Source organism: Paenibacillus sp. Y951, assembly GCF_056786395.1.
Window position 1 is genome coordinate 1 of record NZ_JBXCIY010000007.1, and the last position, 230,686, is coordinate 230,686.

Consider the following 230,686-nt stretch of genomic DNA (forward strand, 5'->3'; position numbering starts at 1 on the left):
CCATTTTAAGCAAGGTGTCGCAGGCAAGGTATTATTAACAGACATCACTTACTTAACCTACGCTTACGGTAAACGTGCTTATTTGTCGACGATTAAAGATGCTGAAACGAATGAGATTTTAGCTTATGAAGTATCGGATAAGATCACCTTAGATATTGCCTTAAACACGCTATATCAACTAAAACGCAATCATTCGCATGTCGTGAAAGATGCATTTATTCATTCGGATCAGGGATTCCACTATACCAATCCTCAATTTCAAAAGTTAGTGAAGAAAATGAAGTTAGGACAATCTATGTCACGTCGGGGAAACTGTTGGGATAATGCTCCACAAGAATCTTTCTTTGGACATTTCAAAGATGAAACAGATTTGAAAAACTGTGAGACATTAAACGATGTGAAACGCGAAGTAAAAAGTTATATGATCTATTACAATCATTTTCGAGGGCAGTGGAACCTAAAAAAACTGCCGCCTGCAAAGTACAGACAACAGCTTCTTCAAGTTAGCTAGCTTTTTTTGAAATGTCCTTTACAAAGGGTACAGTTTAAAGAATCCGGGTGTCACTCCCCTTCTCCAAAGCGACAGAGGCTTCCAGTACACGTCTCATGAGTATAATCGACATCAAGTAAAATACAGATTTATAAAAAGTATGTCTCGTGTAAGCCGATGCTTGGACAACCAACCTATTGAGCGATTTTGGGGTACCTACAAATCAGAAAGCTATTATCTTACCAAATTTAATACTTATGAAGACGTCCTCAAAGACGTTAGTAACTATATTCGCTATTACAACAATTACCGCTATTCAGAGTGTTTGGATGACTTATCACCTAACGAATACCGAAGAGCTCCATAACGAAAAGAACCTCAGCTCTGTTAAAACGAGCCGAGGTATCTAACCTAACTATTTTTGTTTTTTACACTGTCCACTTGACAGGGAGCACTTCATAGTTATCCTGCTCTTTTTATTAAGCTCCCATGAAAATGAAATCAGCTCAAAACCTGAAAAAGAGCAAAATAAAGAAGACTCAGAATAACACTTTTTAAAAAAGTGCTGAGCCTTATGTGATTTTTTATAAAGTTAGGTATACCGAAAAACAACATTCCACAACTAATAAAGGCAAGGCTGGTGCAAAAACAAGAGTAGGATTAATCTCCCATGAGTGCTTCCCAAAAGGGAGCGACAATCTGTGATGCACCGTGGTCGTTGGAGTCAGACTAACGGTTGGGCTCTAAGGCACCATAGCTTATCGACCTTCTTCGCCAACCGTACAAACAGTATAGACAGAGGTATCCATTTTCATCCTCTGTGGTGCAGCGCCGCTCTTGCGCTGCATGTATGGCTAACGGGCAGGATTGCGTGGTAGCACTTAAGATGTGGATGAGTACATTTGTCCATATATCGGACAAGAATGAAAGAAGGTTTTACCATCTTTCCAATGAATACATGTAGAATCATGTGAAATTGGAGGGATATAATGCTACGTCCTTTAAATGCTACATTTCCGACTGATAAAAAAATTGCCGGTGTACACAGCATACCAATTACCGAAGATGGCTCAATTATTATGGTCTGGGATAAAAATGAGAAGGCGCTCACAACAGTCGGTGGGAGAATTGAAGTTAATGAAGATATTGATACAGCTTTAAACCGTGAGACAATTGAAGAAGCAGGTCTTATTTTAGAGTCTAAAAGAGTACCCATTGCTGCTTGGTATTGGGAGAGTACGGATACATACACTGTTTTTGTTATGGCTAGAGTAAAAGAGTATGGAATCATGCCCGATGGGTTTGAAACAACAGGAAGAGTGACTATGAATTTTGAAACAGCGCGCCAAATTATTTCAAAAATTGAAGGTGAGGGGTTACGGCTTCAGCTATTAGAGATTGCCGAATCAGTATTTAAACAACATTTCAAAAGATAATTCGTTAAGCTCTAACGGAGAACGATAGTTTAATACGCCGCCTCCCAAGTAGGGCGGTTTTTTTATGTTGAAAATCAACATTAAGATTTAACATAGCCATTTAAATAATGGTTCAAAATCATTGGCTGTCAGCATCTTCGAAGCCGACTATACTCCAGTGCTTTACCGCGTGATCACAGTCAGTGATTTTGAACTACCTCTCTTGTTGACGATATTGATGGGGAGTAACATCATAATGCCTCTTAAACACCTTAATAAAGTAATTCACATCATTATAGCCAACCATATATGAGATATCAGTGATTGAGAGGTTTTCATTGTTCATCAGCTGAAGAGCTTCCTTCAGTCGTATATGGTGAATATAATCTGGAAAGGTTAAACCTGTTTCCTTTTTAAATGATCTGGACAGCTCATATTTGTTAATACCTATTTCATGGGCAATCTTTGCAAGTGTTATATCTTCGGCAAGATGCCATCTTATAAACTCCAAAGCTTTACGGATGTATGGTGAGTAGGAGAGCAGCGATAATTGTTGTACTAATTTACAATATTCCAAACACATTTTATTTTGAAGTGCTTCGAGCTGCTTAATATTAGTAGTCTTTTCAATTTGAATCGCAAATTTTTCGGAAATACTATCAATATATACGGGATGCACTCCACCGTTTTCAACTGCTTTACGAAGTAACGTATTTCTCACAAAGGTTAGATTTTTTCTAGAGCGCAATGGATCATTCGGAAAACGATCAGCCAAAGGGTATTTAGGATGTTCATCTGTAATTAATAGTTGCTCCACTAATGATAAATTACCTTGTTGGACAGCGTTCATTAATGTATTCTCGTTACGATATCGTTCCTCAACAATATGCATTTTCTCAATGTTCTCAGCAGGAGGAGATAATGAGAGATTTGCGCTGATATAGTTTTTACTTTCGATAGCTGTATGTGAGGTAGAAGAAGGCGTTGAATGTTGGAATATGTATTGAATGAACTCGATAATATGATTGAGCTTTTCATTACTTATTAATGGTAACGACAAATAATATTGTTGGACGATAGGCAACAACGAAAGTGACCAATGATGCTGAAATAATATATCTTGAACTTGAATTGTCGAAGGATCTATTTGCAGAAAAGGACCAATGATTACCGTACCCTCATTGCGATAATCCCCTTGAATATTGACTGAAATATATATCAATTGCTGTGTGGTGACATGGACTTGAATATGATGCTGCGTTTTGTTAAGTTGATGTAATATATTGGCGCGAACAGTTTCAAATAGAGGTTGCAACGTTTCAGGAATATGCATCGGCCCATAGGCAAACAACATATTTTGATGCGTATCCATATAGATGGTTTCGACTCCTGAAAATGTATAAGTGAATTTTAGAAGTTGATTTAATTGCTGCACTGGTGCATTGTTCATTGTACTCATTCCTTTGCAGAAGTTGTAATAATTATATCAACATTTTACTATTAATCGCAATAATATACGAGATGAATAAAGCGCTCTCTTGTAAACTGAAATTGTTCGATAGCAAATCTTGCTTTTGAAGCTACTTTTAATTTTCGTTATATTTCAAGTTGCATTTTCATTAAAATAAAAAGTTATAGGAGAGATGGAGTTGTACAATGACAAACTACACATATCTGGATTTTCGGATGAAATCTCATCTGATTTTGTAACTCAATTGCAAGTTGTTAGTAAGCTTGGCATGAAATATTTATCATTACGTGGCATTTATGGACGAAATATTGGAGAATTCACACTTGAAGAGATTCAACAAACAGTGTTGCCGAAGTTAAATGAATATGAGATTGCTGTCTCATCCATAGGAGCACCGATTGGGAAAATCTTCATTACTGATGATGAAGGTTTTGCACAGCAACTTACTATGCTAGATCGTTTATGTCAAATTTCAAATGTGTTGAATTGTAAATACATTCGTATTTTTAGCTTTTACATTCCTAAAGGCGAGGATGCAGATCAATACCATAATAAAGTTATCTCGCAAATAAGCCAATTTGCTGCAATCGCTGCTAAATATAATGTGATCTTGCTTCATGAGAATGAAAAAGATATTTTTGGTGATATCGCAAGACGTTGCTACGAGATGCTAGAGGCTGTTCATTCCCCTTATTTCAAAGCAATTTTCGATTTTGCGAATTTTGTACAATGCGGTGAAGATACATGGGAATGCTATCAGTTACTGAAGCCTCATATTGAATACATTCATATTAAAGATGCAGTTTCTACTAGCCAGCAAAATGTTGTTTGTGGCACAGGAGAGGGGAAAATCAAGGAAATATTAACCGATGTGATTGCTAATGGCTATGAAGGATATTTGACATTAGAGCCGCATCTAGTATTGTTCGATTCCTTGAAAGACCTTGAGTTGGAAGCTGCTGAACATATTATTAAAGACGATAAAGGTATGACAGGTGAGGAAGCCTATGTGTTACAATTTCATGCTTTAGTTGATTTACTCCAATCTATTGAGAAAGAGGCTGAATAAGATGACAAATCTAAAAATGGGAATTATCGGTATCGGTGCGCAAGGTGGAGCTTACGTTAAATTTATTACTAAAGGTAAAGTGAAAAATACGGAGCTAGGTGCAATTTGCGATACAGATCCTGCTAAAAAGCAATGGGCACAAGAAAACTATCCAGATGTACCATTTTTCGATAATTATATCGAAATGCTTGATAGTGGAACGGTTGATGCAATCGTTACATGTGTACCACATTACTTACACCCAGAGATGGGTATTGCAGCTTTGCAACGAGATATTCATGCATTACTAGAAAAACCAGCAGGTGTATATACGAAGCAAGTGAAAGAATTGAATGAGTTTGCACAAACTAAGCCTAATATTGCCTTTGGTATTATGTTCAATCAACGTACTAATCCTCTTTATCAAACCTTGAAAAAATTAATCGATGATGGTGAGATTGGAGATATTCGTCGTACGAATTGGATGATTACAACATGGTGGAGACCGCAGGGTTACTATGATCAAAGTGCATGGAGAGCAACTTGGAAAGGTGAAGGCGGCGGCGTACTTGTTAATCAAGCGCCACATCAGCTTGATCTATTACAATGGATTGCAGGCATGCCAACAAAAGTATATTCCAATGTGAAATATGGTTACCAGCGTAACATCTCGGTTGAAGATGAAGTGACGGTAATGATGGAATATGCGAATGGTGCAACGGGCGTATTTGTTACATGTACGCATGATATTGTCGGAACAGATCGTTTTGAAATTCTTGGTGATAAAGGTAAGATCGTTGTTGATGATAGTAAGAAGATCACAATTAAACGTCTAACTAAACCTGAGCGCGAGATGAGTGACTCGATGAGTATGGCAGATGTTATGAATATCTTTATGGGCGGCAGTACAGCTGATATCTACTCTGAGGAAGTTATTGAATTTGAAAGCGTATGGGGAGCACAGCATATTGCAGTATTCGAAAACTTTGCAGCACATATTCTTGAAGGTGCGCCATTACTAGCTCCAGGCAGCGACGGTATTCATGGTGTGGAATTAGCGAATGCGATTCTTCTGTCTAGTTGGTTGAACAAAGAAGTGGAATTACCAATAGATCCAGAGTTGTATTTGTCTGAATTGAATAAGAAGATCACAGCTGAACAATAAAACGAATGGAGTGAATAAGTGATGACGAAGCAATCAAAAATAGGCGTTCAAATGTTCAATTTGAAACAAAAAGTTGAAGAGCTAGGTGTATATGCGACACTAGAGAAGCTACATGAAATGGGATTTCATTCCGTTGAAGTGACACAAATAGCGATGACAGCAGAAAACGTAGCACAATTGAAAAAAGCTAGTGAAGATTTCGGCATTCAAATCGCAGCGGTATCTGCTCCATTAAGCAAAGGTGAAAACGATCCAGGTGAGTCTTTAACGACTCATTTTGATAAAATTGTCGATGATTGCAAACAGCTTAATTGTCAATATATTCGCATTGGACTGATGCCTCTTGCGATTATGGGACATAAAGACCAAGTGATGCAATATATTGCGGATGCTGAAGCTATGGCGAATCGACTAGCTGAACATGGATTAGAACTTTATTATCATAATCATCATGTAGAATTTGAGAAATATGATGGAGAGTATCTAATTGATATGATGCGTAATCATACAACAAAGCTTGGGTTTGAACTTGATGTTCACTGGATTCAGCGTGGTGGAGAAAATCCTGTTGCGGTTATTAATCGCTTCCAAGGACGAATCGGATTATTACACTTGAAGGATTATCGTGTTGGCAGATTAACTGTAGGCGAAGATGATCTTAAGGATATGTCTAAGTTTATGCAGAAGTTCACTAATATTATTGAGTTTGCAGAATTAGGACAAGGGTCTTTGGATATTCCGGCAATTATCGATGCAGGGTTAGAAAGTGGTGTGAAACACTTCTTCATAGAACAGGATGATACGAATGGAAGAGATCCGTTTGATTGTCTAGAAGATTCTAAGCAATATTTAGTTCGTCAAGGATATGGTGACTGGATCTAATTTATAAAATGCAAATAAAGTATGTGGAAGCTAGTAAGTTAGCATTCACATACTTTTATGCTATCATCATGACTAAATAATGATGCCGAAAACGGGAATTATCGCGTTGACGTTTAGGAAGAGCAATGATATCATTTAATTAATTAGTTTACTATACTAATTAAAAATAGAGTTATTCTTTTCTTTCTCACATGAAATCTAATTTATTTGATAAAATTATATACAACGTATATGAAATGGAGTGAATGTTGATGGGTATTCTACAAGAGCTTGTTAAAGATATTCCTGTTCCAAAAATGGCAAAAGTAAAGGTTACTTTTGATAGCAGTCACATTGAAAATTTGAGTGAACAATTATTAGTGAAATTAGATCGTGATGAAATTGTCCAACAGATTAAGCCTGGCATGGAAATTGCCATTGCGGTTGGTAGTCGCGGGCTTGATCGTCTTGTTGAATTAACGCAATGCACTGTGAAATTTTTGCAAGATCTTGGAGCTAAACCGTTTATAGTGCCTAGTATGGGCAGTCATGGTGGTGCTACGGCTGAAGGACAGCGTGAAGTGCTTGCACATCTCGGCGTAACAGAGGAATCGGTTGGTTGTGAAATCCGCTCTTCCATGGAAGTTGTGAAGCTAGGTGAACTACCTAATGGTCTTCCTGTCTATGTAGATCAATATGCTGCAAGTGCTGATGGAATCGTTGTTATTAACCGTATTAAGCCACATACCGCTTTTCGTGGTCCAGTTGAAAGCGGTATTATGAAAATGATCAGTATTGGACTTGGCAAGCAAAAAGGTGCGGAAGCGTGTCACCAACTTGGTTTCAAGTATATGGCTGAAAATGTTCCTGCAATGGCGAAAATGATTATGGCTGAAAAGCCTATTTTATTCGGTGTTGCGACAGTTGAAAATGCGTTTGATAAAGTTGCGGTTGTGGAAACATTGACTCCAGCAGAAATTATAGAGAAAGAAGCTAGTTTGCAAACACAAGCAAAATCATTGCTACCGAAGTTGTTTTTCGAACAATTAGAAGTACTAGTTATTGATCAAATCGGAAAAAATATTAGCGGTGACGGTATGGATCCTAACATTACAGGACGCTACCCTACTCCGTATGCCCATGGCGGACCAGATGTTAATAAAATGGTCGTGCTAGATTTGACTGAAGCAACAGAAGGGAATGCCAATGGCGTAGGTACCGCAGATTTCACAACACAACGTCTAGTAGATAAGATGAATCTTGAAGTAACTTATGCAAATGGACTTACTTCAACTGTAGTTGCTCCTACAAAGATTGCTACGACTTTAGCTAATGATAAAGAAACGATACAAGCTGCGATTAAGACAAGTAATATTCTTGATTTTACTGAAGTGAAAATGGTTCGTATTAAAAACACATTAGTATTAAGCGAAATTGAAGTGTCAGAAGCACTTATAGAATATGTTAATCAACATCCGCAGATGGAAGTTATAACTCCATTATATGAAATACCTTTCGCTGAAAACGGGAATTTGTGGTAGAAAACATTACAACTAAGATTCAAAAAGCAGGCTTGCAGAACCGAGAAGATGGAGCGCTACTTGAGAAAGGCGGAAGCGCAAGTGTACATGATTACGTACACGCGAACCGTACTTTCCAAGTTCGCTTCATATTCGATGTCGAATAACCTTCGAAGCATACTCATCGTTATCAAAGTCTGCTTTTTGAATTACCATTACAACTAAGGAGAGATGGATATGAGTAAATTATTTGACTTAACAGGTAAAACAGCAGTTGCTATTGGAGGAAATAGTGTGCTTGGGTCTTCTATCGCTCACGGATTAGCTGAGCACGGTGCCAAACTTGCAATCGTTGGACGCAATATGGAAAAGGCTGAAGACGTTGTACAAGCCATTATTGCTAATGGCGGTGAAGCAAAAGCTTTTCAAGCGAATGTTAGTGACCGTGAATCTTTACTACAAGCAGCATCTGACATCGAAGCATGGTCAGGTGGTTGGGATATTTTATTGAATGCACCAGGTAAAAACAGCAGTACTCCTTTTCTTGAACTTGAAATGGAGGAATTCGATGATATTATGGATGTTAATTTGAAAGGTATCGTTCAAGCTTGTCAAATTTTCGCTCAGAAAAATATTGAGCAACAGCGTTCAGGTAGTATTATTAATATATCTTCTGTTTCTTCAACAACACCACTTTCTAAAGTGTTTACGTATTCTGTTTCTAAAGCGGCATTGAACAGTGTTACACAATATTTGGCGAGAGAGTTTGCCCTTCATGGTATTCGTGTTAATGCCATTATTCCTGGTTTCTTCCCTGCGGAACAAAACCGTAAAATTTTGAGCCCTGATCGCATAGAATCAATAATGAAGCATACACCGATGCAACGTTTTGGAACTCCTGAGGAATTGCAAGGTGCTGCGGTCTGGCTTGCTTCAGAACAAGCATCTAGCTTTGTTACAGGTGCATTGATTCGAGTAGATGGCGGTTTCGGTAGTATGACCATCTAAATGGTTTGAGTAGTTTATGAAAAGTTCGAGATCATGCTTTCGACGTACTTTTCATTACAAGAGAGGTTTACCAAGTAGATTATGAAAAGTTTAAGTTAATGCTTTCGACGTACTTTTCATTACAAGATTATGAAAAGTTTAAGGGGGAGAAATGATGCTGACAGCGAAATATGAAAAGTTACAATCGATTTTGCGAGAAATGCAAAGTGTAGTCGTTGCATTTTCTGGTGGAGTAGATAGTACATTTTTGTTAAAGGCAGCGATAGATACATTAGGTACTGATCATGTTATCGCTGTTACGGCGGATTCCGAAACATATCCTTCGAGTGAATTAGAAGAAGCGAGAGAGCTTGCTTCTCTTATTGGCGCTACACATATCGTCATTGAAACTTCCGAATTAGCAATTCCAGGATATTCAGAGAATAATAAAAATAGATGTTACTTCTGTAAAAGTAGTTTATTTGATCATATATTACCAATTCTTGAAGAAAAAAATTATAAAAACATTATTTACGGTGTCATTGCTGATGATCAGAATGAGCATCGCCCAGGTATGCAAGCTGCTAAAGAACGTGGCGTCAGAGGTCCATTACTGGAAGCTGATCTTTACAAAACAGAGATAAGGGAGTTATCCCAATCTGTTAATCTGCCCACTTGGTCTAAGCCTTCTTTCGCTTGTCTCTCATCGCGTATCGCATACGGTGAACAGATTACGAATGAGAAATTACAAAAAGTTGATGCTTCTGAACGATATTTGAAGTCATTGGGTATTCGCCAAGTACGCGTTCGTACCCATCAGGAGATTGCCAGAATTGAAGTAGAATTAGCGGATATGCCTATTCTGCTCGAAAATCATGCGGTAATCGTTGCGCAATTGCAGCATTATGGATATAAATATGTCACAATGGATTTATTCGGTTACCAAAGTGGCAGTATGAATAAAGTGCTTGCTCTCTGACGCTTAACGTTGTGAGCAACGATAGAAACCACGATTAGCTAGGGTTTGTATTGTTCTTGTTCATAGATGCATATCTGAAAGGAAGATTAACAATGGTAAGGCAACTAGTAATAGGAATTGATCTAGGGACCACGAGTGTTAAAGCATGTGCATTTCAGACCGACGGTCATACTATAGCTGAAGTGGAAGAGATGAATAAGACGGAATATCCCAAGCTAGGGTATGCCCTGCAAGATGTCGAACATATTGAACGTTCTGCCGTATTAGCACTAAAGCGATTAATTGAAAAAGCTAATATTATCGATGGGGAGCTACTGGCTGTTTCTTTCTCTGCTGCGATGCATTCGCTAGTATGTGTCGATCCTTCAGGTAAGGCGATTTCCCCGCTCCTTACATGGGCAGATGGTCGAAGTGTAGCACAAGTACGTGCTTTATCCGATCAGGACAAACAACATTATTATAAGTTAACTGGAACACCTATACATCCTATGACACCTTTTACGAAGTTACTGTGGATGAAAGAAACAAACTATGCTCCTTATAATGAAGCTAAATATTTTATGTCCGCAAAGGAATTTATTATTTATAAATGGTTTGGTAAACGTTTGATTGATTATGCAATGGCATCAGCTACGGGGCTATTTAGTCCTGTTACATTGCAATGGGAGCCTACATTACTACAATTAACGAATATCACTAGTGATCAATTATCAACAATCGTTGAACCAACTACAATACTTACCGAAATAAGTACAGAAATAGCTCAAGAAGTTGGGATTTCTACAGATGTACCGTTCGTCATTGGTTCGGCAGATGGACAACTTGCCAATCTAGGCAGTGGGGCAATTTTACCAGGTGAAGTTGCTATTTCTGTTGGCACGAGTGGTGCTATCCGTCAATTTACTTCAGCTTTCCAAGTAAGTGAGGCACAATCTACATTTTGCTATTCTTTCAGCAGTGATACTTACATCGTTGGTGGGCCGACAAATAACGGCGGTGTAGTATTGCAATGGACAAAGGATTTACTGCAATATGAGGGTGACTTTGCTGCATTTATCGCAGAAGCAGAACTAACAGAGATCGGTTCAGAGGGTCTAGTATTTCTACCTTATCTCAATGGAGAACGCGCGCCAGTATGGAATCAGGATGCTAAAGGTAATTTCTATGGCTTGTCGATCTCACATCGTCGTGAACATCTCATTAGAGCTGTATTAGAAGGAATTACGTTAAATCTATATCAAATAGGTAATGCGCTTGAACAGTCGATTGGACCTGCGCATAAAGTGTTTGTTAATGGTGGTTTGGCACGCTCCTCAGTATGGCTGCAAATGCTAGCAGATATATTTAATGCCAATATTTATGTTTCAGAAAGCCATAATGGTGCTGCTTGGGGTGCCTCATGGACGGCATTAGTTGCACTGGGACATGCTTCTTCATTCGAGGATATTAAAAATTATATACCTATGAATGAACCAGTCGTTCCGATTGCTGAGAATAGCGAGAAATATAAAGCGATTTATGAAAAGTACATTTCTGTACAGCAAGTCATTGCACAATTATTTTAATAAGGAAAAAATGTTAATGCTTCCGAAGTACTTTTCATTAACACGAAGTATAATTGAAAGCAATATGAAAAGTTTTAGTATATGCTTTCGTAGCTACTTTTTATTAAATAGTTAATAAAAAGTTTTAGGAGTGATGATGTTGCTAGAGGATATATTGAAAAAAGTACAGAATGGCGAACTATCCGTTGATGTAGCGAAGCAACAATTAAGTGCCTTCGAAGATTTGGGTTTTGCTAAAGTTGACCATGACCGCAAGAAAAGACAAGGATTCCCTGAGGTTATCTACGGAGAAGGCAAATCGTCCGAACAGATTATTGCAATAGCTAATGCGATGCTGCAACGCAAAGATCAAGTACTTATTACACGTATATCTGTCGATAAAGCGAGTGAAGTACAGCATTCCATTCCGCAGTTGGTCTACCATGAACAAGCGCGGATTCTATATTGGGTGCAAGATTTCCACAAAAAAGATCAGTCTCAACAATATATTGCTATTATTGCAGCAGGTACATCTGATATAGCTGTAGCAGAAGAAGCTGCTGTTACAGCTGAGGTGCTTGGTTGCCCAGTTCATCGGATATACGATGTTGGCGTCGCTGGCATTCATCGCTTATTGTTCCATGCGGAAGAGATTCAAAATGCGGTAGCGTCCGTTGTCGTTGCTGGCATGGAAGGTGCTTTACCCAGTGTTGTTGGAGGATTAGTATCACATCCTGTTATTGCCGTACCAACTAGTGTTGGCTATGGTGCAAATTTCAATGGATTATCCGCATTGTTAACGATGTTAAATTCTTGCGCTTCCGGTATTAGCGTAGTTAATATAGATAATGGTTTTGGTGGAGGCTATAATGCCGCTTTAATTCACAAACTGAGCGAGAGAGGTCAACATAATGAAAACACTTTATCTTGATTGTATAACTGGCATCAGCGGAGATATGTTTATTGGAGCGTTAATTGATGCTGGCGCTGACGCGGCATTCATGCAAGAAGAATTGAAAAAACTTAATATCCAAGAAGAGTATACATTGTCTTGGGTAAAAGTAATAAAAAATGGTATTACGGGTACCAAATTTAATGTGAATTTGGTACATGAGCATACACATAATCATGAACACGGACATAGTCACACGCATGAGCATTCACATGACCATGGACATAGCCACACACATGAGCATGAACACGGACATATCGACACACATAAGCATACACATGATCACGACCACGGGCATAGTCACTCGCATGAGCATTCACATGACCATGAACATGGACATAGTCACACACACGATCATGAACATGGACATAGCCATACACACGACCACGAACATAGTCACACGCATGAGCATACTCATGATCACGACCACGGACATAGCCATACACATGAGCATTCACATGATCATAGCCATGACCATCGCTCATACAAGGATATCGTGCATATGATCGAACAGTCGCAATTGTCTGAAGTTGTGAAAGATACATCCTTACGTTTGTTCCGCAAAATTGGTGAGGCAGAAGGATTAATTCACGGACTTCCATTGGACAAGGTTCATTTCCATGAAGTAGGTGCTGTTGATTCGATCATTGATATTGTTGGTGCAGCCATATTACTAGAACAACTTCAGATTGAGGTTATCAAATCGTCCTCTGTTCCAGTTGGCAACGGCAAGATTCATATTGATCATGGTATATATCCAGTTCCCGCTCCTGCTACACTAGAGATCATGCGTGGCATTCCCATTGAGCAGTCAGATATTCGTTCGGAATTGACGACGCCGACTGGTGCTGCTTTTGTTGCCGTTCTTGTTAATGAATTTTGTAATCTACCGTCGATGAAGGTTCAAGCCGTTGGTTATGGTGCGGGTACAAAAACATTCCCTAAGCACCCTAATGTACTTAGAGTAATTATTGGAGAGTAGTGGATCATTTGTCGTATATGAAGGGAGTGAATAGGATGGAGAACATTCATCCACCATCGCATGAGCATGTCGATGACCAAATGTATAAGTTAGAAGTCAACCTAGATGATATTCCCGGTGAATGGTTAGGCTATGTGATGGATTTACTTCTTAATAGTGGAGCGAATGATGTGTACTACACACCGATATTTATGAAGAAAAATAGGCCAGGTACATTATTACAACTACTTTGTTCTGTTGATAAATTAGAAGCTATGAAAGATATATTGTTTCGCGAAACAACAACGCTTGGCATCCGCTATTACCCGTTAACAGTACATCGCTTAGAACGCGCGTATGAACAAGTAGAAACGCAGTGGGGTACAATCAATGTCAAGAAAGGATTTCACAATGGACAACTCGTTCAGTGGGCTCCTGAATACGAAGATTGTAGAGCGATTGCGACATCGTTTCACATTCCTCTTAAAGAAGTGTATGCAGCCGTTAGAAGACATGAAGCTTGATAAATGGTGAAGCGTTATGTAGTTATCTGAACCACTATTTCTAACTCAGCATGTTGGGCCAGAAATAGTGGTTTTTTCTACGGATACAGTTTTTGTATTCACAACAGACGCCTATATTAGAGAGCACTAATCTCGGGTGGGCGTCTGTGTTAGTGAGCTTGCTTTTCCTCTTATTGTACTTTCAACCAGGGGCGCATGTCGGTAGCGTGAATTAGGTATTTTATAGGCGGTTCATTTATCAAATTCTTGTACATATTTCGGTATGAAATCAAACCAATTTTTTCCTAAATGATCATCGAGTAATTCAATCAATTCTTTAGCACCTAATAATTCAATTCTGGAATTATCATTTGCTAAAGTAATACTTCCCTTTGTAAAACCTAATGGACTTATTAACACCCCTTTAGTTATTTTATCGTTTGAAATTACCCCCAATAAAGCCCTCACCCAAAGAACACCTACATTATTTTTATATCGCTTACATTCAATATACAACTTTTCCTTTTTACCAGGAGTATTGTTTAGTGCTAATACATCCTTTCCTCCATCCTTTATAGCATCAGTCAATGTTACATCATAACCAATTTCGCTATATAGTTTAGCTATTAAACATTCAAATTCTCTGGAACTAAGTTCTAGAAGAGTATGTGGAGTATAATCGTTTTGAAGATATTTAGCTCTAATTAAAACTTGTGCATCGTATAGTCCATTAACTGCAGAATCTGGTAAAGTCGAAATATGTACACCTGTGTAAGCTTCAATAATGCTTAAAGTAGTCTTTGGAGAATAACTAACTAAATCTAAAATCCAAGTAATCCCCTCATAACCTACACCAGTTTCTATAAGTCTTCTGATGTACTCATTTGAATACTCTTTAATTCCCCGAAGACTGTAATAATCTGCATTCAACTCATCTATACCATATGAACAACTGTTAACAAGTAGCATTCTTATTAGTTTTTTAAAGTCTGACTCATTTACATCTTTAATTTTGGTTACATATTCAGTTAAAAATTGATCTGAGGGAAAACAGTTATTAGGATATAGTCTATTTCTATCGTTTGAATTCATAATATCAATCCAACTATCAAGCGACATTTCTCCATTGTTAATTAATGAAGGGCTAAAAATTATCTTTTCAGACATAGAAATACATCTCTTTTCTTTATATATTTAACATTACAACTTTTTCATAAAACATAATATTAACCAAGCGTCGTATACAATTGACGAACACGTTCTTCATCTATAGGAATATCTAGAGACAAGACTAAGAAATAAGGCAATTGCCACTTCTGAGTGTTTTGTGCTTGACGACTGGTTGGAACATCCCAAGGTGGATAAATACGTATGGCTCTTTTTCCACCGACTCCTTGTTCGGATAAAATGTCCTTATCACGTAATACAGAAGATGGAAAAACAAATTGACCAAAGTTGTTGCCTTCGCGAGCACAAATGACATAGAAATCAACAGCTTCAGATATGTCATACGGCTGTATTGTTCCATTTTCATTACGCTCCCATATCGTTACAAATTGACCGACTTTGGTAGGTGTGATCTTTGCCACACGAAATCTGATGTTAAGTGTATTCAACTTAAAGTAATAAGAACCGTATTCGGCGTTATGTGGTTCTGCTAGAAGTTGAGTACATTGTAATTCAGGTGTTGCGTAGATACGTTCTATCACTTCTATTAGATCACCGTGTAATGGAGTAGAAGACGTTAATTCGTCATGAACGATGGTGTTGTGATTCGAAGAGCTTGAGTCTAGTTCTATCATTGATGCATTCCTCCACATATTCATCTCACTTATAAGTCATTTATTAATAAGTACACTTAATATTATAGAACTTAAGTTCGTATCGTTCAATCGATCATAAGTGAAAACGAAATAGCTGTTTATTTTAGGAAGATTAATTAAGACGAGATTGACAAACGAATAGTGATAGTATAATGTTATCTTAAAGTTAAGACAATAACTTGATGAAGGACACTTCATTGTAACATCGAGATGAAAGATAAACACTTTAACAATGATTGTTCATTAGTTTTATTATTTATGATCAGTGATGGAACAGTATTATTCGTTAAACAGACCATATATCTTAATTTTAAGATTAAAGGAAACTAATTATACTAAGACAAATCATAATTCACAAAAAAAGAGAACTCATAATTCAAAAGACAAAATTAAATTATTGGAGGAATTAATTATGAATCAACTAAAAGGTATTCACCACGTAACCGCAATAACAAGTAGTGCAGAGAAAAACTACGAGTTTTTCACTTATGTATTAGGAATGAGACTTGTTAAGAAAACAGTTAACCAAGATGATATCAAAACTTACCATTTATTTTTCGCAGATGATAAAGGTTCTGCTGGTACAGACATGACTTTCTTTGATTTTCCTAACATTCAAAAGGGAGTACACGGTAACAATGAAATCTTCAAAACTTCATTCCGTGTGCCAACAGATGCAGCTATCGATTATTGGGTAAAACGTTTTGATCGGTTGAATGTGAAGCATGCCGGAATTTCTGAACAATTTGGTAAAAAGACTTTATCATTTGTCGACTTTGATGATCAACAGTATCAATTGATCTCAGATGAGTACAATAGTGGAGTAGAGTCAGGTACACCTTGGATAAAAGGACCTATTCCTCTAGAATTTGCAATCACCGGATTAGGACCTATCTTCGTGAGAATTAACGATTTCGATCACTTCAAGCAAATGTTAGAAAAAGTAATGTTATTCGAGGAAATCGCTTCAGAAGGATCGAATCACTTATTTGAAGTTGATGAGGGTGGTAATGGTGCTCAAGTTATTGTTGAGCATAATGTAATTCTTCCGCCATCTCGTCAAGGTTTCGGTACGGTCCACCATGCTGCATTCCGTGTAGCGGATCGTGAAGTACTGGATGAATGGACTGAACGTTTTGCTAATTTCGGTTTCCACACATCTGGTTATGTCGATCGTCATTTCTTCGAATCACTGTATGTACGTGTTGCACCGCAAATTTTGTTCGAATTCGCAACGGATGGTCCGGGCTTTATGGGTGATGAGGAATATGAAACAATAGGAGAAAAACTTTCATTACCACCATTCCTTGAAGGTAACCGTGATCAGATTGAAAAGTTAGTAAGACCGATTAATACGATAAGAAGCACGATCGAATTTACGAAAGAATACGAGTGATAATATATATTCGCTTTGTTTAGAGGGACAACGATATTTAGTGTTCATTGTATAAAGGAGTGGAGCTCATGATTACTATTCAGCCAAAGGATCAAAGTGAACGAGATAATTATAAACTGTTAGTTGGATCGATTATTCCAAGACCAATCGCATTTGTAACGACATTATCAGATGCAGGAATAGTTAATGGTGCTCCGTTCAGCTATTTCAATATTGTCTCATCTAATCCGCCTATGGTGTCTATTGCTGTACAACGACCAGACGGACGGTTAAAGGATACAGCTCGGAATATCTATGATCGCAAAGAGTTCGTTGTTCATATCGTTGATGAAGACAATGTTGCAACGATTAATACAACTGCAGCTTCGCTACCTCCAGACGAAAGTGAAATAGAGCTCGCTGGATTATCAGTTGTTGCTAGTCGCGTTGTTAATGTGCCGGGTATTAAGGAAGCAAAAGTTCGAATGGAGTGTAAGCTCGTTCAAGCGATTCCACTTGGGGGAAATCAAGAAGGGATAGCAGGCTCGGATCTATTCATCGGTGAAGTTGTCATGTTCCATATTGCAGAAGAAATTTATGAAGAAGGTAGAATTGATGCCGCTTCATTGAAAGCTGTGAGTAGATTAGCAGGAGCTAGTTATGCTAAAGTTGGTGAAATCTTCTCTATTGAAAGACCCCAATGAATCAGATTCAACATCTATACTAAACCTGCTCAAATGGAGAAAATATTAAAATGTACTTTGAACGCATCTGGATTAATATAATAACAGTTAAGAAGCTCTTGCTAATCGCAAGAGCTTCTTTCGTATACTAATTCGTAGATTCATTACGCAGACGCAGATGCCGCATGAAAGTTTCAGCAGCTATAGATAGCTTCGTATGATTACGAACTGCAAACCCAATACTACGAGAGGGCAAAGAACTATTAATTTTAAGTTCGAATAACGTTCCTCTTTGCAATTCTTCCTGCACAAATGAACGACTGATAAAGGTAGCCCCATAGCCTAATCGCGCAAATTCTGATAATAACTCGATACTGCCTAACTCAATATCAGGAGTAACAGACAGCCCTTTAGCGGCAAACCACTGATCGATGAAAATTCTAGTACTGCTACCAGGGGATAATAGAATTAAGGGGATCTCAGCAAGCTCTTGTATCGTAATTAAACGAGTGGCCCATTGTTGATAAGCTTCGCCGACGACAAAAATATCTTCAAGCTCCACCAGCGTTTGAATATTCAATTCAGGATCATCAATCGGCATATGGACTAGCGCAAAATCAATTTCACCTTCTTTTACCCGCTTCGTAATTTCGGGAGTTTTCCCACGTGATAAACGAATTCTAATCGTAGGATATTGATGATGAAACGTATTCAGCTGTGGAAGGAGTAGATGCTTAATTAGCGAATCACTTGCACCAATTCGAATTTCACCTACATTAAGCTGTTTGAGATTTTGAAGATGCTTCTGCCCAGAATCAAGCATTGCAAACGATTGCTCGACATATTTCAGTAAAGCTTGTCCTTCTTCGGTTAACTCTACCCCTTTAGAAAGCCGATGAAATAATTTAACATCTAAAGCCTCTTCCATCTGTTTAATTGCATAGCTCACAGATGGCTGTGTAATATGAAGCTGCTGTGCGGCCTTTGTTAGATTTTTATGCTGCGCAGTATACATGAAAATTCGATACCATTCTAAATTAATCATGTGATATAGAACCCCTCTATGACAGGATGACAAAATTGTGATTTCACTTATTTCAAGTATCTCATTATAATAAGGATATAGCAATAATGTAGAAGTTCAATCAAGAAGCTAATCAAAAAGTTAAGTAGATGCTTTCGAAGTGACTTTTTGATTTCGTAGAAGGTCAATCAAGAAGCTAATCAAAAAGTAGAGCAGATGCTTTCGAAGTAACTTTTTGTTACAAAAGAAGCTTATTCAGAGGAAGTTACAAAAAGTTTTTGGGAGGAATAAAACATGGCAGGGAACACATTTGGAGAAAATTTTAGAATTACAACTTTTGGGGAATCACATGGTAAATCAGTAGGGGTTATCGTTGACGGCGTAACACCTGGGGTAGAAATAGATGAAGCTTATATTCAAAAACAAATGGATAGAAGAAAGCCAGGTCAATCTTCGGTTACGACTCCACGTAAAGAATATGATATCATTCAAATTCAATCGGGAGTGTTTGAAGGTAAAACAACAGGAGCGCCGCTTGCAATTATGCTACACAATCATGATATGAAATCAGAAGCATACAGTGAGATTCAACATTCATTCCGACCAGGTCACGCTGACTTTACATATTTACAAAAGTACGGCATTCGCGATCATCGTGGAAGCGGGAGAGCGTCAGGCAGAGAAACAGCTGGTCGTGTAGCGGGTGGTGCAATTGCTCGTAAGTTGCTTGAAAATCGTGGTGTACAAGTTGTAGCCTATACGATTCAAATCGGCGATATTAAAGCAAACTCATTCAATGAAGAGTTTATCGAGCAAAACCCGGTACGTACTTGTGATCCTGAAGCAGCTCAGCAAATGATTAGTAAAATCGAGCATCTCGCTTCAGTTGGTGATAGCTGTGGTGGTATTGTAGAATGCCGTATTCGCGGTGTGGATGCAGGACTTGGTGAACCAGCATTTGATAAATTAGATGCAGAATTAGCTAAGGCAATGCTTTCTATCGGTGCGGTTAAAGGAATCGAGTTCGGCGCAGGCTTTGCTGCAGCTAGTATGCTAGGTAGTGAGCATAATGATGCAATGAATAAAGATGGTTTCTTAACAAACAATTCTGGTGGTATTGTCGGAGGAATTAGTACTGGTCAAGAAATCGTTTTACGTATTAGTGTTAAGCCAACTTCATCAATTTCTGTAACACAGCAAACGATGAACGAGTGTGGCGAAGAAATAGAGATTAAAACTGAGGGTAGACATGATCCATGTATTTGCCCGAGAATTGTGCCTGTCGTTGAAGCAATGGCATGTCTCGTAGTAGAGGATCTGTACAAGCGTCAAGCGGCAGTACGCTACTAGAAATCGCAAAGTATAAGATTATGTAATATTTTTTGAATGCCTATGTCCCGATGCGGATATAGGCATTTTTGTCCATTTAAATGGCTAGAAAAAAAGTTGATTCGTAAAAATATAATGTTAATAAGTGGTGATATAGTATAAAATGGTAATAATTAGTTGGAATGATGATTCACCGTTCGTGGGACGTATGCTCTGTAATTGCTGTTTGATGATATAATGACTGCTTTTTCAATACGAGATACCTTTGAACTACAAGTATCAATAAAGAGGAGTATCCAATGATGTACGAAAAATTGCAATCCAAAGATGCAAGTAACTTGAAAAGTCTAACAAGTCCATATCATTCTCAAGAGCAGCAAGAGCATACAATCACCCCATCATTTGACACTAACATGATGATGCGTCTGCAACAAAGTATGGGGAATACGGCGATGCAGCATATGCTACAAAGTATGCTCTCAGAAAGTAATGACACAGAGTCCGATAAAGTACTAGATGAGATGAATGAACAGGAATCTACTCCAGAGAACGTACTGAGGAGAATAACTAAGTTAGAAGAAGAGGACCAAGAGAGCCAAGAGAATCATTTGGAAGCTAAGTCAATATCGGACATATTAGCGATGGATCCTGCTTCTACAACGCGAACACGAGATGAAATGGAACGAGATATTCGGCTTGCCCAGTTAACTGTAGATAAAGTAATTGCAGAAAGTACGAGTTTAGATGAGGTTAGCTCCTATTTTCCGTTGCTGCAATTGCGGTTTGGATTGAAAAACATAGAGATTCAGGGTGCAGGAACACCTAAAGCACAAGTTGCTATGGAGATAAATCCTAAGGCGGCTTGTATATTATCGAATGCTGGTGAGATTATTTTGAACAAAGGTGAATCTTATAACTTGCCTGAGAAACAGGACGTAAAGTTCAAAACTGGAGTAAGCTCCTCTGGACATACATGGGCAACTGAGATGATTGCTAACCAACTAGGTCCTAATCATCCTCAAGGCTTCGGTCCTACGGAACAACGTGCATTAATGCGGCATTTACCTACTAACCGTAAAAACCATCCCGGTCTTGAAAATAGATATATTCGCGGTCATTTACTTAATGACAGTCTTGGTGGACCAGGTCTTGAACAGAATATGTTCCCAATTACAGAAAGAGCGAACAAGGATCATGAGTCCTATGTGGAGAGTGAGGTAAAAAATTGGGTCAATAACTTAGGATATTTTGTATATTATCATGTGGAAGTGAAAAATATCAGAGAAACCTTGGATGTATCATTATATGATGATGCGAACAACTTTGTAGATGCTGAGCTGCATTGTGAAGCATATGTACTTTCTGCAGATGGTAGTCGCTCTAAGTTGAAGGGGTATATTAATCGTATTATTAAGTCAGAGCATGCCGTATATCGTATGGTAGCAGATAAGCAAGAAACAACATTACGTGGAGTTAATGATCCAGATAATTCTCACAAAAAAATAGTTGATAAAAGGTTAGTTGAGCTATCCGTAACCAAAGATAAGGGTGAGAAAGGTTATGATACCGTAATTCCAGAAGTAGCAGATGGAATTATAGAATTTTTTGAAGAGTTTAAGCAATATATTACGAAGGATCAAATCTTTTATTCTAAATTAGCTCAATTAATTGGACCTAGCTTGAATAAAGTTACACCGAGTAATCTAAGATTGGTTTTTCAAGCTATCGTTTTGGATTCTAGTGACGGTAAGCAGAAGGTGGACAATATACAACGTACCAACTTTAGCAAGGTCGGTAATTGGAACCATATTACGAATGAACTTAGTAAAAAGAAAGATGTAATTTCTGATATGCTCGATAACTTAACGAGCGTCATCGATTTGTACAATGATTTGCAAGAGGGTGAAAAACAATGGCTATGTGAAAACGTATATGGCTGTTATGATAGAATGTTACTTAACCGAATGCTAGAAGATTATATGGATGTTGATGAAAGTATTATAAATATGAGACACAAGTTGAACGAACTGAATGAACAGGGTAAGGACGATGCTGAGTTCAGACACGAACCCCAGAGTAATAACTTTGCTTATATGGAAGGCTATAGATCGGTGAATCAGTCGACCAAAAAACAGAAGAGATAAAGTAACGATCAATCAGATGATCAAAATACATAATATTCTTGACATACGCCAATAACCTTGTATACAATTGTATACAAGGTTATTGGCGTATGCATTTGTATACAAACTGCAAAGGGGAAATGTTGAAGTTGAAGGAACAAAGTATATTAAAACCATATTTTAAAGAGACGTGGCGCATTTATTTATCGTCAATTTCATTACATGCAATTGCTAGTATCATATTGGCTTGTTTCCCTAAAGTACTTGGAGAATTCGCGGATCAACTATCGTCAGGAGGTTTAATATCGCATGATATTATGCGGTATAGCTTATTACTACTGCTTATAGGTGCAGGTCACGTACTCATCGGGGGTTACGGACAATATCTCATCATGTATGTTGGCCGACTGTTTGAATATATGACTAGACGTAGACTATTCTCCCATTTCTCTGAGCTGAGCGAGCGCTATTATTCCAAAAACGGTACGGGCAAGATGCTGAGCTATTTTATGAATGATGTTACAGGAGTTAGGGAATCTATCTCTATGGGTGTTAACCAGCTTGCCACGGGAACAATGCTTTTATTTTCATGTATAGGTGCGATGCTCCTCAGTGATATTCCGATCTATTTAATAGCAGCAACTGTCGGTCCATTATTTCTAATTCCATGGATTGTGACACGTATTGGTCCCGCTATTCGCCAGCGATCGCTGAAAGTGCAGCAATCGCTGGCTGCAATGACTGAGTCAGCCGAGGAGCAGTTCGGTGGTATTCGGGTTACAAAAAAATTTGCGGTTGAGCCTCTCATGATCAAGCGCTTTGAAGCAACGGTCGACCGGATTCGTGATAATCAACTATCACTTGTACGCATGTCCTCACTCTTCCAAGCGATCATACCCTTTTTAGGCTCGATGTCCTTAATTATTGCGTTAATGCTCGGAGGTTATCTAACGATTACTGGAAAGATCACACTCGGAAATTTTGTTGCCCTAACGCTATATGTTCGGATGCTGATGACCCCATTGCAACAGATTGGTAATGTCATTAATGTTGTGCAAAGATCACGTGCGTCATTACAACGGCTGAACGAATTGGTCGCTGTTCAACCGGATATTGTTGAATCAGAAGAAGCTGTGGATGTCGAGCTAGATCGATTTCCAGTACAGATCCAAGATCTTACATTTTCATATCCAGAAGCTGCTCAGCCTGCTTTGCGGGAGATTAATCTAGTCATTGAGCCTGGTATGACACTTGGCATCGTTGGTCGTACTGGTAGTGGCAAGACAACGCTTGTCAAGCTGCTGCTGAGAACCTATGAAGCATCGGAGCGGTCAATCCAGATTGGTGGAACGGACATTCGTAGCATTAAGCTTAATAGTTTGCGCAGTCAAATAGCTTATGTACCACAAGATGGATTCCTCTTCAGCACAACAATTGGAGAAAATATTGCTTTCGCCAAACGACAAGCCAAGCAAGAAGAGATAGAAGTAGCCGCACAACAAGCACAAATGTATAACAATATTATGGAGTTCCCTAATCGCTTTGAGACGAAGCTAGGGGAACGTGGTGTCACCTTGTCGGGTGGCCAACGTCAACGAACGAGTCTTGCGCGAGGATTCATCAAACAAGCTCCACTCATCATATTAGATGACAGTGTCAGCGCTGTAGATTCAGTCACTGAGAATGAAATTTTACAGACGATTCAAGAAGAACGCCACGGTAAAACTACCATTATTATTGCGAACCGAATCAGTTCTTTGAAGCATGCAGATCTTATCATCGTTATGGAAGAAGGGCGAATCATTCAACGAGGCAAGCATGAAGAACTACTGGCGGAGCCAGGACAATACGCTACGCTTCATGCGATTCAAGAGGAGGGAAGTGCGCATGCCACATTCATCTAAACAGCGAGATAAGGAACATATTTCAAAGCAAGGCAAGAAGCCAAAGCAACAATATCGATCTGCCTTTCGGATTTTGGGTTCCTATGTGGTGCCTCATAGGTTCACATTTTTCTTGGTCGTGATCTGTACCATAATTGCTATTGCTTCGGAATTATTCCAACCTTACTTAGTTAAAATAGTGATCGATGATAATCTAATGTCAGGCAAGAATGAATGGGGCAGTATACTTGTCATCTGCTTAATCTACTTCGGATTGTCGATATCTGGGTTTATATTCACTTATTTGCAAAATAATTTATTACAGTTCGCAGGACAAAGCATTGTCGCGAAGATTAGAAAGCAATTGTTCGAACATATTACAAAGCTATCCATGTCTTATTTCGATAAAACGCCGAATGGTAGTCTGATCACACATGTATCAAGTGATACCGAAGCTGTGAACCAATTTTTTAGTCAAGTGTTGCACACATTGCTACGTGACGGTCTTACGTTGATTTTCATTTTAATTATGATGTTTCAGTTAGACGTAACTCTAGCAATGTATTGTCTAGTTTTGCTGCCGATCATTGCCATTATTGCGATTTCATTTCGTTCTTTTATGCGCAAAACGTATCAGATGGCACGCACACGACTATCCCGTCTGATTGCATTCGTAGCAGAAAACTTATCAGGAATGAACTTGATTCAAGTATTTCAACAACAGAAAGCACAGGCAGAGCAGTTCGAGGAACGAAATGACGCGTATTTCAAATCTAATATTCGTGAGATACGTACACATGTTGTTTTCAATAAAACTTTTGATCTTCTAAGTAACCTAAGTATCGCATTCGTGACATGGATGGGTGGTAATGCAGTCCTTGGCCAAACACTAGAATTTGGGGTTCTATATGCATTCATAACTTATATTCGCCAGTTCTTCCAGCCGATCAATGCGATTACCCAACAATGGAATACATTACAATCGACAACGGTTGCTGTGAATCGGATCTGGGGAGTGCTCGATCTGAAGCCAGATATCGCGGATCATCCGCATCCTAATCAAGTGGACATGGAATCGGTACAAGGTCGCATAGATTTCAACCATATCACTTTTGCGTATGGAAACGGTTCGCCGGTCTTCCGAGGACTTGATCTACATATCCGTCCAAGCGAGATGATTGGTATCGTTGGTACAACTGGAGCGGGTAAAAGTTCGCTTATGAGCCTGTTATGTAGGTTCTATGATGTGCAAGAAGGTAGTATCCACATTGACGGTATTGATATTCGAAGGATGCGACAAGCGCAGCTACACCGAATTGTCGGTCTAGTACAACAAGAGCCTTATTTGTACGCCGGAAGTATTATTGATAATGTGCGTATGTTCGACGAAACCATCTCTCGAGAAGCGGTAATAATGGCATGTGAATTCGTTGGTGCTCATCCAATGATACATCGAATGAGCGATGGTTACGATACGAAATTGTCAGAGCGGGGGAGTGGGTTGTCAGCAGGCGAACGGCAACTATTGTCATTTGCTCGTATCATTGTTTTCCGTCCAAAGATCCTTATTCTGGATGAAGCAACTGCAAACCTTGATTCACAGACCGAGCAACTTATTCAACATGCATTGCATGTTGTCTCTGAAGGTAGAACAACGATGGTTATCGCACATCGGTTATCGACAATTATGCATGCCGATCGGATTATCGTGATGCGTCATGGTGAGATCGTCGAGTCAGGTACACATACGGAGCTACTTGAAATTCAAGGTTTCTATGAGGAATTGTATCGTCATTCACAAAATGAAGCGAAGATACAGGAAATTAAGCCAGCATCTAAAGTTTTGATAGATGCAATTAGGTAGGGAACGTAGATCATAGATGTACAGTAGTTATCAAAGTAAATCCTTTCGTCATTTATTTGATGAAAGGATTTTTTCATCGAGAGATATAACCTATTTAATATACTGTAATGATGATTTGTAGTGAATCGATATGGAACATACGTTCTGAGTGGCTGGAAATGGCATTTTGCATTGAGCGAATATCGTTCATATGATGAAAATCATAAGAAAAACGGAATAATAAGATGTAATATTGAGTTTTTTTGGTGTAATATGTAAGTGATGCATTTAATGATGATTCAGAATTTATACGATCATGCGTTCTGTTATTTAAGTGGAATTATAACAATCTTACATCAAGTATCATGATTTAATCCAAAAGACCATTACACCGAATAAGGAATGTTAACATTACAATAAGTAGACTAGGGGGGTCAAATTGCAAAAATGTCAAAACTGTAATCTACGTTTCAGATGGAGTAAAATTTTCAAAGCGTTTTTAGGTTGGGTATATAAACCAATTAATTGTGATGATTGTGGTGCAAAGCATAAAATAACTATTTTAGGCAGGTTGATTGTTGTATCGCTTACTGTTTTGCCAACGTTACTTTTTGTTAATTACTTTTCACCTTTTAATAACCCTTTAACTACGATTGGTGTGGGACTCGCCATACTTAGTATTGGCTCTTTGCTTGTGCCGGTATTTGTTAGATTCAAAGTCGTTTGAACTCATTGAATATTTATCTTACCAATCATATCAGGTATAATAGGGATATAGTTTGATGGAGGTGTGGTATATGTCCATTCCTGAAAAAATCATAAAGGAAATTGACATGTTGAGTCAGCAAGAAAGACAAAAGGTACTCGATAAAATCAAGGAAAAATATATGTCCGCGGATGTTATTTTGCTAGGCGAAAATTATTCCTGGTGGGATAATGAGGAGGACGACATATACAATGAGTAGTAAAATGAAACAGGGTGATGTTTGGTTGGCAGATGTCCTTTTTATAGGAACTCGTCAAACTAAGCAGCGCCCTGTTATTATTGTTGGGAATGAGTTAGCATTGGATGTAGATGTCATTATTGCACCAGTAACAAGCCAAATGGCTAGAAATCAATTTGATGTTGTTTTGGAGTATTGGGAAGATGCAGGTTTATTAAAACCTTCTATTACACGTACTTCAAAAATCACTTCTATTCATGGATCTGAATTGAATCATCATCTTGGCAACCTACATAACGAAGATCTTGTACGGGTACTCAATATGTGCAAAAAGTTATTTTAGTAATTCAAGTTGTTGTTTTTAGTTCAGCAAAAGGGCTGACGAGCAGTTTAATACAATTATTCGGCTAATCTAACCGTATGTAGGGAAAAGGCTTCCTTTTCGTTGCTCAACTAAAATTACTAGACGGAGGATATACATGGTGAAAAAACTAAAAAGCAAGGCATTAGTTATTTCAATATTGATCGCTTGTTCTATTCTTCTTTTCTTGTAATGTGGGGGTGGTATGAAATCATAAATGCACCAATGGTACCATGAAATTCAATAACCAACTTTTTTACACAAACAGAGAACGATAGTTTAATACTACCAAAACAGTCTATTTTCAACTAAAAGGAAGGGTAGTAAGAGACGGAAATTGGAATTAATTATCTTCTTAGTGTATATAGTGTTGTATTAAGTACAGAATAATAAGCAACTGGAGGGGGAAGCTATATGAAATTACTTATGGCAGTCCTAATAATATTGTGTGCAGTAATACCGACCTACTATTACATCAAGCTCCGTGGATGGAAGAAGAAATTGTAAGAGAATTTATGTACTAACGGGTAACATTAGCTTGAAACAACACGAAGGTAAAAGGCTAAGAATAACTGTCGTTTACCATTCTGAACTGGAAATGTCAGCAATAAAACTGCTGCAGTTTAGAACTTTATTATCACGTCCAAGGCTTGTCGCTGTTTTTATTATCGGGGCGGGCCTAATACGTATTTTATTTTAGATTCAGTAGTTTAATGATACCAAGTTCGAAAATTTGATAATTAATATAATTAGAAATCGATGGATTACAGTGAAAGTTGCAAAATTGAGTAACCCAAATATACATACCGATATTATTTCAGTTTGATCCTTGATTCAGCATCTATATATCCACGATCCTAGAGTCATTAATTATACGTAATGCCGAAAGATTGGAATATAGTATAATTCAAAAAATATAGTCAGCGAAAGAGAATCACAAAAATCGTTGATTGGTTTTTTACAAAGTGAGATGAGACACAGAAATTTAATACATAGATAAAAAGGAATGTATAGTTAAATTAGTACTTAAAAGAGGTTCAATAAAACATCTGATACAACGGCAGCTATCGTGACAACGGGCGAAAAGAATGATGGTAAGCAATTGCAAAACTTGATTGAAAAAAGCATGGAAACGGGCATGGTGATTGACACTGTTATTGGAGATACCGCCTATTCCGAGAAAAATAATATCCAGTATGCGAATGAAAACGAATTGAAATTAATATATTAGCAAGTGTCAGCAATGCCCTTTCCAAGAAGGCTGTTATAAAGCTGGAGCCAAGACCAAAACCTATTCGGTCAGCATAAAATCAGCAGAACATAGCGGACAACAAGCTTTTCAAGAAAGTGAGTATTTCAAAGAAAAAGCAAAAGAACGCTATAAGATCGAAGCGAAAAATAGTGAACTGAAACACAGACACGGGTATGATGTAGCCGATACCTCAGGTCTATTAGGCATGCAAATGCAAGGCGAAGTAACCATATTCACTGTTAATCTAAAAAGAATTATAAAGTTAATGAAGTAAAAATAGGCTAACCTAGCACAGAAAAAAGGCTGTTTTCATCCCATTCGAATGAAATCAGCCTTTTTTTGGTTTGTACCATATTCATGAAATTAAAATCGTGGGATTTTCAGTGGCCTCTCAGTAGACTATAGTGTGCTTTTCTGCACTGTCTACTGAAAGGGGATAATTTCATTCTTGGCAGCTTTGCTTTAATGAGTTAGCTATTCTTCAAAAGAAGATTTGAATCTCTTCCGGTCTGTTTTAACTTCATTTTTAACGGCCTTCTGGTAATTTTTATATTCCGTCGATGATACGATCTCTTCCTTGCTAGTGGCAAGGAGGATGATACTTGAGTTGGGTCCAGATACTAGTAGACTTCCATCAGGTTGAGTATAACCGGCGATGATATGATATTTATCGACTTCAAGGAGCTTGTCGTTCTCAAACACCACAACAGATTTCCGATCCTGGGTAATTCCACCATTTTTCAGAATTTCAAACTCGGTGTTCTTTTTAAGTTTGCCTTTAATGTTGTCGATTACCGTGATTGAATATTTGGTATAGGGATCCTTTATTTCCTTTGTTCCAGACTCTGTTTCGATGGTAACGGGGTTTTTGTATATCGTCTCCACTTCGGAATTGACTTTAGCGACAAAGATGTAATCAGCATCTCCGATTATTTCATTAATGTTTTCTACATTAATGCTGTACGATCCCTGTAGAGTCTCGATCGGCAGTTGACTCTTGTCAATTATACTTGGATTGCTCGAGCATGCACCGAGGACCAGAGTGGTCGCAAGGACAATCCCTGTTAATGTTCTCTTCATAATAACACTCCCCTTCTCTTTAATAATTGCTGTAAGCGGCGTCGTACGATGTTTTATCCGTTGAAGATAAGCTTGTAATTGAGAGTTTCCCTTGTTGCATAATATCCGAAGATCCTGAAGTGTGGTCGAGTCCCAGGGCGTGGCCAAACTCGTGTGTTGTCGTCTTGGCGCGCTGAGCTGTCGTCATGCCGGAATAGTGATAATCGTTAAACTTAATAGTACCGGCAGAGCTTGTTACACCCATAGTAGTAGATACTTCATTGAAATCACTGAGATAAACATCTTCAATGATAAAAATGGTGTCAGGTCTAATTACACCAGACTTATATCCATTCCAAGTGCTTACGGCAGTGCTAACGCTAGTGGTGTATTGCGTGTTACCGTCATAATCCAGATTTTTTCCGCTGTCAACAAGATCCCATCCGAGAAGTGCAGCGTTGGCAGAGGGGGGGGTTGCAATCAATGCAATAGTGAGTGCAATGGATCCTAAGATTGCGCTGGTCATTTTATTAAGTGACATATTCCTATTCCTCCTTTTTTTGTAAGCTTCACCAATATACTATTATCTACCATATTAGTCGATATTTAATATTTTTAGTATATTGGGATATTCATTGAAAATTTAGGTAATTATATAAATAGACGATGTTTGAAAGCAAAATGTTGCAGATGGCATCAGATTCCGAAGAAACACTCAAATTCCTGTAATATTTTATCTGGTAATGATTATTTACATGTATCTTTACTGGATGATTTTTATCAAGCACGTCATTCAGCTAATTGGTAACAACTGTGTAAAGTATAACGTAACATGATCGCAAATTTCGAAGAAGGCGTTGAGATTCTCGTATTTCGGCAAAGGGTTAATCGATAAGATGGACTCACGCACAAAGTTTGTTCATATCGTGAAAGATGGAGAAGAAACTAAAGTGACATTTTTAGATATTATGAGAGTTGAAGGGGCTGTGTAGATGCTGAGCGGGGCAACTGAACGATTATTTTAGCGTTTTTAAGGATTGATAAGGTATTTTTCATAAAAAGAATAGAACGGCACTGGCGAACTCAGATGGTCGAATATGAGCAAGGCAGAGGGAAGTTATTGATAAACTCAGAAAGGAATCTTCATTCTCTTTGTAAACTCTTTGTAAAATTATTATTCATCAATCCTAAGCGAAGGAAATAACTTTATACCTGGTACCAATTTAACCATTGACCTGCTAAGTGATAGGGAAAAACTCATAACATTGTTAATAGGGATGTTACGTGATTTCTGTCGTAATTAACAGAAAGGTCAAATACCTGTCGAACATGTTACGTAATTCCTGTCGTTAGAGGTATAGCGACAACAGCCTGTGTGCATAAAAATTAGGGAAGCACACAGGTTGTTGTCGCAAAAACGTATGCAGATAGGTTAATGTCGCAGATGCCATAATGTTCTTGTCGTAAGACAATTCGAAAATCCTTGTAATGACGGTAATTACTACAGACATTTACACAAAACTCGTATTTTGTACATATGTTTATAAGTAGATGTTAACCCTCTATATTATCTATATTATCTATATTATCTATATTATTGGATTTGTATAAGATGTACTTTAATAATATTGCGTCTAAATATTATGTTCCCCTACATTTCAATGAAAAATAACTTGTTGTCTAATGACACAAAAGTATCCTCAATGATGACTCAACGACACCCCATTTGTCTATTTGACACAATAGTCCCAACCCAGAGTTGATTTGAAAACCGGACGATAGGTAATCTAGGTTATGTATCTAACATATCCCAATCATCCTCAAGTACCCAACGTAATGCAGAAAGCTTGCCGTTAATCATTCCCCACTCAAAGTCATTCCAAGGGCCAAGGTTTTCTATGCAAATTCGTTCTTCGACCCTAGCTGCAGCTCTAAGAGCACCTTCCCATACATTACATTGAAACGGTTATACCATACCTTAGTAACAAGCTCATCAATAACTTCAATGATTTCCGTCAGTCTTCTCGGTTTCTCTGACCAATTATGCTCAATCATTAAGTCATCAAATTGTTCTGGTTAGATGTGCTGAAGTGCTTCACTAAGTGTTATAAATAATGCGATTTGGTAAGTAAGAAACACGAATCAATATCAGGGTGAGACATTTTTTTTGCTAACATTCTAGTGGCTAAAATCATAAGTGTTATGCGAAATAAAGGCGAACTGATTCCCGGCTACTTCGTCTCCTTCAATAGTATCCTTATAAACCTCAATAAGAATCGCATCGTCTATTCCATTACGTTATCTATGAAAGGGAGCGAGTTTGTCGATAGCTCGTTGTGCTGCACGGAGCTTCACTGCATCTGTAATTTCAATAATTGAAGATCTCGCGAATAATTTATCAATCCGGCTAATTGTTTCAACAGCAGCCCCTCCCAACATTCGAAGAAGGTGATCAACATCGTTTAGCTGCGCTATTACATTGTTTTTTTGTTGTGGATCACCGAATTTCTCCATGATCTCCTTCACTCGTTTTTAAGTACTGGAAAGACTACGGGTGCTCTGCTCAATAATACGATCTTTATTTCGAGCAAATTCATCAATAACAATTGAGAATTAATTCTATAAGTCCCTGATCAATTAGGTCTTCAAGAGCAGCCAATATCGCCTGTTGATGGTAATCCTTCGCGAGATCAAGCCAAACACAAGTATCAATAAGAATTTTATACAAAAATCACGCGTCCTTTTAAATGGCAAAGACCTAACTTCAAAATTATTAGTTCTCGAATAACTTTTCCTTTTATCTAATGTAACGCTGTTAGCACGTAGCGATCTATAATATCTCGCGGGTCCTTGAAGCGCTTGAGATGTTTAGTTTGAAATACGACTACAATCCGCTGTTCAGGGATTACTCTAATTAATGAACCGCCAGCACCGGATGCAAAAAAACCGTCCTTGTCAATCCACCACAAGAAGCCGTAATTGCCCAGTTGAGGACTTGTCGATGCAGCAATCCATTCTTGGGGAATGAATTGCTGGCCTCCCCATACTCCCTTCTGTAAATAAAGCTGGCCAATTGTCGCCATATCTCGTGCAGTTAATCTTAAAACACCAATGCCAAGCCTTTGAGGATCTTCTGCTTCCCAGTGCGGAATATTTAGACCAAGAGGTTTGAATAACCACTCCTCTGCCAATTCTCCTATTGTAGTTTTGGTCGCTCGACTCAAACAAGCTGCTAGTAATAGAGAATCTGTATTTTTGTAGTTAACTTGCAATCCCGTACCATCCCGTACAGGTAACTTTAGGCTAAATTCAACCCAATTACGACTATGTGTCGTACGCTGCCATATAGGCTGGGAGTCTCCAGCTAAACGTGGATAATAGAAACCTGAACTCATGGTAAGCAAATGCCTCAGATTCAAGTTTGGTACGTTTGGATCGACATCATGTGCATCCATTTCCGGAAAAAAGTCCAAAACAGTTTGATCAAGGCTGTAAAATATTCCTTTATTAAGTGCGATTCCAATCAATGCGGATAAGATGCTTTTATTAACCGACATAACTGGAAACGCATCATCCGGGCCGTTGTTCCGATAATATCGCTCATACACAATAGATCCGTCTCGCACGATTAACATACTCAAGACATTAGGGAATTTAACGAATATCTCGCGATCTGCAAGTGCCAATTGCGTTGCATCGATTCCTCCTTCTTCGGGAGTTGAAATCGTCCAGGACATTAATGCCTACCCCCTCTAAAATAGGAACCGATAATAGAATCCGGTTGTAATGCAAGAATTTCAGGAGTACCTTCCGCAATTACCAACCCACCTGCGTCTCCACCACCTGGTCCCATCTCAATAAGCCAATCGCATTCCGACAAAACCGACAAGTCGTGTTCAATAACCAGTACCGTATTGCCAAGTTCAACAAGGCTTCTCAATACTTCCATAAGTCGCTCCACGTCCACACAACTTAGTCCAGTAGTTGGTTCGTCCAATATATATAGAATACTGCCTGTTTGGCTGCGTCCTAGCTCCTTGGCCAATTTAATGCGTTGAGCTTCCCCGCCGCTAATTGTCGTAGAGGATTGGCCTAACTTCAAATACCCCATACCTACCTTTTCCAATAGCCGAAGTGGTCCATAGATACCAGCATCATCATGGAAAAAATCCGCAGCTTCCGTTACAGACAATTCTAAAATATCTGCTATGTTGTGACCGCTAACGGTGATAGCTAGTACTTCCGGACAGTAGCGAGTTCCATTGCAAACAGGGCACGGCCATACAAAAGTATATCCCCGTGTCTCTTTCTTGATCGTCCCATCTCCCCTACATTCCGAGCATCCGCCAGTTGAATTAAAAGAAAAATCCCCGGCGGTTAGCCCCAATTTTTTTGCTTCATTCTGTCTGGCAAATAGTGTTCGAATTCTGTCCCAAATACCTATATAACTGGCAGGAGTAGATGTCTTAGATCTTCCGATAGACGATTGAGTGATGAAGGATACCCCGTTCAACAAACTAGAGCCTTCAATCACACATTTTGATTCGATTGCGATCACTTGTTCTTCTTCCACATCTGTTTCCTGATCAATATCATCATTGTCAGAGCTAAAAGTTGTAGCCAGCAAAGGAGTTAACGTTGAGGAGATAAGCGAGCTTTTGCCGCTGCCTGAAACACCAGCTACCCCAACCATGATACCCAAGGGAAAGGATACATCAACGTCTTTTAAATTATGGGTTGTGGCGTGTTTAATTGTCAGCCTCGGTACTGCATCTGTAAAAGTAAAAGCTTGTCGTTCCCTATGAAATCCTTCGTGCGACACTTCGTCGCCACGCTTAAGAAAAGGGGATATTATAGAGTCCGTACAATTCAAATAACCTTCGTAATTTCCTTGGTAGACAATGCTTCCCCCATTTTCTCCAGCACCAGGTCCAATTTCAATTATCCAGTCCGCAGACCGAATAACGCCAAGATCATGTTCGACTACGATGACACTGTTCCCTTGCGTTTGTAATTCTTGTAGCCTATTAATAAGCCGATTTTTTTCACTTTCATGTAAACCGACGGTAGGCTCATCGAAGACATAAATAAGTCCTTCCAGTTCTGATTCTAGATGTGCAGCGAGGAATAATCTCTGCAGTTCCCCGCCGCTTAAAGTCGGCATCCGCCGATACAGTGAAAGATGAGACAGACCCACATCACATAAATGATTGATTTGCATCTGAATTCGCTTAAGAACGCCTTGGAGAGAGGGTTCAACATTGAGTATGCTATCGGATACATCATTCCAGAAATACGCTTGTTCCTTTAATGTTTTCTCGGCGAGCGCACTGATATGTAATCCTTCTATGGTCACATTCTGAGCCTCTTGCCCAATTCTAGAGCCGTGACAGGTAGGACAAACAGAAGAAACAGTCCCCTCTGCCCCAATGCTGATTCTATGTAAAAAAGGCATCAATCCCTCAAACCCAACAGATAAATCCCCATTTAAATATGCGGCTTGGGCTTTATCAGAAATGTTGAAGAATGACCCGATTGGATCGAAATCGTAAGCCTTCGCAAGTCGTTTCACTCCATCTTTCAACTTACCAGGTGTGCCGTGTAAAACAGACCTTCTATCGAAATTCCGTTCACTCAGAGCTTGTTCTACCGATATGATTGACACTTGTCCTGTGCCGAAACATCTCAAACACATTCCAAAAGGGGAGTTGAAATTGAAATTCTCTGCGGGTAATGGTTCTGTAGTTAAACCACAATCATAACAGGTCCGTTGCTCATTAGTCTCTCCACCGCAATTACAGTGATAACTTCCTGCCATGGAATACACAATTTGCATAAGACCAAGCAAGCGTGTACGTGTTCCTACTAGACTTCGAGGATTGGACTGCCGAATTATTCGCTGTTCGACTGCTACGGTAGGTACTAAACCCGTTAATTCGTCAAAACAGTCCACTTCCGAAAACTGAGATGAACCGACTGCACGATCGTACCTCCGTCTACCTTCCTGGTAGATGAGATCAAACGCCAGCGTCGACTTACCTGAACCACTTACGCCAGTTATGACGACGAACTTTCCTTTTGGAATATCAATAGAGAGGGATTTTAAATTATGTAGCTTTGCACCACGGATACTAATGGGATTCATAAACTTCTCCCTTTCTTCAATCTCATTGATTAAAATTCACATGACAAGCCACTGATAAGTCCAGTAAATTCTGGGAGTTAATTGGGTGTTGTTTTGTGTCATTGGACATTATAAGATGTACGGACATTTTATATTTTTTACTTATGAGTAAAAACATAACTATGCTTATCCACTCTATTTTTTTGTTTAACAAGTTCAATATTGGAACAAAATAAGATATGGTAAAAGCACATCTTCAATATCATTTCTATATTTATTCTTGGATACAATGAGTAGTAGACTTAGCCTTGCAGGGTTGGAACGTGAATCAACTCCTAAGTAAATGCATCCCCGTGACCAAGGAGCGTAGCGACGATGCGTTAATGCTGTGTTATACGAAGTAATCACTCTTCCTGAGTTACCAGAGAATGTTCTTCTATCTTAACAACCACTTCATTCATAGTATAATGTACAAACCATCTACCTAACTCAGTCAAATGATACTCTTTATCATCATCAAATGCAGAAGTCATGATACGACTTGGATTATTTGTCTTTGTCTTTCTTTGTTTTTAAAAATGCCCGTAAGCATCTTTTTCCCTGTATTGTCTAATAATATAGCCTGTACTTAACTCATGCATAATTAATTTAAATAAATCAGCTTCTGCAGAGTCCTCTCTGACTTTTTCTCCATGAATATTCATCCACATTTCAAATCTTGTAGATCCAGGCTCTTGATGGATCTCCCTTATAACTCTATAATGCGCCTCACTATATGTATCAATCCATCTAATAAAACATTTTAATAATATAATCACTACAAAGTTGGTTTTCTGCTGCAGCGTTAACTAGTAGATTTCGTATTAGATTTCTCTTTTCTTCACTATCCGTTGCACTCCACTCCCTGAAACACTTCTTTACTAAGGATAAATACTCCGGGCTTTCAATTCTCTTCTTTATGTTTTCATTTGTATGATTGATTTTGATCATGACTTCAGCTAAAGTATGACCGATACTATTAATTTCTTCCTCTTGAAGTAGCAACCAAGATTTCAAAAGTTTCTGAAACTTTGTTTCTTCAAATTCTGACCATGCAGTACCAGTAGCACCAATCAAACTACCTGCAATAGGAATTCCTCCCAAAGCTGATAGTACTACTTTGGCTACACTTGGACCTATTCCAACATCACTAGAATCTAATAATTCATTTTTGTTTTTTTGTTTTCATCAACTATCATTGAAAATCTCCTTTAATAGATTGTGATTATTTCGTATAACTCTTTAATCTCTGTATGATTATTAGCTTTTGAATATTATGATTGTATTTAGTTTTATTAATATCTTAGTTGTATTTTGTTGCGAGGAAGTATGAAAATGCGAACACTTGAAGGAATACATGCAATCGAGTTTGACGACTAGTAACCTCGTACTTCCTAGAATATCTCGCCGCTCTAATACTCATACCAGTATCATTTCATCAAAGGTTCTTGCTAAATAGAGCTAGCCACTGCTTACTATGACAATCCTAAAATCTTCCCAGAATTTTATGTTTCAATATATCCAAATTCATACCATAAGGTAGTTGAAGCCAAATCTCTATTCAGACATTTCCTTAGTACAATAAATAGTGTTATTCGATCAAGTAATATCCAATACCTCCTTTTTTTAGAATTTGTAACACAGAACATCAGCATCAATCGAATCCTATTTCACAGAAAATTACTGGTACTAGCTAAATGTACTAAGTTTCTATCAGAACAACATAAAGTTCTATATTAATATGGTAACAATTTTCAAATAAACAAAAAAAGTATAATCAGGATTACTGTAAACAGGTATTCTAACGTATTTTTCAGATAGCGAAATATCTTAACAATTCTAATCAATGCAGCTAACCATGTGAAATCTAAAGCATCTTAAATCTATTAAAATCAATTTACAGAAAATACTGGAAAATAACTAATTGATTCTTCATTAAATTAAATCGGCTAACCATACAAGTTCTTGTCCTGGGCAAAAGTCAAGAACTTGTATGGTTAAATAAAAAAAGCCTTGCTATGCAAGACTTCGTATCCATATATGTTGTTGTCCTCCGACAACAGATGTCATCAACCTCCTGGTCTGTCTCTCTACTAGTAATTTAACATCTGCGATAATCGTGTTAATTTTAATTTTAGCAATTGCGGATTGGGACAACAACTTTAGCTGCTCAATCAGTTCTTCTACATTCATTTCCATGCTATACATTCTCCATATTCACGTTACTTAATTCCAGCTTCTAGTTGTAGGATATAATCATTGGCAAACGTACTCCAAAATTCCGCTTACTCTATCTCGTTTTGAAAAGAATTTATTGTCTATTGATTGAACTGATTAAAATTTGTAGTTATTAGCTTAACGGATCAGATTTTATAATACTATAATATACATCATCTCTTGTTTCTCTATTAGCATTCTCATAATTACTTCTAAACATACCTTCTCTAATAGCTCTTAATTTTAATGCAGCCTTCTGGGAACGAATATTTTCGGTATCGCATCCACTTTAGCATGTGCACATGAATTCCTGTTTTAGAAGACTCGATTATGGCCAGTGCTTACTATTTCTTTTAATGATTATTGATATTTTATCAATAGTTAACCTAGGGACAGTAGACCCGTAGCGTGAATTGGGTATTAGAGAGTGTTCATGACTTCTTCGAAAATATTTGATTACTTTTTGTTGTATCATATTCATTGAATCGGCTAGAATGTATTACTATGTACGAGTTATTATAGAATGGTACCCAGGTTTTCCAAACGGCTTCTAAATCAGTAATCAATATTTTTCGGTTGTAGTGACTATCGACGCAGTTAATCGTGTGCTTTAATGAGTCTGCTAAATATATATAGTTTTCATCATAACCTATGGCTGGAACAAAGTGTAAATACCTTTTGTTTGGAAAAACCCTAATAAGTAAAATAACTGGTGTCCCTTGAGTTAATTGTTTTTTTAGTGTATCTATATTCCCATAATAAAAAGAGACATCCAACCCAAATTCCTTAAAAAAAACGATTATACCTTTAGGGCTAACTGTTCCATTAAATAATTTTCGAGGGTATTTTTTATATAGTTCATTACCCTTAGCTTCTTCTCCAAGATGTCTCAAAATATATGCACTTGAAAATGCAGCACATTCATTATTATTCTGAATATCCATTATATTCAAAGTTTGAATAATATATGAACTTGGTAAATCATTAGTTACTATTGAATCTCTTTTAGGAAATATATAATAATATGAAATAACTGCGATAATAATTAGTACAACTAACAATAAAGTTATATTCACCATTGTTCCCTCCTACTAGCTACTTTTGTAAATACAGACTTATCTCTTAGGAAGGTTTAGTATAAAATATTTCTATGAATATTCTTACTAAGACCATTCTAAGTTTTCCTAGAATTATTGTGATTCTATATATCCAATGACATGCAATAAGGTATCTGTATTGCTAAATCTCAATACAGTCATATTTTAAGTACAATTATACTATTGTTCGAAATAACTATATAATATATTATTATACAATTTTTAACACATTCATAGCAACAACCAACTTCTATATTTAATACATTTCTACTATTCAAAACTTTAAGAAGAGTATACACGATTATGGTAAACAGTTATTTCAACGCATTCTGAAGATAACGAAATATCGTATCAAATCTAATCTAAGTAGCTAGCCATTTGGTTAACTAAATCTCTTTTAATCGCTTAAAATCAATTCTCAGAAAATGTTGGAAATTATTGTACTGACTTTTATTTAGACCAAATCGGTTAACTATATATGTTCTTATCCATTTTCGACTAACCAGACAAGTTCTTGTCCTTAGCAAAAGGCAAGAACTTGTCTGTTAAATAAAGATACCTTGCTATGCAAGACGCTCCACTCTCTTATTGTTTCATAAATCAAATCCTATATAAAATTTGATATCACATTTCTCAATTGCCAAAACGTACCAAATGACTGATAATTATACCTGTACATAATACTTCTTTTGTAGGAGGTTAAGAAATGAATTATGAGATTATTGAAAAAGGTTCATTTTCCATGCTTCAAGTAAATCTAGATCCTGGAGAACGTATGAAAGCGGAATACGGAGCAATGGTATCAATGTCTGCAGCTCTAGAATTAACAGGTTCAGCAGATGGTGGTGTACTAAAGGGTCTTGGTAGAATGTTAAGTGGCGAAAGTTTTTTCTTTCAAGAGTTGAAAGCAGACCGTCTATCGGGACAAGTGTTGCTTGCTCCCAAGATTTTAGGAGATATTACAGCAATTGAGTTGGATGGCAGCACGACACTATTTGTGCAAAAAGACGGGTTCCTAGCAGGTACTGATGGTATTCAAGTCAATACGAAGATGCAAAATCTTGCTAAAGGTTTATTTTCTGGGGAAGGCTTTTTCATTGTTGAAATAAGTGGCAGAGGTACTGTGTTTATCTCCTCTTTCGGTGCTATTCGTAAATTAGAACTCACTCCTGATCAGGATATCATAGTCGATAATGGACATTTGGTGGCATGGCCTAGTACGATTCAATATACTATAGAAAAAGCTTCAAAGGGATGGATTTCCAGCATGAAAAGTGGCGAAAATCTTGTCTGCCGCTTTACAGGACACGGAACAATATATATACAAAGTCGAAATCCAAGAAGCTTTGGTGACTGGATTCAACGTTTTATTCCAGTTAAAAGCAACTCCTAATAATTTATCTCTAATTAACATGATGTGTTTTTATTCAAAGCTCAAAGTATAAATAGGTAGAAAGCTCATTGTTCCTAAATATCATCAAATTTGTACCTTCAGTAATAATAAAATTGGCATTGCTCCAAAGCATGCCAATTTTATTTTTGATTTAATATTTTTTGAAGTTGTTTTCATATAGATTCATCCATCTTTTAACTAAAGACAAACATGACTCTTTAACTATAATATTCTGCAATATAATATAAATATTTACATCATATACACTTATCGTCTAACGCAGTGATAAAATATACATAAGCTGATAGGTATTTGTATTTAAAAGGATGGTGAAATAAACATGCCTGACTGGTCCTATCATCCACTTAAGTTCCTCTTATTAGATAAGATGCGTGCGGAGAATAGTCGTTCTTTTATTCATAAAAGTATGAGTATGATTGCTTCATTACCATTAGGTAAACAGCTTATCTATTTTCTTGGTCACACTAAACCGCCTAGAGAACTTGCTCAGATCATAAATAGTACGCTGTTCTCTGCTCCTATAGGTTTAAGTGGTTCAATAGATCCGTTGCTACAAGGTACTAAAGCTTTTCAGTATTTAGGCTTTGGTTTTTTAGAAATTGGACCTATAATAGAATTTCATTTAGAGGAATCTAGCCCTCCAATAATAAAGCAAAATAAGATTTATTTTTCTAATCGTCCTGAAAAAATTACTTTACAACATGCTCATGACCATATTACGACAACAAAGCTTTCAATACCTTTAATCGCTACCCTTGATAACTCAGTTACACAGGAACAGGCTAATAACATAATTTCTAGGCTAGAGAAGCAAGTCAAAGCATTTGTATTGCCCGCATCTATTCATTGGGATAATGCACCAAAGACATCTAAACCTATTTATTTATCTTTCAATGCTAATGAGTATACTAAAGATTTAGTAACGTCCCATGCTCTTTACAAACAAATAAAAGGTATTGTCCTTACAGCCTCATTAATCGTGGAAAATGAGTATATAACAGAAGCGATAGATGCTGAGTGTCAGTTATCTAATGTTATTTCAACTATCCGGTCCAATAAATCATTTAATCACTTGTATCTTATTAGCTCTGGAGGAATTAATGAGCCTCTCAATGCACTTCAGTTAAGGAAAGCTGGTGCTGATTTAATGCTATTGTCTGGGGGCATTGTGACATCAGGTCCTGGTTTGATAAAGCGGAGCTATGAGATTTTAATGCATGAATCTAATACAAAAATTGAAACAATCAAAATTAAGTGGACGATATTGTTTAGTCTTTGTATAGGTATTGCTGGCATATTAGCGTTTATCTTTTCATTAGCAGGTGCAATACTACCTTATGGGGATTTCGTGAAGGTCGAAAATGGCTATGGAATACGTTTGCTATAGGAGCACTCCCAGCCTTTATTACAGGCATAGGAACACATATTTATATCGGCTATACAACCTTTATTCACTTACTCCCTGTTTATGTTTTAGTGCTAATGTATTTACTTGGTCTAGCATACTCATATTCCTATCTAAAAAAAACATCTTAAATTGTGAGGTCATATCTATAACAGTTTAGATCGCTTAAAATTGGTTGTCAGAAAATACTGGAAAAATTTTTTTAACATTCACTCGGCTAACTGTATATGTTCTTGTCCAGTTTCGGCTAACCATACAAGTTCTTGTCCTGAGCAAAGGACAAGAACTTGTATGGTTAAATAAAAAAAGCCTTGCTATACAAGACTATTTATCTATATATGTTGTTGTCCTCTGACATGTTTATGTCACAATCAAAATGTTTAAATTTCAACGTTTTTTTCGAGGACAAGAACTTATATGGTTAACCGAATCCTCCCTTCATTCATCATATAACAACCGCTCATCTTCGACATTCTGAAGATCAGCCATTGTTATATTCTACATATCTTAATGAAATAACCTAGCGTATTTCATTGGCATTTCTGAAGTTACATTCAATTTTATTTTACATTAACATAAATTTTACTTTTCAAATGTTGCATTCCATGTCTCACCGCGATCAGTAGTCTCCCATTTCATACTTCCGATTGAAACTTGCATTGTACTTGAGTATTGAAATTCCCATTCTAGAACTCCAGATATATATACCCGAGGTTCACCGATGTACAATACCTTGTTAAAGGTCCTTTTAAATCGACATCTTCAATAATCATTTTAAATAGTAATACTTTTCGAAAATGGAATGAGTTTTTATCCACTAAAGTTATTTTTACGTCCTTTCCAATTGCATGACCAGACTCTTTTATTAGGCCATTTATCAAATTGATTCCTGCGAAGCCTCCACCCAATACAACAATCTGTTTTGTTTTTTATGCCTCATTTACCTTAAAACGATATAACCACAACATTTGTAACATTTTTAGAGAGTTATTATATTTGTCTTAATAAATGAAATTTTATTAAGACGTGATTCCCCAACTTGTCGCGATCGCTTCTGTCACTGTGCTTGCGACTTTCGCCCCTTGTTTCATGAGTGGATCGGCTTTGTTTGCCGACCGATTCCACACGGTTGTCTGGTGTCCTTTCTTTATGAACGTTTCGGCAAGTGCGGAACCCATCATGCCCAAGCCAATAACGCTCACTGATGGTTGGTTTTTGTTCCCATTTTGATTCATTTGAATATCTCATCTCCTTTCTCCTCTATCTTAAAAGGTTGACACTGTGTCAAAATCAACATTTTTTTGTCGCTCGATATCTTGTAATGGCTATGAAGGAGGAGCTTTAAGGTTGGCTCCTGTCGGGGAGCTATCCGCTTCTGTATTCAATGGAAACAGACCCCTTCAATAAGAAAGAGTTCTGCAATGACACTTGATCCAGCGTCCGTGAGACTACGTACTTAACAAGATGTAGCCAGCAAACATTTGTCGGCTGCTTCTTTTAATTATAAAGAGTTGATTGGTTGTTATCATTCATGTACTGATACTGCTCGCCATAATGGTAAGCAATGAACTGTACAACCTCTTCCCACCGCAATATGCCTCGTACCTTTACCTCTGCTACATCCATTCCGCTTTCTCGGTCTAAAACCCGCCCCAAGACGGGGGCTACCAATTCAGTTTTGCCTTATACTTGTAAAAGTACCTCCTGGTAATAAATTGAATTCGAAAGGCGGAACATCCATGGAAAAAAACAGTTCTAATACTCAATCGAAAGTTATAAGTAGAGCGTTATCTAGGCTTCCTCTATTGCGCGTGACCTCCCTTCATGCAGGTTGGAAGGGAGCTATTCTCGTGTTATCTTTTGTTACGATATGCTTAGTATTTGTGCAAGCATACTATTATCTTGGGTCGCGGGGCAGCATAATGGACTACTTCGCTGGGACTGTCCTGTCCGTTGTTGCAATTTTAATGATAACGGGTATCATTGCGGGATTATTGCATTGGGCGAAAAAAATGCCTTCCCGATACATATGGTTCATGCTTGCCTCATTTTGTTTACTACTGATAAGTTTTTTGGGAGCGGTTCAGCTAGCGTTACTTGTTACGTTCTCCATCATCCTTTCTTCTTCGTTATTTGGAGCCTTGCTTTATTTCTTTATCAAGGGAGGCTACCGCAAGGCTACAACATGGGTGAAAGTAACGGTAGGCACAAGCTCTGCTGCAGTCTTTATTTTTATTTGCGTGCTGGGATACTGGATTACCAGCAACGGTCAAGCGCAATTAGAGATACCTCACCCTCTGCAAAAGACTAAGACAGCGGAGCAATACCAAACGACGATGGTTAATCCTGCAGAAATCGGGGCATTCCGCGTAAACTCCATAACCTATGCTAGCGAATCAACTTATCGCCACGACCTTGACGTTGAAGGGCGACTGATAACACAGTCCGTCGACGGATCGGCTTTTGTCGGCAACTGGAGTTCCCGGCGCACAAACACTTTCGGGTTTGGATCTGAAGCCATGCCTTTAAATGGTACGGTTTGGTATCCTGAAGGAGATGGTCCCTTCCCACTCATTCTAATCGTTCACGGTAACCATATGGCGACCGATTTTTCCGACCCAGGGTATGCCTATTTGGGCAAATTGCTGGCAAGTCGCGGATATATTTTGGCTTCCATCGATGAGAACTTCCTGAATAGTTCGCCTTACGATGACCTTTTCGTTATAGATGTTTTAAAAGATGAGAATCGTGCGAGAGGTTGGTTAATGCTGGAGCATTTGAAGACGTGGGACACATGGAACACCACGGAAGGAAATCCGTTCTATGGCAAAGTAGACATGCAGCATATTGCGTTGATTGGACATTCACGGGGAGGCGAAGCCATAACTGTGGCTGCAACTTATAATGAGTTAACGGCTTACCCTGAGGACGCCAACATCAAGTTTGATTACGACTTCAACATTCGTTCCCTCATCTCGATTGCAGGAACCGACATGCAATATAAACCGAGCGGGCAGCCCATTGAACTGCACAATATCAACTATTTGGCCCTGCACGGCTCCCACGATATGGATGTTTCTTCTTTTGCCGGAGCCAATCAATACTATCGTACGCAATTTACGGAGAACAGCGATTTTTTTAAATCGCAGGTATATATCTATGGGGCAAATCACGGACAGTTCAACACAGCATGGGGTAGACACGATGCTGTAGGCATTGGCAATCTTCTGTTGAACAACACCGAACTTCTGCCTGGTGAAGAACAATCCCGTGCGGCAGAAGTTCTAATCTCAGCGTTTTTAGAAGCTACACTCAAGGGGAATGACCAGTACCGTATGATGTTCGAAGACTTGGGATACGCCAGAGAATGGCTCCCTGAAACGATGTATATCAGTAATTATTGGGATGCGAACACAACCTTGATCAGTAACTATGAAGAGGATAACGATCCGGGGACAACGACATTGCCTGGTGGACGACTGGAAGGCGAGTCTCTTAAAGTCTGGAAGGAAGGCAAGGTGCAAATGGAATTTAAAGATGACCAGTACAGCGCGGTTTCATTGGAATGGGATCATGCAGTTGCTCCATCAACTCCTATATACGAGGTCATATTGCCTGAGTCCGGGATCGAAACGTCCGAAGAAAGTACCATCTTATTTTCCATTGCAAATAATGATGCGGGTGGTAAGATAGAGGAAACGAATGCATTGGTGGACTTAACCATAGCTATAGAAGATGAGAGTGGAAATGTCAGTCGATTACCGCTTAGTCATGTCTCTCCACTTCTACCCATGTTTGAAGGAGTTCTTGCCAAACGGCCGCTTGGTTTCCTTCGAACGATCAAGGAACCGGTTTTTCAGAATTTTTCCTTCGAAATGGCTGACTTTATAGATGCTAATTCCAATCTTATGCCTCAGCGGATCAGGAAAATCAGCTTTATATTTGATCAAACCACACAGGGCAGCATCTTGATAAAAGACTTTGGTATTCGTAGTGACAAGTTCTAACAGTTTATGAAAATAAAATCATATTCTAACTCTTATTCGCTTAAAAGCCAATTTAAATCGACGCGTGACGGTTTCATTGGGTAGTCGATCTTAGCGGCATGACTATTGATTTGGCTCTCATTTTCGCTATGATCTTCGGATTCAACTCTTTCCTCTCGATGCCCTCAAATATTGGAGCTAGTCAAAAGAACCTTCCTCCCTCCGTTATTTGGTGGGTTGAAGGTTCTTATTTAATTGGCTCGACAGATAAATGCTGTGTTACCTGCGTCTGGCGATCCAAAGCATCCATTCGATGTTCAAGTAAGTGATGAAGTCGGTATCGGGCACCTTCCATTCATTTTTTTTTTCATTTGAGGTAACACCAAACTACCATAACTGCTGCGACATTCAATGTGCGGTTGTTGATAAAAATCCCATACCGCTAAAACGAGTTGATATATACTGTCCTGATTGAATTTCACAATGCCTGAAGTACGGTTATTAATAGAAGCAGAGGCGAAGTTCCCCTTAATGATGTCTCAAACTCAATTGCTTTTAAACAAGCCCTCCAATCAGCTAAAAAAGCGTTGAGTTCACTTTCTCTCTAGAGAATAAAAATTGTAGATATCAAAAGCCATCATTCAAATGAATGATGGCTTTACCACCTATACGTTAAAAAACACTTCTTTTTTGGAGGAGATTTTGAATGAGGTTGGCCAAGATATTTATTTGTACTTCCCCCATTATACATTGTAAAACTGTACCACACATAAATTTCCGAAAGCAGGGAATTAAATTGTGCACTTATTGGAATTGGCTAACGATATATGTTCTTGTCCATTTTCGGCTAACTATACAAGTTCTTGTCCTGAGTAGAAGACAAGAACTTGTATGGTTAAATAAAATAAGCCTTGCTATGCAAGACTTCTTATCCATATATGTTGTTGTCCTCCGACATATTTGGTGTATCACACTATATTATTGATTGTTTACACAAATCTTTTGAATTATTCACCTATTCTTGTCTTCCGGCGAGAACTTACATCTTAAAATCACAAAAACTTATATTCTATGTCGGCATTTTTATGATATTTTTTTCGGTCTCCTTCCGTAATTTCTCTAAGCACTCTACAAGGTCTAGTCCCACGTTTCTTTGTTCAGAATCAATCGGGTGCCCAGCTGTTGAAAAGCAGCAGTTTGGCGCAATAAATACATATTTTCCAAACTTTACTTTAGCTCCATCGAGGATCGTACAATTGTAATTAGAAAAAAATCCTGCTCCTATCTCTATGTTATATCCGAAATCTCAATAAAAAGGAGCAATAATCACAAAGTTTTTAGGTGTTTTTCCAAAAAGTTCACCTAAAATTTCTCGTTGTTTTTTCGTATCTGACGGTTTTAATTGATTAAGATCGTGACATAAATCTTGGCATCTTTCTTTTTCTTTGAGTAGTTCCTGATCGTAATTAACATCGTACAACCAACCTCTTTGTGCTTTCTCTTTTTCAGTCAATTTCATTCTAGCTAACCTTCAACTCCTTTGGTACGTACTTATTATCAGTTTTACTTATTTTTTTCACCTTGCGTTTAAAGTTTAATATAATCGCTTCGTTTCAATTACCTGTTATTGGAGGATATGTATGAATATCTTCATCAGCGTCACTTAAAACCCATTTTGTAAAGGTAACCTTAAACGTTTCACTAGTAGGCGCGCACACAGGAAAGGCCCTGCGTGATTGCCCTCCGAATAAGGGAATCGTGCGACGCGAATTGTATGCCAACCGCTATCTTGAGCGCGAGCCCTGATGATAACTGCATCATCGTACACCGAAGCCCGAATAGTCACTTCTTTTTCGTTCCAATTAGTTGGTAGAGGGAATAAAGACCAATCGGAAAACTCATCGGTAACTACTGCACCGATATGAGGAATCCCATCATTTACTTCAATTCCGGCTTTAATCCACTTAGTTGGAGAATGCCATAGCATGATGCCTGCCTGATCGTAGAGCTCGGTGAAGTCCTCAAAAATGAAAGTCACTTCCATCGCTTGTTCTGTATCCCAGGGCATTAAAAGTGAGTGTCCATTGTCATGCTGGAAACCGTACATTGTTTTTTGCCAATAGTCACTGCCTTTCAATGCATCTACAACTAAATGACCTTCTGTTTCAAGCCAAGATTTAGGTTCTGTGGTCCAACTGCCTTTTTTCCATGAAATGGGCTGTGTTATTAAAAGTCTCCTTCTTTCTATTGTTTATTTTGACGCCTTTTCTCAAAAAGATACTTCATTTGACTTCCCAAGTACTTTTCCACAACTTCCTGAATCATCATAGCGCTAAATGTAACTTGGAAGAAGGCAGTAGCAGCATTACCCCACGAGAGTACTGACGTTCCTCCGTCAATATAGGCTAAACCGATAACACTTGAATTACTGTAATTGTTGCACATATGAATATAGTAGTTATGATGACCGCGCGTCAATTTTGGTTCATAAACCTTCATCGATCAGTCGATGGGCAATAGAACCAAACCTAGTACCTGTCTGCAAGTTTAAATATAAAGATACATCATCTTTAAACTTTCCTGACATCCTACTGTATCGTTTTCATCTCCCATTTCTAAAGAAAAATACCAAAAAAAAGGGGCTTACCTAAGCCCCTTAAGACGAATACTCTTTGTGATCTATGTAGCAGGTCTTTTCCAGGGATTGTCAGAGGATTTAACCGGTCGGATGACTTTACACGGAACTCCAGCAGTGATAAAATTTGGCGGAACATCTTTAGTCACCACGCTCCCTGCACCGATGATGCTATTTTTGCCAATGGTCACACCTGGCGTAATCTTAACGTCACCACCTAGCCATACGTTGTCTTCCAAAATGATTGGCGCCGAGTAGACTCCTTTTTCTGCACGTTCAAAAGGATCTTCCGCGTGATTGGCACCATATAATCCTGCTCGGGGACCAATATAAACATCATTACCAATATATCTTTTTTGTTATTCTAAATTTTACTCGCCTCGTCTAATATTTTTTACAGTTTTGTGTTCTAGTGAAAACTGTGAATAAATTCTATCTCCTCCTTTGCCAGTTGGTGACTGAGGAACAAATCCCACTTTAACTTGGTCTTCTACAGGAAGGGTAAAGAACCTAACCATAAAGAATTGTTTCCCATCTAGAGAGTAGTGAAAAGCGAACGACTGTCCCACTCGTGAAACTTGCAAAAAGACAGAATCACTATCAATATTGTTACCGTTAGCATCATCTGAAATTGGATTTGTGACAACACTAACAACAGCACGAGTATTAAAGTCAGTTAGTTCAAAACATAATTTTCCCCAAACATCTAAATCTTTCATTACCATTATTGAAGCAGCATCATAAACATATTTAAAATCGTGTTCCACTTTCACACGCATTACAAAATCACCACTAACTTCCTTGTAAAAAAACGGAGCATTTGCAAGACTCTCTGGAGTAATACCATCTTCTGAAATGGCGCCAGTATTAGTATTATTAAAAAAATCACTTTGTTCTGGAGCATACATTATCAACTTCTCGTCTTGAAATGAAATAGGTGTTTCATTTAACCAATGGAAGTGATCAAAATTGTTATTTCTCATCATTTTTTCTCCTTAAAATAAATTTCATATTGTAACTATCCTTTGCTTACGATGGTATTATATCATCTTATAAGTATTATTCAAGCCAATTTATTCCCAATAAATATAACTATTTTCCCAGAGAGGATGTTTTTAATGTGGAAACATACTTTGCCATTAGATCAAACACTCTTTGAAAAAACTCAGCATGGTCCTACCGATTTTCCCATTCAATTTTATGTTGATGAGTTGCATAAATTTCTTGATCGTAGAGTACCTTCTCATTGGCACTTTGAACTGGAGTTCTTCGTTGCTCGGGGAGGAACAGTAGTAGTACATGCAGGTCATCACCGTGTTGAATTAGAAGCTGGCGATGGCATCTTCATCAGTACTAAGACATTACACTCCTTCGAACAAAAAAGTGAAAATGATGTTTGTGAATGTCCTAATATCGTTTTTTCTGCTGAGTTGATCGCTCCACATAACAGTCTTATTTATCAAAAGTATATTATGCCGATTCTCGAAGATAAGAATTTGCCCTATATTGTTTTAAATAATCAAGAATCTTGGCATAACAAAATTCTAAAAAAATTGGAAACTATTTTTGCTCTGCTCCAGCAATACGGTCTTGAGAGTAGCTACGGTTCATTCCCTTTTCTGAATTATAATTTGGATTCGCTCTCACATGTCGGTTTTGAAATGAAGGTACAATCCCTTCTCACTCAGATATGGTTATCAATTGTTCAAAATGAGCAGTATATACCCACTTTTACTACTGATAAACAAGAGTTGCAGTATCAGGTTAGACTCCAAAACATGATTTCTTTCATTAAAGAAAACTATAAAAATTCGGTGATTCTCCTTGATATCTCAAACTCCACAAATATAAGCAAGAGTGAGGCTTCAAGATGTTTTCGATCATATTTAAAATGTTCACCAGTAGAATATTTATTGCGATATCGAATTGAAGCCGCTAAACGCCTCCTGCATGTTAGTTCTCTTTTGATACAAGAAATCTCTTTGGAGTGTGGATTTAATTCTTCAAGCTTTTTTATAAAAATGTTTCACAAAAAGGTCGGAGTTACACCTAGACAGTACCGAATAAATATTTGTAATTGATTCAGGACAAAATTTGTGACTATTCCCGTAACAGTACGGACTACGGCTAATAGATACAAGTATTAGTATATCGGATTGAAAAAAGAGGACGACTCAATATATTGGATCTCAACATATATTCGGAAACTTTTTTTGCGGACCTACACAATCTTCTCTTTGGATTTAAGTTGGTTAACCTAAACGTGATTAAGCAGAATGTTGAGGAAATTGACGTTGTCAGGGTAGATACCAATCTTGCAACCATAATTCGAACGCACAGTTCTGATTACGGACGGTGAAGGGAAAAAATCATTAAATTAGATGGCTATCACGAACTGGAACCGCAGTAGAAGTATGTGCTTTTTCTGATTGATATTAATCTGTATAAAATTAGAGATATAGTCCATTGTTTTAACTCTCATGGCTAACCATACAAGTACTTGTCCATTATCGGTTAACCATATAAGTTCTTGTCCCGAGCAAAAGACAAGAACTTATATAGTTAAATAAAAAAAGCCTTGCTATGCAAGACTTCTTATCCATATATGTTGGTGTCCTCCGACATATCTTATTAATTTGATATGTTGTATTTCTACTGCTATTTTATCTTTCTCCGATCCTTGATTTAATGCCAAGAAAATTTCCCCCACCATAATAATCAATACATATACCAGACCTCATACCGAAGTCTTAATCCAGTACTAGGTTTCTTTATGTATACCTTAGTGTTGTAATTTAACCCTCTAGCATTGCATTAATTGGATGCGTGTGCTTGATTTCATTAATGGATAAGAATAATTCGTAGTTCCCAAATTCTAGAATTCTATCTAATAATGCATTTAATGATTCTTGCGCAGCTACTTTTACTTTTAGATGGTAGCATCCCCCACCTGAAATACGATATGCTTCAATTACTTCTTTTTGACTACTTATGAATTGTTTAAATACCTCATGGTTCGTAGTTTTCATATAAATAATGATAAATGCGGTATAAGTGAGTCCCAGCTCTATTTCATCTACCATGATAGTATAATTCTTAATAATACCACTATCTTCTAACTTTTTGATCCGATTCCCTACCGCTTGGCCTGACATGTGAATCATTTCGCCGAGATCTTTCCACTGAATGCGAGCGTTTTTCGTAAGTAGTTGAAGGATTTGAAAATCAATATTATCTAATTTCATAGTAACTCCTTTCATTGTGAAACAGGGTTGTATTAAACACTTTCACGAACTTATCGATACTTATTTTATTATTTTGTATAATTACATTACAGTTATAGTTTACTATAACAATAATAAAATGAGGTGATTTGATGAATACTGCATTAATTATCATTGATATTCAAAATGATTATTTTCCTAATGGGAAAATGGAGTTAAACAATCCTGAACAAGCTGCAACAAATGCTGCAAAAGTTTTAAATTGGTTCAGACAAAATAATAAAGACAATATTTTTCATGTTCAACATATTGCACATGACCCTTCTGTAGGCTTCTTCCTACCGGATACAGATGGTGCTGAAATTCATTCAAGCGTAGCACCTTTAGAGTCAGAAGACATTACAATTAAATATGCACCTAATAGTTTTTTTAATACGGATTTAGAAATAAAGCTAAAAGAAAAAGAGATTACAAAATTAGTTGTAGTTGGTATGATGACACATATGTGTATCGATAGTACAGTTCGCGCTGCTGCTGATTTAGGTTTTGAAGTTACACTTCTAGAAGATGCATGTACAACAAGAGCTTTAAGCTATAACAATATCGAACTAACTGCTGAACAAGTTCACTTTTCATATATAGCTGGCATTCATAACATTTTTGCACAGGTTATTTCAACAGAAGCTTTTTTAAACCAAAACTAATATTTCAAGATAAAAAGACTGGGATTAAGCTTCCAGTCTTTTTATCTTGTTACCTATAATTCATCTTCAAATGCTCTATTTTGTTACATTATTTTGCTAATTTGAACAAGCTGCTCTAATACCTCAGCCATATCTCCGTCAACACCGATCGATTTAGATGAAATTATCTCAGGAATATACACTTGTCCTTTATTCAATGTAATATAAGTCGCATTTTTCTCATGATATGCCAATTCCATAAATGGGGCTTTAATTAATTGATTTCTTGCTCCTACACCTAATTCCAGTAGGACTAATTTCTTACCACTGGCCTGCTTGATAAAATCCTGATAAGCTTGAAAGCTAGCTTGCCATGCCTGGCCCTTTAGAAAATCCCGATCGACTTCTACATGGACTTGCATCTCTCCACCACATTTTGGACATTTCGGTATAAGTTCCGATGGGATACGTCCACATTCCTTTTGTTGATACATTTCACTTAATACTTCTTCGCCTGCATAAATATGATCATGACAGGCATGTTTACATTGCAGATGATTACTATTTCCTTCTATTTCAAAAAGGCGTTCCTTTTCGAATCCTGCCATCATTAAATGCCCATCTGTATTGGTTGTAACCATAAAATAATTTTTATCTTTCAGAAGTTCATAAAGACTCTTCATGACATTGCTTATTTCCTTCTCTCTTGAAAAGTAGGCATAGATGCTACTAGAAAATGCCCATTTTTCTTCAATGGTAGGAAACGAGAAAAAGGCCCCTTGGACAATATTACATATCCCATATTTATCACGAAATTCACTAAAGTACTCTAAAAAAACATCATTTTCTGCGAAGATATGGAAACCTTCAGAAATTGAAAGTCCATTACTCGCACCGATTAGAACAGCATCTGCTTCATTCATCTGTTTTATTATTTCTTGATACTCGTCTTTCATAAAAGTCCTCTCAATCGAAAAATGTCGGTCAGCCCAATTTTCTTGATTTATTTGTGATTGCTATCTCTTTTAGCTTTCTCATTTACAACATTTTGGAAAAATTGTGCGATATCCTCTTGAATAGCCAACCCTTTTCCAGTTAGCTCTCTTGGAAGTAGCGCGTCTTTAGGGTTAACTGTAATATAATAAGCATCTGGAAAAGTATATGTCATATTCCAAAACGGTTCTTTTATAAACATTGGCGTCATTTGACCAACACCTAGCTCTAAAAATAGAATTTTCTTGAATTTATTATTCGTAAGGTACTTATTGTATTTCATCAATTCCTTCTTAAACGCTTTCCCTTCTAAAAAAACATAAGAGCGTACCCAGGGCTCCATGTCCCCTCCACATTTCGGACATTGTGGAATTAATTCAGTTGGAATAGCCGTTCCCTCAATTTGTCTATACATATCTTTAATGTGTTTTTCATTATAATAAACCTCATCATGACAACGCTCTGCACATTGAAAATAACGTAAATCGCCTTGGATTGAGGCCACTTGGTCTTCAGGGAAAACTTTAGTAAATTGTGTGTCTTGGTTTGTTGTGACCACAAAAAAATCTTTATCCTTAAGGATTTTTGAAAGGTCCAGGTAAGGAGCACCTGGAGCCAAATCGTAAATAGATTTGATTTGAGTAGCTAAATACGCCCATCGCTCTTCTTTCGTTGGAAAAGGATAATAAAAGCCATCAAAAATATTTGTAATACCGTATTTCTCTGCAAATTTACCGAAGTAATTTAAAAATAACGGTCCTGTTTGATAAAAGCTGTAGCCCGCCGCTTCCGACATACCTGCAGCGCCACCTACTACAATCACCTCAGCTTCTTCTATTTTCGTTAATAATTCATTTATATTATCTTGATATTGTTGGTTTAACATACTTTTCCTCCAGTAGAAATTATTTATAAAAAAAGGCTTATATTAAAAACGTTACTTTACAAAATTCTAGATAACTAATTTTAGTTCTGTTTTTCAATAGCCTTTACTTCTTTCTCAATGAAGTATATATTTACATACATCTATAAACAAGTATGCACTTTATTGACGCATACTATCTTGGAGGATAGTGTAAGTATGAAATTAAACGATGATCTACATGAAGAAAAAGACAATATTGCTGATCACCAAGAGCCTTATTTTGGTTATACCCTTTCTATTATTAGTGGTAAATGGAAGTTACTAATCATTTATTACTTATCTAAAAATGTCGCAGTACGGTATAACGAATTACAACGAATGATTGGGAAAATTACTTATAAAACTTTAAGCACAACGTTAAAAGAGATGCAAAGTGATGGATTAGTATATCGTAAAGAATATCCACAAATCCCACCCAAAGTTGAATATAGCCTTACGAATAAAGGAAAAACGCTTTGGCCAATTCTTCAAGAAATGTGCCAGTGGGGCGAACATAATCATGACTAAAAGGTACGATACTAAGACGAATCGAATGACGCATACTATCCCCTTAGATAGTATGCGTCATTAAAGTGCATACTTGTTTAATGATGTATGTGAATATATAATTCATTGAGATAGAATTAGAAGCTATTGAAAAGCAAAAATAAAAGTCATTTTTGGCAGTGGAAATTTATGCTTTACTAATGTAGCCTTTGTTTAGTAAAGGAGGATATGAAGATGTTTCTAGCAAATGTAATGGATGATTCTGATTACCGACCTATAAAAAAACATTATGAACGATGGTATATGTTCATGGAGCTACATGTAGAATTTTGGTTGCCGGATAGCGAATGGCATACGAAAAGCCATTGTGCTAGGGTGCTGTTGCTGGCACTTCTCATCGGACATCAAAAAGGTCTGAGTAACGAAGAAAAAGATGCACTCGGAATGGCAGCAGTGTTCCATGATTCTCGACGCCTTGATGATGGGATTGATAAAGGTCATGGTAGTCGTGCAGCAAAGTATTACAAAGATTATTGTCATACGCATGATTTGTCCTATGATATACAAAGCTATTACATTACTTATTACCATGACCAGGATGATACGCTTGGTTTGTCAGAAATCCAAAAGTCCCCTGCGCTCAATGAACGGGGAATACTGCTGTATCAAATTTTCAAGGATGCTGACGCACTTGATCGTTTCCGTTTGGGTCCTGATGCTTTGGATGTAAATTTTCTTCGGACTGAAGAAGCACGTCAACTTGTTAGCTTTTCAAAATATCTCTTACAGAAAAGTAAAGAAACGAATAATTCGTAAATATTGAGAGTAAGATTACTGAACTCCTCTCTCTCTTTTCTAATGTTTTAATTATCAAGTAAAAACCTCCACTTCAGGCGCGGATAGTTATCGATATATGTTCTTGTCTTCCGACATATACTAACGCTTAAAAAAGAAGAATAACTGTCCTAAAAATAGTCACAGGAAACAGCCATCAAATAAGTGATGGCTGTTTCCTGTTTGATTACTTATCGTAAATATATGACTAACTGCAGCAAGAAGTTGTTATTGGAATAGTCGTACAACAGCTTTCTTCCTTTTTCTTTGGTGAATTATTAATACTACAAACACCTGTCTCTGGTAAATCAAGTTCGACTTTCTCTGCAGCCTCATAATCCCCCGAAAGATATGCTACAACAGATCTTACTTGTTCATAACCGGTTGCCATAAGGAATGTTGGAGCACGACCATAACTTTTCATACCTACAATGTAAAAGTCCTTTTCTGAATGTCGCAGTTCTCTTTCACCGTGAGGTCGAACTGTACCACAACTATGAACATTTGGATCAATAAGCGGGGCAAGAGTCTCTATGCTTTCTGTTGCTTGATCTATACTAAGTCGAAGCTCTCGCAAGAATGAGAAGTCCGGTCGACTACCTGTATTGACAATAATCTCATCAATCCCTTGTAAGTCCCTACTCTCTGTTTTGTATACACCATGAATAGTCATTTTACCAGCTTCTCGACTTAGCTTTTGGATTTTAAATGGTGTAACTACCTGGATTTGTTCGGAATTAACCAATTGATGAATTCGACTTCCTAGCTCCCCTCTTGCTCCAAGTTGATCATTCGCTTCTCCACCATATGCGTCCTCTACTCTGTTCTTCCTCATAATCCACATGATATTCATTTCTGGATTAGTCTCTTTTAACTGAGCAAGGTCTAATAATGTATTTAAAGCAGAATGACCACCACCGACTACCGCTATGCTTTTCCCTATATATCTTTCCTTATCTTTTCCTTGTACATTTGGGATGCCATAATAAATATTCGAACTCAGAGATTGTTCTTCATTCGTCAAGATACCACTTGCATAGAGGGGATTGGAGTGTCCCCACGTGCCTGTTGCATCGATTACTGCTTTTGCTTCATAACGTTGTAATGTACCCTTCTCATCAGCATAAATCACGAAGGGATTGCTATCTCGAAGTTGAGATTTCATTTTATCTGTGTCTTTTCTGCTTATGCCTATTACTTTAGTATTTAGAATAAGTTGAGACTTAATTTCCTCAAGATTAGCTAAAGGAAGCAAATATTGCTCCAATAATTCTTGCCCTGTAGGTAATTCATCAGGAGAAGGAGTACTCCAACCTTGTTGGGACAATAATCTTGCTGCTGCTTTATCCACATTGTATTGCCAGGGAGAAAATAAACGTACATGCCCCCAATCCGATATGTTGTTTCCTACATGTGTGCCTGATTCTAACAAGATAAACTTCTCACCACGCTCCACTAAATTCGCTGCTGCAGCTAAACCAATTGGACCTGCTCCAATGATTGCAACGGGTAATTGATTCGATTCTGTTGTAGGTTGTATATTAATCTCTTGCTTAATGGAAGGCGATGCACAGCAAGATTCTGTTTGTTTAAGTTCGATGTTTTTCATATTGTTATTCCTCCAGTTTAATCGTTATTTTTCGTTATAAACTTTGTATAAGTTGCTTAATAACAGGTTGTTATATTTTTTTATGAAGTATCTATCTTCAATTACTTAGTTGCAAATTTTACGAATGTTTTTTTCAATAACCTTAGCATCCCTTCCTGTTCCTCGGATGGTTGCAGAAGCAAATGATCGTTGTCCTGCAAGCCCCAAGTAATATAGTCCAGGAACGACACTACTTATACCTGCAATCTGTATAGGGCTACTATCAGAATCTAACGCCTCCAAATTTCTTAGATAAGGAACATGATTTCGAAATCCTGTACCCTTATAAACAATATCTATTTTAGTCTCCTTTTACTTGCACTTTGCAAGTATTATCGAGAAATAAATGGAGTAATGTCGACATCACCCCATTGGTGTACAACACATTTTGGACTTTAGCATACTTTCGTTGAGTAGTTTGAGGGAACGCATTACGTTTTCCTTATCACTATCATTCATGAATGAAAATACGTCTTCTAAATAATCGTTCATCATTTGATCGATGGCACCTGCAATAAACCTACCTTCAACGGTTAAGTTTAATATATAGACTCTTCTATCTTCAGGAAGAGGTGTCTTCTTAACAAGGCTTTTTTTAATTAAAGTTTGAACTTGTCTACTGAACGTAGTGATATCCATTCCTAGTGTCTCAGCGACCTGTTGCATGGATGGTTGACTCTGACGATCAATCTCATAAAGAATATGACTTTGAATTAATGAAATATCGTTATTCCCTATGCTACAGCAGTTTTTATTAAGCAAACCAAAGCGTCGAGCCATGATTTGTAGCAATTCTCTAGGATTGTTCTCCATCGTCTTCACCTCTTACTATTAGTGTAAAACATAAACTTGCAATTTACAAGTATTTTACCTAATAGTGATAATTCAATTGTCAGCAGAAAATAAAGTATTATACTGACCCTAGAAATTGAAACAGCGGCAGCAAAGGACGAGAAAATAAAGTCCTAGTCTGTCGCTGTTTTATTGAACTAACGTTCTCCGTTAGTACAACCAATTCTAATTCCTAAACCTCAATCGATTTATTGTTTTTGTCAAAATACTGAATACTGCCAGTTCCTGTAGGGAATATAAAGCACTTCTGATTTGGTTCTTTTTGAAAGGAACCTGCTTTGGTTTTATACGTGGTTATTTCATTTAAAATACTTTCATCGATGATACAATCAACTAAATATTTGTCAGAAAACCCACCAGTGATTCTCTGTGGAACTTTTGTTCCCTCTATATTCTCCCAATGTTTCGAAAACGTTCCACTACCCAACTGATTCAAGTAGAAACCTACCTCTGTATCGTTCATATATGCAATTGCTGTGTATTCCTTGTACTTTACCAACTCAATAACGTTAATGTTATTGTCAATGATAAAGTCCTCAATAACTTTATCATCTGGTCTGACTGGTTGTGACATACATCCAATAACAATGACAGCAAAGACTATCATTGTTAGAGTTAACTTTATAGGATACACTTTCTACACCACCTAAAATATTTTTATCTTCGCTTAGCTCTCATCAACAACTGTATCATAATCATCCCTCTGATTATTGATAACTCCCCGTTAGTCATACATGCAGCGCAAGCGCCGCACCACAGATGATGAAAATAGGACTGCAAATCTGTCTATACTGCTACCATGGCTGGCGAAGAAGGTCGATAAGCTATGGTGCCTTAGAGCTCATCCGTTAGTCTGACTCCAACGACCACGGTGCATCACAGATTGTCGCTCCCTTTCGGGAAGCACTCATGGGAGATTAATCCTACTCTGGTTTTTGCACCAGCCTTGCCTTTATTGATTGTGGAATGTTGTCTTTCGCTCTGTCTAACTTTATAAAAGAAAACATAGGGCTCAGCCTTTTTTTCAAAAGTGTTATTCTGGGTCTGCTTTAGTATGCTCTTTTTCAGGTTTTGAGCTGATTTTATTTTCATGGGAGATCCGGTCTACGACTTCGCCTGTACACGCGCCAATCGAATATGCCCAATTTTTAATACGCTCATCATCCCATTCCGTATGATGGAACTTGTCCGGCAGATGCTCATCACACGTGGACCATTTATACTTCACATAGTCAGGAAGCCTTTTGTGAGCGTACAGTCGTTCACTATTATAGTGGATTTCAACAAGCGAGTCCGTAATCTTAAGATCTACCTTTGCACTTTTGAAACGGTGCATCGTTAAAGTCTTTCAGCTTACAGGCTACAGCAATCTGTACCTCTTCCAGAGAGTAATATACTTAATTTTCTAAGCTTAGCGATGATGGCAGTAGCTATTTTCCCTACGGTGCTTTCTACTGATGCTTTCTGTTTGGGTTTTCTTACGCCGGATGGCTGATAACGCCTGTATTCAGGTTATCGCAAGTCACCCTAACCGTTGAGCCGCCAAAGAACTCGAACATATTTATATTGCATTTCAGCCACGTATTTTGCTTCATATCAAGACACGGCTCAACATACGAATACTGACTGTAGGGGAGGGTCACAACAAACAAGTATACCTTGATCATTTCACCTGTAGCACGATCGACAATGGCCATCGTCGAGCCACTCCAGTCCACTTCACAGATCATGCCAGGCTTGTGGCGCAAATGATTGGTTAGACTATTCGCTGTTACATGCTCAGAATAGCCTTCACAAAACTTTGTGCACCCCATAGATAAAACATTTGAGGTATGGCATAAATCCTTGTATTCATGCCATAAGAGCTTTAAATTAACATCTGTCTTCTTCAGTTCTGTATGGATGTAGCTGTAGTCTGGTAGCTTATAGAGCGTCTCAGAACCATACTTGTCGGGATAGAACATCCGATAGACTTCTTCGTCTGACTTGTCTTTGACATCATTGTAAGTGATGTCAAGTTCGCTCGCCCTCCTACAAACATCACCCACAGAATGTTGCGACATCTTTCGCGAACGACAGATTTCCCTTTGCGATAATTTTGCTGCACGAAGCTCCAATATAAGCTTCACCTTGATTTTCTTTGCCATGATTTGTACCCCTCTCATAGATAGTTGTGAGAGATTCTCTCGAAACTAAATCTATAAGAAGTGATGCTATTACGCGGATTGGTGATGCTATTGTGCGAATTCCGACACAAAGTTGTAGCGATGCTGTTTGGCGAAATGGTGTTGTCTTAACAGCGAAATAATCACTTATTGAAGTTTCAAAAGAATTAAACGTGGAGCAGCTATTTAACGCTCCTTCCTACGTATATCAAATGAATAATTTATTGATGATTTATATATCCTTATCTCCTCCTGATGAGAACATTAATAAACATATATTGTAACTTAAATAAAAAGTTAAACAAACAAGTCCTCATTTTTAATGATAAGGACTCGCTTGTGTTTAAAATATATATACGTCTCTCTCTGTGAGGTAATTAGCTTGACATTAAGCTAGATAGAGCGATCGATGATTAACCGCTTATCCTTTATTCACTTCCTATCTTAACTTCTTGAATTTTCAGTTCATCATTATATATTAATTTTACTGTTACAACATATTCAGCAGGAGATATACTCCCTGCCAATGTAGCTATAAGCTTATGATTTATTACCTCGTATTCGATTATAGCCCCAAATCCAATGTCTTCATTCCATTGTTCCACAATTGATTCATCATAACTTTTTTCGAAGCTCTCCTTACCAATGCTTAGTGCTACTTTAACTTTTCTATCTACATGAACAATGTTTGATTTTTCATTATTCTTAATAAATTTTTCAGCATCTTCAATTGCAAATTCACTCAAATTATCTTTGTTAAGGATATGAATTTCTTGTTGATGTAGTCCTGATCCATATGATTTTGTAAGTATGATTATTATTTCATCCTTCTGATCATTATTTATATCATCTATTATCAATTGAGGGTAATAGGTTTTGTTTGTTACATTAGACCAAGAAAATTTTTTTCGTTTTTATCATTTTTCACTATAACTTCTGTATATAAGTCATTCGAAACTTTGTCACCAAACACACTAATTCCATCGAGACTAACTAACTCTAACTTAGAAGAATCTGAAACGCTTACAGGCGCTTGTTTTTCCTCACTTTTCATAGTTCCACATCCTGAAATGATTAAAATAAAAATTATAATTAAAATAATTTTTCTCATCACAAAATCTCCCATTCTATATTTTTCCATATATAGTTTGACTTTACTTTATAGGTATTAGATGCGATTGGACTTACGTAGAAATTTAATATGATTGAACAAACTCAAATACCATATGACGTTGCGTTGCGCAATATATTTAATGAGTTCTCCTGTGCTATGCTAAAATTAACAATTTTTTCTATTAATTTGGAGGTGTTAATTTGAAGTTCAAAATTACTCTTTTATTATGTGTATTACTTCTAACCGCATGTACGAACACCAATGCTCCATCTACTTCACCTACGCCAACTCCTACTGAATCCTCGTCTCCTCTTCCAACTGTATCTGAAGAGCCTGTTAATGAAGTTGAGGAGCAAGAACCTGAGGAGAATATTCATTTATTCAGTCCCATTCCTGTATACAATGAATCAGAAGTTATCACAATAGAATTGGATAATCAACAACTGAATACAACGTTTTCTAAAGAGCGCGTCAGGCCATTTGGTTTTTATCTCCCTGATAGCATGGAAGTAATCCAATTTGAAGATGGTACGGAGTGGTCAATTATCGGTGAGTTTGGTACGATGAGCATTGATTTATACAATAATGATGTTGAAGAGTTCACTTTACAGAACGAAGACCTTATTCCTTATTATGAGTATGTAGCTTCTGAAACAAGTTACGATCATATGCGAGATTATTTTATATTTGAACAAGATGAAAAGCAGTATCAAATTCGAGTTTCTTATTTCGAAAAAGAGAAGGAAAAATTTCTTCCTCTACTATTAAAAGTTATTGAAACGATAAGATACACAGGGGAAAGTTAAATGAATAATGAAGCACTCTTGAATATACATTGTTATTTGAACATTATCTAATATTATAATGCTGTTGAACGTGCGTTAAGAAGTAGTAGATATAATAGGTATATATTGAATATGTTTCAGAACTTCTAAAAACATGGGCAGAGCTATCTCTCTCTCATTTTCAAAGTAATTTAGTTCGACACAATATTTTTTTTGTTCCTTCTCAAATACAAAAACGTCCTTAATCACTGTTTCGATTTGGTACGATCCAAAATACTCATTGTACTTTTTCAGTTCTTTATTCTCTGTATCTATTTTTTTAAGATAAAAGTCATCAAACTCAAGTATAGATATATAGTTTCTTCTCTGGTCATATCCCCATCTATTTCCATCTTCAAATTCATAGGTTTCCATCTTAGTAGGGATATACAATCCAAATGGAAATAGGGGGACTTTAGAAAATTGAGCTGACGATTGTTGATCTCCCCATTGAAGGTTAATTTCTGTTGTCCCATCGTATTCTTTAATATCGAAAAGATTCTTTGTCCCCGTCTCATCAATAGAAATATCATCATCCTCTTGGTTGTACTGATTTGTGACCTGATTCATTGGAGTATTATTTTCTTCTGTTATCTCACCTTTATTGTCCTTCTGACAAACTGATAATAGACATACTGCTAATAATACTAAAATCAAAATTTGCTTTTTCATCATGCCCCTCCTTATTATAAAAAATCTCTTATACAATTAGACGCAAAGTAATTAGATATGTTACAAATATATGTTAATTATTGAGACCATTTAACTTTATTCATGTCAGTTAATAAATGGGGTTTTCTATACTATGTAAGCAGATCAATCGGAGTTTATTTATCCATGAGTACATATAACTCAGCACAGCGGCTAACCATACATGTTCTTGTCCTCCGACATTTATAAGGATGTACGGACATTATACAAATTGTATTTATGAGTAGAAACATAACTATGTCTCTATCGCCTATTTTCTGTTTAACACAATCAGTATTGGAACAAAAAAAGATATGCATAAAGCACATCTTTTTTAATATTCCTATCTCAGTTCATGAACACTGTGTTATACGAGCCATTCCGCAAAAACCTTTGACCTTCAAAATGCCCATAAACCCATATGTATCAAGGGGTTCAAGCGATTTTTGAGGAAATCGAATATCCTTCAAATAACAGGTGCTGCCCAGCCTTCTTTACGAAGCTCTCGCTTTACGTACACTGAAATGTAATCTGCACATCTACAAGGCCTTTGCTCAACTTTTATATGAAGAAGACTGGATTACCGAACCCTTCGGAGCAGTCATCAAGCTGTTCAAACTACAACCGTCTACTGCCCATACGTTTACCAATCAGCATCTTTACCAACTACTTGAACAGCCTGATCGTATAACGTTTACTGGACTACGAAACTACGTTATGATGCTGACTCTTCTAGATACCGGCATTCGATTAAAAGAACTGACAAATCTGCACATCACAGATGTTTTACTGTATGAAGGTTCCCTGCGGATCAATCATGGGAAAGGAAGATTCCCTTAGTTCTCAGGGACTAATCATTTTTCACTAGAAATAATGATTTACTGTGTTATTTGGTAAATAGCACAAAAAAGATCGAAAAGTTCAACACACGTGAACAGGCTCGTAATAGTATTTTGATCGCAATATTTGTTTCTGAAATGGAAAAAGGATCCACTCTTTCTTCGAGTGCCCCATTCACAATTAATAAAGCGAAATTTTTTACCCTAAAGAAATAGATTTTTCTTGGATTTTCGCTTCCACTTTATTGACTGAGGTACATCCTTAGTTAACTACTTACTCTGAAAATACAATATCTATGGTTTTGCTTTCAGTAGTGTATTTTGTACTATCCTCGTTGTAAGTAATAATATTAACCGAGATGGACTCTTTACCGCTTTTCCTTAGATCCCGTATGTCTTGGTCATTTTCAACTTGAAATATTTGCTGAAGATTATTATTAAAAGTATTCAATAAATAAAGAGTTCTATTAGAAGAAACCGTTCCAACTGTATTTCCTGTTAGTATCACCAAGTTGTCGTTATTAACCCAAATAATTTGTTTTACGGAATTGTCCTTCTCTACAAGATCTAAAGGAAATATTTTTTTCCGTTCTTTTATCATCACATCGTATAACCACACTTCTCCAGCCATCTCAAAATCAAAGGGAGAAATAAATGCTAATTTTGTTTTTTCAGCATTTATTTCTGGCTTTGATGGATAATCATCAACACCACTCAGTTCTTCCCAAGTTTCCCCTCTCTTAATTTTAATCGATGGTGGTTCATTTTCAGGATATATGACTGTCTCATTAATAATTAATTCTTTCAAAGAGATGCTAGTATTGCTATTATTACAACCAACTAATAGTAAACCAACAAACAAAAAAATACCGAAAACATTACGAGACATCACATTCACCTACCTTATAAAAATAATTATTGGTAATGCGATGGTTAATCGCATTACCAATAAACCTACTATTAATACCAGTATTCTCCATATATATCCCAATAGCGAATTCCAACACCTAGATCATCTGCTAAAGTATTACGATTAGTTGACGACGATAGATAAGTGAGGTCTGAACTGTTAGACATAAATGCGGTTTCTGTAATTACGGCTGGCATGGTAGTCCATTTCAGGACACCTTTCACGGCACTATCGCTCATCGGATAAGGTGCAGTATGCTCGTCAATATCGATTGTAACGAAGTGATGCATCCAATATGCAACATCCTTACTATAAGTAACATCATGATTGTTTGGATATAAAGCGGTTGCACCGTTTGCAGAAGTATTAGTTGAACTGTTGTTATGGACACTTATGAAAAGGTCTGCGTCATTATTATTAGCAAACTGATACCTAGCATTAATCCCGACAACAACATCTGTCGTACGTGTCATAAGAACTGTGTACCCGTTATCTTCGAGGTAATCTCTCAAATGTAAGGCCATGTCTAAATTAATTGCTTTTTCTGTATATTGGGTAGATCCTAATTGACCTACAGCACCTGGATCAGTCCCTCCGTGTCCTGGATCCACTACTATCGTAGTTATTGCTGGGTCGTATGTAGCAAGTGCTTGGAGTTCGCTCTCTGTAAATAATTCAGTTGCGCTGTTATTATCTAAAAACGCTTCTCTATCAACCCTAGACATTGCTGTAAATGTCTCCTTGATATCATTCATTTTATCTTTAAGCTGTTTGGGAATTTCATTACTTACTTTCGCTTCAACTACTTCAGAGAAATACTCAGTTTTGGTAATTGAGTTGAACTTGAAAGAGTCATCTGTCTTACCACCAAATGTGAAAGTAACATCATTAATATTACCAAATTGAAAAATGTTATAAATCAATATATCCATAACAACATCTGTAGCGTAACCCGAATCCTTGATAATAGTGTTGAAATTGCTAGAAAGATCCACAATTGCAGTACCTTTCTTAACATTAACATCATTCACTTGAAGGTTTTCAGGAAGTTCATTAAAGCTATATTGGGGAAGGTTATCTCCTGAAATTAAGGCATTCAAAGCATAAAGATACTAATTTTTTTCATCGGCTGGTATAGTGATCTTAACCGGATCATAGCTCCAGTCCCCATTGATGTAATGAATATTTAATGTATCAACTGGATTGAGTGACTTGGCAGTTACAATGTCTGATTGTGTGGAAATCATCAATAGAATCACACTAGCAGCTATTAGTTTCTTCATATTCGGACGTACCCTCCCAAAATGTTTTGAAAAATGTTTGTAATCTTCTTTTTCCAAATAGATCACCTCTTTCTATTTTTTTACAAACATGTTCTACCACATAATACTAGACCCCACTTCGTAAATAAAGTATTTTATATAATTTTAAACCAATTTTACTATTTTCGACCATTTTAAAGAGAGCTATTTCTCATAGCTTAGTTTTTAAATCCCTCGACAAGTCAGCGACAACAACGCCGACTACTGAAGCAGATTATCCAGCAGATCCGAATCTGTGAGATCCGCAAGCTGAGGTAACTGTTCAAAGTGATATTGCAGTTACATAAACGGACTCAAGCCTTCGCCGTTTAAATGACGCTCTAGATGGTTGCGTTGGCCTTGGCAAAGCAAGGTGTATAGGCAAATAGCAAGTTCTTTCGTCCCCTGACGAACGATTTAATCGCACGTTCGCTCCGCCGAGCAAAAGGAAATTCCGCAATTGAAGCGATCAAAGTTTTTATGGTTGAAAAATGAAAACAACTTGAAGGCTAAGCAGAGGAAGAGCTTCAAAGCCTCACGGACAGTAAACTGAAGACTGTAAGGGCCTACCGCCTTAAAGAGTCCCCACAGGATTCATGGACAACGCCGCATTATTCTGCCATGTTTTTTTGCAAGAATGGATGAATTGGGCAAAACGCTCACAGTTGCAACATAAGATTAGTCTTGCTGAAACGCTCCAAAAGCATGAAAAAGGAATTCTCGTTGGTTTCATAGCAAAATGACAAATGGTCGGCTTGAAGGAATTACAAGCTTCAAAACGACGAGCTCGGGGCTACCGCAAAGTGGAGAATCTCATTGCAATGGTCTATATGACGGCCAACAAGTTACGCATGCCGTCACTTGCTGCCCGCCGGATCCAGACCGTTTAATCCCCTTACCACTTCGAGCAATTGTTTGAAATTTCTTATTTCGAGACTCCTCTAGCAAGCAATTCTATATATTACCCATCCAGAAGAAGAGCCCTTTACTTCAACATATCCACCTATTTTAATTTTTTTTGAAAGCAAGTAATAATACTGGACAGTCAAAAGTTTTCCACACTTAAGAAGCCAGTGAATCCGCATCCGGGTGGGCCGATTTCTGCTTGGAACGAATAATTTGAGTTACGGTTAAATACGGGTTTTGAGCAAACAAACGAAAAAGCGATGAGCGCAGGTAGGCTACGACCGTCGCCTACGAGACGATCGACTTGGACGGTGTACGAAGATAGCGGAGAAATAGTGCAGGCGTACGACCGGAAAAACGCAATGCCAGTAGCTGCACTATGCCTGTCGCGATCACGCTGCACATGACGAAGCCTTCGATGGCTTTGAGGGTCAGCCGAATCCGTTCCCGATCCGATTCGCGGGTCACTTGCTCTAATGGGTCCGTCTCCCCTCTGCGGCGGTAACGGTTCAGCTTTGGCATCGCCGCACTCCAAAAACGATATCCGAATGCGCCGATGGCTTGCTTCATTTCCCTGAACGTGCATTCGATCTTGAATCGGTATCCGTATAGCTCGATGATCTCTGTCGCCGCCAGCGTCAGATCGGTGCTGACGAGAATAGCAAGACGATGGCCGTGCCGAACGAGAACAAAGCGCAGTTCTTGGTAGAGCCCCTGTCCCCACAGCAAATCCAGACATAGGAAGGAAACGGTCTCTTCCTTGCCATATATCGTCACGGCAGCGGTTTGAAACTCGGCCGCACGCGTCTGGAACAGCTCGGCGAGTTTGATCCTCTTGCCTTTCTTCGGCGGACGGCCGCGGCTCGGCTTCTTCGGTTCCGGTCGTTCGTAAGCGACCGCATTCATTTTCGCTTTGGTAACCAGATGCAGACACGCACCGTCGGTTCGATTCCCTTCGGCCAACCGCTCCAGCGCAGGGACGGACAGAAAATACCGATCCAACAGTAGTAGCGCTCCGCCGAAGGTACGAACAGCGGTAAAGGCTTGCCCGATCATTTGCACGACATGGGTATGCCCGTCTCGTGAATACGGTGATATGTGATGCATCTGACTTCTTGAAATACTTCACAAACCTAAATGTTGCCATGCTATCATTTTTAGATGTCTTAAATCACGCCTGTTGATTAACCAAAATATAACAGCACAATATTGAAAAAAAGGCCGCTCTTTCGGTAAAATCAATTCCACCACAGAATTTGATTTGAAAGAGGCGACCTCATGAAAAAGTCTACCACGTTTACAAACCTAGTTCAAACTCTTCTTACTGAAGAAGATGTGAAACAGATCCTAAAAGATATAGATTATAAAGATACTGCGACAAAATTCACAGCTCAGCAGTTGTTGTTATTTTTCACTCATTCTGCTCTTTGTGAATGGGAAAGCTATCGTTCAGCTGTTGGAAAGGCCGTTACTTGTGGCCTTCATCCTATCGATTATTCACCCTTTCAACGAAAGCTAGTGATGTACCTTACGAGTTGTTTAAGCGACTGTTTCATTTACTTCTGTCCAGATGCAATCGAGCGACAAGACGTCATCTTCGTATCCCAAAAGACCTATTATTAGTGGATTCCACAACGATTACAGTGGGCAAAAACCGTCTCCCTTGGGCTCTTTTTCACGGTCAGCGGGCAGGTATTAAACTTCATGTGGCACTTGATGCCACCACCGATCAACCTGTTCAAGTCATTGAAACTATTGGTACCGTTCATGATGGACCTATCGGCGAAAAACTTTCGAACAAGAATTATATTCTTGTCCAAGACCGTGCTTACGGAAAAATCAAACGATTTGATCATTATGCTAAGGAACAACAGTATTTTGTTACTCGGATCAAAGAAAATGTCATGCTCGTAAACCCTCATTCGCTACAATGACAATTCGTTGAAGACTCGAATGTAACGAAAGATATGACTTGTTATTTAGGAACACCGCAATGTCAGTCCGCACTTCGTCATCGTGTGGTGATCTTTAAGGACAACCATGACAATGAGATTCGAGTGTCACCAATCTCATGCATGTATCGGCCGAACAGATCGCTGACATGTACAAGGCACGCTGGGGCATCGAAGTGTTTTTCAGATGGATAAAACAAAACTTAAATGTTCCCGTTCTTTTTGGAACGAAAAAAATGCTGTATTTAATCAATTATTCGCAGCACTCATAACCTACGTACTCTTAAAATGGTTGTACGATCATTCAAAATCCTACGTCATTGCTTGTAAATCAATCCCTCTCATTCGATTTAAGGAACAAATCGAGGATGATCAGTTACAAGTAGAATGGGTATTAGCTGTAGCAAAGGTACTCAAAAAGTACGTTTATTTGTCGAACCTTATAAATCCAGTATCTGGTTAATCAACAGGCGTGATTTTTTATATAGGTATTAGTGTATGACCTTGCTGAAAGCTTAAAAAATGGATTAAAACATGCTGTATGAGTTGTTGAGTCCACTGCTATAGAAAACATCTTATTAGTAGGTACATTAAAGTTATTAGCAAATTTTTGTGGCATTATATGATGTGAATGTATACTAGTTCCTGCTACTGATAACCCATCTAAAACTACAGCTGTTCCTGTCAAAAAAGTAGGATTAGTAGTAAATTCCCATAATGATAGCGTAAAACAACCAATATCAAAAGCTGTATCTACATAGCCATCCATGCCGCTCACGCGGCACCACAGATGATGAAATTGGAAAAAAAAGTCTAACTGCTACCATGGTTGGCGAAGAAGGTCGATAAGCTATGGTGCCTTATAGCCCATCCGTTAGTCTGACTCCAACGACCACGATGCATCACAGATTGTCGCTCCCTTTCGGGAAGCACTCATGGGAGATTAATCCTACTCAGGATTTGAGCTGATTTTATTTTCATGGGAGCTCAATAAACTATTTAGCCTTAATTTTAAAATACATGTTTATTACTATCTTTATTATTAAATAAATTATTATCAAATTCAAAATAAATGAAAGTAGATTGATTGATATTCCTGCATTACCAGTAAAAAAATTATGCCCAAACCACATACTGGTTGTATCATTTTCAGGATGGTCACCTACAAATAGTGTTTCCTTTGCTTCTATTCCTACCTTGGATAATGCTCTAATAAAAATTGCTGGGTCTGGTTTCCTTAGTCCCTCCCATTCGGATATAAGGACTTCATCAAATAAATCGCTAATACCCAATGCTTTAAAATTATCATACTGGAATTGTCCACTCTATTCCATCAATCGAGCACTCAGCAATCTGATACTGATAAACTTTATCTTTCCAAACGTACCCATGATTATCGAGCTCTATAAAACGCTGTACAAAAACCTCTTTATCAACCACTTGTAGTTGTGTATAACGATCGTACTGATCACGAACAAATAAGGCAAGAGAGGTATCTCGGTCCAATAACGTACCGTCTAAATCAAAAAGCACAGCTTGAATTACCAGAATATTCAACCCCTTAATGGTATTAATTTATGTATTTCTCCAGTAGCTAATTTCATTCCTGCTTAATAATAGTAGCCTAAGTGTTTTTTGTTGTTTTTGAAAATCATGGTTAATGAAACAGCACCTAATATAATATATATCACTACAATTACTGGTGTTGGAAGGATACCCATGTTTTCTACAATTGCCATTATAATGAAAGTAATTCCTAATAAGATGTGTGGGAAAATCAGTCCTTTTTGGAATGAGGCTAGCTCATCCTCACTCAAAAAATCTATTATAGATTTTCTAAGAAGAACTTTAACTTTTAAAAAATGAAAGAAACTGCTTAAAAGCATCAAAATACCTAGAAAAATTTGTACATACATTCCCTTACCTCCACACCTTACATATTACTTTTGCTGCTTGTAATCTAATTTAATGCAAGCCTCTTCCCACTCGCGCTCAAATTCTGCAAGCGACTGCTGACGCTGGCCTCTATTATCGTTGATTGCCTTTAACGCCACTTTGCATAATTCATCGTTCAATCGCCATTTTTCAATTGACCTGTCTTTTTCCTCACCAAACAAAGCAAACGCAGTAGCTCCCATTAGATATACATTAGTTATCTCATCTATATCTGCACCAAGAGTAAATTCCTCCGGCGACATAAAGCGTGATGACCCCCACATTCTGCCCATCGTATTTATATAAGGCACCTTGGAATAAAGATCAATATCACAAATGTATGTCTTCTTCGCACCAAAATCATACATAATACTACTGTCATAAAAATCAATTGCAACGTATCCTTGTTTTACAACATGAATGTGAAAGGTCAATATGTCACTAAATACTTCATGCCTTATGCTGTCAGACATTTGCAAAAACTTTTCTCTTGAAAGTGGATACATTTTCCCCATACACTCGCCATTTATCCACTCAAAAATAGAGGCAAATCCTCCACCTACTTCTTCCGCCTTAATAAATCTTATTAAATTAGCGTGCGCCAAATTCAGATAAGTTGGAACGGTGGATTTCAATCTTGCTACCGCATCTTCGGGTTTTCCAGTATATTGTTCTGTTGGTGCACCGGCAAATTTTATAAAATAATTCTGATCACCATTGTTTACACCGAAGCAGATATTACCAGAATCTTGATCATCATAAACCTTGAAAACCTCACCATACTTCTCGATAAATGAGAAATCAAAAGGTGATTTTATTTTATATGGAATTTTATTTATGTACTGAATATAGAAGTCTGCCAAATACCAAGTCGGAATAGGATTTCTCATACCTTCAAACCAAGTTAAAACATCTTTAGCCTGATTTTTCATAACGGTAACTTCAGTCTCACCAAATGGAATTGCCCAAGGTATTGAAGACAGCATATTGCTACTTATATAAAAAGCTAGAAGTTTAAAAAACTGCACAGGCGGCCTACCATTAAAATAACCATTCAGCTGCCCGGTAGCAAAGTGCGGGCTGATTGCAGCGCTCCATACAATTCGGTTGAATTCTTCCCAGGGGTCGCCATTATCATTACGGTTAAAATCTATGATGCTTAGTTCTCCTTCTGGTGAAATAACCATATTACCCACATGATAGTCGCCATGCTGAAAACACTGCGGCCTCCCGTTAAGGTAGTGTCGGTTCGCCTCAATATAGGCGAGAATTTTATCATCATCATCTATTTTTATGATACAATCATTGTATTTTTGGATTTTCCCATCTACTTTTCGATTAAAACGTTTATCCCATTCTTCTTGATCGACTGGTGCAGGAATCTCGTGAATTTTCCTTAGTATTTCCCCTGATTTTACACCGAGTTCATATTGCATAGTTTCAGTCATCTTAGGCAGTACAATCCCTGCATCTTCACCGTCACACCATTTAAACAGCGAATAAACACTTTTTCCGTTATCACAAATACCAAAATCAATAGGCTGCGATATAGGGAGACCGCTTTCTGCTAATCGTTTCATCATTACAAATTCATTTTTCTTATTGTCATATTCTGAAATGTCAGCTATGCGAAGCAACCATTTTTCGTTGGTTAAGGTTTCAATATAATACTTTTTGTCGCTCGACCAGCCTTTGTTTATCGGCTTGATTTTTTCAAACTGAGAGTATCTTCTTATATCCAACACGGATTGTAGCTCCTTATCCTAAACAATCTTATATTCACAAAACAACTTCAAATTCCTTCTGCTTCTTCACGTTCTTAATGCTTCTCTTTTCCTCGACTGTCATTCCTTCCATAGATACCGAAACGTATTTAACTTTGGAAAATTCGTCAGAAGAAAGCTCCAATCCTCCGTATTAATGCCATCTGCATAAAGATAACGTAGTTTTGGAAGTTTTAGCTCATGTATATTCTCTACTGGATTGTCCCTTAAATTAATGTAGTCAAGATGAATCAATTCATTAAGCGGTCTAATGTCTTTAATCTGGTTCGACATAGCATCAATATGAGAATTTGTCGGGAAACGGAGAAGAATGGTAATTGTTTTGACTCCGTTAAATCGAATTCCGGATGATTTTCAATCGTTATATTTCGTAAATTCTTAGCATGGTTCACTCCCTGCAAGCGACTAATTGGTGAATCTTTATAGTTTGGGGAAATACTGCGTAACTTTAATAAATTTTGATCAGTAAGATCATCCTTATAAATATTCAATTCCCTACAAATAATCGTCTCAAGACTCTGGTCTTCGAAGGATATTGGAGTGCCTTTTGGTCCATTAATTTCATAGGACAATTCAGCCATGAATTCTTTTATCAATCGATTCTCTTCTTCGTGATCGTACACAAGTCTTTGTAATTCAAAGAAAAGCGGAGCAATATATTTAGGATGAATCTATTGAATTGATTCGTCTTCGAATATTTGCCCAATAAGCAATAGCCCCTCCCCAAGGAACGGAGATAATAGATCCTTCGCTTTCTTCATAAATACGGTATAACCAATCATAAACTTGGCACAATCACTTTTGTTTCCTTTTCTCCTAGTCACAAATCGTACTGGCTTACACTTCACTAAGTCTCATTTAATACAATCAACTATATTCTACCATATAATGAAAATAGCACTATACAAATAATTAGATAACATTCCCTTCCGATGAGCAAGATTTCTCGTCAATTCAATATAGATTTACGTAGGTGTGCAATGTTCGAAGAAGTCGTATCCCCCAATTCAAATGTTTCATTTATCACCATAAAAACCACAAACAAGCGATCAATTGAGTAAAAGATTCAACTATCTCTCAATGATCGCTTGTATATGACCTCGCTTAGTCTGATTATTAGGGTCTCACTTAAACCCTATGTCATTCCTTCAACAACTATGATGTAGTGACATTTCAATACTTTGTTGAAAGGTCACTCTCAACTAGATAAATTACAAATCAAGCTCTTCCTTTTTCCTATTTTTACAGACATATTAAAATGAAATCAGCTTGGATAACAAATAATAGATTGGAGTCGTTGATTTAACGCGGTTTTTGAATTGAAGAATCATCAGCTTTTGAGAAATTTATTTTTTAGTGCATTTTATAATAAATGCAGCAGGTATTAATGATGCCTTTTGATGTGTATACCACACTGCCGAATCTCTTGATTTTATTTCCTCTGTGATGACAACATCTTCAATCACTTTTTCAATTTGAAATCCAGACTGAATTAGCTCATTTATATATGTACTGAGTTTTAATTGATTCATCATAGCTGGCAAATCCCATGGTTCACACTGTTGAGGACCTTCCTCATGATAAGATTTTTTAATTACAAACTGCTCGCCTTCCTGTTTAATTCGATTATGTAACGGGTGCTCCCAGCTAAAAATAAAGGTCCCACCAGGTTTCAGGTAGCTGAATACTTGCTGTAATGTCATTGGCAAATCAACGGTCCAACCAATGGCGTAGATGGAATAAACGATATCAAAATAATCACTCGGAATACCAGGGTTCTTTTCCATTGGTCCTTGGAAAAGATTCAATTTTGATTTATGAGCCGAAAGCAAATCCCACGCAGTCTCGATTTGAGTATCGGATAAGTCAATTCCCCAAAGCTCTGAGGCTCCACGTGAGGCCATGAAATTTAAAGAGTGGCCACTTCCGCAACCAATTTCTAAGACTATTTTATCCTCTACATCACCAAATAAGTTTAATTCGTTTTCTGTGGGCAAGAATGGGCCGTAAACTGGAAGTGCAGTCCTTCCAAAAAATCGGGGAGCTACTTCATCCCAACTTTTCTTATTCGATAAAATATAGTCTTCCTTTATGGATTCCAACATGTAAATTCATCCTCCCAAGTTTAAATCTTACAACCGTCTTTTATTCGATGTGTTTATTGGATTATCCTGCCAGTTAGTTCAATAAGCTGCGCTCTAAATCTTTTGCCCAATATGTTAAAGATTCATCTTCCATAAAACTACCTATACATTGGAAGCCTAGTGGCATTCCATTAATTTTTGTTGCTGGTATGCTTATTGTTGGAAGTCCTACGTAAGACCAAATTGCGGTCATACCAGCCCAACCTGTTTTGCTAAAACCTTTTGGTGCCACTCCACCTTGGGCTGGTGAAACCCACAAATCGATGCCATTCTTCATTTTAGCTTGTTCCAAATCATTTCTTAATTTCATTTGTCCAATACGGTATTGTTCTAACTCCTCTAATGGTATGGTTTGACCGTTTATAATGGCTTCTCTTACTGAAGAGCCATATAGTTGCTCATGCTGTTGGAACCAATTATCGTGAACCTGAGCCATTTCTCCCTGAACTAATCGAATCATGGCGTCGCCTACTATCAAGGAATCATCCCACGGCATATCTACATTGCGAATTTGGTACCCTGCTTGCTCCAATAATAGTAGCTGGTTTTCGAAAGCCCTTCTGACATCATCACACATCAATGTCATAAACATTCCATTTGGTATCCCCAAAACAGGCTTTTGATTAGAATGGAAGGTACGCCAGTCAGGAATTAATTGTGAACTTGCATATTCCATGCTTTCAATGTCTTGAGTAAAAAAACCAATTGTATCAAAAGAGGGTGATAATAATATAACCCCATCTAAAGCAACTCGCCCATAGCTAGGTTTAAATCCAACTACACCACAAAATGAGGCAGGAGCAATGACCGAACGAAGGGTCTGAGTGCCAATAGCTATTGGACATATTCCAGCGGCAACCGAAGCGGCTGAACCAGCGCTTGAACCGCCAGGTGTGTGTTCAATGTTATGTGGATTTCGGGTAGATATAACACTATGATAAGCGAATTCTTCTGTAATGGTTTTCCCTGCAATAACTGCTCCCAGTGAACGAATTTTTGAAATAAAGGACCCTTCACTCGCAGTCAAATCAACAACTGGAAGGTTTGAGCCTGCCCTAGTCGGAAAACCATCTACATGTATCAAATCCTTGATTGCAAATGGAATACCGAAAAATGGAGGTCTATCATAATGGCTAGGGAACTTTTCTAATAAGTTCTTCGTATCACATTCGAGGCGTTCTTTTAGATTCCCTTCAGAAATAAAAGCGTTTACATGCAGTTCAACTTCAGAATAACGATTATAAAAATTATCTAGATAATCAGTTAATGAAGCATTGTCAGTGAATAAGGATGCTCGCTCAAGATACATTATTATCCCCCATTTATAGTTATTTTCTTCTATTTCCAATTTACCATAATATGGACTCAAATTCCCCTTATTATTGCTGCTAATTATGTCAAATATTCGAAATTCATTTAATTATACTGCCCGTTAGCCATACATGCAGCGAAAGTACCACACCACAGATGATAGAAGTTAATGCATTCTTCCATGGGAGTTATAACTTCAATACTTGCAATCTGCAGGTATTTTTGAAGGAGGGGTTTGTATATAATCAAACACTAATATAACTGTTTACTTATATAGAAGAATGTGTATAATAAAAACTGTAAAGGAACGGTATGGAGTGTGGTTACTCCTACAGCTAATCTCGAGATAAAGTAAAGGAGTGAAATTTTTTGACAAAAAACACAGAAACACTTGCAGAAACAATGAAGTTACTTGCTGATAGAACACGTTTAAACATACTTGCTCTCCTTAAAGAGAAAGAACTGTGTGTATGCGATATCGTCGATATTCTAGAAACTACGCAGCCAAACATAAGTCAGCACTTAAGAAAATTAAAAACAGGTGGACTTGTCTCAGAAACTAGGCGTAGCCAATGGATTTATTATTCATTGAATGTAGAGGATAAACCATATTTAAAGGGTATTATTGAAGAGCTTCCTTCCATGAAGAATCAATTAAATAAGTTAAATCCGGAATGTTGTAATTAAAAGAAGCTTATGCTTTCAAAGTCACTTTTTGTTTTCTAAGATGTGTAAATGAAAGCTACAAAAAGTTTTAGGAGGTTCATATGTTAGTTATTGCGGCTATTATATTTATTATTACACTTATTTTCGTCATCTGGCAGCCTAAAGGTCTAAACATCGGATATTCTGCTCTTGGCGGAGCAACCCTTGCCCTTCTATTTGGGGTCGTCGACCTTCAGGACGTTTGGGATGTCACAGGCATCGTATGGAATGCGACACTTGCATTTGTGGCAGTTATTCTTATTTCACTCATCCTTGACGAGATTGGATTTTTTGAATGGTCTGCTCTTCATATGGCCCGGTTCGCGAAAGGGAACGGCTATCTTATGTTTACTTACGTGGTTTTGCTAGGAGCAGCTGTTGCAGCTTTCTTCGCGAACGATGGAGCTGCACTGATCTTAACTCCCATTGTGCTTGCTATGGTTAGGGCATTAAAATTTGACGATCGAATGATACTGCCTTTCATTATGGCAAGCGGGTTTATATCTGATACTGCCTCTCTCCCACTTGTTGTCAGTAACTTGGTTAATATCGTTTCATCCGATTTCTTCGGAATTGGATTTGCAGAGTATGCAAGTCGAATGATTGTTCCAAATTTCTTCGCAGTTGGTGCTAGTTTACTCGTTTTATTTTTGCTATTCAGGAAAAGCATTCCTAAAACCTATGATCTCAACCAGCTAAAACTCCCTCGTAACGCGATAAAAGATATGCGCATGTTTAAGCTATCATGGATTGTATTAGCTGCTCTATTCATTGCTTACCTAGTCAGTGAGTTTATCCATATTCCTGTGTCGATTATTGCAGGTATAGCAGCAATTATATTTATTATTGCAGCACGTAAAAGTTCGATTGTTCAAACAGGTAAAGTGATCAAAGGAGCACCTTGGTCAGTTGTCGTCTTTTCTATCGGTATGTATGTTGTGGTTTATGGGCTTCGCAATGTTGGTCTTACGGATCAGCTTGGAAAAGTGTTTCAATGGACAGCGGATCAAGGTTTATTCGTGGCAACGATTGGAACGGGCTTCATTGCCGCTATACTCTCTTCACTTATGAACAATATGCCTACGGTTATGATTGATGCTCTGGCTATTCAAGGCACCGATACAAGTGGTGTGATAAGAGAAGCTTTAATTTATGCGAATGTAATCGGTTCTGATTTAGGCCCCAAAATTACTCCAATTGGTTCATTAGCTACCTTATTGTGGCTTCATGTACTATCCAAAAAAGGTGTAAAAATTACTTGGGGTTATTACTTTAAGATCGGAATCGTTTTAACACTTCCTGTACTATTTATTACACTATTAGGCCTTTACTTATGGCTTAGTATTATACACTAATTGAATTTCAAAGGAGATCTTAAAAATGGAAAAGAAACTGGTTTATTTCTTATGTACGGGTAACTCTTGTCGAAGTCAAATCGCGGATGGATTTCTTAATGCTCTCGGAAGTGATCAATACGAAGTGAAAAGTGCTGGTCTGGAAGCTCACGGTTTGAATCCAAGAGCAGTTCAAGTAATGGCTGAAGCAGGCGTTGATATTAGCCAAAACACATCTAATGTGATCGATCCGGAGGTTTTGAATCGCGCTCATTATGTCATCACGCTTTGTGGTCATGCTGATGAGCATTGTCCTGTTGTTTCTAATCCTAATGTAGTGAAATGGCATTGGGGCTTCGATGACCCTGCCAAAGCTACGGGTACAGAAGAAGAAATTATGGCACAATTCCGTAACGTTCGAGATGCAATTAAGTCGCGTATCGAAACCTTTGTGAAAGAAGGAAAATAAATCTATTAACAGTCCAAGGAGAAGTCTAATATGAAAACATATCATGAATTAATACCGGGTCGAATATATATGGGCGGTGCCCAAGACGTACAAACAATGGTGAATATTGAAGATGTTGAGGTTGTTGTTGATTTAAGAGAAGAATCAGAGCAGTGTGCTGCGACTCGTGAAGGATTAGAATGGATCAAGGTGCCATTGGGTGATGAAGCTAATGCTCCACAGGTTGAATTACTACGATCAGCGATTAAGGCTGTAGTCGATTCCTACAGAGAAGGAAAAAAGGTCGCTTTTCATTGCGGAGGTGGTAAAGGTCGTACAGGGACTGTTGCTTTTGGAACTCTCCTCGAATTAGGATTAGCCAATACCATTAAAGATGCTGAGCAGCAAGCCAAAAGTATCCGCTCTATATTAAATATTAAGCCAGCGCAGCGAAAATCATTAGAAGCCATATATTCATAATAAAAGGAACGTTTGCAAGGCAGATTGCCAGTAAACGTTCCTTTTCTACATGAACTTATATTAATAGTGTGTTCATACTTGATTTTCATGTTCAACAATTTAATAACTTAATAAGTTTACACGAAATAGCTGATTCTCTTGTCAGCTGCCCATGTGTTGTTGAAATACTGTTTCCAGTGAGCACAACAACACAAGATATTATTTCAAAAGATACTGACGTTCTCCAGTTTGTGCTGCTTTTTCCACCGCATCAAGAAGTTGATGCAGTTTTACCGCATCCGCAAAACTAGGTGTTAGGGATGTTGCTTCTTGTATATCTTTAGCAAACTTACTGTACGCCTGAGCGACATTCAGAACAAACCCTGCATCGTTTTTAAGGGAATCTGGTACCCAATAATAAGAATCTGGGATTGTTAATTCATGAAGCTCTTTATCATTATGAACTGCACCCCATAATTGGTGTGATCCAAATTGAATCGTAGCCGGCGCATTGAGTACGATCGTTCCCTTGTCTCCAAAAATTTCAAGAGTAAGCCCCGTGTGGTGCTTAACTCCCCCTTGTATATGAACACTGGCAGTTGCGTCGTTGGTCAATTTTCCTGTAATCAGTATTTGATCATCTGTCGTTTTTTCAATGACTTTTTGAATATCCACCAATTCGACTTCTGGAAATTGTTGCGCAGTGACGGCTGAAAGTTCTTTGAACTCTCCAAGCATGTAGGTAAATGCATCAAGATTATGTCCGCCTACAATAGTGAGTAAGTTCCCCCCTATCTTCCGATCAAATAGGTAAGCAGTAGCCTTGTCAGCCACTCCACCCATTCCATCAATAGAGATCTTTAAATTGGCCGACAGAAGTTTTCCAACATAGCCTTCCGCCAATAAATCTTTCACATAATTGATTGCGGGGGCCTGTCTTGACTGCAATCCAATCGCATTTGGCAATTGTCGGGACTCCACCCATTCCTTCATTTCGAGCGCTTCAGCCGTGTTAGATCCTAGAGGCCATTCACAATAAATCGGTTTTCCGGCAGGAATAATAGCTTTTACTGCGTCATAATGTTCCTTTACGTTGATACTGACGACCACTATATCCACATCGGAATGTTGAGCCAAATCTTCCACTTTATCAAAACCATGAGTTGCTTTGAAGGCTTCAGCGCTTTGCTTGGCACTCTCCATATTGCTCGTCCCAACTGCCGTGAGTTCAAGCTCATTTAGGTGCTCAATTGCTGGAATATGTGTCCCTCTAGCCCATCCGTTATTAATAGAACCTCCTATAATACCTACTCGTAATTTTTTACTCATGAAAAACAGCTCCTTAATTTCAATTTATAAGATTGTGTTAGAATTACTTCTTCATAGCGTATCTATTAGCAATGTAGGGAAGTTCTAAGTTTCCGCGTAATGTAGAGGATTCATACTCTGTGCGGAAGATACCTTTTTTCTGTAGTATAGGAATTACTAAATCAATAAAGTCATCAAAACCTGAAGGATGCTCCTGTCTAAGTAACAGTAGATCCATTGCTCCCTCTTCATGCCAATGTTGAATTTGATCAGCGACATCGTCCGCTGACCCGAAAAATAATGGCTTCGGTAAGCGATAGCCTGGGGGCATTAAACGTTCTAACTCTTGAAATTTTTCATTTGCTTCTGCTTCTGTTCTTCCTACAATAGGACTTTGCGTAGGCATAATGAGGAAGTCATCAGTTGCTCTTCCTGCAGTAGATACTCTTCTTTTTAACTCATGACTGAATTGCTTGGCATAATGAAAATCATCCCCATTTACAAGCACGCCTTCCGCATGTTTAGAAGCGATATCCATAAATTCGTTAGAAGTTCCAGCTTGAAAGATCACAGGTCTACCTTGAGCAGAACGACTAATATTTAATGGACCATCAACTGAAAAGTACTTTCCTCTATAATTCAAGGGATGCATCTTATTGGGATTCAAAAAGATCCCACTTTTTTTATCCCGAATAAAAGCATCATCTTCATAAGAATCCCAGAGTCCTTCAACAACTTCCAGAAACTCCTCTTTCATCGGATAAAGATCAGACTTCGAAAGATGTCTCCTACTATAGTTAGCCAACCCTCCTGGATTTGAAGTAATGGCATTCCAACCAGCTCTCCCTTTGCTTATTTTATCGAGTGATGCTATTTGTCTAGCTACTGTAAAGGGGTCTGCATAGGACGTTGCAATGGTTGCGACAAGTCCAATATGACTAGTTACCATACTAAGTGCCGACAGAATCGAAATACCTTCAAACATGCTTAAATAGTGTGGTATCATTCCAGGTCCAACATGACTTACATCAGCTAAAAAGATCATATCAAATTTACCTGCTTCTAATCTTTGGGCTTTAGTTACATAAAACTCTATATTCTCGCTTGCATTGGTAGGCATATCAGGATGACGCCATGCTGTATGACTCCAACCTAGGCCATCGACAATTGCGCCTATTTTAAGTTGTTTTTTATTTCGCATGATGTCCCACTTTTCTATTAAGGTTAAATTCTTTAGCCAATAATTGATATGCTTTTAGTCGTGCAGTCTGTTCGGGATAAAAATCTGCGATCATAATTTCATCAACCCAAACTTCTTTTACCATTTTTCTTAGTTGGCCGGCTACACTTTCAATACTTCCGATAACAAATCTATCTCGATTATATTCTCTAGCTCTTTCTTCATCGGGAGTATAGACATGTGTTGCTGCTTCTTCTAAGCTAGGGAAGGTTAAATTAGGTGATCCAGTAACCATTCTTGCCCACATGAGTTCTACCGGACCACTCAAATATTTTGCTTCTTCTTCAGTTTCCGCAGTAATAACTGCGATAGCCAACATACTTTTAGGTTCATTCATATACAATGAAGGTGTGAAATTCTCGCGATACGATCTCAAAACTGGTATTGCCCATTTTGGGGATATATGTGCAGCAAATGCAAACCCGAGCCCTTTTTCAATTGCAAACTGCACACCTCCCTGACTTGATCCCAACATATATATATCGGGGATCAAAGATGCATCTCCAGGAGGATTAATATTACGATATGGATGATTGTCAGGAAAACTTCGCGAAAAGAAGGAAAGCAATTGGTCTAATTGAACTGAAAAATCATCACGTGATACTTGTAATGCCCTTGCCGTTAGACCATCTGTTCCTGAAGCTCTACCTATTCCAAGATCAACCCTTCCTGGGTGAAGAGCTTCAAGTAGGCTAAAGTTCTCAACCACTTTCAATGGACTATAGTTAGGCAACATTATCCCTCCTGAACCTACACGAATGTGTTGGCTATGGGATGCTGCATGTAGACTTAGCAAATCTGGCGACGTGCTGATTTGACTTGATGTATTGTGATGTTCAGTAAACCAATATCTCGTATAACCTAGTTGATCAGCTAACTTGACTACCTCAGTCGTATTTTCAAGACTTTCCTTAGGGGTAGAGTGCTTGTATACATGTACGAAATCTAATATCGATAATCTTAACGTTGGTTCTTTCAAAGTTGGATTCATGGGATTTACTCCTTTATAACAAATTTATTGATAGTGGTACTTTCAGATTTATTTAGCTTGCTAAACATTTACTTAGCTTGCTAAATAAGTTTCAATTAAAGAGAACTTAAAATAAGTTACTCTCCATTTGCTTCATAAGTCGTCTTAGTAATAAGCGTTCATCTGGTGAAATCGAATGAAGTAATTTGTCTTGCTGCTGTCTCCACTTGATAGTTATAGGTTCTTCTAGTTCTTTACCCTGTTGAGTTAGAAATATTCGCATAACCCTTGCGTCTATTTCATCACGTTTTCGATAAATAAATCCATTTTGTTCAAGAGATTTAACCATATTAGATACAGTAGGTGGTTCACATTTTAAGTGTTCACATAGCTGCATTTGTGTGACGCCATCACCTGACCACAATCGATAAAGTAAATTATCCTGGCCTACATAAAGATTAAGATCTCTAAGACTTTCGCTATAATCTCGACGCGTGCGAGCTGATATTTTATCAAACAACTCACGAATATCACAATCAACTTTATCGCTCATGTGGCAACCCTCAAATAGTTATAATTTATTTAGTAAGCTAAATATATCACAGTCAAATTTATGAGTCAACATACTTCGGAATCTAAACTTATGGCTCCGTATAATATCTGAAAAAGAAATTACAAATCCCCGAGAAAAAGACAAGAACATTTGTCGGAGAAGAGTATCTTCTATTTCACTTGGCTATTAATCATCATATTTAGCAGGTGCATTATTTTTAAAGCGGTGATTTTTTAGACAGAAGACGGATCCAATTCTCATTTTCCTTTTGAACCGTGAAAGTGATATTTTTTGCTACACATGCTCGCTTATTTGGATTCTTGGGCGCTAATCTTTTTTGATTTTTCTCCATAACTTAGAACACACCTTTTCCGATTGTTTTCAATAGTTTATGCGAAAAATCGGAAAAGTAACCAAAAAAAAGAGAAAGCAATAATACAATCGCTTTCTCTTTTTCATTTATTTTATTTAGCTCGTCTAATTACGTCCATGTCGTTTGATTTCATTCGTCCAATTGAGCGTTCCATGTTAATGGTTGTTGGTCGTTTATTCGGATTTCTAGGAGGCACAGTGCTGTGACGGGAAGCCTGATTTGTTTGTTTATTTCGTTGTGGTTTTAAAGGTGACTCAACTGACATATCTTCCACTCTCCTTTCACTGTTGGCTTTATCATATCATATGTATCAATGGATTTCCAACTTATTCTCATGACTCTGACTCATCATCGATTTCAACATCATGAGACAATAAATCATCTTCGTTTGCTTTTAACCACAAATCGAACGTGTATAACAGATTTAACATTAGAGAAGCATCTGCGCCTGTCACCTCACTTTTTTTCCTCGAACTAACAAGAAAGATCAAATTGTAATACTCCCCAAAGTAAGGGAATAACACAGAGGAGCAATCACTTTCAATTATTTCGATGTTTTCTCCTTCAAGAATCGTCTTGATACCCTGACTACTTCTCATGCCAACTCCCCTTAAAGAGAGGTTGTGATCCTTCATAATTTCATTGTAGGCAGCTGTTACATTCTCTTTAAACTCCCTCTCAATAGGAGAAGACTCTACCATATAAGAATAGACATCAAACTGGAACGATGATGCAAAGCTTCTTAAATATGCGAGAACTGATTCTTCATATTTTTCAGAAGTGAATTGAAACTCATCCATATGCCAGTCAGACATATTTTTTGGCACTATTTGATTTACTTTAATGAGTTTTTCACTTAACTCAATAAACGTTCCCCGATTTTTATTGATACTATCAACTAACCCTTCTTGCTTTAATTCATTCGACATGAACTTCGTAATATCAGGTGTTTGAAAGACGAATAGATCAATGATAACTACACTTATCACTAGAGTGATCAAATGCTGAAGGTTTTCTCCCACATCGGGAAATACGCCAAATAACCATAAAAAGAAGGACGATACAACAACCACACCGTAATATATCTTTCGAATAGCTACGCGATGCTTCAGATAAAACTCTCGATTCCAAATGTATAGACCTATGCTGAATGCGATCCCCACCAAAAATATGATGAATATTAAAACCATATACCAAGTTGCTACCAATCGTATACCTCCTTTCTTTTCCCATTATACTTCATAATCTTTACTCCTTCACTATTCATTTTTTCTCAAGATCGGGCTGCCGAATATGTCAAAGGCTGATCATCAATAATCTGAAGATCAGCCTTTGACACCCACTTATTCTTATTTGTTAATTTTGATTACTGCACATACTAAATTATTTTAGTTCAAAAAAGTTAATTGTTTTTTTGGCAACTGCGGCAACCTCGAGCAACTCCAATGTCTTACAGTATTCATTCTTAATCTCTCCGTCTATCATATCTAGGTCATCCTCTAAATAATCCACCACGCTTACATCTTGAAACCAATCCCCCGGTTCTGCTTCCGGCTGGCTGACATTTTTCCAAGAATGTTCAAGTTTTGGGCTGTAAATTCTCCTTGCTCCCTTGCGAAGCCGGCACGATTTTAACCTTAATGGATAAGTTTTTCCCGGTATAGCTTCATTTACATTATTGAATAAATGCGGCCAATAATCTTTCCTTGATCCAGTATGCGGATGATATTTCGCCCAACCCAGGGCCTGTCTATGAAAATCTGTATTTTTAAATAAAACGGCATACAGCCTTTTGCCAAGTGAAATTCGCTCATGGAGAGACTGGAATTGTTGAAGAGTCTGCCCCTTAACATTGTTACCCTCCGAAGGGAAAACAATGTAATTCAGTGGCAGCCAGTTCTGAAGATGAAATCCGATGTTGTTGAATATTTCTTTTTGATAATGGGGATTTTGAACGACCCTTTGTTCCAGGTAGCTTTGTTCATTGATGACTAACGCTATACAAAGAATATACGTATCTCGAACTCTCCAAAAATAGTTCCAAACCGTCTCCATAAACATAGAAATATTTAGTTGAGGGAGTAGATAAAACATGGGTCTATTATGTCTTAAACTCTCATCGTAAAGCAGAAATTGCGGGTATATATCTTGGAAAATCAGCCAGTTACCGCGTTCTAAAAAATGAAAAAACGATTCCTGCTCCTTCCGTGAGAGTAGTTTGGATAGAAACTCTCCCTTGAGATCGGTCATATTCCATCCGCCGTTCCGTGATACCATATGTCCTAAAAATGCCCAGTGGATTTCAGGATGCCGAAGATAAACCTCGAGATAGGCCTTGGTTCGGGTCACATTATTTAGATTGTGCTCCCCAGTCATCCGTCTAATTTTATTCAAAAGCTCTTGCTCTGAAAAAGTTAGCTTATTCGAAATGGAAGTGGAGTGTTTCATTTTTTTCTTTAATTCCTTGCGAATCGTTTCAAGTGGTGTTGTTTGGCGTTTTCTGGTGGAAAAGATATTAACCCACTCCCTTATGGAAACCGATGTCTATATGATTATTTTATTAAGGGAATTAGAAATTGATGACAAGGATATTATGCAGACAACTAAGCGATCTCATCTGCAGCGTCTTTATCAGGGTCTATACCCTTTGTTTCTTTGCCAAAAAACAGCACAGTAAGTGCTCCAATTACGATTGTAATAAAAAATATCATGAACACAGTGGTAATTGCTACATCTCGTGCAACTAGCATACCCACGAGGAAGGGACCGATAACGCCACCAACTCGTCCAAATGAAGCAGCCAGTCCAACACCGGTCGCCCGCACTGTCGAAGGATACAACTCAGGTGTGTAAGCATACATGCCACCCCATGCACCAAGGTTGAAGAAGGATAGACAAATTCCAGATGCAATTAATATTCCTTCCGTCTCCGCATTTCCAAACCACACTGCACTTAACGCAGTTAGCAGCAAATAAACAACAAGAACGAATTTTCGACCGAATTTCTCAATAAAGTATGCCGCAGTAAAATAGCCTGGAATCTGTGCCAGTGTTATGATCAGTATATATTGGAAGCTTGTCACGAGATCAAAGCCTTTTAGCAGCATGATAGATGGGAGCCACAGGAACATACCATAATATGAAAAAACTACGGTAAACCATAAGATCCACAAAGTAATCGTCGACTTACGGTGTTTGATGGACCAGACAGTTGCCACCCTAGCCTTATAAGTAAGCTTTCGACTTTGTTGTTTATTAAAGGTTGGCGAGTCTTGAATGGCTCTCCTAAGATATAACGCATAGAAAGCTGGAAATGCACCGATTACAAAGGCCATACGCCAGCCATATGCAGGAATAACAAAGTAAGCGATCAGTGCCGCAGCAATCCAACCCAATGCCCAAAAACTTTCAAGTAGAACAACCGCACGTCCTCTATCTTTTATAGGTACCGACTCTGATACGAGCGTAGTCGCGACGGGCAGCTCACCGCCAAGGCCGAATCCAGCTATGAAGCGTAGTACACATAGTACGACAAAACTGGTTGCCAATGCTGATAAGCCACTTGCGATGGAGAAAATAAGTAATGTCCAAATCAGAATCGCCCTTCGTCCATATCGATCAGCAAGCAACCCTGACATCGCAGCTCCTACCGCCATACCAATCGAATTAATAGCCATGACTAGTCCTACCTGCTGTGCACCCAAATGCCATTCTACAGCCAGTGCTGTAACAATGAAGGAGATCATCCCAACCTCCATCGCGTCAAACAGCCAGCTTAACCCCGCACTAAACAACAGTTTCCGTTGTTTGGGTTCGCGTAATAAAGCTGATATCTTCATAATCTTTGCTCCCTGTTATTATATATAGTATCTTTACGAACTAAATCATATAGTACCATAAGAACAGTCTTCCCCGTCTAATAATTTAAAAGGTTACAATAACTTTGCCTTGGGAGTGACCAGTAGAAACTTTGGTTAATGCTTTGTTTATGTCAGCAAACGGATAAGTTGAGTCTATAGAAGGTTTAATATCTTCTTTTTCCACAAGTGTAGTGATTTCTTGTAATTGACTTCCGTTGGCTTGTACAAATAAGAAATGATATTCATTATTATGTTTGCGAGCTAAAGAATCAAAACGTGCACCGACCAAACCAAACAATAGTTTTTTCCACAGCGGAAAATTATTGTCAACGGCAAAGCGATAATTAGGGACTGCTTTCAATGAGACTAATTTCCCCTGAGGTTTTAAAATAGCTAGTTCAGTTTTTATTTCTTTCGTTCCTAACGTATCGATCACATAATCTATATCAGAGAGAACATCAGCATAGTTTTCCTCATAATAATTGATGAACTGATCTGCTCCAATTGACAATGTACGAGATCTACCTCGTTCACTTCCACTTGTAATAACATATAACCCCATTGATTTAGCGATCGGGATTGCCATAGCACCAAAGCCGCCAGTGCCTCCGGGAATAAATAGCTTTTGGTCAGGCTGAGCATGGAGCACGTCATGTAATGCTTGATACGCAGTCAAAGCAGTGAGAGGTACTGCTGCCGCTTCATTAAACGATAGATTTTTAGGCATGATAGATATAGCTTCTGCATTGACCGCCGCATATTGGGCAAAAGCACCTATTTGATTCACTGGTAACCTCGTATATACGTGGTTACCAACTTGAAAGTTTACAACATCTTTTCCAACAGCCTCAATAACACCGGAAAGTTCATTCCCTAAAGTTAGTGGGAAATTATAATCAGTTACCATGCGAACACTGCCATTTAGAATTAGTATATCTAATGGATTTACACCAGCAGCTTTCACTTTAATAAGAACCTGATCGTTTTTGATTTCCGGCATCTTAACATCATTAATTACCACTTGTATTTCTTTAGAATATTTCAACATTTGAGCGGCTTTCATGTTTTCATCCTCTTTCACTACAGTGTTGTGTTCTCGCTTTATTAAAGTGCAATGATTATTCCAGATAAATTTATGGCGTACAATCATTTAGTTGTACGCCATTTTTTCAATACCAGCTATTTACTTTCTTGTTCCAAATCTTTCATTGTAGGATAATCCGTATAACCTTTACTTCCGCCACCGTAAAATGTTGTAGGATCTGCTGAATTTAATGGAGAACCTTTTTTCAGTCGTTCTACCAAATCCGGATTAGCTAATGACCATGCACCGACGGGTACTAGGTCAGCAAGACCGTTATCAAGATCGACACTTAAATTTTCTAAAGCTCGACCGGCACGATTAACTAACATAGGATTTGTCCAGATTGAGCGAATGTCTTGGAGCAACTCTTCGTTCCCGAGATGCATGATATGAAGATAAGCTAAATCCAATTGAGCTAATTCTTTTACAAGATAACGATAAAGTTCAGGGCCATGTTCACCATCTTGAATCCCACCAAGAGGTGTTCCTGGCGAAATACGGAAACCTGTTCTTTCTGCTCCAATTTCTTCGACGATTGCTTTCGTTACTTCAATCGCGAAGCGAGTACGATTTTCTATAGATCCGCCATATTCATCTGTACGTGTATTCGAATTTTCACCTATAAATTGATTAATCAGATACCCATTTGCTCCGTGAATTTCAACGCCATCCGCACCTGCTTTAATTGCCGCAGCTGCTGCTTTTCGGAAGTCAGCAATGGTCGTTTGAATATCCCCTATACTTAATTCACGAGGAACAGGGATGTCCTGCTTACCTTTAGCGGTAAACACTTCAGCACCTGGCGCGATTGCAGATGGTGCAACAGGTTGACGATGATGTGGTGTATTGTCTGGGTGCGACATGCGACCAGCATGCATTAATTGGATAAATATATATCCACCTGCTTCATGCACTGCATTGGTAACCTTTTTCCATCCTTCAATATGCTTATCCGTATATATTCCAGGTGTCAATAAGTATCCTTGACCATCATCAGAAGGTTGTGTACCTTCTGTAATTATGAGTCCCATTGACGCTCGTTGAGTATAGTAAAGGGCAGTTAATTCTCCCGGTGTACCATCTTCATTCGATCTACTACGTGTCATTGGTGCCATTGCTAGGCGATGAGATAATTCCAAATTCCCAATTTTTGTTTTGCTCCATATTTTATCCATTTATTACACTCCTCTTTTAAATTTGTCATTTGTATTAAGATAAATGTGGGTATATCGCAGAAACACCACCTGCAAGTGCGCTTTGTATGTGACGGCTTATGTCATCAGCAATAATTTCAAAGCGATCAGCTTCTATGCCATCAATAGCTATTTTGGCGATATCTTTTGGATTGGATTTGGAATCTTCTAACCCTTTCGTCATATCTGTGTCCATATAGCCCACATGTAATGCTATTACTTTCACATTTTGAGGATACAGATTTAACCGCAGATCGTTCGTCAATGCCCACTCAGCAGCCTTTGCAGCAGTATATGCCCCAACAGATCCGGAACTAACCCAAGACAAGGCGGAAAGAATGTTGAGAATCGATCCTCCTCCGTTATTTGTAATAATCGGTGCGAAAGCACGAACCATGGAAAGCGTGCCAAAGAAATGTGTATTAAACTCCAATTGTATTTTATCAAGATCACCGTCTAGTAAAGAAGCGCCTGTAGACGAACCAGCATTGTTGATTAAAAGTGTAGTATCCTTAGCGACCTTAGCAGCAGCAGCTACTTCTTGAGGGTTTGTAATGTCTAGCTTCACAGGTATTACACCTGGAATGTCAATAGTTTCCGGATTACGTGCACCACCATAAACTTTTGCCCCTCTTGATAGAAGTTCAAGAGCTAGTTGGCGGCCTAAGCCGCGGTTTGCTCCAGTGACAAATGCGACTTGTTCAGAAATTTTCAATTTTATCATCTCCTATTACTCATGTATAAATTCTTTTTTTGTACAACACCTATTCGGGAATGATCATTCTAAAATACGCAAAAGAATGGGTCACATAGAGAAAACTTCAAGCAAGCTTAGAAACAAATTCGAGAACGATCATTCTAAAATGTACATAGTGAACATTACCCTTACATCTTTCTTATGATAAGTAACTACGGGCTTACTAAAATAGGAACAGGAACAGTCATCCTAAATATAAAATAGTTACTTATCTAATAGTTTTATAGAAAAACTTGCTATGCGTTGTATTTTTTCTTTCGGCATGGAGGTTCTTGTCATTACCCTTAACCCAACACAAACAGCATGCAATTGTTCCGCAAGTTCGTTGGCATTGCAATCTAAGTTGAATTCCCCATTTTGCTGCCCCCACAGAATAATATCCGTGAATAGCTGCTCTGATAATGTGAACGATTCCGTTGACTTTGAATCCACATCTTCATCGCGCATTGCCAACTCCACCGCTGAATTCACCATTAAACAGCCAGAAGGAGAATCCTCTTCACCATTTATCATGAAATCAAAAATAAATTCTAGCGCCTCCGTTGCAGTCTTAGAGCGTTTAACTTGTCCTGCAATTTCAGCATTCACCTTATCGCGAAATCGATCCATAGCCTTCAAAAACAGCGTATGTTTGTCGCCGAATGTGTCATACAAACTTCTGCGATGGATGCCCATATGCTCGACCAGATCTGTCATAGATGACTTCTCATAACCTTGTTCCCAAAAGAGTTTCATCGCCTTATCTAATACTACGTTCTCTTCGAATTCCTTGCTTCTTGCCATTATGTTTTCCTCCTCCCATCGATAATATAACATATTGAGAACGATCAGTAAAGAAAGAGAATTTGTTCATTACATTTTTAGTTGATATCGGAGATTTAATCGCTTCCTTCATTACGGAAAGCTATACATGTGCTTGTCCATTATCGGCTACAGATATAAGTTCTTGTTCGGAGAAATAGACAAGAACTAGAACTTATATCTATAGACCAATGAAACTAAGAAACGCGCTAGCGAAGAATTGTTATCTATTGATGTGTTATCAACCATCTTAATCCGAAATCGATATTGCCGAGATTAGGCTCCCGATTAGAAGTTCTCTTTTCTCATCTCCAGATTTATAAGAACCTCCAGTGAACAAAAATTTTCCTTTGTCGTTTCCAACGAGACTTATTTCGCCTGTCCTCGTCGTTTGGTCGCGATCCCAGACACGGACGCTGAAATCAATATGATTGAGATCATCACGGTGTACTACATCTGTGGAATAAGAGGAATCCCAGCTAAATCCTGTAATCTGGTATCCGTTTTCTGTCCACTGCTGCAGATTCCTTATAAAATTTATTTTACTAATCTCATAGAACTGCTCATACGTCAAATCTTTGTTTTTGTTATAATATTCATTCCGATCCCCCAACCATTCATCGATGCCCTCTTCGGAAATCTTCGTACTTTCGTTCGTATAATAAAACTTTCCATCCTCAAGCTTCTCGTAATGGAAATCTTCCTTGCGGAGCTCCTTCGCAACGAGTGGTAAACTTTCTCGCAAATCCTCGTAATAATATTTTACATACACATAAGAAAAGGCTTCCTCATAGTCTCCTTCTTTTATAGTATGAAAAAACCTGGACGCGCTGTAATGATCATAAAGATTCTTGTAAGAAATCCCTTCACCCCGATACTGATTCACGCCCATCCATATGAACGGTATGAGTAACAGAAGAGCTGCCGCGCTAAGAGTCCATCTTCGCTTAATTCGTTTTAACACTCTCTTCGCAGCGAGATCGTGATTCATGACGGTCGGCTGATCTTCTGAAGGTTGGAGCAGGCTTCCCTCCACCATCTCATTGGTCATCGCCGTCTGCTTCTCTCTGCACCCCGGGCATTCCGTCAAGTGCTCTTCGACGAGTTCCTTGCTCTCCTCCGAACATGCCCCATCGATATAAAGCGGAAGCAAATCATACACCACGTTGCAAGGCTGTTTCATGCTTTCTCCTCCATTCCTTTTACAATTCGCTCCTTCGCACGGTAAAACGTCATCTTCGCCCATGATTCCGTCTTGCCGAATAAATTAGCAATGTCTTTGAACTTGAGCTCGCCGAACACTCTAAGAGTAAACACTTCCTTATAGGGCTCGGGCAACGAATGCAGCACCTGATGAATCAACATCGCTTGCTCCCTGAGAAGTAACGCTAGCGTCCATTCGTCGCCGTTCATGCCTTCAAGCAAGTCCGTAGTAGCGGAAGCTTGCCTTTTAGCGAGCTTCTTACGCTCGTTCAAATAAAGATTTTTGGCAATTTGGCACAGCCAGCTGTAGAGGGAGCTCTCCTCTCTGAAACTATTGATATGTAGGAAAGCCCGGTATAACGTCTCCTGCGTTAACTCTTCTGCTGATTCTTCATTTTGCGTCAACGACAACAAAAATCGGCGGACTGGCTCAGCATATTTGTTATACAAATCCGTAAAATCGTTCAACCGTTCACCTCTCCTCCCATGAAGAACCGCATATCTATTAGACAACTGCATTCCGAAATAGTCACAAAAAAAAGGAGTGCGAACAAAATATCGTCCAGCACTCCGTTTGCGTAGCCAGAATCTGCGAAATCCGCAAGTGTGGTATAAACAAAATATACCACATATTGGAAATTATCTGCCCGTTAGTTGAATCTAAAATCGGTATCAGCCTGAAGTTTCGTTACGTTACTGAAGAAAACCGTTTTAGGTCCTGAATGATTGAAAAAATAAATTCTTGATTAAAATGGAAATCTCCAACTAAAGTCGAATTTATATGCCTATTTGAAGTAATACTTGAATTTGATAATAAATATGTAACTACAAAGTCTCCTCTGCGATTGATTCGTTCAACTGACATCGTGAATTGTTCTGGAGACATTGCATGTAAACTGCATTTTGTTGAAACATTCCCAATCTCAACTTGATTAATAAATTGTATCAGCTCGTCTATTGAAAACCATACATTTACATTCCAACCTGCAAATTTGTTATTAATCACATCAATGGAACAGGATAAACTAGGAAGGAGGTTATGTGTGATTTTCTGTCATCAGAATATATCCTAAAGTCATAATCTGTTATAGGTTCAAACATCTTTATCCTCTTATCTCTTACTTGCCTCGCTTTTATATCCCTATTAAATCATCTCAATTATCTTTTTCGATTATATCATTCCGCAACCTGCCCGATAGTTGAGTCTACTCCGATGGAGTTGTTGCTACAAATAACGGTTAGTGGTGCAATCGCTTAGGTATGTTTATTATAATTGAGCGAAGAGTGCTATTAATTCATCGTCTGCCAATTCTCTCCACTGTCCTCTATCTAATTCATCAATAGTAATATTCATAATTCGAACTCGCTCGAGTCTCTGCACTCTATATCCTAGAGCTTTGCACATTCTCCTGATTTGAAGATTTAGACCTTGTGTCAAAATAATTCGGAACTCATAGTCATTTATTCGAAAAACATTACAGGGCTTCGTCATTACTCCCAGAATAGGCACACCGCTGGACATTTCTTCTATAAATGGTTGAGTGATGAGCTTGTCCACTGTCACCACATATTCTTTTTCATGACCGTTCTCTGAGCGCATCATTTTATTGACAATATTTCCATCGTTCGTTAACAGAATTAGTCCCTTTGATGCTTTATCCAATCTGCCGATAGCAAAGATCCGAGTAGGATAATTTACAAAGTCGATAATATTTCCTGCCACTTCTTTTGATGCCGTGCAAGTAACCCCAATTGGTTTATTGAGTGCAAGATAGACGGGCTCCGCTTTACTGGCTATCGGAGCTCCATCTATAAGTACAACATCACTCGGATTTACATCGGCCCCTGCCTCACATACAACACCATTTATCGTAATTCTTTTTGCTTCAATTAGTCGATCAGTTTCCCGCCTCGAACAAAATCCAGTTTCACTTATGTATTTATTGATTCTCATGCTGAGCCTACTTTCCTACTTTTATGAAGACAGTGGTGATTGCTACTTCTCGCAAAACTAACATACCCACCAGGAATGGACCGATCACGCCGCCAACTCGTCCAAAAGATGCAGCCAGTCCAGGAGCCACAGGAACATACCATAATATGGGAAAACTACGGTAAAATAAGTATGATCGTATCTTTGTGAACTAAATCATATAGTACCATAGGAGCACATCGCTTTAATATGGAGTAAAATAATGTAGTTACAGGAGTGTCGATGCGAATTAATCGAATCTTCGTGCTTTTCTCATCTCCAGTTAAAAAAATCTCTGTAGTTCTATTGCTTCTAATGTAGAAATCATATTGTTTAAATTCAGTATAAGTTAGATAAATATTCTAATTTAACAATATAATAGGATAGGCTGGCTGTAAACAATAAAATTGACTTTGAAATTAACAGAGCTATAAAAATCGTCAATTGCTTCGGGAGTATCTGATTTATCAATCTCATCTTGTTGCATCAATTTCGATCACAGGAAACTCTCCTTCATTATTTCTTTACTGCAGGATAGAACCTACTCTGTATGGCAACGTTTAGTTATTTTTATTGCCACTAGGACGTTGAACAATTCACATATAATCAAACTTTGTATGGGGTAATAAATACCCCCCTTTCAATGTAAATATTAACAGGGAACAGCCATCAAATAAATGATGACTGTTCCCTGTTTTGTAAGGTTAGTTTTATCTTTCCTTTGACTTATTCAGAAACTTTAATGACAATTTTACCAAAAGCACCACGACCTAGATGCTCGTAGGCTTGGATAGCCTCGTCGAATGAGTACACTGTATCGATTACTGGATGGATATTTAGTTCATTAAAGGCTTTGTTCATATCATCGAATGCTTTGCGGTGACCGACATAGATGCCTTGAATATGTGCTTGTTTCGCTAATAATGCGAATAAATTCACTTCCGCCATCATGCTTTTCAGGAATCCAATGATATAAATATGTCCTTGTAGCGCAAGCGCCTCGATCGAACGATTAATACTATCTCCACCAACAACCTCTAAAATATGTTGAGCACCTTTACCATTCGTCAGTTTTAATACTTCTTGTTACCAATCTGGCGTATCCACACTGTTAATGCTGCGATTGGTAGTGTTGAAGCCTCTTCATCTGTTAAATTAGCTAGCGCCATTACTGCTGCATATTCATCTAACAACATATATTCCGCTAGGCCACCATCATTCGGTCCACCCACTGCTGTTGGCGCATAGTCTTCGCTTGCTGCCCCATCAACCCATTTTGTGTAAAGATGCGAAACCACACGATCTCCTTCTTTAAACTGGTTAACTTCTGAACCTACACTTACAACAGCTAGTTACTAGAATTCCTTTCATATACACCTCTCCTTAATTATGCAAAATATTCTTTCGATGTTACTAAACTCATGATAGTCAATAGTATACAGTGAGGAACTTCCTTATATCCATATTGATTTTCTCCAAGAACTCTTCGGAAGGAAAATGCCCCATTTCATAATTGATCATTCCTGCTAAGTTGGGAATAATTATTTTGACCTTATTAATAATTTTATCTGATGGAAAAAAGATGTCTTGATTACCGACTATTACCATTGTAGGAGATGAAAAGCTAAGTAATTCCTCTTTCACTGTAAGTTTTGGCATATCCTGTTCCAATTTTACATGTGTGAAAATATCACCAATAATAAGCTTATCCATTGGTTTCATAGTATTATACGACATTACATCAGCAATCTTTTGTAGTTGTTTTTGAGATGAAGTCATATTAAACAATATCATAGGGAGCAAGATTTTTTGTATCATTTTCATTTTGGAACCTAACTGTATACCAGACGGGGAAACCAAAATCGAACATGAGATTTTCTCTGGCATGAATACAGCTAGTCTCAGAATAATACCAGCACCATACGAAGGACCGATAAATGCACTTTTCTCTATATTGAAAAATTTCATTAAGTCAGAAACCCACAAAGCAAAGCTTTCATCTTGTGCTGAAATCCTTGTTTCTGCACTATATCCTGGATGTCCAATTGTGTCTGGCGCATATATTCGGTATTCCTTAAGTAATGAAGAAAACCATGATAAGGTCATAGGGTTGATGCAGTTTCCTCCTTGAAATATAAAGATTGGCTTTCCATTAGTGGGTCCAGTGACCAAAGTATGAGTGTTACCAAAACGTGTGTCTACGTAAATTCTTTCAAACTGTTCATCAAACAATTGCAAGTAGGATTCGTAGTTATCTAGAATTTTTTGTTTTCCTACTTCACTTTTATAAATCGTATGGGAGTGAATGAATATCACCTCTCGGTATTGGGATAAATTCACTAACAGTAAGAAATTTATTTCATTTGGTGAGAATCGCTATTAGGGTTAAGCCTACAATCAACCATGCATCTTTTCTTGGAAATCTTTCAAAGACTTCGTTCAAGTTCTTTATCGTATTTATTATTAATGGGTTGTGCAGTCTCCTTGAAAAATATTTTTAGCATTGGTGGAGCAACTAAAGTTGTCGCAATGACAGCAAGAACAACTGAAGTGAAATATTCGGGCATAAGTAATCCAGCTTGTAAGCCTGTGGAAGCAATGATTAACGCAACTTCCCCTCTAGATATCATCCCAGAGCCAATAGCCCACGAAGAACGATTATTAAATCCTGTTAATCGTGCTCCCAACGCACCACCTATTAACTTAGTAACAATAGCGACTAATGTTAGCACAATCACAAAAGCAATCTGTTGTCCTATTCCTTCAAAGGATACGTTTAACCCAATGCTCACAAAAAATACAGGTACAAAAATGGTATATGCAATAGGTTCAATCTTTGTTTCAACTGTATGCTTAAATGAAGTCTGAGAAATAGCAATACCAGCTGCAAAAGCACCTATAATACCTGCCATCCCCATTAAGTCAGCAAAATACGCAAAGGCAAAACATATCATTAACGCCATTGTTATAACGGCTTCCGTTACTTTAAGATTAGATAATAATATCAAGAATTTTGGAACTACTAACCATCCTACTGCAACGATCACAACAAAAAATATTAGCTTTTTCCCAATAATTAATCCTAATGAAACCTCTTCACCTGTCCCAAGAAAGCTCATCATGATAGCCAAGAGTAAAACAACTAGTACATCATCTACTACTGCTGCTCCTAAAATGGTTGTCCCTTCCCGTGAATTCAGTCGATCCATGTCCTTTAAGACTTGAACAGAAATGCTTACCGATGTTGCACTGAATAATACACCCATAAATAAGGCGGAAATATGATTCAAGCCGAACAGTACTGCTACACCATACCCACCTATAAATGGAAGTATAATTCCAGCTACTGCAACTGAAAAAGCTGATTTCCAATTTTTGCGCAACTGTTCCAAATCAGTTTCTAGCCCTGCAATGAACATAAGTAGTATTACGCCTATCTCTGATACATAATGAATGAAATCATTACTTTCAACCCAACCTAAAACCGCCGGACCTAATATTATTCCTACAATGAGCTTACCTAGAACAGATGGTTGACCTAGTCTTACGGATATATCTCCTGCAATCTTCGTGAAAAAGAGAATCAATACTAAATATAAAATAAACTCCATCTAACTCTTCCCTTCTTTTGTCATTAATTAACTTGAATCAATAAAACACAAAAAGAGCCTGTCATACCAACAGTTGCTTTGCTAAAAAACGCATAGCACACCCTTGGTGACAGGCTCCTCCGAGATCGTGATTTATTAAGTTGAATCAATTATACTGTATAGAACGGCTTATGTGCAACTTCTAATACATTTTTAGCGAGTAGCAATAAAGCCAGGTCTTGGTGTACCTGTAGAATATGGATCTTGAAGTCTATTCTCGACACTATTATAGACATAGAATGCATTGCTTCGTGGGTGCGGGGAAATGTTGCCGCTGGAACCATGCATCAGGTTACAATCAAATAATAGAACGGATCCGGCTTTACCAACTGGCATTTGTATCCCGAATTGATTAACAAGCTTAGTTAAACTCTCTTCATCGGGAACCCCGTATTCCTGTCGTCTGAGAGAGTCTTTATAATGATCATCCGGCGTTTCACCTGTACAGCTGACAAATACACGATGAGAACCAGGAATAACCATTAACGCTCCATTGTATAGCGTATTATCTTCAAGTGCGATGGAACAGCTTAGTGCCCGCATTCGCGGCATTCCATCTTCAGCATGCCAAGTCTCAAAATCCGAGTGCCAATAAAACTCTTTGCCTTTGAAACCTGGCTTGAAATTAATTCTTGATTGATGGATATAGACCTCACTACCTAGAATTTGTTCGATGATAGCTAATAGTCGCGGAGACGCTGCTAACTCCCTGAAACAATCATTATTCTCATGTACCGCGAATATGGACCTCACTTCTTCGCTCTCTGGTTCAAGAATAACTTCGGATTTTTTTGAGCCGTGACTATCAAGTAGTAGTTGCTTCATTTCCACTTGGATTTTTTCCACTTCATCTGCGCCAAAAAAATCCTCTAGGAAAAGATAGCCGTTTTCTTCATAAGAAGCAAGCTCTGCTACACTAATCTCCTTTTGCTGAAGCACCATATTGTGCACGACAGGATCCTTTCGTTCTAATAACCGAGGGGCAGCATACTTGCGTGTAGGATAATCATCCAATCTTTGATCCGTAATCATATTAACAAAACTCCCTTTTTATTAGTTTGTTTGTGAATAATCCGCATATACTCCATCTTCATCATGTACCTCTTGCCCTGTACAAGGAGGATTGAAAATACACACCATTCTCATTTCCGTTGTTCCTCGCAACAAATGCTTCTCATGACCATTAAGCACATACAGCATTCCTTCTCGAATAGGGAATTTTTCCTTCGTGTCAATTAATTCGATTTCCCCTTCTCCCTCAATGCAATAGACAGCTTCGATATGGTGCTTATACCAGATCATTGTCTCAGTACCTGCTTTAATCCGAGTATCATGTAAGGAAAAACCGACACCATCCTCTTTTAACAACAATCTACGACTATTCCATGTTGGGGTATCCACATCATTAGGGGTACCGATGCGTTCCTCCAAATACCTGACGATCATCTACATTCACTCCTCTACAATTGGGCTACTGGTGTCTTTAATTCTGCTGCTACATCATCTATACATTCATTTAATAGTTGGAGTCCTTTATTCAAGCCTTCCAAATCGATCGTAAGTGGAGGCATTAATTTAATAACTTCACTATCAGTTCCCGAAGTTTCCATAATTAGTCCTTGTTGGAAAGCTAACATCGATATTTTTTCGGCAATACCAGGTGCAAAAGCAATTCCTTGCATTAAGCCAATTCCTCTTCGTTCCCCTTCTAATTCTGGGAATCGATGAACAATCTCCTCAAGTGCATGATGTACAATAACAGACTTTTTCTCGATTTCTTCAGTAAAACGATTATTCTCCCAATAATTGAGTGCTTCTGTAGCTGTTATAAAAGCAGCATTATTGCCACGGAACGTTCCATTATGCTCCCCTGGCCCAAACAGATCGAGCTCTGGCTTAATTAACGTAAGTGCCATTGGTAGTCCGTATCCACCAATTGATTTAGACAAGCATATGATGTCTGGTGTCAGATCACTTCGTTCAAAACTGAAGAATGGTCCAGTTCTTCCACAACCCATCTGTACATCGTCGACAATAAGCAGCATTCTATATCTTTTACACAATTCCCCTAATCCGTTTAACCACTCTGTGCTAGCGACATTTATTCCACCTTCTCCTTGAAGGGTTTCAACAATTACTGCTGCAGGAAGAGATATCCCGCTACCACTGTCTCTCAAAAAGTTTTCAATGTAATCTAATGTATTGACATCCTTACCCATGTACCCGTCAAATGGCATTGATATGGCATGGTGTAAAGGGACACCGGCACCACTTCTTTTGAATTTATTGCCTGTAACAGCAAGTGACCCTAAAGTCATACCGTGAAAAGCATTGGTGAAGCTCATAACGGTTTGGCGACCAGTTGCCTTGCGGACAAGCTTCAATGCGCTTTCAACGGCATTCGTTCCAGTAGGTCCAGGAAACATAATCTTATAATCCATTTTTCTAGGCTTGAGAATAACTTCATGGAACTTTGTTAAGAAACTTTCTTTGGCCTCTGTAGCCATATCTAAACTGTGAATAATTCCATCATTCACAAGATAATTAATGAGTTTAGCCTTCATAGTTGGATGATTATGTCCGTAATTCAAGGCTCCTGCCCCTGCAAAGAAATCGATATAAGACTTACCTTCCGAATTCCATAATCGATAACCCGAAGCTTTGTGAAATTTAGTGGGAAAAGAACGACTGTAGCTTCTAACATCCGACTCCAACTGTTTGAAAACCTTTAACTCATCCATTGTATTCATATATATTCATTCTCCTTTGATCGTATTGTTCCAATCTAACGGTCCGATCCGATAGAGATTTTCTTGTTCATGCTGCTGATTGGGGAAACAATTCAATCCGAATCCGTCCGATACCATCATAGTCGTCTTATGTGAAGCAGACCATTTGTCGAATAAACGTTGAGAAGAAAGATTGCTAGGAGCAATGGTTGCTTCAACATAACGGATTTCTGAGCTAGCAGCGACTTTCTCTAATAATCTCATTGCAATGCTTTGTCCTCTGTATTGTTCATCAACGGCTATTTGCCAGATGAAGAGCGTTTCCTTATCCGACGGTAAGCGGAATCCAATAACCATGCCAATTAACTTGTTGTTCTCTGTATCAAATGCAACCTTACAGCTATCCGAGAACCAGTGACTCATAGCTACGTAAAAATACGATGAATTCAAGTCTAGCTTTCTGCTGTCTCTAACCAATTTCCACATGTTCGCACCATCTAAGCTATTAGGCGAACGAATGTCTAAAGTTGTAACGATAGAGGTATTTCTCATTTGGCACCCGCTGCAACTTGATCATTCATGACGATGTCCGTGCGTCCTTTCAGGAATCTAGTCAAAAATGCTTGAAGGCGTGGACTTTGAGGGTCTTCAAATATTTGTTCGGGTGTGCCTTGCTCAACAATGATGCCTCCATCGGTGAAAAGCACACGATCTGCTATATCCTTTGCAAAATCCATTTCATGAGTAATAAGCATCATAGCCATGTTTCCTTCCGCTGCAATTCCTTTAATAACCTCTAGTACTTCTTCCACTAACTCAGGATCAAGTGCTGATGTCACTTCATCGAATAACATAATTTGAGGCTGCATAACTAGTGCTCTTGCTATGGCAACTCTTTGCTTTTGTCCTCCAGACAACTGTACAGGATAATGAAGAATATGATCTTGTAATCCTACACGACTCAACATTTCCAGTGCTTGATGCTCTGCCTTCACTTTAGGTATCTTATGAACTTGAATAAGGCCTTCCATAACATTGCGAAGTATCGTCATATGCGGAAACAAGTTGAAATGTTGAAAGACCATCCCAATACTACTTCGCACTCGATGTAAGTGCTTTTCATTTGCTGAAACCAATTTCCCACGTTTCTCCTCATGCCATAGCATTTCACCATTAACCTCAATCGTGCCAGATGAAGGTTTTTCTAACGTCATTAACAGTCGTGCTATTGTCGTTTTTCCAGAACCACTTGGACCAATAAGAGCTATAACTTCACCAGGCTGAATTTCTAAATCCAATTCTCTAAGAACGGTGTGATCTCCGAATGACTTCGTTATTTTTCGATATCTAACAATCGGTTCAACTTTAGTTGACGGAATATTCTGACTCATTTTGTCAATCCACTCCTTTCCTTTTGTTTCATATGACGCTCCACGCCTCTGACTAGAAGGGAAGAGGGATAACTAAGCGCTAAAAATATGACACCTACAAGCGTAAGAACTTCAAGATATTTCAAGGATTGTGAGCCGAGCTCTTTTGCGGTCATTAGTAGTTCTACCACCGTGATCGCTGACATTGTTGGTGTTTCCTTGAACATGATGATCAGATAATTTCCCATCACTGGAATAGTTGGCGGAATAGATTGAGGAAATACAATTTTAAGCCATGTATCTTTGCGGCTATAATTAAGAGCTTTTGCTGCTTCCCATTGTCCTTTTGGAACTGACTCAATTCCGGATCTATAAACTTCTGCTAAATATGTGCTGTAGTGAATACCCAGTCCAGCAATACCTGCTACAATTGGTGATAACGTTATTCCAAAAGCCTTTGGCAATACGAAAATCAATAAAAATAATTGTATAATAAGTGGTGTGTTTCGAATAAATTCAGTTACTGCACTAACAGGTAATACGATCCATTTTCTTTTGGAACGCTTTGCTAAAGCGATCGGCAACCCAAGCATACAAGCTATAATAAATCCGGCAAAAGTAATTGCTAATGTTATGGGGATGACTTCCAATAGATCTGGTAGAATGGACCATGTGTACTCCCAATCCCACATTATATCCCCCTCCCTACAACAGCTCTGCGTTCAGCCATACGAATTATTAGCGTTAACAGATAAGACGTAATAAAGTAAAAGAAGAGAAGCCAGATAATTATCGCTGGTGTTCGAGACATATCATATGATCGTAGCATCATACCTTGATAGGTTAAATCCATTAATGTAATCAAATATACAAGCGAAGTTCCTTTTAGTAATTCAATTTGAAGATTTCCAAATCCCGGTAGCATCATTGCCCAAGCTTGAGGCAAAATTATTCTTCTCATGCGCTGAAAAGGTGTTAAGTTTAATGCAATTGACGCTTCAATTTGCCCTTTAGGAACAGCGAGAATGGAACTTCTAACTACTTCAGAACCATAAGCACCATAATTGAGTCCTAATGCAACTACAGCTGCACTCATAGCTGACAAGTGAATGTCTAGCAGTACTGGTAAGGCAAAGTACATCCAGAAGAGCTGTACTAGAAGCGATGTCCCTCGAAATATCTCAACATAAACGGTAGCGAGAATTCGTATCACTCGAAAAGGTGATAATCGGGCAAGTCCTGTAATCAAAGCGATGCACAGCGCGACTGCAATACTGTACACCGTTAAGAGAATTGTTATTTTAAATCCCTTGAACAAGGTCGGTAATAAATCGAGTGATAATAAATCCATTACTTTAATAACTCTTCCGTCGTTATGTCACCTGGAAGCTCTTGCTCTGTGAACCCGAATGATTGCAAAATTTCAAGTAATTGTCCTGAATCTTGTAGTTTTTTCAATTCTAAGTTAAAGGCTTCTCTAAAATCGTCATCTTCATGTCTGAAAACAGCTGCTCCATAGCCCCTAACACTTTCTCCATCGATGACGGGCTGTTCGAAGTCCATGACTCTTTCTATCTCATCATCCTTTGCGGACTCCAGCATCGCCTGTAGTGAAGGACCTGTCATGGTGATCGCATCAACACGTCCTGATTGCAACGCAGAAATAGCAGAAGGCTGATCTGGTACCTTTACAATTTGAGAATCCTCGACCCCTACACTTTCAAGATACCCCACTTCAATTGCACCGACCATAACAGCTACTTTTGCATTAGGATTTGCTTTAATATCTTCATAGCTATGCAGGTCCAACGGGTTGCCTGCTAATACTGCAATAGCTTCTCCGATACTATATTCTGGGTTAGCAAAGGCAACCTGTTCAGCGCGTTCTTTTGTAATGAACATTCCTGCAGTGATTAGATCAAATCGATCTGCATTCAAGCCTGGTATAAGTGATCCAAATTCTGTTAGAACACCGTCCATTTCTTCAATACCAAGATTAGATAAGATTGTGCGAGCAATTTCAACTGCTTCCCCTGTTATTGTTCCATCAGGTGTAGAATACGCATAAGGTCTCTCGTTGGCAAATCCAACCGTTATGGACCCCTCTCGTTGAGCTTTGGCTAATGTCGTTTCAGTCTCCTCATTGTTGCCACATCCAATTAGTAACAAGCAAAATAACATCAGGCAAAGTCCAGCGTGAATATACTTTCTCATTTCCTCGTACTCCCTTCGATTTGATTAACACGGTTATAAGCGTAACATAGTTATCCAATTAAGCTCACCCCCGATAATAGACGCTCTCAGCGGCTCACCTGCCCTAAGCAAGGATGAGGAAAGTTGACCTGCCCCTTCCAGCTTTTTCCTGCCAATTCCTCCCTTATGCTACCCTACTGAAAAATCAGATAAATCGCTTCCTATTAAGCAAATGAAAGAAAATAAAAGATAATATTAATTTTTATTAATAAAATGGTGTTAAATGAGGGTATTTTGTCATTTTTCGCCGAGAAACGACAAAAAGATGAGCTGATACTGCTCCGGTTTGTATAGTGGAATTACTACGACATACAACAAGAACATCATAAAAAAAATATGACTATAAATTAATAGACCGGTACAATCACTATATAGTGATTGTGCCGGTCTATTAATTTGAAAAGGTTTTAATTAAGCAGGTGGAATACTTTGAGGATTGTTAAATACATTGTTCGGATCATATTTCGCTTTTACTTTGCGCAATCTAGCATAATTCTTCCCATAATAAACCGGTCCAGCATTTTTAATTCCTTGGTCTGGCACATTAATATAGGAACCTACGATATAGGGTTGAAGTTTTCGACGTGTTTGTCGAACTAATGCTATATTTTTAGCAGCATTCGATTGCTTAGTCCATGAGCTATTCCACTCCACATAAAATTTCGCTTTTCGCCAGTAGAATGCAGTAGCGGTAGGTGATACGCGACTCACTGCACCACCCCAATTGAGGAAGTAGAAACCAGCAGTAGTATTCCCTTCCGCCTTTTCTAAAAACTCACGCATCGCTTTTATAGCCTTTTTAGTAAATGGACGTCGACCAAAACCACTTGAGAACTGATTGCTGAATCTTTGAGTAAGCACTGGATCAGGAGCTAACATAAAATCTAACACTTTGGTATAAGGTAGTAAGCGAACAATCTTTTGTGTAGGGGTTCCGATCTTTATTATAGGCTCTAATAGACGAAGTGCTTCCCTTTTTGACCCAAGGTATAACCCTAACATCGTAACATTGCCGCCAACTTTAGGACCGATGGACAGTTCACTACCTAATTTGTTATTAACGGACGGAGCCCATTTTTGCCAGACTCTGAGTACCTTTTCAAATTGATTCCATGGCCAAGTGATCTGAAATACGGTTGCTTTCTCTGGAGCTCGTCGTACTTTAAACTTGTATTTCGTATAAACGCCAAAGTTACCGCCGCCGCCGCCACGAGATGCCCATAGAAGATCGTTGTTTCTTTTTCTGCTAGCATGAATGACTCTCCCTTTGGCATCAACCATCTCGACTTCTAGTAGATTATCACTAATGAGTCCTGTTGTCCGCTGAACCGGACCAATTCCGCCCCCGAGTGTAATGCCACCGATTCCTACTGAAGGGCTGTCTCCAAAAGGTGCCAAATAGCCTCGTTTGGCTAACGTATAAACGATTTCTCCCACATTATTTCCTGTTTCTACAACAGCTGTTCCATGCTTTTTATTTAATTTTATGCTCTTCATTTTACTTACATCGATGACTAGTCCGCCGTCAACCTGTGAAAGATTGCTTTCCAGAGCATGTCTTCCACTTCTTGGTCGAATAGGAACACTATTTTTTCGTGCCCACCTTATAGCATTTGCTACATCTTTAGTACATTTAGCAAACACAAATACTTTCGGATATCGGTCCGTATGTGGATCCCAGTTTCTACGTGCAGCTTCATAACCGCGTTCTCCTTTAAATATTACTCGACCAGTAAGTCTAAGTTTTGAATTCACACATTCATCTCCTCAAGAGTAAATGACCAATTTGCATATTATTAAAATACACATGTATCACATTCTATGAGGAATGCTTGTATAGAGTATGGGCGTCAAATATATTTGAACTTACATATTTTTTTAATGAAATGGTAAATATAAATTAGTGATGATTTTGAAAAGATTTCACACATAAATCATCACTAATTTTAGATATAGCCTTGAAAGGCGGTCTTATTTAGCATGGATAAAGGAAAAGTTAAACTATGGACAAAGCAATATTTAATTATTATATTATTGTCTTTAGTAATGTTCTCTTCTTTTTATATGATTACAGCAGGTTTCCCAATTTTTGTATCGACCATTAGCGATAATCCTGCGATTGCAGGAATCATGACGACGACCTTAATGTTAGCCTCACTAATTACGCGCTTCTTTGCAAGTGTAATTATCCAAAAAGTTAATATGAAATTACTCCTTATTATTTCCCTCCTTTATTTTTTGGGCACAATCGGACTTACTTTTTTAAACAATTCCGTCGGATTTTTAATATTTATTAGAGCATTACAAGGTATTGGATTTTGTATGCTTACGAATTTAGTCTTTACGATATCAAGTAATATTGTTCCTAAATCTAGGTTAGGTGAAGGCATTGTTTTTTTTGCAATGTCTACAAGCGTTGGGACAACTTTGGGACCACTAATAGCTATTTCTTATCTTACAAAATATTCATTCCGGTCGATGATGATGTTAACACTGAGTCTTATGTTTTTTTCATTTGTGTGTAGTTTTTTTACAAAAAATACGGTTAAAAAAGAAGCAGAAAGACCACAGGAGTCAACTAAAGAACCTTTCTATAAGTACATGTTTGATAAGCGTGTCCTTCTCCCATGTATTTTGGTAGCGTTCAATTATATGGCAATTGCAGGAATTGTTAACTTTATGGGGGCGTTTGGTAAAGAGATCAATGTTGGTGGTAGTATTTCACAGTTTTTCATCGCGCAAGGGATTGCAATGGTATCAATTCGGGCTTTCTCCGGTAAAATTTTTGATAAATTCGGTCACAGAATCCTTATTATTCCAGGTTCTATTGCAGGGGCTGGAGGTTTGTTCTTATTAGGGTTTTCTTCTAGTATGGGGCTGGTTTTGTTATCAGGGGTATTATTCGGAATAGCTTTTGCCATAATCCATCCAATTATCCAAGCTTGGGCATTAACTCTTGTTGAACCCGAGAAAAAAGCAACAGTCAATTCTATGCTTCTTATTTTTATAGATTTTGGTCTGGCCATTGGATCAGTAGGACTTGGATTTTTAGCAAAGAGTGTCGGGTACGGCATGGCTTTTAGTTATTCTTCCGTTTTTATGATTGTTATTTTGTTATTGTATCTAATTGGGAGCAAGAAAAGGGTAACATTTATAGCTAATAAGGAAAAATGATCCTGAATGAACCACCTTTACAATACTACCTCTAAAGTAACAGGATGACCCTATTGCTATAATTTCATTTACGAACGAAGTTGGACACTAAGAGAGTATATGTATGGACGACAAAAAGACGGCACTAATGCCGTCTACATTCGATATGACTAGTTCACCATTTATTTGGTCCTTCATTCATCGTTATTTGAATCGATATCACTCTCTATAGAATTTATCATTGATGTTACTGCTGAGCATGGACTTATAGCAGGATTGCTATTGCTACTAACGCCGTACAACAAGTTATATCGTGTCAAATGCTGGTGGTGGGTTAAATCGTTCATTAATGTGATCTTCTATGTAAATACCTGGAGTCATATTTTAAAAAGACAATTGTGGAATTTGGTGGAATCGCAGTTTGAGTCGGTCGGTTACTATAGAACATTGTCTAAAGGGCGTAATTACGATGGTGATAAAAGGTTTGCTAATGATTTTTGTAGCTTAGTTACCAATGATTGTGGAACTGAATAAGGTTCGCTAGCTTGAGTGAAAGAAGCTATATTATTGCATACCATCTCCACCTTTCAAATATGTACATGACTTTCACTAGCTAGTATAAATTATACTCACCAATTAGTTAAAAGGAATATTTTGTGATTCGGGTTCATTTCGTTTACTTAGTGACCATATAACTACTGGAATAAGAAGCAGTGCAAGTCCACCTCCAGCAAATGAAAGGGTTGCAAAACTTGAGTGTGCTACAACCATACCGGATAGAGCTCCACCTGCTGCCCCAGCTAATGCAATTAACACATCAATAGTTCCCTGAGTTTTGGCACGGGTTGTTGGATCTGTTGCATCTACAATGATTGCGGTACCGCTAATTAAGCCGAAATTCCAACCAATTCCCAGCAATGAAAGAGCAACGATCAGTATCAACATCGAATCTGGAGGAGCCATTGCAGCCACAATACCTGCAAACAATAGAACTACTCCTGAAGCAATTGACATGGTAATACGTCCAATCTTGTCTACTAAAATTCCTGTTATAAGTGAGGGTAAATACATCGAACCTATATGGATGCCGATAACTAGTCCTATGTCTCCTAGACTATGACCATGATGTTTCATATGTATCGGTGTCATTGTCATAATCGCGACCATCACGATTTGCGTCAACACCATTACTGTTGCTCCTACAACCAGTCCTCTGTTGTTATTATGTATTTTTTTATTGTCGAATGCCGGCGCAGGCTGTGCAGTTTTCTTTGCTAGTTCTCTTGCTACAAGCAATGGATCGGGACGTAGAAAAATTAATAAGACCAAACCCGCCAAGATGAATGCCGAAGCAGCTAAAAGAAACGGACCCGTAAGCGCTGGAAAACCAATTTCCGTGGCAAATCGCCCCGTAACTTCAACCGTATTTGGACCAGCAACTGCTCCGAATGTAGTCGATACCATCGCAATACTAATCGCTTTGGCGCGCTGGTTAGGCATTGCCAAATCTGTTCCTGCATATCGCGCTTGCAAGTTCGCTGCCGTTCCTGCTCCATAGATAAGGAGCGAGAAGAACAACAGCATTATACTATTCAATTGCGCTGCGATTACGACACCGATCGCTCCAAGGCCACCGACTAAAAATCCACCGGCAAGCCCGAACCGTCGCCCATGCCGTTGTGAAAGTCGTCCCACTAACAAAGCAGCTATAGCAGAGCCAAACGTAAGCAATGCGGCGGGTAAACCTGCATAGCCATCTGACCCCAACATATCCTGAGCAAGCAATGCACCTACCGTAACCCCGGCAGCTAATCCCGCTCCTCCAAAAATTTGTGAAAGGACAATGATGAATAAGGATCTTTTATATAACTTTCTTTGCATATGTGTGGAATCGACGTAAGTACGATTACTACTATTAGTTCTACGCTGGGGTTCATGCTTCATCGCTTAGAACCACCTTTCTAGTGATTGTTAAGTTCTTTCCTAATAAGTTCTAGATTCATTATAACAGTATTATTATAAGACTATCTTTAATTAATTGTAGAGTAGATACTTTTGTGTTAGTCTTAAAATAAATATGGAATAATATGTTAGGGGGATTTTGGATGATAAAAATAATTAAAACTTTTCGGTTTTGGTTTACGTTAATTTCAGTAATGATTGTTATTAATAATATACTAGGTTGGGATGATAAGAACCTTTTACTCTATATCTCTACACCTCCACTTTGGATTAATGAATGGATTTCTTTTGGTCCTGGCGGAAGAATGACGTTAATAATATTTTATGTTGTTAATCTTTTGACTTGGTTCTTAGTTGGTTCACTACTTGATTTTATACTCAATCGTATTGTTAGGAAATTAAGAAAAAACGACAATTTTCAATCGTGATCTGGTAGTCATCAACCAGTCAGTGTAAGATTGAAATTAATATAGACAATGATGTTACTTCATATATATACTTAACACTAGTGTAAAGCATCTGGACTAGTTCGTGAGCAAAGTTTTGGAGAGATATGATGAATAAGAAGCAGCAACAAACTACTCGAACAAAAAAACGAATATTAGATGCATCTAAAGAGCTATTTATTAAAAAGGGCTATGCAGAGACTTGGATCTGAAAGAAACGTTGTTGATCTACAAACAAGCAGTTGATGTCTTTTTGTATGGTATTGCAAAAGAATAGTTAACCACAATAAATAATCCGCTCTTCGCTATATATGTAAACGTAAAGCCCGACTCCACTAGGAATCGGGCTTTACGTTTACATATCGTTTAAGAATTTGCTCCTGTTAGCTTACTTTTACTTTTTGATCTCGACTGCCTAACGTTAGTATCAAGTAACAGCCAATCAAAGCTAGTATACGCAGAATTAAGTCCGGCTACATAACCCTGGTCTTCACTCGCTAATTTGGACAAGAATGTTCCTGCTGCAGGTCGCAAAAGATCACATGCTGCAAATATAACAATGGTGACTACTAGCAGAACCAGAAGCTCTTGACCAGAATTATGCCGAACATCAAAAAATAGTCCGAAGACTGTTTCAAAGTTCGAAAGTGCAAACCCAAGCACAAGTAATACAATTAGTGCCAAGAAAGATGGTGCTTTCATCGAACTCATCAATTGCTGAGCTATGCTTTGTTTCTAAATAGTAATTCCATTCATTATCCTCCAAGTATCCAATCGAATGCTTTTCTAATCTCATTAATACGGATAGTCAGTAACAACAAGATATCATGATTATAGAACAAACGTTCAGTGTTAATTAACGAAAATAATAAAAGAAAATAGACACACCTCTTAAGGATGTGTCCATTGCTCAACAAGTGGCTAGTTAAACTAAATCGTAATTTGGATAGTAAGTTTTTCTTGCTCATAATGAATAAAGATATCACCTTGATACTTCATCGTTACTCTTCTTATTATACCTAAGCCATTTCCTCTTAACCCATCATTATTCACTTTTGAAGTATATCCATTTTGAAATAGGCTCTTATACTCCTTGCTGGAAAGCAGAGTAGGATTTTCGACAGTGAATATATACTTTTCACCAATCGTCTTACAAATAACGCTTATTATCTTGGGTTCCGTACCAGTATATACTTCAACAGCTTCAATTGCATTATCTAATAGATTGGAGAGGATTTTGACAACATCCATAGATTCAATTCGACTGAAATTACTTTGGTCTACTTTCAATTGAATATGTATATCTTTGGATTGAGCCAGTTCCCATTTGCTTTGCAATATGACCATCAATGCTGGATTTTGAATCCGAAGTGATACATCTAATGCTTTTGAGTCAACAGTAAGCTGTTTTAGATACTCTCCAGCTTTTTCATATTGTTTCAAATAAATCAGTCCATTAAGAACTTGAATATGATTCATGAGATCGTGTCGGCTTGATTTTAGCGTACCTACTATTTTACCTAGCTCGGAGATATACATTTTTTCAGTTTCTTTTTGATCCTGTTGTAATTTGTGTTTATACCATTTATGTAATAGGTACACAGCGATGATCAGTACGATAGCAAATAATATATCAATGAAGAAAGTAATTTTATTATTTATTACTACTTGATGGCTGACTTGCTCTAGCTCCTTGGCGTCTATATCAATGCCAACAACACCTAAAATTTCGCCATGATCGTCATAAAATGGAACACCAACCGAGAAATATGAAGTGTTATGTTCACCATCTAGTATTTTTGTGAAGTACTCCTGCCCGTTCTTGGCTTGTATAATCTGAAATTCAGGAACAGTACATACTGCTCCAATTGGTAATTCAGCTATACCATCTGGAATTGCTGCTATCATCACTTTTGATATATTACTTTCATCTAATAATAAAATGTAAGTAAAGAGTGAATTTATTTTCTTGTGATACAGTTCCAAATACTGTTTTATTTGTACTCGATTTAGATCGTCTTCGTGCGGATTTTCTAAAAACTGTTCATATGCTTTTTTATCTAATTCATCTGCAATATTATTTGCGATTTTAATGTAATGTTTTGCCAAAGTAATTCGCGCTGAATTTTCGGTTGAATAGTATGAAATAAGTAATTTTGAACCTGTCAGAATGCTCAATATAACAATGGAGATAAGCATAAAAATAATAATTCTTTTAGTGGGATACTTTTTTCTAAGTTTCAATGTTCAGTTCCTATTCCGTTGATATATTATGTGTTTGCTATTTTATTATATAGATAGTTGAGAAAAAAATGTATACATAATTTAGGGGAACCGAATAAGATAATATTTTATTAGCTTATTAGAAAATTTATATAGTTGCATGATTATTATAGTTTGAACTCTCTATTGTCATATTTGGTTAAATATGACAATAGAAAATAATTGAAGCAACAAACTTTCTTGTGTGGCTTTATTCAGATTACGGTACAGTTAAGAGTTTTCGTCACATTCGAGGTCAAAACGAGTTGCTAACCAAATTCAAATGCTTCAACAAGGATAATTGTAATTACACGATATTAAAAACACTCCCAAAGTTAGATTTTAGTCTCTAACTTTGAGAGTGCTGCACCTAATGCTTGCAAAAGCATTCTTACTTGCGATTTAACTAAGCCGCTCAAAGGCAAGATATCTGCACCGCCGTCTCCGTATTTCGTGAAAAAGCCTGTGACAGCCTCGGCAGCATGATCTGAGCCAATGACTAGCATGTTTTTTTCTCCTGCAATGGCGTATTGCGTAAGCATTCTAACCCGTGCCTTTATATTACCTTTATGGAAATCTGAAATAGCGTTATCGACACTCTGCTCATAGGTTTCCGCAAGCGCATCTACCCCAGCAGCGATATTGAACGTTACATTTTCCGTTGGTTTGATAAAGGAAAGTACTCTTTGCGCGTCCTCTTCATCCTTTTGTCCCCCATAAGGCAGGCGAACAGCGATAAACTTTTTGTTATAACCACGCTCGTTCATTTGATCTATGGCAAGCTGTGCGAGCTTTCCGGCGAGTGTTGAATCTGCCCCTCCGCTATCTATATAATCTCCTTTATCTGTACAATTGGTGTTTCTTCAAGTAGGCGTACACACTTTCAGGAATAAGATAACGCGCTTCACCGCCTAGCTTAAATTCCTCCCGCACATACGTTGAGCTAATTTCCATAGTTAGTCCCTTATCAACAAGGTGAAAAGTTTGACCATCATTAACCTGACGCAATATTGGCGAGCGACCAATATCAACGAGTAAATCTGCGCCCATGATGAAATAAATGTCATCGTCAGCATATTTCGTTGTAAAGTGACGAAGTGTTTGGTAGGTTGCTATCTCCCAGCCTAGTTGCTGAAATTCGTAATCATCAACTTCAAATTTATCATTTCCCGCTATAGCTAACTGGATCAAAGGAAGAACCATAAATTCCAATCTTCATCTTATCTCTCCTCACGTGCTTGATCTAATGCTCTTTCTATGAGCTGTCGTTTGTTGTTCCAGCAAGCATCGCTTAATGTTACTGGATAGATAGGTGGATTGAGTAAGCGACGATATTCCTCTCAGAAAAGGGCAAGGCTTGCTTTTGCATATTTCCTATTATGGTCTAGAGTAGGAAGCTCATACACTAATTGTCCTTTAACCATTACATCTACCTGCAGCTGAATGGCTTCAAAGTTCTTGATTGTTTTCATCATATGGCTATGCAGTGGATGAACTAATCGGATCTGATCCTGCGGTAAATCTTCATTGTGCAATGTAATATAATCGCCCTCTGCGATGCCTGTTTCCTTATTAATTATTCTCCACATTTGCTTATTACCAGGATTAGAAATCTTATCGGGATTGCTACTAATTTTAATCGTATCGACCATTTGTCCATCGTCTTCAATTTGTACAAGCTTATAAACTGCTCCGAGTGCAGGCTGCGTATAAGCTGTTATAAGCTTAGTACCAATTCCCCACACATCAATACAAGCCCCTTCACGCTTAAGAGATAGAATTGTCACTTCATCTAGATCATTAGACGCGTAAATCTTAGTTTGCTTATAACCTGCGTCATCAAGCATTTTACGTGCTTCTTTAGATAAATATGCTAAGTCTCCACTATCTAAGCGAATACCTACAAAATTGATGTTTTCCTTCATTTCATTGGCTACTTTAATTGCAGTAGGAACACCAGATTTGAGTGTATCGTACGTATCTACTAGGAAAACGCAATCTCGATGCGTCTGAGCATATTTCTTGAACGCAATATATTCATCACGGTACACTTGAACCATTGAATGAGCATGAGTTCCAGCAATTGGAATTCTAAATAGCTTTCCCGCTCTTACATTAGAAGTTGCATCAAAGCCCGCAAGGTAGGCTGCACGAGTTCCCCATATCGCTGCATCCATTTCTTGTGCACGACGTGTACCAAACTCCATTGCAGTTTGATTACCTATTATATTTTTCAAACGACTAGCCTTCGTTGCGATCAATGTTTGATAATTTACAATATTGAGAATGGCTGTTTCGATCAATTGAGCTTCCACCAATGGCGCGTCTATAACCATTAACGGTTCATTGGCAAATACTACTTCACCTTCACGAACACTTCGCAGCTTCCCAGTAAAACGAATCGTTTCCAAAAACGTAAGGAAATCATCTTGATAGCCCTCTTCACGCAAGTATTGAAGATCCGTTTCGCTAAATTTGAAGTCTTGTAAATAGTGAACAACCCGCTCAAGTCCAGCAAAAACTGCATAACCATTGTCAAATGGTAGCTTGCGGAAATACACTTCAAAAATCGCTCGTTTTTGGTGTTCGTTCTCTCTCCAGTACACCTCTGCCATATTAATTTGGTAACGATCAGTGTGAAGTGTTAAGCTATCGTCCTGCATATTGTATCTCATTATAATCGCTCCTTTTGCCCTCGTAACTTGTATTAAATTATCTTTGCGCCTAATGTATGCTCGAAATGTGCTAACGCCCATTCATGACCCACTTGATTAAATGAAGCGACTGCATCCTTCACAATAACGATGCGATAACCAAGATTGTACAGATCTACAGCAGTGTGCAGAATACAAATATCGGTACATACTCCAACTAAGTAAACCTCTTCAATTCCTCTCGCACGAAGCATTATATCGAGAGTTGTTCCTGCAAAGGCACTGTAACGCGTCTTATCTAGCCAATGTACATTGGGTTCGTCTCGACTTTCTTCATATACCTCCTGCAATTGTCCATAGAGCAATCTTCCATTCGTATTCCGCAGGTTATGCGGTGGAAATAATTTCGTTTCAGGGTGGTAAGCATCTCCTTTATCGTGTACGTCGATAGCAAAAATAATGTCTTCACCGTTTTCGATAAATGTCTTCGTTATAGCAAGAACCGCGGCTTCGATGCTTTGACCTGCTTCTCCACAAGTTAAAGTCCCATTTGTAGCAACAAAATCATTCGTATAATCAATATTCAATAACGCTCTTTTCATCGTAAACACCTCTTATTAATATAATTTATAATTATTGAACTGTTAACTATTTAATTTGAAAGAAAGTACCACCTGATTAGCTCATGTGGTAAATCGAATAATTAATAGATACTTCCTTAAAGCGGTACAATTGTGTCTTTCTTTTGGAAGTACGAGTAACTGTTTTGCCCTCTATCGCTTCAATGAACGGAAGCTGCTTCATCTTACGAATAAAGGAAGGATTAGACATAATCACTGGATCGTCCGTTACCGTTGCAAGTACTGCCTGTAATTCAGAATACGTAAATTCTGCCGGTAAAAACTCTTTTGCCGTTGTCGTTTGTAGCAGCTTCTGCGAGATGACAGCAATAGAATCTTGAATTATTTGCTTGTGGTCAAAGGCTAAATCCAACGAAAGAACTTCCTTCACCGAAAACATCCGAACATCGGAAGCATCATCCCCTGCTTTTCGATTCGAAAGCTTATGATGGGGAACAATTGCATAAAATGCATTACTTATAATCCAACCACGTGGATCACGTCCTGGCTTATCATACACACCGAAATGCTCGATATGGAGATCCTTTACACCAGTCTCTTCTTCCAGCTCTCGATGTGCAGCCATATAACTCGTTTCTGACTCATCGATAAATCCTCCTGCGATCGCCCATTTACCTGCTTCGATATTCGGTTTGCCTTCAGAGTTCTGCATACTGCGCTGAATTAGCATCATTTGCAAATCCATAATAGGTGGAGAAAATGGCTTTTGCTCAATTGGAACGATTGTAAATACCGCAATATCTGCTGTATATCCATCAGGCGTGCGATAATCTTTAACACTGTATTGCTCAAGTGCGGCTTTATTTTGCTTGCTGCTCATATCTACCCTCCTAAAACTTTTTGTGTACTTCTCGAAATGCTGCTTGTCATAAAAAGTACCACGAAAGCATACGCTTAAACTTTTTGTGTACTTCTCGAAATGCTGCTTGTCATAAAAAGTAGCATCGAAAGCATACGCATAAACTTATATATTCACAATTAACAAACTGTTAATTAATATCCTTGAACTAATTAAACTATTCTTTTCATCTTTTGTCAACTCTTATTTTACTACCTTGCTGTTTTTTAGCGACGTATTCTGTTTATACAGAATACGTCGCTAAAAAGTCCAAAATCTGGAGCACATTTGACTCCACACTGTTCATATGCGTGTTTATTGTGATTTCTGGATGTACTGGTGTCTCATAGTTATCAGAAATACCAGTAAATGCTGCGATCTCACCTGTTATCGCTTTTTCATATAAGCCTTTTACATCTCTACGTATACATTCCTCCAATGGACAATGTACATATACTTCGATATATGACTCCAGTTCTGCTCGCGCATAGTCTCGCATTTCCAAATAAGGCGCAATCATAGAGATGACCGTCGTAACACCATTGCGGTTCAAGAGATTGCTTATATAGACAGCACGACGAATGTTTTCCAGCCGATCTTCTTTACTGAACCCAAGCTCTCGTCCTATTTCACGTCTAAGCTCATCGCCATCCAAGCATTCGACCTTAACTCCACTTTCCCGAAGAGCAGTTGTCAGTGCTAATGCTGTTGTCGTTTTCCCGGAGTTTGGAAGTCCTGTTAACCATATTGCGGTTCCGCTCAATGCACTCAATATGCTGTTCCCCCTTTACTGAATAAATGCGATTCGTTCAAGTAAGCGATCTCCATAAATAGGCTCTAACTGCAGCTCCTCCATATGAATGTAGCCGATATAACAATCACATTGCTTCATACGGCATGGACTTTCTTGAGAAATTCCTTCTAGCCCATCCCTATACAGGTTTCCAATTACTTGACGATCCTTATAGCAGCGCTTAACACGGCCGTCACCTTGGACATAAAACACATTTTGCCCAGCACGACATGGCTTACCCATACTGTCATAATCTTTAGCATTAAGGACAAAATGGGGGTCCATTTGGGTCAAAAACGCTATTTCCTCGTCAGAATAGTAATTCGGTTTATCTTTGAAAGAGTTCACCCACATATAAATATCTTCAGGTAATGCCTTCCTTAGGGAAGCAATGGAGTTGAACGCACTTTTGACACCGACACAGCCTACACTGAGCGGAATTTTTTGAGCATAGAGCTTGTCGCATTGCTCTAAAAATCGCTCTTCCTTCGTCTGCCCAGGATGGTAGGTTGCCCAGAAGGCAGCCGTCACTGGATTTAAATCACGTGTCCAATCGAGCTTAACGGATAAATTAGTTTGTATAGCTACTTTAATTACATGCGGCATATGGGATAGCTCAACCAAGGCTTCCCTATACCAACGATGCGTAAGTCCTTCACCATAAGGATTAAAAAACACGGACAGCTGGTCCGCCTGATTCTTTACCCAATCGACAAAATTCTGCACCTGTAGCTGATCTTTAGCCAATGTTTCTCGGCTATCCGTGTTCTTACTGAAAGGACAGTACGGGCAGTCGTAATTGCATGAGCTTAAGCTGCCGCGAAAATAGATCGTTGTCTTCATGAGATCACACAGCTTTCCATATGAGCCCTTATCTCTGGAGAAATGAACCAATCTCCAACAGCATCCGAGTACATTAGCCCTTCTTTCGTCAGGCGCAGCACCTCATCTTCGATAACAGCAAGCTCCGTATGCAGCAGTAGATTCAGCTCGGGATAGTCGACGAGAGCTGACGTTGCGAACCTCTCCACATAGCTACCTAGTGACAATCCTTCCGTATGCAGCAACGATTTTAGAATAAAGCGGCGCTGCTGATCGTCCTTACTCAGCACAATGCCGTAATCTGCAAATGTGTAATCCGTTGTAGCTACATAGTCGGCAATGATGCTTGCTGTAGCTGCACGCCCTACGCTGTAGCGCGAGGAATAATGGACGGAGTTAGTATAAGAGCGTGCGCCGCAGCCGAGTCCGATCATGCCTTCATCGTGACAGCCATAAGGAAGCAATGGTTTCTCCGAACCGGCTTCCGCCTTGGCAAATCTACGCATAGAATACTGAGTATACCCATTGGCAAACAAACGTTCCTGCGCAGCACTATAAAGCTTTAGTCTCTGATCCTCGCCACTTTGTCTTATTTGCTCTGGCTTTACAATCGTGTGCTCACGAGTATATAGCGGGTAAATAAATATCTCCTCTGGCTCATAAGAAAGTGCCTTATCTAGCGAATACATCCATGATTCAATAGTTTGACCGGGAAGCCCATAGATCAAATCCAAATTAAGGATCGGAAATTGGTACTGCTTAAGCTGTTTCAGCGCTCTTTCAACTTCCTGCGGTTTTTGCGGACGGAAGATCGCTTCAGCTTCCGCTTCTATGAAGCTTTGAATCCCCATGCTGATCCGATCTACTTGCCTGCTTTTTAAAATATCTAGCCGCTCGGAGTTTATCGTTTCGGGAGAGGTCTCTACTGAGATTGAAGCTTGGACTGGATCCATACCCATTACATTGTGCGCAATTTGAAATAACCGATCAAGCTGAGCAGGTGCAAGTAAAGTCGGCGTTCCACCTCCGATAGCAAATCTAGCAATCGGCTTATTCTGAATGAATGGAGCCCACTGTTGGGCTTGTCTTTCCAAAGCATCGACATATTCGGTATGTACATCAGCTCTCTTGTCAGGCAATGTGAATAAATTACAAAAGCCGCAGCGAGCCCCACAAAATGGGATATGCATATATAAAAAGAATGTGTCTGCCAATTCCTTGCTCCACAGCTCGGAAAGCGGCAGCTTCGTCTCCAATTTTCGATAGGAAGTTTTGTGCGGATATGAGTACAGATAAGATCGGTAAGGATCTGATGCTAGGCTGTCCTTCCAACTACGCATACTATCCGGATTTTGAATGATGTCCAAATAATTACTGTCCACCGTATAACTCATAATCATTTCCTCCTAAACTTTTTTGTTACATCATTGAATACGCCTTACGATAAACAAAAAAGTCACATCGAAAGCATATACTGCATCTTACAAAATAAATTCGCGATAAGGCACATTCCATACGACCTCGTGTGCAAGGCGGTGTCCGTTGTAGCCATCTTCACCGAAGGCGGTGCCATGATCAGAGAACACCATACAAAATACGGGTCTTTCCCGTTCCCTGAAAGCCTCAAACAATCGTCCAAGCTCGCCGTCTACATAGCGAAGTGCCGCACGCTGCGTCTCTACTGAGTCTTTCTTTGCTCCTGGTACGAAATAATGATTCGGTCCATGAATCGCTGAAACATTCATAAACAGAAAGAGGCGTTCAGACTTATCTGCATTTTGCAGTAACTTGAGTGCATGGTTCACTTGATGCTCTGTAGAACGCGGATTCGTCACACCAAAGGTCATTCTCCAATAGCTTTCCTGAAAATAGCTAGGAAGCACTTTTGCCAGCGGAACTTTTTTCGTGAAAAAGATCACTCCGCCAATACAAATTGTACGGTAGCCCTCAGCCTGAAGACCAGAGACTATATCTGTTGTATCAAATTGCCATGTATACGGATGTATCTTGAATCCCGTATTTTTCGAGTGAAATAATCGAACATGCTCTGACTTGTTTGTTGTAGCGGGCGTCGGCAGAAATCCACCAAAGAAAGCATGATGTGCCGCATAAGTGAAGCTACCTGGCGTGTGCCGCAATTCCCAATGTCCGTCACCGCACAAATTCGGGCAGTTTTCTTCCTCCATTACAGCGACATCATAACGCAGCGTATCTAGTGTAATCATGAGAATATCATGTGTTCCGACAATTTCATTCATATTAAACAACATAGTGTTCCCCTTCCATTTAGATAGTCGAAGGGCGTTCGATCATTCTCATCTCCCATTCATAGGGGGTATATCCTTCATAATGACTATCATATAGTAAATCTCCGAATGGGTTAACATCCAATATATAAGGGCGATAGGAGCCGCTGCTCAATAATACATCTATGCCGGCAACGGTAGAACGCGGAAAGACCGATAACGTTTGTTCGGCACATTGTTGCACGGCAGCTTGAAGCTTGTCAGATAAGCCAATCTCCTTCATGCTCAAGCGGTCGCTATCAAGATGCAGATTCGTTATGGGTGTTCTGCTTGCTCTAGCAATGCTGTGACAAGCCTTGCCTGCTACGACTAGCTGACGAATATCGAATGTACGATTCTCATAAGATGCTTTCGGAATCCATTGCTCCACATGAGCGCCATGTCCTAATAACCAGTTGATGATTTGGCGTATAGTACGGTGTTCTTTGTAGTTCACTAGCTTTTTTACGTTATAAAATAATGGAGGTCTGTTTTGATAGTTCTCCACACCTATTGTAGTTACAGCCGATTCTGCTCCTGTAACGGGGTTGACTTGATACGCAATGACACCGCATGCGCCAGAACCTGCTGCTAGCTTAATAAATAGGCGGTATGTTCGCTCACTAGCCATAGCTTCACGGAGCGTTTCATAATCTGGAATGGTCTCCGGTGTTGCTAATCTTCTAGCCACTGGCAATCCAGCTGCTGATAAAAGCTCGTGTGTATACCTTTTATCGAACATAGCCGCTATATCCTCAGGAGCATTCATCCATCGTGGTGTATTCCATAGTTGAATGGCCTCCCGGTCCAGTTGCGATAACAGTCTGCAATATCCGCGAAACCACTGGGAAGGATGATACAGCTTACCGTTGACTTCCTTCATGCTTCGGGCCATCTTTGCCGAAATAGGCGGAGCGGTGTTGTTATACTTAAGCCATCGCTCGTCTATATGAGTGCTTGCCGCATCAGCTGCGCCAAGTGCAATCAGCTCGCGTTCTACTTCAAAAACCTCCCCTGGTGCATCGATCCGTAGCAAGGGCGGTTCATTCATTGCTTGCCCCAGGCTTTGGACAATCGAACTTAAGGAAGCTCTTCCCAGCAGCACATCGAGATAATTCAAAACAAGGGCTGGGGACAACCCCAGCCTAGCTCTTGCCGCTTGCAGTCCTGCTGTTCTTCTGTTACCGGAATTGCCAATAATAATCATCGATTTCATCGTTATTCCGTCAAGGAAGGATAGCGATAATCGTCGTCATCATCAGAATCCTGCCGATCGCCGATATCTACCTTCAAGCCTGACTGCTTCCAACGATTCATCATTTCATCCGACATAAAATGATAGTTTAAATCAAGCAGTTCCAGTTTCTTTATCTTCTCACTTTGAATAAGTGCTTCAGCTCCCTCATCCGTCAACGTTCCCAAAGAAAGATCCAATGTATGTAATTGATCAACAATCGGTGCATTAGCTACAGCAATAGCAATTTCATCTTGAATTTCACTATCTTTTAGACCAAGATAGGTAAGCTTAGGGAATTTTCCAGGCTCGATCAGCGGAAGAATATCTTCGAGGCTGCCATCAAATCCGTAATCCTCAACTCCTAAATAAAGCTCCAGCTTTTTCAGGTTTTTAAAACTGCCCTCGCTAATACTAGTAATGACGTCTTTTCCAAGTCCGCCGCAAATAATAGTAAGCTCCTTCAGCTTGTCATGATGAGCTGGATCAAGACTAAGCTCTGTGCTTCCTTTAATCGTCAATGATCTAAGCTCGGGATAAGCAGAAAGAATCGGTCCCAGGTTGGATTGATTAATCCAAGAGACTTCACATTCTTCAAAGGACATATCGCCAATATACAAGCTGCAAAGTTGCGGAAAACGGTCTTTCAAGCGAACAAGAGCTTCAACAATTTCACTTGAATCATTCTCGTATGCGCCACCCCAGTCACCGATGATAAGGCTATCAAGCTGTAAGCTCTCATCCTTGCCGGCAAGCTCCTCGATTAAATCTACTATTTTGATTCCATTCTCGTATTGATCATAATCGACAGATAGTTTACATTCGGACATAAAAATACCTCCCAAAAACTTTTTTATTGCTTCCTTGATATACATCTACATGCAAAAAGTTAGCACCGAAAGCATAAGCTATAATTGGATAATAATTACTTTCTAAGTATATCATAAAAAAGCCATCTCTCTAATATGAGAATGGCCTATATCTTTAGTTCCATCCATTATAATTTGCTTAGTCTGCTAGTAACTCTAATATAAACGATTTTAAATCGACAATACGTAAGTATTGTGGTCTTTGATCTGACCCACTAATAATAAGTGGTACAAGCGACACTTCTTGATCAAGAGAACCGTGCCCACCTCCGCCTGTATGTGTTGGTGAACTATTGCCAGAGAATTCATAACCTGATTTTGCAGTCACAACTAAATAATTACCAGGGTGTGAGTGTAATGCACCAGACAATCGTTGCAATCCATCAGGATACTTACCATATTCTATTGACTGTTTATCCATTTTCAAATCTAATACATCTGGATCCCCTTCTACCGTCCATTTTTGATGGTAAAAATCGTGTAGCTTCCCATTAGCCTGAAATCTTAGCTCTTTGGTAGAGCTTGATTGAATAACGTATATCCAATCATTTTCCTTCCATGAAATGATATCAACACGGGGATCAGCTCTTAGTAAATTGGCTATACCTCTTAACTTATCCATTTGTAATGAATAGACATATGCCATTGTTTCGTTGACTGCAAGGACGATTTGAGTGTCATCCTTCACTGCTTCGTCTGGCTTTAACACATTATAGTCATTGAAAAAGGAAGTCAGCTCGATTGTTGGTTCATCTTCAGCAGGTTTAATCTGACTCATACCACTGTCGCCAGAAATAATAAAAATAGCCTTATCAAGAGCTTCTTCCGCTGATCCAAAGCTTTCTAATACGGAGGCGATTTGACGATCTAGATCTTTGAGTCCTTCCAGATCAGTTGGACCATTTTTATGAAGTTTTTGATCTAAATCAGGTAAATAAACAAAAGAGAAATCAGGCAATTTATTTTCTCTTATTAAATAATTGATATTTAATATGGAATAGTCATTGTTTAATCCTATACGATCTGTTATCCCATCAGGGAGTAGTTCTTTATCTTTTAGCGGATCGGATAACGCACCTAAAGTTAAGTAATCGGGTCCTTGTACAGTCATTGATCTTGGCAAGGAAGTGGCGACGTCAACAAGTGGAGGTATCGTTAAAGCATGATCGATATTACCGCGATAAATTAAACCGTTAATGCTGCTTGATTTCAAGCCTAATGCATGTAAATCTTCATGAATGGTTGGTAACTGTCGGTTTAAGTGAGCACCATTTAAATTCAGCAGAATGTTTTCTAATACGGAGTCTACTCCAAGCCTAATAGACTCAATGGGCCCCGTTCCGTAATTAATAAGTCTCTTTTCGTTTGTAGAATACCATGTTAAGCCAGGAACACGATGTTCGTCTGGATACGCCCCTGTAAAAAGTGAGCTATCAATGGTAACGGACATCGTAGGGAATGAACTAACCATATCCTTATAATATTGACCATGTTCAATTAAATATTTCATGGTGGGAAGGATGTCTTGCTGAATTCCTCTATCTATGGATTGAGCCATTAAAGAGTCGACAAGTAGATAAATAACTTTTTTCTTCTGATTACTTTGAATTGATTTTACCTGTAGTAGATCTTGTTCTTTATCATTATTTTTTTGAGCGGAGCAGCCTATTGTCATGATCAATAGAGAAATGGTTAGCATGAACAGCGTAATTTTTTTACTCATAGTCATATTAATCCTCCTAATAGATACTATTGCATGCGTTAGGTTTTCCATTCCAGTATCTATTTATGCCCAGTATTTTCAATCATATCGCAATCCGTGAACGACAAAAAGACGGCATTTCTGCCGTCTTAAATATATTATTGGATGTATTCTTGTCCGATTTATGATACGATTTTATGTATACCAAAAGAGGAAGTGAATACGATTGATCCAGATTACTGTACCAACGCCTGATGTTACCATTACGAAACAAGAAAATCCAGAGCTTAGCCATATTTATGGGTTTACCGATTTCCATCTTATTTCGCGCGATCAAGGCGGCATTTTCATGTTCTACAACGAGCAGGATGAGCTATTGTTCGTTGGAAAGGCACGTAAGCTACGCCCTCGCATCAAGAAGCATTTCGAAGACTCGGTATCCGTTATGAAAGAGAAACGCGACGAGGTGTTCAAAATCGAGGTTTGCTTGGTAGAGGATGCCGTTGAACGGGAAATCTATGAGACATTCATTATCAATCGCCGTAGAGCGAGATATAATATGGATAAAGTATATTACAAATAAGGGAAAAGAAGACGCGCAGGGATTAAGAGTACCTCCTCAATCCCTATTTCTGATAAGTTTCTATCTCTTATGAACTTAATTCATTACAATAAAAAAGTCGCCATCTGGCGACTTTTTATTGTATATGTTCTTTTCCCGTACATCATTCTAGATAGACCCTTCAGATGAAGCTCTAACTAAATGTGTTCCACTTAAAAACCAAAAGTATATTGTTTCGGTACAGTCGTTTCAATTCTTAGTTGCTTCGCAGCTTCTAATGACCAGTATGGATTTCTCAGCATACCTCTTCCTACAGCTACAAGATCAGCATCCTCGTTTCCAACGATAGAATTAGCTAGCATCGGATCATCTAGTCTACCAACTGCGATAACTGGAACTTGTAGCGCTTCTTTGATTTGTCTAGCTAATGGTACTTGGTAAGCTACATGTGTACCTGGTCTTCCCCACGCAGCGATTTGGCCTTCTCCTCCGGACGAAACATCAAACATGTCAACACCAGCATCTTGATATACTCGAGAAAATTGGATACTTTCCTCAATACCATAGCCACCATCTACATATTCCTTTGCAGAGATTCGCATAATTAGAGGCATATCTTCAGGCATTTCTGATTTAACTGCTTCGATAATTTCTTTACCAAATTTAGTTAAATCTTTCCCGTATTCATCATCTCTTTTATTGGTAAGAGGAGAATGGAATTGATGGATCAGATAACCATGTGCACCGTGAATTTCAATCGTATCAAATCCAGCTTCAACAGCTCTTCTCGTTGCACTACGGAATTTCTCTACCATTCCTTTTACTTCTTCGGTTGAAAGTGCTCTTGGTGTTTTGGAATTTTCATCGAAAGGAATTGCAGAAGGAGCTACAGGAACAATAGCATCTTCAGCTTTACGTCCAGCATGAGCGATCTGAATTCCTACTTTAGCACCGTATGCGTGACATGCATCCACAATTCTTTTTAGCGGAAGAATTTGCTCATCAGACCATAATCCAAGATCATAATCAGAGATTCGGCCATCAGGTTCAACATCAGTCATTTCAATTATAATCATACCTGTCCCACCAATAGCTCGACTCACATAATGCAAATAATGCCATTCCGTTGCGATCCCGTCTTTTTTATCGACCGAATATTGGCACATAGGTGGCATAATAATACGGTTCTTCAACTCCATGCCTTTATACTTGTATGGGGTAAATAGATTGATCATCGTAAAAACTCCTTTAAATTCATAATTACATGCTTGCGCATGCATTTATAGTAACACAATGAATTTTTATTTGTCAAATTAGAAAAGCAACGCGGAATCTCCACCGCGTTGCTTTTCTAATTTGCAATGACTTATTCTGTACTTTGAAATTGTTGAATTAATGTTTGGAGTTCTTTTTGGATTCCCTCTTGTAATTGAATTTCTTTGAAAATTTCGTTAACAGTAACTAATGCCATTTTACATTTATCCTCGCCTAACTCTGTTAACCGGGTATAAATACCTCTTCGATCATCTTCACAGATACTACGCTGCAGAGCACCACAATTGTTGGCTTCCATCCTGCCCACCAGTCTTGAGATTGCACTCTGGCTTAACCCTATCATTTCTTGTAATTGCTGCAGCCTTAATTTTTTTTCACTAGTTTGAGATAGAAAATAAAGAACATAAAATTCTTTTAATGATAAGCTATATTTCTCTTGTAAAACAGTTTCTAATTTATTATTAATGCTTGTTTGGATGTCTGTGAGAGACAACCAATTATTTAAAAGTTTATTATTATGCATCAAGTATTCACCTGTTCTGTTATATAATATTTAGTCGATTAGTCGATCATCTTGAACTTTCGATATTTTGTTCAGAAATAGTATAACCTTTATTGTGTGGCGAAACCAGCGTTTTTATTAAATAACACTCCTCTTCCAAAAGCGCTGTTTTGAAATCGCATTAATAAATACATTGGTGAATTGTGTCATATCATCCTCTATGACTACTCCAGGTTGTCCTGCAAAATGGTTTGTCTCCATCCAATTCTTTACCTCTGGATTTGCACCAATCGGTTTATAATGAGAAAATGCTTGATCAATAAAATTAGCAGCATTTTGATTGAATTTTTGGCTGTCATTGCTAGCTCTTACTAGATAAACGGAGTCAAATAGGACGGACTTTGCTGTTAAAAATGTATATTCTGCTTTTAATGCTATTTCATTGGTCCCTTCCACTACACCAATGTTTTCACTGATGACTTTGGGCATGATCCCTTCTGCTGTCAAACGGTTCAACACATATTTGAGATTCGGCCCGTTGAATCCATCTGTAACAATGACAGCGACTGTAAGTGTTTTTGGACTATCTATCGTATTTTCCATACTGAGTGCTGGCGAAGATTGTGTGACATTTGAACCGCCTGATGTTGGAGGATTTGCACCTATAATATGGGTGAAGGAATTAACTAATTCTAGACTTACGTTCGCAAACATATCGACAACCTGCTGTTTGACAGATTGACTCCTAACATTAGAAAGCTCAAAGCTGAATGCATCAACGATATGTTTTTTCTCAGTTGGGCTCATACTATTCCGAAATAAAGTTGCTTGAGAAAAATGATCCTTAAAGCTTTCGCTTCTAGCACGGATTTTTTTGCCTTCCACTTTTTCTTGATAGGTTTCATATCCACCTTCAGCTGGGCTGGCAGGTCTAGGGGTATTTCCTGCTAATGAATTTCGATGGTAACTTACTCTTCCCAAATTAATCGTTTGACGATGATATCCTTCACGTTGATTATTATGGAAAGGTACAACCGGTCTATTGATTGGAATTTCATGAAAATTAGGTCCGCCTAGACGGATTAACTGTGTATCGAGATAAGAAAATAATCGACCTTGTAGTAATGGATCATTCGTAAAATCGATTCCTGGGACAACATTACCTAGATGGAAAGCAACTTGCTCAGTTTCTGCGAAAAAGTTATCTACATTACGATTTAATGTCATCTTTCCTATAATTCTAACAGGGACTATTTCCTCTGGCCATAGTTTTGTCGCATCCAAAATATCGACGCCAAGGTTAAATTCATCCTGCTCATCAAGAATTTGAACCCCTAATTCGTACTCAGGATAGAATCCGTTCTCAATGGCATGCCACAAATCATTACGATGAAAATCAGGATCGATGCCTGCAAGAATATGAGACTCATCCCAAACAAGTGAATGTACCCCTAGTAAAGGCTTCCAATGGAATTTTACAAAGTGTGCCTTCCCTTGAGCATTGACAACTCTAAACGTATGTACACCGAATCCTTCCATCATTCGAAAGCTTCTTGGGATCGCTCGATCAGACATAATCCACATAATCATATGGGCAGATTCCTGGTTGTTCGCTACGAAATCCCAGAAGGTATCATGCGCAGTTGATGCTTGTGGAATATCATTATTAGGCTCTGGTTTAAATGCGTGAACAAGATCTGGGAACTTAATCGCATCTTGAATAAAAAATACCGGAATATTATTGCCAACTAAGTCGTAATTTCCTTCATCAGTATAAAATTTCGTTGCAAAACCTCTCGCATCTCGAACGGAATCAGACGAGCCTCGAGCTCCGTTCACTGTAGAAAATCGAACAAATACAGGTGTTTTTGCAGATGTATCTTGTAAAAATTTTGCTCTAGTAAAATCCTTCATGTCCTCGTATAACTCGAACACTCCATGTGCAGCAAAACCACGTGCATGAACAACTCTTTCTGGTATACGTTCATGATCAAAATGCGTTAATTTCTCACGAAAATGAAAATCTTCCATTAATGTAGGGCCACGATCACCAGCTTTTAACGAAAATTCATCTTCAGATACCTTTAATCCCTGGTTAGTAGTAAGGAACGTGCCTTCATCATCGACTCGAAATGGTTCTAGCTGTTCACTTTTACTATTTTCATTGACATCACGCTCATCATCCATAAGTTACCCCTCCTATCGATAAAACTTATGAATATATCCAAGGGAATATACTAGAACGACAAAAAAGACCACAAATCATAATGGGAAATGTGGTCTTTAGATATGCAATACATAATCATAAGTTCGGATTTCTTGTTAGAATATCTTGTTTAGAGTACTTCACTTCACTTATTAACTTATTATAGTTTTTAAAGAAATTTTGAATTTTAATCAATTCATCTTCATTTAAGGTTCTATTATTTACTAATATGGTATTATCCAATTCAGAAAAATATTGAACTATATAAACCTCATCCAACTTTACAAAAGAAGGCTCAATAAAGGGAGGGTTAAACCGCATAATTTGCTCATTTGAATCATACAAAAGTTATTTCTCTTTTCCTAGTACTGATGATACGTTTAATAGTTTAATTATACCAGTTGTATCATCAGCTTCAATCACTAAGAATGGACGTTTATATGAACATTCATTACCGTTTGCAAAGTAACCTTTAAAGCGTAATCCACTTCCTGCTTTAATTAGCATCAACACACCACAATACTAGCGTCATCATTAATATATAATGTATACGCTGAGTCCTCTCCACAAAAAGATTCAAGTTCTTCAATGATTGCGTCGGTTAATGTAATTTCATTAGGATCATAATAAAAAGTAATTCCGTTAATTATCTCTGTAGTTTTCGAATTGTTCTTAACGGAATCATGAGCATCTAAAACTTTTTTAATACCCTCTAAATCATATCTTTCTACTTCTTCATATGAAATTTGACTTAGTGATTTATCATGAAAATCAGGTCGAACTTCTGACCGATTATAAGCATTTTCCCATCCCTTGTGTAAATGATTAAGTTCTGAAAGTTCTGATGCATCTGTACTTCCAAAAACATCTTTTACAACATTTAATGTGTAAAGAACATTATCATCCAAATCAAATTCTGAATGTTTCGCTTCAGCAATTAACTCATGATGTCTATCTCTATATTCTAGTCTCACAGCCTCTATTACTGAACCATTTTTATAGTTATAGATAGGATCGTCAAAGAGTAATTTCCCGAATTTAGCTAAATGAATTAACTGTGAAAAGTATAAAAGTTTTTGGAGCTTCATGTTTCCATCAATACTATTTCTTGGGTTATCAAGATCATTACTGATGAACCATTTAGCCAAAAGCAAAGCTTTTTTCATTACCAAACACCTCCATAAATAATACGAACAATCGTTCTATTATTGTTAATTATATTATGCCACATTGTTTCCCATAAGTATACTCACAAGCCATATATCATACCATCAACGAAGTCTGCGTTTTAGCTACTTAACTGGTTGCATTAAAGCTATTTGGCAATAATGTTATGCATTTTCCCATTCTCCCTCTTCGTTTTGATTGAAAATATATTCTCTGTTCCAATCTTTTAAGTTCTCGTCCTCACCACTATATTCTTCTTTGATCTCCAAACTTTTCGGTTAAAGCTTCCTCTGCTTGATTGTAATCCATTTTTGAAAGGCTCTCTCTTAAAGCTACATCAAAGATAAGTTTTTCTTCATAATTAATACAACATAATATTACTGTTATATGGGAAATAGGAAATATTAAAGACATATAGACATCCACGGCAAGTATCTACCAATGACATCTATCAATTATTGACGTTAGTTGATAATGATAGAAATAGGTAATCCACTTAGTTCCTGCAAGGGGACGTGTACATATAATGCAAATGAATACACAAGTCAATCAAAGATGGAGGATGAAAACAATGTGTCGCGAGTCAAAGTAATATAACTACTAGCGAGGTAAAAAAGCATTAATGACTAGAGAGAAAGAGATGAATTCTATGCGAATAGAGGTTGAAGTTAATGCACAATGCTATGATAGCCCTTACCATTATTACCTTTTTGTGTACGATATGTTTTATTTTCTGGCGCCCCAACGTGAATGAGGCAATACCAGCAACTATTGGTGCTATCTTCGTTCTACTTAGCGGTAGCGTTTCGTTAACTGATTTAGGAGTAATAACCGAAACGATAGGTGGTGCAGCCGTAACCATCATGGCAACGATTGTCATGGCCATCGTAATCGAAAGCTTTGGTTTCTTTCATTGGGCTGCTGAGAAGCTGTTAGTAAAAGCAAAAGGTTCAGGTATCCGATTATTTTGGTACACCAACCTTCTTTGTTTTCTAATGACGCTCTTCGTTAACAATGATGGTAGTATTTTAATTACAACACCGATTTTATTGATGCTACTTCATAATATAGGACTTAAAAACCATCAGAAAATCCCTTATTTATTGTCGGGTGCTTTAATTGCAACGGCTTCAAGTGCACCAATCGGAGTTAGCAATATTGTTAACTTGATTGCGTTGAAAATTGTTGACATGGATCTTTACATGCACACAGCGATGATGTTCGTTCCCGCCACTCTAGGGCTTGTCCTCCTTTCACTCTTGCTATATGCCTACTTTTACCGCGTAATTCCGCGTAAAATACCGGAAGCTAGGAGATTCTCGAATTATGCTTTCGAAAAAGGATATCATCCCTTAAAAGAAGATACACCTCTTATTCCGAAAGAGAAACAAACCAAATTTATGATTAATATATTAATCTTTGTATTTCTAGTAAGGGTGAGTCTTTTCGTAGCTTCTTACATCAACTTTCCAGTTCCTGTAATGGCAGTTATCGGTTCTATCTTTTTACTAACTTGGCGTTGGATTTATTTGAAAATCCCTCCTACTGATATGTTGAAGAAAACCCCTTGGTATATCCTTCTCTTTGCCTTCAGTATGTATGTCATTATTTATGGGTTGCATAATATCGGCTTAACAGAGCTACTCATAAGTTTCTTTCAACCGATAATATCTGGAGATTTACTTCATGCGAGTGTCATGATGGGGATTCTCGTATCCTTTCTTTCCAATTTATTCAATAATCATCCTGCTTTAATGGTAGGCACCCTTACGTTAACGAACATGGATCTTGATCCCCTTACTCTAAAAATTTCCTACTTAGCTAGTGTAATTGGTAGTGACATCGGTTCGCTTCTTTTGCCAATCGGAACACTTGCTACGTTGATGTGGATGCACATTCTCAAGAAAGCTAAAGTGAAAATAAGTTGGGGGGAGTATTTGAAAGTTACTTCAATCGTTATTCCGATCACAGTAATTTTCACATTAGTCATTTTGTCATACTGGGTATCATGGTTATTTTGATGATGATAATTAAACTAGGAGGTTTTAGATATGAATGCTCTTCATCAATTTATTAATCAACAAGTGGAAGTAGAGATCTCCGGAAATATCTTTTATACAGGAACATTAATCGACATTGGTACTGACTTAATTGTGCTCTTTTCTGAATATCGATTCTTTTATATTCCTTTAGTCCATGTACAAAATATTAAAGGTTCAACATCTAGTAATGAAGCAGACAATCCTCCTGAAGTTCCTATTGATAATCAAACAGACAACCTTTCTTTTCGGAAAATATTACAACATGCAAAAGGTAGTTTTGTAGAGATTTATATTGGAGGAAATAAATCTATCCATGGCTATTTAACTAGTATTATGAATGACTACTTCGTATTCTACTCTCCTATCTATAAAGCTGTGTTCGTTTCCATGAATCATCTGAAATGGTTGATTCCTTATAGTAACAATGTCACGCCATATTCTCTGAATAATCAACCCCTGCCTCTTGTTAATATCACTTTATCGCGAACATTTGCCGAGCAGTGTAAAAAACTTGAAGGAAGTTTAGTAGTTTTTGATTTCGGAGATAACCCCAATAAAATAGGCTTACTTCAGAAGGCAGACGGCCAAATTATGGAGCTTATTAAGGCTGATGGAAAGATACAATGTTGGAATATCCATCACTTAAAAACAGTTTATAAGCCATGATAGAGTACAGCTACCAAATATAGAGTATAAAAAAACGACCTTCAAAAGCAGAAGGTCGTCTAAATAGCCTCTTCCAACTATTTCAATGGACGCAGGCTGTTTAGTTTGGCTTATTAGTAGTATACTTACGAAACGTTTTGGCATTTCAAGCTACGATAGACATTGCTGAACATACTCATAATTACTACGACAGATAAAGTAGTTATGGGGAAATTAGTCAAAAAAAATCCGCACCTGAGTCAAGGTGCAGATCAGTTTGCTTTTTGTGACCATAGTTGACTATTCACTACTTTAGTTTTGTAATATTTAGATGATACTAAGCAACATTCCTCCTGCAGCGCCTGTAATAACTATGATCCAAGGAGGAAGCTTCCAAAATACTAGCATAATAAATAAAATAACTGCAAGAGCAAAATCACTAGGTTCTATAATAGCAGTAGTCCATAACGGGTCATACAGTGAGGCTAGTAATATACCAACTACAGCTGCATTAATCCCTACCAAAGCTCCCTTGATTTTCGGGTTAGTCCTTAGAGTGTTCCAAAAAGGCAGGGCACCCGCAACAAGAAGAAATGCTGGCAAAAATATAGCAGATGTTGCAATCAATGCTCCAGATATGCCTCCAGCCATCGTGCCGAGATAACTTGCAAAAGTAAATAATGGTCCTGGAACAGCCTGAGTAGCACCATATCCTGCAAGAAAATCTGCCTGGCTTACCCATTCATTAGCAATGACTTCGCTTTCTAGAAGCGGTAATACAACATGCCCACCACCAAAGACCAAAGAACCTGTACGGTAAAAGCTGTCGAACATCGCAAGCCATTCGATCCCTCCCCACTGACTTAAAAGTGGCAGTGCAATAAGCAGAATGAAAAATAAGGATAGACAGACGATTGCCACAGAACGGCTTAATGTAATATGTGAATTATTCACAATATGTTCTTCCTTGTTGCGATAATAAGATAGCCCGATAAGGCCTGCAACTACAATGATCAGTACTTGACTAAATGCTGTCTGCCAATATAACGTAACTACTGCAGCGATCACTGCAGTAGTTACTCTCTCACGGTCAGGGGTAAGTTTTTGCCCCATCCCAAGAACTGCCTGAGCAACGATTGCGACAGCTACAATCTTCAATCCATGTATCCAACCTGAGCTTCCTATATCATAGCCTTGTAGTAAGTAAGCAAAGAGCACTAAAGCAATGATCGAGGGTAATGTAAAGCCTAACCAAGCGACAAAACCGCCCAATAATCCTGCTCTTAAGATTCCTATACCTATTCCGACTTGACTACTAGCTGGTCCCGGCAGAAACTGACAAAGCGCAACGAGATCCGCATAACTTTGTTCATCCATCCATTTCCGACGACGTATGTACTCATTATGGAAATATCCCAAATGTGCAATTGGCCCTCCAAAAGAGGTGAATCCGAGTTTTGTTGATACGCTAAAAACTTCAATTAGTGTAGAAAGCTTGCCTCTCTTTTCGCCTTGGATCACTACTTTTTGCTGCATACCCATGCTGACTTTTAGCTCCTTTTATCCATCACTAAGCTTGCTAGAGTGAAAATTGCCAACTCTGTAAAGTGACATTGTAAGATGCTTACATTGTAAGCTTACCGTAGATAAAGATATAGCCACTTTACAGAAACTTAATATGTTAACGAGAGCATTTGAAATAGTAGAAAAGACCACCGCGAGGTGGTCTTTGGCGATTCGGAATATATGTATAACACATTATAAGTATAATAAGCTTACCCAATCGTTTGTCTATTCCAGCTTAATATTAATATTATTGAGATGCAGCTGCTTCATTTGATTTTCTGCTTTTTGTTCATCCCCATCATAAATGACCTGACCTCGATAAACCAGTTCACCTTTTGACAAATCAATCGCTACAACGGTTGGTGTTTCCATGGTTCGATCAAATATATATAAATAATTACCTTCTAGATTCTTTGCATGTGTAATGTCCGCTAAACCTAGCTCCTCAGCTGTAAAAGTTATGTACTGTGGCTTGAATTCCTTTGTGTCTAATGCATACCGTGATACGATAATTTGCTCCTTATCGTACTCAATATAAGTGAATACATTGTCATTTAATTGACTTAACGAATTATTATTAGGCTCGAGTGGTAATTGAAACATTTCTTCTGTTCGATAAGAATAGCCATAATAGGAGGTTTGTGAAGGGGTATCCTGATTCTGTTCACTTTCTTCCAAATTCTCTGTTTTTACCTCAGTAAGCACAATATAATCACTAGGAACAGTTAGAGAAGCATCGGCAATTGCTGATACTTGTACTTGCATCGCCTGCATATTATGTTCATCGACTATTTGTGGCTCTCCTACAATTAATTGGTCAAAGCTATCAAGTGATCCAAGCTGCAAATCAATAATGTAATGATAGAGATAAGACTTGTCATTTCTTACTTTTTCATCTGCAATAATGTTGATACGATCATCTACAAGCTGGACATCACGAATGGAGAAAAAATCTCTGCTATTTAATTGATAATCATACTCCTGAACAAGCTCTGTTTTTTTATTAAATGTAGTTACATACAAATTGACATTAAATAATCCATTACTTCCTTGCCTATTTTCTGAATCGACATAAATGATCCACTCATCATCTACGTACAAACCTACAGTGTTAGATTTACCCCTCATAAATCCTTTATAGTTTTCAACAAGTTCATTAATGCCAGCATGACTGAAATGCCAAACCCGATCATTTAGAATCTGCTGTCGGAATGAACTGTTTTCAATACTATATTGAGTCCCCTTATCATTGACGGATAAACGTGAGGAGTACACACCCAAATAATAATCACCAGACAACTCTATATTAGTTGCTGCTTGTTCGTCTCCTGCTACGGTAACTAGCTTATAATCTGGCAAATGATTGACTGCTCCATATAAATAACTAAAGCCTAGGCCACCAATCGCAAATATTGCTAGAATGATTGAAAATAAATAACGTCGCAATGAACTCCCCCCTTTATACTGTAATCTTTCTATTGATAAGGTAACGCCCTATCAATACATTAGCCAGTAATACAATAATGCAGCAGCAAAGCTGGATAACAAAAAGCTCGTTAGGATAAAATAAGGAAATTATTTCATCATCAAACGCTGCGATGACATGTGGTAATAATATAATGACGCTGCAAATTACAATATAGGTAGCAGCGTACAGCAAACCTATTTTGCGAAAGCTTCGTTCTAACAAAATAGCAGTAAAGATCGTTAACATAATAATCGTGCCTAATCCATAGGAGATAATAAATTGCTCAAATTGATGCGGTAAAATTATAAGGAAATTTCGAATGGTCATATAATGCTCGGTGAAGTAGGAAGCCTTGATGATATGTGAGGGGACAATGCTGTAAAAGAGTAGCTTTTGAATCCAAAACAAAATAATTTGAAACGACAATAAGCTAAAAATAAATGTGAGTATCGCTGTAGCTTTCGCTAAATAAATATGAAATCTTGCCGTTGGCAGCATTAGCAAACGATAGATAAAGGTTGACCGACCGAACCAATCTCGATACCAGATTACAAATATATAAGCACCAATGATCACGATACTAATTAATATGGAAAGCTGGAACCAAAACTGACCGTTTGCTAAAATTAATGAAAATGAGATGAATTCATAATCATTGCGAATATAACTATTGTCTACTGCCCTGATTGTTAATGCATCATTAGTATAATAAATAACCGACCCTATTTCCAAAACAGCTGTTAGAGCCATCAACGCTAATAAAATATAACGGAAGCGAACAATTTCAAAATGAACAAGCTTCAAGTAATGCATCAAGATTGGTATACCTCCCTCATGACATCGGTAACTGATTTACTATGTGAGCTGCGCATTTCCTCACAATCAAAGGCTTGATTAATAACGCCATTTTTAAGCAGCACAGCTTTATCTATTAAATATTCCATCTCCTGAATTTCATGGGTTGTAATTAATACACCACGATCCTCAATCAATTCACTAGAAAATACCTCAGCAATTTGTTCGCGCGCTAGTAAATCAATACCTGAAAACGGCTCGTCCATAATGATATAATCTGTTGCCTGACTTAAGCCTAGTAATAAATTATATTTTGCAGCGGTTCCCTTGGATAGATTACCAATACGATCTGCTGCATTCAGCTTGAAAAAGGATAGTAGCTCCACAGCTCGCTTCATATTCCAGTTGCTATAAAACTGCTCCATCCACTGTATTCCTGCATCCATGGTCATTCCTAAAGGCATCGTAAGATGATCTGGAACAAAAGTAACCTTCTCATAGCTTTCTTTCGTGAATGGAGCACCGTCTATTAAGATACTTCCACTTTGTACAGGAGTTAGGCCCATAATTGCCTTTAGAATCGTAGATTTCCCTGCTCCATTCAAACCAATTAGGCAAGTAATCTTACCTTTCTCAGCAGTGAATGATATTCCGTCTAGTACCGTTTTTCTAAAGTAACGTTTTCGAAGATCGACAACTTCGATACTGCTTTTATTAATTGGCATCTCTTTACTGATCCTCCTTTCGCAAATGCGTATACTTACGACTTACTAGCTCCAACAGTTCATCTAGCGGTACATTAATGTTTTGCACAGATAATAAAAATAGGTCAACAGATTCAGTAAGCAGTTCAGTCCGAATAGAACGCAATATCTGTTCATCGCTTGTCATTCGACTTGGTGAATTTCCTTCTGTTACAATCAACCTCTGTTCCTCCATTTCCTTATATGCACGTTGAGCGGTATTTGGATTTATCTTTAATAATGCACCTAATTCTCTTCTTGATGGAATGATTTGACCTGCTTGAAGCTTTCCCATTGCAATCAGCTCCTTAAAATGCCGAATAACCTGTAAATAGAGCGGATCACGATGATTAAAGATAAGCCCAGTCCATTCGCTATCATATTTCATACGGTAACCTCGCATTCATAATGAAGTGTATGTATTAAGTGATTCATACACTTTTAATGTATTATGCGCTTAATACACAATTAAGTCAATAGTTTACATTTATGTATTAAATGTCTTTTCTAAAAACAAAAAAATAAGCCCACAAAATATGGGCTTATAAAGGTAAATCCTTGCTTACTTGAATTACTCCTTGATCGCTACGATGCGTAGACGTGAGGTGTCGATAAACCATTGTCCATCCTGTTCAAGCTGTGGCTTTACTTTTGCTTCAATGGCACAGTAGATTGCCTCTTTATCGGTAGCAGTGACGTCGACGAAGAAATAATCGGAGACCATATCCAGCCATTTGCGTATACCTGTATCACCATTAAGCGGGGCTAGCTTATCGAAATGTTGCGCGAGCGTGACGCGGAAACCAGTTTGCTCTAGCAGACTGGCATATTCGCCGATGGTCGGTAAATACCACGGACTACGTCCCCCTTCTATTATATAACCACGCGCCTCTAGTTCCTGATGTATTGCGGTAGATAATAGCGCGACATTACCATTGCCAGCGAATTCAGCTACGAATCGTCCGCCCTTGCGGAGTGCTAACCAAATAGAATGAGCAACTGCGGGGGAATCCTTAATCCAATGTATTACTGCATTTGAAAAAACAGCGTCAAACGGGACATCCGTTCGATAATAGCGAGCATCCGCTACTTGAATATTCAACTCAGCGTACTTCTCTTTTGTGCGCTTCACAATAGTCTCGGATAGTTCAATCCCTGTCGGAATTGCTCCTGAAGCTGCGATTTGGGCTGTTAACTCACCATTTCCACAGCCGACATCCAAAATCCGCTCACCAGGCTGGGGCTGCAGTAGAGATAACGCCTCTACTCCTGGCCTAGCATTAATATTTTGCTTAGTATGAGATATTTTCAAGCTCGGATTTGTATTGGAAGATTCGATAGACATAGATGTATACTCCTTATAATTACAGACTTTATGTATCTATAATAGCAATGATGGTAAGTAGCTGTCAAGAAGCTGCCGAGGATACTGCTCGATAAGCGCTTCGGATACGGAAATGTATTTTGAGTATAGTTGGTCGTGATAAATTGAAAATAAGAGCGAAGTTGGCTATATGTAAATTAGCCGACCTCGCTCTTATCACATCGTGATGCTTTTACTATTTTTTGCTTATAAATTCATTCGGTACTTCTTCACCATCTGGATTATTATTTTTAATTTGACTAAGCCGCCCATTTCGGTACTCGCCGCCATGAACTTTATTCTGTCTTTGATCATTATTATCAGTAAGTTCATGATCGTTATGAACGTAGTTCTTCTCATCTGCCATATTGTAAAACTCCTTTCCTGTTACGCATACAATTTAGAATACGCAATCTGGGCAAGAACTATACGGACATCCTTTGTATGTTTAACTTTACCAATGTTGAATCATTCTCTTTCCTCAGTTATCCATTGTTCTAATTCAGGAATCCTATCTGCATATTGTCTGATGACGTTTATCGTTTCTATTACTTGTGCAGTACCCAACCGTTGTTCGACTTCGTCTGTACACTCGATCCATAGTGAACGTTTAAAATTATATTCAAGCCATCCTAATTTTCCTAGAAAACCATTATCAAAGATGTCTTTCCAATTGGCTTTTACAGTTCCATATATACTTTTATAGCCTTCTATAAATGCTACAAATTTCTCTTTATCAATGGTTCCCTCTTCATTTTCAGACCAGTAAATTGCAGTTTCCGCCATCTCTACCATTGGATGAATGAATCCTGCTGCTTCCCAATCAATAATCGTAGGGCAATTGTTATCCCACATAATATTTTTGGGATCTAGATCTCTATGACTTAGAATACAATCATTTGCAAGAAGCTTTGCTGCATTATTTGCCCGTTCAATCCACTTATCAAGATCCTCAATAATCTCAAGTAGCGGGTTAACCCACTCTGAGTTATACTCCTGTCCTTTTTGTAGAAAGTATTTCCAAGCTATTTGCTCAACATTATCTGGATAATCATTAACAAGATCTAATTTAGAGTAATCTGCCATATGGATTTCGGCAAGAATGGAACCGATCTGCTCACAATGATTTTTATTGATCTCATGAAGTTTCAAACTTCTACCCTCTATCCATTGAAACAGAAGATAAAATTGACCCTCTATTTCGTGAATGGATTTCCCATCTATTACTAACGCAGGGAGTGCTTTAATTTTCTTAGCTGCTATGTTTGAGATGCTTTCAGCATTGTAATAGTTCAGCATAGCGGCAGGTCTAACCATTATTTGAGGGTTTAATGCTTTAATTGCATACTTTCCGACTGTCGTTTCAACTGCATACATTCTATGTAAGAGTCCACCTGATATCTGTTCAGGCATACCAATGATCACACCTAAATCTAGGTCAATACACAGTTTTTCGAATTGTAAATTATACTGTATTTCGCTCATAATAAATTTCCCCTTGGAGCTTTTCTAGTTAATGCATATCTCATATTTCTATTAAAATTCCAGATGTTAATAGTTTCATCTAACCCCAATGTTCTTGTTTGATGAAGATTGTCTTCTCTGGCAAGAAGTTATTATAAGGATTTGTTAGTCGAGTACGGAGAGTGAAAGAAGACTACCATCTTCTTTGGAACGTCCATATTTTATCGTGATCGCATCCTTCGGGAATGGGACCTCTAATTCGTAGTAATCGATTGTCTCAGAACTAGTTTCGGCTATTTCCTTACTTTCATAGCCAAACTGAATGCCAGCATTTTTCATCAGCTCTAGCATTTGCTCTAAGCTCGCTCCATCGTACTGCTTTCGTAAGTAATTCGTCCATTCGAGTTCACTCCAATCTGGCGCCTTGACGTCTATATCCTTCAGCTTCATCAACTCCAATATTTCAACAACCTTTTGCCCATCGGCCTCTTGCAATGCTACAGCAAGCGCTATATAAGCTCTATTAAGCGTGGGTAAATAATTCAGTTGATTTTTGATGGCAAGGAAATTAAAAAATTCTTCTGCATTGTGTTCCTCGTTGAACCAGTAAGTATGGAAATCCATTGGATTGACTTCGCTTGATCTCGGAATTAAGTACTCTCCATTATCGGAAACACGGAATACTTTTTGTACACTGAACCTCGTTGGGTATTGGAGTACAAATATATTACTACCATCTCCGCTTACCATTAGTTGGACGGATAAGGGTTCCCGAGCATGTTCACTGCCTTGCATAATTGAAGCGAACCCATTCATGCTGGAGTAGTAAGTCGTACCGTCTTGTGCAGTTTCACGAACAAGTCGATACATGAGCTTACTTTCTCGGGTAAAGGGCTGAACATCTATATGCGTTGAATACCCATCTACAGTTCGAACTTCTTCCATCACATTCCAGGTAATGTTCGCTGTACCACGTAATTGCACTGGTTTTTGATCGCTAGACAAGTTTGGAAGCTGAATATCAATGTGATAATCCCCTGATTGCCACTCGTAAACTGTATACTGCTGCTGTGACAAATGAAAAACTTCAGAAAAATTCGTGAAAAAGGAAACACCCGAAAATCGATTTTTACTCCCCCAATCAAAAGCTGCTAGAAGTTGGCCTGAGGACGCAACAACCCCTACCGTAATTATTACTGGTACGAGCAGCACGGAAATAAATGTAGATAATCGACTACTTTTGACTTCGTGAAATGGCAACTGCGGTACCTGTTCATTATTTTCCTGCAGCTTTGTAATAAGTATTCCCATCAGCCCTCTGAGTAGCATAGTGCCTATTATGGCGAAAGCTACTAGCGGGATCACATAACCAAACGATGAAGTTAATGATTTCGTTAAGCTTATGAACAATGTGCAGATCAACGCCAAAATTGCTAACGGTAGCAATTTTCCAAAAGAACGGCGGAACACTCGTGGTGCTTTGGATAGTGCTTCACCGAAGGATATGTGCTGCAGTACGATCAAATAAGGAGTGAGCGAGTAAAACATTAATGCAATGATTAAAATAACTCCTAGCGGAAAAAACATGATAGCTAGAAAAAATGTTATGATTCCCATCAGTAAATGAAACAGTGACCATGCCAGCATTCCTTTGAAAAACTTACGTCCACATGCGAACAAAGGAACAGAGGTTCCTTGCATTACCGCTGCTTTAAGACCGCCAAGATACATGCCGCGGACAAAGCTTTGCATGACAATCATCACTGCACACATAAGAAAGGATAGCACTCCCCATGATACTGCTCCAGGCTGCAGATGTGTATATGGAACTTTCAAGTCTGAGAGCGTCGGCATATATAACGGAATGGTTGCATTAAAACTGCTTGATTGTACGGCATGTTCTACCGACGATATTGTTGCTTCGAAGACAGGAAATGCAGAAAATCCGAAGTAGATGCCAAGCATGACCAACGTTGTAGTAAGCACTTCGAATGCTAAGACTAGCACGATCAATCGAAAGTTTGCCATTGGTGCCCCTTAATTAAGTTGTTTGTTGTGATTCGTCAACTGCAGTATCTATTTTGTACGTTTGAAAAAATTGCTCAACAAAGTTAACTACCTCTACTTCATTTGCCAATATACATTGTATGTGATCTTCCTCCAAGTCCAAAAGAGCAGTTCCTGTGAAAAGGTTAAGTAGCGTCTCATAATACAAAGGAGATCGTGTTCCAATTAATTTGGAAAGCTGTGCAATTTCAAATCCTAATTGTTCAACCGTTACGTTCATGCCTAGCTGCTCAAAAATATGATCATATTGCATAGAGTCTGACTGCAGCTCGCGTATTTCTGCTGTAAAGTATTGATCGCTATAGGAACGAATGAGATTCGAATAATCCTCAGCTTGAATACTTCCTAGTAAATCTTCATAATAATCTCGTTGCTCACATGCAATGCCGAAGGTACGCGTTTCACTAATCCAGTCCTTATACAGTTGTGAGCTCAATACTTTAGTCATAACTTCTTCTACCGATAATTCTTCCTTCAAATATGTACGTGCTAAGCTTGTTATTGCTTGAGATAATTCCCAATCTCGTTGAAATATTTGATCGTCCATAATTCGCCTCCATAATATTCCTTAACTGTATAGACGAAAAACATCAAGTATTGTTGCAGCCTTATCCTTCGAACCTTCTACAATCTCGGTCTACCATGATGATTATCATGTATTTGAAGTAACAAAAAGACCACCGCTAAAGGTGGCCTTCGATGATTCAACTATCGTTTCTAGTATTCGAAAGTTCTTCAATTAGTGATTTTTATTCATTGGCGCCAAGTCTGTTAGTCTAGTATTTTTGAGATGCAGCTCCATCTTCATCTCCGCTTCCTTCATAACGGCTTGAATCGAACATTCGTCGCTATGAACAAAGTTACATTCAAATAAAGAGGCAGTACCTTCAATGGCGTGGATAATATCCAAAAATGTAATATCGTCTTTTTTACGTAGTAATCGATAGCCACCATTAGCTCCAGAAACCGATTCGATCATTCCTGCTTTCACGAGTCTCGTTAATATTTTGGACAGATAAGTTGGTGAAACACCTTGTGTTTCAGCTAATTGCTGGACACCTACTAGCTTAACTGGAGAATCGTCAACGAGTAAAAGCATCGTGTGTAGTGCGTAATTTGTCGCTTTTGTAAATTTCATCAGGTCACCTCAATCAAAGACTTATTGTATCCATAATATCCTTAACATCACTGAAGTGTCAAGGTAGATCATTACATTCAACTATGACCTACCTATCGACTTAATTAACTAGCAATGACCAATGATCATCAAAGTGCAATGATCTTCGTAGCCACATTTTCACAAAACTCTCTATCATGCTCGACAAACAGAATCGTTGGTGCATATTCTAGCAGTAACGATTCGATTTGCATACGTGAAATAACATCAATGAAATTAAGTGGTTCATCCCATACCAGCAAATGAGCCTGCTCGCTAATACTTTTGGCAATGAGCACTTTCTTCTTCTGTCCCCCGCTAAATGTGGAAATATCTTTTTCAAATTGAACTCTCGAAAAATCCAGCTTTCTTAGCATCGCTTTGAAGATACTTTCATCGATGCCGTTGTCTGCAGCAAAGTTAGATAAATTACCTTGTAGATGGGATGTGTCCTGTGATACGTACGATATTTTCAACTGATTATCTTTCTTGAAGCTACCAGTATAGTGAATGCCCTCACCACAAATAAGCTTGATAATACTTGATTTTCCCGAACCATTTATACCCGAAAGTGCAATTCGCTCACCTTGCTCAATCGTAAATCTAATATCGGAGCATACCATCTTCTCATCATAATAAATTGAAACATGATCAAGTTCGGCAAGCCGGTGTTTATGAAATGTAAGATGCGATAGTTCAAGACTTTCAGAGTTCTCAATGTTTTTCAGCAGTTTGGACTTTTCTCCGATCGCAGATTGCTGTCTTTGCTCAATTGATTTGGAGCGTTTCATCATTTTCGCAGCTTTGTGACCAACATAGCCTTTATCTACTTTTATGCCCGAATTTCTTGTGCCGTTTTTGGTTTTCTCTACCTCGTGTGACCAATCGCCCGTTCGTTTCGCTGATTGGGATAAGCGGTTAATATCTCTTCTAAGCTTTTCATTCTCTGCGAGCTCGAAGTTATCTTGTCTCGACTTATTTTCCCACCAACTTGAAAAATTACCTTTTTGAATTTCGATATTTGTTTTATTGATTGAAAGGATATGGTCTACGCAGTTATCAAGAAACGATCGATCGTGTGACACTAATATATATCCGCGTTTTGTATTGAGATAATGACTAACTAGCTTTCTCGCATTCATATCAAGATGATTCGTTGGTTCATCGATTAATAGGAAGCTATTTTCCTTAATAAATAAAGTAGCCAATAATATTTTCGTCTGCTCACCATTAGATAATGAAGCAAATGGTCGATACAGAACATCTTCAGCAACTTGTAACAAAGAAAGCTCACGCAATAATTTCCAATGCACATAGTCAGAAAAAATATCGTTAATAACGTCGATTGTATCATTTTGCTTGTTAGCAACTGGGAATGGGAAATATTGAAAGTCAACCTGTGCCGAAATCGTTCCACTATACCCATATAGTCCTTGCAACAGACCGAGAAATGTTGTTTTACCTCGCCCGTTCCTACCTGTAAACCCTAATTTCCAATCCGTATCGATTTGAAAGCTTACATTCTCAAATATATTATCATAGCTACCTTCATAGGCAAACGTTAAGTTTGTAACATTAATTAATGACATAAACTAATCCTCCTAAAACTTTTCATTAGCTTCTTGATATGCCACTTGCAAATGAAAAGTAGCTTCAAAAGCATAAGCTTTAATGTAATAAAAGAGCTACAAGAAAGTTACCTCTCTTGTAGCTCAAATAAATACAGTTAAACTAACCCAAAATAGAGTTAGAGTAGGATATATTGTTTGAGTGAAAAGATGTAGCAACTTTCTTGCATATAAAAATAAAACATACGAAAATAAGCATTCATAGTTTTATTATTTTATATTTCTACAAGAAATTGTACATGCTTCTTTTCAACCCCAATCACTAATTTGAAAATATCATATCATACTTATTTTGGAAGATCAATATATTCATTTTAATTACTTCGCGATTAGCTGCTGTAAATGCTCTAGTGAAACGCGTTGAATGAATTTCTTAAACTTCTCTTTCCCTTTGGCGTGCTCGCTATAATAATGAATAAGTGCCATAACAATGGGAACAAGCTGCTCTTCCCGCAATCCTGATATAAGTGATTGAGCAAGCGAGGCTTTGAGTCCTTTCGGTTCGCCACCTACGAAAATTTCATACGTATTACGCATTTTCACGACGCTAATATCTTTCAATAAAGGCTCACTCGTTCCAAGTGCACAGCCAGCATAACCTATTTTAATTGGCATCGGCGTTATAATACCTGCGATCGATGCATTTAATGTTTTTGCTACGTCAAGTCCAGCTTCCTCAGCGCCTTTGCAAAAATTACAAGCGATTAAGCTTTTGGTTACAAATCCTGCGGGATATACTTCTAAGCCTGCCTGTTCTAGCTTTTCAGCAATGAGTTCTCGCTCGTCTACGGGAAGCTCCACATAAAGTTGTCCAAAAGGCGTCATCTCAATACTTGAATTTGCACCTGCTACAGCACCAATTGTCGTAAGCTGCTCTGCTGTAAAAAGACTTCCACCGACCTGGATTGGTGGACTTATTGCTATTTTTATCGTTTCTAACATCGCAGTACTCCTCTAGTTGAAAGACATATACTATTTCACATCAACGACGAAGGGAACGGTAAACACTTCTCCATCCTGCGGAAAGGATAACGACATGACCGACATCACCTAAATATTGTTCTAAGTTGTCGATCGCCGTCTTAGTTGTAGCATCTAAGAAGGTGAATGTTAATGATACGTATTCCTTCGACTTAGTACTACTTAGAGATAGCTCAATTTCCTTGTCACTTACTTCTTTCACTAACTGCTTGTTAGGGGGAAGTATCCCTACAAATTAACTGCGTATTTTCACACGCTGTAGACGAAGCGCATTAAGAACAACAGAAACTGAACTTAATGCCATCGCTGCACCTGCTACCCATGGCGCCAATAGACCGATTGCTGCAATTGGAATACCAAGAGTGTTGTAGCCGAGTGCCCAGAACAGATTTTGCTTAATATTAGCCATCGTTTTACGACTCATATATATAGCATCTGGTATGCTCGCAAGATCACCACGCATTAATGTAACATCGGCAGCTTCCATTGCGACGTCAGTGCCTGTACCGATCGCCATTCCAATGTCAGCTGTTGCTAATGCTGGTGCATCGTTAATGCCATCTCCGACCATTGCCACCTTTTTACCTTGAGCTTGTAATTTCTTCACTTCTTCCGCTTTACCTTCGGGTAGAACTTCAGCTAGCACATGATCGATCCCAACTTGAGCAGCAATTGCCTTAGCCGTCCGCTGGTTATCACCTGTAATCATGATGACTTGAATACCCATTTCCTTCAAACGGCTAACAGCAGCCTGTGAAGTCTCTTTAATCGTATCTGCTACTGCTACCATACCCATATATTTGTTATCGATAGCAACAAGCATCGCTGTTTTTCCGGATTCTTCTAATGTAGACATTGTGTTATAAGCATGCTTTGCGTCTACTGTGAATTTTTCCAATAGTCTTCTTGTACCGATAAGCAACTCTTTACCTTCGACTGTAGCTTTAATCCCGTATCCTGGAATGGCTTCAAACGATTCTGTTTTTGGAAGTTCAATATTTCTTTCCATAATGCCTGCCACAATAGCTTCTGCAAGAGGATGCTCTGAGTTTTTCTCGGCTGCACCTACAAGTTGAAGAAACTCGGTTTCGTTACCTTCAACTATTACGTCGGTAAGCTCAGGCTTACCTTTAGTTACTGTGCCTGTTTTATCTAGAATAATCACATCAATTTTATGCGTTTGTTCTAAATGCTCGCCGCCTTTAAATAGAATGCCTAGCTCTGCAGCACGTCCAGAACCTGCCATAATTGATGTTGGTGTCGCTAGACCTAACGCACATGGACAAGCAATAACTAGAATTGCAATTGCTTTTTCCAATGCTCCTGCGAAATCACCAGGTGTGACAAAGAAGTACCATACTAAGAATGCAATGACGGCAATTGCGACAACGATAGGAACGAAAATTCCCGAGATAACGTCGGCTACCCTCTGAATTGGAGCTTTAGAGCCTTGGGCTTCTTCCACGACTTTAATAATTTGTGCAAGGGCAGTTTCTTTACCTACCTTCGTTGCTCTAATACGAAGCATACCGTTTTTATTAATTGTCGCGCCAATAACGGAATCTCCAGCTTTCTTTTCAACAGGTAGACTTTCGCCCGTCAGCATAGATTCATCTACGGAAGACATGCCTTCTAATACTTCACCGTCGACAGGCACTTTATTACCTGGTCGAACGAGTACAATATCGCCAGCGATAACTTCCTCGACAGAAATCGTTATTTCTTGACCGTCACGAACTACTAATGCGGTCTTCGCTTGTAAACCCATCAATGATTTGATCGCTTCAGACGTTCTACCTTTTGCTAACGATTCAAATAATTTACCCATTAATACTAATGTAATAAGTACCGCACTCGTCTCATAATACATCGCTGGACCGTGGTGAACGTTGCCACCCTCGACTGCCCAAGCAATCGTAAGATATAGACTGTAAAAATAGGCTGCAGATGTACCAAGCGCAACTAAAACATCCATGTTGGCACTACCGTTACGAAGTGCTTTATACGCTCCGATGTAAAATTGTCTACCTATATAAAACTGAACTGGAGTTGCCAATACCAATTGGAACCATGGATTCATAAAGAGATCGGGCAGCCATATCCAAGTGGTGAATGAAAAGTGACTGACCATCGCCCATAGCAACGGAAAGGATAATAACGCAGAAACTAATAGTCTTCGTTTTTGTTTAGATAATTCTTTCGCTCTTCGCTGCGAAGGATCGCCTAGTTCTTGCTTGAGAACGGCTTTGTATCCAAGCTTTTCAACTCGTTGCTGCATATCAGTAACCGAGATGTCAATAGGATTATATTCGACATGGGCGGTTTCCATAGCAAAGTTAACATTAGCCGTTGTTATACCTGGCAGCTTGTTCAAAGTTTTCTCGATTTTCAAAGCGCAAGCCGCACAGGTCATACCTTCTAGTTGTAATTCGATCGTTTCTTTAGCGGTACTATAACCAAGTTTCTGAATACTCTCTTCCATTTTACTAACGTCTACTTTAGTTCGATCGTAAGTGATGGTAGCTCTTTCCATCGCGAAGTTTACGTTGGCTTCAGCTACGCCTTCGAGTTTGTTCAACCCTTTTTCAATACGGTTAGCACAAGCGGCACAGGTCATCCCTGTAATTTGTAAGGAGGTTTGTTCTTTTCCCGCTCCAGTAGTTGTCATAATATGAACACCTCACTTCTTTTAGATATCGTATCCTTGTTCTTCAATTGCTTCTTTGATGTTATCTAAAGTAAGCTTGTTTTCATCGAATTGTATTGTAACAGTTTTAGCGCTAAGATCGACAGTTCCGGTTGCTCCGAGCTCTTGCAGGGCACCTTCAATTGATTTAACACAGTGACCACAAGACATACCCTCTACGTTTAATACTATATTTTTCATAACTCATTTCTCCTCTTATTGTAAATTTCATTCGTAACCATTATTTACATGGAATACGATATGTAAACTCTCTCGATAATATTAGTATACCCCCCTACCCTATATTAGTCAATATAATTAAAGCAAAAAAGGATTCAATGTTGAATCCTCTTTATTCATTATTTAATTAATTTTTGGATCGTAACTAATAGCTCATCAATAACTTCGTCTTCGCCTTCTTGAATGCGTTCTATAACACAGCTTTTCATATGATGCTCTAGTAGCAGCTTACCTACGCCGTTCAAAGCAGATTGGACAGAAGCGATTTGATTGAGCACATTATCGCAATACGTGTCTTTTTCGATTAACCCTTTCAGTCCTCTTACTTGACCTTCAATTCTATTGAGTCGGCTTATTAAGTTCTTTTTTGTTTTATCAGAGTGATGACTTTTCCGATCATCTGATGAACATGATTCGTGCTCATGAGTTACATTTTCCATAAACCGCTCACTCCTTTAGATTGCATTATAATATACTATAGTCCCCCTATACTATATAAAGCAAATGAAACATTTTTGCAATATCGTGTCATCTTACAGGATAATTGTAAGCAACAAAAAAAGAACTCTTGTGTTGGAGAGTCCTTTCTTGGTATTAGCACGATCTATAGTCAATAACAACATTATTTATAAATGCATTTAAGCGTATTGAAACTTTTTGTCCGAAGTGATACTGTGTTGAGAACGATGTTCCTGTTCCTTTGTACTTTCAATACATGTAGTTAATCTGCAAAACGTAAGGTGAGAATGATCGCTTGTTCTAGCTTGCTTAACGATTCAGGTGATAAGTCCGCTGTATAAATGTGATTAGTACTCGTTGCTTGCATTCCCCATATAGGTACAGAGTCTTCTGCGCTAAATTTATAAGGCTTAGCCATATTGATTACTCCTTTTGTAGCTAACTCATTGTCCCATTCAGTACTACAAGTAATGGTACCAGCGCCTACGTCGCGTATTGTACTCACTTTAATCTCATTAAAATCGTCCTGACCCTTAATGGAAACGGTATTAATGGATACAATGATTTCAATTTCCTTGCTTTTTGAGTCTTCCGGTTTATAGAATACATCTATAATAGAACAGGCTGAACCAACTTTCTCGCCATTTTTCCAAATATCGATATCCAGGTTTGCATTTGGTCTGTTGCCTTCATAGCGCAATTTAAACGCTCCCGACATACTTCCTAAAAATGGTTTGAACTTAGCAGCGTCACCTTTGAACAGCTCGACGGGTGTCAAAGTGATTTTGCTAGGTTCATCTTTATTAAGATCAGGTGACTGTTTCAATGTTATTTCGGGAGGCTCGTTATCTTTAGGTACGGTCGTCTGTGTTTCTACTGTACACCCCGTTAAAGCTAGTAATAATATAATTAAGCAAGTAGTAATACGCATAAAATCCCTCCTGCTAAAACATTTTACTATAAACTATTCGGAATTACCACATATACCCAAAAGCATCTTTTGAATTATCATTATTGAAGTTAATCAAGCTTTCATATGATGATAATTGCATAATATAGAGAAGTTAGTAAGCAAAAAAGAAAGGGATGATTAGTGATTAATAACCATTCCTTGCTTTTTTGCTATTGATCGATAACTAGTTCATCATTTCTAATCAGATTATATGTAATCGGGGAGTAGCTTTTCATAAATAATGAAACCATCTGTTTCACCCATGTAGTTATAACCACATTGCTTATAAAAGTTATTAAGCTTTTCATTATGGGCAATACAATCTAGTTTAATTCGATCCCTTCCAGTAAAATGGATGCCATGATCAATCCACGACAATATATGTGAACCTAATTCTCTACTAGAGTACTCACGATTGACGATTAATCGATGTAAGTATACGGCATCGTTCTTACTTGTAGCTATTTCTCCCCAAAGTTCCCGATCCCATTCACTTGGATGATGTTGCAAAATGACTGAACCAGCTAAAGCATCCTCTCCTGCTTTTCGAAAAACAATCACTTCGCCCTTAGCTATTGCGTTGGCCAGATATTGGTCATCTTGCTCATTAGGCAGACTATTCCATTGTGTGGATCCTATACTTTTCAACCAGTTTACTGTATCTTCAATCAAATCGCGAATCGCGTTCATATCTTGAACAGTAGCCTGAAAAGCATAAATGTCTTCGTTTATAGACGGATTTTTTATTTGTAAACTTGTCATGCTACACCTCTCATGTCGTTTAATATCTCAAAAATAATCTGAAAAATATGGATGCTCTTGTCTAATCAATTTTTCAAGTATTTCGATCGAAGCTTCATCCGCTTTAATTCGTCCAATTCGCTCTAAGTAAGTCGGACGTTTATAGCCCATCATCATCGTAGTTAATGTGGGAACATCAATAATGAATGAAGGATTCACGCCTCCTTCATGTAGGCTACCCTTACCAGTAGTATCTACTGTCAAAGTAAAGGTGCCTTGATTCCATTCCAACATAGGGTCGTGCAAAGTGAATGTTAGCTCGTGTACTTGATTCAGACTTCTGAAAGGGTATTGTTCAACGAATAATTTGACGTCTACAATCCGAGCCATATAGTAAGGAGCTATCTTTTCCTTAATATCCCCGTCATCTAAAATAAAGGATAAAGGTTCATTTTTGTAGATATCACCTTTGACTAGTTTTATCATAGAAAAATGAGCACTAATAAAATTCCATAACCCAGTACGCGCCTCTTCTATAATGTATACCATTTCTTTAATATAAAATATTTCTTCAGCCACCCAATATAACAAATACCCCACAGGTAAATTATTATCGTCATAATAGATGGCTACCGTCATATCATCTAAATCCCAACGCAAATATTCTTCCCAAGCTAATTTGTTGCGAAGCATTGCTCCATGGTGTGATAAAGCAAACTTTTCATATATCAATTTAATATCTGGATGGTCAATCGTAACCCTTTCTACGCTTCCTGGAACGTATTTCGTCTTGGGTAACTGAGTATCAGGAACTTCAAAAGATATTTTATCAGTAATGATTTCCCAGCCTTTTCTCCTGTAATAAGGAATGGAGTATGGATAAAGAAATGAAATCGATTGCTTATGTTCTCTCATCTTTGTTAAAGCATGAAGCATCAGTTTATTCATTAAGCCCAGATTCGCATATTCAGGATAAGTACCAACACCAGTAATCCCCGCCATCTCATAAATATGTCCGAAAATATTTACTTGAAATGGGTAAATGGCTAACTGAGAAATTAATTTATCTCTATCGAACCAACCTAATACTTCTGCATGCTTGAGCACTGCTAATTTGGCTTGAGTAATTTCTCTATTTTCCCAACCAAAGGTTTGTAAATCACGATTGGTTACTTGAAACACATAGCGTAATAAATCGTTAAATTGCTCCCCATGTTTAGTTTCAACATTTCCTAATCTGAGTCTGTCCTGTAATTTACTACGACTCATCATCATATCCTCCGATTCATTGTGAGTGAGTTATTTCCGGCCGTAATCAGCTTTAATCTGACCCCATTCTTTCGTATTCCATTTCATCACTTTGGTATCATATTGGTTATTCTGCAACCAAGCTATGGCACGATCAACTAATTCCCATATTTCTTGTGTAGAAGCATCTCGAACTAATGTAGACGAAACGTTTTTTTTCTTCACCCAATTAATTGCATTAACCGAGTCGCTATATATATTTCTTGAGCTTCCGATCTTTTTAAGATAAGCAAGCGCATGGACAATTGCAAGAAACTCACCAAGATTGTTCGTACCTTTCGATATCGGACCAACTGAGAAAATAATCTCACTATTACGTGTATCGACCCCTTTGTACTCGACTGGGCCTGGATTTCCACTTGTGCCAACATCTACAGAAATCGCATCGTAATCAATTTCACCGGCGCTTGGACTAAGTGAACTAGTTTTGGCAGTTGCTTTCGTACTTGGATTGGCACTTCCTTGCCCCCAATGCATCTCCCACCCGTCTTTGAATGCTTTGGTTGCCGCATCCTTTGAATCATATGCTTTATATTTCGCACCGTACACTTTAAGGACTTGCTGCTGACATTCTGGCCAACTCATATATATTCCAGGCTTTTTCCCGCTCCACACGACATAATATTTTTGCTTTGCCATAATTGAAAACTCCTATCTACTGTATAACAGTATCTTCTATTGTAATGCTCACTTTATAACCTGAAAACTTTCTCATATTGATAACGGCATGTTCAAAAATAAAATAATTACCCATTATGCCAATAAGTCGATCGTTAATGATTGGAGTTTTTGTTAATGCATAGTCTAAGCACTCCAACTCACTTTGATAATAATTTCTTATTTAATAATAACGCATTAACTGAAAAATAAATACAACCTCTACTAGTGTAGAGGCTGTAGCTTGGTCAATTAGCTATTCATAAAACTTCTTATTGCGGGCTATCTTGCTTTTTCGTAATAACGACACGTGAATTGCCCATCATAAAGACGAATATAACTGCTGCGGCGATTGGGATGATAGCGAGTAAGAAAATATGTGCAATCGAGCTGGACATCGCATCGACAATCTTTTCGAGAATAGGTGCGGGTATCGTTTCGCGTACACTCGGCTCGAAAATTTGTCTTGTGTCACCAATATTGGACATTGCTGCTAAATTGCTAAAGCCTACATCTTTGAAGCTTTCCGCTAGCTGATTAGAAAATACTTTGTTTTGAATCGTACCAAAGATCGTAATTCCCATCGTCATTCCAAGTGTACGAAGGAAAGCATTCGTAGAGTTGGCCGTTCCCCGATAGCGAGGCTCCAAATTATGCTGTGAAGCGGTTGGTAGCAATGAGAAGGAAAAGCCCATGCCGAACCCGACGATAACCATAAATAGCGTTAATAAAATTCTTGAAGTGTCTGGTGTAAGCGTGCTAAGCAGCGACATTCCCGCCAGGTAAGATACAACAGATAGAATCATTAAGTTACGATAGCTTGTTTTCGTAGAGAATATACCACCAATCGAGCTACCTACAACAGAGCCTAGCATCATCGGCGTTAGAAACAGTCCAGCACTCGTTGCCGAACCACCGAACACTGCTTGAATAAAGATCGGAATATAGACGGTCAATATAATAAATGTACCGCCGTATAAGAATGCCAATATTTGCGATGAAGCAAATAAACGACGCTTAAATAAGAAGAATGGTAAAATCGGTTCTTCTGCTCGTAATTCTACAAAGAAAAATACAATAAAGAAGAGCGCAAAGCTCGCAAATAAAGCAATAATCGGTGTTGAATTCCAGTCGTATTTATTACCGCCTAGCTCTAAGGCAAACATGAGACTGACTACCGCGATAACAAGTGTTGATGCCCCCCACCAATCGATCTTTTGCTTCGTATGAATTGGGGTTTCGATATAATTTTTCATGATGAGAATTAATGCAATGATACCGAGCGGAACATTGATGTAAAATACCCATTCCCAGCCGATAGAGTCTGTAATATAAGCACCAAGTAAAGGTCCCACTAGACTTGCCAAACCAAAAACAGCACCTAGCAGGCCAACCATCTTCCCTCGTCTCTCCGGTGGAAAGATATCGAAAATGATCGTAAATGCTATTGGCATTAACGCACCGCCACCAATACCTTGGATCGCACGGTAAATGCTTAGCTGTTCTATCGTTTGAGCTAAGCCACAAAGAGCTGAACCGATGAGAAATACGGTTAAGCCAAACACGAAAAATCTTTTCCGTCCGTACATATCTGATAATTTACCGAAAATCGGCATGCCGGCCATCGTTGTAACCATATAAGCTGATGTTACCCAGACAAATTTTTCTACGCCACCAAGCTGCGACACAATCGTTCCCATTGCCGTTGCAACAATCGTATTGTCAATGGCTGACATGAATATAGCAAGCAATAAGCCTGCCAAAACTAATGTAATATTACTCTTTTTCAGTTCCACTAGTTAACCCCTTTGCAAAAAAAGTATTCTATTCATTATTATAAACCTTTCGTCAATCAGATGACTAGTTATCTTGTGATGATGTTGTCCAATAGTCGCTGAACGGCTGCATCAGATGTAAGTAGTTCCTTTGTGTTACCTTTACGTTCTACCCACTCTACATTTCCATTGACAGCATCTTTACCGACTACAATTCGATATGGAATACCGATGAGATCTGAATCTTTGAACTTAACTCCTGGACGCTCGTCTCGATCATCAATCAGCACATCTACCCCATTACGCTCTAATTGTGCTGTCAAGTGCTTAACTAACTGCATTTGAATATCGTCTTTTATGGAAATAGCTATAATATGAACGTGATACGGTGCTAACGCTATGGGCCATATCATTCCATATTCATCATGATGCTGTTCCACGACCGCTGAAAGAATACGCGACACCCCTATGCCATAGCATCCCATTATCATCGGCTCTGCTCTGCCGGATTGATCTAGAAACGTTGCGGACAATTTTTCACTGTACTTTGTTCCTAATTTGAAGACATGCCCGATTTCTATACCACGATGAAGTTGAAGTTTTCCTTGTTCACAACGAGGACATGAATCTCCTTCTACAACATTTCGGAAATCCCCCACATGTGTCAAAGTAAGATCGCGCGATACATTTATATGACGATAATGATAATTAGCAACATTTGCTCCTACGATCCCATCGGTAATTGAAAGTGTACTGGAATCAACAAGAATAGGAATGTTTAAGCCAATAGGTCCAATGTATCCTATTTCAGAAGCCATGTACCGTTGTACTTGTTCGGTTTCTGCAAGCATAATTGTATCGGCATTCAAATACTGTTTGACTTTAATCTCATTGACATCATGATCACCACGTACCACGACCGCTATAGGTGCATCATCTACGATATATAGTAATGTCTTCAATATTTGTCTTGACTCGACCAGTAAAAATTGTACGAGTTCTTCTATTGTACGTGTATCGGGCGTATAAATCTTTTCTAGCACTTCTAGAGGTAGATTAGTATTATCTATTGAAGTAAGTTCCTGCTGGTTAGCTTCAGCCTTTTCCAGGTTAGCGGCATACTCACAGCTACTACACGCTGCGATCGTATCCTCTCCAATATCAGCTAAAGCCATAAATTCATGGGTACCGCCTTCTCCACCAATTGCTCCTGCATCAGCCTCTACTGCCCGATAGTTTAGTCCTACCCTAGTGAAAATACGATGATAAGCATCATACATACTTCGATAGGAATGATCTAGCCCTTCCCAATCCGTATCAAATGAGTAGGCGTCCTTCATAAGAAATTCTCTACTACGCAGTAACCCAAAACGGGGTCTACGTTCGTCACGGAATTTCGTTTGGATCTGGTATAAGGTCACTGGTAATTTGCGATAAGAGCTAATCTCATTGCGCACTAGTGATGTAATAACTTCTTCATGAGTAGGTCCGAGTGCAAATTCTCGATTATGGCGGTCGGAGATTCGCATTAATTCTGGACCGTATACTTCGTTTCGCCCAGATTCCTTCCATAATTCAATGGGCTGAATGGCTGGCATTAATAACTCTTGAGCATCAGATCGGTCCATTTCTTCACGGATGATGTTTTCTATTCGTTGCAGAACTCTTTTTCCAAGCGGCAGATATGCATAAATTCCAGCAGCGAGTTGGCGAATATAGCCTGCACGCAACATTAGTTGATGACTTATCACTTCTGCATCTGAAGGAGACTCTCGCAATGTGGATAATAATAATTTACTTTGTTTCATAAACGTACACTCTCCAATGTTTTTGTAATATAACACAAAAAGACGCATTCGCTAGGGACGAATGCGTCGTGGTACCACCCTAATTTGATCATAAATACAATTACGATCCTTCATCTTATAACGGATTACTCCGATAATGGTTGTGTTACTCTCCATTATAGCTCACAAGGTAGGACATAATTGTATCGGATGAAAACTCTTTCAGCTAGCGAGTTTCTCTCTGTTCACCGAATCGAATTATTGGGCCTTGCTCAAAGCTTTGTTCGTATTATATTTTCATTAATATAACTGAATTGACGATAAAGGTCAATGATGACAACTACATGCAGCTTGCAAGCCATACCTCCTAGTCATTATAGTAGGTCAGCTACTGTTAGAGCGTTCATTGCTGCAAGCTCTATTATTTTGCTCGCAACGATCTGCTCATCACTTTCAATAACTTCATTAGCCAGTTGCATAAGCTGAGGATGATTACCTACACATACCGAGTATTTCGCAAAGGTAAACATCGAGAGGTCATTTGCATCATTCCCAAATGCTATATAGTCATATGGCGCTATACCTACCGCTTGAATTCCAGCCCATTTATCAATATTTTGCGGGCTAATATCGATAATATCCTCATTGCCATGCTTCGAAATGACGACAGGCAATTTTGAAAGCTCCTCCAGCATCGATTCATTATCGTCACTGTCTAAAATGACTACTTTAACAAAGCCAGGTAAGCTATCCAATGGTCGGTTATATGCTCTTTGCTGCGGATCTAGATTCCTACGAATCGCGTACTCTTTCCTAGCGTAATAAGCATAATCCCAGCTACTATCTATCAAATAATCCGCATTATATTTCTTAATGAGCTGTATCATAGACTGCGCTATCTCTTGTTCGAAAAAAGTCGTCTTAATGTGTAGCGGGTCAACAGCGACAAATGCTCCATTGCCTCCGATCATCGGATAATGCTGCATCGATTGAGGTAAAATCGGAAGCAAATCACGAATCGGTCTAGCTGAAGCAAATATAATAGAATGCCCATATTGTTCAAGTGATTGTAGCGCACGTACGATCACTTCCGATAAAGGTTGTCCCTTAAAGCAGATCGTTCCATCCAAATCAAAAATAAATTTCATAATAATTACGCTCTCCATTTATAGGTAAGTAGATATCGGTGCAGCTAGTTTACTTTAGTTAATGAAATGACTTGTTTCGTCCGTGGAGTGAGCACTACTGTAAGTAAATCATCCACATTGTATAGCTTATATTCTGGCTTAGCTAGACGAATCGTCAGCTCTTTGTTGTTGCTCATTCTGATTCGCATATCTCTACTATAAAGTGAGATAACTTCAGCTTGAATTGTCGTTCTGCTTGTACTGAACAGATCTAGCAGTAATAGTGTACTAATAACGGTCAATACAATCGCAAGGATTAGAAAGCCTAATGCAATCATAGTACTATTTTCTTGAAAAGTAATCGCAGAATAAATAAAGCAAATGATCGTTACTATGATTGCACTATATGTAAGAAATCGAAACGAATTCAATCGGTCCATATCTACTCTCCTTTGACTGTAAAATAAGTTATGTATTAGAGGTAAATCATTACTGACTCATTATATTCGACTCTATCTAGCAGATCAAGCTTACGCATTAAGAAAGGCTAGATCGCAACCTGGGCAATTCGTTATCTCTAGTGCGAGATCAGCTCCGCATGCAGGACAATGACCTCTATTTACTTCACTTTGCAGTTTTCTAGTAGAAGCTTCGTTGCTGGCAGGATTTTCTCTATCATTGATTAATTGCTGGACAAGCTGTTTTAATTCATTGACTTCCATAGCTAGCTTTGATGATTCAAGTGCACTCGAGACGATCCAGTAAACTAACATAATAACTAAGGAGATTCCAACCAACCATGTTAATAAATTTATGGCAATTTCCCACATATAATAATTTCTCCTATTTCAATGTTAACAATCTTTATTCTCAACCCTATTTGATGAGACAAAATCCAATCCTTTTGCTTTAAGCGCTGGTTCGAGAGTTCGAATCGTTTTTGGGCCTAACCCATGTAATTTCAATAATGCTGTAACACTATGTCGGCTAACCTCTTCAAGCGTATAAATATTTGCACTCAATAACGCTCTAAGGGCAGGTTGGGATAGTCCGTCAGGAAGTTGGTGTTCTTTCATAAATGCTTCTGCTCCTTTGTAATCTCGATAAGTCGATAAATGGCTAGTTCAAGGTCCTTGGTATGAGTAAGCTGTAGTTTCAATGCGTTCCAGCAACCTATACCAATGATAATAATGATTAATAACATAAGTATGATAATGATATAAAGCATAGGTACTCTCCTAATAGTATAATTTTCGCATTTAAATTGATCACATAAAGAAATTATACTGCTGTCTTTCAGCTTCGTCGCATTGAACAGAAATAGAATACAGTATATAATTTTACAATAATATACAGTTGATTGCGAGATAAAAAATATTAAGATTATATTATGTTGATCTTATTATTCGAATCCATACAGCCAATATCGTGCCGCTAATGAGACAATATAATGTGCATGCTACCTGCACGATAATTATAAAGCCAACAGTATAATCATTTTCTTGGACTTCAGTTGTACCTCCAAAGCTTAGAAGAAACAACAGATAGAAAATAGGCGCACTGATCATATTAATAAAGGCGATTCCTAAGAAACGTTTATCATAACTAATATAAGTTACCACTGTAAATAGGCTAGTAATAACGAGCAGTACAATCATCATGTAATCGAAAAGCAGACCACCATTATAATTGAAGTAAAATAATATCTCGTTAATTATAATGAACAATATGGAGATGAAAAGCGTCATTAGTAAGGAGCTTGATATCGTAGAAGCGGGCATGATCATTTCTCCTCACTTTTTCTTAAGCTGTTCCCTTCGATCCTCATCTCGCTGCATAGCTTCCTTTACATAATCACGTTTTGGAATTCGACTGCTTATGTCGAGCAGCAGCACAATAATGATAAGCAATAACAAAATAACGATGAATTGCATAGTCGTCCACCTCTTTAATGAAATTTATTCAATAATTTGCATATGCTGTTCATCGAACTTCCAATGCTCAGAATAAGCTACCTCCCAATAGAAACCATTTGGATCGGAGAAGTATCCACTATAAGTGTAATTAGATTAATTCTATTCATTATTATACCTACCTTTATCAATAGATTAGAATTTATATATTACTGAAAATAAGATAATTGTTTAATTTGAGTAATAACACGATCATAGCTCTTCTTTAGCTTATTTCTGTTATCAGGAAGTAATGTTAGATGAAGTTGAGTAGCAATCTCCTCTACAACTTGATCAATAGTTTTCGAATCTGTATGTAAGTAAGTTTGAAATATCGGATCTGAGAGGTTTTTCACACATCTATCGATTTGTTCTGCTGGCCAAGAATGTGATCCCTCTCCACGTTTTCTAAGCCTTTTCAATAACGTTTCACGAGAAGCACCAAGTGTAAAGTGATGAATACGAACTCCTTCTACTCGAAGTAGTTCCAAGATCTCAGAGAAGTATTGTGAATTAACTATGGTCATTGGAACGATGATGGTACCATTATACTGCTCTATCATATGTCGATTCTTCTTTGCAATTCATGTGCAGTTTGCGTCTTACCAGCACCAAATGCTCCATTAATCCAAATAATCATTTCAATACCTCGCTTACTTAACTGGTTCTATTTGTCCATTTATAAAACCAACGATAAATAATGTAACCTATTATAAAACCAATACTATTAAGTATATAATCATCAACATCAAAGCTTCCTCTGCGCAGTAATAATTGTGAAAGCTCCATTATCGTAATACCGATTAGAAAGAAGGCCAGCAGGAATATTAGCTTCTTACGAATGATAGCTGGTAGTAAAATGCCGAACGGCACAAATACGATAATGTTACCTATAATATTGACAATTAATGGTTTGCTAAACAATGGATATAGTTGAAACATTTCAATAATAGTAGCTAAAGGTATTATATTGTATTGATAATGTAGTTGAGGACTTCTGTCAAACCCGAAGAGCATCCAGTAAACGAGTAACAGTGTATATGTTAGTAAAATATAGTTTTTTTTCATCGTCTACATCCTATTCAATTGATTCAATGAACAACGTTATTTCTGACTATTATAGCTAACTGTATTGCTTATCTTAATACTGTTAGGATCTCACCTTGAGAGTTTAGCCCTCTAAAAATATAGCCACCTACTAAATGAGATTCTAACTCATCTAAGTAAACTGCGAAACCATCTCTAATGGTAAGTACTTCAAAAAATGTTGAATTTGCTATAATATCTCGGATATTATCCGAGTATTCCTCTTCATACTTTTCATTACTTACAATCACTTTAACTATTGCTGGATCAAGTGCTTGAACGGCTATAATTGTGTCATACAGGTTATTCTTGTTAAGACTCCCTCCCCAAGTACGTAAGAGAGGTACTGTCGAATCGTGATAACTTATTTCCTGACTATTAATTGCTCGATGTAGCAAACCCAAATATGATTTAACAACATATATGCGGTTATATTGCTGGCCATCTGCAACGATTACTTTCATTCCGTCATACTGATGCTCATAAATAATGTTCCCTGCTGTACCGAAAGGATGTTTCTTAATCGCACCTCGTTCACTGAAGGAAAAACCTTGGGTTGGAATTAATATATAACCAATGAAGATGATAACAAGTAGAGCGACATAGTTTCTAATCCTTTTCCGCTGCATTGCGCCCTCCTTTGTGATTTGTTTTATACATCCACTTCAAAAATCGAATCTACGATGATTGGTAAATTGGCCCGAACACTCGCAGCGCCAAATACTGATCTAGCATGTACGCCCTTTTCGCCGAAAACATCATAGAGAAGATCAGAAATACCGTCAAGCACTTTAGGATGCTCTTCAAAATGAGGTTCAGCATTAACAAACCCTTGTATCTTCACAACTCTTTTCACTTTGTCCAAGCTACCTAATGCATCCTTCACTACAGCTAATATCTCGATGCCAGTATTACGCGCAAATTGATAACCTTCCTCAGTTGTATATGTACTACCTAATTTACCTTTTGGATTACCGCTTGGTCCTTTTCCTGAGACGAACATCAATCCATTGACAATAACGAAATTCGTATATGTTCCTGCTGGATTACTAGCTATAGGTAATTCGATATTTAATGACATTAATCTTTCATCTATAATATTAGCCATTACATTCCCTCCTGTATTTCGATGTTTGGTTGTGATGAGCTTCTGTTATGAATTATTGTAGTTGTCATTCGATAAGCTATCATTCCGATTATTGTTCCGATAACGAGCGCAAGTAAGGAGTAGGATAATACAAGCAGACAAAATACAAAGCTAGGCATAAATAATGTTTCCAGTGCAATTTCTAATTTCATCACTGTTGCCCCGCCAAATATAAGAGCAAACAAAGTATACAATGTAACGGATGTACGCATCACTTTCCAAGAGCCTTTGCAAATTAGTGATGTACTCACTGCGGAAGTTAATATTAGCGTGATGATGGCCGTAGTTAGCACTGCAGAAAGATTCGAATGATCGGCTTTGAGTAGTAAACTTAAACATATCAAAGTTGCAATACAGTGCACAGTAGCAGGGATTAAACGTAATGCGAAATTTTTCATGATCACGCCTCCAAATCGTAACATATCGTTAGTTAATCGGAATTATTGTGTAATAATCATGATGTATAAATCGGTCTAGCGAATGTCTACTAAGCGCAGTTTAGGCCATCTATCCAGCCAGCCTTTTGATTGGTGTCTCGTATAATAATAATCTACATTAGTAAACAAATCTGTTTTACGAAGCTGCATATGTAATAGATCGTCTAACCCATATGGCGCGATAATTTCAATACACCCGGTGTCATCTAGCCTCATACCAACAGCAGTAGCAGTTTCTGGCCAATATCGCATTGCATCAAGTGTGCTTGTGTAGGGTAATGTGCCATTCGTGAGATGCATTCGTGCTTGATTTTTCACTGACCAACTGTATTGGGGCTTCCACTTATTCAATTGCTGCTCTGCTTCTACTTCTTGGTCAAAAGCTAGATTTTGAGCATCGTAAAAGATAATATCAACATCATTTAACGGTAAATGATGTTGATAATTAGACAAATAATCCCAACAGTAATTGCGAATGTATCCCGCAGCGATATAGCATTGCGGGAGAGCTAATTCCTTAATATATTGTAGGTCGTTGAGCAAACCATCTTTAGTCATCATGATGTTTTTTAACTGATCTTCTTTCAATCGATTAACTCCTTTGTCATTCGTTGTATGCATTCTACTCGATTATCGAATGGATCTCGGAACTCAAAGCGTTCATAACCAGGTATAGGCACGCATTCTACTAGCGAAATACCTTGTTCGATGATTATATTGCGAATTGCTGATAAGTCGCTAACTTCATAGCCGATATGTGCTTTTGTAAGATTGCGCTGGACCCCATCTTCCGTTCCGATATGCACCTCGCGATCTCCAACTTGTATCCAAAATCCACCTCTCCCTTGTAAAGAAGCGGGTTTTTCTATTTCTGGTAAGTTTAATACTTCACAATAAAAGGTTTTAGCTTGTTGTTCTGCATTTTTGGGAATAGTAATTTGTACATGATGTATTCCTATAATCATCACTGCATCATCCTTCGCAATATTATTATAATTAACATAGTTAACTTTTCCGAATAAATAGGTTTCATTGATTCAAGCAACACACAAAATTATATCATAAATGTATAATGATGGTTCAATAATGTGCTATTTTTTTATAAAGGATGTTCTGAATTTATACATTAACAATGTCTTAAACATAGATTCATTATTGTTGTGTATTGATACTTTGTCTTTATAATAGAAATCGTTAAAATCAACTGGTAATTTTAGTATTGGTTGCACAGGAGTTTCTGAAATCCATTCGTCAAATGCAATCTTCCCCTTCTCTACTTTTCGGAATGTACTGTCTGGTAACATATAAATAATTCCATCAGTCCATGGTACATTCCTCATAGTTTCTAAATTAATTGCGAAATAATAGAATCGTTTGTTGCGTGAAGAAGGCTACTAAATTGGAATGAAATAATAGCTTCATTGCGCCATGTAACAGCAAATTATTCACTCCTAAATAGATTGGTCAACTATTCAAATAACGTAGGATAGTTTCATACAACTTTTGTTTCTCCGTATTTCTTATATCATGACCTGATTTCATAAATTGAACTTCATCTATATGAGCGAATAATATTCTATATTGCTCCATATGGGATGGATCGATCAATGTTCCTTCATCTGTACCTCTAAGAATAAGTGCTTCTTTATCTATAAATGTAGTGAATTTAGAAGATGTAGATTCTGTCCCAATACCATAAACTGCTTTTTTCGTAATATTTTTGGTTCTATTGAAAGGAATAATATAGTTATTGTAATAATCTTCAGCCCAGTTATTATCCATCTCTTTATGTTCTGGAGGATAATCTTGTAGGATCACTTTATGAATACAATCGGAATGTTGTTCAATATAGCCTAGAGCATAGGAAACACCTCTTGAATACGCGTAAATGTGGAAGCTAGTTAATCCGGCATATTGTACAACGCTAATAATATCCTTGACATGATCTTCTAGGTTGTAGCCAACAACTGGTGAATCACTGAGCCCTCTGCCTCTAAAGGACAATACAATGCCTCGTCTAGGCCATATTTCATGGAGCAGCTCTTCGTATTCTTCCGCAGTCTCAGATAGTCCAGGACATATTAGTAGTGGAATTAACGACGGATCAGCATCTTCATGTGAATCTAAGTAATGAATGTTTACCTTTGATCGTGTTATTTCTGATCGTAATTTCACCGGGTTCACCTTCTATATCTATTGTTTGCTACCGATGTACATGATATGTGAAGAACTTCCTAAAATATATGGATTTTCTGACTGTTCTAATACGAGGTTCATGATCTGATTGAATTCTACCTCTCCTCTTTCTTTCCAATAATCCCATTGTTCCTTTGACATATTGGTTGCTACACTACTAGAGCCAATGAGTTTTACCGTCTGAAAACCTTGAGATTCCATAAACGGAGATATTTCATCAATAGGATAGTAGTAGGCTTCTGTAAATCTTCCTTCATCACTATGGTTGAATACTCCTGTTTCTAGAAATGTAGTTATCCCTTGCGAAGTATGATTAGGTTTCCAAAATTGTGGATGGTGTAAGGATGTTTATAAAAACTTTGTTCTCGACATAAATGCGACAAAGACAATACCGCCTGATTTGGTTACTCGATATAATTCTTGAATAGCTCGCATTCGATTCTCTTCACTTTGTAAATGATACATTGGACCAAGCATAATTGTGGCATCGAATTGTTCATCTGCAAATGAATTTAAGTCGCATGCATCCATAACATGAAATCCATCAAAGTGATCTTGAAGTTTGAATTCTTTTACTTTGTGTTGTGCGATCTCAACTAGTCGAGGCGTTAAGTCAGTTAATGTAATTTGATAGCCTTGCTTCGCTAATTCAATTGAATACTTACCAGGTCCTGCTCCATTATCAAGGATTCGGCCTGACAGCGGTAAATGAGCTCGTATATGATGCATGTTGATCATAAACTCTATTGGTTCACGATCAAGTCGACCCCATTCATCAAACTTATTGTAATAATTAATAATAGATTTCATTAGAAGTTCCACCTCTCTTTTTTGATCTATTATTCAAGTAAACCTTTCTCGGAATCGTTCAATGACTTCACCATATACATTTTAAATGATCAATTATAAGTTGCTTTACTATTTCTAAGTTATTAACTGATACATTGGTAGGTTCAAGCCACCCAAAGCCATCTCCAATGTATCGTGGAAAGAGATGCATATGATAATGATCTAAATCATTAAAAGATCCGCCATTTTGCATAACAGATATACCGCTAGGTTGATATATTTGCTTTAATGCTTTTGAAATATAAACCGAAGCTTGCATAATTGCTTGCAGTGTTAGATCGTCTATCTCGTCAAGTTCGCGATAGTGCTTTTTAGGTAATATGAGTGTATGACCATTATGAAGCGGAGCTATATCTAGAATACAAGTAATGAATTCATTTTCATAAACGATGTGTACGTCAGTAATGCCATTAGCTAATTCACAGCCAAGACAATTCATATGTTCAGTCCTTCCAAATTAATTAACCATATTAACTATTGAAGTTGAATATACATCTCTTTCACAAACACAGCAGTACCAGTAATTGAAACATTTATTTTATCGTTGCTTCTGCTAGCATTAACGATTACTCTACCATCTCTTCCGATGTCCTGCCCTTGTTCAACGATAAATGTAGTTTCATTAATCTCTTTGTTAATGTAGGTTAAATAGTAAGCCCCCATTACTCCAGAAGCTGTTCCGGTTACTGGATCTTCTATTGTACCCGAATAAGGAGAAGAGAAATGTCTTGCATGCATAAAGGCATCAGCATGTACAGTTTCCAGACAAAATGGATGTATTGAAGCTCTAGGGTTCTCTAATAATACTTGAGGAAAGTCTTTATTGAATGGAATCATTTTTTTGAAGGAATCTAGTTGAACTATAGGAATCAATAATGTCCACGTCCCTGTACTTCCGTATACAATTGGTTTGGAATGATCTATATCGCTGACAGATAATCCTATCGACTGTGCTAATTTATGAACATCACCATTAAAAGGTCTGAAAATAGGTTCGCTTTGATTCATTTCAATATATATCTGCTTATTTTTTATGGAAAAATGAATATCTAGTATTCCGACATTCGTTTCAATCGAAATATGATCTTTTCCCTCTAACAACCCTCTAGTCTTTAGACAATATAGTGATGCCATTGTTGCGTGTCCACACAGATTGATTTCATGTCCAGGAGTGAAAAATTTCAATTTCACATCTGCTATGTCTGATTTGATAATAAATACTGTTTCATTAAAGCCCACATTGAACGCTACTTTTTGCATTTGTTCTTCACTTAATTGCTCTTCACCTATAACAACACCTGCCGGGTTTCCTTTATTAGCAAGGTTGGAAAAGGCATCATAATGATAAACAGTAACTGCGGAACTCATTAGACTGTCACCTCATCTCTCCAAATGATATACTCATCGGGAATTCTTCAAAGTGGCGATACTTTACAACTGAAATGTATCGCGGATTATAGCTGCTACCTCGATTGGTGTTAAGTTTGTATTGTTAATCTTCACGTAGTTATCTAAATGTATCTCATTAGGATGGGAATTCAATCTATGATGTTTTAATGTCTCTAGTAGGCCATGTTCAGATCTAGCAATATCTCGTTTGGTTGGCTTATGTAATAGTCTATTATCAGTTTTGTTTCTTTCAAGTCGCTCTTCAAGGTCGGCTTCAAGCTCTACCAAATAAACCGTTCCATTCTCATTTTCAAAGATAGAACTAATCTTCTTAACATATTCCCAATCTTCAGCAAGATCTAAGCCCCATACAAAGGTGAAGATTAAACCTTCAAGGTCGCTTTTGGCTACTTCTTCAAATATTTCTTGTCTGAATAATCCGACCAACCGTTTGCCAGATGAACTTCCGTAATCAAAGAAATTAGATACCAAATCAATTGTCATATGATTATGGAAAAGCTTCAGATTAGTAATCTCAGCAAGGTGTTGTCCTACCGTCATCTTCCCTACAGCCTGTGGGCCAAATATGATGATTAGTTTCATACCGAGCGAGCCTCCTTAATTATTGAGTCATTTATTTGGTACCAATACAATAAAAGAATGAGCCTGAATAAAATCTATTAGGGTCTTGGCAGAAAGTTTCTACCTTCTCGGCGAAGTCAATTCGCTGTTCTTCCGAAATTAATTGTGCTTGAACGAGATGTCTAGCTTGTTCTCTGCCCATTGCTAATCGTAAAGGGAAAGGTATTTCATCATAAAAACCTGTGAAATCACTAGTGTCGGTAATGACTTTAACCTCGTCTATGCCAGCTGATTTATATAGAGAAAATAACTTCCTACCAATTAATCGATCTGTACCATTGGTCTTTGCATATCGTACATTAGCTCGAATTAGCTCTGAAAACTCATCGGCAAAGGGGTAAAAGATCATTGTCTCGTCATCAACATCAACGCAGACAATGGTTCCTTTAGGTTTACATACACGCTTCATCTCCTGAATAATAGTTTCAGGTTGTTGATTATGCATAAGTACTAAGCGAGTATATACAAAGTCGAATGTATTATCATCGAATGGAAGTCTAGTCGCTTCAGCTTGTAGTACAGTAACGTTATTCAACTGTTCGGATTGTAAGCTTCTTAATATATCTTGACTACTATCTATTCCGATAAATTCAGTCTGTGGCAACATATTAGCAAATAAATTTAGCATTGCACCCGTTCCACAACCAACATCAAGCACTTTACTTGAATGTATCAGACCATGGCTAAGGAATATATCTGTAATCGTTTTCGAATGACTATCAACATTTTTAGTTAGTCTTTCTATTTCAGTAAGTTTTTGCTCCTCTTCAAAAGCATCGAATGTATATGTATGTTGCATATAGTATCCCTCATTCTAGTTTAGTTGTGATATTGCCAATCTCTAGTGCATGCCTTCTCTAACAACTCTTAATAGTTCGTTTTTATGGTCAGGATGACATGCAATTAGGTAAGGTTCATCATTCATCCCAATAAATTCATTGCCTTCAAAGTCGATGACAATCCCGCCAGCTTCTTTTACCATTAAAATACCAGAATAAAGATCGTCGCCCTCGGAGTTATATAATATAATCCCATCGATATCACCCTTGGCTAACATACACCATTGCAGTGTCGGAGCCCAAAGTCTCATCATTCTCTTAAATTTCAGATCAATATGTTGTCTCAATCCTACCGCAATCGTGTGGTTTTGTACTTTATGGCCTTGAATCCAACCTATATTACCTTTGGATAGATTCGTATTACTTTTGACTAACATAGGTAATCCATTACATGTCGCGCCATTATCTTTCTCGGCAATAAATAAACGTTCTGTCATCGGCTCATAGATGACGCCAAGAACAGGTTCAGACTGATACATCAGTGTAATAGAAGTAGAAAATACGGGTAGACCAATCGCGAAATTATTAGTTCCGTCAAGCGGGTCGATTAACCAAAGCCAGTCACTTTCTACTCCTAGATCCCCTATTTCCTCACTATGAACGTGGTGGTCTGGAAATGTCGTTAAAATCGCATTGACAATTAATTGCTCCGTCAAATGATCTACTTCAGTTACTATATCTCCGAACTCATCTTTCAATTCTAAACCTTTGAAGTTATCGAATTTACTTTTTGCAATATCGCCGGCTTGAATAATGATAGATTCACATAACTGTCTTGCATCTTTTATTATTTGATAATCCACTGATGCACCTCTTCTATTTATTATAATGAACTTAGAATATTCAGACTATTATAACTTCGAATGTCTTAATATGGCAATAGAATATTGATGAGAGATTTTGAGGACTGCGTCAAAAGGTGATAATCTATCCATTAGTTCATTTGTTATTATCGTTTTGGATTGATCACTTTCATTAGTCAACCAAGAAACAGATCTAATCTTTCCGCACCACTCTTCATGGGAGAATTCAAGCATATAGTCTTGTTGCCACACATCAATCAGTTGCAAGGAATGACTCTCCCATTCATCGAACCAATTAAGTGGGAACCCCATTTTACGTTCAACAGCATCAGCGTTAGACCCTGCTGGTTTGAGGACAATCTGATTGTTCGTTAGAACTTCAAAGGTCATTCTAGCAATCTCAGAATCAGGTTTGAATATTGAGTTGATTACAATCAAATGACCGTCATTGTCTAAATGTTTTTCGATTTTTCGTAAAACTGCAGAACGATTGAACCAATGCCATGCACGAACAGCAATTATTATTGGAACTACTTGTGCATATTCAAAATCCTCTGCTGTTGACAAAATATACTTTATGTTAGTAACTTATAATTGTTGATCCATCTGAACAGCTTCTTCGATCAATTCAATGGAAGGTTCAATCCCAATCACGTTCGCACCATATTCAACCAAATGCCTACTCACGATCCCTGTACCTTGATTTTCAAATCTATCACCTCAATTGTATTTATTAACGATTGGGATTATCTCATCCAAATCATTAATGATATAGCTGGGTTCGCTACTGTTAGTTTCTTGCTCCATAAAGCCTCGCAGCCATATCGTATGTATACCTACATCATTAGCACCTTTAATATCATTGATAGGGTGATCTCCTATATACCAACATTGAACTGGCTTTGCCTGCAGTCTAGCTAATGAGAGATCAAAGATACTACGATGAGGCTTTTTACAACCTACATCATCGGATACTATAATCTCATCAAAGAAGTTTCTTATATTAACACTATCGATTTTTGCATGTTGTGAACGGCTCGAGCCGTTTGTAATTAATCCTATCTTAAAATTTCTTGATTGCAAATACTGCAACACAGATAAGGCGTTATCCATTAATTCAGTGTATTTATAAAAATCTGAGAACCAAAACTGGATCATATCATCGATAGTCGTTACTGAATTTCGCAACTCAAGTCTAGCGAATAATTCTTCATATAATTCATGCTTCTTTCGGTAACCATTATTATCAGCAACTCTCATCAATTCAACAATGGCAGATCGCATAGATGAATCGGTACGAACAACAAATTGATCAATAAAATCATGTGAGAACTTTTCATAAGCCTTTTTACGGTTGATCAGTGTATTATCAAGATCAAAAATGACAGTATCTCGTTTCATGGGCTCCTCCTTAGTAGAAAACGAAGACAACTTGTTAGAAGTAGTCTGAACGAATAATATTAGTGATACGTATTATTTGTTTCTAGCTGTTTTACGTTTATTAAGATACTTTCGTATAAAGTAATAAAGTGGGGAAAATATTATAAATACTCCGACTAATTCTAATAAATCATCTAGTCCAAATGCTTGATCAATGCCATATAATATTGAAGGACTAGACCAATATGCAATGTGAACCGAGGTGTTAGATTGATTGGGAAAAGCAGTTTCTTGAGTTATCTTGTTAGATAACTCACTAGGAAACTCGCTGGATAGGTTTTGAGTGTTCAAATAACCTTGTACAACTTGCCAGCCAATAATTAATGCCATTAACAATAGTGCAAATATTATGGATTCGATCAATATTCGTTTATTCATTGATTACCCTCCATTCTCTATTCCGATGAACTAACCAGATTTTGTACTCGGTAATTTCATCTTTCAGCTCGTAAACGGCATCCATATCCATGTAATGTCCTACCGCAGTAATTGGTATTCTAATTTCAAGTTTGGTTGTTACTAGCTTTGAAAAATCAATAAACAAACCTTCCTTTGTCGCGTTCAACAGTATTTTTGAAATGTCACTAGGTATAGGTGAAATCTGTTTTCTTGTAAAATTTCTTAACTTGAACGTCACAACTTTTGACAATATCAATTCATAGTCTTGTAGCTGGCTTACATAAATTTTATTGAACCAACCATCATCATGTGCATAATATGCAAATCTGCGTTTGGGAATAACATGTAATGGTTTAGCAAGATGTCCAAAGTAGAGTAGCTCAGCAATTTGAAGGGAAGTTAGAGTATCGAGATCGTCTTCTTTATTGAAATCTACCCAACAAAAATCTCCATATCCGTATACATCATCAGCAATTAACTCATCAATTTCCTGAGAGGTTACATATTCGAATCTTGAGTCTAGGTTCAATTGTGCGTTATCAAAATTATGTTTCAATAGAATTAGATTCTCTGGTCTTTGTTCAACGCACGACATAAACTCATAAAATTCTATTCCATACGAGTAAAAGCATTTATTATCGAATTCCCGACCATTTATATAGATTATATCTCTTACCAGCTGTTTTGTCTTCATTAGGCCGTCCCTCATACTGATCATATTTGGCGTAAAATCTAGCTAGATCTTAGCAACTATTCTTCAATTAAATATACACCATCATTCGTTTTCAACGTTCCTACTTTCGTTACATCAGCATACAAACCGAATTGTACGTTCATATTTTCATTAATGAGCTTAAGTAGGGTAACATCCTTCTCTAACGTATCTGGATCGATCGTAATCATAGCGCAGCGCTCAGAAGGATACTTAATCGTAAGCTCGCTATTACCGATCATAAGGCGTCGACCAATAAGATCAACTTCATTAATATCTTCTTCAAGCATAATACAGAAATTCGCTCTGAATCTACGGTGATCAATTCGTTTGCCATAAAGCTGCTCAAGTCTCTGTAACTGCTAGGTTATCGGCGTCAGGTACTGCTTCTAATTTGGCGTGATAACCGATTACGCCATACTTAGCTAAGTCTACAGACTGTAACGTCTCGCCTGAAAAGGATTTTACAGGATATCTATTTATTTTAATTAGCTTACCAATTTGAGTTGTATTCATTGTCGTTACTCCTTTAATTCTCTTACGTTGAACGATGAGGATCTGAACGTCTAGCTTAATTGTAGATTACTCCGTAATTTCCATCCATCGATATGAAAGCCACCCGCTTCTTGTAACACATATTCTGTCAGCCTGCTGTAGTATTGAAGCATCTGATCTGTAGTTTCTACTATCATTGCTTCGATGTACATATTACTGAATAGTTGGTCTGGAAAAACTTGTTTCATATATTTTTTCAAGTAGGATGCTTCGGATAAGTATCGACTAATCTGATAATGAGGAATTTTCTCTATGTGAAGTATAGAGCAATATGTATCGAACAATTGACACAAGGAGTTATAATAAACAAATTTGAAATCAGATCGTTTTTGCTCATAACAATCCAGTAGATTATCGTATGCATCCCATAATGTATACTTTTTCACTTCTATCAGTGAAGCGGATACGTCTTCGTAGCTTTTGGATTTCCAACTTAGAGCTTCCTGCTTTAGCAGCTCGATAACTCCAGTATGATCAAAGATAACTTTGCCAGTAATAAATTGAACCATCGCCATTGTACGATGTTCATTATAGTCTTCCTGGAAGTAGCTTCGGATTTGTTGAGGCGGATTAGCGAAATACTCGATTAACAATCCGTTAATGATACAATTCCCTCTTTCTCGCCACTCTACATGATCTGACAGTATAATATGAACATCTATATCTGATCTATTAGATGGCTCGCCGGTAATATAGCTACCACAAACCAATGCACCAACGACATCTTCGTTATGCTCCCAAGTGGCTAAAAACTGTTCGAGAGCTATTTCCCATGGTTTCATTAATGAATACCCCCTGATGTAAATATCAAGTATTTTCTATCTTCATAAGAATAGCTATAGCCAATTGCAATGTTCTATCTGCTGAGATGACGATAAACAAGATGCTTACCTCCATTTTAAATGTTATCCAAAGAGAATATCCATGACAGAACCTAGTGTTCCTGCCTTCTTTCCATTCAAGACACTAGGATCATAGATTTCAACGTAGCCACAGTTGTTACATGAAACAAATAGGAAATGATTATGCTGAATATCAAATAGTTTACTTAACCCATTACCCGTCATCGCAACTTCCTTCACTCGACAATCATCGCATTGACACTTTGCACACTTAAAGTTGCCACTAATCATATCTATGACGGATAGAAGGTCACCATACTCTTCATCGGTGTAATGTAATGGCTCCGAGTCTAATGTAGAATTACTATCAAAATCACGATCAGATACATCATGCAGCTTTTGATGACATTGTGGACATTTACCATTTGTGATCACTATCTCATCTTGACACCATGGGCATTCTATCAAATCAGCACATCCTATATATAGATTTGGTGATGGGTCCTATTTATTGTTAAGAATGATAGCATCAACTATTTTTCGAAATTGAAGTTGTACTTCTTCTGTAGCAATAAACTCTTTATTTTGAACCATTAACAATTCCCATGTATCTTTCACACTGCCATTTGTTTCTGTACTGATCTCTTTATATATCGTAACTAGCTCATCTAGAATGTTAGTTATAATTTTAATTTCTTCTATTTCCTTCTCTTCTAATGTGAAATATTTCAGTTCTCCATCATTAAGTAAGTTTTCGGTGTGATTATTATACAAAAGATCAAAATATATGGATATATCTTGAAATATATCAAATAAAGCGAAGTTGGTATTACTCGTTACAGTAAGTTGCATAGAATCTTTGGGATGTAGTGAATTGTATATCAATACAAATTCACTTTGGATGGTCTCCAAATCATTAAAATCTCTTTGTAAATAATTTCGATTAGATCCGATCAGACCAACATACAATCTACGATCCGATATTGCTTGCTTCAACGATTCATTAAGTGAGGATATCTTATAATATTTCGATAATCTATAACTAATAGAAACTTCGTAAAGTGCTTGTTCTGTTCCTTTGTTGTTATTATGTTGGATAGTGTTATAGCTTACTGATACTATAAGTAACACAACAATAATTAAGCTTAAGACTTTGAATTTATTGTTCATCTTGGCCTCCTGAACTATTTTCAATTCGCTTATGCAGAAAAATAAGTCTTTCAATCACTTGAAATCCGTTCTTTGTATAAAATTTTTCTGCTGGAATCCCCCTGTTTGTCAATAACGTTATATTTCGTATACCATTAGATATTAAATTTTGCTCTACATGTTTCATTAATTGTGTTCCTATGCCTCTTCTTTGCCCATCAACTTGAACACACATTTCATTAATGTAAAATTCATCGCCTTCCCACCATCTTTTTCGAAATCCCAATATAAATCCTTGGACAACTCCGTCTTCGTCCGCAATATATCCTTTAAACCCAGGAGTACATACATAGTCTGTTAAATACTGCGCAGCACCTTCGATCGACCAATTGTCATTCCATGGTTCACGATTAAATACGTTCAAAAAGAGCGTAATACAATTATCAAAGTCTTTACTCTCTACAAATTCACGAATATTCATGATGATTGATTCCTCCCCTTGTCCTCGATTTTAATCATACTCATTCGTATTTTCCAAATCATTGAAGCTACTATCACGCCAAGAAAAGTTCCACTAATTGGTGCAACAAACATTATTCCAAGGACGTTATGACTTGCTGATAGCAATAATTTCGATATTGTGACAACGAACGCGGTTACAAGAACGATCAGCCAATATATTCTTTTCTGTTTTTTCGTAACAGCTGTTCCTACTTTTTGAGAAGGATGACTACTGAACAGGTAATAGCCAACCATACATACAATAAATACAAGTCCTACAATAGATGATGTATATTGTAGTGCTTTATACGTTGGTATATTCATAATAAGCACCTCATTCAATGCAGGCAGTAAGTCGACGAAAAAACCATGTGCATGAGTAAAACCATCAATAATAATATGAGTTCCAAATCCTATTATTATTGACATGACGAGTACTAACCATGATCTCACTGTATTTAAGTTCTCCTGATGTAAAAATTGATAGAGTCTTGAACTAAGGTAATAACGCGAAGTGATATGAAGAGATAATGGAACTTTTATTACATGATGAACGAGATAGGCTATTATTATCGATAGTGGCAGCGCTTGGAGAAATAACCCTATAAATGAATGACCAATACTTCTAAATGGCTCCAGCCTTATGAAATATTCAAAGTCAGGAGACATGCTTCCTAATATCAACCCTGTAGTGCTAAAATATTTGGGTTTTATGTACTTTAGCGGTACTGCAAACATTGCATGTGACAATGTAAATGGCATAGTATACTCCTACTCAAAATGAATTATAGTTAATAATATCTGTGTAACAATTAGGTGAGATAGTTTATTATTTCTGCATTAATTTGCTCGGATTGTTCGTGATTAATCGCATGACCTGCATTATTAATGATCGTATAGGTTAGTTGATACTTATTAAGTCTTTGTATTGCCTTCGGATAGTAACTCAGTACATCTTTATCACCGATTAGAAATAACGATTTATCTCTGATCAGACTAATTTGATCATGGTGGAACATAGTCAGTGTATGCTTCATCATCGACTTATTATTGAAATACTTAAGTAGATAGTACCAATGGTTCATGAGCTCGGTATTATTCTCGAATACTGAATAATTAGATCCACTTAGCTTTCTAAGTAATTTCTTACAATTGTTTTGTGTTGGAAATAAAGCTTCTGGTAGAAAGGCGTTCATCATTTTCCTCATCACTTCAAACTGGCTACTTGCGATTGTCCCTGCCATACAAACAATTTTAGTAACTTTAGAAGGTCTCATGATTGCATAATGATAAGCTAAGTACGCTCCATATGACACTCCCACAATATGCGTTGTTTCTATTGTTAACGATTCAAGTAGCTCATCGAGCCATGTTGTTTGGTCAAATTCTTTGTAATAGTTATCATTCGGTTCACTCTTACCAGAACCTCCAATTGCATCTATTGCAATAACATAAAAACTTTCAGATAGCTGTTGTATATTATAGATCCACATCATTGCCGAGTTGTCTGCCGTTCCATGTAGCAGTATTAAAGGAGGATTAGTTGGTAAACCTGCTAGTATAAGATGTGTACTTCCATACGATGTCATAATGTCAATCTCTTCGTATATGACATCCCATTGTGCCAATAATCTATTATAGGATTCGTAGATAAGATGTTGACCTTCGCTAGATTTGTATCTTTTCATTAGATTTCACCCCTAGCTTAAATTAGTGGTTGAGCATAGACCTTCCTTAAATCGAATTTGAAATTTAGTTAACATAATTGTGGAATTCCTTTAATAAAGTAATTCTTCATTCAAGTATTTGTTGCGCATTAAAATATTTTTGACCGTCGAGATTGTATTAGCTCTTTTTGGAACTGCTGCTATTCTACTGAGTAAAATAAATCTAAGGCAAGCGATGGCTTCGAATATTTCTAGTTCATCACGAGTGTACTTCGTATCACTGATAAGATCATTCATTATTTATTCAACCTTTCCATACGATTAGTACCACTAGATATCGTGATAGTGTTGTATTGCCCATCCTGAAAGATTAAACCGTTTAACTGTAGACCGTATGCACATCCACCATCTATCCCCATCTTATCTTCACCAAACCAAACATCTGCTTTGCCATGTATATCAATAACCTTCGTATGACCGAATACTACCTTCTTATCTATGACTGTTGGTTGCGAGATAAATTCATCCTTAATATACATAAAATCATAATCGGATTGTTCCTTCCAATTACTATAATTAGGGTTAATGCCTGCATGCACATAGAGATGATGATCGTCTTCGTAATATAGAGGCAATTTACTAAGAAATTCAATATGATGACTATAATTATCCTTAATGCTTGAGATCGCGGTATTCAAGTCTATATCTGAATTTCCAAACTTATAGTCACAATAGCTATTCATCGTTTCAATACCACCGTGCTCGATGAATTTGGTCTCAATAGTTTTATCTGGGTTTCTTATTAAATCTACTAATCGTTGATCGTGGTTACCTCGTAATGCAATCGCGCCATATTCTTTAACTAGCAATATGACTTTATCAACCACTTCTTTACTATTTGGTCCTCTGTCGACATAATCACCGAGTAATATTAACTTATCCGAAGCTGAACTTAATTCCAACGCAGTGATTAATTGATCAAATTGATCTATACATCCATGAATGTCACTTATCATTATAATTCTACTCATACATTGCCTCCTATAACAGTCTTACAATCGCGACCTATCCTTCCTATTATAAATCTCGCTTTTTCACAGAAGGGATCCTTACCGTTGAGAGTATTTAATTTAATTCTATTAGTAGAGGATTGATAAATTAGCTTAAACATGGTTGTTTAAATATCTTCTCTCTTCAATCGTGAGTTTTCTTCATCAATAGCAAACAGTTGCTGTTTCAACTTATTTTGTTCGTTGACATACCCTTTAATATTATTGTCAACATATGACTTTTTACCAAGCTTGTCATATATCATGATTAAAGCTAAAGCCAAAATCGCAAAATTATAAATTAAAAGTCCTTCAATCGAAAATTCATTATATATAATGATGTTTATAACGATTAAAAGAAAAAACGTTAATAAATACTTCATCTATTTTTCCCCTCTCAACGTAAAAAACATTGAATTATTTTCTTGCTATACCCCCCTTTAAATCGCTTAATCGTATGATCATTATCATCATTCGAATGTCCTTAAATTGTCTGAGTTTAGTTCAGCATAAAAGATGATTCGATTACCAAAAGGATCCGTTACACAACATTCTTCGTTTCCCCAAGGGGTTAATTCTAATCCAGGTCTTGAATAGTTATAGTCTTTATTAATAAGCTCGCGATGGAAATCTTTAATTCCATCGACTTCAATTCTAATGGCAGCTCCAGGGCTACAATCCCCGTGATGTTCGCTTAAGTGAATCTTAATATTGTTCCTTGAGACTTGCATATATAATGGTAAATCCGAATCAAAGCGATGTTCCCAATCTAGCTTGAATCCTAAGTAATGGATATAAAACTCTTGAGCTTTCGTAATATCAAATATACGTAGAATTGGTACAATTTGTTGCAGCAATAACGTCAACCTCCTAGTTGTTTAAGGAAATTACCTTGCTTTTTTGAATGTTAATAGAACTTAACTCTTCTCTAAATTGCAGACGAATATGAGCTCGGGGAATACTTACTCTTCCCGTGCCACAAGCTACTTCTAATATTTCTTGACCGTATTGATGTGAGTAGTCTAAGTAAAAAGAAATATCATCCTTTATAATGCCACGTTGATCAAAATCATATAAGTATGAGATATTATTGAATTTGTTAGTGTTATTCAACAAAATCCACCTCCTAATATTATTTAATGTGGTTAATTATAGTTGGTTATACTAAGATTACATTCTCGAATTTTGCTCCGTACTCCCACCTTCCTATATGAGGTTCAATAGCCCATTTTTTTCCTTTGAGGCTGACATCTTCATTGTCGGGACATATATAGATTCGCTTATTTTGATTATTATAATCTTCGATCGAATGTCCAATATTTCCATTGGGATCGAGTAGCTCATATCCTCTAGATTGGATTAGATCGTTACTGAACTTGAATAGATCTCCTATTGTCGCTGCATGTTTGGCAAACTCATAAGTCGATTCAAATATTTGCTTTGCATCATTTATTAACTGGGAAATTATCATATCATTTCCGACCTGTATTGTTTCTGAGTAATCCCCCCATTTACCATTAAGCATAGGGCTATAATCAACGAGAACAATATCCGATTCTAGCAAAATTACATCTTTAGAAGGCAAATGATTTCCACGTGTGCAGTAGATTGAGTTCTTGTTAAAGTTTACAAGCATAGGATACCAAAGATCTTCAGCACCAAGTGAGTACATGATCTCTTCGCATTTAATCGAGAATTCATGTTCTGAAATTCCTGGTATTAAATATTGTTTTGATCTCTGACAAGCCAATATAGCCAATTGCTGTGCGTCCATATTAATCATTCCTTTTTAATCTTCATAATAAGTTAGCAGGTATTGATCAATTTCATCAATTCTCCCTAATTCATCTTGTCCATTCCAAAATACAATCTTATCTGCTTCTGTATTTGGTATAAATGGTCTTGTCTCCTGGATCCATGCCGTGAATAAACCACCGTATTCTGTCTTTCCATTATGTAATTTGAATTTCATCAATCCCATGAACTTTATCGTAGCTGGTCTTTGATTAGATTCTTCTTCCATTTCTCTTAATGCGCACTCTCTTAATGTTTCTCCTTCTTCTTTAATCCCTCCGACTAATTCCCAATTCTGTTTCCAGTGATTAAGAATAAGTAAAAATCCATCACTATTTTTAGCTACTACGAGTGCGTGTGTTATCGGATAATCTAATTTAATCGTAGCTGCTTCTTCCTCCGTTATCGGTAAAACTGTCTCAAAAACATCTCCTCGTTGATTTTTACAAAGAGTCATTACGTTAGCTCCTTTAAAATTCATTGTATTTTATTGTTGTTATTAATTTGTTAGTCGACGTATACTACTTCCTATTAAGCTCATGTATGATGTCTATTATTTCACTTAAATCTTTAATCGTATGACAAGCTATTTCAGGTCTTTCATAATATAGGTCTTCTTTCCAAATGCCTATCATCCCCGCCGTAATACATCCTTCAACATCGTTTTTAGGATGATCTCCCACATAGATAGCTTCATTTGCAGTTACTTGCAATCTATGTAACGCTCTTTCAAATATCTCTTTCTCTGGTTTCTTTATCTGCTCTTCCTCTGATACAATAATGACGTCAAAATAATCAGTTATACCAAGTCCTCTAATATTTGATCGTTGAAATTCGGAGTATCCATTCGTAATGAGACCTAATTTTATATTTCTATTTCTTAATTCATTCAATAGCTCATGCATGCCATTGAAGCCAATACAATGATGTTGAAAGCGTTCAAGATAGTCAGCCAATAATTCATCTTGAGTTATGTCAAATTGATTTTCATCAATCAGTTGTTGATACACAACATCTTTCCACACATAGCCACGCTGATCTAATACTATAAATCGTTCGCTATATATGGAATAATCTATTTTCTGTAGTGCCGTTATGGCAGTATACTGCGCCAACAGAAGCTTTTTCAAAGAGTTGTCTCTATCTAACAAAGTTCCATCTAAATCAAAAATTATCGCTCTTATCAAGGCTAACCCACCTTTGCAAGTATTAATAAAGACTAATGAATATGATAAACGCCCACTCTAGATAGCTTTTATCTTAGGTGGGCGTCTGAGTTGGTATGCTGCTTCTGCGTTTTATGCCTTAAGTGGGTAGTAGATTGTCTAAATATTCGTTTTTCAGAATCCCCATAATTATTACATCTGAATAAATGCCTTTAGAGAAATACCTCTGTCGCAGTCTACCTTCTTCCTTAAATCCACATTTCTTATAGCAGGCAATTGCTTTTTCATTATAATCAAATACTTCAAGTTGTAATCTATGTAAATTTAATTGTTGAAAGACAAATTGCTGTAATAATTGTATAGCTTCTGTCCCAATCCCTTGATTGTGAAATTGAGTATCTCCAATTACCATTCCCATTTCAGTACTTCTATTTTTCCAATCAATATGCGACAAATCAATCTGACCAATGTATTGTTCTGAGTCTTTATCGGCAATAATAAATCCTTTCTGCCCGGTTTTCCCTTCTAGTATTGAATTAAGATATGATTCAGTTCCGTTGACAGTATGTGGGTATAAGAAGATATCCGACAAGAAGTCCGTAATGGCTGGATTATTACACCATCTTCTCATGTATTCTAAATCTTCTGATCTATATTCTCTTAATATAATTCGGCTACCTATAATATGAGGCAAGTGATTTCCCTCTTTCCCTTTATATATATTCTGACACTCTTGATTGTAACAAATCAATTAATTCTTCATCCATGTATTCATATTCATCTGGAATATCTAGTCGTATCATTCTCTTCTGTTCCAGCTGATCGAACTTCATATAAGTTAATGCCGTTAAACTTCTCCACTTGTTTCTAGCTAGCGTGTCCCGCTAGTGCAAAGATTCTTAAACACGAGCCCCCATACAACTAAACATTCCTTTGAAGCTTAACATTACATTCTGACGTTGTCGCAGTGACGTACTCCATGTAATTCACAGAGCCGTTAAAGTTCAAATAAGCCTCATAACGCATTCGGATTGCGGGTAAAGTGATCAAATCGAGAACATTTTCCTTTGGAACCCACCTGCACTCGCTCGTTTCATCAGAAGTAGCTAACTCTCCTCCAACTACTTTGCACACGAAATCAAACATGACCTTCGTAGGAACATCAGTCACACCGTCGTACCACTTATGGATCGCTGTATTCGAAACAACACTAATTAAATGGCTAACAGTGGTGTCTATTCCACTTTCCTCTTTGATTTCACGAATCACGCCATCAATCAAGTTTTCTCCAACTTCAGTTATCCCACCAGGATACACCCAACCATCGTCATGTGCTTTTACTAATAGGATATTTCCAGTTCCATCTTCTACAATTCCGCCTGCCGATACAATATGTGTCGGAAACGCCATTTCACTACCTCCCAAAAACTTTTTGTAGCTACCTGATATAACTTCTGTGAAACAAAAAGTTACTTCGGAAGCATAAACTAAACGGTGAATTTGTATATTTATTCCACGTTGATTATTGCGGTATAGTTCCCTGTTAGTACAATGATTCTCTATAATCGAAACTTGAGCTATACTTCTCCCCAAAATATCTCAGTTTCATAATCGAATAGAACAATACCATCCTGCTTATTTCTATCAAATAGATTTCGAAGTTCCGTCATCATCGGATCGTAATTCGGTTGCCCGGGTACAGGACTGTAGGAAGAGGATAGCAACCGGCCTCTCAAGCCCTCGAAATCGAACTCCTGACTCATTCCGAATCTCCCTTCATGCATCGTACCTTCCTTGAAAAAAGAGAGAAGCATCATCTGTGAAATGTTTTTATGATTGATTTTTTCGTAGTCAGTTCCGTATGTATGAAGCAGCTGATCGTATTCTTCACGAAATGCCGTACCGTTAGTAAGACGGGAATTCCAGATTAGTATTACTCTCCCACCTGGCTGTAGAATTCTACGGAACTCGGTTTGGGCCGCTAAGCGATCAAACCAGTGAAACGCTTGTGCGCAGACAATAAACTCAACCGACTGATCAGGTAATCCAGTAGATTCTGCAGAACCCGATATAGTCTGAAAGTTTGGATTGCTTCCTAACATTTGCTCGGCTGCTACCCGCATTGCCTGATTCGGCTCGACCGCAATCACATTGCTTCCGCGTTCCAGAAGTAGCTTTGAAAAGATCCCTGTTCCGGAACCGATGTCTGCTATTTTACTGTTCGAACGCAAACCGATGATGTCGTACAAATAATTAATAGCTTCTTTCGGATAGCTCGGGCGGTACATTACATATGAATCGACTCGGTCCGAAAAAAATTCTTTACTGTTCATTTTTCGTCACTCTCCTAGTGTTTAATTTTTTGGTCTGTTAGTTGAGAAAAGGCTGCCTTGATGGCATTGAACTATCGTTCTCCGTTAGTTGAATCTTGAACACCATAGGACACACGAGATCAGGATGATTCCTCCGTCAGTTCTGACGGGGTATGACAAGAATGACGGGGTCATTCATAGTTATCCCCTGAACTTCCCATTGTCTAGACGTATTCAATCCGTAATGAACCGTAATTGTCTGTTTGGTTTCAGATATCCACTGTCTATCACCTACAAAGGCGGTAATCTCTGCATCAATGTTTTCTTTTCCATTCGTCAACTTAACTTCTTCTTCGTTAATAATCAGTGAAGATAAAGGAAACTTTTCATCTTTTTCAGTGGATTCACCTAAAAATATGTTTGATGCGGATACCTTAACATCTCGCAAAACCTCTTCTGCCGTTGGTATCTCGGGGTAATTTTCGTTACCACATGCTACCATTCCAAGTAGCAAGAAAAGAAAAAGACTTGAAGTACAGATTATTTTTTTCATGTTTGAACTCTCCCCCTATGTCATAAAATCATGTATTCTGTGGTATCAAATAATATTATATTTATGATTGAGAAATCTGTCCGTTAGCCATACATGCAGCGCAAGAGCGGCGCTGCACCACAGAGGATGAAAATGGATACCTCAATCTATACTGTTTGTACGGCTGGCGAAGAAGGTCGATAAGCTATGGTGCCATAGAGCCCAACCGTTAGTCTGACTCCAACGACCACGGTGCATCACAGATTGTCGCTCCCTTTTGGGAAGCACTCATGGGAGATTAATCCTATTCTGGTTTTTGCACCAGCCTTGCCTTTATTAGTTCTGGAATGTTGTTTTTCGTTATACCTAACTTTATAAAAAATCACATAAGGCTCAGCCATTTTTTAAAAGTGTTATTCTGAGTCTTCTTTATTTTGCTCTTTTTCAGGTTTTGAGCTGATTCTATTTTCATGGGAGGCTATGTTAATGAATATTGTTGATATTTATTAAAGAATAGAGCAACTTCTAATTCAAAGGAGTTACTCTTTTCAATCAAAATAATCTTTAACTTTATTTTTGTGTCTATTAGCAAACTTAATAGTGAAAAACTGAGGAATCAAATTCAAAAAACTAACCAGGATTAATAATTGATATGGAGTTAGTGGATTAAAATAGCCCCCCCATCGTACGTTCCCTGTCATCTCACTAATGAAATAAAACGAAATTATTACAGATAATATATTTCCAATAATAAGAAAAATTGAATTACTAAAGAGTTTGCCGAGGAAAGCAAGAAGCGAAGTCACAACAATCATAATTAAATAGCCAAGCATTGAACCGTTAGCAAAATCTTGGTGCATTGAAAAATAAACAAAGGGAAAACAGTATAAACAGACTATCAGAATGCCAATTACTATTTTTCTCATATTCTCATCTCTCTTTGTATCTTTATAAATAGAACAAATATTGGTTACGTAGAAAACTTGGACAGCCGAAGACTATTATAGGTTGAGTTTATTGAAAACAAGCAACTTTCTATTATCATTTTTCTTATCGTATCATTGTCACTTCGATTTTTAACATAATTCAAGAAATGAAACCAAATTAAATAATCGTTGAGGTATTTTGTTACTACACCATTAAATCGTTATATCCAACCTTTTAATCGGCTGTGATAGTTGTTGACATTTTGGATATGAAACAATCCTTCCATATAACTGCCTTTTAGTTGAGAGATGGCTACCTTGATGGAATTGAACTATCGTTCTCCGTTAGTTGAATGAACGAGTGCTTAAATGGCAGTTCTAAGCTAGATTATTTATTTTCTTACTGTTCCTATTAACGCCATATCCGTATATATAGATTCCTCAATATTAGGAAGCAACCTGTAAATTGATTTATGTATAATATTTTCAATTTCTTGCTTAATAGTGAAGTAGTTTTTCCATGAAATTGGTGAATTAGAATTGATTCCATTTCTAATGGCAGCCGATACAATTCGCTTTTCTATTGTTGAAAATCCCTTATCATCTGCTAATGCATCACATACTCTAATTAGTTTGTCATAGATAGTCCATTCAATTTGATTTTGGATCTCACTTAATTGTATTTGTACGTACAAGGGGATTTCCTTCCAACCATTAATTAGCTCTAATTCTGATATTGCAATTTCATGCGTAACGCAAACATTAGCAGTGCCCTCGAAGCCCTTATTAATCATAAATAAATAACCATCCAGTGCATGAATGACTGAAGGGGTAAAACCTACATAGCGGCCAATATCATGTAATAGTCCACTTGTATAAGCTATATTTGGGTCAATTTCGTATCCAGCCTTTAGTAAATCTATTGCTATATATTCGGCTGCCTTTGCCACGTTTTTTGAGTGTTGAACCCAAGTTCCAGGATTTAATATTGCTGCTTCATTTAACAATTGCTCTGCATATAATCTATCTTCAACAAACTTCATTCTACCAACTCCATTTTCTTTTATTAGCCATTTTCCAAATAATAACACAAACACAATATTTCAGTAACTGTTGAGCTAATCTGACCGCTAGCTTAACCAAGGGTCAACTGTCGAACACTTTATTTTTCCCGGTCTAATTTTATAGATGTCATAATGCTTCACATTAGACTCAGAGGTTAACTGGTACAAATATATTTAGCATGCGCTCTAAAATGGTAATAGCACCTTTTCAAATTATCGTTCTCCGTTTAATAAAGGAATTATAGATGCAAGTCCAAAGGACGGAATCCGAGATTAGACCGGATCGGTAGGTGCAAACCGGTATTTGCTCGCTTGTTCGTAGGCATAAGCTAGTCTGAAAAGCATGGGCTCGCTGTAGGCGGTTCCAACGAAAGTGATTCCCTGTGGTCCTTTGGTCGTATAGCCACCTTCGGCAATAATGCCTGTCTCCGCGTACCCGCCCGGTACGGTAATGGCAGGGTATCCCGCACGCGCGGACAAATCGAGCCCATCCTCATTGCCAAGGAACAGCAGCGCGTCTAGTCGATACTCCTGGATCGCGTGGTCGATGCCTTGATCCCGAGATACCTCACGGTTAAGGCGTAAACTTTCGACGTACTCGGGTTCAGATAATGTGCCGCTTGTTCCATTCGACCAGATCAGCGTATCCTGCCCATATTTCAAAGCGACGTCACGATTCGCTTCGTTATAAGCGATGAGTTCATCTAACGTCCTAATAGAAGCTCCTGGACCTGCTTTGGCGAGATAATCGTTAAGCCCTTTTTTGAATTCAAACCGCATCACTTCCCAATCCCACTTCGAACTCTCGCAAGGTAATGATACCGGGTCGATAATGATCGCCCCATGTTTCTTGCACAAGTTGATCGCCCGCTCGATAATAATCGCTCGAGTTTCGTCCAGTTCTCGATAATAATGCCGCGGAACGCCAATTCTCGCGCCTTGCAAGCCGTTCGCGTCCAAGAATGAAGTATAATCCTTATAAGCTATTCGCCTATTATCTTGCATGATCACATCTTCTGGATCCTCTGCCGTTATGGCTCCGAGCAAGATCGCGGCGTCTCTCACCGTGCGTGTCATCGGACCAGCTGAATCTTGGCTATGTGTAATTGGGATTATACCTGTGCGACTAACGAGCCCTATAGTCGGCTTTAGGCCAACGAGGCCGTTTTGTGAGGAGGGGCTGATGATCGAACCTGAAGTTTCTGTACCAATGGCGGCGGTACACAGATTCGCGGCAACCGCAACCCCAGAGCCCGAACTTGACCCGCCCACGAATAACTCGCCGGGACCGTATGGATTAAGCGTCAGACCGCCCCTAGAGCTATAGCCCGCCCACATCGAGCCCGACATGAAGTTCGCCCATTCCGTCATGTTTGCTTTACCGAGGAATACAGTTCCCGCAGCCCTTAATTGCGCGGTCACGGCTGAATCTGTCGATGCAAAATGTTCCGCAAGAGCGATTGAGCCGGCACTAGTATGCATGCGGTCACCTGTATCAATATTGTCCTTGAGCAAGATCGGTATGCCGTGAAGTGGTCCACGAGATCCACGTTCCCGTCGTTCCGCGTCAAGAGCCTCTGCAATCTTAATCGCGTCCGGGTTGACTTCCAACACTGCCTTTAGCTTCGGGTTTAGCTGTTCGATCCGCTCCAAATACCAACGAACGCAAGCTTCCGATGATAATGCGCCTGATTCCATCGCTGCCTGCAACGTAACGATATCTGCCTCTATTAAACTTTCATTTATCGTTTTGTCCATTTTAATAAATTCTCCCTTTTTATAATTATTTCGATAGAATTCCTTGCTCCACCGAATTATTAATAATCGATTGAGCATATTCCCATAAATCATTTGAGCCATTAGCAATCTCTTTATTTCGATTGAAAACCTGTTCGCTAGTAATATTGTATTTCTGCCAAGTGTCACCTTGATTATTATGATTATGGATGAGCGGTTGTAAACGATCCAGTGACGATGCAAACTTTGCTTCGTCTGTCTCCTTATTCTCGAATTCAATCCATAAATCCATTAGTTCTTTCTCTTGTTCACTTGGTAACATACCAAATAATCTCTTTGCTGCTTGGACTTCTCGGTCATACTTATCTACTTGACCAGTGCTATCGTACGCAAAGGTATCACCTGCATCTATTTCTACCAAATCATGTACTAAGATCATTTTAATAACTTTAAGTAAATTAATTTTGTTATTGGAATTGTTCTGAAGAATTAACGCCATCATTGCAAGATGCCAAGAATGTTCTGCGTCATTCTCTAATCTTGAACCATGCATGATTTTCGTCTTTCTCTCAATTGTTTTGAGTTTATCAATTTCTATTAAGAAATTCATTTGTTCCTTCAATAAAGTATCCATTTAGCATCTCCTTATAATGTTGACTGCTTATTCTTCTCAAATTTTAATCATTCAATGATATCTCTCTATAGTGTTCTACCAACGGGAATGGACTGTAGTAATGATGTAGTAATGCTTTCCATTGTTGATATTGTTCTGATCCTCTGAATCCTACCTCGTGGTCCTCAAGCGTCTCCCATCGAACAAGTAAGTCCTAGTAGAATTAGATCGTTATGATGTAAGTTCTATTGCCCCTAATTTAATTAATCTTGATCTTATTGCGCCTGTTGTTCTTTCATATCTTGTTGCTATTTCTTTAATAGATTCACCTGCCTCAAAGCTCTTTATTACTTCTGTGTCTTCTTCCTCTGTCCATGATTTTCCTGCTTTAGTGGGTAACTTCTGCTCTCTAGTCTTTCTTTTCTCTAATCGTTCAATTCCTTTTAACGCGATATGTAATGCTCTCACCACAGTTGCTTGTTGATATGGACTATCTTGTTCGTATACTTCTCCTGTTAATGGATCAACTCCATTAGATAACAAAGTGACAATGTTTTTTGCTTCAAGTAGCTCCATATTTATCATCCCTTCTCATAATATATATTTGGCTGAAAAATCAGTCATCCTTAATATTTATTTATCAGGTCTAGCACAATCTCTCCATTAATTATTTCACCAGTATCAACAAAACCAAATTCTTTATATAATTTATTAACAACTATATTGTTTGGGACATGAGATATTCTAATCTTAGAGTCGCTTTGATTGCTCTTTATTGTATTGATGATTTCCCCTAACGCTGCTCTTCCGTATCCTTTTAGTTGAAACCTTTTATCTACCATAAATCTTACAATCCAAAAGTAACCGTCATCTGGATATGGTTCTTGATCGAACAACGTAAATCCAACCATTTCTTTATTGTTATAAATGCCATAAGGCTTTGAAGTTGGTTCGTCTAGTGCTTTTTTTAATGAATCAATATTAGAAGCAACGAATCTCTCCTGAAATTTATGTGGTTTAAGTTCAATGCATTCGGTTCTATTTCCATCGGTTATTGGGATTAATTTAATACTTAAATTGGACATATAATTCACTCCATCTGTGTTCCATTTTTACATTATTTCGCTTTTATAAGTATTATATCTTCCAATAATCCTTACTTCGTGACCTAACGTATTCAATATGTTAATCGCTTTATTTATCAGTAGTTCACTGCAATTGTTATTTGATTCTAGAAAAAATCTATAAACACCAATTTTCTTTGTCGTTGGTCTTGATTCTATCCATGACAGATTAATACTGAGTGCTGCGAATATGTTCAATATTGCTGATAAAACTCCTGGTTGATCTTGGTTAGGAGTAATGGCAAGCAGAGTTTTCTTAGAATCCTTTTTTAATTGTCTATCGCTACTAATAATTACGAAACGTGTTTCATTGTCTGGATTATCTTGAATATTCTGATCTATTAAAGTGAGGTTTAATAGTTTTGCAAGTGACTGCGATCCAATAACTGCCACGTCTTCTCTTTCACTTTGTCTTAATGATGTTGCTGCAGAAGCAGAACTATCATACTGCAAGCTCTTAACATCTAGATTTCTCAAGTATGTCCTACATTGCGTTAGAATCGGTGAAATCGACCATACCTCTTTAATGTCATTTCTGTTAAATTCCTTATTAGCGAGTAGATGCAATGAAACTGGTAATAATAATTCTCCTTCAATAAAAACATTTTCATAATTCATTATTGAATCAATTGTCATGTTTATTGTACCTTCAATTGTGTTTTCTAAAGGAACTATCGCTTTATCTACTTTACTTTCTCCAACTGCTTCGATTACATCGGGGATGGTGTTAAGTAAAAGGAATTCCACGTTGTCTTCTGAAAAATATTGTTTTGCAGCTTCTTCGGAAAACGTACCATTTGGTCCAAGATAAGCAACTTTCATATGTTCAATTCTCCTTTAATTCTCATCTATCTGCCTTACTGCTAAGCTATACTACTTATTGGGGTCTTCTTACCATAAATCTATCAGCATTCTTATTAAATCCATAATGTTCATACAGTCCATGGGCATCTGCTGTTCCTAATACTCCTAGTAAATCTTGGTACTCTTCACTTTGTATAATCGTTTCAATTAACTTCTTACCTATTCCTCTTCCTCTATAATCTTCATCAATTACCACGTCACACAGATAATAGAATGTAGCCCAATCTGTTATTACTCGTGCAAAACCAATTTGCTTGTTCTCATGATACACACCATAGCAACAAGATGTTTCAATAGATTTGTTAATCGTTTCAACTGATCTTTGACTAGCCCAATACGATGCTGTTAAAAATTTATATATACTTTCTTTATGTAATAATGTCTTGTCCGAACTAATTAGATAATCATTAAATCTAACATTCATAGGATCAACCACCAGTCTCATAAGTAAGATTATTGATTTCTTTTCTATTGGTGAGAAGGTTATATTTCTAGTATCCTTTTATAATTGTTATATGAACCTCTTCTATAGTCGGGGGTTGAAAATTATTGTAGTATTGAGCAGCTAACTTTTATGTCAACCGGATATCATTTGCATGCGCTCCCGTCCTGTTCGAAATCCTCTCTAAAATCACTTCTCTTGAATGATTCTTCATCGAAAGAAAGTCTAACCATACCCTGGAGCTCCAGTTGTCTCGCGTAAGTTGATTTCCCCGATCCCGCAGGACCACACATGAAAATAACTCTGCTACAATATTCCTTATTTATCAAATTATGTTTCCTTCCTTTTTAACGGTAGTATATAAACCCCTTCGTTGTTTTTTTACCATCTTCAACTTCCATTGTTCTCACATGAAATTAATAAAGATATAAAAATCAAACCTTTTATTCGTTTTGGTTATGTATAATATTCTAGGAGTTAGGGCTTTGAATTGTGCATATCATGATGTTCGTCAGTAAATAAATCGACGGAGTAAAATGGTGAGGGGTATTGGAAGTGTTCTTCTAACATTAATTATATCAAACAACCTGATTCTTTTCAGTATATTTACTTTTATTGGATCTGACCATTCCAGTTTTTCTTCAATAAAGAATGCATTACTACATCAATATACTTATGATTTTTATAAAAGTATTCATATAAGGTACCTTCTTCTATGAACTGAAGCTTATCTAATATTCTTCTTGAATTGTCATTCTCTGAGTGATGTAATGCCTCCATTCGATTGAGTTCAAGTTCTTTGAATCCATAGTTTATAATTAGTAATAATGCTTCAGTCATATATCCTTGCTTCCAGTGTTTTGGAGTTAATTCGCATCCAATCTCTACTTTGTGATGATTCTTTATCCATTTATGAAATCCACATGTTCCGATAATACGATCTTCATTCTTTAATGTTATTCCCCATCTAACAATTTCAAGAGTATGGAATTTATCATTCCAGTACTTAATTATTGTTTCTGCTTCTTCAATTTCAGTCAAGTTATCGATGTCATAAAACTGAGTTACTTCATCTATTATTAAGTATTCAAACAAATCAGGAGCATCTTTTTGAGTCAATTGTCTAAGAATTAATCTATCCGATTCAAGTACTGGAAACTTCATGTTTGGCCTCCTCATATAAATAACAATAATTTGTGCAAGTAACCGCTTTAAAACATTAGTTGTTACTTTCACCATCTTCGTGACTGCTGTCTTTGTTAAATCCTTCTTGTTCCTCTATTCTATGTAATAACTTACCACACAAAATCGTAAAAATCATAGCAAAAAGGATACTTGCAGATCTTATCATTATTTCTTTGAAATTGTATTGATTGGCATTAATAATCAAATTATAAGTAGGGAAAATAATGATGAATGGGGTCACTACTCTTACGGTATATTTGAGGGATCTAGCAATCCACGGATTAATCATTCTCTCCTTTTTTATAGCTTGAATAGTAATAAGTACCGTTATAGCTAGAAAAATTACTATAAATACCATAACTCACCTGCCTGCTTCCTAAATGATATTATTCTCTCAACTCTTCAAATAGTAATGAAAAAACTCATTATCTTGCTCAAATCCATATCGTTCATATAGCCTTTGAGCATTTTCATTACTTATTGACGTTGATAGTGAGATCCCTTTAGCTTTCGTCTGTTCAGCATATTGTTTTGCAGCCTTCAACAGTAGTCTAGCTATTCCATTACCTCTGTTTCCTTCCAATACGAATAAATCATTCAATAACCATGAGCGTTTCATCGATACTGAAGAAAACGAAGGATAGAGTTGAGTAAAACCAACGAATTGATTCTTATCAAGTACTACAAATATGACTGATTCACGGTGTTCGAAACGATCAAATAAAAACTGCTTAGCCCCTTCAAAATCAGATTCTTGGCCATAAAATATGCGATATGCATTAAACAAAGTTGCTACCTCATTCAAGTCTTCAATAGTTGCTTGTTTGATAATAAAACTGGTCATTTAAACAACCCACTTTCTATAAAATTATAATCTTATATTCTGTTTTTAGTATTACTATGATTGTCATCCCATAATATGATAGCCTGCATCAACATGAATGACTTCTCCAGTAATTCCACGAGACAAATCACTAATTAAGAACATTGTTGCGTCACCAACTTCTTCCTGATTAATGTTCCGCCTTAACGGCGCTCTTTCTTCAATTGTTGACATAATATCATTAAACCCAGATACGCCTTTTGCTGCAAGAGTACGAATTGGACCGGAGGATATAGCGTTTACTCGGATGTTGTACTTGCCTAAGTCTTCTGCTAAATATTTCACACTTGCCTCTAATGCTGCTTTTGCAACTCCCATAACATTATAGTTTTTTACAACTCTTTCAGCTCCTATATAGGATTGCGTGACAATACTACCACCTTCATTCATTAATTTCTTAGCTTCCCTTGAAACAGCTACAAGAGAATATGCGCTTGAATCTTGAGCGAGTAAATACCCTTCACGAGATGTATCAACATACCCGCCTTGCAATTCATCTTTATCCGCAAATGCCAAGGAATGAACCAGCCCATGAATAGTTCCGATGCTAGCTTGAATTTCTTGAAAAGCAGAAATAATACTTGCATCATTAGACACATCACATGCTGTAACTAGTAATGGTTTTATTCCTTCCGTATTCAATAGATGTTTCAGTTTTTCTAATGATCTCTCCTTTCTATAAGTAAATATCAAATTAGCACCTTGATTATTTAATGATCGCGCAACTCCCCAAGCAATACTTCTTTCATTCGCTACACCCATTACTATAATATTTTTACCGTTCAAAATAGACAAAAGATCTCCTCCTAATAATATGATTTTTTATATTTCTTGTTGTTCTAGCCAATCATTGATTGCTAAAAATACTTCTTCTTCATTTACGCTTTTTCTATCTTTATCTATTTCCTTCATTACTATATTTTTAGTTTCAATAACATTATTATTTTCAATAAATATAACTCGATCTGGAATAAATTCTATAAGTTTCTTATAGTACCTTTCCCGAAATATATTAGCTTTAGATACCCAGTTAAACTCAACACGTTTTCTTAGTTCATCTTGATTCTTTCTACGTAATAATTCATTTTGATTAATTGATAAGATTACATATAGATCACAAATTCCAACTTCTTTATTTGAAATTGCTTCCTCATAAATATGTTTTAATTCGCCTTTACTCAGACAGTTTTTATAACCTAATGACCAGTTAAACCAAAGAGGCTTAAAAACATCAGTATCTAGAAGAGATACTGAAAATTTTTCTCTTTGTTCCTCAGTACCTTTCCATCTTTCAAGTTCTTTATTTAAATAAAATTGCGCTTCTTCATATGGACTCAATCCTTTGATAGGAAGTACGATGGTTTCTTCTATTATAGTAGCTTGTTCTTCACTTTCTATTAAATTACACAATGTTGTTTTTCCAACTGCACTTGGTCCTTCTATACAGACCTTCATTGATTAACCCTTCTTTCAATATATCTTGCAGATCTGGTTCCGTACAACATCAAATGCTATTTTAGCCATACTCGAAAAATCAATTCTCCACGAAGCTTTTTCCATAGGTGATCCATCTCTTTTATGCCAAAATTCATAAGCACGATATTCCCAGGCCTTTTTATTTTGTTGACCTTGCTCATTCATTTCATTCTCTCCTTTCACCTAACGTTGTAATATTTCAATCATACGCTTTATTTCCGTTAACACAGTATCAGAAAAATGCATAAGTTGTTGACTATCCAACTCTATTTCTTCATCTACTCGACTATATCTATCTAAGCACTCCCGTATAATAGGATGAAAATCTTGTGGTAAACTCTGTAGTCCCCATTCTCCTCCTTCTTTCTTGGAAGATAATATTTCTTCTTGTAAGTAATATATGACTCTGCAAAGATTCAATACAACATATACAGGATTATTAACGATATTCTCCTTACTATCTTTAACGTCGGAATAAATAGATGCCACAAAATACTTATGATCTATTGGTTTACAAATATCTTTCAACGATTTACCATACAACAACTTTCCTCGATAATACGCAACTACGAATTGTGATGCAAAATCTTCATCCTCATATCCACCACAAAGATAATTTACATCAGTCTGATACCGTTCTCTATGTAATGGCGAGTAATGAAACTCAATAGGGGTTGGATATATAAAAGGATCCAAGTGTTCTTTCAACACTATGCTAAATTCAAATCCATTTTTATTCGGGAGTTCATCATGCAATTCTAAAGTAGCGTCCGTAATCCTTCTTGCGACCTCTCTTTCCAACCTTTTGTTGATCACAACTATGAAATCTATATCGCTATTTTTCGGATTAAAGCAACCCATAGCAAGCGAGCCATGTAAATAAATTGCTAACACATTTTCAGTGAGTTCTCTCTTTATGAGTGTAACGAATTTATCTAAATAGAATTGAGTGTCCATACTATTTCCCATTATCATTTTTAATTCACATCTCCTTAATCATAAAACTTATTTTATGCGACGGAAGTTTGGGTTAGTAACCAATTCACTTTATTTCACCCTTATTTAATACCCCAAATATTCCAGTCATTCCCTCGTGCTCATTAAACCCATATTTTTTGTGAAATGATTCTTTTCCATGGGATGCAAACATTCCAATAAAGGATTTTTCAGGCGCATTAACCTTTAAAAACTCTGTAACCGTTGTCATTATAAGCTTACCTATACCCTTATTTTGATGCGCCGGAATGACAGCAATATCTTGAATATAAAAATAAATATAACCATCTCCAATTACTCTTCCCATCCCTACTATTTCATCTTCATATTGGATAACTACACCAAATAATGATTTGTTTAGTGACTCTTCTGCTACCTCGAAATTCATAAAGTCCTTCCAGCCAACGGCAGTACAAATGTTTTTATACTCTTGAATAGAAGGTATTCTTATAAGTGGTTTATATTGGTTATTCATTCATATCTCCTTCAATCACTTTGTATTCCTATTATTAGGAATTTTGTTTTTCGTCTATTGAGTTGCGATTTTGATTTAAATGATTGGATTGTAACCACCGCTAAAATGAAATTGGTAGTCATTATCGATACGAATATAACCCAGTATGCGATGCGACCTATTCCTATAGAATACGCTAGAGTAATTCTGATTATCTCTATTACCCTCTACAACTAATATTTCTTTGTCGTCGCATGCCAATACAATCCCTATATGATCATGTGGATCATCAGTTAGCAATTTTTCGTAGATCACGATATCACCGCGTTGCGGAGTAAATCCATTCTGCCCATCAAAACGAAGAAATTCTGTTTCAGGTAACCTTAACAATTTCTTCATATGGACCATTGACCCTACTTCTGTCACATCGATGGAAGATTGCTTTGAGAATTGTAATTAGCTCTTCTTTAGTAAATATATTCATATCTCTTAATAGAGGTCTTACGGTCTCGGCACTATTCGGACCAGGAAATTCATAGATTCCGGTTTTATAATAATAATAATCGTGAAGTAACCCTATGATTGTAGCCAATTCCTGACTTTGTCCTCTTTTCTTAGCAAGCATTGAAGAAAAATTAGAGACCCCACTCAGATGAATATACGCTTCCTGTCTCTGAAGTACATTAGCCATTGACATAAACGTTTCTTGAACGAGTACACGAACACTGTCAAGTCGCTTATTTACCTTTTTATTGTTCAACGCTTCACCTCCTTACTACGACAACTTCATTTGCTCCTTTATACGATTTTCCATCACCGTTATTTCGTCTTTTGCATCTGATGATATGATAAATAATGCTATCCCTAACAACAAACAAAATATAGCAGTTAATAAAAAAGATAATGTTAAAAGTATTCCTAGTGTATCGCTCATTATATCATCACGTAATAATTCCTTAGCATTGCTAACACCAAAGAAAATAAGAAAAAGAATGAATGAGAATACACTGATTGCAATTAGCCATTTTGCAAAACGTCTAGATTTTTCAAAGTAAATCAATTGCATCTTCCTTCCTAGTTTTCGTGTTATTTACAATGAAGTTCTTAGTTGGATTTCTAACTGGTGCAGTTCATGGTGCGAGGAATAAACAAATTTGGTGAAGTATGGATATGATCTTCTACTTATTAGTACGATGAATGGTCAATTAATGTCGCATATTCGAATTGCTTTTAACATATTACAATTCAATAACACGATCGCAAAGTCTTTGCATGAGCTTCGATTCATGGGAAACAACGATGATTCCCATCTCTCGCTTCTTGGCAATCTCCGTGACCGCATGCCAGATTTGAGCTTGTGTAATCGCATCAAGCATCGTTGTCATCTCATCTGCAATTAGAAATCGAGTATGCGGACCCAATGCTCGGGCAACACAAATTCGTTGCAGCTCTCCCCCAGATAGCTCATGGGGCCAACGTGTTAACCACTCCGATTCAATTCCTAGTAATTCTAGTAATTCATCATCAGGATGGTACCCTTCATTAAGAATCTTATGAATTCTCCACCTTCCGTTGATCGCTTTTTCCGGATGTTGAAGAACCATTTGGACAGGATGATACCCTTTCCTAGATAAGGGTATATTATTAAAGGTCACCGTTCCTTCAATAGCTGTCTCATAACTAGCTAGTATTCGGCAAAAGGTGGTTTTCCCGCGTCCACTTGGACCGTTAATACCTACAACTTCCCCTGGCTCTATCGATAAGTTGACTCCTCGAAACAACCATGGTCCATTCTCATAGTGAAATCCGATATTGTTTGCATTAAGTTGCATGAATACACCTCACTATTCCATCTCTAAGATTACGCATTTCAGGCTGATCTTGAAGGCATTCAGATGTCGCCATACCACAACGTGGGGCGAACAAGCAACCAGGTGGCAATGAGCTCGGATGAGGCTGAGAACCTGGAATAGGCATAAAATCATTTTGCGGTAATGCTCTCCACAAAGCCTTAGTATAAGGATGCCTTAGCGCCTCACCCTGCCCTGTAAAATCCCCCACTCTCGCGATTTCAACTGTCGTTCCTGCATAAAACACGGCAATTTTATCGGCAATTTGCAGCACCGCTTCAATATCATGCGTAATTAACATCACTGCACAACCTTGATTGGCGAACTCTCTAAAATGATCTAGCGCTTCCTTGATAACAACTGGATCAAGTCCTGGCGTCGGCTCATCCGCAATAATAACCTTTGCTCCACTCACCATTGCCGTCGATAGTAGTGCCCTTCTTGCCATGCCTCCAGAAAGTTGAAAGGGATACATGCGTTCAACCACTCGTTCAAGGTGGAAGCGTTTGAAAACCGCTCGTTGCGCTTCCACAGCATCCCCTTTTTTCACAGACGTACGGACTTGACTACCAACGCGCATCAGTGGATCAAGAAAGTTTACGGATTGAGGGACAAGTGCAATTTCCTTCCCTCTAACTGCTTTTTGGCGAGCAGAAGTAAGCTCTTCCCCCTCAAATCTAATCACACCACTTATTCTTGCATTGCTTGGTAGTATTCCTAAAATTGCATGCGCGAGTAGACTTTTTCCCGATCCACTTGCACCGACAACAGCAACAATCTCACCTGCTTCAAGGGATACATTTAAACTAGATATTACGTTATGATTGATCTGTTTAAGTCCGACTGCATATTGTTGGAAAGAGATTGATAAATTTTCGACTTCAAGAATAGACATTCGCTAACTCCTCTTCCTATTGAACGCAGTATATCATCTTAATGGAGATCCCCATTAGCCTCTGTAAGTAATCTGAGATTGTCTCCAATCTGATCAAATATTCTCACGATAATTAGCAAACAAAGTCCTGGAAAGAAGGCGAGCCACCACATACCAGAAGATAAGTATTTCATTGATTCGGATAGAATGATTCCGATTGCGGGCTCGTGTGGAGATAGACCCAGTCCTATAAATGTAACTGCCGCCTCATGCAAAATAACATGGGGAAATAGCAACATAAAACCAATTAGAAATTGCGGTATAATATGTGGAAGGATATGATGCATAGCAATCCACCATCCGGGTTTCCCCAACCGCTGAGAAACCTGTACAAATTCAGCAGATCGGATTTGCATCACCTCTGCCCGAATGACTCTGGCAAGACTTGGCCAGTGGGTTAACGTTACTCCTACAACGATCCCTTTAAATCCTCCACCTAAAGTAAAAGCGATCAATATCAGAGTCACTAGATGTGGGACGCTCAGAAACAGATCAATAATCCATGATATAAGACGATCCGCCCTTTTTCCCATTGTTGCAGCTGCCATCCCGAGGAACAGAGCAATGGACGCACTTCCTATAGCTCCAATTAACCCGACTCCTATACTTAAAGTGAGCCCCATTACCGTACGTGTGAACATATCTCGGCCTAACCAATCCGTACCAAAGAGATGGTCTAGGGAAGGTGGAGCATTCCGATCAGCAAGGTTCGTTACTATGTTCTCCTCATCAAGAAATAACCCAGCTAATATAACAATAATGATGACAACAACGCAGATTAGCAATTTCATAAGTGCCCATTGCTTGTGATTCAGAGGATTTTTTTTCTGGCTTGCAATCATACCTTTCTCCCCTCTCTCGTTCTCGGATCAAGTATATGATAGCTTATATCAGCGAGTAAATTCCCTACAAAAACAAACAAAGTACTAAAGATTACGATTCCTAATAATAGAGGAACATCCCCTCTTAATCCTGCTTCAACCGTCGCCTGTCCAAGTCCAGGGTAAGAAAACACTTGCTCAGCTAATACTGCTCCGCCAAATAATTCACTGAAAGCTGCAAATTGTAGCGTAATTGCTGGCAAAGCAACATTGCGCAATCCATGTCGCCAAAACAACACCAATCCATACTCCCCTCTTGCTCTAGCGAATAAAACATAGTCACTAGCAAGAACGTCAATCAGCTTTTGCCTTGTATGGAGAGCCACATTGGCAACACCAACAATACTAAGTGTCAGGACAGGCAGAACAAGATGATGAATTCGGTCCATCAGCGTAACATTTTCCGCTAGCACCCCGGCAGGAACCCCCATTCCAATAGGGAACCAGCCTAGCGATACCGCAAAGAGAATAAGAATAAGGAGCCCCATCCAGAAGGTAGGTGTGGAAGCTAAGGTGAAGCAGTACCATTGGATTAATCGATCCATCCAGGTTCCTTTTTTCATCGCTGCTACAACACCAATCACAAACCCGATCACACCTGATAATATCCAAGCCGCGAGCATAAGTACTAGTGAATTTAAGAACCGTTCACCAATAATATCAATGACCGGGCGGCGAAAGATCATAGAGGTTCCCAAATCACCGGACAGGACAGCAGAACCCCAATGGAAGAACTGCACCATGATGGGCTGGTCTACTCCCCAATATTCAGCGATTTGGGCTCGTTGCTCAGGACCTACCTTCAACATATCCGCACCAATATAGGCTTGGATCGGATCGATCGGAGAGTTTTTCACTAGCAAAAAGGATATGAAACAGATGGCTACTAATAAAGTAGCCATCCGAAATCCTTTTCGCAATAGAAATAATCCCAGTTTGTTATCAATATTTTTACGCACCCTTAATTCGCCCATTTCCATTCCACGATATTATCTGTTGCCGGCCAACCATGCCCATGAACATGGATTCTTTGCTCTCCGATATCAAGTCTATCGTTCACGAGATACAAATGATTAATATTGACTAACCAAGCCCAGGCAGCATCGCCTTTCGCACTGAGACCGGTAGTCCCATCCCACTGAGCTTTTTTCCAAAACTCAATCGCTTCTGCTTCAGTAGTAGCGTGAAGAGCCTTTTCAAAATATTCATCCACCGTCTTATTTGAATAATAACCAGTGTTGTAATAATCTTTCCCAGCCGCTTCACTACTATAGATGTTATACATTTCATGAGGATCATGACTTCCCCAGCCTAAAAGGACGGCGTTTGAATACATTTGTTTAGATATGATATCCCAACTCCCACCTTCTAATCGGATATTTATACCTAGAGGTTTCATCATATCAGCAACAGTAATTGCGAGAGACTGTCTTATTGTATCGCTCGCTAAGTAATACAGGGTGAATTCTGCTTTCAATGAATCTTTCTCAACGATTCCATCGCCATCGGTATCCTTCCAGCCAGCTTCTGCTAGCAGTTTCTTAGCACCATCTAGATCACCATCTTTAATAACGGTTTCTGGATTCCACCAAGGAAGACCATCTACAGAAGTATAGGCCGGCGTTCCCTGTCCCTCTAATACACCATCGACAAGAGCTTTCCGGTCTACCGCCATATTGATAGCGTGACGAATGGCTGGATCTGCGGTTACATCGTTACCAATGGGTGCACCATCTGTCCTGACATTACCTGATTTCACAAATGGAAAAACGATTCCTCTATTGTCCACCGTTTGAATAGATTCTAATCGCATACCCGATACTTTCTTGTTACTAAATGCAGCTGGTATATAGGCAAGATCAACTATTCCTGCTTTTGCCGCCGCAAATGAAGCGTCCTCATTTAAGAATAGAAAAGTTATCTTGGTGAAATATGAATGTTCATCATAATATTGTGGATTTGCTTTGACAATCAGCTGTTGTCCCTTGTCCCATTGCACGAGCTGATACGGACCGGAGCCTATAGGATTCTCAGCATAGTCTTTATCATAGGCATGTTTTGGAACAATTCCAGTTGCAATAAGTGTGTTAATAAAGGTGGATTGGGGTTCTTTCAACGTAAATCTAACGGTGTAATTGTCTACGGCTTCTACTTTACTTACACTATTAAGATCTACAACTGCCCCATTGTTCGTTGCTGTTTCAAATGTAAAGACAACATCAGCAGCCGATAATGGTTGCCCATCCGAAAATTTCACATCATCACGGATTTTAACTGTCCAAACGGTACCTTCATTGTTCACTTCATAGCTGGTTGCAAGATCATTGACAATGTTAAGCTTGTTGTCTCTTTTAAATAGAGTACTTTGGAACAGTGGTGAACCATAACGACCCCATCCTGTTGTTGGATCAAAGCCTGTTTCTGGTTCAGATCCAAAGGCTAATACCAGTTCGTCCTTCTTGTCTTCGCTACCGACGCTATTTCCAACATTAGACGGACCCGATCTGGATGAATGACAACCCGCTAACATAAAAGTGGATATGACAGCAACTAATGCGATAATTCCAACTAATTTCTTTCTCATCTGTCTCACCTCTTCATTAAAATTCCACTCGAAATGGCCTTACTCATTGAAGTAAGTGGTTTATTGAAGAATTGTGCGATAACCTAAACAAATCAATTGCACACAAAAAACATTATTCCATTCATTAAGTTACACCTTAAACTATTTTAATAGCTTCTTTATTAATAGGCAACCTTATTCCTAGGATGATCTAAATTTCCTACTAGTAAAATTCGTGTTACTACTTCTCAGAATTCATTCCAATTAACATATAACTTAATGGTAAATGTTCTTCATCGGATTCCAAATGACTCGAAACCGCTGAAATGTCTTTGGAATACTCTTCAAAATATTTAATATTCGTCCCTTGCTTAATAAGCCCTTGAATGATATTTGACATTGTATGTGGAAACCAATATTGGGGTTTTGATATGTAATTTTCTTTGCCTACATAATCCAAACTATCATTACTGATAAGGGGTGTATCTTTAAAGTACGAATACTTAATTTCCTTTACTTCCTCATCGAAGATATCAATGATTGGATGCATTTCGTATATGAAGACTAATCCGTCTACTTTCAAGAGTTTAACGATCTTTTGGAAAAATAAATCTAAATCTGGCATCCAACCCAATGTACCTACTGATATATACACATAATCGAATTGAGAATAATACTCTTTGGGAATTTCATAAATATCAGTACGTACATATTCCACTGGTATATTAACACTTTCTGAAAGATTAATGGCTTCTTTTATAGCTTCATCGGATATATCGAATCCTACACACAGTTCTGCCCCAAGTTTTTTAAGTGATATAGTTTCAATCCCATTGTTGCAACATATTTGTGCAACCTTCTTACCGACTATGCCATACTCGTGTAATTTACTAATGACAACATGATCTAATTGAATATAGTCCGGGTTTTTCAAATCGGTAACAATAGAATTCCCTCTCGCCTGTTGGTGCAGTGGAGTTACTTCATTCCAAGCTTCTCTATTTAGTTCAGTGATTTTTTTAATTTCCATTCATGCTCACTCCCAAATTTAGATAATAAAAAGTCTTTAGATAGAACCTTTCATATTTCAAATCCAATACAAATGTAGGAATTTCCCCTGTACTGATTTTACTTTCATGCATCTATTTCAAATGTTTTTTTGACATTACTTCAAGCTTCTCCCTATGCTTTTCATTAATATGATTTGCAGTTTCCTTTCTTTTAATATCCGATCGGGTTCTATCTGAGTTATCTCTTCTGAAAACTTTACTAATCGTCGGGACTCTAATTAAAATGAATATTTTCTTTATACCACTTTCTAAGTTGATTAATATTAGCCTGATGGTAGCGACTATGATCAGCCATATACCATAATCCCCAGCGAATAGTTGCCTGCTTTTCGTTTTCATGTCCAAACGTGACAACTTTATCAAGATCATTATCTACTAATTGTGTACATGTATCTTTCAACATTGTCAGTACAACTTCATAGTCAGACATAAGTCTGTTCAAAGACTTCCCTTGAATCATCGGCAGCCTATTATTTGCATCTATCATGGGGCCGTATTGTTCTATTAATGACTGTGAAAGTGGTTGTCCACTTATTCTACAAACCCAATTAAGATCAACATACGTGATATGTTTAATTAACTGAGCGGCACTATTAAAATTGTAATTTGGACCTTTATAATCTACTTCTTCTTGAGACATGCCAGCAATGATTAGTTTTAGTCGTTGGCTGTTTTCTTTCACAGTAGAATATAATAATCCTACCGTTGGTGACATATTCGCTTCTCCTTGTAAGTCATATATCATTCTAGATTTTCTCCTTTTTTTCATGAAGAGTTCATCTAACGCTTAGTGATTAATGAATTTTCTTAACAAAATGTTTGGTTTTCTTCTTTATATGAAGATATTTCACTCTGAACTACATTCAAGTATTTTTATCCCAATTATTACTCCTATTCTTCTTGATTCCGTAATTTCGATTTCTTGTTCAGTTTCTATATCTTTGAAATGATTACTATAAGATTTCTTAAACTTTTGTATCTTTCCATTTACTTTTAATACACTTATAATGTTCTGATCAATGCTTACGATCTTTCCTCTTATGGTCCAATGATCTTTTATTATATAGTCCATTACTGTAAATAGAGTGAAGACAAGATATACTCCCGTAAGAAATAAAAACAAACCTACAAAGAAAAAGGGTCTTGAGTCAAAAATAGTGATTGTGAGATTGAGTAAACAAAAAAATAACCAACAGAGCGATATAATTAAATCTTTTCGCAATATCTTTTGTTCTTTTTTCATTGCTGATTTGTTAACTCCTTATTTTTCAGGTTTTTTCGTAGCTAATTATCTATTTATATATTCAATAATTTCTTCTCTGTTCCAAACCACAAAGTTAAACTGATCCCCTTCACGCGTTTCAAGCAATATTCCATTCGGCACGATTCCTAAGGTACTCCGTTTTCTAATAGATATTATTTGGTCAATAAAGATCTCAGAACTTCCTGTTTGAATAATTAGTGGATGTTAATATGAAGTGCAGCAAAGTAAACTTCTGCATTGAGAGTGTATCTAAGAGGTAGTTACAAGAAGTATTTAATGTGGTTAAATTCAATGTTACAACAGTTATTTTTCGAAATTAATTCAATCAGCCAATTCTTCTTTGTTTAATTTAAACCTCATTAAAAAAGGCATTATCAAAATCATAAGCATCATTAATAAAAAGATTATTAAATATATAACCAATATGTTGTATTTCGATGGATTGAAAACACCAAAGGCTGACAAAACTGGAAATACCATAACACAAAGTGATGTTCTAAGCCTTGAATTAAATGTAACCTTATGAATCGCATCACACTTACCACACACTACTGACTGATAGTTTAGAAAACCAGATTTCATGACTTGTTTATATTTAAATCTTCTCTTGCAATTTAAACATTTCTGCATATTTTCTCCTTTTCAATCTGATTTCTATTTATGATGCTTTTATATACTTAATTGGATTTATACCCATCGATAAAACCTGCAATAACTGAAGCAACTGGAACTATAATATCTATTAGTAATATAAATGCACCTAAAAATTTATTGTCTTCGTATTTGTTTGTTTTCCATAAATAATCAAACCTACTCCTACTAAAATTGAAAGTAAATAAACTACTATATAGTTCATTATTGTTCTCCTTATATGTATTTTAATTTGTTTTGTGGCCTTAATTTCGTAAATCTTCAGTTACCAAGCTGTAACGCGAATATTGCGTTAGGCGATGCCATGGTTTTCATTCAAACATACACCTTACAACATAAACTTCTTTATTTTCTTGGATCGTTCTATTAACGTCATTACTTGCACCGAACAGATCAGCTCCTTGGTTTCGTACTAACATACCTAGATCAGTAGTTTCATTTAACCCTGTTGATATGTTATTGATAGGATGAATAATAGTACTGTCATATTCTGAACTCTTTAATTCAAATCTTATACTGCTAACACTTTTGTTTTCTCTTAACGCGATTGTCCATATCTCCTTGCTAACTTCCACTCCACTGGTTGAAAAATAGATTTTAAAGTTTGATGAACTGGACGTGTTTGATACTTGTGAAATCATGTTAAAATAAGAGTTCACAAATTCACCATCTATATAATGATCAGTCCAGAGATTTACATTGTTGACTTTGACATTGTTTAGATCAATTGAAAAAATCATTGAATTTTTCACTCCGACAGCTTGTAATATTGAATACTCTTCATTATCTAAACTAACTGAATTAATAGATATTGGATCAATGATATCTTCAGTATTCATGTTGTTTTCTGAAGTACTAACATAGGAGTCATCTATTTTTAATTCACCCTTGCAGCCCGACAATACTAAAATCAACGTTACTATTATCAGTATAAATAGAGATTTTTTCATTTTATTTTCTCCTATTTTCTAGAATATCCTTGATTTGATTAACTAATAATTCATAAAATGTTTCATGATGAGGGACAAACTGAGCCCGTCCTACAACTTTATTAACCTTAATTTTATTTCCATTACTATCTACAGTAAAGCCGTGTACATCAATTTGATTTTTTCTGCCCATCCACAAATCAAAAAAATCATAGAATCGTGCAATAAACATGCCAGAAACTTCTTCTCTTTGTATCGAAAATTCATCAAGAGATCCGTTGTAATCATATAAATAAACATGAGCAAATTCTTTGTCGATAATTTTACTGTTAGCTACAACATAATCTATGACTCCTAATGGAGTTAGTTCATTCATACTAACATCAATACCGGTCTCCTCTTTAACCTCTCTTATTCCATCCTCGACAGTTTCGTTTGATAATAAATGACCGGCGGCTGTAATATCTAACAGATCAGGGTAATCTCGTTTATATTCACTTCGTAATTGAAAATAGATATATTCATTATTCTCATCTCTGCTAATGAACCAGCAATGAAAGGTTTCGTGCCAAAAACCATATTTATGAACATCTTCACGAGTTGCCACACCAATTGGAACTCTATGTTCATTAAAAATATTTAACAGTTCTGAATCCATAAAAACTCCTCCACTTCGTTAAATTCGTGACCCTTTTCGACTGGAAGTAGACATCCTACTTTGCTGTTCCCTTAAATACTCCTTTAACGGAATAACATGGTGTTGATCATGCCATATAAAATCCTTTAAGTATTGTTGAACATTAAATACATTTCCGTCTCCATCTTTATGGTGTTGAACGATTAATTCTTCTGCTAATGTCTCAATTTCTTCAACGATCTTCTTTCGATAATGTACTACCATCTCAATTAGTTCCTCTGTTGTTATTGTTCTTGAATATGTAATTGCTTTGCTATTAAAGTCATCGTAGTCTAAGTGTTTGAGAGTAATCTTTTCACCCGTAGCAATCTTTTTTTATTGCTTCTTCGTAAAAATACTTATGCCATAACATGATATGACAGATAATATCTTTTACTGTCCATTTGCCTGCCTCAATGATTGAGTTCCAAGTTTCATCATTTAATTCATTTTCTTTTGTATTTGATTCTAAAATACTTTCAATAGTTTTTATTGCTCTTTTCATTAATATAGATATCTAATGCTTTAATTCCTCTTTGTGCAACTTGGATAAATAATATAAGGCAATAAACACCTAATCCTCCGAATACTAGGATAAATAAAATTGGAACAATACCAAAAATTGAACCTGAACTCATATTGTTACCTCCTCTTTTTTTACTTGCATATCAGATAACGTTCTTGTATTCACGAATTGCTTTTATTACCTTATTATTATTACGATGAATCATTGTATTTTGTTGCAAGCGCCTCCCTTACATACATCCATTATGATTTAAGAATATTTTATTTCCAGAGTTTTCTTGAATACTTTAATAGGCTCTTCATAATTAATTGGTTTATAGATCATCGAGTTTAACCAAGCACTCAAATCAATTGTATGATCAAACTCTTCATTCGTACAATAGAATGACATTTCATTCATGGTTCCTAGAACACTCTTGTTATTTGTTTTACCTATTCATACTTCCCCTGCTTCAAATAAATATTGATTGATTAGATTTTTTTGCACTCCCTCGATCAATAAATATTCTTTCAGTTCTGTTATAAATTTTTCTTGCAATTTGTTTAATTGAGAACTCCTTATCCCATTGACGATTAAACATAATCGACTAAAATCATTAATAAATATTAGGGGTTTGAATAAGAATACGAAAAGACTGATTCAGCATTTCGAGCAAATCTTGCATATCACAGATTATTCCACCACTTGTATAATAATATCTATATTATACAACATTTCCCTTTCTCTGTCCTATTGTATAACGTTCTCGTATTTACGAACATTCGAAGAATATTGTCAGCAGGTAAATCATCCTTAAATTTTCTCTGCTAAATGCACGAAAAAAAGGTGACGATTTCCGTCACCTTTCCCACTTATAAACTGGCCTTACTTCGATAAACTAATCTTAAATACTCCCCCTTCATTGCCTCCAAATACGATTAATCCTCCTTCTGGCAGTTGGACTGAATTGTTCTTGCTAGCAATAGAGAAATTGACGGGCATCCCCATTGCATCATAAACAGCAAAGCCTCCTGATTGGGGAATATCAACGGTCATTGTCTTATTGGCTGAAAGTTCATCTATCTTAAACCATACGGCATGGCCATTAGATGGAATGGTACTAATCGATGATTTCCCTCCATAGATGGGTTTGACAGCATCCTCGCTAATGTAGGAGGATCCATCTATTGTTAAATACTCCGTAATTCCAACTTTATAGAAATTCAAATCAAAAGCGTCTCTTCCGTTCATAATAGGAATTTCGGCTACATTTACTGCTTTATTCACATCAATAATTTTAGTCCCTGTTGCGTATCCATTTTCCATATCAACGGTTATATTCTTTGTTAAGATTTCTGGGGCTAGATAAAATATAGAAGTTATCTTTTCATCCAGTGCATAGTAATTTTTACCGTTCCTATTTTTCCACGCCTCTTTCGTTGTATCTTGTAGTGGGTTAGAGTTCAGCTTCTGATATTCATAGGTAACCATAAGCAATTGACCTACTCCTGGAAAATCCAAGTATGCGCTAAATTTAAAATAGGTAACACCATTCTTCTGCTGCTCAAAGCTTACAGCTACACTACCATCATTGCTTTTAAACTGTCCATCGCCCGTATATACATATTTTTGTGGAGGAATAAACCCTCCTATAAATGCAGGCAAATCGATCTCACCGTTCTGAATCTCGACATTCATCGTTTCACCAACCATACCGTATAATCCAGAGTATGCAAGTAAATCAGATGGCATTTCCACTTTAACAGAGGAATCAAATGTTTTATTCGGCAGGATCTCTTTGATAATCCCTTGTTCTTCTAAATATTCTAATAATACACTATTTGTAAAAACGCTGTTGAAAATTGAACTTCCGCCTGATGAAAGCACAGCTATTGAAATATTATATTCTGGTATAGTTGTCAAGTCAGCGTGATACATAACGGTATCCCCGCCTTTGTTCAATGCAGTTATTCCATACTCATTGAATGGTGCCAAATGTACCGCATCCCAACCTAAACCATAATTGTAGACATTCGTCTCGTCAGCAACCCACAATCCTTTTTTATACTCGTGACTTTGCATGGACTTTACAGATTGTTCAGATAAAATATCTGTTCGATTACCTATTAACACATCTGAAAACCTAGTTAATTCTTCCGCAGTTGAATATATACCTCCTGCTCCAAGAACGTTAGCATTTTCAACGGGTAAAGCATGATCCATCGTAGGGTAATAAGTTTTAGCAAGCTTTTCTCTATCAAAATCATCGAGTGGTGTTTTTGTAGAGCTTAAATTCAACGGATTACTAATGTGTTTTTCAAGGAATTCACTATAGCTTAAACCGCTCACCCTTTCAACCAAAATTTCTAGTAGTTGAAATCCATCATTACAATAGACGGAATATTCACCTGGGTCTGATTTCAAATTTTCGGATTGCAATCTTATCAACAATTCATCATGATTTTGTGTATCATTATCGTCAAACAGCATACTATTACCATAGTGAGTACCGTAAAGTCCTGATGAATGATTCATTAACATGCGTGGCGTAATTTCTTGATATCTTTTATCTTCCATCTTAAATTCCTTGATATACGTTGTAAGTGGTTGATCAATATCAACTTGCCCAGAATCAACGAGCATCATCGTTACAGCAGTAACATACATCTTGCTTACCGAACCAATACCGAACATCGTATCTTTAGTTATCGGTGTATTGTGAGCTTCATCGTTTACACCAGCACTATCGGATAAAACAATGCTCCCCTGATCCATAATGGCATACTGCATACCACTAACACCATAATTGGCAACGAGTTCTGCAGCCATACTTTGTGCTTTTTCCTTTAGTGAGTCCTTATTACCTTGTGCAGACGTATGGGTCATCGGTATTACAAAAAGCATAGTGGCAATACATACTGAAATTACTTTCTTCATCTTCTGTTAGCCCTCTTTTCTCTCATCAAATTTTATTACTGATTGAATCATACTATGTTGAGGGATTGAATATAGAAAAACAGCTTGAAACGAAAAAAACAATCCCTAAACAGCATGTTGTTTAGGGATTGTTTTTCTAAAACGGGATTAGAACCATATTATTAAAAACTTTATGTTTCGTTTCTATTGTCATATTCCCACCATACTTGTCGCAAATTCTAGATATATTCGTTAAGCCAATACTATGAAAATCCGGGTTTTCCTTTTGGCTATGTAAATGGACTACTTCATTCTCCATATGATTAAGGATATGAATAAATAGGGCAGATTCATCTGAATGTATTTTAATCAGTATATATCTATCCTCAGCAATCTTGATCTTCTTAGATGCTTCTATCGCATTATCCAGCATATTGCCAAGCGTGACACATAAATCATACCTATCAATATTTAATTCGTGTGAATATAAGCTTATTTTTGTATTTATTTTTATGCCGTTAGCTTCACCGATATTAAGCGTGTTGGTGACAAGAGCATCTATCACTAGATTGCCCGTATTTACCCTATGATAGGCTCCTTCGACTTTATTCAATATGACCTTAATATGCTCCCTTGCCGCTGCTAATTCTTGTCGGTTAATACATTCTTCAATATATAGAAACTGCTGATTCGTGTCATGAATAATTCTCTTGATTGATTTAAAGCTGTGTACCGTCTTCTCATAGTTCGCATCTTGATAATCCATTTGCTGCTGCAATTGATCATTCTCATGCATGAATTGAAATTTATCAATGATGTTATCAATAATATAGATGATACCTACATTTATAACTAGAAATCCAATGAATGAAATCAAATAATAAATATTTTTCTCACTGTAACTAGTTATAACATATAGCTGGTATATACTGAATACTGGGACAATCATAAATATAATATAGTAACGATTATGTATAGAAAAATTTCTGCGTTTGGCTATAAGTCGTATGATCTGAATGACGGAAAACATAATAATGCAACTGAGTAATATCGCTTTAATAAAGGGCGATTGAACTTGCACAAAGTTAGGATCAACAGTGCTTAAGTCAACGGAGTTAAACACATAAAAAATATAAAGGGTTATCAAATTAACGATAGTCAATAAAACAGCATAGAGTACCGTAAAAATAATTTTTGTTTTTAACTCTACTCGATAAGCTTGCGCCATTATAAATATCATCAGCAATGCTAGGATTGAGGATACAATATTATTCATATTACCGTCAAATATATGAAATCAAGAATTACGAATATGATAAAGTAAACAACTCTATTCTTCTTTCTCGTTGACTTATCTAGGACCGAATTCAAGAATAAATTAATTTGAAAGCACATCACAAGTGCGACACAGAGAACAATAAGCAGATTATATTGAATCATATTAATGGCCCTTCATAATCATAAACTTAGTGTAAAAATCTTTAACCTCTTTCACTTTAGAACGACCTATTGGAAACGCCGCCCCGTTGGACATGAGTACAGCCCCACTAGCAAATTTCTTCACATGAATCAGGTTGATAATAATGGAACGATGAATTTGCAAGAAATTAAAATCTTTTAATACTAATGTATAATCGGATATAATGCCTTTACTTTCATAGAGTTGACCTGTTGTTATAAAGTTTAATTTACTTTTTATCGTTAAGCTTTTAGCAGCTTCAATAGAAATGATATCTTCATACCTTAATACCACTTCTTCATACGCTGACTTAATGATCATCCACTTCTTTTCAAGTGCTTGGAAGTATTGGCACAGCTTTATCACTTTTCCCTCCAAAATGTGAGCGGCAATGGGCTTTATCAAATACTGGAAGGTCATAACGTCGAAGCTTTCTACCATATACTCCGGATAGCTTGTTAGAAAAATAATTTGTTCATCGAGATTTTTTAAATTTCTAATGAATTGAGCTGTTTGTATTCCGTTAATACCGCTCATTTCAATATCCAATATTATAATATGGAACGGTTTCTCTTTGTTCTCATAATGAGATACGAGCTGCCTCCCGAATCGAATAACTCGAATTCAAATTCTATATTTGACTTTATTAATAGTGTAATCAGGATATTCTTAACAAGCTCCCGTTGTTTTTCCTCATCGTCGCACAAAGCTACTCTATATATCAATATATACGAAAGAATGGATTTTCATACAAAAGGAAGATGTTCCAATCAAAGCATTGCGATCAACTTCTGACAGTATTAAAGGTACGCATCGTTCCTATTGAACGAAGCGTACTTTAACGTTTAACTGTGCTTATCCGTCAAGCGCCTGCTCGTGTTAGTGTTAAATACACCGATACATGGTAACCAATGGCGTAGCCCAACCGCGTGAATACTGTATTATAGGTTATCTGATAGTAATAATTGAAATTAATCTCGCTTCACTTTCTTACGACGAGAAAGTGAAATTCCACCGAAGCCACTTATGATAGCGATGTAATATCCAAAATCATACCACCAACCTGAGTTATACGTTTCATACAATCTAATACTATGGTTGAAAACACCAATTATTAATGAAATTGGAGCAATCCATCCATGCCATATTCCCCAGAAAAATCCCGCAGGTTGTTGAGCGTTATTTGTACCATCTCCAGGCATACATCCCGTCAAAAGAGAAATAAACATAAATAACATGATTATAATGAAGAAATACTTAAGCTTAATTTCTATCACCTTCCAACTGGTTTAGATTTTCATAAATATTCTTTAGGTATTATCTTTATGTCGGTCTTCTATGGTGCGATGTGTCCGGCAACTGCTTCCCCCACTTATTTTCCCGGGATCGATGCAGCTTATTTGCCGATGCGTGAACACATTGTTATATGATGCTGGGAACTTCATTGAATTGCATTCTTATTTAATCTAAGTCATTATTTACAACGTGTTTTATTTGATTTTCCAATGATATATTTTGTATTAGTTCCTTTAAAATCTTTGGATATAGGTTTATTGTTTCAATAGCATTAATATCAATCCATCTAAACTTAATTCCTATTTCCTCTAATCCTGTAAATTCAAATTTATTAATCGTTACTTCTCCTGCTTCTATTAAATAATAAATACCGTGTTCATGTACATTATTTATTCCGTATGCATTAAAGTTTTCAATAATCCATAATAACCTATTAACGTTCCCTTTTATACCAAGTTCTTCTTCTAACTCTCTGATTATTGTACTTGCTGTTTCCTCGTTTTTTTCTGCTCTTCCACCAGGCAATACCCATCCTTTTCCGTTCTTTGTCGTATGTAATAGCAGTTTGTTATCTTTAATTAAGACTCCTGCTACTCTGAAAAGGAAAACTTCATTTTGTTCCTTCATTTCTAATGGCATCGTGTTTCCTTTCGTATTCTTAGAATGATTTGCTATATATCTTATTAGATTTAATTTAAATTTCCTCCCTACTTCATATAACGTTTTGTATTTATGAACCCGCGAGGCTTAAAGGAGCGCCAGCGACTGACTCTGATGTGCTTAGCCTTACAGGGTGTCTACATGCAAACATTTCTTTGAAACTCCGCTTGCAGTCCAAGGGCATAGATTCGGTGTTACAGGAAGTCAGTATCTTCCTCTAATACAATAATATTTGATCTTCTTCAACTGTAATTAATCTATGTTGCTATCATTTAAATATATAATTAATTACTCCAACAATTATTATTACCACTACAACAATGACTGCAAAACCTTGCATTTGAAGAAACAGCCTTTTCACAGACACGACAACTTATAAGTGTACCCATATAGTCTCCTTATTTTCTTTAATTCTTTTTAATGCTCTCTGCGAGTTTCTGATAACAAACTTGAATACTTTGTTTTGTGCTGTTGTCTACTTCCTTGATCATCTATAGTAAATGTTTAAGATTAATATTACTCTGTTCAACTTCCATACAATAGATTTCTGGATTTTTCATAGATTTCCAATTTTCAAATCCAAATGCTTGATTATAATGCATAATAATTAGAGAAAGTAATGCTCCATGAGTTACTAGGATGACATTATTTTCTGGCATATTAACTACTTCATTAATTAATTCTATTCCTCTTTTTATCGCATCGTTTGATGACTCACCGCCTTCAAACTTTAATTCTAGGTCGTCATAAGTTTCTTCAAGTTTTATAAGCCAATCATCAAGATCAGATGCGCTCAATTTTCGTTCCTTTAATCGTTCATCTATCGTAATTTCTGTATTACTGATTTTTGAAAATGGCTTTATTGTATCTATTGTCCTTAAATAAGGACTTGAAATAATCTTTTTAATACTCTTATCCATAAAAAAATCTACGATTAGACTCGAAGCATCTTTAGCCCCCTCTTCAGTTAAGAATGATTCTGGTTCTTGTCCAACTGCTTTGCAATGTCTAACAAGATAAATCTTCTTCAATGTTCAACATCCTTTCATAAGTTTCAGGCAATGGCACCTAATGTACAGGTATTCACGACGCCCAATCGACTTTAGGCGACGAATATCGCCGAGCGCGATGTACTTAGTCGGTGCGGATGTGTCCGGCTGAATCTACTTACCTGCTGCCTGTATCAGTTCTTCCATCTTAAATAATGAATGTAATTTGAGTCCTTCTTCTTCTAATTTCATTCTGCCTTCAATATTTCTTTCTATTACGATGATTACATCTGTTACGATTGCTCCAGCTTCTCTCAGGTCGTTTGCACTTAAAATGATTTGTCCACCAGTCGTCACAACGTCTTCAACAATGCAAATTCTCTTACCCTTTACATCAATTCCTTCAGCTAATTTGCATGTACCATATTCCTTAGCCTTTTTTCTTACAAAGGCTACTGGGATATTTGATTTCAAAGAGAGTGCCGTCGCTACCGGTACACCACCAAGCTCAAGTCCCGCAAGTACTTCAGTTCCTTTAGGAATTAACTTTTCAAGCTCCTTTGCAATCTTGGATAATAATTGAGGTTTAGATTCGAATAAGTACTTGTCAAAATATTCATTTGAGACTTTACCCGATCTTAAAAGGAACTCGCCAGTCAGATGTGAAATATCATAAATTTCTTTTGCTAAATTCTTCATTGAACTACCCCCATTGAATGTGTTTTATGCACTTGCGGTGATTTCACCTAATGTACAGCTATTCACTACGGAAACCCAGTTACTATTTACTCTAGATTTCATTAGGTGGGTTGCTGTGTTGGTATATATTCTACAATGTTATTACTTCTTCCAACCAAGGGCGTACGCCCGTAGCGTGAAACTTGTGTTATACGAAGCCGTCTTGGATTACTTTCATAAAATTAAAATGGTTTAAATCTCATACCTGGAGAATGATCTGGGCGTTTTTCAAATCCATGGTTTTCATAAAATTTACACTTATCTTTTGCTGAAAATAGCTGTATCATTAGAATATCATGTTTCTTACAATTCACAATTAACTTTTGTAACAATTCAGATCCTATTCCATGTCTTTGATACTCTGGTAATATAATTACATCACAAATTAAAGCATGTAATTCTCCATCTGATAACACTCTACCAAATCCGATAATTTCATTTTGTTTTGAGTAAACACTTATGCTATACCAGCTATTTTCGAGCGAAGAGATTAAGGAAGACTTACCTTTATCTAGTATTCCTTGCCATCCTGTGCTTTCTATCAACAACATATATTCTTCTACTTTCGGAAGACTTTCAATAAAAGACACTTCCATGAATTCACCCTCTATAACATAAAATCTTCTGGTTTTATATAACGTTTAGGTATTCACAAACTTCCGCAGAAAGTTGTCACATGATTCTACTACTCTGTCGAAAGCATCACTATGACCAAGGCAAGCCTCCACGTGTATACTATGTTATACGCAGTTGCTGGCTTCTTCGAGTTACTTTATAATTGTTTGATTCATATCGAGTACAAGCTTTTTATTATTACATCAAGTGTTTTTCATAAAACACAATTGTCATTTTATCGTTGATCACTTCAATCTTTCCAGTTCTCTTATAACCTAACTTTTGATAGAGATAGCAATTACCTTGCTCTTGTAATATTGTACCTAGTTCCCATATCTTTGCATCATTATATATATTCTCAATTATTTCAAATACTTTTTGAGCAACTCCTTTCCCTTGATATTCAGGCAATACAAATATTGGACTTACACGATACGTTTTATTCTCTTTTCTGACGATTCTAATTGCCCCAACGTCAATACCTGAACTCCTTATTATGTAATAATCCGAAAATGATTGATTCATGCGAGTTCTAATTTGTTCGACAGTCTCGTTGGCAGGGCTTGTTTCAAAGTCCTGGTATTTTTCTAACAAGGGCATAAATGCTTTTATTTGCATTTCATGAATAATAAATACTTCATTTAAGTCTGATTTTAATAAAGTAATCACCGTATAACTCCCTCCTTACAAATTTCAATTTTATTTATTGGTTTCAAGCAATTGCTTATAACGTTCAGGTATTCACGACGTCCATCTGATTCTGCCCACATTTAGTCTGCCTCGGTCTGGACCGAGGGCGTATGCCCCTAGCGTGATTGGGTCTTTTCTGATTATAGCGGGATCTTCGAACAATCAAGCATAGGTCTTTATCAAATATAAATTTTTATTAAATCCTCCATTCGTTTCTTCTTTTTGCTTTCTTAGTTCTTCTAATTGCTCCTTAGATACACCTTTTAGCCTTGCTATGGCATACACAACCTCTAAAATATCAGCGAGTTCCTTAATGTCTTCTTCCTCTTTAAACTCTTCTAGCTCTTCCACTAGTTTTTCTTTTAGCCCTTCTAAATATTGATTATTATTCAGCTCTTTAATTTCGTACTTCATTCCACTTTTTTCAATGATTTAATTGATTCAAATATTTAGACTTAATAATATTTATGTGATGTGTATCATGTCCTACGATAATATAAATAATTGCGCGCACGGATAAAGCGTGATCATTAAATTCCCCTACTCTTGTCAAAGCCTCTTCAGTAAGATTATCTATTAAACTAACTGTAGAGTTTCGTACAGCACGATAATCATTCAGTACTTTACTTAGAAGTAAGTTATCATAAGATGACATCTCAGCAAATATATCACGATCATACCCTGGTAATTCTCGTACATCACTACGCGCTATACGTAATATTCTATAGCTCCATAATCTTTCTGCGTCAGCAATGTGCCCGATTACTGTTTTTATTGTCCATTTATCTGGAGCATATCGAAATTTAGCATGTTCCTCAGTGAGCTTGCTTAATAATAATATATTTTCTTCATTTTGTTTTCGTAGAATGCTGATGATATTTCCTTCTGGAACTAAATCAATGTATTTCTTAACTAAAGGCAAATATTCATTCATATCAGGTCTTGTAATCATAATTTCCTCCTTGTGATGCATTTATATTTGTTTTTTTACATGTTGATTTACGATAACGTTCTTGTATTCACGAACTTGCGTAGGAAGTTGTCAGACAGCAAATACTTCATTCAGTTGCATCTGCTGATCAAGGCGGAGGCGCCACTTGAATACGGTGTTATAAGTAGTACCACACTTCATTGGTTTATCATTCACAACTTGTTTCATAGATTTTATACTTATCGTCTCCTATGGAATATCCTATACCAACATTATTCCAATTGTTTTTCTCGTAATAATCATTTAATTCCGTACATAAGTATAATTTCTCGTATCCAATTGTTTTTAAAAATTTCTTTGCATGACTTTGTAACATTGCACCTATATTTTTTCTCCTATGCTCTTCTTCAACATACAAACAAGCAAACCATGGAAACAAATCTTGTCTACTATTTAAGTCGCTTCTTAGTATGGCGTAAGATCCAATAAGCTCATTTTCTTGTTTTGCTACAAAAAATCGTGGTAGATCACTATCTGTGTCTATTGATCTTTCAATACAATCCTTATAAAACATATAATTACTTTCATTTCCCCACTTACTCCAAAAGTACTCAATGATTTTTTCTTTTTGTTCTTCTATATCTCGAGCATTATGTATAGTTATCAACTTGATTCTCCATTCATTAATATTATTGTGATATTACATATCGTTCTTGTATTCACGAACTTGCGTAGCAAGTTGTCACTGATTCTACTACTCTGCTCAAAGCATCAAAGTGACCAAGGCGTAGCCGCTGTTGAATACTGTGTTATGCATAGCTACTGCCTACTTCGAATTGCTTTCCAAACCTGTGTTTTAAATAATACTTTAACCCCGCTCGATCAACATCCGAAAACTGTCTTGGATCTTCAATCATCAATCTATAGATCTCATCAACAGTTTCCCATCTTATATTTGTCGTTTCATCTCCTATTTCTAAGAGATTACCTTCAACTTTACATATAAAATACATACCTATAGAATCAACTGGTCCCTTTATGGTTTGGTATACACAATAAGGTTCTATACACTCAACTTCAAAATCCGGGTTAATTCCACGTGTATCTATACGCTTTTGACTACCTTCTACCTCTATAACTGTTAATCCGGTTTCTTCATATACTTCTCGTCTCAGTCCATCTAATATTGATTCATATAGTTCTAATCTTCCACCAGGTAATTCTAGTGATTCTTCATTCTTTTTATTTCGGGTCTGAATGATTATTTCTGTACTACCATTTCCATCACGTTCAATAATTGCCCTTGCATTAACATAAAACATCAACGAATCACCTTTCTTTTATGTATTTAGATTTTGCTGCTTGAATACTGTGTTATGCGTAGTTACCGTTCTTTTGAATTACTTACAAAATGATTCCTTATCTCTCAGGGTAAAACACATTAAATTGTCCTTTAATTCACTCTCTTGATTAAATCCCATCATCTTTAGAAGCCTTTGCGACTGGAGATTTTCTACTTCGGTTGTCGCTTCAATATAATCGAGCTTCATTAAATCAATTCCGATTCGTATAATCTTCTTCAAAGCTTCCTGCATCAGTCCACTTCCCCAGTAATATGGAGATAGGTCAAAACCTATTTCGGCCTTTGTTTCTTGATTCTCCGTTGACCAGCAATGAAAACCACACGTTCCGATAAGGTCATTATTCTCTTTATTAAATAACCCATACCTACAGCCCGAATCATGGATATGGAAAGCAATAATCTCTTCTGCTTCTCGCAAATCTTTACATACATCAATATCCATAAATTTCGTTACCTCTGGATATGAAAAATGTTTATAGACCGCTTCTATATCTCCTAAACTTAGTTCTCTGATGAAAAGTCTTTCGGTTTCAACATTTGGATAAATCAATTTAAATTACCCCTTTGGTATGCTATTTATTGATTTTTATTTAGATCTGACTTTAGGTAATTATGCATAATGTTCTTGTATTCACGAACTTCTGTAGGAAGTTGTCACTGAATCTAGTACTTTTCAAAAGCATCAAAGTGACCACGGCGGAGCCGCAGCATGAATACTATGTTATGTGACGCTGCTGCCTTCTTTGAATTTACTTACTTTAGCTTTTCAATTGTCCATATTAATCTATGGTAAGTTCTCCTTATTCCTGTTTCTGATTTAAGTTTGTCATGAATTTTTTCAATATATTTATAATCTTCACCTAAATCAAAATCATCAATAATAGGTGTTGAAGATAAAAGAAGAGCAACATCCTCAATTGTTGGATAGTAAGCATCGCAAAAATATTCTCGAATTTCCTTAAATTTTACTTTGTTATTGTGTTGTAATCTTCTCTTAATTTCTTCATATCTCGATCTATTTGATTCTGTAAATCCTTGGCCTCTATTAAATATTTTCTTGAATTCAATTGCGTCTTGATCACCAATAGTTATTTCGACTATCTGTCCTCCTGGCTTACAAACACGTATTGCCTCTTCTAAAAAATAAGGTTCACTCACAGGGCCCCTGCGACTTATTATTAAGTCAAAATAATTATCTTCAAACGGTAGTTCCTTGGCATCAGCTATCATAAATTCAACATTTTTTGTGTTTGTGTTACTTCTAGCTTTATCTATCATTACTGGAGACAAATCAATTCCAATTATCCTATCGACAAAACCAGCTATTTCAGATGTGAATTTCCCATCGGCACAAGCTACATCTAAGGCTAACGGAAACTTCTTAACCTTGTTCTTCACTAATTCAATAAAATCTTCTTCTCCACTGTTTCCTTCGATAGTCACTGTGTAATTTCCTTGGTAACCATTTAGTTTTTGAGCGATTTGGTTCCACCAATCGGTTTGATTTGCATTTGTTTTGTTTCGCATCTTAGATATCCCACCATATAATTTAATTTATTCTTACAGAAGGTTCCTATAACGTTTAGATATTCACGAACTTCCGCAGGAAGTTGTCGCTAAATCTGCTTCTTCTGCCAAAACATCACTTTAATTTGATATGATCTATTATATTTAATTCTATCCTTTCACTATTCTCATTACCGTTACTATCTGTCCAAATTAAATTCATATATGTCATTTCAAGCTCATCTATTTTCATTTCTTTTTCTCGTGTAGATAGAGGTCCACTAATGGATCCTAATTTATCAATATTACTAAATATATTAATAGCCCCATTTGTCCCTGATTTAGATCCCACCAATACTGTTTCAGGTTTGAAACTCTTATTAACTTCAACGAATTCGTATTTTATGTAGTTAGAATCAATAATTTCACTTTCTTTTCCTAAATAGACCAAACTTGCAGAGCCTCTCCACATCGAATTCTTAGTTTTTACCACTTTATAGTTCATTACATTCCAAGATGTTCCTTCACCGTTCAATGTGAATATTTCAACGATAGATTTGATATCCTGTTTTTTTTCTTTCAGAAATAAAATAAGAAATATGAAATTTGTTACAAGAAGAAGCAGAATCAAAAAACATATCATTTTTTTCTTCATTCCCTTTATCTCCTTATAATATATTGTAATGTTTTCGTATTGCTGTGCTACTTCATCGCTACATAACTTCTTCCAACCAAGGGCGAACTCCCGCTACGTGAATCTGGTGCTATAGGATGTCAGCGCCTTCTTTGAGTTACTCTAAGAAATCAATTATTTTGTTTCTATACTCATCCCAATTATAATTTTCATTTCTTATTATTAGCTTTGGAATATCCCACTCCTTAACGATATTGGATACAAAATTCTGATTTCTCGTCCAGAACTTGCCTGCCTCGATAAAATCATCATCTGTATAAAGTCCACATCGATCTTGAGTGAATTCAGGTCCACGAATATTACATATCCACCTCCAGTTTTGTTCTACATTCACTTGATAATAATAGATGAGAACAGGATCAAGACAGCTTAAAATAGATTGTATTTTCTTTGTCAGATCTAATATTTTTTGCTCGTCCATTTGCATATTAAAAGCAAAGCCTAAAGTATCCTGAAAAACGTAGCTCTCCATAATCGTGATTTCATCTCGATCTATTCTTTTATTAACAAAATTAGTAAATAGCTCTACAACCTTTTTAGTAAACCATTCTGCTTCTTCTAAATTAGTGAATGAGGTAAATTGCTTATCGTATATTCGTAATGGATGATTATCTTCCAGCTCGTGATAAAACCTATTTGGGAGATTCAACTCACTCAATCTTTCATTTATAAAGCTTCCAGTCGTTGACTTACCTGACCCAGGCATTCCATCAATTAATATCAATTTTTTCTCCATTAAAAATCCTCATCTCTGAATTCGTATTATGATTTAGCTCTGAATACTGTGTTATCCGATGTAACCTTTTGGTACTTCACACCTTTCCATTAGGTTTTTTCGGATACGTTTCCGTTTTCACGAAGTACCAGCACCCTAAGGTCCGAAGGATCGACCGCGATGCGGTTGTGTCCCGGCAATCACTTCTCAGACTTTTCTTACCGGACCGTGGCGGTTTGTCCGCCGAAGCGTGAACATATTGCTATACGCTGCTGTATTGCTCTTCTATGTAACTGACTTCAATCGTTCTTTAATGATTTTTAATAATTGCTCTTGTTCTTCTTTAGGCATCCATTCTACTAATCTTGCTGCAGCAACTGGCAAGATCCATCTATCGATATCAGCGTAATCTAGTCCTGAAAGCTACATCCGTGTCCTGGTTGCCATGAAGAAATAATGTAGGTGGATAGTCTTTTGTAATATTATCAATTGGATTATATTGTATTAATTTATCCCTATTTAATTTAGGGTCCATTTTTGTCACTTCTTGAACCCAGATCCCTTGTTGACGACAATAAATGTAATAGTCAAATCTTTCCCACTTACCATTAGTAATTTCAACTTTACCAATACGATTTATTGCACTAACCTTATCAATAATTGCTTTCTTACAGTAGTACTCACTTGGTTGTGTATACCAATTCCCTAAAATATCTCCATACCCATAGAAAGAAATGATAGCTTTTGGTTTTTAATCCATTGTTCCAGTTAATAAGCTCAGATATCCACCTGCTGAACTCCCCATTACTGCAATTTTATTAATATCAAAATCATACCATTCAGTTGCTGCCGTTCTTACCCATTTAATTGCATCCCTTACATCTTCAATAATAAGATCTAAACTAGTTTCAGGTGCGAGGCGATAATCTATATTAACCAAACTAAATCCGTTATTAGTTAAATATTCAATTTGTTCAACTGGCAACCATTCTCTTGTACCAAAGATTAATGCACCACTATGAATATATATTATTACTGGTGTTCTTACTCCTTGATAATATATGTCAGCACTTATAGAACTATTTTCAGTTTGCTTATAAATCCTTGTTTCTTTCATTTTTTCCTCCCCTGCTAATTGCATCAATGTGACCAAGGACGTATGCCCGCTGCTTGAATACTGTGTTATATGTTGTATCTGCCTCAATCGAGTAACCTAAAGAGTCAGTTTGATATATCTTTCTTTAAATAATAATGTGTGTGTCTTCCGGCATTCTCAATTGTTCCATAGATCTGAAAACCTTCTTTCAAATAAAAGTCTAATGCTTGAAAACTTAATGTATCTAGCTTTATAAAATCACATTTCTTTTCTTTAGCTATTTTCTCTGCTTCCCTTAGTAGAGCTCTTCCATATCCTGATTTTCGATGTTCTGAATCAACAAATAAATATTGAATCTCCAACCAATTCCAACAAAACTCTCCAACTATACCTCCGAATATCTTTCCATCCTGATTCACTAAATGCAACTTTATTTCCTGATATCGGCCTTTTAAATCATCAGGAAAATGATTTAGATTGAACTCAATCATCTTGTTTCTTACGTAATCTTTGCTCTTTACACTTATTTTATTAGAAATTACTAATGACAAGTTGACTCACTCCAATTTCACTTCGATTATTCGTATGAATATGAAATCAACACACGACTTTTAGTAACTTTGCACTTAACATGCTCTTGCAGATATTCCATATAACGTTCAGGTATTTACGTACTTGCGCAGCAAGTTGTCAGAGAGCAAACAAATCCTGAATTCCCTCAGTTGACCAAGGCGCATCTGCTGCGTGAAAACGGTGTTATCGGGTGTTCGGACCTCTTTGAAATTTATTTCATACAATCTTTAGACTGTAATCTCTTGCTGTTTCTTACCAACAGCAATCCATCTTCTATCTATATCTTCAAATACAAATTCCTTATTATTATAATCTGTTGTTAATAAAGGTCTCACGATCTTTATCCCTAGCTTCTTAAAATTCACCTCCATTTCTTCTTGGTTATCCGTAATAAAATACGCATCATATCCATATCCATGAACTTCTCGATTTGGTTCTATATATTCTTTATTTGATTTTATTAAAACAATCTCTATCTGATCGTTATACAGGCAAATATGTGGCTCTAATGAATTAAGATAACTTACTGCTTTGAAGCCAATATGTTCATAAAACTCAGCTGTCTTCTTCAAATCAGCACTCGGAAAAATCTGTAGTAAATTAGTAAATCCTCTGGTGTTCATATAGCTAACCCCTTCTTGTACAGTTTTAAATTTAATTGTCTTCTATTGAATTCATAATGAAGTCTCGAACAAAATCCAAAGGTTTTATGGTATTGTCAAGCGTGCTAGTAAATACAACTACAGTCTGAAAACTTGGAATGACAATAATAAATTGCCCGTTTCGTCCCATCGGAAAAAACATTCTGTTATTCAAAGTGAACAAGGCGTAGCCGCAGCGTGAATACGGTGATATGTGATGCATCTGACTTCTTGAAATACTTCACAAACCTAAATGTTGCGATGCTATCATTTATATATATCTTAAATGACTTCATCTATATCGCTTTTTCCCATTAAGGTTTCTGTTCATACTTTTTTGATTCATGGTTTTCATCTGAGTTGTCTGACATTTTAGTTGGACCTCCAACTGGTGCGGTTCATGGTGCGAGGATGAAATTTGTGATTAGATTTGATGTTCGTTTCTACTTACTACAACGAGATACGATCTAGTATTGTTGCTACTTCTGCTGAAAGCATCAAAGTGAACAAGGTGTAACCACCGCGTGAATACTGTGATATGTGATGTCAATGCCTTCTCCGAATTAAGCTTCGAAATACTTTACTAGCTTTCCAGGTTCAAACTTCTTATCAATAATTATTAATAATTGCTTTCCAAGTACTTCTGTAGGTTGTATTTGTCCTGTTTGATATGCCTCTTTAAAGAATTTTGCCATTTCAAAATCTTGATCATCCTTTCTTCTGGCGATTTCCTGCATTTCTGTATCAACCATTCCTGGGTCAACAGCTACTATTTCAATAGGATATTTCCGTTTCGATTGCTCTGACCCAATACATTGAGTAAACATATTTATTCCTGCTTTGGCTGTACAATATACACTCATTCCAGGGGCTGGATAGCTCCCTGACCCTGAAGATATATTAATAATCTTTCGTCTTATTGAAATGTTATCCGTTGCTTTAATAAAGCTTGATGTTAAAATCATTGGAGCAACAAGACTTGTTTGTAGATGTATATTAATTTCTTCAGCACTACATTGATCTATTGATTTCAAAGGTTCGAGCATCGCAGCATTATTAATGAGGCATACCATTTTGGAAGTATTTATGTCGATATGATCCAGAACTCCATTAAGCAACCGCTCAATATCTAAAATATTACTCAAGTCAAAATTGAAGTGAATGTACTTCGAGCACTTAGCTAACTTGTCAGAAATACTTCTTGAGATTCCGTATACATAACTACCATTCTCGAGGAGCATCTTTGCTAGTTGCTCTCCGATTCCCTTTGATGTTCCTGTAATAATAAAATGCTTATTATTCATTAGCATACCTCCGCTCTTAATACGCACTTGTATTAATTTCACCGAACGTTCGCGCATCCACGACGGCGAGAGCCTTAAGGGAGCGTCAATGACCCGGTCGTAGACTTAGGCTCCCAAGATCCCCACTTAACCGAACTACCTCGGGTAGACCAAGGGACGGCGCGTATGCCGGCCCGCCTCGTGGATGTATTGTTAGGTGATGTCATTGTCTTCCTATTACACTTTATATATTCTATAAAATATTTTGTAATCAACATACGTGCTATATCTAATCCTATCCTTCCATAGAATAAATCTAGTTAAATTGGGATCCACTTAGGTAACCGCAAACAAATTCATAAAAGGTATTAAGCTCTTTCAATTTCAGTAAATATCCATTCAGTAAAAGGCCGAACTTTAACTATAAAGTCAGTATGCTCTACTTCTGTCTCAAGGGATTTCTTATAATTACAAGTGAAAGGTCTAAGTTTTCATTAAATCCCGTACTATTTTCTTTCAGTTGCTGTAAGACCCTTTCTCGAGAACACTAAGATGTTGAGGCCTTCTTTGATTAACCATCACTTAATATTTCTTTTATAAGTTTAATTTGTTCATTTGGTAATCCTTCTGGCCAATTATCCATACTACAATACATGATTTCAGATATTTCTGAACTCGGTTTAAATGTTCCTTCTATTATCTTCCCTTTAAATATCAAATCAACTCTATTGGGTTTATTCCCATATATAGCTTTTGCTAGACCAGTAATATGGACTTTAAGTCCTGTTTCCTCATTTATTTCTCTTTCTAGGCCATTCTCTGGTTTCTCTAATTCCATCCACCCACCAGGGATTCCCCATGGTTCTTTTCGATATTCATGTTTAAGGATTAACACTTCTCCTTTTTCATTTGTAATTACTCCTAATACTGCAACTAAAAACTTATATTGTGCTCTGTAAACAATCCAATTCTTTAATCCATTAAAAGGCATGTGTTTATACATATAAACGAGCCAATCTCTCGGAATATAACTAATCAGTTTTGAGATCATTGAGCACCTCTTTCTATTTTGGTTTCTATTTATTGCGCCAATTTCTTATAACGTTCTTGTATTCACGAACTTGCGCAGGAAGTTGTCACATGAATTTACTACTCTGCCAAATGCATCAAAGCGACTAAGGGCGTATACCCACAGCGGGAATACTGTGTTATATGATCGGGACGCCTTCTTTGATTGAGCTCATAAAATGTCCTTAACCATAAGCATCTGAACATCAATTAGTTCATATCCTAATGATTTATAAAGGTTTATTGCAGCATGATTGCTTCCTATGACACCTAACGTAGCTTCACTCTTTTGTTTCTCGTCTCTTAGAAATTTCAAAGCCTCCATAATAGTTGCTTGCGCAATTCCTTGCCTTCTCCATTCAGGATGTGTAAAAATTTGCTCAGTTGCACTTCTTTCAGAAGATATCCCCCAAGTCATGCAACTACTTATAGGCCTACCGTTATCAAAAGCAGTAAACGTATCCCATTCGGGTCCACTCCGAAACCAATTTAACCTCGCTATACTCCAAGACTCTCCATCCGAACTATCTTTTTCTGCTTGTAAATACAGTTTTCTCTCCTCCGTTGGTTCCATTGCCCATCTCTTAATTTCGATTTCTTTATTAACCTTGTACTCGAGGAGGGGAAGTGTTAAATCACGTTTCATAATTAAGTAATTTAAGGAGTGATAGAATCCTTTAGACAGTAAAAAATCAATTGTTTTTAGATCTTCATGAGAGCAGGCTTTACTTATTTGAATTCGTTTATTGGGATACGCTTGACTGATCTGATATGCTCTATCAATAAGACGGTTAAATATATCTAACTCAATATGATCATAATCATTAGAATCAGTTTCAATTAAAAAGCGATGAATATAATTTGAGTCTTTCCCTTCTCTATCAAGGTACTCACAGGAATCTGTCGGCTCTAGGTGACCCGAGGCAACAACTTCATTGTTGATCTGAGCACATAAAATGTTTTCTGATTTAAAATCTGTATTGTACTGGTACGACAAATTAAATAAGAAATTAAATCTACTGATATCTTCGGCATCTTTGGAAATGTAGTTTCTAATATTAACATCCATGACACAGTCTCCTTTTTTGGCTGATTCGGTTTTAAGTCCCTTTTCATATAACGTTCTTGTATTCGCTTCTGCGGACAGAGATCCGAATGGATCGCGATGCGTAAATATGGTGTTAGCAGAAGTTAGTGTCTCTTTGATTCACTTCCAATAGTTCTTCTCTCGCCTCTATCAGCCATGGATGTACTAATTTCAGCTTCGATCATATTTATATTCTTCTTCCATTATTTCTATCGACAGATCCTTTGCTAAGTACAACATTTCACTTACTGGAACTGCATTACTAATATCGTGTAATAGTCCTGCTTGTACAGCCTTAAATGGATCAACCCCGTATAGTCCAGCTACACGTTTTGCTTCGGATGCAACTGTTAACGTATGCTTTAATGTTTCAAAATCATTATGTGCAACAAAGAAGGATTGAATATTATTCTCTAAATCATTTGAAAACTCCAAATCCAATACGTATGGTTTGAGAATTGAGTTCATATTTTTGCCGCCTTTCCATTAATTTCTGCTAACGTATCTTGTATTCACGAACTTGCGCAGCAAGTTGTTACTGAATCTGCTTCTTCTGCCAATAACATCAAAGTGACCAAAGCGGAGCCGCAGCATGAATCTTATGTTAGACGACGGATTCTTCTTCTTCTCCGAATAACCTCTTTCAAAATGTTCTTAAAATGTACTTTCCCAAAAAGGCCCTTCTTCTTTATTAAGGTATCTCAATAGAATGTCTCTTACCGGATATGGTTGTAGATTATGCTCTTCCATTTCATTTATCTTAATCCAATAAAATTCCAAATGATTCTCTTTAGACTCAGGGTTCAAATCATGATTGATCTTAGGTAGTACAACTCTAAATAAGTGATTTATTTCTTGATGATATGTATTAGGAAGGTCAAAATCAGCTTCGACACATCCAAGATATTCCTGTACAATGCAAATTTGTCCAAGTTCTTCTTTGATTTCCCTAGATAAAGTTGTTCTCATTCCTTCCCTAAATTCTACATGACCGCCTGGAAGAAAAGTATTATCCATTCCTTTACAGTGGGCAACTAATATTTTTCCTTCGGAGATAATAATCCCCCTTGCAAGTACATGATATTTTTGATTTTGGTTCTCCATATACTTCATGATATACCCCTCACATGATGGTTTTAATATTGGCTTAGCAAGATTTCCTATAACGTTCTTGTATTCACGAACTTCCGTAGGAAGTTGTCACTGAATGTGCAACTCTGCCCAAAGTATCAAGAGACCAAGGCGGAGCCGCAGCGTGAATACGGTGTTATCACATGCTGTGCCAACTCCGTAATGCTATAATTTTATATTTTCAATCTTTCTAATTGATGGTCTTCTATTAACTTTATACTCTCTCTATTTTCCACGAAATCCTTAATTTGTTTGGATATATTTGGAATTAAAAGTAATGATTCTAACTCATCTACAGGTATCCATTTAACAGCAACTTGATGAAGATCTGGATTATGAGGATGTCGTGGGATTGAATTATTAATTAATTTACATTCAAAAATAAGATGTAATCCATGACATTCATTCGCTGAATAATCTCCTGACTGTCTATGCGGAGCTAGCTCATATGTCAACGCCAACTTTCCAACCTCGACTTCCGCATTGGTTTCTTCATAAATTTCTCTGATAACGCCATCAACAATTGTTTCGCCTGGTTCTAAACCTCCACCAGGTAAATTATAATGGGTTCCATTATCTTCATATTCAACTAGAAGAATTGAATCATCTTCTATAATCAAACCAGTACACCTGATTCTAACGTGTGGCAAAGTTACACCTCATTTTTATATTTTGAACTTACCTTATTTTTCCCCAATTTTTTATAACGTTCAGAGGTTCACGACGGAACCCCACCATCTTCTTACTCTTGCTTTCTCTAGGTGGGGTTCTGTGTTGGTGTGTCTTCTTCTATGTTCAACTTCTTCCAACCAAGGACGAATGTCCGCTACGTGAAACTTGTGTTAGACGATGTTCATGACCTCTTCGAAATTCTAAGTGAAACTATACTTCGCTAGAATCTCCCCCCATGGGGCTAAGCCTACTTCCTGAAATCCTACCTTCTTATAGAACTTCCCTGCATAATCATTCTCCGGATTATAACCTAACATTAATATGTTTGTTCGATCATCCTTAATTTCTATATCATTAATAATCAGTTGCATGGCACTCTTACCATAACCACTTCCTTGAAATCGCTCGTCAATCATAAACCTGTAAATCCAATAATTACCGTCTTCTGGAGCTTTCCCATACATTGAGAAACCTACAAGTATTTCCTCAAAATAAATAGACTTAGTTACAAAGTCAGGTAAAAACTGTGCCTCTGCGATTGAATATAGATTCGATGCAATAAAACTCTGTTGTTCTTCTTTAGGTTTCAAATGAATACATTCTTCCCAATTGCTTTGATCTATCGATCTTAAACTAATCAAATTCTGATTCCTCCCATTTTAGTAGAGAAATCTAAATTCCAGACTCTCTACTTTTTTCTTGACCTCACCGATATTGCAAACGTGTTCTTTGTTTTCATTTCACATCACTCCTCTCATGGTTTTAAACAATGTTTGTAATATAATTCATGAATATCGTCTAAAGTTTCGTATATTCACGACGTCCGACAAAGTCAGATGTGTCCGGCTGATTCAGCTTCCCTGCCAATATCATCTGTCCGGACCGAGGGGCGAATGCCCCGATGCGTCATTATGGTGTTATAGAATGTCAGCGTCTTCTATTAGTTCATATGCCTTCGATTCAACGCCGTTTAACTTTGGAAAATCACCTTCCATTTGTGGCTTTAAATTTATTTCTTGACGACTAAAGGGGACTTTAATATACACTAACAAAAGCGATAGCAATCTATTAAGTTAGAGAATGCGCGCTGATTTCCGCTAACGTTACTTGATTCACGAACTTGTGCAGCAAGTTGTCACTGATTCTACTACTACTGTCAAAAGCATCAGAGTGACTAAGGCGTAGCCGCTGCGTGAATTCAGTGTTATATGATGTCGGGGACATCATTGAGTTGCTCTAAACATTTGTTCCAATCTTGGTCCTAATTCTTTCAATTTTTCTTTTATATATGGTTGCGTTCCCTCAGGCAGATCAGTAAGATTAAAATAATTCGCTTCTATTACTTCTTCGCCATCTGGCTTTATCTCACCATTGAAATCTGTGCAAATGTATCCGATGATTATATTGTAATATTCATGTCCATTCCTTAATTTTGTAAATAGTTCACTTCCTGAAAACACACCAAAGAGTCTAAGCGCTTCCAAATCTAAATTAATCTCTTCTTTTACTTCCCTTCTAAGACACTCTTCAACTGACTCTCCAAGTTCCATTAACCCTCCAGGGATTCCCCAAGATTGGTCTTGATATTTAACTAATAGTATTTTCCCAAAGCTATTTACAATTGCAACACTAGGTCTCACTAGGATTAACGGCTGATTGCCAACTATCTTTCTTAGATCTTCAATATGCCCCATTGACTATACCCCCATTTTGTTTTTTTTCTTTCCCCCGATGTCATATAACGTTCTTGTATTCACGAACTTTCGTAGGAAGTTGCCACATGTATCTTATACTTATGCCCAAATCATCACAGTGACCAAGGCGTAGCCGCTGCGTGAATACTATGTTAGGTGATGTATTCGCCATCATGCATAGTAAATCCACCTCGTGCCGATCTTATCGTAGATATAACTTAAAACTAGTTAGAGATCTTCATCTTAAGAAGTAGGGATTGAAAAATAGTTTGTATAGTTCACTTTCAATCTAGCTATTTCTATTGTTTACCTATTATTACATAAGGAAGGTCAGAAAGATAAAGCTCGCTTTCAATAGCACTTTCGATAACTACTTCCGTTTTATATATTTTTGCCGGTTTATCTGACCCAAGCCAAACCCTTTGATGCGCTGACAAAATAAATAACCCAACTTCGTCCCCAACAGCTGAAAATCGGTCGTGATAATCCTTGTATTCGGTAAGCGAAAACATTGAATTTAGTAACTTCCTAGTTGATGGTACATCGGGCACCACAAGCCCGATCTCGCTAATTCGAAGTAAATCAGTTGATTGGAATCTTCCTTGAGCTGTGATGTTTAAACTATGTCTAGCAATAAATTCAAGAACGTTCCCTGCTGGATCATAAAAATAAATCGAGGTTGCATTCCAAGTCTTTGAATATAATTGATAAGTATTGGCTGATAATTTGTTTAAATTAACTTCTCTTTCTTCTAACCATTTTATCGATTCTTCTAGTTTATTGTTTGAGATATCAAAAGCAAAATGATAAAAAGGATATTCCTCCAAATTTAAAGTTCTTTCGAAGGTCAAGGTAGAACACCCTACCTGAATTGTAAAATTATCATTATTTTCGTCTATGATTGGCAAGCACAAGATATTTGAGTAGAATTTTTGAAGTTCTTCAAGCTGAGCGGTAAGAAGCCTAATGTTTTTAATTAACAAAGTAAACACCTCCATGGTGATTAA

The 230,686-nt window shown here is 37.4% G+C and carries 267 protein-coding genes and 10 pseudogenes; 48 read left to right on the forward strand and 229 right to left on the reverse strand.

Annotated elements, in window-relative coordinates; translation table 11 throughout:
* The 3 genes from AC1TPB_RS11475 to AC1TPB_RS11485 form a co-directional block, all read left to right on the forward strand.
* Window positions 1–511: IS3 family transposase (locus AC1TPB_RS11475; protein WP_482076605.1), on the forward strand; the 511-nt coding region annotated here is incomplete at its 5' end.
* 139 nt (window positions 512–650) lie between these two features.
* On the forward strand, window positions 651–857 hold the full coding sequence (locus AC1TPB_RS11480) for an IS3 family transposase (RefSeq protein ID WP_482076606.1): 207 nt from the start codon (window positions 651–653) through the stop codon (window positions 855–857).
* A 622-nt stretch (window positions 858–1,479) separates the two neighbouring features.
* Window positions 1,480–1,926 carry an NUDIX hydrolase gene (locus AC1TPB_RS11485; protein ID WP_482076607.1) on the forward strand — a complete coding sequence of 149 codons (447 nt, stop codon included), beginning with the start codon at window positions 1,480–1,482 and terminating at the stop codon, window positions 1,924–1,926.
* Between the two features lie 193 nt (window positions 1,927–2,119).
* On the opposite strand, the gene AC1TPB_RS11490 is transcribed toward AC1TPB_RS11485, so the two are convergent.
* Window positions 2,120–3,364, reverse strand: coding sequence for a helix-turn-helix domain-containing protein (locus AC1TPB_RS11490; RefSeq protein WP_482076608.1), 1,245 nt, complete (start codon window positions 3,362–3,364; stop codon window positions 2,120–2,122).
* Window positions 3,365–3,554: 190 nt separating this feature from the next.
* Between AC1TPB_RS11490 and AC1TPB_RS11495 the strand changes: the two genes are divergently transcribed.
* The 11 genes from AC1TPB_RS11495 (at window position 3,555) to larC2 (ending at window position 13,917) form a co-directional block, all read left to right on the forward strand.
* Window positions 3,555–4,445: a sugar phosphate isomerase/epimerase family protein gene (locus AC1TPB_RS11495; protein WP_482076609.1), complete on the forward strand. Its 891-nt coding sequence runs from the start codon at window positions 3,555–3,557 to the stop codon at window positions 4,443–4,445.
* A 1-nt stretch (window position 4,446) separates the two neighbouring features.
* Window positions 4,447–5,589, forward strand: a complete 1,143-nt coding sequence (locus AC1TPB_RS11500) for a Gfo/Idh/MocA family protein (protein WP_482076610.1) — start codon at window positions 4,447–4,449, stop codon at window positions 5,587–5,589.
* 21 nt (window positions 5,590–5,610) lie between these two features.
* Window positions 5,611–6,471, forward strand: a complete 861-nt coding sequence (locus AC1TPB_RS11505; RefSeq protein ID WP_482076611.1) for a sugar phosphate isomerase/epimerase family protein — start codon at window positions 5,611–5,613, stop codon at window positions 6,469–6,471.
* Window positions 6,472–6,722: 251 nt separating this feature from the next.
* A complete protein-coding gene (locus tag AC1TPB_RS11510) occupies window positions 6,723–7,991 on the forward strand; it encodes a nickel pincer cofactor-dependent isomerase, group 22 (protein WP_482076612.1) in 1,269 nt (422 codons plus the stop codon).
* On the forward strand, window positions 7,985–8,137 hold the full coding sequence (locus AC1TPB_RS11515; RefSeq protein ID WP_482076613.1) for a hypothetical protein: 153 nt from the start codon (window positions 7,985–7,987) through the stop codon (window positions 8,135–8,137). The genes AC1TPB_RS11510 and AC1TPB_RS11515 overlap by 7 nt, the downstream gene beginning before the upstream one ends.
* Window positions 8,138–8,207: 70 nt before the next feature.
* On the forward strand, window positions 8,208–8,978 hold the full coding sequence (locus AC1TPB_RS11520; protein ID WP_482076614.1) for an SDR family oxidoreductase: 771 nt from the start codon (window positions 8,208–8,210) through the stop codon (window positions 8,976–8,978).
* Between the two features lie 154 nt (window positions 8,979–9,132).
* On the forward strand, window positions 9,133–9,936 hold the full coding sequence (gene larE, locus AC1TPB_RS11525; RefSeq protein ID WP_482061792.1) for an ATP-dependent sacrificial sulfur transferase LarE: 804 nt from the start codon (window positions 9,133–9,135) through the stop codon (window positions 9,934–9,936).
* A gap of 92 nt (window positions 9,937–10,028) precedes the next feature.
* Window positions 10,029–11,501, forward strand: a complete 1,473-nt coding sequence (locus AC1TPB_RS11530) for a gluconokinase (protein ID WP_482076615.1) — start codon at window positions 10,029–10,031, stop codon at window positions 11,499–11,501.
* Between the two features lie 139 nt (window positions 11,502–11,640).
* Window positions 11,641–12,411 carry a nickel pincer cofactor biosynthesis protein LarB gene (gene larB / locus AC1TPB_RS11535; protein ID WP_482076888.1) on the forward strand — a complete coding sequence of 257 codons (771 nt, stop codon included), beginning with the start codon at window positions 11,641–11,643 and terminating at the stop codon, window positions 12,409–12,411.
* Window positions 12,392–13,414: a nickel pincer cofactor biosynthesis protein LarC gene (gene larC, locus AC1TPB_RS11540; RefSeq protein WP_482076616.1), complete on the forward strand. Its 1,023-nt coding sequence runs from the start codon at window positions 12,392–12,394 to the stop codon at window positions 13,412–13,414. The genes larB and larC overlap by 20 nt, the downstream gene beginning before the upstream one ends.
* 35 nt (window positions 13,415–13,449) lie before the next feature.
* A complete protein-coding gene (larC2, locus tag AC1TPB_RS11545; RefSeq protein ID WP_482076617.1) occupies window positions 13,450–13,917 on the forward strand; it encodes a nickel pincer cofactor biosynthesis protein LarC2 in 468 nt (155 codons plus the stop codon).
* Window positions 13,918–14,148: 231 nt separating this feature from the next.
* Here larC2 and AC1TPB_RS11550 read toward each other — a convergent pair whose 3' ends face one another.
* Together AC1TPB_RS11550 and AC1TPB_RS11555 are read right to left on the reverse strand one after the other, a co-directional pair.
* Window positions 14,149–15,063, reverse strand: coding sequence for a restriction endonuclease (locus AC1TPB_RS11550; protein ID WP_482076618.1), 915 nt, complete (start codon window positions 15,061–15,063; stop codon window positions 14,149–14,151).
* Between the two features lie 59 nt (window positions 15,064–15,122).
* Window positions 15,123–15,698: a MepB family protein gene (locus AC1TPB_RS11555; RefSeq protein ID WP_482076619.1), complete on the reverse strand. Its 576-nt coding sequence runs from the start codon at window positions 15,696–15,698 to the stop codon at window positions 15,123–15,125.
* 433 nt (window positions 15,699–16,131) lie between these two features.
* Here AC1TPB_RS11555 and AC1TPB_RS11560 point away from each other — a divergent pair, with 433 nt between their 5' ends.
* The gene (locus tag AC1TPB_RS11560; RefSeq protein ID WP_482076620.1) at window positions 16,132–17,115 is read left to right on the forward strand and encodes a ring-cleaving dioxygenase; all 984 of its coding nucleotides are present in this window, start codon (window positions 16,132–16,134) and stop codon (window positions 17,113–17,115) included.
* A 68-nt stretch (window positions 17,116–17,183) separates the two neighbouring features.
* Window positions 17,184–17,798 carry a flavin reductase family protein gene (locus AC1TPB_RS11565; protein WP_482076621.1) on the forward strand — a complete coding sequence of 205 codons (615 nt, stop codon included), beginning with the start codon at window positions 17,184–17,186 and terminating at the stop codon, window positions 17,796–17,798.
* Between the two features lie 127 nt (window positions 17,799–17,925).
* On the opposite strand, the gene AC1TPB_RS11570 is transcribed toward AC1TPB_RS11565, so the two are convergent.
* Window positions 17,926–18,822, reverse strand: coding sequence for a LysR family transcriptional regulator (locus AC1TPB_RS11570; RefSeq protein WP_482076622.1), 897 nt, complete (start codon window positions 18,820–18,822; stop codon window positions 17,926–17,928).
* Between the two features lie 273 nt (window positions 18,823–19,095).
* Here AC1TPB_RS11570 and aroC point away from each other — a divergent pair, with 273 nt between their 5' ends.
* The 8 genes and pseudogenes from aroC to AC1TPB_RS11610 all read left to right on the forward strand — a co-directional run.
* Window positions 19,096–20,151: a chorismate synthase gene (aroC, locus tag AC1TPB_RS11575; protein ID WP_482076623.1), complete on the forward strand. Its 1,056-nt coding sequence runs from the start codon at window positions 19,096–19,098 to the stop codon at window positions 20,149–20,151.
* A 278-nt stretch (window positions 20,152–20,429) separates the two neighbouring features.
* Window positions 20,430–22,274 carry a hypothetical protein gene (locus tag AC1TPB_RS11580; protein ID WP_482076624.1) on the forward strand — a complete coding sequence of 615 codons (1,845 nt, stop codon included), beginning with the start codon at window positions 20,430–20,432 and terminating at the stop codon, window positions 22,272–22,274.
* Between the two features lie 128 nt (window positions 22,275–22,402).
* Window positions 22,403–24,157, forward strand: coding sequence for an ABC transporter ATP-binding protein (locus AC1TPB_RS11585; protein ID WP_482076625.1), 1,755 nt, complete (start codon window positions 22,403–22,405; stop codon window positions 24,155–24,157).
* Window positions 24,141–26,000 carry an ABC transporter ATP-binding protein gene (locus AC1TPB_RS11590; protein ID WP_482076626.1) on the forward strand — a complete coding sequence of 620 codons (1,860 nt, stop codon included), beginning with the start codon at window positions 24,141–24,143 and terminating at the stop codon, window positions 25,998–26,000. Before AC1TPB_RS11585 ends, AC1TPB_RS11590 begins: the two co-directional genes overlap by 17 nt.
* A 418-nt stretch (window positions 26,001–26,418) precedes the next feature.
* Window positions 26,419–26,706 (forward strand): TIGR04104 family putative zinc finger protein, encoded by a 288-nt coding sequence (locus tag AC1TPB_RS11595; RefSeq protein ID WP_482076627.1) that lies wholly within the window; start codon window positions 26,419–26,421, stop codon window positions 26,704–26,706.
* Between the two features lie 70 nt (window positions 26,707–26,776).
* Window positions 26,777–26,944, forward strand: a complete 168-nt coding sequence (locus AC1TPB_RS11600; protein WP_482076628.1) for a hypothetical protein — start codon at window positions 26,777–26,779, stop codon at window positions 26,942–26,944.
* Window positions 26,937–27,266: a type II toxin-antitoxin system PemK/MazF family toxin gene (locus AC1TPB_RS11605; protein WP_482076629.1), complete on the forward strand. Its 330-nt coding sequence runs from the start codon at window positions 26,937–26,939 to the stop codon at window positions 27,264–27,266. The genes AC1TPB_RS11600 and AC1TPB_RS11605 overlap by 8 nt, the downstream gene beginning before the upstream one ends.
* 1,072 nt (window positions 27,267–28,338) lie before the next feature.
* Window positions 28,339–28,810, forward strand: a pseudogene (locus AC1TPB_RS11610) (transposase); the annotation flags it as partial.
* A 200-nt stretch (window positions 28,811–29,010) separates the two neighbouring features.
* Here the strand turns inward: AC1TPB_RS11610 and AC1TPB_RS11615 are convergent.
* The 10 genes from AC1TPB_RS11615 to AC1TPB_RS11660 form a co-directional block, all read right to left on the reverse strand.
* Window positions 29,011–29,616: a cell surface protein gene (locus AC1TPB_RS11615; protein ID WP_482064729.1), complete on the reverse strand. Its 606-nt coding sequence runs from the start codon at window positions 29,614–29,616 to the stop codon at window positions 29,011–29,013.
* Window positions 29,617–29,635: 19 nt separating this feature from the next.
* Window positions 29,636–30,136 (reverse strand): matrixin family metalloprotease, encoded by a 501-nt coding sequence (locus AC1TPB_RS11620; protein WP_482076630.1) that lies wholly within the window; start codon window positions 30,134–30,136, stop codon window positions 29,636–29,638.
* Window positions 30,137–31,491: 1,355 nt separating this feature from the next.
* A complete protein-coding gene (locus tag AC1TPB_RS11625; protein ID WP_482076631.1) occupies window positions 31,492–31,650 on the reverse strand; it encodes a hypothetical protein in 159 nt (52 codons plus the stop codon).
* A gap of 243 nt (window positions 31,651–31,893) precedes the next feature.
* Window positions 31,894–32,109 carry a PIN domain-containing protein gene (locus AC1TPB_RS11630; protein WP_482076632.1) on the reverse strand — a complete coding sequence of 72 codons (216 nt, stop codon included), beginning with the start codon at window positions 32,107–32,109 and terminating at the stop codon, window positions 31,894–31,896.
* Between the two features lie 287 nt (window positions 32,110–32,396).
* Window positions 32,397–33,332 carry a serine hydrolase domain-containing protein gene (locus AC1TPB_RS11635; RefSeq protein ID WP_482076633.1) on the reverse strand — a complete coding sequence of 312 codons (936 nt, stop codon included), beginning with the start codon at window positions 33,330–33,332 and terminating at the stop codon, window positions 32,397–32,399.
* Window positions 33,332–35,740, reverse strand: coding sequence for an excinuclease ABC subunit UvrA (locus tag AC1TPB_RS11640; protein WP_482076634.1), 2,409 nt, complete (start codon window positions 35,738–35,740; stop codon window positions 33,332–33,334). The genes AC1TPB_RS11635 and AC1TPB_RS11640 overlap by 1 nt, the downstream gene beginning before the upstream one ends.
* 551 nt (window positions 35,741–36,291) lie before the next feature.
* A complete protein-coding gene (locus tag AC1TPB_RS11645) occupies window positions 36,292–36,429 on the reverse strand; it encodes a hypothetical protein (RefSeq protein ID WP_482076635.1) in 138 nt (45 codons plus the stop codon).
* A gap of 79 nt (window positions 36,430–36,508) precedes the next feature.
* Window positions 36,509–36,862 carry a hypothetical protein gene (locus tag AC1TPB_RS11650; RefSeq protein ID WP_482076636.1) on the reverse strand — a complete coding sequence of 118 codons (354 nt, stop codon included), beginning with the start codon at window positions 36,860–36,862 and terminating at the stop codon, window positions 36,509–36,511.
* Window positions 36,863–37,774: 912 nt separating this feature from the next.
* Window positions 37,775–37,957, reverse strand: coding sequence for a hypothetical protein (locus tag AC1TPB_RS11655; RefSeq protein ID WP_482076637.1), 183 nt, complete (start codon window positions 37,955–37,957; stop codon window positions 37,775–37,777).
* 449 nt (window positions 37,958–38,406) lie between these two features.
* The gene (locus AC1TPB_RS11660; RefSeq protein WP_482076638.1) at window positions 38,407–39,054 is read right to left on the reverse strand and encodes a cysteine peptidase family C39 domain-containing protein; all 648 of its coding nucleotides are present in this window, start codon (window positions 39,052–39,054) and stop codon (window positions 38,407–38,409) included.
* 724 nt (window positions 39,055–39,778) lie between these two features.
* Between AC1TPB_RS11660 and AC1TPB_RS11665 the strand changes: the two genes are divergently transcribed.
* Both AC1TPB_RS11665 and AC1TPB_RS11670 read left to right on the forward strand, forming a co-directional pair.
* Window positions 39,779–40,465 (forward strand): TIGR00266 family protein, encoded by a 687-nt coding sequence (locus AC1TPB_RS11665; protein WP_482076639.1) that lies wholly within the window; start codon window positions 39,779–39,781, stop codon window positions 40,463–40,465.
* Between the two features lie 427 nt (window positions 40,466–40,892).
* Window positions 40,893–41,873 carry a hypothetical protein gene (locus AC1TPB_RS11670; RefSeq protein WP_482076640.1) on the forward strand — a complete coding sequence of 327 codons (981 nt, stop codon included), beginning with the start codon at window positions 40,893–40,895 and terminating at the stop codon, window positions 41,871–41,873.
* Window positions 41,874–42,910: 1,037 nt separating this feature from the next.
* Here the strand turns inward: AC1TPB_RS11670 and AC1TPB_RS11675 are convergent.
* Both AC1TPB_RS11675 and AC1TPB_RS11680 read right to left on the reverse strand, forming a co-directional pair.
* On the reverse strand, window positions 42,911–43,126 hold the full coding sequence (locus tag AC1TPB_RS11675; RefSeq protein WP_482076641.1) for an NAD(P)-binding domain-containing protein: 216 nt from the start codon (window positions 43,124–43,126) through the stop codon (window positions 42,911–42,913).
* A 262-nt stretch (window positions 43,127–43,388) separates the two neighbouring features.
* Complete coding sequence (locus AC1TPB_RS11680; RefSeq protein ID WP_482076642.1) at window positions 43,389–43,517, reverse strand: hypothetical protein; 129 nt, start codon at window positions 43,515–43,517, stop codon at window positions 43,389–43,391.
* A gap of 113 nt (window positions 43,518–43,630) precedes the next feature.
* Here AC1TPB_RS11680 and AC1TPB_RS11685 point away from each other — a divergent pair, with 113 nt between their 5' ends.
* On the forward strand, window positions 43,631–45,898 hold the full coding sequence (locus AC1TPB_RS11685; protein WP_482076643.1) for an MFS transporter: 2,268 nt from the start codon (window positions 43,631–43,633) through the stop codon (window positions 45,896–45,898).
* Between the two features lie 1,285 nt (window positions 45,899–47,183).
* Here the strand turns inward: AC1TPB_RS11685 and AC1TPB_RS11690 are convergent.
* The 5 genes from AC1TPB_RS11690 to AC1TPB_RS11710 all read right to left on the reverse strand — a co-directional run bounded on the left by AC1TPB_RS11690 (window position 47,184) and on the right by AC1TPB_RS11710 (window position 49,498).
* A complete protein-coding gene (locus AC1TPB_RS11690) occupies window positions 47,184–47,396 on the reverse strand; it encodes a maltose acetyltransferase domain-containing protein (protein ID WP_482076644.1) in 213 nt (70 codons plus the stop codon).
* 144 nt (window positions 47,397–47,540) lie between these two features.
* Complete coding sequence (locus AC1TPB_RS11695) at window positions 47,541–48,014, reverse strand: DUF1349 domain-containing protein (RefSeq protein ID WP_482076645.1); 474 nt, start codon at window positions 48,012–48,014, stop codon at window positions 47,541–47,543.
* Window positions 48,015–48,121: 107 nt separating this feature from the next.
* A complete protein-coding gene (locus AC1TPB_RS11700) occupies window positions 48,122–48,376 on the reverse strand; it encodes a hypothetical protein (protein WP_482076646.1) in 255 nt (84 codons plus the stop codon).
* A 180-nt stretch (window positions 48,377–48,556) separates the two neighbouring features.
* Window positions 48,557–48,751: a DapH/DapD/GlmU-related protein gene (locus AC1TPB_RS11705; RefSeq protein ID WP_482076647.1), complete on the reverse strand. Its 195-nt coding sequence runs from the start codon at window positions 48,749–48,751 to the stop codon at window positions 48,557–48,559.
* 132 nt (window positions 48,752–48,883) lie between these two features.
* A complete protein-coding gene (locus tag AC1TPB_RS11710) occupies window positions 48,884–49,498 on the reverse strand; it encodes a DUF1349 domain-containing protein (RefSeq protein ID WP_482076648.1) in 615 nt (204 codons plus the stop codon).
* Between the two features lie 132 nt (window positions 49,499–49,630).
* On the opposite strand from AC1TPB_RS11710, the gene AC1TPB_RS11715 reads away from it, so the two are divergent.
* Both AC1TPB_RS11715 and AC1TPB_RS11720 read left to right on the forward strand, forming a co-directional pair.
* On the forward strand, window positions 49,631–50,593 hold the full coding sequence (locus AC1TPB_RS11715) for an AraC family transcriptional regulator (protein WP_482076649.1): 963 nt from the start codon (window positions 49,631–49,633) through the stop codon (window positions 50,591–50,593).
* Between the two features lie 53 nt (window positions 50,594–50,646).
* A complete protein-coding gene (locus AC1TPB_RS11720) occupies window positions 50,647–50,871 on the forward strand; it encodes an SMEK domain-containing protein (RefSeq protein WP_482076889.1) in 225 nt (74 codons plus the stop codon).
* A gap of 436 nt (window positions 50,872–51,307) precedes the next feature.
* Here the strand turns inward: AC1TPB_RS11720 and AC1TPB_RS11725 are convergent, their stop codons facing one another.
* Window positions 51,308–51,757 carry an Lrp/AsnC family transcriptional regulator gene (locus AC1TPB_RS11725; protein ID WP_482076650.1) on the reverse strand — a complete coding sequence of 150 codons (450 nt, stop codon included), beginning with the start codon at window positions 51,755–51,757 and terminating at the stop codon, window positions 51,308–51,310.
* A gap of 131 nt (window positions 51,758–51,888) precedes the next feature.
* Here AC1TPB_RS11725 and AC1TPB_RS11730 point away from each other — a divergent pair, with 131 nt between their 5' ends.
* Window positions 51,889–52,440, forward strand: coding sequence for a cysteine hydrolase family protein (locus tag AC1TPB_RS11730; protein WP_482076651.1), 552 nt, complete (start codon window positions 51,889–51,891; stop codon window positions 52,438–52,440).
* A gap of 83 nt (window positions 52,441–52,523) precedes the next feature.
* On the opposite strand, the gene AC1TPB_RS11735 is transcribed toward AC1TPB_RS11730, so the two are convergent.
* Window positions 52,524–53,342 carry a Sir2 family NAD-dependent protein deacetylase gene (locus AC1TPB_RS11735; protein ID WP_482076652.1) on the reverse strand — a complete coding sequence of 273 codons (819 nt, stop codon included), beginning with the start codon at window positions 53,340–53,342 and terminating at the stop codon, window positions 52,524–52,526.
* Between the two features lie 80 nt (window positions 53,343–53,422).
* Window positions 53,423–54,298, reverse strand: coding sequence for an SIR2 family NAD-dependent protein deacylase (locus AC1TPB_RS11740; protein ID WP_482076653.1), 876 nt, complete (start codon window positions 54,296–54,298; stop codon window positions 53,423–53,425).
* Between the two features lie 195 nt (window positions 54,299–54,493).
* Between AC1TPB_RS11740 and AC1TPB_RS11745 the strand changes: the two genes are divergently transcribed.
* Together AC1TPB_RS11745 and AC1TPB_RS11750 are read left to right on the forward strand one after the other, a co-directional pair.
* Window positions 54,494–54,844, forward strand: coding sequence for a winged helix-turn-helix transcriptional regulator (locus AC1TPB_RS11745; protein WP_482076654.1), 351 nt, complete (start codon window positions 54,494–54,496; stop codon window positions 54,842–54,844).
* Window positions 54,845–55,057: 213 nt separating this feature from the next.
* Entirely contained in the window at window positions 55,058–55,639 is a 582-nt protein-coding gene (locus AC1TPB_RS11750) for an HD domain-containing protein (RefSeq protein WP_482076655.1), read from the forward strand.
* Between the two features lie 226 nt (window positions 55,640–55,865).
* On the opposite strand, the gene AC1TPB_RS11755 is transcribed toward AC1TPB_RS11750, so the two are convergent.
* The 7 genes from AC1TPB_RS11755 to AC1TPB_RS11785 form a co-directional block, all read right to left on the reverse strand.
* Complete coding sequence (locus tag AC1TPB_RS11755; protein WP_482076656.1) at window positions 55,866–57,266, reverse strand: NAD(P)-binding domain-containing protein; 1,401 nt, start codon at window positions 57,264–57,266, stop codon at window positions 55,866–55,868.
* Window positions 57,267–57,668: 402 nt separating this feature from the next.
* Window positions 57,669–58,118 carry a MarR family winged helix-turn-helix transcriptional regulator gene (locus tag AC1TPB_RS11760; protein WP_482076657.1) on the reverse strand — a complete coding sequence of 150 codons (450 nt, stop codon included), beginning with the start codon at window positions 58,116–58,118 and terminating at the stop codon, window positions 57,669–57,671.
* Between the two features lie 211 nt (window positions 58,119–58,329).
* Window positions 58,330–58,791 (reverse strand): hypothetical protein, encoded by a 462-nt coding sequence (locus AC1TPB_RS11765; protein ID WP_482076658.1) that lies wholly within the window; start codon window positions 58,789–58,791, stop codon window positions 58,330–58,332.
* A 399-nt stretch (window positions 58,792–59,190) separates the two neighbouring features.
* The gene (locus tag AC1TPB_RS11770; protein WP_482076659.1) at window positions 59,191–59,493 is read right to left on the reverse strand and encodes a hypothetical protein; all 303 of its coding nucleotides are present in this window, start codon (window positions 59,491–59,493) and stop codon (window positions 59,191–59,193) included.
* Window positions 59,494–59,635: 142 nt separating this feature from the next.
* The gene (locus AC1TPB_RS11775; RefSeq protein WP_482076660.1) at window positions 59,636–60,304 is read right to left on the reverse strand and encodes a transposase; all 669 of its coding nucleotides are present in this window, start codon (window positions 60,302–60,304) and stop codon (window positions 59,636–59,638) included.
* A gap of 446 nt (window positions 60,305–60,750) precedes the next feature.
* The gene (locus tag AC1TPB_RS11780) at window positions 60,751–61,182 is read right to left on the reverse strand and encodes a hypothetical protein (protein ID WP_482076661.1); all 432 of its coding nucleotides are present in this window, start codon (window positions 61,180–61,182) and stop codon (window positions 60,751–60,753) included.
* Between the two features lie 23 nt (window positions 61,183–61,205).
* A complete protein-coding gene (locus tag AC1TPB_RS11785) occupies window positions 61,206–61,433 on the reverse strand; it encodes a hypothetical protein (protein ID WP_482076662.1) in 228 nt (75 codons plus the stop codon).
* 203 nt (window positions 61,434–61,636) lie between these two features.
* On the opposite strand from AC1TPB_RS11785, the gene AC1TPB_RS11790 reads away from it, so the two are divergent.
* Window positions 61,637–62,242: a hypothetical protein gene (locus tag AC1TPB_RS11790; RefSeq protein WP_482076663.1), complete on the forward strand. Its 606-nt coding sequence runs from the start codon at window positions 61,637–61,639 to the stop codon at window positions 62,240–62,242.
* Window positions 62,243–62,317: 75 nt separating this feature from the next.
* On the opposite strand, the gene AC1TPB_RS11795 is transcribed toward AC1TPB_RS11790, so the two are convergent.
* The gene (locus AC1TPB_RS11795; RefSeq protein ID WP_482076664.1) at window positions 62,318–62,935 is read right to left on the reverse strand and encodes a hypothetical protein; all 618 of its coding nucleotides are present in this window, start codon (window positions 62,933–62,935) and stop codon (window positions 62,318–62,320) included.
* A 492-nt stretch (window positions 62,936–63,427) separates the two neighbouring features.
* Here AC1TPB_RS11795 and AC1TPB_RS11800 point away from each other — a divergent pair, with 492 nt between their 5' ends.
* On the forward strand, window positions 63,428–63,790 hold the full coding sequence (locus tag AC1TPB_RS11800) for a tyrosine-type recombinase/integrase (RefSeq protein WP_482076665.1): 363 nt from the start codon (window positions 63,428–63,430) through the stop codon (window positions 63,788–63,790).
* A 273-nt stretch (window positions 63,791–64,063) separates the two neighbouring features.
* On the opposite strand, the gene AC1TPB_RS11805 is transcribed toward AC1TPB_RS11800, so the two are convergent.
* The 3 genes from AC1TPB_RS11805 to AC1TPB_RS11815 form a co-directional block, all read right to left on the reverse strand.
* Window positions 64,064–64,678: a DUF4652 domain-containing protein gene (locus AC1TPB_RS11805; RefSeq protein WP_482076666.1), complete on the reverse strand. Its 615-nt coding sequence runs from the start codon at window positions 64,676–64,678 to the stop codon at window positions 64,064–64,066.
* Window positions 64,679–64,749: 71 nt separating this feature from the next.
* Window positions 64,750–65,799: an N-acetylmuramoyl-L-alanine amidase gene (locus tag AC1TPB_RS11810; protein ID WP_482076667.1), complete on the reverse strand. Its 1,050-nt coding sequence runs from the start codon at window positions 65,797–65,799 to the stop codon at window positions 64,750–64,752.
* Window positions 65,800–65,811: 12 nt separating this feature from the next.
* A complete protein-coding gene (locus tag AC1TPB_RS11815) occupies window positions 65,812–65,982 on the reverse strand; it encodes a hypothetical protein (RefSeq protein ID WP_482076668.1) in 171 nt (56 codons plus the stop codon).
* 614 nt (window positions 65,983–66,596) lie between these two features.
* Here AC1TPB_RS11815 and AC1TPB_RS11820 point away from each other — a divergent pair.
* A complete protein-coding gene (locus AC1TPB_RS11820; RefSeq protein WP_482076669.1) occupies window positions 66,597–66,743 on the forward strand; it encodes a transposase in 147 nt (48 codons plus the stop codon).
* Entirely contained in the window at window positions 66,740–66,919 is a 180-nt protein-coding gene (locus AC1TPB_RS11825) for a hypothetical protein (RefSeq protein ID WP_482076670.1), read from the forward strand. Before AC1TPB_RS11820 ends, AC1TPB_RS11825 begins: the two co-directional genes overlap by 4 nt.
* Window positions 66,920–67,194: 275 nt before the next feature.
* On the opposite strand, the gene AC1TPB_RS11830 is transcribed toward AC1TPB_RS11825, so the two are convergent.
* Complete coding sequence (locus AC1TPB_RS11830) at window positions 67,195–67,962, reverse strand: transposase (RefSeq protein ID WP_482076671.1); 768 nt, start codon at window positions 67,960–67,962, stop codon at window positions 67,195–67,197.
* A gap of 377 nt (window positions 67,963–68,339) precedes the next feature.
* Between AC1TPB_RS11830 and AC1TPB_RS11835 the strand changes: the two genes are divergently transcribed.
* Both AC1TPB_RS11835 and AC1TPB_RS11840 read left to right on the forward strand, forming a co-directional pair.
* On the forward strand, window positions 68,340–68,840 hold the full coding sequence (locus AC1TPB_RS11835) for a transposase (protein WP_482076672.1): 501 nt from the start codon (window positions 68,340–68,342) through the stop codon (window positions 68,838–68,840).
* A 205-nt stretch (window positions 68,841–69,045) separates the two neighbouring features.
* The gene (locus AC1TPB_RS11840) at window positions 69,046–69,321 is read left to right on the forward strand and encodes a hypothetical protein (protein WP_482076901.1); all 276 of its coding nucleotides are present in this window, start codon (window positions 69,046–69,048) and stop codon (window positions 69,319–69,321) included.
* Here AC1TPB_RS11840 and AC1TPB_RS11845 read toward each other — a convergent pair whose 3' ends face one another.
* The 8 genes from AC1TPB_RS11845 to AC1TPB_RS11880 form a co-directional block, all read right to left on the reverse strand.
* Window positions 69,322–69,636 carry a hypothetical protein gene (locus AC1TPB_RS11845; RefSeq protein ID WP_482076673.1) on the reverse strand — a complete coding sequence of 105 codons (315 nt, stop codon included), beginning with the start codon at window positions 69,634–69,636 and terminating at the stop codon, window positions 69,322–69,324. It lies immediately after the preceding gene.
* A 217-nt stretch (window positions 69,637–69,853) separates the two neighbouring features.
* Window positions 69,854–70,150 (reverse strand): HAD family hydrolase, encoded by a 297-nt coding sequence (locus tag AC1TPB_RS11850; RefSeq protein WP_482076674.1) that lies wholly within the window; start codon window positions 70,148–70,150, stop codon window positions 69,854–69,856.
* A gap of 13 nt (window positions 70,151–70,163) precedes the next feature.
* Window positions 70,164–70,415, reverse strand: a complete 252-nt coding sequence (locus AC1TPB_RS11855; RefSeq protein ID WP_482076675.1) for a hypothetical protein — start codon at window positions 70,413–70,415, stop codon at window positions 70,164–70,166.
* A gap of 53 nt (window positions 70,416–70,468) precedes the next feature.
* Window positions 70,469–70,774 carry a hypothetical protein gene (locus AC1TPB_RS11860; protein WP_482076676.1) on the reverse strand — a complete coding sequence of 102 codons (306 nt, stop codon included), beginning with the start codon at window positions 70,772–70,774 and terminating at the stop codon, window positions 70,469–70,471.
* Window positions 70,775–70,798: 24 nt separating this feature from the next.
* Window positions 70,799–72,538 carry a phosphotransferase gene (locus AC1TPB_RS11865; RefSeq protein WP_482076677.1) on the reverse strand — a complete coding sequence of 580 codons (1,740 nt, stop codon included), beginning with the start codon at window positions 72,536–72,538 and terminating at the stop codon, window positions 70,799–70,801.
* Window positions 72,539–72,807: 269 nt separating this feature from the next.
* Window positions 72,808–73,158, reverse strand: coding sequence for a hypothetical protein (locus AC1TPB_RS11870; RefSeq protein WP_482076678.1), 351 nt, complete (start codon window positions 73,156–73,158; stop codon window positions 72,808–72,810).
* Window positions 73,159–73,923: 765 nt separating this feature from the next.
* Window positions 73,924–74,682 carry a class I SAM-dependent methyltransferase gene (locus AC1TPB_RS11875; RefSeq protein WP_482076679.1) on the reverse strand — a complete coding sequence of 253 codons (759 nt, stop codon included), beginning with the start codon at window positions 74,680–74,682 and terminating at the stop codon, window positions 73,924–73,926.
* Between the two features lie 73 nt (window positions 74,683–74,755).
* A complete protein-coding gene (locus AC1TPB_RS11880) occupies window positions 74,756–76,090 on the reverse strand; it encodes an amidase (RefSeq protein WP_482076680.1) in 1,335 nt (444 codons plus the stop codon).
* A 344-nt stretch (window positions 76,091–76,434) separates the two neighbouring features.
* Here AC1TPB_RS11880 and AC1TPB_RS11885 point away from each other — a divergent pair, with 344 nt between their 5' ends.
* The 4 genes from AC1TPB_RS11885 to AC1TPB_RS11900 all read left to right on the forward strand — a co-directional run bounded on the left by AC1TPB_RS11885 (window position 76,435) and on the right by AC1TPB_RS11900 (window position 78,999).
* Window positions 76,435–76,719, forward strand: coding sequence for an ArsR/SmtB family transcription factor (locus AC1TPB_RS11885; protein ID WP_482076890.1), 285 nt, complete (start codon window positions 76,435–76,437; stop codon window positions 76,717–76,719).
* Window positions 76,720–76,799: 80 nt separating this feature from the next.
* Window positions 76,800–78,092: an arsenic transporter gene (locus AC1TPB_RS11890; protein WP_482076681.1), complete on the forward strand. Its 1,293-nt coding sequence runs from the start codon at window positions 76,800–76,802 to the stop codon at window positions 78,090–78,092.
* Window positions 78,093–78,117: 25 nt separating this feature from the next.
* Window positions 78,118–78,540: an arsenate reductase (thioredoxin) gene (gene arsC, locus AC1TPB_RS11895; RefSeq protein ID WP_482060850.1), complete on the forward strand. Its 423-nt coding sequence runs from the start codon at window positions 78,118–78,120 to the stop codon at window positions 78,538–78,540.
* Window positions 78,541–78,570: 30 nt separating this feature from the next.
* On the forward strand, window positions 78,571–78,999 hold the full coding sequence (locus tag AC1TPB_RS11900; RefSeq protein ID WP_482076682.1) for a protein-tyrosine phosphatase family protein: 429 nt from the start codon (window positions 78,571–78,573) through the stop codon (window positions 78,997–78,999).
* A gap of 198 nt (window positions 79,000–79,197) precedes the next feature.
* Here AC1TPB_RS11900 and AC1TPB_RS11905 read toward each other — a convergent pair whose 3' ends face one another.
* From AC1TPB_RS11905 to AC1TPB_RS12035, 27 genes are all read right to left on the reverse strand, one after another.
* Window positions 79,198–80,307 (reverse strand): Gfo/Idh/MocA family protein, encoded by a 1,110-nt coding sequence (locus tag AC1TPB_RS11905; protein WP_482076683.1) that lies wholly within the window; start codon window positions 80,305–80,307, stop codon window positions 79,198–79,200.
* A 43-nt stretch (window positions 80,308–80,350) separates the two neighbouring features.
* Entirely contained in the window at window positions 80,351–81,487 is a 1,137-nt protein-coding gene (locus tag AC1TPB_RS11910; protein ID WP_482076684.1) for an NtaA/DmoA family FMN-dependent monooxygenase, read from the reverse strand.
* Window positions 81,477–82,517 carry an LLM class flavin-dependent oxidoreductase gene (locus AC1TPB_RS11915; protein WP_482076685.1) on the reverse strand — a complete coding sequence of 347 codons (1,041 nt, stop codon included), beginning with the start codon at window positions 82,515–82,517 and terminating at the stop codon, window positions 81,477–81,479. Before AC1TPB_RS11915 ends, AC1TPB_RS11910 begins: the two co-directional genes overlap by 11 nt.
* Before the next feature lie 106 nt (window positions 82,518–82,623).
* Window positions 82,624–83,049 carry a MarR family winged helix-turn-helix transcriptional regulator gene (locus AC1TPB_RS11920; protein WP_482076686.1) on the reverse strand — a complete coding sequence of 142 codons (426 nt, stop codon included), beginning with the start codon at window positions 83,047–83,049 and terminating at the stop codon, window positions 82,624–82,626.
* Window positions 83,050–83,754: 705 nt separating this feature from the next.
* Window positions 83,755–84,630, reverse strand: a complete 876-nt coding sequence (locus AC1TPB_RS11925; RefSeq protein WP_482076687.1) for a type II toxin-antitoxin system SpoIISA family toxin — start codon at window positions 84,628–84,630, stop codon at window positions 83,755–83,757.
* A 175-nt stretch (window positions 84,631–84,805) separates the two neighbouring features.
* Entirely contained in the window at window positions 84,806–85,870 is a 1,065-nt protein-coding gene (locus AC1TPB_RS11930; RefSeq protein ID WP_482076688.1) for a DUF2515 family protein, read from the reverse strand.
* A gap of 155 nt (window positions 85,871–86,025) precedes the next feature.
* Window positions 86,026–87,261 (reverse strand): MFS transporter, encoded by a 1,236-nt coding sequence (locus tag AC1TPB_RS11935; RefSeq protein WP_482076689.1) that lies wholly within the window; start codon window positions 87,259–87,261, stop codon window positions 86,026–86,028.
* 85 nt (window positions 87,262–87,346) lie between these two features.
* Window positions 87,347–88,345, reverse strand: a complete 999-nt coding sequence (locus AC1TPB_RS11940; protein WP_482076690.1) for an NADP-dependent oxidoreductase — start codon at window positions 88,343–88,345, stop codon at window positions 87,347–87,349.
* 116 nt (window positions 88,346–88,461) lie between these two features.
* A complete protein-coding gene (locus AC1TPB_RS11945; protein ID WP_482076691.1) occupies window positions 88,462–89,541 on the reverse strand; it encodes an alkene reductase in 1,080 nt (359 codons plus the stop codon).
* A gap of 34 nt (window positions 89,542–89,575) precedes the next feature.
* Window positions 89,576–90,274, reverse strand: coding sequence for an SDR family oxidoreductase (locus AC1TPB_RS11950; protein WP_482076692.1), 699 nt, complete (start codon window positions 90,272–90,274; stop codon window positions 89,576–89,578).
* A 246-nt stretch (window positions 90,275–90,520) separates the two neighbouring features.
* Window positions 90,521–91,099: a TetR/AcrR family transcriptional regulator gene (locus AC1TPB_RS11955; RefSeq protein WP_482076693.1), complete on the reverse strand. Its 579-nt coding sequence runs from the start codon at window positions 91,097–91,099 to the stop codon at window positions 90,521–90,523.
* A gap of 268 nt (window positions 91,100–91,367) precedes the next feature.
* Window positions 91,368–92,300 (reverse strand): zf-HC2 domain-containing protein, encoded by a 933-nt coding sequence (locus AC1TPB_RS11960; RefSeq protein WP_482076694.1) that lies wholly within the window; start codon window positions 92,298–92,300, stop codon window positions 91,368–91,370.
* The gene (locus tag AC1TPB_RS11965; RefSeq protein ID WP_482076695.1) at window positions 92,297–92,788 is read right to left on the reverse strand and encodes an RNA polymerase sigma factor; all 492 of its coding nucleotides are present in this window, start codon (window positions 92,786–92,788) and stop codon (window positions 92,297–92,299) included. The genes AC1TPB_RS11960 and AC1TPB_RS11965 overlap by 4 nt, the downstream gene beginning before the upstream one ends.
* A gap of 799 nt (window positions 92,789–93,587) precedes the next feature.
* Window positions 93,588–94,274: a pseudouridine synthase gene (locus tag AC1TPB_RS11970; protein ID WP_482076696.1), complete on the reverse strand. Its 687-nt coding sequence runs from the start codon at window positions 94,272–94,274 to the stop codon at window positions 93,588–93,590.
* A 744-nt stretch (window positions 94,275–95,018) separates the two neighbouring features.
* On the reverse strand, window positions 95,019–95,363 hold the full coding sequence (locus AC1TPB_RS11975; RefSeq protein ID WP_482076891.1) for a zinc-binding dehydrogenase: 345 nt from the start codon (window positions 95,361–95,363) through the stop codon (window positions 95,019–95,021).
* A gap of 2 nt (window positions 95,364–95,365) precedes the next feature.
* The gene (locus tag AC1TPB_RS11980) at window positions 95,366–95,590 is read right to left on the reverse strand and encodes a hypothetical protein (RefSeq protein WP_482076697.1); all 225 of its coding nucleotides are present in this window, start codon (window positions 95,588–95,590) and stop codon (window positions 95,366–95,368) included.
* A gap of 130 nt (window positions 95,591–95,720) precedes the next feature.
* Window positions 95,721–96,530, reverse strand: a complete 810-nt coding sequence (locus tag AC1TPB_RS11985; protein ID WP_482076698.1) for an alpha/beta fold hydrolase — start codon at window positions 96,528–96,530, stop codon at window positions 95,721–95,723.
* A gap of 188 nt (window positions 96,531–96,718) precedes the next feature.
* Window positions 96,719–97,903 carry a cation:proton antiporter gene (locus AC1TPB_RS11990; RefSeq protein ID WP_482076699.1) on the reverse strand — a complete coding sequence of 395 codons (1,185 nt, stop codon included), beginning with the start codon at window positions 97,901–97,903 and terminating at the stop codon, window positions 96,719–96,721.
* 192 nt (window positions 97,904–98,095) lie between these two features.
* Window positions 98,096–98,974, reverse strand: coding sequence for an ectoine hydroxylase (gene thpD / locus AC1TPB_RS11995; protein WP_482076700.1), 879 nt, complete (start codon window positions 98,972–98,974; stop codon window positions 98,096–98,098).
* A gap of 21 nt (window positions 98,975–98,995) precedes the next feature.
* Window positions 98,996–99,388 (reverse strand): ectoine synthase, encoded by a 393-nt coding sequence (locus AC1TPB_RS12000; RefSeq protein WP_482076701.1) that lies wholly within the window; start codon window positions 99,386–99,388, stop codon window positions 98,996–98,998.
* 14 nt (window positions 99,389–99,402) lie between these two features.
* Entirely contained in the window at window positions 99,403–100,692 is a 1,290-nt protein-coding gene (gene ectB, locus AC1TPB_RS12005) for a diaminobutyrate--2-oxoglutarate transaminase (RefSeq protein WP_482076702.1), read from the reverse strand.
* Window positions 100,693–100,698: 6 nt separating this feature from the next.
* The gene (gene ectA / locus AC1TPB_RS12010; protein ID WP_482076703.1) at window positions 100,699–101,223 is read right to left on the reverse strand and encodes a diaminobutyrate acetyltransferase; all 525 of its coding nucleotides are present in this window, start codon (window positions 101,221–101,223) and stop codon (window positions 100,699–100,701) included.
* Window positions 101,220–102,062 carry an ectoine/hydroxyectoine ABC transporter ATP-binding protein EhuA gene (gene ehuA, locus AC1TPB_RS12015; protein WP_482076704.1) on the reverse strand — a complete coding sequence of 281 codons (843 nt, stop codon included), beginning with the start codon at window positions 102,060–102,062 and terminating at the stop codon, window positions 101,220–101,222. The genes ectA and ehuA overlap by 4 nt, the downstream gene beginning before the upstream one ends.
* Window positions 102,059–102,733 (reverse strand): ectoine/hydroxyectoine ABC transporter permease subunit EhuD, encoded by a 675-nt coding sequence (ehuD, locus tag AC1TPB_RS12020; RefSeq protein ID WP_482076705.1) that lies wholly within the window; start codon window positions 102,731–102,733, stop codon window positions 102,059–102,061. Before ehuD ends, ehuA begins: the two co-directional genes overlap by 4 nt.
* Window positions 102,733–103,392: an ectoine/hydroxyectoine ABC transporter permease subunit EhuC gene (gene ehuC / locus AC1TPB_RS12025; RefSeq protein WP_482076706.1), complete on the reverse strand. Its 660-nt coding sequence runs from the start codon at window positions 103,390–103,392 to the stop codon at window positions 102,733–102,735. Before ehuC ends, ehuD begins: the two co-directional genes overlap by 1 nt.
* Complete coding sequence (gene ehuB / locus AC1TPB_RS12030) at window positions 103,392–104,255, reverse strand: ectoine/hydroxyectoine ABC transporter substrate-binding protein EhuB (protein ID WP_482076707.1); 864 nt, start codon at window positions 104,253–104,255, stop codon at window positions 103,392–103,394. The genes ehuC and ehuB overlap by 1 nt, the downstream gene beginning before the upstream one ends.
* A 450-nt stretch (window positions 104,256–104,705) precedes the next feature.
* Window positions 104,706–106,049, reverse strand: coding sequence for an FAD-binding oxidoreductase (locus AC1TPB_RS12035; RefSeq protein ID WP_482076708.1), 1,344 nt, complete (start codon window positions 106,047–106,049; stop codon window positions 104,706–104,708).
* Between the two features lie 225 nt (window positions 106,050–106,274).
* Here AC1TPB_RS12035 and AC1TPB_RS12040 point away from each other — a divergent pair, with 225 nt between their 5' ends.
* Both AC1TPB_RS12040 and AC1TPB_RS12045 read left to right on the forward strand, forming a co-directional pair.
* Window positions 106,275–107,468 (forward strand): MFS transporter, encoded by a 1,194-nt coding sequence (locus tag AC1TPB_RS12040; RefSeq protein WP_482076709.1) that lies wholly within the window; start codon window positions 106,275–106,277, stop codon window positions 107,466–107,468.
* Window positions 107,469–107,633: 165 nt separating this feature from the next.
* Window positions 107,634–107,981, forward strand: coding sequence for a hypothetical protein (locus tag AC1TPB_RS12045; RefSeq protein ID WP_482076710.1), 348 nt, complete (start codon window positions 107,634–107,636; stop codon window positions 107,979–107,981).
* A 102-nt stretch (window positions 107,982–108,083) separates the two neighbouring features.
* On the opposite strand, the gene AC1TPB_RS12050 is transcribed toward AC1TPB_RS12045, so the two are convergent.
* Window positions 108,084–109,391 carry an MFS transporter gene (locus tag AC1TPB_RS12050; RefSeq protein ID WP_482076711.1) on the reverse strand — a complete coding sequence of 436 codons (1,308 nt, stop codon included), beginning with the start codon at window positions 109,389–109,391 and terminating at the stop codon, window positions 108,084–108,086.
* A gap of 161 nt (window positions 109,392–109,552) precedes the next feature.
* Between AC1TPB_RS12050 and AC1TPB_RS12055 the strand changes: the two genes are divergently transcribed.
* Window positions 109,553–109,837: a hypothetical protein gene (locus AC1TPB_RS12055; protein WP_482076712.1), complete on the forward strand. Its 285-nt coding sequence runs from the start codon at window positions 109,553–109,555 to the stop codon at window positions 109,835–109,837.
* A gap of 384 nt (window positions 109,838–110,221) precedes the next feature.
* On the opposite strand, the gene AC1TPB_RS12060 is transcribed toward AC1TPB_RS12055, so the two are convergent.
* The 14 genes and pseudogenes from AC1TPB_RS12060 to AC1TPB_RS12125 all read right to left on the reverse strand — a co-directional run bounded on the left by AC1TPB_RS12060 (window position 110,222) and on the right by AC1TPB_RS12125 (window position 123,982).
* Entirely contained in the window at window positions 110,222–110,566 is a 345-nt protein-coding gene (locus AC1TPB_RS12060; protein ID WP_482076713.1) for a hypothetical protein, read from the reverse strand.
* Window positions 110,567–110,785: 219 nt separating this feature from the next.
* On the reverse strand, window positions 110,786–112,099 hold the full coding sequence (locus tag AC1TPB_RS12065; RefSeq protein WP_482076714.1) for a Spo0B domain-containing protein: 1,314 nt from the start codon (window positions 112,097–112,099) through the stop codon (window positions 110,786–110,788).
* A 383-nt stretch (window positions 112,100–112,482) separates the two neighbouring features.
* Window positions 112,483–112,941 (reverse strand): annotated as a pseudogene (gene nadE, locus AC1TPB_RS12070) (NAD(+) synthase); the annotation flags it as partial.
* A gap of 16 nt (window positions 112,942–112,957) precedes the next feature.
* Entirely contained in the window at window positions 112,958–113,329 is a 372-nt protein-coding gene (locus tag AC1TPB_RS12075; protein ID WP_482076715.1) for a nicotinate-nicotinamide nucleotide adenylyltransferase, read from the reverse strand.
* Window positions 113,330–113,337: 8 nt separating this feature from the next.
* Window positions 113,338–114,792 (reverse strand): annotated as a pseudogene (locus AC1TPB_RS12080) (nicotinate phosphoribosyltransferase).
* A gap of 32 nt (window positions 114,793–114,824) precedes the next feature.
* Window positions 114,825–115,373 (reverse strand): cysteine hydrolase family protein, encoded by a 549-nt coding sequence (locus AC1TPB_RS12085; protein ID WP_482076716.1) that lies wholly within the window; start codon window positions 115,371–115,373, stop codon window positions 114,825–114,827.
* A gap of 76 nt (window positions 115,374–115,449) precedes the next feature.
* On the reverse strand, window positions 115,450–116,232 hold the full coding sequence (locus AC1TPB_RS12090; protein WP_482076717.1) for an NUDIX hydrolase: 783 nt from the start codon (window positions 116,230–116,232) through the stop codon (window positions 115,450–115,452).
* Window positions 116,233–116,494: 262 nt separating this feature from the next.
* Window positions 116,495–117,022 carry an adenylyl-sulfate kinase gene (gene cysC, locus AC1TPB_RS12095; protein ID WP_482076718.1) on the reverse strand — a complete coding sequence of 176 codons (528 nt, stop codon included), beginning with the start codon at window positions 117,020–117,022 and terminating at the stop codon, window positions 116,495–116,497.
* Window positions 117,023–117,037: 15 nt separating this feature from the next.
* Window positions 117,038–117,886: an STM4011 family radical SAM protein gene (locus AC1TPB_RS12100; protein WP_482076719.1), complete on the reverse strand. Its 849-nt coding sequence runs from the start codon at window positions 117,884–117,886 to the stop codon at window positions 117,038–117,040.
* On the reverse strand, window positions 117,883–119,259 hold the full coding sequence (locus AC1TPB_RS12105; RefSeq protein ID WP_482076720.1) for an STM4012 family radical SAM protein: 1,377 nt from the start codon (window positions 119,257–119,259) through the stop codon (window positions 117,883–117,885). Before AC1TPB_RS12105 ends, AC1TPB_RS12100 begins: the two co-directional genes overlap by 4 nt.
* 87 nt (window positions 119,260–119,346) lie before the next feature.
* The gene (locus AC1TPB_RS12110) at window positions 119,347–120,132 is read right to left on the reverse strand and encodes an STM4013/SEN3800 family hydrolase (RefSeq protein ID WP_482076892.1); all 786 of its coding nucleotides are present in this window, start codon (window positions 120,130–120,132) and stop codon (window positions 119,347–119,349) included.
* Window positions 120,133–120,151: 19 nt separating this feature from the next.
* A complete protein-coding gene (locus tag AC1TPB_RS12115) occupies window positions 120,152–121,366 on the reverse strand; it encodes an STM4014 family protein (RefSeq protein ID WP_482076721.1) in 1,215 nt (404 codons plus the stop codon).
* Window positions 121,367–121,368: 2 nt separating this feature from the next.
* Entirely contained in the window at window positions 121,369–122,214 is an 846-nt protein-coding gene (locus AC1TPB_RS12120) for an STM4015 family protein (protein WP_482076722.1), read from the reverse strand.
* Between the two features lie 178 nt (window positions 122,215–122,392).
* The gene (locus tag AC1TPB_RS12125; protein WP_482076723.1) at window positions 122,393–123,982 is read right to left on the reverse strand and encodes an alkaline phosphatase family protein; all 1,590 of its coding nucleotides are present in this window, start codon (window positions 123,980–123,982) and stop codon (window positions 122,393–122,395) included.
* A 199-nt stretch (window positions 123,983–124,181) separates the two neighbouring features.
* On the opposite strand from AC1TPB_RS12125, the gene AC1TPB_RS12130 reads away from it, so the two are divergent.
* The gene (locus tag AC1TPB_RS12130; protein ID WP_482076724.1) at window positions 124,182–124,538 is read left to right on the forward strand and encodes a nucleotide excision repair endonuclease; all 357 of its coding nucleotides are present in this window, start codon (window positions 124,182–124,184) and stop codon (window positions 124,536–124,538) included.
* Between the two features lie 191 nt (window positions 124,539–124,729).
* Here the strand turns inward: AC1TPB_RS12130 and AC1TPB_RS12135 are convergent, their stop codons facing one another.
* From AC1TPB_RS12135 to AC1TPB_RS12160, 6 genes are all read right to left on the reverse strand, one after another.
* The gene (locus AC1TPB_RS12135; RefSeq protein ID WP_482076725.1) at window positions 124,730–125,752 is read right to left on the reverse strand and encodes an NADH:flavin oxidoreductase/NADH oxidase; all 1,023 of its coding nucleotides are present in this window, start codon (window positions 125,750–125,752) and stop codon (window positions 124,730–124,732) included.
* Window positions 125,753–125,883: 131 nt separating this feature from the next.
* Entirely contained in the window at window positions 125,884–126,315 is a 432-nt protein-coding gene (locus AC1TPB_RS12140) for a MarR family winged helix-turn-helix transcriptional regulator (RefSeq protein ID WP_482076726.1), read from the reverse strand.
* A gap of 117 nt (window positions 126,316–126,432) precedes the next feature.
* Window positions 126,433–128,481, reverse strand: coding sequence for a catalase (locus tag AC1TPB_RS12145; RefSeq protein ID WP_482076727.1), 2,049 nt, complete (start codon window positions 128,479–128,481; stop codon window positions 126,433–126,435).
* Between the two features lie 367 nt (window positions 128,482–128,848).
* The gene (locus AC1TPB_RS12150) at window positions 128,849–129,010 is read right to left on the reverse strand and encodes a hypothetical protein (protein WP_482076728.1); all 162 of its coding nucleotides are present in this window, start codon (window positions 129,008–129,010) and stop codon (window positions 128,849–128,851) included.
* Window positions 129,007–129,666, reverse strand: a complete 660-nt coding sequence (locus AC1TPB_RS12155) for a Panacea domain-containing protein (protein ID WP_482076729.1) — start codon at window positions 129,664–129,666, stop codon at window positions 129,007–129,009. Before AC1TPB_RS12155 ends, AC1TPB_RS12150 begins: the two co-directional genes overlap by 4 nt.
* A gap of 247 nt (window positions 129,667–129,913) precedes the next feature.
* Window positions 129,914–130,081: a hypothetical protein gene (locus AC1TPB_RS12160; protein ID WP_482076730.1), complete on the reverse strand. Its 168-nt coding sequence runs from the start codon at window positions 130,079–130,081 to the stop codon at window positions 129,914–129,916.
* A gap of 257 nt (window positions 130,082–130,338) precedes the next feature.
* Here AC1TPB_RS12160 and AC1TPB_RS12165 point away from each other — a divergent pair, with 257 nt between their 5' ends.
* Together AC1TPB_RS12165 and AC1TPB_RS12170 are read left to right on the forward strand one after the other, a co-directional pair.
* A complete protein-coding gene (locus AC1TPB_RS12165; protein ID WP_482076731.1) occupies window positions 130,339–131,688 on the forward strand; it encodes an arsenic transporter in 1,350 nt (449 codons plus the stop codon).
* Between the two features lie 30 nt (window positions 131,689–131,718).
* A complete protein-coding gene (locus AC1TPB_RS12170; RefSeq protein ID WP_482076732.1) occupies window positions 131,719–132,375 on the forward strand; it encodes a DUF2642 domain-containing protein in 657 nt (218 codons plus the stop codon).
* Between the two features lie 306 nt (window positions 132,376–132,681).
* Here AC1TPB_RS12170 and AC1TPB_RS12175 read toward each other — a convergent pair whose 3' ends face one another.
* The 137 genes and pseudogenes from AC1TPB_RS12175 to AC1TPB_RS12855 form a co-directional block, all read right to left on the reverse strand.
* Window positions 132,682–133,896 (reverse strand): chromate transporter, encoded by a 1,215-nt coding sequence (locus AC1TPB_RS12175; protein ID WP_482076733.1) that lies wholly within the window; start codon window positions 133,894–133,896, stop codon window positions 132,682–132,684.
* A 249-nt stretch (window positions 133,897–134,145) separates the two neighbouring features.
* Window positions 134,146–135,366 carry a hypothetical protein gene (locus AC1TPB_RS12180; protein ID WP_482076734.1) on the reverse strand — a complete coding sequence of 407 codons (1,221 nt, stop codon included), beginning with the start codon at window positions 135,364–135,366 and terminating at the stop codon, window positions 134,146–134,148.
* Between the two features lie 13 nt (window positions 135,367–135,379).
* Entirely contained in the window at window positions 135,380–136,204 is an 825-nt protein-coding gene (locus AC1TPB_RS12185) for a hypothetical protein (RefSeq protein ID WP_482076735.1), read from the reverse strand.
* Entirely contained in the window at window positions 136,201–136,908 is a 708-nt protein-coding gene (locus AC1TPB_RS12190; protein ID WP_482076736.1) for an ATP-binding cassette domain-containing protein, read from the reverse strand. Before AC1TPB_RS12190 ends, AC1TPB_RS12185 begins: the two co-directional genes overlap by 4 nt.
* 4 nt (window positions 136,909–136,912) lie before the next feature.
* On the reverse strand, window positions 136,913–137,314 hold the full coding sequence (locus tag AC1TPB_RS12195; protein WP_482076737.1) for a GntR family transcriptional regulator: 402 nt from the start codon (window positions 137,312–137,314) through the stop codon (window positions 136,913–136,915).
* A gap of 183 nt (window positions 137,315–137,497) precedes the next feature.
* The gene (locus AC1TPB_RS12200) at window positions 137,498–138,271 is read right to left on the reverse strand and encodes a class I SAM-dependent methyltransferase (protein WP_482076738.1); all 774 of its coding nucleotides are present in this window, start codon (window positions 138,269–138,271) and stop codon (window positions 137,498–137,500) included.
* Between the two features lie 214 nt (window positions 138,272–138,485).
* Window positions 138,486–138,656: a hypothetical protein gene (locus AC1TPB_RS12205; protein WP_482076739.1), complete on the reverse strand. Its 171-nt coding sequence runs from the start codon at window positions 138,654–138,656 to the stop codon at window positions 138,486–138,488.
* 101 nt (window positions 138,657–138,757) lie between these two features.
* Window positions 138,758–139,774 carry a phosphotransferase gene (locus AC1TPB_RS12210; protein WP_482076740.1) on the reverse strand — a complete coding sequence of 339 codons (1,017 nt, stop codon included), beginning with the start codon at window positions 139,772–139,774 and terminating at the stop codon, window positions 138,758–138,760.
* A gap of 144 nt (window positions 139,775–139,918) precedes the next feature.
* Complete coding sequence (locus AC1TPB_RS12215; RefSeq protein WP_482076741.1) at window positions 139,919–141,781, reverse strand: hypothetical protein; 1,863 nt, start codon at window positions 141,779–141,781, stop codon at window positions 139,919–139,921.
* A gap of 13 nt (window positions 141,782–141,794) precedes the next feature.
* Window positions 141,795–142,367 (reverse strand): hypothetical protein, encoded by a 573-nt coding sequence (locus tag AC1TPB_RS12220; protein WP_482076742.1) that lies wholly within the window; start codon window positions 142,365–142,367, stop codon window positions 141,795–141,797.
* Window positions 142,368–142,559: 192 nt separating this feature from the next.
* Entirely contained in the window at window positions 142,560–142,958 is a 399-nt protein-coding gene (locus AC1TPB_RS12225; RefSeq protein ID WP_482076743.1) for an Rrf2 family transcriptional regulator, read from the reverse strand.
* Between the two features lie 128 nt (window positions 142,959–143,086).
* Complete coding sequence (locus tag AC1TPB_RS12230) at window positions 143,087–144,565, reverse strand: Lsa family ABC-F type ribosomal protection protein (RefSeq protein WP_482076744.1); 1,479 nt, start codon at window positions 144,563–144,565, stop codon at window positions 143,087–143,089.
* 357 nt (window positions 144,566–144,922) lie between these two features.
* Window positions 144,923–145,546: a nitrite reductase gene (locus AC1TPB_RS12235; RefSeq protein WP_482076745.1), complete on the reverse strand. Its 624-nt coding sequence runs from the start codon at window positions 145,544–145,546 to the stop codon at window positions 144,923–144,925.
* A 40-nt stretch (window positions 145,547–145,586) separates the two neighbouring features.
* A complete protein-coding gene (locus AC1TPB_RS12240) occupies window positions 145,587–145,787 on the reverse strand; it encodes a hypothetical protein (RefSeq protein ID WP_482076746.1) in 201 nt (66 codons plus the stop codon).
* Between the two features lie 33 nt (window positions 145,788–145,820).
* Window positions 145,821–148,253: a heavy metal translocating P-type ATPase gene (locus AC1TPB_RS12245; RefSeq protein WP_482076747.1), complete on the reverse strand. Its 2,433-nt coding sequence runs from the start codon at window positions 148,251–148,253 to the stop codon at window positions 145,821–145,823.
* Between the two features lie 21 nt (window positions 148,254–148,274).
* Complete coding sequence (locus AC1TPB_RS12250) at window positions 148,275–148,472, reverse strand: copper ion binding protein (protein ID WP_482060784.1); 198 nt, start codon at window positions 148,470–148,472, stop codon at window positions 148,275–148,277.
* Window positions 148,473–148,630: 158 nt separating this feature from the next.
* Window positions 148,631–148,951 carry a metal-sensitive transcriptional regulator gene (locus AC1TPB_RS12255; RefSeq protein ID WP_482060783.1) on the reverse strand — a complete coding sequence of 107 codons (321 nt, stop codon included), beginning with the start codon at window positions 148,949–148,951 and terminating at the stop codon, window positions 148,631–148,633.
* A gap of 281 nt (window positions 148,952–149,232) precedes the next feature.
* Window positions 149,233–149,901 (reverse strand): hypothetical protein, encoded by a 669-nt coding sequence (locus AC1TPB_RS12260; RefSeq protein WP_482076748.1) that lies wholly within the window; start codon window positions 149,899–149,901, stop codon window positions 149,233–149,235.
* Window positions 149,902–150,129: 228 nt separating this feature from the next.
* Entirely contained in the window at window positions 150,130–150,684 is a 555-nt protein-coding gene (locus AC1TPB_RS12265) for a GNAT family N-acetyltransferase (protein WP_482076749.1), read from the reverse strand.
* 27 nt (window positions 150,685–150,711) lie between these two features.
* Complete coding sequence (locus AC1TPB_RS12270) at window positions 150,712–151,932, reverse strand: GNAT family N-acetyltransferase (RefSeq protein ID WP_482076893.1); 1,221 nt, start codon at window positions 151,930–151,932, stop codon at window positions 150,712–150,714.
* Between the two features lie 30 nt (window positions 151,933–151,962).
* The gene (rnhA, locus tag AC1TPB_RS12275) at window positions 151,963–152,610 is read right to left on the reverse strand and encodes a ribonuclease H (RefSeq protein WP_482076750.1); all 648 of its coding nucleotides are present in this window, start codon (window positions 152,608–152,610) and stop codon (window positions 151,963–151,965) included.
* A 16-nt stretch (window positions 152,611–152,626) separates the two neighbouring features.
* The gene (locus tag AC1TPB_RS12280) at window positions 152,627–152,788 is read right to left on the reverse strand and encodes a DUF2797 domain-containing protein (protein WP_482076751.1); all 162 of its coding nucleotides are present in this window, start codon (window positions 152,786–152,788) and stop codon (window positions 152,627–152,629) included.
* 112 nt (window positions 152,789–152,900) lie between these two features.
* Window positions 152,901–154,424 carry an MDR family MFS transporter gene (locus AC1TPB_RS12285; protein WP_482076752.1) on the reverse strand — a complete coding sequence of 508 codons (1,524 nt, stop codon included), beginning with the start codon at window positions 154,422–154,424 and terminating at the stop codon, window positions 152,901–152,903.
* Window positions 154,425–154,492: 68 nt separating this feature from the next.
* Window positions 154,493–156,211 carry a proline--tRNA ligase gene (locus AC1TPB_RS12290; protein WP_482076753.1) on the reverse strand — a complete coding sequence of 573 codons (1,719 nt, stop codon included), beginning with the start codon at window positions 156,209–156,211 and terminating at the stop codon, window positions 154,493–154,495.
* Between the two features lie 353 nt (window positions 156,212–156,564).
* The gene (locus AC1TPB_RS12295; protein WP_482076754.1) at window positions 156,565–157,338 is read right to left on the reverse strand and encodes an HAD-IIB family hydrolase; all 774 of its coding nucleotides are present in this window, start codon (window positions 157,336–157,338) and stop codon (window positions 156,565–156,567) included.
* A 44-nt stretch (window positions 157,339–157,382) separates the two neighbouring features.
* Window positions 157,383–157,757: a hypothetical protein gene (locus AC1TPB_RS12300; RefSeq protein WP_482076755.1), complete on the reverse strand. Its 375-nt coding sequence runs from the start codon at window positions 157,755–157,757 to the stop codon at window positions 157,383–157,385.
* A 90-nt stretch (window positions 157,758–157,847) separates the two neighbouring features.
* On the reverse strand, window positions 157,848–158,147 hold the full coding sequence (locus AC1TPB_RS12305) for a hypothetical protein (RefSeq protein ID WP_482076756.1): 300 nt from the start codon (window positions 158,145–158,147) through the stop codon (window positions 157,848–157,850).
* 24 nt (window positions 158,148–158,171) lie between these two features.
* Window positions 158,172–158,393, reverse strand: coding sequence for a helix-hairpin-helix domain-containing protein (locus tag AC1TPB_RS12310; protein WP_482076757.1), 222 nt, complete (start codon window positions 158,391–158,393; stop codon window positions 158,172–158,174).
* Entirely contained in the window at window positions 158,390–158,545 is a 156-nt protein-coding gene (locus AC1TPB_RS12315) for a hypothetical protein (protein ID WP_482076758.1), read from the reverse strand. The genes AC1TPB_RS12310 and AC1TPB_RS12315 overlap by 4 nt, the downstream gene beginning before the upstream one ends.
* A gap of 160 nt (window positions 158,546–158,705) precedes the next feature.
* A complete protein-coding gene (locus tag AC1TPB_RS12320; RefSeq protein ID WP_482076759.1) occupies window positions 158,706–159,098 on the reverse strand; it encodes a hypothetical protein in 393 nt (130 codons plus the stop codon).
* A 12-nt stretch (window positions 159,099–159,110) separates the two neighbouring features.
* On the reverse strand, window positions 159,111–159,251 hold the full coding sequence (locus tag AC1TPB_RS12325) for a hypothetical protein (RefSeq protein WP_482076760.1): 141 nt from the start codon (window positions 159,249–159,251) through the stop codon (window positions 159,111–159,113).
* 24 nt (window positions 159,252–159,275) lie between these two features.
* Window positions 159,276–159,374, reverse strand: a pseudogene (locus AC1TPB_RS12330) (VOC family protein); the annotation flags it as partial.
* Window positions 159,375–159,439: 65 nt separating this feature from the next.
* Window positions 159,440–159,909 (reverse strand): annotated as a pseudogene (locus AC1TPB_RS12335) (DEAD/DEAH box helicase family protein).
* Between the two features lie 17 nt (window positions 159,910–159,926).
* Window positions 159,927–160,337, reverse strand: coding sequence for a VanZ family protein (locus AC1TPB_RS12340; protein WP_482076761.1), 411 nt, complete (start codon window positions 160,335–160,337; stop codon window positions 159,927–159,929).
* A gap of 68 nt (window positions 160,338–160,405) precedes the next feature.
* Window positions 160,406–160,984 (reverse strand): hypothetical protein, encoded by a 579-nt coding sequence (locus AC1TPB_RS12345; RefSeq protein ID WP_482076762.1) that lies wholly within the window; start codon window positions 160,982–160,984, stop codon window positions 160,406–160,408.
* 23 nt (window positions 160,985–161,007) lie between these two features.
* Window positions 161,008–161,463, reverse strand: coding sequence for a RidA family protein (locus AC1TPB_RS12350; RefSeq protein WP_482076763.1), 456 nt, complete (start codon window positions 161,461–161,463; stop codon window positions 161,008–161,010).
* Complete coding sequence (locus AC1TPB_RS12355) at window positions 161,463–161,900, reverse strand: hypothetical protein (RefSeq protein WP_482076764.1); 438 nt, start codon at window positions 161,898–161,900, stop codon at window positions 161,463–161,465. The genes AC1TPB_RS12350 and AC1TPB_RS12355 overlap by 1 nt, the downstream gene beginning before the upstream one ends.
* A gap of 75 nt (window positions 161,901–161,975) precedes the next feature.
* Window positions 161,976–162,527, reverse strand: a complete 552-nt coding sequence (locus AC1TPB_RS12360) for a nucleotidyltransferase family protein (protein WP_482076765.1) — start codon at window positions 162,525–162,527, stop codon at window positions 161,976–161,978.
* On the reverse strand, window positions 162,524–162,904 hold the full coding sequence (locus AC1TPB_RS12365) for a VOC family protein (protein ID WP_482076766.1): 381 nt from the start codon (window positions 162,902–162,904) through the stop codon (window positions 162,524–162,526). Before AC1TPB_RS12365 ends, AC1TPB_RS12360 begins: the two co-directional genes overlap by 4 nt.
* Window positions 162,905–163,030: 126 nt before the next feature.
* Entirely contained in the window at window positions 163,031–163,279 is a 249-nt protein-coding gene (locus AC1TPB_RS12370; RefSeq protein ID WP_482076767.1) for a hypothetical protein, read from the reverse strand.
* 124 nt (window positions 163,280–163,403) lie between these two features.
* Complete coding sequence (locus tag AC1TPB_RS12375) at window positions 163,404–164,114, reverse strand: alpha/beta fold hydrolase (protein ID WP_482076768.1); 711 nt, start codon at window positions 164,112–164,114, stop codon at window positions 163,404–163,406.
* Between the two features lie 18 nt (window positions 164,115–164,132).
* Window positions 164,133–164,336, reverse strand: coding sequence for a hypothetical protein (locus AC1TPB_RS12380; protein WP_482076769.1), 204 nt, complete (start codon window positions 164,334–164,336; stop codon window positions 164,133–164,135).
* Between the two features lie 147 nt (window positions 164,337–164,483).
* Window positions 164,484–164,945 (reverse strand): class I SAM-dependent methyltransferase, encoded by a 462-nt coding sequence (locus AC1TPB_RS12385; protein WP_482076770.1) that lies wholly within the window; start codon window positions 164,943–164,945, stop codon window positions 164,484–164,486.
* A 67-nt stretch (window positions 164,946–165,012) separates the two neighbouring features.
* Window positions 165,013–165,423, reverse strand: coding sequence for an HIT family protein (locus AC1TPB_RS12390; protein WP_482076771.1), 411 nt, complete (start codon window positions 165,421–165,423; stop codon window positions 165,013–165,015).
* Between the two features lie 35 nt (window positions 165,424–165,458).
* On the reverse strand, window positions 165,459–166,352 hold the full coding sequence (locus AC1TPB_RS12395; RefSeq protein ID WP_482076772.1) for a PhzF family phenazine biosynthesis isomerase: 894 nt from the start codon (window positions 166,350–166,352) through the stop codon (window positions 165,459–165,461).
* 63 nt (window positions 166,353–166,415) lie between these two features.
* Window positions 166,416–166,976, reverse strand: coding sequence for an AAA family ATPase (locus tag AC1TPB_RS12400; protein WP_482076773.1), 561 nt, complete (start codon window positions 166,974–166,976; stop codon window positions 166,416–166,418).
* A gap of 31 nt (window positions 166,977–167,007) precedes the next feature.
* Entirely contained in the window at window positions 167,008–167,814 is an 807-nt protein-coding gene (locus AC1TPB_RS12405; RefSeq protein WP_482076774.1) for a methyltransferase domain-containing protein, read from the reverse strand.
* A gap of 42 nt (window positions 167,815–167,856) precedes the next feature.
* Window positions 167,857–168,657 (reverse strand): inositol monophosphatase family protein, encoded by an 801-nt coding sequence (locus tag AC1TPB_RS12410; RefSeq protein ID WP_482076775.1) that lies wholly within the window; start codon window positions 168,655–168,657, stop codon window positions 167,857–167,859.
* Between the two features lie 48 nt (window positions 168,658–168,705).
* Window positions 168,706–169,224, reverse strand: a complete 519-nt coding sequence (locus AC1TPB_RS12415) for a hypothetical protein (RefSeq protein ID WP_482076776.1) — start codon at window positions 169,222–169,224, stop codon at window positions 168,706–168,708.
* Between the two features lie 153 nt (window positions 169,225–169,377).
* Entirely contained in the window at window positions 169,378–170,058 is a 681-nt protein-coding gene (locus tag AC1TPB_RS12420; protein WP_482076777.1) for an HAD family hydrolase, read from the reverse strand.
* A 72-nt stretch (window positions 170,059–170,130) separates the two neighbouring features.
* A complete protein-coding gene (locus AC1TPB_RS12425) occupies window positions 170,131–170,475 on the reverse strand; it encodes a hypothetical protein (RefSeq protein WP_482076778.1) in 345 nt (114 codons plus the stop codon).
* Window positions 170,468–171,190 (reverse strand): hypothetical protein, encoded by a 723-nt coding sequence (locus AC1TPB_RS12430; protein WP_482076779.1) that lies wholly within the window; start codon window positions 171,188–171,190, stop codon window positions 170,468–170,470. The genes AC1TPB_RS12425 and AC1TPB_RS12430 overlap by 8 nt, the downstream gene beginning before the upstream one ends.
* A 56-nt stretch (window positions 171,191–171,246) precedes the next feature.
* Window positions 171,247–171,534 (reverse strand): MOSC domain-containing protein, encoded by a 288-nt coding sequence (locus tag AC1TPB_RS12435; protein ID WP_482076894.1) that lies wholly within the window; start codon window positions 171,532–171,534, stop codon window positions 171,247–171,249.
* Between the two features lie 19 nt (window positions 171,535–171,553).
* Window positions 171,554–171,724, reverse strand: a complete 171-nt coding sequence (locus tag AC1TPB_RS12440) for a hypothetical protein (RefSeq protein ID WP_482076780.1) — start codon at window positions 171,722–171,724, stop codon at window positions 171,554–171,556.
* Window positions 171,725–171,774: 50 nt separating this feature from the next.
* On the reverse strand, window positions 171,775–172,545 hold the full coding sequence (locus AC1TPB_RS12445; RefSeq protein WP_482076781.1) for a nucleotidyltransferase domain-containing protein: 771 nt from the start codon (window positions 172,543–172,545) through the stop codon (window positions 171,775–171,777).
* A 123-nt stretch (window positions 172,546–172,668) separates the two neighbouring features.
* Window positions 172,669–173,040 (reverse strand): zinc ribbon domain-containing protein, encoded by a 372-nt coding sequence (locus tag AC1TPB_RS12450; RefSeq protein WP_482076782.1) that lies wholly within the window; start codon window positions 173,038–173,040, stop codon window positions 172,669–172,671.
* 69 nt (window positions 173,041–173,109) lie between these two features.
* Window positions 173,110–173,775, reverse strand: a complete 666-nt coding sequence (locus tag AC1TPB_RS12455; protein WP_482076783.1) for a hypothetical protein — start codon at window positions 173,773–173,775, stop codon at window positions 173,110–173,112.
* Window positions 173,765–174,235: a GNAT family N-acetyltransferase gene (locus tag AC1TPB_RS12460; protein WP_482076784.1), complete on the reverse strand. Its 471-nt coding sequence runs from the start codon at window positions 174,233–174,235 to the stop codon at window positions 173,765–173,767. Before AC1TPB_RS12460 ends, AC1TPB_RS12455 begins: the two co-directional genes overlap by 11 nt.
* On the reverse strand, window positions 174,232–175,017 hold the full coding sequence (locus tag AC1TPB_RS12465; protein ID WP_482076785.1) for a DUF4184 family protein: 786 nt from the start codon (window positions 175,015–175,017) through the stop codon (window positions 174,232–174,234). Before AC1TPB_RS12465 ends, AC1TPB_RS12460 begins: the two co-directional genes overlap by 4 nt.
* Window positions 175,018–175,067: 50 nt before the next feature.
* Window positions 175,068–175,943 (reverse strand): alpha/beta fold hydrolase, encoded by an 876-nt coding sequence (locus AC1TPB_RS12470; protein ID WP_482076786.1) that lies wholly within the window; start codon window positions 175,941–175,943, stop codon window positions 175,068–175,070.
* 90 nt (window positions 175,944–176,033) lie between these two features.
* Entirely contained in the window at window positions 176,034–176,219 is a 186-nt protein-coding gene (locus AC1TPB_RS12475; protein WP_482076787.1) for a hypothetical protein, read from the reverse strand.
* Entirely contained in the window at window positions 176,219–176,953 is a 735-nt protein-coding gene (locus tag AC1TPB_RS12480) for a metallophosphoesterase family protein (protein WP_482076788.1), read from the reverse strand. Before AC1TPB_RS12480 ends, AC1TPB_RS12475 begins: the two co-directional genes overlap by 1 nt.
* 146 nt (window positions 176,954–177,099) lie before the next feature.
* The gene (locus AC1TPB_RS12485; protein WP_482076789.1) at window positions 177,100–177,354 is read right to left on the reverse strand and encodes a hypothetical protein; all 255 of its coding nucleotides are present in this window, start codon (window positions 177,352–177,354) and stop codon (window positions 177,100–177,102) included.
* Between the two features lie 87 nt (window positions 177,355–177,441).
* Entirely contained in the window at window positions 177,442–177,825 is a 384-nt protein-coding gene (locus AC1TPB_RS12490; RefSeq protein WP_482076895.1) for a glyoxalase superfamily protein, read from the reverse strand.
* Window positions 177,826–177,841: 16 nt separating this feature from the next.
* Window positions 177,842–178,084, reverse strand: a complete 243-nt coding sequence (locus AC1TPB_RS12495) for a hypothetical protein (RefSeq protein ID WP_482076790.1) — start codon at window positions 178,082–178,084, stop codon at window positions 177,842–177,844.
* Between the two features lie 46 nt (window positions 178,085–178,130).
* Window positions 178,131–178,745, reverse strand: coding sequence for a M24 family metallopeptidase (locus tag AC1TPB_RS12500; protein ID WP_482076791.1), 615 nt, complete (start codon window positions 178,743–178,745; stop codon window positions 178,131–178,133).
* A 15-nt stretch (window positions 178,746–178,760) separates the two neighbouring features.
* Entirely contained in the window at window positions 178,761–179,222 is a 462-nt protein-coding gene (locus AC1TPB_RS12505) for an NUDIX domain-containing protein (protein ID WP_482076792.1), read from the reverse strand.
* A 64-nt stretch (window positions 179,223–179,286) separates the two neighbouring features.
* The gene (locus AC1TPB_RS12510) at window positions 179,287–179,952 is read right to left on the reverse strand and encodes an HAD family hydrolase (protein ID WP_482076793.1); all 666 of its coding nucleotides are present in this window, start codon (window positions 179,950–179,952) and stop codon (window positions 179,287–179,289) included.
* A gap of 118 nt (window positions 179,953–180,070) precedes the next feature.
* Complete coding sequence (locus tag AC1TPB_RS12515) at window positions 180,071–180,625, reverse strand: GNAT family N-acetyltransferase (protein ID WP_482076794.1); 555 nt, start codon at window positions 180,623–180,625, stop codon at window positions 180,071–180,073.
* Between the two features lie 227 nt (window positions 180,626–180,852).
* On the reverse strand, window positions 180,853–181,341 hold the full coding sequence (locus tag AC1TPB_RS12520; protein ID WP_482076795.1) for an NUDIX hydrolase: 489 nt from the start codon (window positions 181,339–181,341) through the stop codon (window positions 180,853–180,855).
* 167 nt (window positions 181,342–181,508) lie between these two features.
* Window positions 181,509–182,264: a class I SAM-dependent methyltransferase gene (locus tag AC1TPB_RS12525; RefSeq protein ID WP_482076796.1), complete on the reverse strand. Its 756-nt coding sequence runs from the start codon at window positions 182,262–182,264 to the stop codon at window positions 181,509–181,511.
* Window positions 182,265–182,400: 136 nt separating this feature from the next.
* Complete coding sequence (locus AC1TPB_RS12530; protein ID WP_482076797.1) at window positions 182,401–182,796, reverse strand: hypothetical protein; 396 nt, start codon at window positions 182,794–182,796, stop codon at window positions 182,401–182,403.
* 949 nt (window positions 182,797–183,745) lie between these two features.
* Window positions 183,746–183,985: pseudogene (locus tag AC1TPB_RS12535) on the reverse strand (IS1595 family transposase); the annotation flags it as partial.
* Window positions 183,986–184,093: 108 nt separating this feature from the next.
* On the reverse strand, window positions 184,094–184,744 hold the full coding sequence (locus tag AC1TPB_RS12540; RefSeq protein ID WP_482076798.1) for an HD domain-containing protein: 651 nt from the start codon (window positions 184,742–184,744) through the stop codon (window positions 184,094–184,096).
* A gap of 294 nt (window positions 184,745–185,038) precedes the next feature.
* Window positions 185,039–186,523 (reverse strand): amidase family protein, encoded by a 1,485-nt coding sequence (locus tag AC1TPB_RS12545; RefSeq protein WP_482076896.1) that lies wholly within the window; start codon window positions 186,521–186,523, stop codon window positions 185,039–185,041.
* 25 nt (window positions 186,524–186,548) lie between these two features.
* On the reverse strand, window positions 186,549–187,136 hold the full coding sequence (locus tag AC1TPB_RS12550; protein WP_482076799.1) for an HD domain-containing protein: 588 nt from the start codon (window positions 187,134–187,136) through the stop codon (window positions 186,549–186,551).
* A 43-nt stretch (window positions 187,137–187,179) separates the two neighbouring features.
* A pseudogene (locus AC1TPB_RS12555) lies at window positions 187,180–187,326 on the reverse strand (antibiotic biosynthesis monooxygenase); the annotation flags it as partial.
* Between the two features lie 20 nt (window positions 187,327–187,346).
* Window positions 187,347–187,691, reverse strand: coding sequence for a hypothetical protein (locus tag AC1TPB_RS12560; RefSeq protein ID WP_482076800.1), 345 nt, complete (start codon window positions 187,689–187,691; stop codon window positions 187,347–187,349).
* Between the two features lie 50 nt (window positions 187,692–187,741).
* Window positions 187,742–188,200: a GNAT family N-acetyltransferase gene (locus tag AC1TPB_RS12565; RefSeq protein WP_482076801.1), complete on the reverse strand. Its 459-nt coding sequence runs from the start codon at window positions 188,198–188,200 to the stop codon at window positions 187,742–187,744.
* Window positions 188,201–188,227: 27 nt separating this feature from the next.
* Complete coding sequence (pheA, locus tag AC1TPB_RS12570) at window positions 188,228–189,061, reverse strand: prephenate dehydratase (protein WP_482076802.1); 834 nt, start codon at window positions 189,059–189,061, stop codon at window positions 188,228–188,230.
* A 55-nt stretch (window positions 189,062–189,116) separates the two neighbouring features.
* The gene (locus AC1TPB_RS12575) at window positions 189,117–189,548 is read right to left on the reverse strand and encodes a GNAT family N-acetyltransferase (protein ID WP_482076803.1); all 432 of its coding nucleotides are present in this window, start codon (window positions 189,546–189,548) and stop codon (window positions 189,117–189,119) included.
* 143 nt (window positions 189,549–189,691) lie between these two features.
* Window positions 189,692–189,838, reverse strand: a complete 147-nt coding sequence (locus tag AC1TPB_RS12580; RefSeq protein ID WP_482076897.1) for an AAA family ATPase — start codon at window positions 189,836–189,838, stop codon at window positions 189,692–189,694.
* Window positions 189,839–190,157: 319 nt separating this feature from the next.
* Window positions 190,158–190,709: a GNAT family N-acetyltransferase gene (locus AC1TPB_RS12585; RefSeq protein ID WP_482076804.1), complete on the reverse strand. Its 552-nt coding sequence runs from the start codon at window positions 190,707–190,709 to the stop codon at window positions 190,158–190,160.
* 55 nt (window positions 190,710–190,764) lie between these two features.
* Window positions 190,765–191,088 (reverse strand): hypothetical protein, encoded by a 324-nt coding sequence (locus AC1TPB_RS12590; protein ID WP_482076805.1) that lies wholly within the window; start codon window positions 191,086–191,088, stop codon window positions 190,765–190,767.
* A gap of 36 nt (window positions 191,089–191,124) precedes the next feature.
* The gene (locus AC1TPB_RS12595; RefSeq protein WP_482076806.1) at window positions 191,125–191,574 is read right to left on the reverse strand and encodes an N-acetyltransferase family protein; all 450 of its coding nucleotides are present in this window, start codon (window positions 191,572–191,574) and stop codon (window positions 191,125–191,127) included.
* A gap of 63 nt (window positions 191,575–191,637) precedes the next feature.
* Complete coding sequence (gene fabI, locus AC1TPB_RS12600) at window positions 191,638–192,408, reverse strand: enoyl-ACP reductase FabI (RefSeq protein WP_482076807.1); 771 nt, start codon at window positions 192,406–192,408, stop codon at window positions 191,638–191,640.
* 27 nt (window positions 192,409–192,435) lie between these two features.
* Window positions 192,436–193,068 carry a hypothetical protein gene (locus AC1TPB_RS12605; RefSeq protein ID WP_482076808.1) on the reverse strand — a complete coding sequence of 211 codons (633 nt, stop codon included), beginning with the start codon at window positions 193,066–193,068 and terminating at the stop codon, window positions 192,436–192,438.
* Window positions 193,069–193,083: 15 nt separating this feature from the next.
* Window positions 193,084–193,254 carry a hypothetical protein gene (locus tag AC1TPB_RS12610; protein WP_482076809.1) on the reverse strand — a complete coding sequence of 57 codons (171 nt, stop codon included), beginning with the start codon at window positions 193,252–193,254 and terminating at the stop codon, window positions 193,084–193,086.
* Between the two features lie 18 nt (window positions 193,255–193,272).
* Window positions 193,273–194,064, reverse strand: coding sequence for an aminoglycoside adenylyltransferase domain-containing protein (locus tag AC1TPB_RS12615; RefSeq protein ID WP_482076810.1), 792 nt, complete (start codon window positions 194,062–194,064; stop codon window positions 193,273–193,275).
* 67 nt (window positions 194,065–194,131) lie between these two features.
* Window positions 194,132–194,560, reverse strand: coding sequence for a GNAT family N-acetyltransferase (locus tag AC1TPB_RS12620; protein WP_482076811.1), 429 nt, complete (start codon window positions 194,558–194,560; stop codon window positions 194,132–194,134).
* Between the two features lie 75 nt (window positions 194,561–194,635).
* A complete protein-coding gene (locus AC1TPB_RS12625; RefSeq protein ID WP_482076812.1) occupies window positions 194,636–194,938 on the reverse strand; it encodes a CHAP domain-containing protein in 303 nt (100 codons plus the stop codon).
* Window positions 194,913–195,299, reverse strand: a complete 387-nt coding sequence (locus tag AC1TPB_RS12630; RefSeq protein WP_482076813.1) for an HD domain-containing protein — start codon at window positions 195,297–195,299, stop codon at window positions 194,913–194,915. The genes AC1TPB_RS12625 and AC1TPB_RS12630 overlap by 26 nt, the downstream gene beginning before the upstream one ends.
* A 15-nt stretch (window positions 195,300–195,314) precedes the next feature.
* Window positions 195,315–195,605, reverse strand: a complete 291-nt coding sequence (locus AC1TPB_RS12635; protein WP_482076814.1) for a hypothetical protein — start codon at window positions 195,603–195,605, stop codon at window positions 195,315–195,317.
* Window positions 195,606–195,777: 172 nt separating this feature from the next.
* Window positions 195,778–196,371, reverse strand: coding sequence for an ABC transporter ATP-binding protein (locus AC1TPB_RS12640; RefSeq protein WP_482076815.1), 594 nt, complete (start codon window positions 196,369–196,371; stop codon window positions 195,778–195,780).
* Complete coding sequence (locus tag AC1TPB_RS12645; protein ID WP_482076816.1) at window positions 196,361–197,284, reverse strand: ABC transporter ATP-binding protein; 924 nt, start codon at window positions 197,282–197,284, stop codon at window positions 196,361–196,363. Before AC1TPB_RS12645 ends, AC1TPB_RS12640 begins: the two co-directional genes overlap by 11 nt.
* Window positions 197,285–197,322: 38 nt before the next feature.
* A complete protein-coding gene (locus tag AC1TPB_RS12650; protein WP_482076898.1) occupies window positions 197,323–198,114 on the reverse strand; it encodes an ABC transporter permease in 792 nt (263 codons plus the stop codon).
* 47 nt (window positions 198,115–198,161) lie between these two features.
* A complete protein-coding gene (locus tag AC1TPB_RS12655) occupies window positions 198,162–199,178 on the reverse strand; it encodes an ABC transporter permease (RefSeq protein ID WP_482076817.1) in 1,017 nt (338 codons plus the stop codon).
* Complete coding sequence (locus AC1TPB_RS12660) at window positions 199,166–200,788, reverse strand: ABC transporter substrate-binding protein (protein ID WP_482076818.1); 1,623 nt, start codon at window positions 200,786–200,788, stop codon at window positions 199,166–199,168. Before AC1TPB_RS12660 ends, AC1TPB_RS12655 begins: the two co-directional genes overlap by 13 nt.
* Before the next feature lie 220 nt (window positions 200,789–201,008).
* On the reverse strand, window positions 201,009–201,797 hold the full coding sequence (locus AC1TPB_RS12665) for a class I SAM-dependent methyltransferase (RefSeq protein WP_482076819.1): 789 nt from the start codon (window positions 201,795–201,797) through the stop codon (window positions 201,009–201,011).
* Between the two features lie 254 nt (window positions 201,798–202,051).
* A complete protein-coding gene (locus AC1TPB_RS12670) occupies window positions 202,052–202,582 on the reverse strand; it encodes a DinB family protein (RefSeq protein WP_482076820.1) in 531 nt (176 codons plus the stop codon).
* Window positions 202,583–202,684: 102 nt separating this feature from the next.
* Window positions 202,685–203,080 carry a hypothetical protein gene (locus AC1TPB_RS12675; protein ID WP_482076821.1) on the reverse strand — a complete coding sequence of 132 codons (396 nt, stop codon included), beginning with the start codon at window positions 203,078–203,080 and terminating at the stop codon, window positions 202,685–202,687.
* Window positions 203,081–203,422: 342 nt separating this feature from the next.
* A complete protein-coding gene (locus AC1TPB_RS12680; protein ID WP_482076822.1) occupies window positions 203,423–203,731 on the reverse strand; it encodes a TIGR04104 family putative zinc finger protein in 309 nt (102 codons plus the stop codon).
* A gap of 332 nt (window positions 203,732–204,063) precedes the next feature.
* Window positions 204,064–204,702: a hypothetical protein gene (locus AC1TPB_RS12685; protein ID WP_482076823.1), complete on the reverse strand. Its 639-nt coding sequence runs from the start codon at window positions 204,700–204,702 to the stop codon at window positions 204,064–204,066.
* Window position 204,703: 1 nt separating this feature from the next.
* Window positions 204,704–205,339 (reverse strand): NUDIX hydrolase, encoded by a 636-nt coding sequence (locus AC1TPB_RS12690; protein WP_482076824.1) that lies wholly within the window; start codon window positions 205,337–205,339, stop codon window positions 204,704–204,706.
* An 18-nt stretch (window positions 205,340–205,357) separates the two neighbouring features.
* Window positions 205,358–205,582, reverse strand: coding sequence for a hypothetical protein (locus AC1TPB_RS12695; RefSeq protein ID WP_482076825.1), 225 nt, complete (start codon window positions 205,580–205,582; stop codon window positions 205,358–205,360).
* Window positions 205,583–205,673: 91 nt separating this feature from the next.
* Window positions 205,674–205,862: a hypothetical protein gene (locus tag AC1TPB_RS12700; RefSeq protein WP_482076826.1), complete on the reverse strand. Its 189-nt coding sequence runs from the start codon at window positions 205,860–205,862 to the stop codon at window positions 205,674–205,676.
* Window positions 205,837–205,995: a hypothetical protein gene (locus AC1TPB_RS12705; RefSeq protein WP_482076827.1), complete on the reverse strand. Its 159-nt coding sequence runs from the start codon at window positions 205,993–205,995 to the stop codon at window positions 205,837–205,839. Before AC1TPB_RS12705 ends, AC1TPB_RS12700 begins: the two co-directional genes overlap by 26 nt.
* A 137-nt stretch (window positions 205,996–206,132) precedes the next feature.
* Window positions 206,133–206,522: pseudogene (locus AC1TPB_RS12710) on the reverse strand (DUF6933 domain-containing protein).
* 225 nt (window positions 206,523–206,747) lie between these two features.
* Window positions 206,748–208,799 (reverse strand): serine hydrolase domain-containing protein, encoded by a 2,052-nt coding sequence (locus AC1TPB_RS12715; RefSeq protein WP_482076828.1) that lies wholly within the window; start codon window positions 208,797–208,799, stop codon window positions 206,748–206,750.
* A 136-nt stretch (window positions 208,800–208,935) separates the two neighbouring features.
* Window positions 208,936–210,218, reverse strand: a pseudogene (locus AC1TPB_RS12720) (GHKL domain-containing protein).
* Between the two features lies 1 nt (window position 210,219).
* Window positions 210,220–210,959, reverse strand: a pseudogene (locus tag AC1TPB_RS12725) (LytR/AlgR family response regulator transcription factor).
* A 249-nt stretch (window positions 210,960–211,208) separates the two neighbouring features.
* Complete coding sequence (locus AC1TPB_RS12730; RefSeq protein WP_482076829.1) at window positions 211,209–211,475, reverse strand: hypothetical protein; 267 nt, start codon at window positions 211,473–211,475, stop codon at window positions 211,209–211,211.
* 223 nt (window positions 211,476–211,698) lie between these two features.
* Window positions 211,699–212,172, reverse strand: coding sequence for an NUDIX hydrolase (locus AC1TPB_RS12735; RefSeq protein WP_482076830.1), 474 nt, complete (start codon window positions 212,170–212,172; stop codon window positions 211,699–211,701).
* Window positions 212,173–212,684: 512 nt separating this feature from the next.
* Complete coding sequence (locus AC1TPB_RS12740; protein WP_482076831.1) at window positions 212,685–213,224, reverse strand: histidine phosphatase family protein; 540 nt, start codon at window positions 213,222–213,224, stop codon at window positions 212,685–212,687.
* A gap of 132 nt (window positions 213,225–213,356) precedes the next feature.
* Window positions 213,357–213,881: an orotate phosphoribosyltransferase gene (gene pyrE / locus AC1TPB_RS12745; protein ID WP_482076832.1), complete on the reverse strand. Its 525-nt coding sequence runs from the start codon at window positions 213,879–213,881 to the stop codon at window positions 213,357–213,359.
* 221 nt (window positions 213,882–214,102) lie between these two features.
* The gene (locus tag AC1TPB_RS12750) at window positions 214,103–214,516 is read right to left on the reverse strand and encodes a GNAT family N-acetyltransferase (RefSeq protein ID WP_482076833.1); all 414 of its coding nucleotides are present in this window, start codon (window positions 214,514–214,516) and stop codon (window positions 214,103–214,105) included.
* 217 nt (window positions 214,517–214,733) lie between these two features.
* On the reverse strand, window positions 214,734–215,204 hold the full coding sequence (locus tag AC1TPB_RS12755) for a GNAT family N-acetyltransferase (RefSeq protein WP_482076834.1): 471 nt from the start codon (window positions 215,202–215,204) through the stop codon (window positions 214,734–214,736).
* Window positions 215,205–215,387: 183 nt separating this feature from the next.
* The gene (locus AC1TPB_RS12760) at window positions 215,388–215,639 is read right to left on the reverse strand and encodes a nucleoside triphosphate pyrophosphohydrolase (RefSeq protein ID WP_482076835.1); all 252 of its coding nucleotides are present in this window, start codon (window positions 215,637–215,639) and stop codon (window positions 215,388–215,390) included.
* Window positions 215,640–215,649: 10 nt separating this feature from the next.
* Window positions 215,650–216,177, reverse strand: a complete 528-nt coding sequence (locus AC1TPB_RS12765; protein ID WP_482076836.1) for a DinB family protein — start codon at window positions 216,175–216,177, stop codon at window positions 215,650–215,652.
* Window positions 216,178–216,364: 187 nt separating this feature from the next.
* Entirely contained in the window at window positions 216,365–216,823 is a 459-nt protein-coding gene (locus AC1TPB_RS12770) for a GNAT family N-acetyltransferase (RefSeq protein ID WP_482076837.1), read from the reverse strand.
* 142 nt (window positions 216,824–216,965) lie between these two features.
* The gene (locus AC1TPB_RS12775) at window positions 216,966–217,478 is read right to left on the reverse strand and encodes an NUDIX domain-containing protein (RefSeq protein ID WP_482076838.1); all 513 of its coding nucleotides are present in this window, start codon (window positions 217,476–217,478) and stop codon (window positions 216,966–216,968) included.
* A 78-nt stretch (window positions 217,479–217,556) separates the two neighbouring features.
* Entirely contained in the window at window positions 217,557–218,069 is a 513-nt protein-coding gene (locus tag AC1TPB_RS12780) for a GNAT family N-acetyltransferase (protein WP_482076839.1), read from the reverse strand.
* 203 nt (window positions 218,070–218,272) lie between these two features.
* Window positions 218,273–219,046 carry a class I SAM-dependent methyltransferase gene (locus tag AC1TPB_RS12785; protein WP_482076840.1) on the reverse strand — a complete coding sequence of 258 codons (774 nt, stop codon included), beginning with the start codon at window positions 219,044–219,046 and terminating at the stop codon, window positions 218,273–218,275.
* A gap of 115 nt (window positions 219,047–219,161) precedes the next feature.
* Entirely contained in the window at window positions 219,162–219,680 is a 519-nt protein-coding gene (locus tag AC1TPB_RS12790; protein ID WP_482076841.1) for a hypothetical protein, read from the reverse strand.
* A gap of 136 nt (window positions 219,681–219,816) precedes the next feature.
* A complete protein-coding gene (locus AC1TPB_RS12795; RefSeq protein ID WP_482076842.1) occupies window positions 219,817–220,455 on the reverse strand; it encodes a P-loop NTPase family protein in 639 nt (212 codons plus the stop codon).
* A 730-nt stretch (window positions 220,456–221,185) separates the two neighbouring features.
* Complete coding sequence (locus AC1TPB_RS12800) at window positions 221,186–221,575, reverse strand: alpha/beta hydrolase fold domain-containing protein (protein ID WP_482076843.1); 390 nt, start codon at window positions 221,573–221,575, stop codon at window positions 221,186–221,188.
* Window positions 221,576–221,655: 80 nt separating this feature from the next.
* On the reverse strand, window positions 221,656–222,081 hold the full coding sequence (locus AC1TPB_RS12805; protein WP_482076844.1) for a GNAT family N-acetyltransferase: 426 nt from the start codon (window positions 222,079–222,081) through the stop codon (window positions 221,656–221,658).
* Window positions 222,082–222,330: 249 nt separating this feature from the next.
* Window positions 222,331–222,726, reverse strand: coding sequence for a VOC family protein (locus AC1TPB_RS12810; protein WP_482076845.1), 396 nt, complete (start codon window positions 222,724–222,726; stop codon window positions 222,331–222,333).
* A gap of 581 nt (window positions 222,727–223,307) precedes the next feature.
* Complete coding sequence (locus AC1TPB_RS12815; RefSeq protein ID WP_482076846.1) at window positions 223,308–224,048, reverse strand: SDR family NAD(P)-dependent oxidoreductase; 741 nt, start codon at window positions 224,046–224,048, stop codon at window positions 223,308–223,310.
* 550 nt (window positions 224,049–224,598) lie between these two features.
* Entirely contained in the window at window positions 224,599–225,078 is a 480-nt protein-coding gene (locus AC1TPB_RS12820) for an NUDIX hydrolase (protein ID WP_482076847.1), read from the reverse strand.
* Window positions 225,079–225,267: 189 nt separating this feature from the next.
* On the reverse strand, window positions 225,268–226,164 hold the full coding sequence (locus AC1TPB_RS12825; RefSeq protein WP_482076848.1) for a GNAT family N-acetyltransferase: 897 nt from the start codon (window positions 226,162–226,164) through the stop codon (window positions 225,268–225,270).
* Between the two features lie 189 nt (window positions 226,165–226,353).
* A complete protein-coding gene (locus AC1TPB_RS12830) occupies window positions 226,354–226,650 on the reverse strand; it encodes an HDIG domain-containing metalloprotein (RefSeq protein ID WP_482076849.1) in 297 nt (98 codons plus the stop codon).
* 186 nt (window positions 226,651–226,836) lie between these two features.
* Window positions 226,837–227,295, reverse strand: coding sequence for an NUDIX domain-containing protein (locus AC1TPB_RS12835; protein ID WP_482076850.1), 459 nt, complete (start codon window positions 227,293–227,295; stop codon window positions 226,837–226,839).
* Window positions 227,296–227,486: 191 nt separating this feature from the next.
* Window positions 227,487–227,933 carry an NUDIX domain-containing protein gene (locus AC1TPB_RS12840; RefSeq protein ID WP_482076851.1) on the reverse strand — a complete coding sequence of 149 codons (447 nt, stop codon included), beginning with the start codon at window positions 227,931–227,933 and terminating at the stop codon, window positions 227,487–227,489.
* A 252-nt stretch (window positions 227,934–228,185) separates the two neighbouring features.
* Complete coding sequence (locus tag AC1TPB_RS12845) at window positions 228,186–228,626, reverse strand: GNAT family N-acetyltransferase (protein ID WP_482076852.1); 441 nt, start codon at window positions 228,624–228,626, stop codon at window positions 228,186–228,188.
* Window positions 228,627–229,208: 582 nt separating this feature from the next.
* Window positions 229,209–229,679: an NUDIX hydrolase gene (locus AC1TPB_RS12850; protein WP_482076853.1), complete on the reverse strand. Its 471-nt coding sequence runs from the start codon at window positions 229,677–229,679 to the stop codon at window positions 229,209–229,211.
* A 299-nt stretch (window positions 229,680–229,978) separates the two neighbouring features.
* Window positions 229,979–230,662, reverse strand: coding sequence for a VOC family protein (locus tag AC1TPB_RS12855; RefSeq protein WP_482076854.1), 684 nt, complete (start codon window positions 230,660–230,662; stop codon window positions 229,979–229,981).
* Window positions 230,663–230,686: the final 24 nt, after the last annotated feature.

Coding starts and splice junctions, on each gene's coding strand:
- AC1TPB_RS11640 (WP_482076634.1), bottom strand. CDS start 35,740: ATGAATCCCATTAGTATCCGTGGTGCAAAGCTACATAATTTAAAATCC.
- AC1TPB_RS11760 (WP_482076657.1), bottom strand. CDS start 58,118: ATGGAGAACAATCCTAGAGAATTGCTACAAATCATGGCTCGACGCTTT.
- AC1TPB_RS12430 (WP_482076779.1), bottom strand. CDS start 171,190: ATGAAGACAAAACAGCTGGTAAGAGATATAATCTATATAAATGGTCGG.
- AC1TPB_RS12810 (WP_482076845.1), bottom strand. CDS start 222,726: ATGAACACCAGAGGATTTACTAATTTACTACAGATTTTTCCGAGTGCT.
- AC1TPB_RS12700 (WP_482076826.1), bottom strand. CDS start 205,862: ATGAAAAGAGCAATAAAAACTATTGAAAGTATTTTAGAATCAAATACA.
- AC1TPB_RS11675 (WP_482076641.1), bottom strand. CDS start 43,126: ATGAATCAAAATGGGAACAAAAACCAACCATCAGTGAGCGTTATTGGC.
- AC1TPB_RS11755 (WP_482076656.1), bottom strand. CDS start 57,266: ATGAAAAACATCGAACTTAAACAAACAGAATCTTGCTGTGCATCGCCT.
- AC1TPB_RS11870 (WP_482076678.1), bottom strand. CDS start 73,158: ATGGCTGAATTGTCCTATGAAATTAATGGACCAAAAGGCACTCCAATA.
- AC1TPB_RS12300 (WP_482076755.1), bottom strand. CDS start 157,757: ATGGACCGATTGAATTCGTTTCGATTTCTTACATATAGTGCAATCATA.
- AC1TPB_RS12550 (WP_482076799.1), bottom strand. CDS start 187,136: ATGGATACTTTATTGAAGGAACAAATGAATTTCTTAATAGAAATTGAT.
- AC1TPB_RS12760 (WP_482076835.1), bottom strand. CDS start 215,639: ATGAAGTACGAAATTAAAGAGCTGAATAATAATCAATATTTAGAAGGG.
- AC1TPB_RS12470 (WP_482076786.1), bottom strand. CDS start 175,943: ATGAAAAGATACAAATCTAGCGAAGGTCAACATCTTATCTACGAATCC.
- AC1TPB_RS11915 (WP_482076685.1), bottom strand. CDS start 82,517: ATGAATCCAACTTTGAAAGAACCAACGTTAAGATTATCGATATTAGAT.
- AC1TPB_RS12705 (WP_482076827.1), bottom strand. CDS start 205,995: ATGAGTTCAGGTTCAATTTTTGGTATTGTTCCAATTTTATTTATCCTA.
- AC1TPB_RS12215 (WP_482076741.1), bottom strand. CDS start 141,781: ATGGCAAACTTTCGATTGATCGTGCTAGTCTTAGCATTCGAAGTGCTT.
- AC1TPB_RS11615 (WP_482064729.1), bottom strand. CDS start 29,616: ATGAAGAGAACATTAACAGGGATTGTCCTTGCGACCACTCTGGTCCTC.
- AC1TPB_RS11570 (WP_482076622.1), bottom strand. CDS start 18,822: ATGATTAATTTAGAATGGTATCGAATTTTCATGTATACTGCGCAGCAT.
- AC1TPB_RS11530 (WP_482076615.1), top strand. CDS start 10,029: ATGGTAAGGCAACTAGTAATAGGAATTGATCTAGGGACCACGAGTGTT.
- AC1TPB_RS12585 (WP_482076804.1), bottom strand. CDS start 190,709: ATGAAGTTTCCAGTACTTGAATCGGATAGATTAATTCTTAGACAATTG.
- ectA (WP_482076703.1), bottom strand. CDS start 101,223: ATGAGAAATACCTCTATCGTTACAACTTTAGACATTCGTTCGCCTAAT.
- AC1TPB_RS12385 (WP_482076770.1), bottom strand. CDS start 164,945: ATGAAATCTATTATTAATTATTACAATAAGTTTGATGAATGGGGTCGA.
- AC1TPB_RS11960 (WP_482076694.1), bottom strand. CDS start 92,300: ATGAAACAGCCTTGCAACGTGGTGTATGATTTGCTTCCGCTTTATATC.
- AC1TPB_RS11750 (WP_482076655.1), top strand. CDS start 55,058: ATGTTTCTAGCAAATGTAATGGATGATTCTGATTACCGACCTATAAAA.
- AC1TPB_RS12170 (WP_482076732.1), top strand. CDS start 131,719: ATGAATGCTCTTCATCAATTTATTAATCAACAAGTGGAAGTAGAGATC.
- AC1TPB_RS11820 (WP_482076669.1), top strand. CDS start 66,597: ATGGACAACGCCGCATTATTCTGCCATGTTTTTTTGCAAGAATGGATG.
- AC1TPB_RS12485 (WP_482076789.1), bottom strand. CDS start 177,354: ATGAAGTATTTATTAACGTTTTTTCTTTTAATCGTTATAAACATCATT.
- AC1TPB_RS12655 (WP_482076817.1), bottom strand. CDS start 199,178: ATGGGCGAATTAAGGGTGCGTAAAAATATTGATAACAAACTGGGATTA.
- AC1TPB_RS12340 (WP_482076761.1), bottom strand. CDS start 160,337: ATGAAAAAAAACTATATTTTACTAACATATACACTGTTACTCGTTTAC.
- AC1TPB_RS11660 (WP_482076638.1), bottom strand. CDS start 39,054: ATGGTGAATATAACTTTATTGTTAGTTGTACTAATTATTATCGCAGTT.
- AC1TPB_RS12440 (WP_482076780.1), bottom strand. CDS start 171,724: ATGAATACAACTCAAATTGGTAAGCTAATTAAAATAAATAGATATCCT.
- AC1TPB_RS11670 (WP_482076640.1), top strand. CDS start 40,893: ATGAGTATGATTGCTTCATTACCATTAGGTAAACAGCTTATCTATTTT.
- AC1TPB_RS11605 (WP_482076629.1), top strand. CDS start 26,937: ATGAGTAGTAAAATGAAACAGGGTGATGTTTGGTTGGCAGATGTCCTT.
- AC1TPB_RS11655 (WP_482076637.1), bottom strand. CDS start 37,957: ATGGAAATGAATGTAGAAGAACTGATTGAGCAGCTAAAGTTGTTGTCC.
- AC1TPB_RS11690 (WP_482076644.1), bottom strand. CDS start 47,396: ATGAAATTGACTGAAAAAGAGAAAGCACAAAGAGGTTGGTTGTACGAT.
- AC1TPB_RS12565 (WP_482076801.1), bottom strand. CDS start 188,200: ATGTCCAATTTAAGTATTAAATTAATCCCAATAACCGATGGAAATAGA.
- AC1TPB_RS11875 (WP_482076679.1), bottom strand. CDS start 74,682: ATGTTGGAATCCATAAAGGAAGACTATATTTTATCGAATAAGAAAAGT.
- AC1TPB_RS11935 (WP_482076689.1), bottom strand. CDS start 87,261: ATGAAGATATCAGCTTTATTACGCGAACCCAAACAACGGAAACTGTTG.
- AC1TPB_RS11910 (WP_482076684.1), bottom strand. CDS start 81,487: ATGCGAAATAAAAAACAACTTAAAATAGGCGCAATTGTCGATGGCCTA.
- AC1TPB_RS11745 (WP_482076654.1), top strand. CDS start 54,494: ATGAAATTAAACGATGATCTACATGAAGAAAAAGACAATATTGCTGAT.
- AC1TPB_RS11710 (WP_482076648.1), bottom strand. CDS start 49,498: ATGATGAGAAATAACAATTTTGATCACTTCCATTGGTTAAATGAAACA.
- AC1TPB_RS12540 (WP_482076798.1), bottom strand. CDS start 184,744: ATGAAGTTTGTTGAAGATAGATTATATGCAGAGCAATTGTTAAATGAA.
- AC1TPB_RS12850 (WP_482076853.1), bottom strand. CDS start 229,679: ATGGGGCATATTGAAGATCTAAGAAAGATAGTTGGCAATCAGCCGTTA.
- AC1TPB_RS11785 (WP_482076662.1), bottom strand. CDS start 61,433: ATGAGAAAAATTATTTTAATTATAATTTTTATTTTAATCATTTCAGGA.
- AC1TPB_RS11930 (WP_482076688.1), bottom strand. CDS start 85,870: ATGAAACACTCCACTTCCATTTCGAATAAGCTAACTTTTTCAGAGCAA.
- AC1TPB_RS11900 (WP_482076682.1), top strand. CDS start 78,571: ATGAAAACATATCATGAATTAATACCGGGTCGAATATATATGGGCGGT.
- AC1TPB_RS12640 (WP_482076815.1), bottom strand. CDS start 196,371: ATGCAACTTAATGCAAACAATATCGGATTTCACTATGAGAATGGACCA.
- AC1TPB_RS12635 (WP_482076814.1), bottom strand. CDS start 195,605: ATGCAATTGATTTACTTTGAAAAATCTAGACGTTTTGCAAAATGGCTA.
- AC1TPB_RS12505 (WP_482076792.1), bottom strand. CDS start 179,222: ATGACTCTTTGTAAAAATCAACGAGGAGATGTTTTTGAGACAGTTTTA.
- AC1TPB_RS12530 (WP_482076797.1), bottom strand. CDS start 182,796: ATGAAAAAAATAATCTGTACTTCAAGTCTTTTTCTTTTCTTGCTACTT.
- ehuA (WP_482076704.1), bottom strand. CDS start 102,062: ATGAGTCAGAATATTCCGTCAACTAAAGTTGAACCGATTGTTAGATAT.
- AC1TPB_RS12590 (WP_482076805.1), bottom strand. CDS start 191,088: ATGGTATTTATAGTAATTTTTCTAGCTATAACGGTACTTATTACTATT.
- arsC (WP_482060850.1), top strand. CDS start 78,118: ATGGAAAAGAAACTGGTTTATTTCTTATGTACGGGTAACTCTTGTCGA.
- AC1TPB_RS12730 (WP_482076829.1), bottom strand. CDS start 211,475: ATGTTATTTATGTTTATTTCTCTTTTGACGGGATGTATGCCTGGAGAT.
- AC1TPB_RS11970 (WP_482076696.1), bottom strand. CDS start 94,274: ATGAGAATCAATAAATACATAAGTGAAACTGGATTTTGTTCGAGGCGG.
- AC1TPB_RS12750 (WP_482076833.1), bottom strand. CDS start 214,516: ATGGAAGTGTCTTTTATTGAAAGTCTTCCGAAAGTAGAAGAATATATG.
- AC1TPB_RS12675 (WP_482076821.1), bottom strand. CDS start 203,080: ATGAAAAAAGAACAAAAGATATTGCGAAAAGATTTAATTATATCGCTC.
- AC1TPB_RS11885 (WP_482076890.1), top strand. CDS start 76,435: ATGAAGTTACTTGCTGATAGAACACGTTTAAACATACTTGCTCTCCTT.
- AC1TPB_RS11830 (WP_482076671.1), bottom strand. CDS start 67,962: ATGATCGGGCAAGCCTTTACCGCTGTTCGTACCTTCGGCGGAGCGCTA.
- AC1TPB_RS12090 (WP_482076717.1), bottom strand. CDS start 116,232: ATGAGCAGCAAGCAAAATAAAGCCGCACTTGAGCAATACAGTGTTAAA.
- AC1TPB_RS12100 (WP_482076719.1), bottom strand. CDS start 117,886: ATGAAGACAACGATCTATTTTCGCGGCAGCTTAAGCTCATGCAATTAC.
- AC1TPB_RS12390 (WP_482076771.1), bottom strand. CDS start 165,423: ATGAATTGTCTTGGCTGTGAATTAGCTAATGGCATTACTGACGTACAC.
- AC1TPB_RS12370 (WP_482076767.1), bottom strand. CDS start 163,279: ATGAGGAATGTACCATGGACTGATGGAATTATTTATATGTTACCAGAC.
- AC1TPB_RS12420 (WP_482076777.1), bottom strand. CDS start 170,058: ATGAAACGAGATACTGTCATTTTTGATCTTGATAATACACTGATCAAC.
- AC1TPB_RS12050 (WP_482076711.1), bottom strand. CDS start 109,391: ATGAAGCATGAACCCCAGCGTAGAACTAATAGTAGTAATCGTACTTAC.
- AC1TPB_RS11740 (WP_482076653.1), bottom strand. CDS start 54,298: ATGTTAAACCAACAATATCAAGATAATATAAATGAATTATTAACGAAA.
- AC1TPB_RS12265 (WP_482076749.1), bottom strand. CDS start 150,684: ATGACAAGTTTACAAATAAAAAATCCGTCTATAAACGAAGACATTTAT.
- AC1TPB_RS11500 (WP_482076610.1), top strand. CDS start 4,447: ATGACAAATCTAAAAATGGGAATTATCGGTATCGGTGCGCAAGGTGGA.
- aroC (WP_482076623.1), top strand. CDS start 19,096: ATGGCAGGGAACACATTTGGAGAAAATTTTAGAATTACAACTTTTGGG.
- AC1TPB_RS12405 (WP_482076774.1), bottom strand. CDS start 167,814: ATGCAACATACATATACATTCGATGCTTTTGAAGAGGAGCAAAAACTT.
- AC1TPB_RS12210 (WP_482076740.1), bottom strand. CDS start 139,774: ATGAGCGAAATACAGTATAATTTACAATTCGAAAAACTGTGTATTGAC.
- AC1TPB_RS12315 (WP_482076758.1), bottom strand. CDS start 158,545: ATGCTTTATATCATTATCATACTTATGTTATTAATCATTATTATCATT.
- ehuC (WP_482076706.1), bottom strand. CDS start 103,392: ATGGATTTATTATCACTCGATTTATTACCGACCTTGTTCAAGGGATTT.
- AC1TPB_RS11490 (WP_482076608.1), bottom strand. CDS start 3,364: ATGAGTACAATGAACAATGCACCAGTGCAGCAATTAAATCAACTTCTA.
- AC1TPB_RS12290 (WP_482076753.1), bottom strand. CDS start 156,211: ATGAAACAAAGTAAATTATTATTATCCACATTGCGAGAGTCTCCTTCA.
- AC1TPB_RS12785 (WP_482076840.1), bottom strand. CDS start 219,046: ATGCGAAACAAAACAAATGCAAATCAAACCGATTGGTGGAACCAAATC.
- AC1TPB_RS12140 (WP_482076726.1), bottom strand. CDS start 126,315: ATGCATAATAATAAACTTTTAAATAATTGGTTGTCTCTCACAGACATC.
- AC1TPB_RS11805 (WP_482076666.1), bottom strand. CDS start 64,678: ATGTCTCGTAATGTTTTCGGTATTTTTTTGTTTGTTGGTTTACTATTA.
- AC1TPB_RS12355 (WP_482076764.1), bottom strand. CDS start 161,900: ATGAAAAATTTCGCATTACGTTTAATCCCTGCTACTGTGCACTGTATT.
- AC1TPB_RS12690 (WP_482076824.1), bottom strand. CDS start 205,339: ATGGATTCAGAACTGTTAAATATTTTTAATGAACATAGAGTTCCAATT.
- AC1TPB_RS11620 (WP_482076630.1), bottom strand. CDS start 30,136: ATGTCACTTAATAAAATGACCAGCGCAATCTTAGGATCCATTGCACTC.
- AC1TPB_RS11485 (WP_482076607.1), top strand. CDS start 1,480: ATGCTACGTCCTTTAAATGCTACATTTCCGACTGATAAAAAAATTGCC.
- AC1TPB_RS12320 (WP_482076759.1), bottom strand. CDS start 159,098: ATGCCCGCTTCTACGATATCAAGCTCCTTACTAATGACGCTTTTCATC.
- AC1TPB_RS12830 (WP_482076849.1), bottom strand. CDS start 226,650: ATGAACTCAATTCTCAAACCATACGTATTGGATTTGGAGTTTTCAAAT.
- AC1TPB_RS12475 (WP_482076787.1), bottom strand. CDS start 176,219: ATGAATGATCTTATCAGTGATACGAAGTACACTCGTGATGAACTAGAA.
- AC1TPB_RS11795 (WP_482076664.1), bottom strand. CDS start 62,935: ATGATGAAAAAGCAAATTTTGATTTTAGTATTATTAGCAGTATGTCTA.
- AC1TPB_RS12380 (WP_482076769.1), bottom strand. CDS start 164,336: ATGGAATCTCAAGGTTTTCAGACGGTAAAACTCATTGGCTCTAGTAGT.
- AC1TPB_RS12775 (WP_482076838.1), bottom strand. CDS start 217,478: ATGTTTTATGTTAATGCAAGGGCAATTATTGAACGTGATGGAAATGGT.
- AC1TPB_RS12695 (WP_482076825.1), bottom strand. CDS start 205,582: ATGGTAGTACATTATCGAAAGAAGATCGTTGAAGAAATTGAGACATTA.
- AC1TPB_RS12480 (WP_482076788.1), bottom strand. CDS start 176,953: ATGAGTAGAATTATAATGATAAGTGACATTCATGGATGTATAGATCAA.
- AC1TPB_RS12175 (WP_482076733.1), bottom strand. CDS start 133,896: ATGGGTATGCAGCAAAAAGTAGTGATCCAAGGCGAAAAGAGAGGCAAG.
- pyrE (WP_482076832.1), bottom strand. CDS start 213,881: ATGAAGAATTTAGCAAAAGAAATTTATGATATTTCACATCTGACTGGC.
- AC1TPB_RS12060 (WP_482076713.1), bottom strand. CDS start 110,566: ATGAGTTCGATGAAAGCACCATCTTTCTTGGCACTAATTGTATTACTT.
- AC1TPB_RS12205 (WP_482076739.1), bottom strand. CDS start 138,656: ATGGCAGATGAGAAGAACTACGTTCATAACGATCATGAACTTACTGAT.
- AC1TPB_RS12580 (WP_482076897.1), bottom strand. CDS start 189,838: ATGTGTGGTCCTGCGGGATCGGGGAAATCAACTTACGCGAGACAACTG.
- AC1TPB_RS11940 (WP_482076690.1), bottom strand. CDS start 88,345: ATGAAAGCCGCTCAAATGTTGAAATATTCTAAAGAAATACAAGTGGTA.
- AC1TPB_RS12790 (WP_482076841.1), bottom strand. CDS start 219,680: ATGAAGAAAAAAATGATATGTTTTTTGATTCTGCTTCTTCTTGTAACA.
- AC1TPB_RS12135 (WP_482076725.1), bottom strand. CDS start 125,752: ATGATCAATCTATTTACCCCATACAAGTATAAAGGCATGGAGTTGAAG.
- AC1TPB_RS12120 (WP_482076722.1), bottom strand. CDS start 122,214: ATGTCCGAATGTAAACTATCTGTCGATTATGATCAATACGAGAATGGA.
- AC1TPB_RS12350 (WP_482076763.1), bottom strand. CDS start 161,463: ATGGCTAATATTATAGATGAAAGATTAATGTCATTAAATATCGAATTA.
- pheA (WP_482076802.1), bottom strand. CDS start 189,061: ATGAAAGTTGCTTATCTTGGACCAAATGGTACGTTTTCCGAAGAAGCT.
- AC1TPB_RS12260 (WP_482076748.1), bottom strand. CDS start 149,901: ATGCGTATTACTACTTGCTTAATTATATTATTACTAGCTTTAACGGGG.
- larE (WP_482061792.1), top strand. CDS start 9,133: ATGCTGACAGCGAAATATGAAAAGTTACAATCGATTTTGCGAGAAATG.
- AC1TPB_RS11505 (WP_482076611.1), top strand. CDS start 5,611: ATGACGAAGCAATCAAAAATAGGCGTTCAAATGTTCAATTTGAAACAA.
- AC1TPB_RS12615 (WP_482076810.1), bottom strand. CDS start 194,064: ATGATAATGGGAAATAGTATGGACACTCAATTCTATTTAGATAAATTC.
- AC1TPB_RS12445 (WP_482076781.1), bottom strand. CDS start 172,545: ATGAAACCATGGGAAATAGCTCTCGAACAGTTTTTAGCCACTTGGGAG.
- AC1TPB_RS12085 (WP_482076716.1), bottom strand. CDS start 115,373: ATGAAAAGAGCGTTATTGAATATTGATTATACGAATGATTTTGTTGCT.
- AC1TPB_RS12310 (WP_482076757.1), bottom strand. CDS start 158,393: ATGAAAGAACACCAACTTCCTGACGGACTATCCCAACCTGCCCTTAGA.
- AC1TPB_RS11815 (WP_482076668.1), bottom strand. CDS start 65,982: ATGAAGAAACTAATAGCTGCTAGTGTGATTCTATTGATGATTTCCACA.
- AC1TPB_RS11905 (WP_482076683.1), bottom strand. CDS start 80,307: ATGAGTAAAAAATTACGAGTAGGTATTATAGGAGGTTCTATTAATAAC.
- AC1TPB_RS11630 (WP_482076632.1), bottom strand. CDS start 32,109: ATGGAGAAATTCGGTGATCCACAACAAAAAAACAATGTAATAGCGCAG.
- AC1TPB_RS11990 (WP_482076699.1), bottom strand. CDS start 97,903: ATGGAGTTTATTTTATATTTAGTATTGATTCTCTTTTTCACGAAGATT.
- AC1TPB_RS12520 (WP_482076795.1), bottom strand. CDS start 181,341: ATGGCGTTTCCGACACATATTGTATCGGCAGGCGGAATTGTAGAAGAT.
- AC1TPB_RS12575 (WP_482076803.1), bottom strand. CDS start 189,548: ATGAGACTGGTGGTTGATCCTATGAATGTTAGATTTAATGATTATCTA.
- AC1TPB_RS12395 (WP_482076772.1), bottom strand. CDS start 166,352: ATGAGTTCCGCAGTTACTGTTTATCATTATGATGCCTTTTCCAACCTT.
- AC1TPB_RS12455 (WP_482076783.1), bottom strand. CDS start 173,775: ATGAACAATAAATTCAAAGTCTTAAGCTTAATTATTGTTGTGTTACTT.
- AC1TPB_RS12255 (WP_482060783.1), bottom strand. CDS start 148,951: ATGGAAAATGTAACTCATGAGCACGAATCATGTTCATCAGATGATCGG.
- AC1TPB_RS12735 (WP_482076830.1), bottom strand. CDS start 212,172: ATGCCATTAGAAATGAAGGAACAAAATGAAGTTTTCCTTTTCAGAGTA.
- AC1TPB_RS11665 (WP_482076639.1), top strand. CDS start 39,779: ATGAATTATGAGATTATTGAAAAAGGTTCATTTTCCATGCTTCAAGTA.
- AC1TPB_RS12425 (WP_482076778.1), bottom strand. CDS start 170,475: ATGAATAAACGAATATTGATCGAATCCATAATATTTGCACTATTGTTA.
- AC1TPB_RS12605 (WP_482076808.1), bottom strand. CDS start 193,068: ATGAAGGTCTGTATAGAAGGACCAAGTGCAGTTGGAAAAACAACATTG.
- AC1TPB_RS12200 (WP_482076738.1), bottom strand. CDS start 138,271: ATGTCTATCGAATCTTCCAATACAAATCCGAGCTTGAAAATATCTCAT.
- AC1TPB_RS12000 (WP_482076701.1), bottom strand. CDS start 99,388: ATGATCGTCAGGTATTTGGAGGAACGCATCGGTACCCCTAATGATGTG.
- AC1TPB_RS11840 (WP_482076901.1), top strand. CDS start 69,046: ATGGATAAAACAAAACTTAAATGTTCCCGTTCTTTTTGGAACGAAAAA.
- ectB (WP_482076702.1), bottom strand. CDS start 100,692: ATGAATACAATGGATGAGTTAAAGGTTTTCAAACAGTTGGAGTCGGAT.
- AC1TPB_RS12465 (WP_482076785.1), bottom strand. CDS start 175,017: ATGCCATTTACATTGTCACATGCAATGTTTGCAGTACCGCTAAAGTAC.
- AC1TPB_RS11680 (WP_482076642.1), bottom strand. CDS start 43,517: ATGGATGTAGCAGAGGTAAAGGTACGAGGCATATTGCGGTGGGAAGAG.
- AC1TPB_RS11945 (WP_482076691.1), bottom strand. CDS start 89,541: ATGGATAAAATATGGAGCAAAACAAAAATTGGGAATTTGGAATTATCT.
- AC1TPB_RS12685 (WP_482076823.1), bottom strand. CDS start 204,702: ATGAAAAAATCTCTATTTATACTGATAATAGTAACGTTGATTTTAGTA.
- AC1TPB_RS12670 (WP_482076820.1), bottom strand. CDS start 202,582: ATGATATATGACTTACAAGGAGAAGCGAATATGTCACCAACGGTAGGA.
- AC1TPB_RS12230 (WP_482076744.1), bottom strand. CDS start 144,565: ATGTCATTAATTAATGTTACAAACTTAACGTTTGCCTATGAAGGTAGC.
- AC1TPB_RS12680 (WP_482076822.1), bottom strand. CDS start 203,731: ATGCAGAAATGTTTAAATTGCAAGAGAAGATTTAAATATAAACAAGTC.
- AC1TPB_RS11565 (WP_482076621.1), top strand. CDS start 17,184: ATGATTACTATTCAGCCAAAGGATCAAAGTGAACGAGATAATTATAAA.
- AC1TPB_RS12715 (WP_482076828.1), bottom strand. CDS start 208,799: ATGAAGAAAGTAATTTCAGTATGTATTGCCACTATGCTTTTTGTAATA.
- AC1TPB_RS12115 (WP_482076721.1), bottom strand. CDS start 121,366: ATGAAATCGATGATTATTATTGGCAATTCCGGTAACAGAAGAACAGCA.
- AC1TPB_RS12820 (WP_482076847.1), bottom strand. CDS start 225,078: ATGATCTCAAAACTGATTAGTTATATTCCGAGAGATTGGCTCGTTTAT.
- AC1TPB_RS12160 (WP_482076730.1), bottom strand. CDS start 130,081: ATGTCTTTAATATTTCCTATTTCCCATATAACAGTAATATTATGTTGT.
- AC1TPB_RS12825 (WP_482076848.1), bottom strand. CDS start 226,164: ATGGATGTTAATATTAGAAACTACATTTCCAAAGATGCCGAAGATATC.
- AC1TPB_RS12625 (WP_482076812.1), bottom strand. CDS start 194,938: ATGAAGAAATTGTTAAGGTTACCTGAAACAGAATTTCTTCGTTTTGAT.
- AC1TPB_RS11520 (WP_482076614.1), top strand. CDS start 8,208: ATGAGTAAATTATTTGACTTAACAGGTAAAACAGCAGTTGCTATTGGA.
- AC1TPB_RS12145 (WP_482076727.1), bottom strand. CDS start 128,481: ATGGATGATGAGCGTGATGTCAATGAAAATAGTAAAAGTGAACAGCTA.
- AC1TPB_RS12195 (WP_482076737.1), bottom strand. CDS start 137,314: ATGAAATATGATAGCGAATGGACTGGGCTTATCTTTAATCATCGTGAT.
- AC1TPB_RS11480 (WP_482076606.1), top strand. CDS start 651: ATGTCTCGTGTAAGCCGATGCTTGGACAACCAACCTATTGAGCGATTT.
- AC1TPB_RS11890 (WP_482076681.1), top strand. CDS start 76,800: ATGTTAGTTATTGCGGCTATTATATTTATTATTACACTTATTTTCGTC.
- AC1TPB_RS12305 (WP_482076756.1), bottom strand. CDS start 158,147: ATGTGGGAAATTGCCATAAATTTATTAACATGGTTGGTTGGAATCTCC.
- AC1TPB_RS11735 (WP_482076652.1), bottom strand. CDS start 53,342: ATGAATGAAGCAGATGCTGTTCTAATCGGTGCGAGTAATGGACTTTCA.
- AC1TPB_RS12235 (WP_482076745.1), bottom strand. CDS start 145,546: ATGTTAGAAACGATAAAAATAGCAATAAGTCCACCAATCCAGGTCGGT.
- rnhA (WP_482076750.1), bottom strand. CDS start 152,610: ATGGCAAAGCAAAAATATTATGTCGTGTGGAGCGGGAAAAAGCCTGGA.
- AC1TPB_RS12325 (WP_482076760.1), bottom strand. CDS start 159,251: ATGCAATTCATCGTTATTTTGTTATTGCTTATCATTATTGTGCTGCTG.
- AC1TPB_RS11920 (WP_482076686.1), bottom strand. CDS start 83,049: ATGAGCGATAAAGTTGATTGTGATATTCGTGAGTTGTTTGATAAAATA.
- AC1TPB_RS12800 (WP_482076843.1), bottom strand. CDS start 221,575: ATGCAATTAGCAGGGGAGGAAAAAATGAAAGAAACAAGGATTTATAAG.
- AC1TPB_RS11600 (WP_482076628.1), top strand. CDS start 26,777: ATGTCCATTCCTGAAAAAATCATAAAGGAAATTGACATGTTGAGTCAG.
- AC1TPB_RS12500 (WP_482076791.1), bottom strand. CDS start 178,745: ATGGACGCACAGCAATTGGCTATATTGGCTTGTCAGAGATCAAAACAA.
- AC1TPB_RS12270 (WP_482076893.1), bottom strand. CDS start 151,932: ATGAGTCGTAGTAAATTACAGGACAGACTCAGATTAGGAAATGTTGAA.
- AC1TPB_RS12220 (WP_482076742.1), bottom strand. CDS start 142,367: ATGGACGATCAAATATTTCAACGAGATTGGGAATTATCTCAAGCAATA.
- AC1TPB_RS11625 (WP_482076631.1), bottom strand. CDS start 31,650: ATGATTGAGCATAATTGGTCAGAGAAACCGAGAAGACTGACGGAAATC.
- AC1TPB_RS11555 (WP_482076619.1), bottom strand. CDS start 15,698: ATGATAGAACTAGACTCAAGCTCTTCGAATCACAACACCATCGTTCAT.
- AC1TPB_RS12645 (WP_482076816.1), bottom strand. CDS start 197,284: ATGTCTATTCTTGAAGTCGAAAATTTATCAATCTCTTTCCAACAATAT.
- AC1TPB_RS12525 (WP_482076796.1), bottom strand. CDS start 182,264: ATGAACAGTAAAGAATTTTTTTCGGACCGAGTCGATTCATATGTAATG.
- ehuD (WP_482076705.1), bottom strand. CDS start 102,733: ATGTGGGATTGGGAGTACACATGGTCCATTCTACCAGATCTATTGGAA.
- AC1TPB_RS11775 (WP_482076660.1), bottom strand. CDS start 60,304: ATGGCAAAGAAAATCAAGGTGAAGCTTATATTGGAGCTTCGTGCAGCA.
- AC1TPB_RS12400 (WP_482076773.1), bottom strand. CDS start 166,976: ATGAAACTAATCATCATATTTGGCCCACAGGCTGTAGGGAAGATGACG.
- AC1TPB_RS12165 (WP_482076731.1), top strand. CDS start 130,339: ATGCACAATGCTATGATAGCCCTTACCATTATTACCTTTTTGTGTACG.
- AC1TPB_RS12765 (WP_482076836.1), bottom strand. CDS start 216,177: ATGATTACAAGACCTGATATGAATGAATATTTGCCTTTAGTTAAGAAA.
- ehuB (WP_482076707.1), bottom strand. CDS start 104,255: ATGAGAAAGTATATTCACGCTGGACTTTGCCTGATGTTATTTTGCTTG.
- AC1TPB_RS11580 (WP_482076624.1), top strand. CDS start 20,430: ATGATGTACGAAAAATTGCAATCCAAAGATGCAAGTAACTTGAAAAGT.
- AC1TPB_RS12660 (WP_482076818.1), bottom strand. CDS start 200,788: ATGAGAAAGAAATTAGTTGGAATTATCGCATTAGTTGCTGTCATATCC.
- AC1TPB_RS11560 (WP_482076620.1), top strand. CDS start 16,132: ATGAATCAACTAAAAGGTATTCACCACGTAACCGCAATAACAAGTAGT.
- AC1TPB_RS12040 (WP_482076709.1), top strand. CDS start 106,275: ATGGATAAAGGAAAAGTTAAACTATGGACAAAGCAATATTTAATTATT.
- AC1TPB_RS11590 (WP_482076626.1), top strand. CDS start 24,141: ATGCCACATTCATCTAAACAGCGAGATAAGGAACATATTTCAAAGCAA.
- AC1TPB_RS12105 (WP_482076720.1), bottom strand. CDS start 119,259: ATGAGTTATACGGTGGACAGTAATTATTTGGACATCATTCAAAATCCG.
- AC1TPB_RS12665 (WP_482076819.1), bottom strand. CDS start 201,797: ATGGAAATTAAAAAAATCACTGAACTAAATAGAGAAGCTTGGAATGAA.
- AC1TPB_RS12460 (WP_482076784.1), bottom strand. CDS start 174,235: ATGAATATTCGTGAATTTGTAGAGAGTAAAGACTTTGATAATTGTATT.
- AC1TPB_RS12155 (WP_482076729.1), bottom strand. CDS start 129,666: ATGAAAAAAGCTTTGCTTTTGGCTAAATGGTTCATCAGTAATGATCTT.
- AC1TPB_RS12250 (WP_482060784.1), bottom strand. CDS start 148,472: ATGAAAAATATAGTATTAAACGTAGAGGGTATGTCTTGTGGTCACTGT.
- AC1TPB_RS12225 (WP_482076743.1), bottom strand. CDS start 142,958: ATGAAATTTACAAAAGCGACAAATTACGCACTACACACGATGCTTTTA.
- AC1TPB_RS11700 (WP_482076646.1), bottom strand. CDS start 48,376: ATGAAGGTTTATGAACCAAAATTGACGCGCGGTCATCATAACTACTAT.
- AC1TPB_RS11550 (WP_482076618.1), bottom strand. CDS start 15,063: ATGTCTGAAAAGATAATTTTTAGCCCTTCATTAATTAACAATGGAGAA.
- AC1TPB_RS12190 (WP_482076736.1), bottom strand. CDS start 136,908: ATGCCAATTAATAAAAGCAGTATCGAAGTTGTCGATCTTCGAAAACGT.
- AC1TPB_RS11510 (WP_482076612.1), top strand. CDS start 6,723: ATGGGTATTCTACAAGAGCTTGTTAAAGATATTCCTGTTCCAAAAATG.
- AC1TPB_RS12365 (WP_482076766.1), bottom strand. CDS start 162,904: ATGATTATAGGAATACATCATGTACAAATTACTATTCCCAAAAATGCA.
- AC1TPB_RS11860 (WP_482076676.1), bottom strand. CDS start 70,774: ATGTATGTACAAATTTTTCTAGGTATTTTGATGCTTTTAAGCAGTTTC.
- AC1TPB_RS12295 (WP_482076754.1), bottom strand. CDS start 157,338: ATGAAATTTATTTTTGATTTGGATGGAACGATCTGCTTTAAGGGACAA.
- AC1TPB_RS11725 (WP_482076650.1), bottom strand. CDS start 51,757: ATGAAATTAGATAATATTGATTTTCAAATCCTTCAACTACTTACGAAA.
- AC1TPB_RS12345 (WP_482076762.1), bottom strand. CDS start 160,984: ATGCAGCGGAAAAGGATTAGAAACTATGTCGCTCTACTTGTTATCATC.
- AC1TPB_RS12795 (WP_482076842.1), bottom strand. CDS start 220,455: ATGGAGAAAAAATTGATATTAATTGATGGAATGCCTGGGTCAGGTAAG.
- AC1TPB_RS11825 (WP_482076670.1), top strand. CDS start 66,740: ATGACAAATGGTCGGCTTGAAGGAATTACAAGCTTCAAAACGACGAGC.
- AC1TPB_RS12545 (WP_482076896.1), bottom strand. CDS start 186,523: ATGGACAAAACGATAAATGAAAGTTTAATAGAGGCAGATATCGTTACG.
- AC1TPB_RS11770 (WP_482076659.1), bottom strand. CDS start 59,493: ATGCACCGTTTCAAAAGTGCAAAGGTAGATCTTAAGATTACGGACTCG.
- larC2 (WP_482076617.1), top strand. CDS start 13,450: ATGGAGAACATTCATCCACCATCGCATGAGCATGTCGATGACCAAATG.
- AC1TPB_RS12815 (WP_482076846.1), bottom strand. CDS start 224,048: ATGAATAATAAGCATTTTATTATTACAGGAACATCAAAGGGAATCGGA.
- AC1TPB_RS11715 (WP_482076649.1), top strand. CDS start 49,631: ATGTGGAAACATACTTTGCCATTAGATCAAACACTCTTTGAAAAAACT.
- larC (WP_482076616.1), top strand. CDS start 12,392: ATGAAAACACTTTATCTTGATTGTATAACTGGCATCAGCGGAGATATG.
- AC1TPB_RS11685 (WP_482076643.1), top strand. CDS start 43,631: ATGGAAAAAAACAGTTCTAATACTCAATCGAAAGTTATAAGTAGAGCG.
- AC1TPB_RS12245 (WP_482076747.1), bottom strand. CDS start 148,253: ATGACAACTACTGGAGCGGGAAAAGAACAAACCTCCTTACAAATTACA.
- AC1TPB_RS12055 (WP_482076712.1), top strand. CDS start 109,553: ATGATAAAAATAATTAAAACTTTTCGGTTTTGGTTTACGTTAATTTCA.
- AC1TPB_RS12620 (WP_482076811.1), bottom strand. CDS start 194,560: ATGAATAACCAATATAAACCACTTATAAGAATACCTTCTATTCAAGAG.
- AC1TPB_RS12650 (WP_482076898.1), bottom strand. CDS start 198,114: ATGAAATTGCTAATCTGCGTTGTTGTCATCATTATTGTTATATTAGCT.
- AC1TPB_RS12125 (WP_482076723.1), bottom strand. CDS start 123,982: ATGACTATGAGTAAAAAAATTACGCTGTTCATGCTAACCATTTCTCTA.
- thpD (WP_482076700.1), bottom strand. CDS start 98,974: ATGATTACGGATCAAAGATTGGATGATTATCCTACACGCAAGTATGCT.
- AC1TPB_RS12835 (WP_482076850.1), bottom strand. CDS start 227,295: ATGAAGTATATGGAGAACCAAAATCAAAAATATCATGTACTTGCAAGG.
- AC1TPB_RS11955 (WP_482076693.1), bottom strand. CDS start 91,099: ATGGCAAGAAGCAAGGAATTCGAAGAGAACGTAGTATTAGATAAGGCG.
- AC1TPB_RS12595 (WP_482076806.1), bottom strand. CDS start 191,574: ATGACCAGTTTTATTATCAAACAAGCAACTATTGAAGACTTGAATGAG.
- AC1TPB_RS12560 (WP_482076800.1), bottom strand. CDS start 187,691: ATGGAGCTACTTGAAGCAAAAAACATTGTCACTTTGTTATCTAATGGA.
- AC1TPB_RS11635 (WP_482076633.1), bottom strand. CDS start 33,332: ATGTCCTGGACGATTTCAACTCCCGAAGAAGGAGGAATCGATGCAACG.
- AC1TPB_RS11835 (WP_482076672.1), top strand. CDS start 68,340: ATGGGAAAGCTATCGTTCAGCTGTTGGAAAGGCCGTTACTTGTGGCCT.
- AC1TPB_RS11730 (WP_482076651.1), top strand. CDS start 51,889: ATGAATACTGCATTAATTATCATTGATATTCAAAATGATTATTTTCCT.
- AC1TPB_RS11645 (WP_482076635.1), bottom strand. CDS start 36,429: ATGTGGATGAATATTCATGGAGAAAAAGTCAGAGAGGACTCTGCAGAA.
- AC1TPB_RS12610 (WP_482076809.1), bottom strand. CDS start 193,254: ATGAATGAGCAAGGTCAACAAAATAAAAAGGCCTGGGAATATCGTGCT.